The sequence below is a fragment of the Klebsiella sp. OBRC7 genome, from assembly GCF_000293135.1.
Lineage (GTDB): Bacteria > Pseudomonadota > Gammaproteobacteria > Enterobacterales > Enterobacteriaceae > Klebsiella > Klebsiella michiganensis.
The window spans coordinates 1-230,686 of the sequence record NZ_ALNJ01000140.1 but is presented as its reverse complement, the minus strand read 5'-3'; the positions used below and the strand labels follow the sequence as shown (position 1 = coordinate 230,686).

Genomic DNA, 230,686 nt, shown 5'->3' with positions numbered 1-230,686 from the left:
AACTGGGTAACCGGATGCTGGCCCGCTTCATCGCAGTACAGCGGGGCAAAATCGGTTATTTTGGTGGGCGCAATCACCACCCCGCCCGCATGTTTACCGGCGTTACGGGTGACCCCTTCGAGCTTACGCGCCATGTCGATCAGCGCTTTAACCTCTTCGTCCGCCTCGTAAATCTCCGGCAGCTGCGGCTCGGCTTCAAACGCTTTCGCCAGCGTCATACCCGGATCGGGCGGTACCAGCTTGGAAATGCGGTCCACAAAGCCGTACGGGTGGCCCAGCACGCGGCCAACATCGCGGATAACCGCTTTCGCCGCCATGGTGCCGAAGGTGATAATCTGCGAGACCGCATCGCGACCGTACATGTCCGCGACGTGTTCAATCACCTGGTCGCGCTTCTCCATACAGAAGTCAACGTCGAAGTCGGGCATGGAGACACGTTCCGGGTTAAGGAAGCGTTCGAACAGCAGGTCGAACTCCAGCGGATCGAGGTCAGTAATTTTCAGCGCATAGGCCACCAGCGATCCGGCGCCGGAACCACGTCCCGGCCCTACCGGCACGCCGTTATCCTTCGACCACTGAATAAACTCCATAACGATCAGGAAGTAGCCCGGGAACCCCATCTGGTTAATCACCTGCAGCTCAATATCCAGGCGTTCATCATATTCAGGACGGCGTTTAGCCCGCTCATCCGGATCGGGGAACAGGAATTCCAGACGCTCTTCCAGCCCCTCTTTGGATTTCTTAACCAGATAATCTTCGGTGGTCATATCCCCCGTCGGAAACTGCGGCAGGAAGTACTCGCCAAGGCGCACGGTCACGTTACAGCGTTTGGCGATCTCCACGGTGTTTTGCAGCGCTTCGGGAATATCGGAAAAGAGCTCGCACATCTCCTCTTCGCTGCGCATATACTGCTGCGGCGAGTAGTTGCGCGGACGCTTGGGATCGTCGAGAGTAAAGCCGTCGTGGATAGCCACGCGGATTTCATGGGCGTCGAAGTCGCCCGGCTCAAGGAAGCGAACATCATTGGTCGCCACCACCGGTAGGCCGCGGGTTTCCGCCAGTTCTACCGCTGCATGCAGGTAGGGCTCTTCATCCTGACGGCCTGTGCGAATGAGCTCAAGGAAGTAGCAATCAGGGAAATGTTGTTCATAAAAATCAACGCACTGATCCACCAGCGCCATGTTTCCGCGCAGCAGGCTACGACCCACGTCGCCCATACGCCCGCCGGAGAGCAAAATCAGCCCTTCTTTTAATTCGATCAGCCAGTCGCGATCGATAATCGGGCCTGCCGCGCCGTAGCCGCGCTGATAGGCTCTGGAGATCAGCAGCGTCAGGTTTTGATAGCCGGTATTATTCGCAGCCAGTACCGTCAGCTGGCTCAGTTCATCGCCAAGCAGATCGCTCTGGACGTGGAAATCGGCCCCGACGATGGGTTTAATTCCGGCACCGTGCCCTGCTCCGTAGAACTTCACCAGCCCGCAGAGGTTGGTAAAATCAGTGATCGCCAGCGCAGGCATGCCGAGCGCGGCCGCCTTTTTTACCAACGGTCCGGTTTTCGCCAGACCATCGATCATGGAATAGTCGCTGTGCACCCGCAGGTGTACGAAACGTGGTTCAGCCATCTTCAGATTCCGCGTTACTTAATTGCTTGCGTGTCAGTTCAGGACGCCAGGCCCAGCGCGCGTTTCACCGGGCCAAAGCTGCGCCGGTATTGCTCGATTACGCCATGTTCCAGCAGCTTTTGCAGATGAAAAGCGGTGGGATAACCTTTATGTTGCGCAAAGCCGTACTGCGGGAACTCCCGGTCCAGTACGGCCATTTCAGCATCGCGCGTCACTTTAGCCAGAATAGACGCGGCGCTGATTTCCGCCACTCGGCTGTCGCCTTTGACGACCGCCAGTGACGGCACCGGCAGCGGCGGACAGCGGTTACCATCAATAAGAACAAACTCAGGGGAAACGCGCAAACCGGCAACGGCGCGCTGCATGGCCAGCATGGTCGCGTGCAAAATATTCAGCTCATCGATTTCATGCGGCTCAGCGCGACCGAGGCTCCAGCACAGCGCTTTTTCTTTGATCTCGTCAAATAGCGCAAGGCGGCGTTTTTCGCTTAGCTTTTTTGAGTCGTTAAGACCGACGATCGGCTTTGCCGGATCGAGAATAACCGCGGCGGTCACCACCGCGCCAACCAGCGGGCCGCGTCCGACTTCATCGACTCCCGCAACCAGATGGGTATGCGGATATACGAATTCCATCATTTTGCTAACTCCAGTACGGCATCCGCCGCCTGCTCATCAGCGTTGCAGCGGATCTGCTGATGCAGCGCGCGGAAGGTTTCATGCATATCGTGGCTGGTTTTTCCATCGGCCAGCAGCGGCTTCAGCGCCTCGGCCAGCGCCTGCGGCCGGCATTCATCCTGCAGCAGTTCTTTAACCAGTTCGCGCCCGGCCAGTAAATTCGGCAACGACACATAGTCGGTCTTCACCAGCCGTTTCGCCAGCCAGAAGGTAAACGGCTTCATCCGATAGCCGACAACCATCGGACACTTAGCCAGCATACACTCCAGCGCAGCCGTGCCGGAGGCCAGCAGCGCGGCATCGCTGGCGATCATCGCATCGCGCGCCCGGCCGTCGAGCAGGTGTACGGCAAGATCCGGCGCCGTTTCCGCTTTGATGCGCTCGAACTGTTCCCGCCGCTTTGCGTTGACCAGCGGGACAACCACTTCCAGGTCGGGATAATGGTCTCGCAGGAGCTGCGCCGTTTTCAGAAAATCAGCGCTGAGCATCTCAACTTCCGCTCCGCGGCTTCCCGGCAGCAGCGCCAGGCAATGCACGTTACGATCGATCCCCAGACGGTCGCGCGCCGCGCCTTTGTCCGGGTCCAGCGGCATCGCATCCGCCATCGTGTGGCCGATAAACCGGCAGGGAACGTTGAATTTGTCATAAAACGCTTTTTCGAAAGGCAGAAATGCCAGTACCAGATCGGTGGATCTGCCAATTTTGAAAACGCGTTTTTGCCGCCATGCCCACACCGAGGGGCTGACGTAATGGATGGTTTTGATACCCTGCTTCTTCAGATTACCTTCGAGGGTGATATTGAAGTCAGGCGCATCAATGCCGACGAATACGTCTGGCTTGAGCTCGGTCAATCGACGGGTGAGATCGGCGCGAATATGCAGCAGACGGCGCAGGCGACCCAGCACTTCCACAATGCCCATCACCGCCAGCTCTTCCATCTCATACCAGGCTTCGCAGCCTTCCGCCTGCATCAACGGCCCGGCAACGCCGACAAAGCGGGCATCAGGTATGCGGGCTTTGAGCGCGCGGATAAGACCGGCACCAAGAATATCGCCGGAGGTTTCTCCGGCGACCAGGGCAATCGTCAGGGGACGCAATTCAGCCATTAACGAATCAGGCCGCGCGTGGAGCGGGCAAAAAAGTCGGTAAAGGTCTGCACTTCGGGATACTGCGCCGCCAGCTCGGCAATTTCAGCTTTCGCTTCGTCCAGCGTTTTACCGCTGCGGTACAGCAGCTTATACGCGTTACGAATCGCAGTGATCGCCTCACGGCTGAAGCCGCGGCGTTTCAGCCCTTCGATGTTGACGCCAAACGGCGTCGCGTGGTTGCCCTGCGCAATCACGAACGGCGGAACGTCCTGCGCTACGCCGGAGCAGCCGCCCACCATCACGTGTGCGCCAATAATGCAGAACTGATGCACGGCGGTCATGCCGCCGATGATAACAAAATCATCCAGCGAAACGTGGCCTGCAAGGGTCGCGTTATTGGCCAGAATACAGCGGTCGCCCAGCGTACAATCGTGCGCCACGTGGGCGTTGATCATCAGCAGGTTATCGCTGCCCACCTTCGTTAATCCACCGCCCTGTACTGTGCCACGATGAATGGTGACGCTTTCGCGGATGCGGTTGCGATCGCCAATTTCCACGCGGGTCGGTTCACCAGCATATTTCAGATCCTGGTTAACTTCGCCGATGGAAGCGAACTGATAGATCTCGTTATCGCGGCCAATTTTGGTATGGCCGTTGATGACAACGTGAGATTTCAGTACGGTACCTTCGCCAATTTCGACGTTAGCACCAACAATACAAAACGGGCCAACGTGGACGTTAGCGCCAATAACGGCGCCTTCTTCTACAATGGCGGAAGGATGAATAAAGGCGGTTTTATCAATCACGTATCAGGCCTCCCGGCTACGGGCACACATCATCGTTGCTTCGCAAACCACTTTTCCGTCAACGGTTGCAACGCCTTTAAAGCGAGTCAGACCGCGGCGGGTTTTTTCAAAAGTGACTTCCATAATCATCTGATCGCCAGGCACGACCGGACGTTTGAAACGCGCTTCGTCGATGCCGGCAAAATAATACAGCTCGCCCGGTTCCAGTTTTCCAACGCTTTTGAATGCCAGAATGCCGGTGGCCTGAGCCATAGCTTCGAGAATCAATACGCCCGGTAAAATCGGCTTACCAGGGAAATGCCCCTGGAAAAATGGCTCATTTACAGAAACATTTTTAACTGCGCGTAGAAAACGACCTTCTTCAAAATCCAGCACGCGATCGACCAGCAGGAACGGGTATCGGTGAGGCAGAAGTTCCAGAATCTCTTCAATGTGCAGAGTATGAGTGTCAGTAGTCAAAATACTCTTCCTGTCTAAATATCCTAAAAGGCAATAATAACACGGCCTGCGGCAATCTCATGAATGCAACAGGCCGAAAATTCAATGTGGCTGGATGCAGCACTAATCTTGTTGATTAACCTTGCGCTCAATGGCTTTGAGGCGCTTGCTCATATCATCAATATTCAGTACCAGCGCAGCAGTCTTACGCCAGACCTTATTCGGCTGCAGCGGGATACCTGAAGAGTAAACCCCTGGCTCGGTGATAGGACGCATAACCATTCCCATCCCCGTGACGGTGACTTTATCGCAGATTTCCATATGACCGTTGATCACGCTGGCTCCGCCAATCATGCAGTAGCGGCCGATCTTCAGGCTACCCGCCATGATGACGCCGCCAGCAACCGCGGTGTTGTCGCCAATCACCACGTTGTGCGCAATTTGACACTGGTTATCAATAATCACGCCGTTACCGATGACGGTGTCGTCCAGCGCACCACGGTCGATGGTCGTACAGGCGCCAATCTCCACGCGATCGCCAATAATCACGCGACCCAGCTGTGGGATCTTAACCCAGTTGCCGCGATCGTTCGCGTAGCCGAAGCCATCAGCGCCAATCACCGTGCTGGACTGGATCAGGCAATTCTCGCCGATCTCAATGTCGTGGTAAACGGTGACGTTGGCCCATAAACGCGAGCCGGCACCTATTTTCGTATTTTTCCCAACGAAGCAGCCCGCGCCGATAACCACGTTATCACCGAGGATGACGCCCGATTCAATCACGGCGTTTGGGCCAATCGCCACGTGGGTACCCAGCTTCGCCGTCGCATCGATGACCGCGCTGGGCGCGATATCCTGCGCCGGCTGCGGCGTGGTATCAAGAATTTGAGCCATGCGTGCGTAGGTCAGGTAGGGATTACGCACTACCAGCGCGGCGCGATGAGCAAAAGGTAAATCATCCTGCGTCATCACGACGGCAGATGCCTGGCAAGCGGCCAGGTGTTCACGGTACTTAGGATTTACCATGAAAGTAATATCGCCCGCTTGTGCGGACTGCATGGACGCAACGCCGGTGATGACGATATCGCCATCACCGTGTAATTCTGCATCCAACTGCTGGGCTAAATCAGCCAGTCGAATTGAAGGCATTACTTATTTAACCTGTTTCAGCACATCAGCAGTGATGTCTTTTACATCGCTGCTGTTGTATGCAACGGCATTAGAGTCAACAACCAGATCGATGCTCTGATCTTTAGCCACGCTCTGTACAGCGCTCTGAATACGAGTCACCAGCTTGCCGCGCTCTTCGTTAGAACGACGTGCACGATCCTGTTCGAAGGACTGCGCTTTCTGGGAGAAAGTCTGGCGCTGAGCCATCACGTCTTTTTCCAGTTTGGTACGGTCAGAGCCCGCTTTCATGGACTGCAGACGCTGCATTTTAGACTGCAGGTCGCCTTCCATACGCTGCAGCTCGCTCGCGCGGCCTTTAAACTCGTTTTCCAGCGTGTTAGAAACGCCTGTTTTCTGGGCAACCTGTTGGAAGAGGCTGTTCATGTTAACCATTGCAATTTTATCTGCCGCCTGAGCGGAAGTTACCATTGCTAAACCCAGACCTGCAGCTAATAACCACTTTTTCACAATTAACTCCTTACCATCCCATGAGTACCCAGGGGTACCGTTATTTGCGTGGCCAGGCGATAATCTCAGTTATCGCCAATAGTCAGCGCTATACTGCAACTGCACTTACATTCCATTGTAGCCAATACCATTACCAGGTTTTACCGATGTTAAACTGGAACTGTTCGGCTTTGTCTCCATCGTACTTTTTAAACGGCTGAGCGTAGGAGAATACCAACGGCCCTAACGGCGACATCCACTGTACTGCGATACCCGCAGACATACGGATATTGCTTGGATCGCTGTAGTCCGGGTAACCACCATATGCGGCTGAATCCCAGTGAGTATCCCACACGGTACCCATATCCCAGAAGACGGAAGTACGTACCGAGTTCGCATATTTATCGCTAATAAACGGCGTCGGGGTGATCAGCTCAAGGCTGGCAACCGCCATGGCGTTACCGCCCACCGCATCATTGGATTTACACGGTGCGGACTCGCTGCTCTTACATTCGTTATCGTAGCTGCTGTCGTCGTCATGACGGCTGCTGGCCGGGAAATAAACCGCTTTCGGACCGATAGTATTGGACTGGAAGCCACGCACGGTGCTTGAACCACCGGCATAGAAGTTCTCATAGAACGGCATCTCTTTACCGCCCAGACCATCGCCATAACCAAAGCGGGTACGACCCAACATCACCCATTTATGATCGTCATCGATCGGTACATAGGTCGCGGTATCGAGCGTCGCTTTGTAGTATTCGTTATCCGATCCCGGAATCGTCACTTTACCGTTCAGGTTGACGCGTGAGCCTTCGGTCGGGAAGAAGCCACGGTCGAGCTTGTTATACGTCCAGCCGTAGTTGAAGGTGAAGTCGTCAGCGCTGAACGAGTTTCTGTCGTTGGTGTTGTCCGGATACTGCCCCATCGAATTCAGATAACGCCACATGGATACCTGAGGCTGCATGTTGGACAGCTTGTTATGCACATAGCCCAGGCCCGCGCGCAGCGTATTGTATTCGTTAACCGGGAAGCCCAGCGTGATGTCTGTACCATAGCTTTTATTGGTATAGTCAGACAGGTCCGCATCGTTAGCGTCGAAGTCGTTATAGAAAACACGACCGCCGAGGCTGACGCCATCCACGGTAAAGTACGGGTTCGTTACCGACAGTTCAGTATAGGTCTGATAGTCGTTTTTGGTGCCGTTAATCCCAACGGAATAGCCGGTACCGAGCCAGTTATCCTGCTGAACGCCGGCCTGGAAGCTGACGCCGCTTTCCGTACCGTAACCAACGCCGAAGTTAAAGCTACCGGTGTTACGCTCTTTAACCTTATAGACCACGTCAACCTGATCCGGGCTACCCGGAACGCGCTGCGTATCGGTATCAACCGTTTCAAAGTAGCCTAAACGGTTCAGACGATCTTTACCCTGATCGACCAGGTCGCTGCCCAGCCAGGCGCCTTCCATCTGACGCATTTCGCGACGCAGAACGGCATCTTTCGAGGTATCGTTGCCTTCGAAGCGAATTTTACGCACGTAGTAGCGATTACCCGCATCGACGTTCACGTGCAGCTTCACGGTCTTATCGCTATCGTTGATTTCCGGCTGGGACTGAACGCGCGGATAGGCATAGCCGTAGCGACCGAGGAGTTTCTTAATGTCATTCTCCATTTTGGTCACTTTGGTGCCGTTATACAGCTCGCCCGGCTCCACTTTGGTCAGCGCTTCGATTTCAGCCGAATGCCCCGCCAGATCACCCGTCACCTGGACACCGGAAAGCTTGTACTGATCGCCTTCGGTAATGTTGATGGTGATGTAGATACCTTTTTTATCCGGCGTCAGGCTAACCTGCGTGGAGTCAATGTTGAAACGAGCATAGCCGCGATCCAGATAGTAGCTGCGCAGCGTTTCAAGATCTCCCGCCAGCTTCTGTTTCTGATATTTACGATCGCCCACCACGTTCCACCACGGCACTTCATCGCGCAGCTGGAAGGTAGAAATGAGTTCATCGGTGCTGAATGCGTGGTTGCCGACGATATTAATCTGCTGGATTTTCGCCGAGACGCCTTCCTGGAATACCAGCTTCAGGTCGACACGGTTACGCGGCAGCGGCGTCACGACAGCTTTAACGCTGGCGCTGTACTTACCGACGCTGTAGTAGAAATCCTCCAGCCCCTTTTCGATATCAGCCAGCGTGGTGCGATCGAGGGATTCCCCTACGCGTACGCCGGATGCCTCAAGGTTTTGCTTGAGCATGTCATCTTTCACCGACTTGTTACCGGAGAAAGTGATGCTGGCAATCGTTGGACGCTCTTTCACCTGCACCAGCAGGGTATCACCATCGCGCAGTACGCGGACGTCCTCAAAGTTGCCGGTGGCAAACAGAACACGGATGGTGTTACTGATATCATCATCGGTTACGGTATCGCCAGGACGCACTGGCATACTGAGGAGGGCCGCACCAACAGCGACTCGCTGAAGGCCTTCGAAATGAATGTCCTTCACCACGAACCCGTCAGCACCGTATACGGTTGCGCTGCTAAACAGCAGCGACGCTATGAGCAACTTTTTCATCGCCATCGTTATTATGCGTTCTTCCTAACAAACTCTCTTACAACCGAGAGAAATCATTGAAAAGTGCAAGCCCCATTAACAGCACCAGCAATATTGAGCCAATGCGATAACTAAAGTCTTGAACTCGCTCGGATACCGGCCCGCCTTTCAGCTTTTCAATCGCCAAAAACAGCAGATGTCCCCCGTCGAGAACGGGAAGCGGGAACAGGTTGATTATGCCGAGGTTCACGCTGATCAGCGCAAGGAACATCAGATAGTAAATCAACCCAAATTCCGCTGACATCCCAGCCCCCTGGGCGATAGAAATCGGCCCGCTGAGGTTGTTCAGTTTGACATCACCGGTTATCAATTTGCCCAGCATTCGGACCGTTAACGACATCAGCTGCCAGGTTTTATCCGTGGCTTCAGCGATGGCGGCAAACGGCCCGTACTGACGCACTGTCTTATATTCATCAGGCAGCGGGATGACCTTAGGTACGACCCCTGCAAACCCCTCTGCTTTGCCTTTGGTAGACTTCGTATCCGGCGTCAAGGTCACCGACAGGGGGCTACCCTGCCGCTCGATGTCCAGAACTAATGCCCTACCCGGATTATCACGCACCAGATTAACAAACGTCATCCACTGCGCTAACGGTTGACCATCGACTTTAACGATCCTGTCGCCCGCTTGCAAACCCGCCTTCTGCGCCGCCGAGTCAGATTGTACTTCAGCCAGGACGGTATCAATCTGCGCGCTGCGAGGCTGAATGCCCAACGAGGCAACCGGATCTTGTTTATCCGGCTCAAACGCCCAGTGCTGCAGATCGAGGATTTTATCCTGACGTTGATTGGTCCCGAAAGGGGCGACCGTAACTATTGTTTGCCGATCGCCTATCTTCGCCACCAGCGCCATACGTACTGCATCCCAATCAGGCGTTTCGATGCCATCTATCGCTTTAAGTTCCGTTCCTTTTGCAATTTGTGCTTGCGCGGCGATGGAGTTGGGCGTTATGTCGCCAACGACCGGACGCACGCCTGGCACGCCGATAATAAACACCAGCCAGTAGGCAAAAATGGCAAAAAGGAAGTTCGCGATTGGCCCCGCGGCAATAACGGCGGCGCGCTGCCCGACGGTTTTGTTGTTAAACGCGGAGTGACGCATCTCTGGCGCCACGGGCTCAACGCGTTCGTCAAGCATTTTGACATAACCGCCCAGCGGAATAAGGGCGATAATAAATTCCGTTCCTTGCTTGTCAAAACGGCGCCACAGCGCTTTGCCAAAGCCGATTGAGAAACGCTCAACGCGGATACCGCAGCGGCGAGCAACCCAGAAATGGCCAAACTCATGGACGGTGATCAACACGCCCAGCGCAATAATAAAAGCAGCCAAATTCCAGAGAACGCTCAGCATAAAACCTTCCGTCAAATCGTCCTGAAAACCAACAAGAGTAGGCAAGCAAACACGGGCACCGCGGCCGTCAGGCTATCGATACGATCGAGGATACCGCCGTGACCGGGAATCAGATTTCCGCTATCTTTAATGCCAGCTTCGCGTTTAAACATGCTTTCGGTCAGGTCGCCCAGTACCGAAGCCAGGGCCGCGACAATAGAACACACCAGCAGCACCATCGGCGTGACATTCAGATGGGCCCACCAGCCGTAAGCCCAGGAGATAACCGCTGCCGTTAATAGACCACCGAAAAAACCCTGCCAGGTTTTACCCGGAGAAACCTTCGGCGCCAGCTTATGCTTACCGAACATTTTTCCGAACATGTAAGCGCCGGAATCCGCGCCCCAGACCAGAATCATCACGTACAGCAACCACAGCGCACCGCTATAATGGTCATCGGTGTAATGCCAGGCCCGAATCGCCAGCATGCCCCAAAAAAACGGCACGATGGTCAGGACGCCAAAAATCAGACGGAGCGTTTTTGAATTGCGCCAGAAAGCCGCTGAAGCGGGGTAAGTCAGCACTAAAAGCAGCGCGACGACCCACCAGCCTAATGACGCCCATAGCGCGCCCTCAACCAGCGGTTGATGAACGTCATAATGGTATTCCGGCATCAGGAATAGCATCAGCGCCAGCAGCAGACCGCAAAGCACTGACAGCCAGACTCGCTGGGTAGTTGAAGTGAAACCGCTAAATTGCCCCCACTCCCACGCGGCGAGCATACAGACGACTAGCGTAACGATGGCAAAACCCGCGGGCGGCAGTAAAAAAAGCGCCGCAATAACAACGGGTATTAAGACGAAAGCAGAAATCAGGCGATACTTCAGCAAAAGTGACCCCCATCAGGCATTGTTGCCGCCCGGCTCAGTGCCGCCGAAGCGACGCTCTCGATTAACAAAGGCATGGAGTGCACCTTCAAAGTCCTGTTCAGCGAAATCGGGCCAAAGAACATCCGTAAAGTAAAGTTCGGCATAGGCAATTTGCCAAATCAAAAAATTACTAATGCGATGCTCTCCCCCGGTCCTAATAACTAAATCTACGGGAGCCAGTTCATGCATGCAGACCTGCTGGCTCAGCATCTCTTCTGTGATTTGCTCGGGCTGAAGCACCCCGTCTTGCACCTGTTTGGCCAGATGACGAACGCCCTGGACAATATCCCAGCGGCCGCCGTAGTTCGCCGCAATATTCAGGGTCAAACCGGTGTTGTTCTCAGTCAGCGCCTCCGCTTTGCGAATACGCTCCTGGAGACGCGCATTGAAGCGCGTGGTCTCGCCGATAATACGCAGGCGCACATTATGTCGGTGCAGACTTTTCACTTCGCTATCCAGCGCCCAGACAAACAGCTCCATCAGCGCGCTGACTTCCTGCGCCGGGCGATTCCAGTTTTCACTGCTGAACGCGTATAACGTCAACGCTTCAATACCATTATTCGCCGCGAAAGAGACGGCGCGGCGAACAGATTTAGCGCCGGCTTTATGGCCAAAGGCGCGGATCTTTCCTTGCCGTTTTGCCCAACGCCCGTTGCCATCCATAATTATGGCCACATGACGGCAGCCATGCGCAGGCAACATTTCGCTGACAGTTTGATTAGCAGACAACATAACGCGTTTTAAGTCCATAATAAGGATTAGCTAAGCTACTAAACACGGGCCACCGGTCAGCGCTGGATACGCATTTTTATCCGGTGCCGGAGCTACGGCCAATCGCAGAGAACAACCAAAAGCTTTACGCAAAAAAGCCGTGTCTTGCCACGGCCACCGTAATCTTTCACACCAAAATGCAACGATCGGATGGCGCAGACTATATCACTGAAGCACAGCGCCCACAAATATCACAACGCGTATCAGAATTTGCGCCACGCCGTCAGGAGCTGACCTGCGCTTACCCGGGCCATCGCATCAATAGCCAGCACTTCATCAATACTTTGCGGCTCATTTAACGCCTGTTGATCCAGCACCGCCTGATTTATCGCCGCAATATCGGTAAAGCGAATATCCCCGTTCAGAAACGCCGCGACCGAAACTTCATTCGCCGCATTCAGCGCCGTGGTCGCCGCCTGACCGACATCAAAAGCCTCCATGGCCAGCTTCAGACAGGGGTAACGGCCGTAATCCGGTGCCGAGAAGCTCAGAGTGCTCAACTGACAGAAATCCAGCGGTTTCACCCCAGAATTAAGGCGTTTTGGCCAGCCCATCGTGTGGGCAATCGGCGTACGCATATCCGGCTCGCCGAGCTGCGCCAGGACGCTGCCATCCTGATATCGTACCATCGAGTGAATCACCGATTGTGGATGAATCAGGACTTCCATCTGCTGCGCCGAGGCGTTGAACAGCCAGCGGGCTTCGATATACTCCAGCCCTTTGTTCATCATGGTGGCCGAATCGACAGATATTTTGCGCCCCATCGACCAGTTTGGATGCTTGCATGCCCGATCGGGAGTCATTGCCGCCAGTTCAGAAATCGCCGTTTCCCGGAAGGGACCGCCGGAGCCGGTGAGCAGAATCGACGCCACGCCGTTCTGGGTTAAATCAGCGTATCCCAGATTATGTTGAATTGTTTCCGGCATACTCTGAAAAATCGCATTATGCTCACTATCAACCGGTAACAATCGTGCGCCGTACTGCTGCACGGCCTCCATAAACAGACGGCCACAGGTCACCAGCGACTCTTTGTTCGCCAGCAGCACCGTTTTACCCGCACGAATGGCTGAGAGCGTCGGCACCAGGCCTGCTGCGCCGACTATCGCCGCCATCACCTGCTCAACCTCGTCCAGCGCCGCCACTTCTGCCGCCGCCTGCTGGCCGCTCATGACTTCCGTTCGGCAGCCCTGCTCGCGCAGTTGCGCACGCAGCAGCTCCGCGCTGTGCGCATCGTCCATTACCGCGTAACGAGGGGAGAATTCCAGACATTGTTCAACCATACGGTCGACATTTTTCCCGGCGACCAGCGCGGTGATAGAAAAGCTATCAGGATTATGGCGCACCACATCCAGCGTGCTGCAGCCGATAGAACCGGTCGAACCAAGAATGGTTAATTGCTTCATGAGGCGTCCAGAATAATGAAGACAGGATAAAAAGCAAAACGCCGCCAGCAAACCCTTATGCATCAATTATCGGTTGACAGAGCGGAGGCGCAAGGCCTTTGACATGGCGCCAAAGGCTACAAGGCCAGCCGTCTAAACGCAATCCCGAAAATTGAGCGTACGGTCTCCTGTACGGCGTTTCAGATTTTACGCAGGCCGATCGTCAGACCTGCGTGTCGGCAGAGAATCAGAACTGCATCAGTTCCGCTTCTTTATCCGCCAGCGCCGCATCAACTTTCTTGATAGCAGCATCAGTCATTTTCTGCACATCTTCCTGAGAGCGGCGATCGTCATCTTCGCTGATCTCTTTCTCTTTCAGCAGCGCTTTGACTTTGTCGTTGGCATCGCGACGAACGTTACGTACGGCAACGCGCGCCTGTTCAGCTTCGCCACGCACGATTTTGGTCAGATCTTTACGACGCTCTTCGGTCAGCGGCGGCAGCGGAACGCGGATATCGCTGCCCGCAGAGCTTGGGTTCAGACCGAGGTCGGAAGCCATAATCGCTTTTTCAACGGCCGGGCTCATGGAGCGATCGAAGACGTTGATCTTCAGCGTGCGGGAGTCTTCTACCGTTACGCTAGCCAGCTGACGCAGCGGAGTCGGCGTGCCGTAGTATTCCACGATAATGCCATCCAGCAGGCTGGGAGAAGCACGACCCGTGCGTATTTTGCTGATTTGGGTTTTGAACGCTTCAACGCATTTGTCCATGCGTACTTCAGCATCTTTTCTGATATCGCTAATCACGTTACGAATCCTTGAAAACTTGTCTCAGACAGACCAGACGGTCGCCCACTGCAAAAGTGAGCTAAGTATAGTCATGTTTATGCTCAGCGTCTTTCAGGCTGCGGGTCAGCCGCAGCATTCCATCCACAGAGCATGTTGAAAACCATCGGGTCAAAAAACCCGAAAAAGTAAGGCCGAATATTACCCGCATTTGACGCTAACGGGAATTACTCAGTAATTAATGTGCCTTCTTTTTCACCCATCACCACTCGGCGCAGCGCGCCAGGCTTATTCATATTGAATACGCGAATCGGCAGTTTGTGGTCACGCGCCAGGGTAAAGGCCGCAAGATCCATCACTTTCAGCTCTTTATCCAGTACTTCGCTGTAGGTCAGCTGATCGTACATCGTTGCGGAAGGATCTTTGGCCGGGTCGGCGGTAAATACACCGTCGACTTTGGTGGCTTTCAGTACCACATCGGCTTCAATTTCAATGCCGCGCAGGCAGGCAGCGGAATCGGTGGTAAAGAATGGGTTGCCGGTACCCGCGGAAAGAATCACCACGCGGTTGTTACGCAGCAGGCTGATAGCTTCCGCCCAGCTGTAGTTATCACACACGCCATTCAGCGGAATCGCTGACATCAGGCGGGCGTTCACATAGGCGCGATGAAGTGCATCACGCATTGCAAGGCCATTCATGACCGTTGCCAGCATGCCCATGTGGTCGCCCACAACGCGGTTCATGCCCGCTTTCGCCAGACCAGCACCACGGAAAAGGTTACCGCCACCAATCACTACGCCAACCTGAATACCCAGCTCAACCAGTTCTTTGATTTCCTGAGCCATGCGGTCAAGTATGCTCGCATCAATACCGAAGCCTTCTGAACCTTGCAGAGCTTCGCCACTTAACTTAAGCAGAATACGTTTGTAGACGGGTTTTGCATTGGTAGCCATGTTTCTTTCCTGAGACTGTCAACGAATGAGATGAGTTAATTCTGGCGACATTGTACGTCGCTTTTCAGCGTACCCACTATAGCGGTTGGCTGAATTTACACATTAGGCGCAAAAAGAAGCCGCCCTCAGGCGGCTCCTTTTGAAAATTAAGACTGCTTGGACATCGCAGCAACTTCTGCTGCAAAGTCAGTCTCAACTTTCTCAATGCCTTCGCCCACTTCAAAGCGGATGAAGCCAGTCACGTCAGCGTTGTGCTCTTTCAGCAGCTGAGCAACAGATTTGCTCGGGTCCATAACGAACGGCTGGCCGGTCAGAGAAACTTCGCCGGTGAATTTCTTCATGCGGCCTTCAACCATTTTTTCTGCGATTTCTTTCGGCTTGCCAGACTGCATGGCGATGTCCAGCTGAACCTGGTACTCTTTTTCGACCACTTCAGCGGAAACGTCTTCCGGCTTAACGAATTCAGGCTTGCTTGCAGCGATGTGCATAGCCAGCTGTTTAACCAGCTCTTCGCTCGCGCCTTTAGCGGCAACCAGAACACCGATACGCGCGCCGTGCTGGTAAGAGCCCAGAACTTCGCCTTCCAGGGAAGAAACGCGACGGATGTTGATGTTCTCACCGATTTTAGCAACCAGCGCAACGCGTTCTTCTTCGAACTGTGCTTTCAGAACTTCAACGTCGGTGATTTTGCCTGCAACAGCTGCATCCAGAACTTTGTTTGCAAATGCCTGGAAGCCACCATCTTTAGCCACGAAGTCAGTCTGGCAGTTAACTTCCAGAATGATGCCGTAGGTGCCATCGATTTTAGTGATGATCACGCCGTCAGCGGCAACGTTGCCCGCTTTTTTCGCTGCTTTAATAGCACCGGATTTACGCATGTTTTCGATTGCCAGCTCGATGTCGCCGTTCGCTTCAGTCAGCGCTTTTTTGCAATCCATCATGCCTGCGCCAGTACGCTCGCGCAGCTCTTTTACCAGGGATGCGGTAATTTCAGCCATTCTTTATTCCTCGGGAGATATGATCGGCCCGGTTCCAGGAACCAGACAGATTTGAAAGTGAAAAAGGGGCCGCTAAGAGGCCCCTATTTATACACGGTACTAAATAAGGGTATGCCTTATTATTCAGCTTCTACGAAGCTTTCTTCCGCCTGAGAAGCCAGATCCTGAGAACGGCCTTCACGAACGGTAGCAGCAACAGCGCTCAGGTACAGGCTAACTGCACGGATTGCGTCGTCGTTACCCGGGATAACGAAGTCAACGCCGTCCGGATCGGAGTTAGTATCAACGATAGCAAATACCGGAATACCCAGGTTGTTTGCTTCTTTGATTGCGATGTGCTCGTGGTCAGCGTCGATAACGAACAGCGCGTCCGGCAGGCCGCCCATGTCTTTGATACCGCCCAGGCTGTTTTCCAGCTTGTCCAGCTCACGAGTGCGCATCAGCGCTTCTTTCTTGGTCAGCTTGTCGAAAGTACCGTCCTGGGACTGAGTTTCCAGGTCTTTCAGACGTTTGATAGACTGACGAACGGTTTTCCAGTTAGTCAGCATACCGCCCAGCCAGCGATGGTTCACGAAGAACTGGTCGCAGCTGTTAGCAGCGTCTTTTACCGCTTCGCTTGCAGCGCGCTTAGTACCAACGAAAAGGATTTTGCCTTTGCGAGAAGAGATCTTGTTCAGTTCAGCCAGAGCTTCGTTGAACATCGGTACAGTTTTCTCAAGGTTGATGATGTGAACTTTGTTACGCGCGCCGAAGATGAAAGGCTTCATTTTCGGGTTCCAGTAACGGGTCTGGTGACCAAAGTGAACACCAGCCTTGAGCATGTCGCGCATGGAAACAGTTGCCATGTTTAAAACCTCTATAGATAAAAGTTGGGGTTATGCCTCCACGTATCCCATATTACCGACCCCAAAGGGCACCCCGGAATATGTGCCGATACGTGTGTGTTGTTACACAAAGTGAGATTTGTCGCTTCAGTCCATCTTGTGTATCTGAGAATGGAACAGAAGTCCGGCGCGCTTTATACCACAAAACAGGACCAGACACCAACTGTTGTTGACGTCGCGTGCTGCTAATGATTCTCAATTTGGCAGCAGGACGCCCGGACTGTTAACATTGTTCAGACATAATCTATTATTGTCGAAAAAATCGACACTGCTGGACACAATCCATGGCTATTTCTATCAAGACATCTGAAGACATCGAAAAAATGCGCGTTGCCGGCCGCCTGGCCGCTGAAGTGCTGGAAATGATCGAACCCTACGTAAAACCGGGCGTCAGCACCGGCGAACTGGATCGCATCTGCAACGATTATATCGTTAACGAACAAAAAGCCGTATCCGCCTGCCTGGGCTACCACGGCTTCCCGAAATCCGTCTGCATCTCTATTAATGAAGTGGTGTGCCACGGGATCCCGGACGATGGCAAGCTGCTGAAAGATGGCGATATCGTCAACATTGACGTCACCGTCATTAAAGATGATTTCCACGGTGATACCTCGAAGATGTTTATCGTCGGTAAACCGACCATTCTGGGCGAGCGCCTGTGCCGCATTACCCAGGAAAGCCTCTATCTGGCCCTGAAAATGGTCAAACCGGGCGTTAATCTGCGCGCTATCGGCGCGGCTATCCAGAAATACGTTGAAGCCGAAGGTTTCTCCGTCGTGCGCGAGTACTGCGGCCACGGTATCGGCCGCGGTTTCCATGAAGAACCGCAGGTGCTGCATTACGACTCCCCGGAAACCAACGTGGTGCTCAAACCCGGCATGACCTTTACCATTGAACCGATGGTCAACGCGGGTAAAAAAGAGATCCGCAGTATGAAAGACGGCTGGACGGTAAAAACCAAAGACCGGAGCTTGTCTGCGCAGTATGAGCATACTATTGTGGTGACAGACAGCGGCTGCGAAATACTGACGTTACGCAAGGATGACACCATCCCGGCGATAATCTCGCACAACGAATGATGAAAAGCCGGCGCCAGCCGGCTTTTTTATGACGAGCACCCTGTGGGCCGCCGCAAGCGACGTTAAAAATCGCTCCCGGCGATTTTTTATGGGTGATAGTTTTTTATTATGGTGGCGCGATGAGCAACTCTTTATCTGATACTGTCTCCCCTGCCCTGGCCGACCAGCCGGCGAATCCGGGCCGCTGGCCGCAGAGCGACTTCAACTGCGCGGCTATCAAGGCGCACATCGACGCTTTTCAGCGCTGGCTGGGCGAAGCATTTGACCACGGCATCGCCGCAGAGAGATTGATTGAGGCGCGCACCGAATTTATCGATCAGCTGCTTCAGCGGTTATGGGTCGAGTACGGGTTCGGGTCGATGAACGACATCGCGCTGGTCGCCGTCGGCGGTTACGGCCGCGGCGAACTGCACCCGCTTTCCGATATCGACCTGCTTATCCTGAGCCGTAAAAAGCTGCCCGATGAGCAGGCGCAGAAGGTCGGCGAGCTGCTGACGCTGCTGTGGGATATCAAGCTGGAAGTCGGCCACAGCGTGCGCACCCTCGAAGAGTGCCTGCTGGAGGGGCTGTCGGACCTCAGCGTCGCCACTAACCTGATTGAATCGCGTCTGCTTATTGGCGACGTTGCGCTGTTCCTTGAACTGCAAAAACACATATTCAGCGACGGCTTCTGGCCATCGGAAAAGTTCTTTGCGGCAAAAGTCGAAGAGCAGAATGTACGCCATCAGCGCTATCACGGGACCAGCTATAACCTCGAGCCGGACGTGAAAAGCAGCCCCGGCGGCTTGCGCGATATTCACACCCTGCAGTGGATCGCGCGCCGCCATTTCGGCGCCACCTCGCTTGATGAAATGGTCGGCTTCGGTTTCCTGACCGAAGCCGAGCGCAACGAGCTTAACGAATGCCTGCATCAGCTGTGGCGCATTCGCTTTGCGCTGCATCTGGAGCTCAACCGCTACGATAATCGCCTGCTGTTCGACAGGCAGTTCAGCGTCGCCCGTCGCCTGCGTTACGAAGGCGAAAGCAACCAGCCGATTGAGCATATGATGAAGGATTTCTTTCGCGTCACCCGCCGGGTGAGCGAGCTGAACCAAATGCTGATCCAGCTGTTCGAAGAGGCGATTCTGGCGCTCACCGAGGATGAGAAGCCGCGGCCGATTGATGATGATTTTCAGCTGCGCGGCACGCTAATCGATCTGCGCGATGACACGCTGTTCATCCGCGAACCGCAGGCGATTCTGCGCATGTTCTTTATGATGGTGCGTAACAGCAGCATTACCGGCATCTACTCCACCACGCTTCGCCACCTGCGCCACGCCCGTCGTCATCTGACGCAGCCGCTTTGCTATATTCCGGAAGCGCGGACCCTGTTCCTCAGCATGCTGCGCCATCAGGGCGCGGTCAGCCGGGGGCTGCTGCCGATGCACCGCCATAGCGTGCTATGGGCCTATATGCCGCAATGGTCGCATATTGTCGGTCAGATGCAGTTTGACCTGTTTCACGCCTATACCGTTGATGAACACACGATCCGCGTGCTGCTTAAGCTTGAGAGCTTCGCCAAAGAAGAGACCCGCAGCCGCCATCCGCTGTGCGTTGAACTTTGGCCGCGCCTGACGCATCCGGAGCTGATCCTTATCGCCGCCCTCTTCCACGATATCGCGAAAGGACGCGGCGGCGACCATTCTATTCTCGGCGCGCAGGACGTGCTGAAATTCGCCGAGCTTCACGGTCTTAACTCGCGCGAAACCCAGCTGGTGGCGTGGCTAGTGCGTCATCATCTGCTGATGTCGGTCACCGCCCAGCGTCGCGATATTCAGGATCCGGAAGTGATCAAGCAGTTTGCCGAAGAGGTGCAAACGGAGAACCGTCTGCACTACCTGGTCTGCCTGACCGTCGCCGATATCTGCGCCACCAACGAAAACCTGTGGAACAGTTGGAAGCAGAGCCTGCTGCGCGAACTCTATTTCGCCACCGAAAAACAGCTGCGCCGGGGGATGCAAAACACGCCGGATATGCGCGAGCGGGTGCGTCACCACCAGCTACAGGCGCTGGCGCTGCTGCGGATGGAAAATATTAATGAACAGGCGCTGCACCAAATCTGGAACCGCTGCCGCGCCAACTACTTTGTGCGCCATACGCCAAACCAGCTCGCCTGGCATGCGCGCAATCTGCTGCGGCACGATCTCAGCAAGCCGATGATCCTGCTCAGTTCCCACGCCTCGCGCGGGGGCACCGAGATCTTCATCTGGAGTCCGGATCGTCCTTACCTCTTCGCCGCCGTTTGCGGCGAGCTGGATCGACGTAATCTTAGCGTTCACGATGCGCAGATCTTCACCACTCGCGACGGCATGGCGATGGATACCTTTATTGTCCTTGAGCCGGACGGCAGCCCGCTTTCCGCCGACAGGCACGAAATGATCCGCTTGGGCCTGGAACAGACCATCAGCCAGCGCAGCTGGCAGCCGCCGGCGCCCCGTCGTCAGGCGGCGAAGCTGAGGCATTTTTCCGTGCCGACGGAGGTGAATTTCCTGCCGACGCATACCGACCGGAAATCCTTTCTTGAGCTGATTGCTCTCGACCAGCCGGGTCTGTTAGCGCGCGTCGGCCAGGTGTTTGCCGACCTCGGAATTTCGCTCCACGGCGCGCGAATTACGACAATTGGTGAGCGAGTAGAAGATTTATTTATAATCGCCACCGCAGACCGGCGCGCCCTTAATAATGAGCTACAGCAAGAAGTGCAACAACGGTTGACAGAGGCCCTCAATCCAAACGATAAAGGGTAACGTATTTTTTTAAGTAAATGGAAAGAGTAAACAATGCAGCAATTACAGAACGTTATTGAGTCCGCTTTTGAGCGTCGCGCCGACATCACGCCGGCAAACGTGGATACCGTAACCCGCGAAGCGGTTAACCAGGTGATTTCTCTGCTTGATTCCGGCGCGCTGCGTGTCGCTGAAAAAGTTGACGGCCAGTGGATCACCCATCAGTGGCTGAAGAAAGCGGTTCTGCTCTCTTTCCGTATTAACGATAACCAGGTTATCGATGGTGCGGAAAGCCGCTACTTCGATAAAGTCCCTATGAAGTTCGCGGATTATGATGAAGCGCGTTTCCAGAAAGAAGGTTTCCGCGTCGTTCCACCGGCGGCCGTTCGTCAGGGGGCGTATATCGCTCGCAACACGGTTCTGATGCCGTCCTATGTGAACATCGGCGCCTACGTTGACGAAGGCTCGATGGTTGATACCTGGGCGACCGTGGGTTCCTGCGCGCAGATCGGCAAAAACGTCCACCTGTCCGGCGGCGTCGGCATCGGTGGCGTACTGGAGCCGCTGCAGGCTAACCCGACCATTATCGAAGATAACTGCTTTATCGGCGCGCGTTCCGAAGTCGTTGAGGGCGTCATCGTCGAAGAGGGTTCCGTTATCTCTATGGGCGTATACCTCGGCCAGAGCACCAAAATCTACGACCGCGAAACCGGTGAAGTGTTCTACGGCCGCGTTCCGGCAGGCTCCGTCGTCGTTTCCGGCAATCTGCCGTCAAAAGATGGCAAGTACAGCCTCTACTGTGCGGTTATCGTCAAAAAAGTCGATGCCAAAACCCGCGGCAAGGTTGGAATCAACGAACTTCTGCGTACCATCGACTAAGCAGTATGAAAAGCGGGAGGCATCCCGCTTTTTTTATATATTAAGCTGGCGAAGATAGATTTTTTCGTTAATTATTCAAAGATTACGATGATATCAAAGGTACCGTTATGTACGATAATCTGAAAAGTCTTGGTATTACCAATCCTGATGAAATCGATCGCTATAGCCTGCGGCAGGAAGCCAACAACGACATTCTGAAAATCTACTTTCAGAAGGATAAAGGCGAATTCTTCGCCAAGAGCGTCAAGTTCAAATATCCGCGTCAGCGCAAAACCGTTGTCGCCGACGGCGTGGGCCAGGGATATAAAGAAGTCCAGGAGATTAGCCCGAATCTACGCTATATCATCGACGAGCTGGATCAAATTTGTCAGCGCGATCGCACCGAAATCGATCTGAAACGTAAGATCCTCGACGATCTGCGTCACCTCGAAAGCGTGGTGACCAATAAGATCAGCGAAATCGAATCCGATCTGGAAAAACTGACGCGCAATAAATAAGTTGAGCCCTGTTCCCGGCGTTAATCCTCCCGGCCGGGAACGGTATTCTATCTCTGCTCATCGAGCTGCAACGCAATATACAGCAGCAGACGATCGTCAAAATTGCCTAAATCCAGCCCCGTCAGCTCAGAAATGCGGTTCAAACGGTATTCCAGCGTATTACGGTGAATAAAAAGCGCCTTTGAGGTTGCCAGCGGCTGCACATTGTGACGAAACCATGCCTGTAAGGTGCGGCGCAGCAGACCGTTGTTATCCATCGCCTTCAGGCGAACCAGCGGGCGCGCCAGCTCATTAGCCTGCCAGCCGCCGCGCAGGCTATCCAGCAGTACCGGCAGCATCAAATCCTGGTAAAAATAGCTACGGCTCTCCGGCATCCGCTGCTTGCCGACCATCATCGTGGTTCTGGCTGTGCGGTATGAACGGGCGATACTGCCCGGCCCGGTAAAAAAGTTCCCCAACGCCACGCGGAAACGCAGCTGACCGTTCTCTTTCATCCTGCTAATGAGCTGCTCGACCCGTTTGCAGTGATCTTCCGCATCCCAGCGGCCAAAGGCGTTCAGCGCGGGCTTCAGTACCACCATTTCCGTCAGCGAGACAATGGCCACCAGATTATTACGGTCCGGCGTGGTCAACGCGGTCTGGAGCTGCTGCAGCTCCGCCATCGCACTGTCTACGCCCAGCTGGCCGCTATCCACTTCGATCATCGCCACCACGCGCGGTTGGTTGAGATCGATCCCCAGACGCTGGGCCCACTCGGTCAGCGCCGGGGTGTTCTCTTCCGCCTGAATCAGGTTCATAACCAGCTCTTCGCGCAGACGGCTATCCTGAGCCAGGAGATGCATCAGCCGCGATTGTTCCAGCATCATCTCGGCGGTCATACATACCAGTTCACCGTATTTACGCAGCGACTCCGGTTCGCCGGTCAGGCCGATGACGCCGACGATCTCCCCTTCCAGACGCAGCGGCAGGTTGATCCCCTGGCGTACGCCGTGCAGATGTCGGGCAACAGCATCATCAATATCGACAACGCGGCCCTGGGAAAGCACTAATAGCGCGCCTTCGTGCAATTCACCAATTCGCTCGCGGTCTCCGCTACCGATAATGCGCCCGCGGGCATCCATTACGTTAATATTGGTATCAATGATGCGCATCGTACGCACCACGATATCCTGCGCCATTTTGGTATCAAGATGCCAGCCAGCCATGTAACCCTCCCGTGAGCAGGCGACCAGCATAAAAGAGTTGGCAACACGCCGCATTGTGCATTTGCACAAAGCCGGGCTAAGAAATATGGAGTTGTGGAAGATATCACAGAATGAAAAATGGAAGGGTCGGCAGAAATAAAAAAGCCCCTTTCCTCCGCAAGGAGAAAAGGGGCTTTGCGAACCGTCAGGGATTACTGCATCAGCAGATAAATCGACGTATCGCCGCGCTGGATATTCAGCGCCAGAACCGACGGTTTGGCATCAAAAATTTTGCGCAGGTCGGCAATATTTTTCACCGGCTGCTGGTTCGCGCCAACGATAATATCGCCTTTCTTCAGGCCAATCTGCGCCGCCGGCGTTCCCGCTTTCACGTTACTCACCACGACGCCTTTATCCTGGCCTTTGTTGCTCATTTCCGCCCCTTCAATACCGTTGAAGATGGTGCTTGAGTCAACCTGGTTCTGATTGCTCTGCTGCAGCTCAACGGTCACCGTCACCGGCTTACCGTCACGCAGCAGGCCAAGCTCGACTTTGCTGCCGATCGGCATGGTACCCACCTGGGCGCGCAGCGCGGCAAAGCTGCTGATCGATTTACCGTTCAGCGTGGTAATCACGTCGCCGGCTTTAATCCCCGCTTTCGCGGCCGCAGAGTTCGGCATCACCTGGCTGACGAAGGCGCCGCGCTGAGCGTCAACTTTCATCGCTTTCGCCAGTTCGGAATTCAGCTCGGTCCCCATGATGCCCAGCTCACCGCGCTTAACCTGGCCAAATTTGACCATCTGATCGGTCAGGTTTTTCACCATGTTGCTCGGAATAGCGAAGCCGATACCAATGTTGCCGCCGTCCGGCGCCAGAATCGCGGTGTTGATACCGATCAGCTCGCCGTTCAGGTTAACCAGCGCGCCGCCGGAGTTACCGCGGTTGATCGCCGCATCGGTCTGGATAAAGTTTTCATAGTTTTCAACGTTCAGACCGCTACGGCCAAGGGCGGAAACGATCCCCGAGGTCACGGTTTCGCCCAGGCCAAACGGGTTACCGATCGCCACGGTGTAATCGCCGACGCGCAGGGCGTCAGAGTCCGCCAGCTTAATCGCGCTCAGGTTTTTCGGATCCTGGATTTGAATCAGCGCAATATCAGAACGCGGGTCTTTGCCGACCACTTTCGCGTCGAACTTGCGGCCATCGCTGAGCTGAACTTTGATAGTAGTCGCATTATCCACTACGTGGTTGTTGGTCACGACATAGCCTTTAGCTGCATCGATGATCACCCCGGAACCGAGGGCCATAAATTTCTGCTGCTGGCCGCCATCGCTACCCGGCGCGCCGCCCTGCCCGCCGCCCTGACAGAACGGAGAGCTTTGGAACGGAGAACCATCCTGACAGAACGGCGAATTATCGCCAAAGAACTGCTGGAAGTTACGCGGCATCCGCGGCGTATTAACGGTGGTGCTCCCCTCAACGTTAATGCTCACGACCGACGGCATCACTTTTTCCAGCATCGGCGCCAGGCTTGGCATCTGCTGCGCATTAGTCGCCGAAGAAGCTGTTTCCGCCGCGCTCGCAGAGAGAGGGGACAACGCCAGACCTAAACTCAGAGCCAGGGCACTCATTGCTAACGTGGTTTTTTTCATAGGTTTCAATCTCGATTTCAGATAACGAATAGTTGCTGTGTTGGTGACTATCAGAGTCATTTTATAGCGCGAAGTTCCGGAATGAAGTTTGGGTAAAAGTAAAAATTTATTGTCCGTCTTTACAAAACTCACCCTTATTCTACGGCCATCAATCGTCGATATTCATCCCATGCATACAAGTCGGTCATTCCGCTGATATAGTCCTGAATGAGACGACAGCGATAATAATATTCCATCACTGGAAACTCCGGATTATTGCGCGAAATCTTATTTACGGCTTCTATATAAGCCAATCGATGACGAGTCGAAAGCTTCTGGAACAGACGTGATGCAATCGGTAAACTTCGCACCCGCTCTTTTTCCACCAGCAGACTAAACTCATCCAGCGATAATTTTAGCAACGGCTGATAAATATCGAGTAAACCGCTAATAACGCGATAGCCCTGAAGTTCCAGCTGTTCGACATCAGGATGGCTAAACACATGTTTTACAGCAACATTTTTATAAAGCTCAAGCAGTTGACTGCAATCGCTGTCGTCCTCCAGCAGCGCATGATTAAAATCGCCGCTAAAAATATTTGGCAGATTATCAATAAACCGACGCGCCGCGTAGGGTACCAGCCTATTGAGCGTATTAACCCGTAAATACATAAAAAACTGATCTTCGGTACTCCGGCTCAGAGAATTCGCACGCGATTTCTCCCAGGCGTTTTCGACAACCTGATTAAACAAGGAGCCTTTTTCGTGAACACCCCAGGCTTCATAGAGATGCTGATAAAGCTGCTCTACGCTGAAGATGCGTTTTTCTACCGCATCTTCAAGGTCGGCGACGCAATATGAGATGTCATCCGCAGCTTCCATAATCCACGTTAATGGGAAGCGATTGTAAGGGGCCAGATCAAGTTCTTTACGCAACCTCGCAACATAGCCCTCTTCGGCTAAATAATAACCAGGTTTTTTCATTAAATAATTGTGGCTGGTCGGCGGTTCCCCGCGCCACCATGCCGGACGCGTATATTTTAGAATGCAGCCCACCTGCGCCCAGGTGAGATTCATGCGCATCAGCGTATGCACTAAGCGTATACCCTGCGCATTGCCTTCAAACCAGCATAAGTCCTGGCGAACCTTACGCCGCAGCTCATTCAGCTGGCTATCGCCTTCCTGCAGGCGCAGCGCCGCGACCACGCAGCGATCGTCGGTTAACGGCTGGCTGGCCGCATCGCCGGGGAAAAGCCGCTGGCTGAACCAATCATTAATTGCCGCCTCGCCAAAATGGCCAAATGGCGGATTGCCGATATCGTGCATCAGGCAGGCCATTTCAACAATGCTCTCGAACGGCCCGGTAAGCTCATCCAGCCCGTAGCTTTCCAGCAGCTTCTGCTCTTTCAGACGACTCAGCACCTCTTTGGCGATATAGCGGCCCACCTGCTGAACTTCCAGAGAGTGGGTCAGCCGCGTCCGCACCGCGGCATTGCGCTCCAGCGGGAAAACCTGGGTTTTTTGCTGCAGCCGGCGGATCGCCGGCGAGTTGATGATGCGTCCGCGATCGCTTTCGAAAATTCGCAGGATTTCACGCTCCGTCTCAACGCCCTGCGGTGAACGGTAGCGGCGACGCCAGTTAATCTTGTTGCGAAAATCGATCTTAGCCATGATCTCCCCCGAGCGAGCAATAACGTTTCCTTCTAAGCGCATGATAGACTATGCCGCTAAAACCCACACATCGCGAGTAAATCTATGAAAATCGGTATTATTGGCGCAATGGAAGAAGAAGTTACCCTTCTGCGCGACAAAATCGACAACCGCCAGACCATCACTATCGGCGGCAGCGAAATCTACACAGGCCAGCTGCAGGGCGTTGATGTCGCTTTGTTGAAATCGGGCATTGGCAAAGTCGCCGCCGCCATGGGCGCCACCCTTCTGATGGAGCACTGCAAGCCGGATGTGATTATTAACACCGGTTCTGCGGGCGGCCTCGCGTCGACCCTGAAGGTTGGCGATATCGTCGTCTCCGACGAAACGCGCTATCACGACGCGGACGTCACCGCGTTTGGCTATGAGTATGGCCAGCTGCCGGGCTGCCCTGCCGGTTTCAAAGCCGATGATAAGCTGATTGCCGCCACAGAGACCTGCATCAGCGCGCTGAATCTTAATGCGGTTCGCGGACTCATTGTCAGCGGCGACGCATTCATCAACGGTTCCATTGGTCTCGCCAAAATCCGCCACAACTTCCCGCAGGCCGTCGCGGTAGAAATGGAAGCCACCGCCATCGCGCACGTCTGCCACAACTATGGCGTACCGTTTGTTGTCGTTCGCGCGATCTCCGATGTTGCCGATCAGCAGTCGCATCTGAGCTTCGACGAGTTTCTCGCCGTTGCCGCGAAGCAATCCACCCTGATGGTGGAAAACCTGGTGCAGCACCTGGCTCGTGGCTAAGTCGCTCAACGCGGCGCTTGCCGTCCTGATGCTGCTTGCCCCGGCGTGGCTTTTCGCCGCGCCGCGGGTGATTACGCTCTCTCCCGCCAATACTGAACTGGCGTTTGCCGCCGGTATTACGCCGGTTGGCGTCAGCAGCTATTCCGATTACCCCCCGGAAGCCGCAAAGATAGAGCAGGTCTCCAGCTGGCAGGGGATGAATCTGGAACGCATCGTCGCCCTTAAGCCCGACCTGGTGCTGGCGTGGCGCGGCGGTAACGCTGAACGCCAGGTGAATCAGCTAAGCTCGCTCGGGATAAAAGTCCTCTGGGTCGAAACATCGACCATCGAAGAGATTATCGCAACGCTTCGCCAGCTGGCGCAGTGGAGCCCGCAGCCGGAAAAGGCGCGGCAAGCGGCGCAGAAAATGCAGGACGCGTACCAGGCCTTAAAAACCCGCTACGCGAGCGAGCCGAAAAAACGCGTTTTTTTACAGTTCGGCGCTAACCCTCTCTTTACCACCAGCAAAGGCTCGATTCAGGATCAGGTTCTGACGCTGTGCGGGGGAGAAAACATTTTTGCCGCCAGCCGGGTTCCCTGGCCGCAGGTGAGCCGTGAACAGGTACTGGCAAGGCAGCCGCAGGCCATTGTCATCGCCGGCGACGCCAGTCAACTTCCCGCCGTTGAGCGCTATTGGCAGAATCAGCTAAAAATTTCTTTTATTGCGCTACATGGCGACTGGTTTGAACGCGCGAGCCCACGTATTATTCTCGCCGCAAAACAACTCTGTACTGCGCTCGAGCAGATAAAATAATCACCTGCTAACCCAGGTGCTAAAAGGCTATCCCACCAGGCGCAATTGTTGCAGCCAGTTTGAACACGGGCAGCGCGGAACACCCGGAGCGTACATGTGGTACGTGAGGGCTGTGAGCACTGCCGGGGCCAAACTGGCAAATAAAATAACCTAATGGGATAGACTCTAAGTGGGAACTGACGATGCTTGTCTATTGGCTGGATATCATTGGCACCGCCGTGTTTGCCATCTCCGGAGTTCTGCTGGCTGGAAAGCTGCGCATGGACCCTTTCGGCGTGCTGGTATTAGGCGTGGTGACCGCGGTGGGCGGCGGCACCATTCGCGATATGGCCCTTGCTAACGGCCCGGTATTTTGGGTTAAAGACCCTACCGATCTGGTGGTGGCGATGGTCACCAGCATGTTCACTATCCTGCTGGTACGCCAGCCGCGCCGGTTACCCAAATGGGTGCTGCCGGTGCTGGACGCCGTCGGTCTGGCGGTATTTGTCGGTATTGGCGTCAACAAAGCCTTTCTTGCCCATAGCGGACCGCTGGTGGCCGTCTGCATGGGCGTCGTCACCGGCGTAGGCGGGGGGATCATCCGCGACGTGCTGGCGCGTGAAATCCCGATGATACTGCGTACGGAAATCTACGCGACAGCCTGCATCGTTGGCGGCATCGTGCATGCGACGGCGTACTACACCTTTCAGGTTCCGTTAGAAAACGCGGCGATGATAGGTATGGTGGTCACGCTGGTCATCAGGCTGGCGGCCATCCGCTGGCACCTGAAGCTGCCAACGTTCGCGCTTGATGAGAATGGACGGTAATAAAAGCAAAACGGTAACCTTAAGGTTACCGTTTTTAGCGTTTGCGCCCTCTCGCTGTATGAGAGGGCTGGGGAGAAGAGGCTCCCGGGCGCACTATCTTTAGACGCTGAACGAGGAGCCGCAGCCGCAGGTGCTTTTCGCATTCGGGTTGGTCACGATAAAACGCGAGCCTTCCAGACCTTCGGTATAATCGACGGCGCCGCCGACCAGATACTGCAGGCTCATTGGGTCAACCACCAGGCCGACGCCCTGCTTCTCGATAGTCATATCGCCTTCGTTAACCTGATCGTCGAAGGTAAAGCCGTACTGGAAACCGCTGCAGCCACCACCGGTGATGTACACGCGCAGTTTCAGGTTCGGATTGTCTTCATCCGCAATCAGGTCTTTTACTTTAATCGCCGCGGCTTCGGTAAACTCCAGCGGCAACGCTACGTCATCACTCATTTTATGCTCCCATTGATACTTCTGACCGGTTAAAGAATAACCCGACCTTTTGAGCCATTATCCAATACCCGAGTAAATCGTTCAAGTATTCTCCCCGCCGACCGGCTGCGCCTTTGCTTCCTGTTCCGCCTTTTGTTTTGCCAGGGTGCGCTGCAGAATAGTCGAGTATAAAGGCTTACCGCCGAGGAATTGTGCCAATAGTGTTGCGCCGAGACAGGTAATAATCATTGGCAAAATGAGCTGATAGTTATCGGTCATCTCCAGCACCAGCACGATGCCGGTCAACGGCGCGCGAACCGAGGCAGCGAGCAGCGCCCCCATCCCGGCGATGGCAAAGGTGCCGGCATCCAGATGATAGGCCGGAAACAGCGGCGTCGCCGCCATGCCAAACGCCGTGCCCAGCAGCGTCCCCAGCGCCAGCATCGGCGCAAAGATACCGCCGGGCGCGCCGGAAGAGAAGCAAAGCAGCGTGGTAATCACCCGCGCGATAAAAATAAACAGCAGCAGGCCGACGGAAAAATTGCCCGCCGCGGCGATGGGAATCAGGTTAAACCCGCCGCCGGACGCCGCTGGCTGAATCAGCCCCAGCACGCCGCAGCTTCCGCCGATCAGGCCGCCAATCAGCACCCATTTTTTAATGTTGCCGCCGTGGATCCGCTGGAACATATCCTGGGTGCGCAGCACCAGCGTATTAAACAGCGGGCCAATACAGCCAAAAATCATTCCGAGGATCAAATACAGCCACAGGGTGTTGACCGGCGCATTGCTGAGCTTACCGACCTCGATAACCGCTTTATCGCCGTTGAAGATACGGAAAACGATGGTGGCCATAATGACGCCGGTAAACACGGCTTTAATGGAGATCAGGTTGTAGCGAAACTGCGGGCGCATCTCTTCAATAATAAACAGAATCCCGGCCAGCGGCGCGTTAAAGGCGGCGGAGAGGCCCGCCGCGGCGCCGGTCGCCAGCAGCGTATGGCGAGCTTCCGGACTGCGCATGCGAAAAACGTCCACCACCATGCGCCCAAGATTCCCCCCAAGCTGCACCATCGGCCCTTCGCGCCCCAGCACCATGCCCGCGCCCAGCGTCCCCATGCCGCCGATAAACTTCACCGGCAATACGCGCCACCAGCGAACGGGACGCAGCTCCTCCAGCGCGCCTTCAATTTCCGGGATCCCGGAGCCGCCCGCTTCCGGCGCAAAACGACGGACGAGAAAATAGCCCACCATCGCCAGCAAAGCGGAGAGGATAAAGGCCAGCGGCCAGACCAGAAACCAGTGGTCTGCCACCTCTACCAGCGCGCCTATGCGCAGGTTCTGCACCCAGTTGACGCTTTTTTCAAACGCGACGCCGATCAGCCCCGCCAGCGTGCCGACAACGGCCGCCATTAATAACACCGCCAGCGGCGTTTTATCACGTTGGATCAACCGACGCACGGCATCGCTGCGGCGAACGCGTACGAACTGATGTGCTGAAGAAGAGGGGTTTTCTGCTTTCATGCCATTATCAATAATAAGTAATACAAATAGAAAGAAGGTCATTCTAGCCAACCGGACTGGCTCCGTCGTCAAAAAAATGCGCCCTGACCCCATTGTTTCAATTGGGCAAAACTTTCATACCCTAAATAATTCGAGTTGCAGGAAGGCGGCAAAAGAGTGAATCCCGATGAGCTTACTCTGGTAAGTGATTCGGGTGAACGAGCGCAGCCAACACACCTGCAACTTGAAGTATGACGGGTATATAACCTTCCTGGAATAACTTAGAATAACCGACAAAACATTTTTCACGAACCAGGACCCTGGCAATGAGCAAATCTGAAAATCTGTATAACGCTGCGCGTGAACTTATTCCCGGCGGCGTGAACTCTCCGGTACGTGCGTTCACCGGCGTCGGCGGTACGCCGCTGTTTATCGAGCGCGCCGACGGCGCTTACCTTTACGACGTTGATGGTAAAGCGTATATCGATTATGTCGGCTCCTGGGGCCCAATGGTGCTGGGCCATAACCATCCGGCCATCCGCAACGCGGTCATTGAAGCCGCCGAACGCGGCCTGAGCTTTGGCGCGCCGACGGAGATGGAAGTTAAAATGGCGGCGCTGGTCACCGAGCTGGTCCCGACCATGGATATGGTCCGCATGGTGAACTCCGGTACCGAAGCCACCATGAGCGCCATTCGCCTGGCCCGCGGCTTCACCGGTCGCGACAAAATCATCAAGTTCGAAGGCTGCTACCACGGCCACGCCGACTGCCTGCTGGTAAAAGCCGGCTCAGGCGCGCTGACGCTCGGCCAGCCGAACTCGCCGGGCGTGCCAGCGGACTTCGCCAAACACACCCTGACCTGCACCTATAACGATCTGTCATCGGTTCGCGCCGCGTTCGAACAGTATCCGCAGGATATCGCCTGCATCATCGTTGAGCCGGTGGCCGGTAATATGAACTGCATCCCGCCGCTGCCAGAGTTTCTGCCGGGCCTGCGCGCGCTGTGCGACGAGTTCGGCGCGCTACTGATTATCGATGAAGTCATGACCGGCTTCCGCGTGGCGCTGGCCGGCGCGCAGGATTACTACGGCGTTGTGCCGGATCTGACCTGCCTTGGCAAAATCATCGGCGGCGGTATGCCGGTTGGCGCATTCGGCGGTCGTCGTGAGGTGATGGATGCCCTGGCGCCGACCGGCCCGGTTTATCAGGCAGGCACCCTCTCCGGCAACCCCATCGCGATGGCGGCAGGTTTCGCTTGCCTGACCGAAGTGGCGCAGCCCGGCGTGCACGAGACGCTAACCGAGCTCACCAACCAGCTGGCCCAGGGTCTGCTGGACGCCGCGCGCGATGCAGGGATTCCGCTGGTGGTGAATAACGTCGGCGGCATGTTCGGCATTTTCTTTACCGATGCGCCAACCGTGACCTGCTACCAGGACGTGGTGAAGTGCGATGTAGAGCGGTTTAAACGCTTCTTCCACCTGATGCTGCAAGAGGGCGTCTACCTGGCGCCGTCGGCGTTTGAAGCGGGCTTTATGTCCATCGCCCACAGCGAAGAAGATATCGATAATACCGTCGCCGCCGCGCGTAACGCTTTCGCGAAGCTGTAACTCTGATTGCCGGGGCTGCTCAGCCCCGGCAATGCCTCTCCGACGTGCTGTACTCTTTGAAAATCAATAAGCGGCTTATAACATCGCGACGCCCGCCGGGCATCGCGAGGGTGAAAAGCTACCGGCTCTGCTTTCTCAACAGATAGATAAAGTACGGCGCGCCGATAAACGTCGACAGCAATCCTGCCGGGATTTGGTACGGGAACATAAGCATCCGGCCGCACCAGTCGGCGAACACCAGCAGTACTCCGCCAATCAGGCCGGAGATCAACATATGCGGCATCGTACGCCGGAATCCCATCATACGCGCTATATGCGGCGCCATTAACCCCACGAAGCTGAGCGGGCCAATGGTTAGGGTTGCGGCCGCGGTCAGACATGCCGCCAGCAGCAGCAGCCCGATACGTGACGGCGTCAGCGCCATCCCGATCGCCCTCGCCGCCTCGCCGCCCAGCGACAGAATCGTCAACCAGCGGCGGCAAAGCGGCGTCAGCGCCAGCAGAATAAGCATCGCCGCGCCGCTGCGCATCACGAGTTCCGGCGTGGCGCTGTAGGTTGAGCCAGAAATCCACGTCAGGATCTGCGCCATTCGCGGATCGCCGCTGGCCTGCAGCATCATCAGCAGCATGGTAAACGCCGTGCTCAGCGCCATCCCCGCCAGCAGCATGCGATGCGGCGAGAACCCGCCGCGTCCGGCGGCAATCAGAATGACCAGCAGCGTCGCAGCCGCGCCGAGGCTACCGGCGGGCAGCAGCCAGCCAAAGGCATTTCCCGGCACGAAGAATAGCATCAGCACCACGCCGAACGCTGCGCCCGAGCTGATGCCGAGCACTTCCGGACTGGCCATCGGATTACCGGTTAAGCGTTGGATAATGCAGCCCGCCACCGCCAGCATCACGCCGGCGAACAGCGCTGCCAGAATGCGCGGCCAGCGCCAGGGCATCAGCTGATCCAGCAGCGTTCCGCTAGCCCAGTGCCAGCCCTGCGCGTCGCGGCCGAAAGCCAGCGACGCGACGATGGCCAGCAGCAGAATCGCCAGACCGCCCAGCGCGAACCACAGCACATGTTGCCGTTCAGCCAGCACTTTATCGCCACCGTTCATCACCGGCGCGCTAATGCTGCGCAGGCGCGGCAGCAGCCATAGCAGCAGCGGCGCGCCAATCAGCGCGGTCACCGAACCGGTGGAGACTTCCATCCACACCCGGGCCAGCCAGAGGATAACCTGATCGGAGAGCCACAGCAGCAGCGCGCCAATCAGGGCCGCCAGCAGCAGGCGCGATAGCAGGCGGCGAGCGCCCAGCATCTTCGCCAGCAGCGGCGCGAACAGGCCGATAAAACCAATAATCCCCACCGCATTCACCAACAGGGCGCTGATGATAATCGCCAGAGTCAACGCCCCCAGCCGTGCCAACGAGAGCGCCAGACCGAGGTTGCGCGCCACGCCGTCGTCCAGCCCCATCAGGGTCAGCGGTCGCAGCAGCAGGAGGGTTAGCATCGCTCCGCCCAGCAGCTGCGGCCACAGCCGCTGCACCACGCTCCAGTCGGTCTGCGTCAGGGTACCGGTGCTCCACAGGAACATACTTTGCAGCTGGTCATGATGGAAGATCGCCATCAGCTGATTAAGCGCGCCGCAGTAGAGGCTCACCACCAATCCTGCCAGAATCAACGTCACCGGCGAGAGGCGTTTGCCCCACGAAACGCCAAATACCAGCGCGCCGACAATGCATGCTCCGGCCAGCGCGGCAAACTGCGACGCCAGCACGCCAGGGATCGCCCACAGCGTGGTCACTGTCATGCCTAACTGCGCCCCGGTCGCCACGCCGAGCGTCGTCGGCTCCGCCAGCGGGTTACGCAACACCTGCTGGAACAGCACGCCCACCAGCCCCAGCCCGGCGCCGACCAGCAGCGATATCGCCAGCCGCGGCAGCAGGCTGTAGTGGAACAGCATCTGGGCGATATTATCGATATTCGGCTGCCATAGCGCCTGTCCCCACTCGCTTCGCGGCAGCGCCACGTTGAAGTTGAACAGCGTCAGCGCAGCAGCGACGAGAAGGAGCGTCAACAGCAGTGATGTCGCCAAAGGCGAAATTCGCGATCTCACGCCGGGCCTCCCTGAGCGTCGGCCAGCACGCGGGCAAAATGCATCGCCGATAGCGTCGCGCCATAGAACCACACCGCCGGGACGCGTTGAAAACGCCCTGCGCGAACAAACGGCATCGCTCGCCACAGCGGCGTCGCCATAAGCTGCGCCATCTCCCGCGCATTGCCGTGGTCGAAGCAAATAACGTCGGCGTCTCTGTAGGCCGCCAGCCGGTCAATGCCAACGGTGACGCTGCCCCAGAAGGTGGTTTCGCCCTGCCAGGCATTTTTGATGGCAAAGCGGTCGAGCACCTCCTGGAACAGGCAGTTTTGCGCAAAAACCAGCACGTGACGGCTATCAAGCAGAGTAATCATCAGCAGCGGACGATCGCCGCGGCGGGCAAAGCGCGGTCGCAGGCTCTCCATCAGCGCGTCAAATTCCGCCAGATGGCGCTTCGCTTCCTGCTGCCTGCCGATCAGCTCAGCCATTTCGCTAAGCGACTGCTGAGCCATCATCAGCGGACGCTTGCCGTCGCTGAAGGTGAATCCTCGTCCGGGCGCAATACGCGCCAGCTTTTCCGCCGACGGACCGTATCCCGCCGACCAGACCAGAAACGACGGCTTCATCTGCGTCAGCAGTTCAAGATTTGGCTCGGTACGCAGCCCGACGTCAATTACCGAATCAGGTAGCGCCGGTTCATTGACCCACAGCCGGTAGTTAGGGATATCAGCAACGCCGTAGGGCGTGACGCCCAGCGCCAGCATTAGCTCTACCGGCAGCCATTCGAGCGCGACAATACGCTGCGGATCCACTTCCGCCGCCCGCGCGCCGCGCATCTGCCACAGCAGCGGCGACAGCGCCATTGCGGTCAGCAGGCGCCGCCGCGTGATAAATGTGAGGTTTTCCATCAATAGACAAAACTTACCGGCGCTGCGCCAGCCGGATGCGGCAGGATCCCCATCGGGATGCCGTAAATTTGTTCCAGGGTTTCGCTGCGCATCAACTCCGCGGGCGTTCCCTGAGCGATCATCTCACCGCTGCGCAGCGCAACAAGATAATCGCAGTAGCGCGCCGCCATATTGATATCATGCAGTACGGCAATCACCGTCAGCCCGCGCTGCTGGCTCAGGCGATGAACCAGCGCCAGCACATCCACCTGGTGGGCGATATCCAGCGCCGAGGTGGGTTCATCGAGCAGCAGGCAGCGGCTATCCTGGGCCACCAGCATGGCAATCCACGCGCGCTGGCGTTCACCGCCGGAGAGGCTGTCCACCAGCCGATGGGCCAGCGGTTTTAGCCCGACCAGCGCAATCGCCTCTTCCACTTTCTCCCGATCCGCCGCGCCAAAACGCCCCAGCGCTCCGTGCCACGGATAGCGGCCGATCGCCACCAGCTCACGCACCGTCATGCCTTCCGCCGGCGGCAGCTGCTGCGGCAGATAAGCCACTTTGCGGGCAAAGGCTTTACTGCCCCAGCTGTCGAGCGGCTGACCGTCGAGCAAAACCTCCCCGTCCGAGGGCGCCTGATGGCGGCCAAGCATTTTCAGCAGCGTCGATTTGCCGGAGCCGTTATGGCCAATCAGGCCCGTGACTTTTCCCGCCGGGAAGGTTAATGACAGAGGATGCAGCAGCGTTCTGCCGGGCACGCGGAAGGTCACGCGGTCCAGTGAAAACGTCGTATCGGAGTGCGGAGTGATTTCCTGCATAACGGAACCTGGTCAGAGGCGCGGCGAACCGCGCCCGTTAAGTGGTTAGAAACGGAAAGTCGCGGTCGCCACAACCTGGCGCTCAGCGCCCCAGTAGCATGCGTACTCGCTATAGCAGCTGGAAACGTATTCACGATCGAACAGGTTGTTGACGTTGACCCCGATCGACGACCCCGGCAAACCAAAGCGCGCGAGATCGTATTTCACGGTGGCATCCATTAACGCGTAGCCAGCGACGTTGAAGGCATCATCTTTTTTCCCCGTCGAAGTATCGTTTTTGTAATAGCTTACCGTTGAACCGACATAGCGCGCCCCGGCACCCACCGTCAGGCCGCTCAGCGCGGTTTCGTGGAAGGTGTAGTCGGCCCACAGCGACGCCATGTTGCGCGGCACTTCCGCCGGACGCTTGCCGTTAAAGGTGGTGTCATGCTGGTATTGGGCGTCGGTATAGGTATAGGAAGCCGTCACGTTGACGTTGGCATTAACCGCCGCCTTCGCCTCCAGCTCAATCCCGCGAGAGCGGATTTCGCCCGTCTGGATGCTGAACGAGGCGTTGTTCGGATCCGCCGTCAGGTTTTTATCTTTGGTCAGCTGATATACCGCGGCGGTCAGCACGACCGGCATATCCTTCGGTACGTACTTCACCCCGGCTTCATACTGTTCGCCGTGGGAAGCATCGAAGGGTTTGCCATCCCGCGACGATCCGGAAACCGGCTCAAAAGACTGGCTGTAGCTGAAGTATGGCGAGATACCATTATCAAACAGATAGTTAATACCGCCGCGCCAGGTGAACTGCTGATCGTGATTTTTGGCGAGGGTATTCGCAGGGCGCGTCAGGGTTGAAGCCATCGCATAGTCGTAGCGCCCCCCCAGCGTCATCACCCACTTATCCCACGCCATCTGATCCTGGGCATAGAGACCGGTCTGCTCCATACGGTTCAGCACTGAATAGGGGAAGTTAACGCTCACGTTTGCATTGCCGTACTGCGGGTTCTGCATGTCAAGCGCGGAAGCCGTCCCGTAATCGGCGTTCACATCATTGCGCATGCGCGAATAATCCACGCCGGTTAACAGAGTGTGCCCTACCGCGCCGGTAGCGAAATCAGACTGCAGCTGAGTATCAACGGTAAACGTATTAAGGTTCTCATCAGAGCGAACATATGCACGGTTGATTTTGCCTGTCGGCGTATATCCGTTGCCGTAGACCGAACGGTAGAGGGTATGGACGTTGGCATAACGCAGGTTCTGACGCACGGTGAAAGTATCATCAAACTGATGCGAGAAGCTGTAGCCCACCATCTGCTGACGGCGGGACATCTTATTATCCGCTTCGCCTTCGTTAAAGTCCGTCGGCAGCTTATGCGCCTTACCGTTAGCGTCGTAATACGGCACCACCGTCCCTTCACGCGGCAGCCAGCCGTAATATCCGGCATACGGATCGCTCTGGAAATTACTCAGGAAAGTGAAGTCCGTTTTGTCATCCGGACGCCAGCTAAAGGAGGGGGCGACCGCGTAACGGGTAGACTTCGCCATTTGCTGCTGGGCGTCCTGGCTGCGGCCCAAACCGGTCAGACGATATGACCACACGCCGTCATCATCAATGGCGTCGCTGAAATCAAATCCCGTCTGCCACAGATTATCGGTGCCCATTTTAAACTGGATTTCTTTCAGCGGCTCAGTGGTCGGACGCTTGCTGACCATGCTGACGATACCGCCAGGGTTGCTGTTGCCGTACAGCACAGACGTTGGCCCGCGCATCACCTCAACACGTTCAAGGAAATAAGGGTCCATCGATACTTCGGAATAGTTATTACCCTGCAGCTTCATCCCATCCAGATACTGGTTGGTATTCACCGTTGTCGACGTGGTGAAACCACGAATCGTCACCACATCATAGGTGGTTGAGCTGCCGCGAGTCGAGAATACGCCCGGCGTATAGGCCAGCGCTTCTTTCACCGTCGTCGGCTGCTTCATCTCCATTTCCTGACGGGTCACCACGGAAATAGACTGCGGCGTTTTTTCGATGGGGGTATCGGTTTTTGTTGCGGTAGCCGAATGTTTCGCCGCGATGGTCGCTGCCGGTCCCCAGGCGCTCTCCTGCGGGGCCGAAGCGGCGGTAACGGTAATGGTTTCTTCTTTCGGTTCAACTGCCGCCTGTGCATAAACAGACATGCCGCTAACCGCCGTGGCTACTACAGCTGCGAGTTTACGCAGCGAGTGATTTGGCTGAGCAGTTTTAAGACGCGCCATGGGTATATCTCTAATAGAAGTGAATGATAACGTAAACGAGAATTATTATTATAACGGCTGACATAATAGGCGAAACGATCGCGGCAAGGCAAGAAATATGCCCCTGACGAAATATCAAAGGATGAATAAATAACCAGACGGTAAGTGTGGAGTTAAGCGGGTGTTAATTAATTTCTCGATATAAAAAGGCCCCCTAATACTGAGGTATTAGGGGGCCTCTATTTCAGCATCCATTTAAACGACGAAACGTCGGCTTAAAGGATGGAGCGGATCGTTAATTACTGCCGAACATATCCTTAATCCAGCCCGCGACGCCATCGCTCTTCTCCTGCTTCGGCGGTTGCTGCTGCTGGTTTTGCTGCGGCTGCTGCTGCCCGGACTGATTGAACGGGTTATTCGCCTGCTGCTGTTCAAGCTGCTGCTGTTGGATCTGTTCGCCCTGGCGGCACAGCGCGTCCGGCGTGGTCGTCCATACCGGCAGCGAACGCATGCCGCCGCTGCAGACAAAGTTACCGCTGCCATCGACACCCATATCCACCACATCTTCCGGCGGCGTTAGCACCAATGGGGTCGGGGTCTGGTTTGCCAGATAGCGTTGATAAATAGACATCGCGCCGCTGGCGCCGTACAGCTTGGTCGGCTGGTTATTATCACGACCTACCCAGGTAATGGTCACCTGACCGCCGTCAATACCGGCAAACCAGGTATCAACATTGTTGTTGGTGGTCCCTGTTTTACCCGCCAGATGCAGGCCCGGATACTTCGCGCCCAGCTGGCGACCGGTACCGCGCTGCACCACCTGCTGCATGGTCCATAGCGTCATATACGCCGCCTGCGCCGGCACCGCGCGCTCCGCCTGCGGATAGCTCTGATAGAGCACGGTACCATCTTCGGCGATAACGGACCGCAGCGCGGACAGCGGCGCGCGGTTACCCCCGCTGGCAATGGTCTGAAACGCCTGCGCCACTTCAATCGGCGTCAGGTTCAGCGCCCCCAGCAGCATCGACGGAACCGCGTTCAGCTGATTCTTCGGCGCGCCCAGCTTAGTCCAGGTATCGACCACCGCTGGCAGGCCCAGCGCCATCCCGAGGTTCACCGTCGGCACGTTCATTGAACGCGTCAGCGCGTCAACCAGCATCACTTTACCGCTATCGCTGTAGCGACGATCGTCGTTCTGCGGCGACCACGTCTGGCCATTAGACAGGCGAATCGAGATAGGCGCATCGGCAATCCAGGTATTGAGACGATACTGGTTCGGCTGGCTTAGCGCGGTCAGATAGGTCGCCGGTTTTGCCAGTGAACCAATTGAACGGCGCGCCTGCATCGCGCGGTTATAGCCGGCAAACTGCGGCTCCGCGCCGCCGACCATCGCCCGCACCTCGCCGGTGAAGCGGTCGACCACCACCATCGCGGTTTCCAGATCCGGCAGCTTACGCTGTTTCTTCAGCGCCGGAATACCTTCCGTCGCCGCCTTTTCCGCCGCATCCTGCGCGACTGAGTCGAAGGTGGTGAAGATCTTCACGCCGGAGAGATCTTTCACTTTGTCGCCCAGTTTCGCCTGCAGCTCCTGGCGCACCATCTGCATAAACGCCGGCTGCGGAGAGATAACCCCGCCGCGCGGCTGTACGCCCAGCGGACGCGCGCTCAGCATGTCATACAGCTCCTGATCGATAACCTGCTGCTGCTGCAGCAGACGCAGCACGAGGTTGCGTCGCTCCAGCGCCAGCTTCGGGTTACGCCACGGGTTGTAGACCGACGCGCCTTTTACCATCCCCACCAGCAGCGCCTGCTGATCGAGGCTCAGCTCTTCCACCGGACGACCAAAGTAATACAGGCTCGCCAGCGGGAAGCCGCGGATCTCGTTATCGCCGCTCTGACCGAGGTACACTTCGTTCATATACAGCTCAAGGATACGATCCTTGCTGTAGCGGGCATCAACGATCAGCGCCATATAGGCTTCGTTAGCCTTACGCCAGTAAGAACGTTCGCTGGAGAGGAACAGGTTCTTCACCAGCTGCTGGGTCAGCGTACTCGCCCCCTGCACCGTACGCCCGGCGGTCAGGTTCGCCAGTACCGCGCGGCCAATCGAGTAGAGGCTGATGCCGTCGTGTTCGTAGAAATGGCGGTCTTCCGTCGCCAGCAGGGTATCGACCAGCAGATCCGGGAAGCCGTTGCGCTTAACAAACAGACGCTGTTCGCCGTTGGCCGATTGCAGCATGGTGATCAGGCGCGGATCGAGACGGAAGAAACCGAACTGGCGGTTGTTATCCATATTCTCGATAGTGTCCAGACGATCGCCATTAAAGGTCAGACGCGCGCGCACCTGCCCTTCTTTACTGTCCGGGAAATCGAACGGACGGCGGATCATCTCGATACTGTTGGCCTGTACCGTGTATTCGCCCGGGCGCGTCATCGCGCTCACCTGACGATACTGCGTGGCGTTGAGCAGGCGCACCATTTCGTTTTTGCTGATCTGCATATCCGGCTCAAGGTTGACCATCCGGCCATAAACCGCCGCGGGCAGATCCCAGACTTTACCGTCGATGCGGCTGCGGATTTTCTGATCGAGGTAGACGCCATAGGCGGCAATCAGCACTGCGCAGACGACCCCAATCTTAATCAGCAGCCATAGCCAGGCGCGTTTACGACGAGGGGGTTTACCGCCTTTGCCTTTTCCTTTCCGCGGCATCGGTTTTTCATCCTCATAGTCATCATCATCGTAATCGTCGTCGTAGTCCTCTTCCCGGACCCGACGGCGAGTTACCTTTTGTTTTGCCGGGCGCGAGGGTCTCCCCTTACGTCCGATCGGCTCGCGGTCATCTCCCGCCATGCTTTTTCTCCGCAACTTACAGGCGTAAAGGCCTGATTCTCAATGTTTCCCCGAATGGGGGAAAGAAGAAATCTCTCAAATTGACGCCCGAATATTTTGGCCTTCAGGCGACCATTTATGTACTGCGCGACGCGTTATCATGTCGCTCGCATGATTTTCACTTTAAAAATTCACCATACAAATCATATTATTACACGCTTCACCATCAGAATGGTTCGGGACACGGAACGGATTGTCCAGGCGATACAGGATAGCACTAAACCGCGACATTCTTAACCAGCATTTTACATCCTCATCGAGTAACGAAAGGGAAATTATTATGTTTTTTAACAACATAAAAATGTGCGCCCGTATCGGCCCGCAGTCCTCACAAAGAAACCGGAACGGCGCCGGCGGGAAAGCGTATTTCCGCCGTAAAAGAAAAATCATGCAGGTGAAGAAAAAGAAATTTAAAAGACGAAAATGATAAAAAAGCGAGCCGCTTAACATTGATAATTTGGCAGATTTTCTGATGACTGCGGATAAATATTTGTTAAACTGTCAGCCAATTAATTTTTTCGATTAATATATTATGCGCAACTTTATTCTATTCCCGCTTATGGCGGTCGCCCTGCTCTCAGGCTGTCAGCAAAATCGTTCGACAACCCTCAGTCCTGCCGTGAGCGGTCAGGCCCAGCTTGAGCAGCTCGCCTCCGTCGCCGCCGGGGCGCGCTATCTGAAGAATAAATGCAACCGCAGCGATCTGCCCGCCGATGAAGCGATTAATCGTGCGGCAATAAACGTGGGTAAAAAACGCGGATGGGCGAATATTGACGATAATCTGCTAAGCCAGCGCAGCGCGCAGCTATATCAACAGCTCCAGCAGGACAGTACCCCGGAAGCGACAAAATGCAGCCAGTTTAATCGCCAGCTGGCGCCATTTATTGATAGCCTGCGCGGCAATCAATAGCGCTTATTTTTATTCCGCTCGCACTATTTTATTCAGCCTGCGGACTCTCCTCAATCGCCCCGCCCGGCCAGTCATCCAGCGCCGCGAGGGTAAACGTTTTACCGTTGAAGCTAAATACGGTGAGATCCTGCTGAATCTGCTCAATAACCAGGCTCGGCAGCGGCGAGTCGCCCTCCTTCCAGGACTGTCCGTTTAATACAATGCTGCGTTTCTCCGCCAGCGAGGCGTAGACGTGCGCGCTATAGCGCAGAGGCGGCAGCGTATCTTCATCGATCGCTATTTCTGGCTCAGCCTTCATTTCTGGCTCGGCTTTAACCGCCGTGACGACAGTTTTGACCGCCGGTTGATTCAGCGGCACTAACGCCGCATGCGCTACCGGCTGCCTCATCGGCTGCGGCTCGGGCTTATTCCGCCACTGCTCGCCGCCGAACCAGCCGAGCGCAATCAGCAGCGTGGCGTACAGCGGTACGGTCACATAGGGGATCTGCACCATTTTTCCAACTACCGCCGGGGGCGCAGACTGCGGGTACGGCTTTTGCTGACGAACAAGCACGGGCTTCTCCTTAATCAAGACACGCCATCCCGGCCCGTGGTTATGACGCCGCGGGCCGGGAGGTTCAGGTCTTACTTGCTGCTGACCGGCAGCCCGGCGCCCTGGGCATCGCCCTGCGGCATTTCCAGCACCGCCACCGACCATGCCGGCAGCGTGACCGTGCCGTCAGCGGCAATCTGCACGCCGTTTGCCAGCGAATTTTCGCCCGCCGCCTGCTGGATCGCGCTCAGCTGCAGCGTATCACCGGCAAACTCATTCAGCGTACGGCTTTCCGGCGCGGCGTTAATCACCACCACCAGGCCGTCAAGACGGCTATCCAGGCTGGCGCCCGCTTTCACTCCGTCATCCACGGTCATAACCAGCAGACCGGCCTGCTGGTCTGAACCGGTATTACGGAAATCAACGCGCTTCATCACCGCGCTGCCGTCGCCTAAGGTGAACAGCGGGGAGGATTTACGCAGCTCGGTCAGCTCCTGGTAAAACGCGGTCATCTGCTTCAGCTCCGCTTCGCCCGGCGTGGCAACCATCTCTTTGACGCGAGTAATCACGTCATAGTTGCTGCCGTCATCGCTGATGCGCGGCATCCCAACGTTGTAGTTGTTATCCTGCAGGGAATAATCCACGCGGTTGAACCAGTCGCCGGAGTCGTAGGAGTCGCGGGTAAAGGATTTCGAGCGCAGCAGTTCAGAACCCTGCTGGTCGAAAGCGATCCCCTGCCCGAGCATCACCGTCGCCAGCGAAACGGCCTGCATGCGAACCCGGGTTGCCAGGTCGGCTTCCTGGGACGCTTTATAGCTGATCATGTCCCACAGCGTCTGGTTGTCGTGCTTCGAAACATAGTTGACGACCTCCGTCGGGTCTGCGGCATAGCCGCCAGGCACGCCGTTATAGTCAATTTCGCTGCCTTTCTTCACCGCGCCGTCTTTGTCGATCATCACAAAGTCAGCGAGGTTACCGGCCATGCCCAGACGGGTCAGATCGGCCAGATGACGCACCTGGTCATCGCTCAGGCTGGCGAGTTCGTTTGGCAACACGCCCGCGCCGCTGCCGACGCCCTGGTTCTGACGCAGCGCATCGCCGGAATCGAACGGGCCGCCGCCGCGCACGGAGTCACGCAGGCGATCGGAGAACGTGCCGATGCCGGTACCTTTCAGGTTGATCTGCGAGGCGATTTCAAAACGGTCGCTCTGGTTAGAGTCCCAGCCTTCGCCGAAGAAGTAGATATCCGGGTTCAGGGCCTTAATGCGCTCCCACGCCGAGAGAATTTGCGCTTTCGGGTGATAGCCCATCAGATCGAAGCGGAAGCCATCGATTTTATAGTCCGTGGTCCACACCGCCAGCGAGTCGGCGATCAGCCTGGCGAACATCCGATGCTCCGGCGCAGAGTCGGAACAGCAGGTGGCGGATTCAACGCTGCCGGTAATTTCATTCAGACGCTGATAGTACCAGGGTACGATCTTATCCAGCACCGACGTGCGGTCGGTCGGGCCCGCGGCGTTGGTGTGGTTGTATACCACGTCCATAATGACGTTCATCCCCAGATCCTGCTTGATCGCCTGAATCATGGTGCGGAACTCTTTGATGCGCGTCGTGCCTTCCGGATCGGTCGCGTAGGAGCCTTCCGGAACCGTGTAGTGGAACGGATCGTAGCCCCAGTTGTAGGAGTCGGTCTGCGCCACCAGCGTATTCAGCGCCTGCACCTGCGGATTATCCTGGCTATCGCCCTGCTTAAGCTGATTCAGTACCTCTTCCACGGTGGAGCCGCTGTCGCAGTATCCGGCGAACTCGCTGCTTTTCACCGCGCTGTTCACTTCACACAGGCGGCTGAACGGCTGCTGAATATCGGCGACTTTGTCGCTGAACTCGTTCACCGTCGCCAGATCGAAGACCGGCAGCAGTTCAACGTGCGTGACGCCTGAAGCGGAGAGCTTCTTCAGATGCTGCACCATATTGCTGTCGCCGGCGGTCAGCGCAAGGTATTTACCGCGCAGTTCGGCCGGAACGGTCTGGTCCCAGGCGGAGAGATCGCGAATATGCGATTCATGAATCGTCATCTTCGCTAAATCCGCTTTTGTCTTCTGGGCATGCGGCATCGTCAGGCTATCCCAGCCGTCAGGCTTCAGGGCGCTGTCGTTGAGATCGACCACCTGGCTGTACTCCGAGTTGGTCGACAGGCTATGCGCATACGGATCGGTGACTTCGTACTGTTCAACCTTGCGCGACTGCGGGTGATAAACCGTCATCGCATAGCGGTAGAACGCGCCTTTCAGATCGCTACCGCCCTGCCACGACCACGAGCCGGAAGCGCTGTCGCGGGTCATCGGATGGCTGCCAATCACTTTTTTGTCCGCGCTGTAGACCACCACATCCACCTGCTGAGCGGTCGGCGCCCAGACGCGGAAGGTGACGCCGCCGTCGGCCAGCTGCGCGCCGTAGCTCAGGGCTTCCGCCGCTTCGGCATAGGTATCATCCAGCACGCCCGCCGTCTGTACCTGGGTGGCGGAAATCAGGATCCCGTCCTCTGCGGCGGCAATGGCGACCGTTTCGCCCTGCAGCAGCTCGTCAACGTTAGCGTTGTCCGGCAGCTTAAAGGCCGCATAGCTGGAAAGGTGCGGGAAGCGCATGCTGACCTGCTGGCTGACGGTAGTCGGCGTCAATTTCAGGTAGCGGTCGGTAAATTTGCCTTCGCCGTCGGCCGCCACTTTACTGCTGTGGCTGTAGTAGAGGCGCACGAGGGGCTTATCCTGCCCGCCCGGCCACAGCAGCGTATTTTTATCGACCCAGTGGGCTTCGGCCAGCGCGACGCCAAAAGCGGCGCGGAAGGCGTCGGCGCGGGAGTCATAGACCGCGCTGTTGCCGGCGATCACCGATACCGTACGATCGGTAAAGTCGCCAAACGACACCCGCAGGTCGCTATCGATCAGCTTATCGGTGCCGTCGCGAACGATAACGTTAATACAGCCGCTCTCTTTGTTGAGCGGGATCACCCAGTACGGGCCATATTTATCGCTGCCGCTCGGCGTGGTGCTGACGTCATTCCAGTCCGCTACCGGCGCGCTCAGCGCGTCGCAGGTTTCGTTATTCCATAAGTAGAGATTTTTACTGCTGTAGTCCACAGCGCTACTGCTGGTGATGCCGGCGATATCCACCAGGTGAATGACCGCCTGCTTTTCTGTCGCCGTGGCCGCTTCGCCGGGTACGGCAACGTCAGGTAAACGTACAATCACATCCTGATTACCAGGAGTGTCGGGATTTCCAGAGGAAGAAGAAGAGGATCCGTTATCGCAGCCGCTAAGTAAAACCAGCGATCCCAGAACCAGGGCATTACGGGTATATCTGAGCATTCGATAGTCCCTATACATGCTGATTAAATTATATGAAGTGTTATATACGCGAAACTATTCCTGGCGCACTTAAGCACCATAAAAAAATGACGAGCATATCTTTAAAGCGTCGATAATTAGATATTCTTGCTCTCTTAGGTTCAATCATCCATTCACTCATCCTCCGGGGGCGTAGGCGGCCGGAGGAGTAAAAATAAAAAGGGAATGACGACCGCAATAGCCAAACTCTTTATGATTCGCAGCGACCTACGCAGATTCCCGCAATAAGCACGCTCACAATAAAAAATGCCCCACCAATATCGGTAGGGCGGTACCTTTTGCTGAGGGAAATAGAATGAGCAAAGGAATAAAAATGCATAATTCCGTGATGAGATTAACAATATCAAATAAAAAAATAATTAATTACGCGCCTCATATTGTGACGTCCATCATATTATTTTTTATCTGCCAGCAGCTCGCCCAATTAACCTGGAAAATAATTCTCCCGGTAAACTTTACGGATAACGCATTGAGCCCTGCCGATATGACGGCGCCCGCCGCTCGTTCCCCGGAAACGGCGCTGCCGCGCTTTACGCTGTTTGGCCTTGCGGAGAAAACCTCCGCCTCCGCGCACGGCGGCAACCTCGACCAGGCGCCCGTTTCGGCGCTCAAACTGCGCGTCACCGGCCTGCTCGCCAGCACCGACCCCTCTCGCGCCATTGCCATCATGATGAAAGGGAATCAACAGGTTAGCCTCGGGATTGGTGATAATACGCCGGGCGGAGAGGCGAAAATCGTCGCCATTTTCCCCGACCGCCTGATTGTTAATTACCGCGGCAGAAATGAGTCTATCCCGCTGTTTAACGACCCGCCCGCCGCCGGCAAAAATAGCGCCGCGCCGCCAGCCCGCCAATTGGCGCAGGAGCTCCGCGCGCAGCCGCAAAATATTCTTCATTACCTCAATATTTCGCCGGTCATGGTTAACGACAAGCTCAGCGGATATCGTCTGAATCCAGGCAAAGACCCGGCGCTATTTCGCCAGGCGGGTCTCAAGGAAAACGATCTGGCGATAGCCCTGAACGGCCTGGATCTTCGCGATAAAGAACAGTCCCGCCAGGCATTAGCCCAGTTACCGGAATTAACTGAAATAACCCTTACCGTTGAACGCGACGGCCAGAAACAAGATATTTATCTAGCCCTGAGGGATGAATAATTGATCATCGCCAACGTCATTCGCCCATTTTCCCTGATGCTGCTGGTATTTGCCGCGCTGTTATTCAAACCGGCCGCGGCGGAAGAGTTTTCCGCCAGCTTTAAGGGCACCGATATTCAGGAATTTATCAATACGGTGAGTAAAAACCTGAATAAAACGGTCATTATCGATCCCAGCGTACGCGGCACCATTACCGTGCGCAGCTACGATATGCTCAACGAAGAGCAATATTATCAATTCTTCCTCAGCGTCCTCGATGTCTATGGCTTCGCGGTGATTAATATGAATAACGGCGTCCTGAAAGTCGTTCGTTCGAAGGATGCGAAAACCGCCGCGGTGCCGGTGGCGAGCGATGCCGCGCCGGGCATTGGCGATGAGGTCGTCACCCGCGTCGTGCCCCTGACCAACGTCGCGGCCCGCGATCTGGCGCCGCTGCTGCGCCAGCTTAACGATAACGCCGGCGCGGGCAGCGTGGTGCACTATGAACCCTCCAACGTCCTGCTGATGACCGGCCGCGCGGCGGTCATCAAGCGCCTGCTAACCATCGTCGAACGCGTCGATAACGCCGGAGACCGCAGCGTGGTGACGGTTCCCCTCGCCTGGGCCTCCGCCGCCGATGTGGTCAAGCTGGTGACCGAACTCAACAAAGACACCAGCAAATCGGCGCTGCCCGGCTCAATGGTCGCCAACGTGGTGGCCGATGAACGCACCAACGCGGTACTGGTCAGCGGCGAGCCGAACTCCCGCCAGCGGATCATCGCCATGATTAAGCAGCTCGACCGCCAGCAGGCGACCCAGGGCAATACCAAAGTGATCTACCTGAAATACGCCAAAGCCTCCGACCTGGTGGAAGTGCTGACCGGCATCAGCAGCACGATGCAGAGCGAAAAGCAGGCCGCGAAGCCGGTGGCGGCGCTGGATAAAAATATCATTATCAAAGCGCACGGTCAGACCAACGCCCTGATTGTCACCGCCGCCCCGGACGTAATGAACGATCTGGAGCGGGTGATCGCCCAGCTGGATATCCGCCGCCCGCAGGTGCTGGTCGAAGCGATTATCGCCGAAGTGCAGGACGCTGACGGTCTGAACCTCGGCATCCAGTGGGCCAATAAAAATGCCGGGATGACCCAGTTCACCAACAGCGGTCTGCCGATATCCACGGCCATCGCCGGGGCCAACCAGTACAACAAAGACAGCACCGTCAGCAGCTCGCTGGCGAGCGCCTTAAGCTCCTTCAACGGCATTGCCGCTGGCTTCTACCAGGGCAACTGGGCGATGCTGTTAACCGCCCTTTCCAGCAGCACCAAGAACGATATTCTCGCGACGCCGAGTATCGTCACCCTCGACAACATGGAAGCCACCTTTAACGTCGGCCAGGAGGTCCCGGTGCTGACCGGCTCGCAAACCACCTCCGGCGATAACATCTTCAATACCGTCGAGCGCAAAACCGTCGGCATCAAGCTAAAGGTGAAGCCACAAATCAACGAAGGCGATTCGGTTCTGCTGGAGATCGAACAGGAGGTCTCCAGCGTGGCGGACGCCGCCTCCAGCACCAGCTCGGATCTCGGCGCGACCTTCAATACCCGTACGGTCAATAACGCCGTACTGGTCGGCAGCGGCGAAACGGTGGTCGTCGGCGGACTGCTGGATAAAAGCGTCTCCGACACCGCCGACAAAGTCCCTCTGCTCGGCGATATCCCGGTGATTGGCGCGCTGTTCCGCTCCACCAGCAAAAAGGTCTCCAAGCGCAACCTGATGCTGTTTATCCGCCCGACGGTGATCCGCGACCGCGACGAGTACCGTCAGGCTTCATCCGGGCAGTACACCGCGTTTAACGACGCCCAGAGCAAACAGCGCGGCAAAGAGAACAACGACGCGATGCTGAGTAACGATCTGCTGGAGATCTACCCGCGCCAGGATACCGCCGCGTTCCGCCAGGTCAGCGCCGCCATCGACGCCTTCAATCTGGGAGGCAATCTATGACCCCCGCCGCTGAACGACGCCCGCTGCTCCCCTTCGGCTACGCCCGCGCGCACAACGTGATGCTCCTGGGCAACGGCGAAAGCTGCGAGGTTTTCTGCCTCGCCGCCACCGCGCCGCAGGCGCTGCTGGAAGCTCGCAGGGTGGCCGGGATGCCGTTCAGCCTCGAGCGACTGGAAGCGGAAGCGTTCGAAAAGCTGCTGGTGCTGAGCTATCAGCGCGACTCCGCCGAGGCCCGGCGCATGATGGCGGATATCGGCAACGAGCTGGATCTGTACACCCTTGCCGAAGAGCTACCGGACACCGACGACCTGCTGGATAGCGAAGACGACGCGCCGATTATCCGCTTGATTAACGCCATGCTCACCGAGGCTATCAAAGAGAAAGCATCGGATATTCATATCGAAACCTATGAACGCCACCTGCAAATTCGCTTTCGCGTCGACGGCGTACTGCGCGAAATCCTGCGCCCCCAGCGCCGCCTCGCCGCGCTGCTGATCTCGCGCATAAAGGTGATGGCGAGCCTTGATATCGCCGAAAAGCGCATTCCTCAGGACGGTCGCATGGCGCTGCGCATTGGCGGACGCGCCGTCGACGTGCGCGTCTCCACCCTGCCGTCGAGCTACGGCGAACGCGTGGTGCTGCGTCTGCTCGATAAAAACAGCGTCAATCTCGACCTGCTGACCCTCGGCATGTCGCCCGCGCTGCTTCAGCAGGTGGATGGACTGATCGCCCGCCCGCACGGCATTGTGCTGGTGACCGGGCCGACCGGTTCAGGAAAAAGCACCACCCTCTACGCCGCGCTGAGCCGCCTCGATGCCCGCGAGCGCAACATCATGACCATTGAAGATCCTATCGAATATGAGCTGGAGGGCATCGGTCAGACCCAGGTTAACGCGAAAGTCGATATGACCTTTGCCCGCGGGCTGCGCGCCATTTTGCGCCAGGACCCTGACGTGGTGCTGGTGGGCGAAATTCGCGACGGCGAAACGGCGCAGATCGCCGTTCAGGCTTCGCTAACTGGTCATCTGGTGCTCTCAACGCTGCACACCAACAGCGCGCTGGGCGCCATCTCGCGCCTGCAGGATATGGGCGTGGAGCCTTTTCTGCTCTCCACCTCGCTGCTGGCGGTGATGTCGCAGCGACTGGTGCGCCGGCTCTGCCCGCACTGTCGCCAGCAGGAACCGGCCAATGCCGACACCGCCCGCCAGATGGAGATCGCTCCCGGCACGGCGCTCTGGCAGCCCCGGGGCTGCGCCGAGTGCGGCTTTACCGGCTATCGCGGACGTACCGGCATTCACGAACTGCTGCTGGTGGACGATCGCGTGCGTATGGCAATCCACCGCGGTGAAAACGAGGTGACGCTGATCCAGCAGCTGGGGGCGGGCTATATCACCCTGCGCCACGCCGGACGGGACAAGGCGCTGGCGGGGATCACCAGCTGGCAAGAGGTGCTGCGGGTTAGCGAACAGCAGATCGCGGAGGCCTCCTGACATGGCGCTTTTTCGCTATCAGGCCGTTGATGAAAACGGTAAAACCCGGCGCGGCGTCCAGCAGGCGGACTCCGCCCGCCACGCTCGCCAGCTGCTGCGGGAAAAGGGCTGGCTGGCGCTGGACATCGCCCCGGCAGCCGGCAGCGGCGGGCAACCGCGCTTTATCCGCCGCACCAACGCCCGCGATCTCGCCCTCGTTACCCGCCAGCTGGCGACGCTGGTCGCCGCCGCCATCCCGCTGGAAAAAGCGCTCGACGCGGTCGCCCAGCAGTGTGAAAAAAGCCAGTTGAAAACCCTGATTGCCGGCGTGCGCGGCAAAGTGCTGGAAGGCCATTCGCTGGCGGAAGCGATGCGCGGCTACCCGGGCTGCTTCGACGCGCTCTACTGCGCGATGGTCGCCGCCGGAGAAGCCTCCGGCCACCTCGACGGCGTGCTGAACCGGCTGGCGGACTATACCGAACAGCGCCAGCAGCTGCGCGCCCGGCTGCTGTAGGCGATGATTTACCCCATCGTGCTGACCCTGGTGGCGGTCAGCGTGATTGTGATTCTGCTTTCAACGGTGGTGCCAAAGGTTGTCGATCAGTTTATCCACCTTAAGCAGGCGCTGCCGTTTTCCACCCGCCTGCTGATGGCGATGAGCGATGTGCTGCGCGCCACCGGTCCGTGGCTGCTGCTGGCCGCCATGCTCATCGCTCTGCTGCTGCGCTACCTGCTGCGGCAGCCGGCAAAGCGGCTGGCCTGGCACAGGCTGCTGCTGCGCCTGCCGCTGATTGGCCGGGTCGCGCGCAGCGTTAACAGCGCCCGCTACGCCCGCACCCTGAGCATTCTCAACGCCAGCGCCGTTCCGCTGCTGCTGGCGATGCGCATCAGCGCGGAAGTATTAAGCAACGCCTGGGCGAAGCGCCAGCTGGAAGCCGCCAGCGACGCGGTGCGCGAAGGCGTCAGCCTGCATCGCGCGCTCGAAATGACCCAGCTGTTCCCGCCGATGATGCGCTACATGGTCGCCAGCGGCGAACAGAGCGGCGAGCTCAACGGCATGCTGGAGCGCGCGGCGGATAACCAGGACCGGGATCTGAGCGCGCAAATTCAGCTGGCCCTTAGCCTGTTTGAACCTCTGCTGGTGGTGGCGATGGCCGGCATGGTGCTGTTTATCGTCCTCGCCATCCTGCAACCGATACTGCAGCTCAATACCCTGATGAGTATGTAATTGTTCTAATGGAGAAAAATATGCAACGACAGCGCGGATTCACCTTACTGGAAATCATGGTGGTGATTGTTATCCTCGGCGTGCTCGCCAGCCTCGTGGTGCCCAACCTGATGGGCAACAAGGAAAAGGCCGACCGGCAAAAAGTGGTCAGCGATCTTGTGGCGCTCGAGGGGGCGCTGGACATGTACAAACTGGATAACAGCCGCTATCCCACCACCGAACAGGGGCTGCAGGCGCTGGTCAGCGCGCCGTCGGCCGAGCCGCACGCGCGCAACTATCCTGAAGGGGGCTATATTCGCCGTCTGCCGCAGGATCCCTGGGGCAGCGATTACCAGCTGCTGAGCCCCGGCCAGCACGGACAGGTGGATATTTTCAGCCTCGGGCCGGACGGCGTACCGGAGAGCAATGACGATATCGGCAACTGGACAATCGGGAAGAAATAGTGCGACAGCGCGGCTTTACGTTGCTGGAGATGATGCTCATTTTGCTGCTGATCGGCGTCAGCGCGGGCATGGTGATGCTGGCCTTCCCCGCCTCGCGCGACGATAGCGCGGCGCAGGCGCTGGCGCGCTTTGAGGCGCAGCTGCGCTTTGTCCAGCACCGAGGGCTGCAAACCGGCCAGTTTTTTGGCGCCTCGGTGCATCCCGATCGTTGGCAGTTTCTGGTCTTACAGCCCCGCGAAAGCAACGACCCGCCCCCGGCCGGCGACGACTGGAACGGCTATCGCTGGATCCCCCTGCGCGCCGGACGCGTCGCCACCTCGGGCAGCGTCGCCGGGAACACGCTGCATCTCACTTTTCCGCAGGGCGAGGCCTGGACGCCGGGCGGCAATCCCGATGTGCTGATCTTTCCCGGCGGTGAGATGACACCGTTCCGGCTGACCGTCGGCGAGGGACCGGGTATTGCGTTTAATGCGCGCGGCGAAAGCCTGCCCGAACCGCAGGAGACGCCATGAAAAAGCAGGCCGGTATGACGCTGATTGAAGTGATGGTCGCCCTGGCGGTCTTCGCCCTCGCCGGGCTGGCGGTGATGCAGGCCACGCTCCAGCAAACCCGCCAGCTGGGTCGTATGGAGGAGAAAACCCTGGCCGGCTGGCTGGCGGATAATCAGCTGGTGCAGCTCCGGCTGGAAAATCGCTGGCCCGCGCTGAGCTGGTCGGAAACCACGGTGCAGGCGGCGGGCGTCAGCTGGCACATTCGCTGGCAGGGGGTGGAGACCGACCTGCCGCAGCTGCGGGCGCTGGACGTTGAAGTCCGCCGCGCCAAAAGCGATAAAATGCCCGTCTCTTCGCTGCGCACCTACGTGACGCCGCCATGATCCAGCGCGCTCGCGGATTTACCCTCGTCGAAATGCTGCTGGCGCTGGCTATCCTCGCCGCGCTCAGCGTCGCTGCGGTCACGGTGCTGCAAAACGTGATGCGCGCCGATACGCTCACCCGCGATAAGGGCGGGCGCATGCAGGCGTTACAGCTAACGTTCAGCCAGATGGCGGCGGACTTTAGCCAAATCATTCCCCGCCGCAGCCGCGACAGCGCGAGCCTGTTTTTTGCCGGACGTTTTCAGCTCGGCAGCGACGACTGGGCGATCGCCTTTAGCCGTAACGGCTGGCCCAATCCTTTGGGGATCCTGCCGCGTTCGGAAATTCAGAACGTCAGCTACCGCCTGCGCGGGGATCGGCTGGAGCGTCTGAGCTACGACCAGCAGGACCCGCTGCCCGGTAATCTGCCCACGGTGACCGTTATGCAGCGCAACGTGCAGGCGTTTCGCCTGCGCTTTTACGCCAGCGGCCGCTGGCAGGATGAATGGCAGCAGACCCAGACGCTGCCGCAGGGGCTGGAAGTCACCCTGACGCTGGAGCAGTCCGGCGAGATCCGCCGGCTGTTTCTGCTTACGCCGGGAGGCAGCCAATGAATACCCGCCAGCGCGGCGTCGCCCTGCTTATGGTGCTGCTGATCCTCGCTCTGATGATGGTGCTGGCGAGCGCCATGACCGAACGCAGCGCGCGGATGTATCAGCAAACCGCCACTACCCTCGATAACCTGCAGGCTAAATGGTACGCGCTGGGGGCGGAAACCCTGGCGGCGGCGCTGCTGCAACGCGACGCGCTCGACTCGCCGAACCAGACCCATCTGGCGCAGAACTGGGCCCAGCAGGGGCGCCGCTTTTCGGTCAATGATGGCGAGATCTACGCCACGATTACCGACGCTCAGGCCTGCTTCAACCTCAACGCCATTAACCAGCTCAGCGGCGACGAAAGCGTTGAAATCCCTTATCCCGCGCAGGTTTTTACCCGACTGCTGGAGAACCTCGGCAGCGAGCCGCTGCGAGCCTTACAGCTGACCGCCGCCCTGCGCGACTGGGTGGACAGCGATCGCCAGGCGCTGCTGAACGGCGCGGAAGACGAAGTCTATATGGCGCAATCCCCCGGCTATCTGACCGGCAATCAGCCGCTGCAGGACGTCAGCGAGCTGCGTCTGCTGGCCGGGATGGACGCCGCGCTCTATCAGCGTCTGCTGCCCTACGTCTGCGCCCTGGCGGACGAGACGCTGCAGGTGAACATCAATACCCTGCAGCCCGCTCAGGCCGCGCTGCTGGCGTCGCTCTTCCCCGCTGAACTCACCCTCGCCGAAGCCCGACAGTTGCTGCAGGCCCGCGCGGCCACCGGCTGGAGCAGCGTCGCCGCCTTCCTGTCGCAGCCACTATTACAAAAAACCGATACCGCCGCCGCGCGTCCGTGGCTGGCGGTGCACAGCGAGCGCTTTATCGCCACCTTCAGCGTGGTGATGGGCAGCGCCCGCTATCAGCAACGCAGTCTCCTGCAAAAGCAGGGGCGAACCTTCAGCGTCGTCCAGCGGCGCTACGGAATCTATTGGGTAGCCGATGAATAACCACCATACTTTTTCCGCCGCCGTGCTGATTATTCGCCTCAATCCCGATGCCGCGACGGCGATATGGCGGCTGGCTGCGCCGGGCGACGCGGCGCAGACTGGCGAGTGGCATCCTGACGCTGGCGACCCGACGCTCAGCCTGCTGGCGCAGCGTCATCCGGCCTGGGTGCTGGTGCCCGCCAGCGACTGCGCGTTTCATCGCGTTACCCTGCCCGCCGGCGCGCGTCGAAATGCGCAGCAGGCGCTGGCGTTTTTACTCGAAGAACAGCTGGCAACGGAGATCGAAGAGAGCCATTTTGCCCTGATCCACCGGGATAAAAGCGACTGTGCCGTGGCGGTGGTCGGGCGGGAGAAGATGCGCGCATGGCAGGCCTGGTGCGAGGGGCTCGGACTGAACGTGCTGGCCCTGACGCCGGATGCCCTTGCCCTGCCGCACAACCCGACCGGCTGGAGCGCCGTACGCTGCGGCGAACAGTGGCTGTTTCGCTGCGAGACGTGCAGCGGTATGGCGGTGGAAACCCCATGGCTCGGCGAACTGCTGGTTCACTGGCCTGACCTCGCGCCCATCGCCTGCTACTCGCCGCCGCCGGATATCGCCGCGCCGTGGCAGCCTCGCCCGGTGCAGGATTTGCTGGCGCTGGCGGCGAGCAACCCGCAGGCGCGCAAAATCTGCTTACGCCAGGGCAATTTTGCCGCGAAACGCCGGCCGCCGACGCCCCGACGCTGGCGGACGGCGATTGTCGCAACCCTGGCGCTACTGCTGCTGTGGAGCGGAAATCGCCTCCACGACCATCTCGCCCTGGCGCGTCAGGCCGACGCCGCCGTGCAGGCCAGCCGTGATTTTTACCGCCAGTGGTTCAAAGCGGAAAAAAATCTCGTCAATCCACGCCTGCAAATGCAGCAGCATCTGCGCCGTCTGGAAAGCGTGAGCGCCCGGCCGGCGCTCATCTCACGGCTCGGCGCCCTGCAGCAAATCATCGCTGAAACGCCGGGCATTCGTCTGCGCGCCCTGAGCTTTGACGCCGCGCGCAACGCGCTGCAGCTGGAGATATCCGCCGTTTCATCGCAGGCCCTGGCGCAGTTCAGCCAGCGGGCGCGGGCGGGGTTTCGCGTGCAGACCGGTGAGATGAAGCCGCGCGCCGACGGTATTGAAGGGCGTCTGACGCTGGAGGGTAACGATGGATAACCTGCTCGCCTTATGGCAACAGCGTACGCGCCGCGAACGGCATCTGCTGCTGGGGATGGGCGTCATGCTGCTTATTGGCCTGATTTATTACGCCCTCTGGCAGCCCTGGCAAAATCGCGAGGCGCAGTGGCGGCAAACGCTGGCCAGGGAGCAGTCCAGCCTGCGATGGATGCGCCAGCAGACCCCGCTTCTCCAGCAGCTTAACCAGCGGAAACCTTCTGCCGCGCCGGAAGAACCCTCAACGTTGATTATGCGCGAAGCCGGCCGCCACGGTATCGCTATCGTTCGCCTGCAGCCGCAGGGCTCCCGCCTGAGCCTTACCGTGCAGCCCGCCGATTTCCAGGCGCTGATGGCATGGCTGGACGCGCTGGGGCAGGCGGGGATGACTACCGCCACCCTGGCGGTGACCGCCGTGGCGCAGCAGCCCGGTTGGGTGACGATTAATACGCTGATGCTGGAGCGCAGCGATGAAAAATAAACTTACTATCGCCGTGCTGCTGGCGGCGGTCTATCTCTTCTGGCTGCTGTTTAGCGCGCCGGCGCGGCTGCTCACTCTGGCGCTACCGGACGGCGCGCGGCTCGGCGAAACCACGGGCACCCTGTGGCAAGGAGAAGCCCGTCAGGCCAGCTGGCGCGGTTTTGACATCGCCCATTTACGCTGGGAGTTTGGCTTTTCGTCGTGGCTTCCCGGCTGGCATATCGCGTTTAACGACCCCTCCGGGCTGCGCGGCCAGGCCTGGCTGCACGGTCTGAACGACGTTGTGGTGCGCGAGGGACGACTCGCGGCGCCGGCCCGGACGATCGGCCAGCGGTTAGCATCCGGCATACCGCTGGAGGCCCGCGGTCAGGTTGTGCTGACGCTGCCCGAGGCCCGCTTTAACGCTGGCGGTTGCCGACAGATGACCGCCAGCACCGTGCAGTGGCGGGACGCGGCGCTCAGCTCCCCCGCCGGGTCGCTCGAACTGGCCCAGGTCAACGGCAAACTAAGCTGTACCCCGGCGGGCGCGCTGGCTGTCGCCCTGACCCAGGACTCCCGTCAGCTTAGCCTCGCAGGACAGGGCGTTCTGACGCCCAACGGGCGCTATACGTTTAACGGTACGCTGCAGACCCGCCAGACGGCTCCGGCGCTGCTGACGCTGCTGCTCGCGCAAAACGGCCGCAAAGATGAGCAGGGGCGCACGCCGTGGCAGTGGCAGGGGCAGTGGCGCTCCGGGGAGAAAAAATAGAGATGGAAACTATCGCGCTGTTACCCGAGTTCGCCGCGCAATACCCGTCAATCTGGGGCGGCTTTTTATTCCTGTCCGGACTGGCGTTCGGCAGCTTTTTTAACGTCGTTATCCATCGTTTACCGTTGATGATGGAACGCGCAGAGGGGGTGGATCTCTGCCTCCCCGCGTCGTTCTGCCCGCAGTGCCGTCAGCCTATCGCCTGGCGGGACAATATCCCGCTGCTGAGCTTTTTATGGCTCAGGGGGCGTGCGCGCTGCTGCGGGCAGCCGATCTCGCCTCGTTATCCTCTGATGGAGCTGGCGACCGGCGCGCTGTTTATGCTGGTCGGATATCTGATACCTCCGGGCATATCGCTGCTGGGCGGGCTAATTTTCGTATCCGTACTGCTGATCCTCGCCGCCATCGACGCGCAAACGCAGCTGCTGCCTGACAGGCTGACGCTGCCGCTGCTGTGGGCCGGGCTGCTGTTCAATCTTTCCGATACCTTCGCGCCGCTGGCGGAGGCGGTCATTGGCGCGATGGTCGGGTATTTGTCGCTGTGGTCGGTGTACTGGGTGTTCCGTCTGCTGACCGGTAAAGAGGCGCTGGGCTACGGCGATTTCAAGCTGCTGGCTGCGCTCGGCGCGTGGCTCGGCTGGCAGCCGCTGCCGCAGACGCTGCTGCTGGCTTCCGCCAGCGGTCTGGTCTGGACGCTGCTGCAGCGCCTGGTAACCCGTCGTTCGCTCGAACAACCTCTGGCCTTCGGCCCCTGGCTGGCGCTGGCGGGCGGCGGCATCTTTTTGTGGAGCCAGGTATAAAACACCCTCTGCTCGCGCTGCGCTTAGCAGGGCTACGAGTGGTACTGGTCCGGTAGCCCGGGTAAGGCGTTTACGCCGCAACCCGGGAACTCTCCGGCTACGAATACTTTTTGGTGCGCCGGGTCGGGGCGGTATTGGCCGGATCGTCGGGCCAGACGTGCTTGGGATAGCGCCCTTTCATCTCTTTTTGCACCTCGCGGTAGCTCCCCTGCCAGAAGGCGCCTAAATCGCGGGTGATCTGCAGCGGGCGCTGCGCCGGCGAAAGCAGCTCCAGCACCAGCGGCACGCGCCCCTGGGCGATGGTCGGAGTAGTCGCTTCGCCAAACATCTCCTGCATCCGCACCGCCAGCGCCGGCGGGTTATCATCGTGATAACGAATCGCGATGCGGCTACCGGTCGGCACCGTATAGTGCGTGGGCAGTTCGCTGTCCAGCTTCTGGCGCAGCGGCCACGGCAGCCAGTTTTGCAGCGCCTGACGCACGTCCAGCGCCTTCAGCGCGCGCAGCGAATGGACGCCCGCCATCTGCGGAAGCAGCCACCGTTCAAGCGATGCCAGCAGCGAAGCCTCATCAACGGCCGGCCATGCCTCCTCCGGCAGCCACCGCGCCGCGCAGTGTAGCCGCAAACGCAGCTGCTCCGCTTCCGGCGTCCAGCTAAGCACGCTCAGCCCCTTCTCGCGGATCCCGTTGAGCATCGCCTGGTGCAGCTCCTCTTCCGACGGCTTCGCCAACGGCTGGGTCTTAATCACCAGGCGTCCGATACAGGTGCGCCGCCAGGCCTTCAGCGTGCCTAACGCCTCATCCCACTCGACGATATCGGAACGCCGGGCCAGGGCCGGACACTGCTCAATCAACGCGTGAATATCGACCGGCAGCGCCAGCAGGATCCGCGCGTCCGGCGATGCGCTTCCCTGCAGCAGCAGCGGCGCAATCAACCATTCGTGGCGGCCCAGCGCATCGTCGGCGTCGAGCATCGCCCCCATCCCGTTAGCCAGCTGGTAGCGCCCCTCCTGGCCGCGACGATGGGCGATACGGTCGGCAAAAGCGGAAGCCAGCAGCGCCGCGATGCTGTCGGCGTCGGGCTGACCGCCGCGAAACGCCAGCCTTTTCATCAGCTGCTGCGCCCGCTGCTGCCAGTTGCCCTGCTGACGGGCAAACGCCGCGCTAAGATCGCTATTGCCGCCGCGCGGCGGCTCTTCAAGGATCGCCGCCAGTTTAGCCGCCGTGGCGGCGCTATCGGCATCCTCCGCCGCGGTCAGCATCGCCGCCAGGCGCGGATCGTTGCCCAACACCGCCATTTTGCGCCCGTGCGCCGACAGCCGCTCGCCTTCCAGCGCAGAAAGGTCGGTGAGCAGACGCCGGGCCGCCGCCAGGTTGGTCGCAGGCGGCAGATCCAGCCAGCTGAGCTGGGCCGGGTCCTGGCATCCCCACTGCAGCAGCTCCAGCAGCAGCGACGACAGATCGCTTTGCAGAATTTCCGGGTCGCCCTGCGCCGCCGCGCGCTCGGCCTGCTCTTTAGCCAGCAGATGCAGGCAGATCCCCGGTTCCAGGCGCCCGGCGCGTCCGGCGCGCTGGGTCATTGAGGCCTGGCTGATGCGCTGCGTCACCAGGCGAGTGAGCCCGGTGCGGGCGTCAAAGCGGGCGACGCGCTCCTGGGCGCTATCCACCACCAGCCGAATCCCCTCGATGGTCAGACTGGTCTCGGCGATATTGGTCGCCAGCACCACTTTGCGCATCCCGGCGGGCGCGGGCAGTATCGCCTTACGCTGCTCGCTCAGCGGCAGCGCGCCGTACAGGGGGCAAAGGATCACATCGCTCGCTACCCGCTCCGCCAACCGCTCCTGAACGCGCTGAATCTCTCCCACTCCGGGCAGAAACAGCAGCATTGAGCCATTTTCGCTGCGCAGCAGCTCCGCGGCGGCCACCGCCACCGCCTCGTCAAAGCGCTGATGGGCCGGCAGCGGCAGAAAACGCCGCTCAACCGGAAACGCGCGCCCTTCGGAAACGATAACCGGCGCCTCCGGCAGCAGCCGCTGCAGGCGCTCATTGTCCAGCGTCGCCGACATAATCAACAGTTTAAGATCGTCGCGCAGCCCCTGCTGAACGTCGAGCAGCAGCGCCAGCGCCAGATCGGCCTGCAGGCTACGTTCGTGGAATTCATCGAGTATCGCCAGCCCCACGCCGCTCAGCTCCGGATCGCGCTGGATCATCCGCGTTAAAATGCCCTCCGTCACCACTTCGAGACGCGTGTTCGGCCCGACGCAGGTCTCCGCGCGCATGCGATAGCCCACGGTCTCGCCGGGCTTCTCTCCCAACAGTTCCGCCAGCCGCTGCGCCACGTTACGCGCGGCCAGCCGCCGCGGCTCCAGCAGGATTATGCGTCCGTTGATGTTACCTTCGGCGAGGATTTGCAGCGGCAGCCAGGTAGATTTCCCGGCGCCGGTTGGCGCATTAAGCAGAACCTGCGGCGCATGCCGCAGGGCAGAAAGAAGTTCAGGGAGGACGGCGGCAACCGGCAATGAGGACACGAAACGCTCCGGAGGTTAACATTTGCGGGCAAGCATTGTAGCATCCCGGTAATTCATTACCGAGTCTCTATCATGTCCGAGCCGAAAAGGCTGTTTTTCGCCATTGAACTTCCCGCGGACGTTCAGCAGCAGATCGTGCACTGGCGCGCCGCCAGCTTTCCCGGCGATGCGGGTCGACCGGTGGCGGCGGCTAACCTCCATCTGACGCTGGCGTTTCTTGGCGAGGTGAGCGCGGACAAGCAGCGGGCGCTGTCAGCGATGGCCGGACGCATCCGCCAGCCGGGCTTTACCCTGACCCTTGACGATGCCGGGCAGTGGCTGCGTTCGCGGGTGGTGTGGCTGGGCACCCGTCAGCCGCCGCGCGGGGTGCTGCAATTAGCGAATATGCTGCGCGCCCAGGCCGCCCGCAGCGGCTGCTATCAGAGCCCGCAGCCGTTTCATCCACATATCACCCTGCTGCGCGACGCGCGCCACGCGGTGCCGATTCCGCCGCCCGGATTTAGCTGGGCGTTTGCGGTCAACGAATTTGTGCTCTACGAATCCAGCTTTAGCCGCGGGCGCACTCGCTATCAGGCGCTGGAACGTTATCCCTTCGACAAGGAAAGCTGATGCTGTTCACTCCTCCCCTGCAGTCCGCCACCCTGGTTAAACGTTACAAACGGTTTCTCGCCGACGTGGTCACCCCCGACGGCCGCGAGCTGACCCTGCACTGCCCCAACACCGGCGCCATGACCGGCTGCGCCGCGCCGGGGGATACCGTCTGGTATTCCACCTCAGATAATCCCAAGCGCAAATATGCCCACACGTGGGAATTAACTGAAACCGTAGAGGGCGCGACAATTTGTGTTAATACTCTACGTGCTAACACGTTGGCAAAAGAGGCGATTCTGGCAGGAAATATTCCCGAGCTTTTGGGCTACAACACGCTGAAAAGCGAAGTGAAGTATGGTGATGAAAGCAGCCGCATTGATATTCTGTTACAAGCAGATGACCAACAAAACTGCTATATTGAAGTGAAATCGGTTACGTTGGCGGAAAAAGAATACGGTTACTTCCCCGATGCGGTTACCGCACGCGGTCAGAAGCACCTGCGGGAGCTGATGAGCGTGGCGGCAGCGGGCGATCGGGCGGTGATTTTGTTCGCCGTGCTGCACTCGGCGATAGACCGTTTCTCACCCGCGCATCATATTGATGCCAGATACGCACAGCTATTGATTGAGGCGCAAAACAAGGGGGTGGAAATTCTCGCCTACAAGGCGGAACTTTCTACCGAGATGATGACTCTGAATAAGCCGATTACCGTGGTGTTAACCCCCGGTAAATAAACGGCTAAATAGTATTCGGGTCGCGAGCGCAAATACGCTTTTCCTCACAGGGTTGTCAAGTGTAACGTTTAGATAATTGCTATCCGGAAAAGCATCTGCTATTTATAGCGGCCTGATTTTTCCCCCAACACGGGGATCGATAGTGCGTGTTAAGGAGAAGCAACATGCAAGAAGGGCAAAACCGTAAAACATCGTCCCTGAGTATTCTCTCCATCGCTGGGGTGGAGCCGTACCAAGTGAAGCCGGGCGAAGAGTATATGAACGAAGCCCAGCTGGCGCACTTCAAGCGCATTCTTGAAGCGTGGCGTAATCAACTTAGGGATGAAGTGGATCGCACCGTAACGCATATGCAGGATGAAGCTGCTAACTTCCCGGACCCGGTAGACCGTGCCGCTCAGGAAGAAGAGTTCAGCCTGGAGCTGCGTAACCGCGACCGCGAACGTAAACTGATCAAAAAGATTGAGAAAACGCTGAAAAAAGTCGAAGACGAAGATTTCGGCTTCTGTGAATCCTGTGGCGTTGAGATTGGTATCCGTCGTCTGGAAGCGCGTCCGACCGCCGACCTGTGCATTGATTGCAAAACGCTGGCGGAAATTCGCGAAAAACAGATGGCAGGCTAATCACTTCGCTGATGCATCTCTGGCGGGAGCTTTCTCCCGCCCTGATGCTTTAGTCATACGATGACAGATTCCCGCTACATCGGGCGCTTTGCCCCCTCACCTTCCGGCGAACTCCACTTCGGCTCATTGATTGCCGCGCTTGGCAGCTATCTGCAGGCTCGGGCGCAGAACGGTATCTGGCGCGTGCGCATTGAAGATATCGATCCGCCGCGGGAAGTCCCCGGCGCCGCCGAGACTATTCTTCGTCAGTTAGAGCACTTCGGCCTGCACTGGGACGGAGAGGTACTCTGGCAGTCAAAACGCCACGAAGCCTATCGTGAGCGCCTGGCCTGGCTACGCGAGCAGGGCCTCTGCTACTACTGCACCTGCACCCGCGCGCGTATCCACGCTATCGGCGGCCTTTACGACGGCCACTGCCGGGATTTACGCCTCGGCGCGGAAAACGCCGCTCTGCGCCTGCGGCAAACGCGTCCGGTCCTCAAATTTTATGACCAGCTACGCGGTACGATCGTCGCCGACGAGCCTCTGGCGCGTGAAGATTTTATTATTCACCGTCGCGATGGGCTGTTCGCCTATAATCTGGCGGTGGTGGTGGACGATCATTTTCAGGGCGTCAGCGAAATCGTCCGCGGCGCCGATCTTATCGAGCCGACGGTGCGGCAAATTTCGCTCTATCAGCATTTTGGCTGGCAGGCGCCGGACTATATCCATTTGCCGCTGGCCCTCAACGCGCAGGGCAATAAACTGTCGAAGCAAAACCACGCTCCGGCGTTATCTACAGGCGATCCGCGCCCGGAAATTGTGCGGGCGCTAACGTTTCTTAATCAGGATGTCATTCAGGAATGGCAGACGCTGAGCATTGAGGATTTACTCAAGTACGCGGTAGCGAACTGGCGGCCGGAGCAAATCCAGCATTCTCAAATGCGTTCTGCTGAGCTATGATTAGCCGCTATTTTTACTCGTCGCCTTTCAAGTTGCTCCTGCGTTGGCTGCACTTGTTCCCCCCGGTCACAGAGCTATCTATGCTCCCGGGACTCGCAAGTTTGCCGCCTTGCTGCAACCCGAAATGCTTAGAGTCATATTTTGATCTGAAGTCCGTCTGACACTACGAGGTGTACCATTTTTACCCGAGTCGCTAATTTTTGCCGTAAGGTGCTAAGCCGTGAAGAGCGCGAGGCAGAAGCCGCCGTCGAACAACTACATATGACGGTTATCCCGCGCGAGCAGCATGCAATTTCCCGCAAAGATATCAGTGAAAATGCCCTCAAGGTCATGTACAGACTCAATAAGGCGGGCTACGAATCGTGGCTGGTCGGCGGTGGCGTACGCGATCTGCTGCTGGGCAAAAAACCCAAAGATTTTGACGTCACCACCAACGCCACGCCGGAGCAGGTGCGTAAGCTGTTCCGCAACTGCCGCCTGGTAGGTCGTCGCTTCCGCCTGGCGCACGTGATGTTCGGGCCGGAAATTATCGAAGTCGCGACCTTCCGCGGCCACCATGAAGGCCACACCACCGATCGCGTCACCTCCCAGCGCGGCCAGAACGGCATGCTGCTGCGCGACAACATCTTCGGTTCGATTGAAGAAGACGCCCAGCGTCGCGACTTTACCATCAACAGCCTCTATTACAGCGTGGCGGATTTCACCGTCCGCGACTACGTCGGCGGCATGAAAGATCTGCAGGATGGCGTCATCCGCCTGATCGGCGATCCGGAAACCCGCTATCGCGAAGATCCGGTGCGCATGCTGCGCGCGGTGCGTTTTGCGGCGAAGCTCAGTATGAGCATCAGCGAAGAGACCGCCGAGCCGATCCCGCGCCTGGCGACGCTGCTGCACGATGTGCCGCCGGCGCGCCTGTTTGAAGAAGTGTTAAAGCTGCTGCAGGCCGGCGACGGCTATCAAACCTATCTCCTGCTGCGCGAATATAATCTGTTCCAGCCGCTGTTCCCGACCATTACCCGCTACTTCACCGAGCGCGGCGATAGTCCTATGGAGCGCATCATCAGCCAGGTGCTGAAGAATACCGATAACCGCATTCGCAACGATATGCGCGTTAACCCGGCGTTCCTGTTCGCGGTAATGTTCTGGTATCCGCTGCTGGAAACGGCGCAGAAAATCGCCCAGGAGAGCGGGCTGGCCTACTACGACGCCTTCGCGCTGGCGATGAACGACGTGCTGGACGAAGCCTGCCGTACGCTGGCGATCCCGAAACGCATCACCACCCTGGTGCGCGACATCTGGCAGCTTCAGCTGCGGATGTCCCGCCGTCAGGGCAAACGCGCGTGGAAGCTGATGGAGCATCCCAAATTCCGCGCCGCCTACGATCTGCTGGAGCTGCGCGCCGGCGCCGAAAACAGCAGCGAACTGCAGCGCCTGACCAAATGGTGGGGGGAGTTCCAGGTCGCCGCGCCGCCGGATCAGAAAGATATGCTGGATGATTTAGGCGACGATCCGGCTCCGCGCCGCCGCCACCGTCGTCCGCGTAAACGCGCGCCGCGCCGCGAAGGCAGCGCATGACGCTCGCTTATATCGCTATCGGCAGTAATCTGGCCTCGCCTCTGGAGCAGGTCAACGCTGCCGTTAACGCGCTGGCGGAGATACCGGACAGCCGGATAATAAGCGTTTCCTCTTTCTACCGTACGCCGCCGCTGGGGCCACAGGATCAGCCTGACTATCTCAACGCCGCCGCGGCGCTGGAAACGACCCTGGACGCAGACGCGCTGCTCAATCACACCCAGCGCATCGAACTGCAGCAGGGCCGCACGCGTAAAGCTGAACGCTGGGGACCGCGCACGCTGGACCTCGACATCATGCTGTTTGGCAATGAGGTGATTAACACCCCGCGCCTGACCGTACCGCACTACGATATGCAAAACCGCGGTTTTATGCTGTGGCCGCTGTTTGAAATCGCCCCAGGGCTGCGTTTCCCCGACGGCCCGGCGCTGCGCGACGTGCTGGCCAATCTTGGCGCGGAAAAACCCGCTGCCTGGTAATACCCCTTCATTTTTTAGCAATTACGGCGATCGTGGTAATCGGTTGCCTAAAACCATTGCCCCCCTGAATGCGGCTGCTAGAATGCCGGTTAAAATGACTTTCATCATCAGGAAACGTTATGAAACCGACCACTATCGCCCTGCTGCAGAAATGCAAACAGGAGAAGAAACGCTTCGCCACTATCACCGCCTACGACTACAGCTTCGCAAAGCTGTTTGCCGATGAGGGTATCAACGTGATGCTGGTCGGCGATTCGCTGGGCATGACGGTGCAGGGCCACGACTCCACCCTGCCGGTGACCGTAGAAGACATTGCCTATCACACGCGCGCGGTGCGTCGGGGCGCGCCGAACTGCCTGCTGCTCGCCGATCTGCCGTTTATGGCTTACGCCACGCCGGAACAGACCTTCGAGAACGCCGCCATCGTGATGCGCGCGGGAGCCAATATGGTCAAAATCGAGGGCGGCGCATGGCTGGCGGACACCGTGAAAATGCTTGCCGAGCGCGCGGTGCCGGTGTGCGGGCACCTCGGTCTGACGCCCCAGTCGGTGAACGTCTTCGGCGGTTATAAAATTCAGGGCCGCGGCGGTGCCGGGCAAGTTCTGCTGGATGACGCGCTGGCGCTGGAAGCGGCGGGCGCGCAGCTGCTGGTGCTGGAGTGCGTACCGGTTGAGCTGGCGAAACGCGTCACCGAGGCGTTAACCATCCCGGTGATCGGCATCGGCGCGGGCAACGTCACCGACGGGCAAATCCTCGTCATGCATGACGCATTCGGCATTACCGGCGGCCATATTCCCAAATTTGCCAAAAATTTCCTGAGCACAGCGGGCGACATGCGCGCCGCGGTACGGCAATATGTTGCCGAAGTGGAGTCCGGCGTCTATCCGGGCGAAGAACACAGTTTCCATTAAGGAGTGTTGTTGTGCTGATTATTGAAACCCTGCCGCTGCTGCGCCAGCATATCCGTCGTTTACGCCAGGAAGGCAAGCGCATTGCGCTGGTTCCCACCATGGGCAACCTGCACGATGGTCATATGAAGCTGGTTGATACCGCCAAAGCCAGCGCGGATGTGGTAGTAGCCAGTATCTTCGTCAACCCCATGCAGTTCGACCGCGCCGAGGATCTGGCGCGCTATCCGCGTACCCTGCAGGACGATTGCGAAAAGCTGAACAAGCGTAAGGTCGATTTTGTCTTTGCCCCCGCCGCGGCGGAAATCTATCCGCACGGCATCGAAAATCAGACTTACGTCGATGTTCCAGGGCTGTCGACGATGCTCGAGGGCGCCAGTCGTCCAGGCCACTTCCGCGGCGTTTCCACTATCGTCAGCAAGCTGTTCAACCTGATCCAGCCGGACGTCGCCTGCTTCGGCGAAAAAGACTTCCAGCAGCTGGCGCTCATCCGCAAGATGGTAGCCGATATGGGCTACGACATCGAGATTATCGGCGTGCCGATTATGCGCGCGAAAGATGGGCTGGCGCTCAGTTCGCGCAACGGCTATCTCAGCGCAGACCAGCGCAAAGTTGCGCCGGGGCTGTATAAGGTGATGAATGGCGCGGCGGAGAAGCTGGCGGCCGGCGAGCGCAATCTTGACGAGATTATCGCGATTGCCGCGCAGGAGCTGAACGAAAAAGGCTTCCGCGCCGATGATATCCAGATCCGCGATGCCGATACGCTGCTCGACCTGACGGAAACCAGTAAGCGAGCGGTGATCCTGATGGCGGCCTGGCTCGGCGAAGCGCGTTTGATCGACAATCAGATCGTCGCACTCGCTGGCTAGACACGGGTTAAAAATCGGGCAATACTGCCTGGAATTTCCTCAAAGCGGACGTCACGTCCGCTTTGTTATCGTTAAGCTTTAAAGGTAGACGTTATGATTCGTAATATGCTGCAGGGCAAACTCCACCGCGTAAAAGTCACGCAGGCCGACCTGCACTATGAAGGCTCCTGCGCTATTGATCAGGATTTCCTGGATGCGTCCGGCATCCTTGAAAACGAGGCTATTCATATCTGGAATGTGACCAACGGTAATCGTTTCTCCACCTACGCCATCGCCGCGGAGCGCGGTTCGCGAATTATCTCCGTGAACGGCGCGGCGGCACACTGTGCGAGCGTCGGCGATATTCTGATTATCGCCAGCTTCGTCACCATGCCTGACGAAGAAGCCCGCACCTGGCAGCCGAAAGTGGCCTATTTCGAAGGCGAAAACGAAATGAAGCGCCAGGCCAAAGCTATTCCGGTGCAGGTTGCCTGATCTATCCTTGCGGCTGGTTGCTTATCAGCCGCGACATCGTCTCCAGCGAATCCGTTCTTAATATATACAGCCTTTTCAACAAGAACGGATTATCGCCCGGCTTTACCTTCCCCCTCACCGTAGTCACCGCCAGGTGAAAACCGGCGTCGTTGGCGGCCTGGACCGCCTTAGCGTTATAGCCGCCAAACGGATAAGAGAGATACAGTACGTGGGGGTTAAACTGCGCCAGCGCCCGCCGCGAATGCGCAAAATCAAACAGAATATTGTGATAGCTGCGGCTGAGAAGGATCGGATGACGTTCAGCATCAACACGATGCAGGAAGTGGGTATGCGACTGCACGTCAAAGACGTCCTGGATCTGTTTTAGCTCGGAAATACTCATAAACTGCAGCGATTTCGGCGCCCATTTCTGCGGATGGCGCTTGATGCGCGACGAGATAATAAACGCCGTGGCGTGAAAGCCATACTGTTTGAGGATCGGGTAGGCATAGCGGTTGACCGACTTCAGCCCATCGTCAAAGGTGATCGCCACCGCACGCGCCGGAAGATTCACTTTATTACGCAGATAGCCTTCCAGTTGATACATACTCAGCGTGGTATAGCCCTGGTCGCGTAGCCAGGTCATCTGATTGCTGAAGGCGCGCACGGAAGTCGTCGTTGAGGTATGGCGAAAGCGGGTATTTTCTTCATCACGCAGGATATGGTGATAAGTCAGTACAGGGATGCCGTTATCTTCCTGGGCATCCAGGCTGCTCACCCACGCCAGCCGGTTGCCAATGCGAATCTGAAACCAGGTTTGATTCAGCCGATCTTTGAGCTTGCTGATAATCGGGTAACGCAAATTACTCGCCAGGTTGCCAAATGGCGCGCTGCCAACGGCGGGGGCATCATAGATTGGCGTATCTTTCCAGGTAATGAGATTTTGGTTACTCAGAGGCTTATGCAGATCGCCAAGGCTATCCTCCACCCGCTGCTTCCCCTGTACCGGCCCCAGATGGCCTTTATCGATAAAGCCAGTCGCAAAGCCAAAATTAAACTCATAGTAATCCGCCGCCGTCGGTACTACCGCCAGAATTTGCCCTGCCCGCACGTTGCCGACGCTCACCACCTGATTGCCAACCTGCGCCCAGATATCCGCATCTTCGGTCGTTTGCATATAACGTGCCGGCAAACCCTGCTGGCTTAACAGGCTGGCGGAGGCGCTTAGCGCCGTGAACAGGAGGAGTAAAGCAAGAATTCGGGCAAACATGCGCATCGAGCCGGTAGACAAGAACTGCCGTCATTGTAACAAAAGCCTCATCAATACCAACGCTTAATTCCCGTACGGCTCATGCAGTAGTCGAAAAGGCGGATTTTTTTGCTGCTGATGCCAGAGGCTGCTCACCGCCGGGCCTCCGGCGCTGACAATGGCGTGCCGGAAGGCTTCGCTGCTCAGGTTCTGGCGCAGCAAATACATACCTTCCAGTAATGAATAGTCGATTCCGGAAATCACTTCACAGTGGGTGTGCTTATGGCTCAGCAGCGCCGCCACGCGATAAGGCGCCGCGCCGGTTTTATCGGTCAGAAAAATGACCCCGTCTCCGCCATCCGTCTCGTGCAGCGCATCGCACATCATGCGGCTCAGCATATTGCTGCTGAGATTACGCCAGTAGTTAACCGCCCGACACTGCGTCAGCGGCCCAAACTTTTTCTCCAGACGATCCAGCATCTCCTGCGCCAGTTCGTCATGACAGGTAATCACCCAACCTAACATCGCCCACCTCCTTAGCAGGCAAACAATGTAGCAAGGGAAGAGATGAATATCGGTGATGACAATCAAAATTGTTTGCCGGCGCTTCGCTGAACGGGGCAGCGAAGCGCCGTGGTTGGCTAAATTAGCTGCGAAGCCCGCGTCCGCGCTGGATCAGATACCAGCACAAAAGATAAAACGCGACGATAAACACCACCAGCACGCCGAAGGTGGTGGCGAGCGGAACATCGTTAATGCCGAGGAAACCGTAGCGGAAACCGCTGATCATGTAGACGATCGGGTTCAGATGCGACAGCCCTTGCCAGAACGGCGGCAGCAGGGTCAGCGAATAAAAAACCCCGCCGAGATAGGTCAGCGGCGTCAGCACAAAGGTCGGAATAAGGCTGATATCGTCAAAGGTTTTGGCAAACACCGCATTCAGCAGACCGGCCAGCGAAAATAGCACGGCGGTCAGCACCAGGGTCAGGGCGACGAATATCCATGAGTGAACCTGGAACGGCACGAAAAACAGCGAAATCGCCGTCACCAGAATCCCGACGCACAGACCGCGGGCAACGCCGCCGCCCACATAGCCGGCGATAACCACGTGGGTGGGAACCGGCGCGACCAGTAGTTCTTCAATATTGCGCTGAAATTTCGCGCTGAAGAACGAGGACGCCACGTTGGCGTAGGCGTTGGTGATCACCGCCATCATAATCAGGCCCGGCACGATAAACTGCATATAGGTGAAACCGTGCATTTCACCGATGCGCGAGCCGATCAGATTGCCGAAAATAACAAAGTAGAGGGTCATGGTTATGACCGGCGGCACCAGCGTCTGTATCCAGATACGCATAAAGCGGTGGATCTCTTTGGTCCAGATGCTTTTCAGCGCGACCCAATAAAGCTGCATCATGCTGATTCTCCTTTCCGGTCATGGACCAGCGTGACAAACAGCTCTTCCAGACGGTTAGCTTTGTTACGCATACTTAATACCTGTACGCCCTGCGCGCTCAATTGCGTAAATACGCTGTTAATCCCCTGCTCGCGAAGCACCTCAACCTCCAGCGTCGACGTATCAACCAGACGATACTGATAGCCTTCCAGTACCGGTAATGGACTCTTAGGTGCCAGATCGAGAATAAAGGTTTCTGATTTCAGTTTGGAAAGCAGCGACTTCATCGAGGTGTTTTCCACCAGCTCACCGTTCTGAATAATGCCAATATTGCGACACAGCATCTCGGCCTCTTCCAGATAGTGGGTAGTGAGGATGATCGTCGTGCCTTTATCATTCAGATCTTTCAGGAAGCCCCACATCGAACGACGCAGCTCGATATCCACTCCCGCCGTGGGTTCATCAAGAATCAGCAGCTTCGGCTCGTGCATCAACGCGCGGGCAATCATCAGGCGGCGCTTCATGCCGCCGGAGAGCATCCGCGCGCGTTCGTTGCGTTTTTCCCACAGATCGAGCTGTTTAAGGTACTTTTCGCTACGGGCGATCGCTTCTTTGCGCTCGACGCCGTAGTAGCCCGCCTGGTGAATCACAATCTGCTGCACGGTTTCGAACGGGTTAAAGTTGAACTCCTGCGGCACCAGGCCAAGCTGGCGCTTGGCGTTCACCACATCCTTTTGCAGGTCATAGCCAAACACATTGACCTCGCCGGAGGTTTTATTCACCAGCGAACTGATAATGCCGATAGTGGTGGATTTTCCCGCGCCGTTTGGCCCCAGGAGCGCGTAAAAATCGCCCGCCTCAACCTGCAGATCGATTCCGCGCAGCGCCTGAACCCCGCCGGGGTAGGTTTTTTTGAGCTGTTTTAGTTCCAGAGCAATGGTCATTAAATGTCTCTTCTCGTGTCGTGACACGCGATGGGTTGTTTTAAAAAATGTGAGGTTAACCTATATTAGCGCAACGCACTTACTTGGTTACAGGCCCGTAAACATCCATGAACGATATAGATACACTCATCAGCAACAATGCACTATGGTCAAAAATGCTGGTGGAGGAAGACCCCGGTTTCTTTGAGAAACTGGCACAGGCGCAGAAACCGCGCTTTCTGTGGATTGGATGTTCCGATAGCCGCGTCCCCGCTGAACGTTTGACCGGCCTGGAACCTGGCGAGCTGTTTGTACACCGTAACGTCGCCAACCTGGTGATTCATACCGATCTGAACTGTCTTTCCGTCGTGCAGTACGCGGTCGACGTACTGGAGGTTGAACACATCATCATCTGCGGCCACTACGGCTGCGGCGGCGTGCAGGCGGCGATTGAAAATACCGAGCTTGGCCTTATCGACAACTGGCTGCTGCATATTCGCGATATCTGGTTTAAGCACAGCTCGCTGCTGGGGGAAATGCCCGAAGAGCGCCGCCTTGATACGCTGTGTGAATTGAATGTGATGGAGCAGGTTTACAACCTTGGCCATTCAACGATTATGCAGTCGGCGTGGAAGCGTGGACAGAAGGTGACGATTCACGGCTGGGCCTACGGCATTCACGATGGCATGTTACGCGATCTTGACGTGACCGCCGTCAGCCGCGAAACGCTGGAGCAGCGCTATCGCCAGGGCATTTCCAACCTTAAAAGCAAGCACGTCAATCACAGGTAATTCACGCGCCCTTCTTAACTATCCCGGATAAGCCGGGATAGACATTCCGCGTTACTCGTCCAGCAGCGTCACTTTGCCGATATATGGCAGGTGGCGATAGCGCTGAGCATAGTCGATACCGTACCCCACAACGAACTCGTCCGGGATCGCAAAACCGACAAACTCAACCGGCACCTTCACTTCGCGGCGACTTGGCTTATCGAGCAGCGTACAAATCGCCAGCGATTTTGGTTCACGCAGGCTGAGGATTTCACGCACTTTTGACAGCGTATTGCCAGAGTCGATGATGTCTTCCACGATCAGCACATCTTTACCGCGGATATCTTCATCCAGGTCTTTGAGGATTTTGACGTCACGGGTGGTGGACATGCCGCTGCCGTAGCTCGAGGCGGTCATGAAATCCACTTCATGGGGTACCTGAACCTCACGGCACAGGTCGGCCATAAACATAAATGAACCGCGTAATAGCCCCACCAGCACCATTTCGCTGCCGCTATCTTTGTAATGTTCATTAATTTGACGACCGAGCTCAGCGATACGGGCTTTGATCTCAGTTTCCGGGATCATCACTTCTACAGTATGTTTCATAAAACTAACCATTTGATTCTTAATGTAAATCATCAAAGCCGCTGCGATTGCACCGACGTTGACCGGCAAGCCACGCAGTATACCAGTAAAAAGAAATATGCGATGCAGTGATTAATAAAGCCCATTTTGTGATTCCGATCACACTTGTTAAATCCTATAATTAATTGCAGTTAAAAAATTAACAAACAAACGAGTGTCCTTCTATGGCAGAAACAAAATCTCAACAATCACGGCTACTCGTGACGCTGACGGCTCTTTTTGCAGCGTTCTGTGGCCTGTATCTTTTAGCGGGCGGGGCCTGGCTGGTCGCTCTTGGCGGCTCATGGTACTACCCTGTCGCAGGCCTGGTCATGCTGGGCGTCACCGTCATGCTGTTCCGCGGCAAGCGTTCTGCGCTTTGGCTGTACGCCGCGCTGCTGCTTGCCACTATGATCTGGGGAGTATGGGAAGTTGGTTTCGACTTCTGGGCGCTGACCCCGCGTAGCGATATTCTGGTCTTCTTCGGCATCTGGCTTATCTTGCCGTTTGTCTGGCGCCGCCTGCCGATTCCCTCCTCTGGCGCCGTTGCCGGGCTGGTTGTCGCCCTGCTGATTAGCGGCGGTATCCTGACCTGGGCCGGCTTCAACGACCCGCAGGAAGTCAACGGTACGCTGAGTGCTGATGCAACGCCAGCGGCCCCCATTTCCGACGTAGCCGATGGCGACTGGTCGGCGTATGGACGCAATCAGGAAGGCCAGCGCTACTCGCCGCTGAAGCAGATCAACGCCGATAACGTGAAGAACCTGAAAGAAGCCTGGGTCTTCCGTACGGGCGATCTCAAGCAGCCTAACGATCCGGGTGAAATCACCAATGAAGTCACGCCGATTAAAGTGGGTGACACGCTTTATCTGTGTACCGCTCACCAGCGCCTGTTCGCGCTTGACGCGGCTACCGGTAAAGAAAAGTGGCATTTCGATCCGCAGCTCAACGCTGACCCCTCTTTCCAGCACGTGACCTGTCGCGGCGTTTCATATCATGAAGCCAAAGCGGATAACGCGCCGGCGGATGTGGTTGCCGACTGCCCGCGTCGTATCATTCTTCCGGTCAACGATGGTCGCCTGTTCGCCATCAATGCCGAAACCGGTAAGCTGTGTGAGTCCTTTGCTAATAAAGGCATTCTCAATCTGCAAACCAACATGCCTGTCACTACGCCGGGTATGTATGAACCAACATCACCGCCGATTATTACCGACAAAACTATTGTCATTGCCGGCGCCGTGACCGATAACTTCTCGACCCGCGAGCCGTCGGGCGTTATCCGCGGCTTTGATGTGAATACCGGTAAACTGCTGTGGGCCTTTGATCCGGGCGCGAAAGATCCCAACGCGATTCCTGATGATGAACATCATTTCACCCTGAATTCACCAAACTCCTGGGCGCCAGCGGCCTATGACGCGAAGCTGGATCTGGTCTACCTGCCTATGGGCGTAACCACCCCGGATATCTGGGGCGGCAACCGTACGCCTGAACAAGAGCGCTATGCCAGCTCCATCGTGGCGCTGAACGCCACGACCGGTAAACTGGCGTGGAGCTACCAGACCGTTCACCACGATCTGTGGGATATGGATATGCCGTCGCAGCCGACGCTGGCGGATATCGACGTCAACGGTAAAACCGTGCCGGTGATTTACGCTCCGGCAAAAACCGGTAATATTTTTGTCCTCGATCGCCGCAACGGTGAACTGGTTGTCCCGGCGCCGGAAAAACCGGTTCCGCAAGGGGCGGCGAAAGGTGACTACGTCGCGAAAACTCAGCCGTTCTCCGACCTGAGCTTCCGTCCGAAGAAAGACCTGACCGGCGCGGACATGTGGGGCGCCACCATGTTCGACCAGCTGGTGTGCCGCGTTATCTTCCATCAGCTGCGCTACGAAGGGATTTTCACCCCGCCGTCAGAACAAGGCACGCTGGTCTTCCCGGGTAACCTGGGGATGTTCGAATGGGGCGGCATCTCCGTCGATCCGAACCGCCAGGTGGCGATTGCTAACCCAATGGCGCTGCCGTTTGTCTCAAAACTGATCCCTCGCGGACCCGGTAATCCGATGGAGCAGCCAAAAGACGCCAAAGGTTCCGGTACCGAAGCCGGTATTCAGCCGCAGTACGGCGTCCCTTACGGCGTCACTCTCAACCCGTTCCTGTCACCGTTTGGTCTGCCCTGCAAACAGCCAGCATGGGGCTATATCTCCGCGCTGGATCTGAAAACCAACGAAGTGGTGTGGAAAAAACGTATCGGTACGCCGCAGGATAGCCTGCCGTTCCCGATGCCGGTTAAGCTCCCGTTCACCATGGGTATGCCGATGCTGGGCGGCCCAATTTCGACGGCTGGCAATGTGCTGTTTATCGGCGCGACCGCGGATAACTACCTGCGCGCGTACAATATGAGCAACGGTGAAAAATTATGGCAGGCACGTCTACCGGCGGGCGGCCAGGCGACGCCGATGACCTATGAAGTGAATGGCAAGCAGTACGTTGTCATCTCTGCGGGCGGTCACGGTTCGTTTGGCACGAAGATGGGCGACTATATCGTCGCTTATGCTTTACCGGACGACGCGAAGTAAAAAACAGAAGGCCCGGTTTCCGGGCCTTCTCTCTATGGTACGTCTCTCTCTTTTCTATCGAAGCAAGCCACACGCCTCGCCCTTAGACGGGAAGCAAATTCTACACCGTAAATCCCAGCATCATCCCCGTATCTTCATGCTCCAGCAGATGGCAGTGCGCCATATAGGCATGTTCTTTCGGCGCATCATGATCAAATTTCACCAGTACTTCACTGACATCGCCTTCAACCCTGACGGTATCTTTCCAGCCGCTCCTGTGGGGTGCCGGCGCTTTGCCGTTTTCGGACAAAATACGGAACTGAGTGCCGTGAATATGGAACGGATGCAGCATCATGTCGCCTTTGCCAGAAATCACCCACCGCTCATACTGCCCTTTCGCCGCCGCAAACAGGGGAACATTCATATCAAAGGCTTTACCGTTGATCCGATTCGCATTATGGAAATCAAACTCCTTATTACCGTGCTTCATCTGCGCCGTGCCGCCATGATTCATGTTTCCCATGTCACCGTGGTTCATATTGTTCATATTCCCCATCTCTCCGTGATTCATCATCATGCCATGGTCCATGCCCGACATGGCCTGGTCGCCATATTTTTGCATCAGCGCCTGCATGCCCATCATATCGAGCATCGGATCCATCGAGAGCTGCAAAGTACGCTGAGTCAGGCCCTGAAGCGAGGGCAGCGCTGGCATAGCGGCCAGCACATCCGGCAGCTTACCGGAAGCCTGGATAGTCAGTGGCTGCACGCGTAACACTGGCTGCGGCCGATCAAACGGAGCGATCGCCATCCCCATCTGGTTGACCGGGAGCGTAATTAAATCGAAGGGCTTCCCATCAGTGGTATCCACCAGCACCTCGAAACGCTCGCCCATCAGCACCGACAGCGTGTTAACTTTCACCGGCTCAGCCAGAAGACCACCATCGCTTGCCACGACGTACATGGGCCGCTTATCGCTGGTGGCGAAATTCAAAGAACGCGCATTACAGCCATTCAGCAGACGTAAACGTAGCCAGCCGCGAGGCGCAGCGTGCTCCGGGTACAGCGCGCCGTTAGTGAGCAGCGTATCGCCAAACCAGCCCACGGCTGCGCTCATAATATCGAGCTGATAATCAATCTCTCCCGCTGAGGTGAATTTTTTATCCTGCACAATCACCGGGACATCATCAATTCCCCACTGCTTTGGCAGGAGCAGCTTTTCGCTTTCTGCATCAGAAATCAGCACCAGCCCTGCCAGCCCCATCGCGACCTGTCTGCCGGTTTTGCCATGTTGATGGGGATGGAACCAGCAGGTCGCCGCCCGCTGCGTTGGGGTAAAGGTCACCGTGCGGGAGCCTCCGGCGGCAATCACGCCCTGGGGACCGCCGTCCACGGCGCCGGGAACCTCCAGACCGTGCCAGTGCACGGTGGTCTCTTCCGCCAGACGGTTATGAATATCGATGGTCGCCTCCTCACCCTGCTTAAGCTGTAGGGCCGGGCCCAGCAGATTGCCGTTATAGCCCCAGGTGGTCGCCAGATGAGGGCCGAACTGCGTTTTTCCAGCCTGAATGATTAACGAGATGCGATTACGCGCGTCGGCGGTAAGCAGTTCGGGTACAGGCAAAGATGGGCGGCTGGCGGCAAAAACCGAGCGGCTCCATAGCGGCAATGCGCTGGCCACGCTGACCGCAGCGGTTAGTTTAAGAAACTCACGACGTTGCATTTTCACATCCTTTTTATTCTGCTGGTGAATAATTGAGCTTAAACCCTCCCCCAACAGGAAGGTCAAGCAGAAGAGTAAGAATAAAGCTCAGCGCACTGTAACGAAGTGTGCTAACTTTGTTTGTCCGTGATTCAATGGTAGAAAAAATGAAGACGCTTTTCAGAACAATAGTGCTTGGCAGCCTGCTGACTCTCTCCGCCAATAGCTATGCATTAAGCGAGTCCGAAGCGGAAGATATGGCTGATTTAACGGCAGTATTCGTCTTTCTGAAGAACGACTGCGGTTATCAAAATCTGCCTAACACGCAGATTCGCCGTGCCCTGGTCTTTTTTGCTCAGCAGAATCAATGGGATTTAAGCAATTACGACAGCTTCAATATGAAAGCGCTCGGCGAAGATAGCTACCGGGACCTTAGCGGAATCCAGATACCCACGACTAAAAAATGCAAAGCGCTGGCCCGCGATTCGCTTAGCCTGCTCGCTTACGTGAAATAACCCCCTTCATTTCAGAAAACGGTAGCCGTACGAATACGGCTATGACGCCGCGTAATAATAGCAATTCAATTAACAACAGCACTTAATTTATATCTCAATTCATAGAATTCAATGATAATTCATTAAGCATTCAACATATTAATATATACCCTAAATAATGAGAGTTACTTGTAGGCGGCAAGGGGTAAGCGAGCGTAGCCAACACATCAGCAGCTTGAAATATGGCGGGTATAACTAGTATTAAAAGTACGCCATCAAAAATCATAAACTCTATTATTGCATTCTTCTTTTTCGCACACTATTATCGCCCGATAACACCTCTTTTTATCAATGGAATGAAACCTTGAACAGATCCTTATTTACAAGCATAGCCCCTCTGGCCCTCATTTTATTAGCGGGTTGTAATTCAATACAACCCAGGCAATCCGCCGGATCAGTGAAACCCTTATCTGAGTCGACATTAAGCCAACAGCAAACCGAACAACAGAGAATCGCCGATGAGCAAGCGCGTTTAGACACTTGCCGTAAAGCGCTGGAGTCGCTGAAAGAAGTGAACCCCAAACAGGCGGACAAACTCGGCAATGAGTTCACTGCCCTGCTTAGCGCGGCATCACAATATAATTCCGTGCGCAGTAAAGTAGCAGAACCGACAAAACAGGGGATCGATTCGATGTACCAGTTCAAATCAATCAAGCTGTGCGCTGATATTGAAAAGGAGCTGATCGATAGCCTTGTTAAACGTGGTGAAAATGTTCAGCCATGAACGGGAAAATAGCCAAAAACTTCAATCCGGTATCGCTGGCAGCAGTTTTTGTGCTGGCGCTATCGCCGGATGCCTATGCGGAAAAAGATGCCCTTATCAGCGTCACGGCGAGCTCAAATAGCGATGCTTCAGGCCCGGCATTTTTAAATTATGCTAAAGAGCATCAGGCGCAAAAAATCAGCGAGCCGGTAAAGCCCGTTGAGGAGAAAAGCAATAATACAAAAACAACGAATAAAAAAACCGTCCTGAATACCCATGAAGTTTCCCGTCAGGCTGCAATCATTGCTCAAAAAGATAAACTCATCCGCCAACTTCAGCAGCAGCTTGATGCGAAGCCGGCCACGATGAACGCCGAAGCAGGCAACCAAAAAGAGCTGAAGAATAAAATTCAGCTGCTTGAGAAAAAGTTAGCGACTGCCGTAGCCGAAAAACAACAATTAATAGATAACGCGCTATCCGCCGCGGCTGAAATAAAACAGATCGAGGGCCAGCGTAATGCCACAGAAAATAAAACGCTGCAGCAGGAAAAAAGAGTGGCATTACTAGAATCCGCGAAACAAAAAGTTGAGCGTCAGCTGGCTGAGGCAACCGCGGAAAAGCAATCCCTGCAGCAGAAGCTCGCGGCGCTGGAAACAGAAAAGCAGGATAAGCTGGCGGCGGCCGCAGCGGAGAAACTCGCGCTCACCGGTAAGTTCACGACAGAGGCGAAAGAGAGGCAAGCCCTCGCAACCAGGCTCGCTGCTGCGGAGGCAGCTCAGCAGGAAATGCTAACAAAACTCACCGCGGCTGACGCCGCACAGCGGGCGCTGCAAACGAAACTAGATGCGTCTCAAACCGAGCAGAAAGCAACGATAGCGAAGCTCGCCGCCAGTGAAGCGGAAAAAACAGATTTAACGACAAAGCTGGCGGCCGCGGGAGTAGAAAAACAGGCGCTCACGGCTAAACTGGACGCCGTTATCATCAGTACGCCGCAGCCGTCCCTTCAGGCGGATGCAGGCCGTCAGCAGGCCGGTCAGGACAACGCCCTACAGCAGGCCAGCACCGATGAAATTACCCGGCTAAAGTCCAGGCTTGCTGACGCCGAGGCGAGAAAGCCGCTGGCTATCGACTTTGCAAAAGAGCCTCTGCGGCAGGCTTACGCTATCGGTGTATCGATGGGCGAGGAAGTGCTACAGCTCTTATCTACCCGGGCATCTCAGGGCGTAAAAACCAGTAAAGATACCGTATTACAGGGGATTATGGATTCTTTTTCAGGGGATATCGCCCTTGATGAGAAAGCGCGCAATAAAGCCTTATTCGATGTGTCTAAAAAAGTCTTTCAGAACCTAAAGAAGCTCGAACAGCAAACCCTTAGCGAAGGAAAGAAATATCAACAAAACTTCGCGAAGCAAAAAGGGGTGGTATTGAAAGACGGCATTTACAGTCGCATAGATTATGCCGGCAAGGGCAAGATTCTCGACAGCGATATCGTTACCGTCACTATCAAGGAAACGCTTACCGACGGAACCGTCATTAACGATATGGAAGCGGAGGGGAAAGTCTGGTCCCAGCCTCTGAAATCTTATCCTCCCCTCTTCCTTGGGCCACTCAAGCGGCTGGGAAACCACGGAGCGATAACGGTCGTGATCCCTCCCAATCTCGCCTACGGCAGCGAAGGCAAACCGCCTAAAATTCCGCCGGGAGCGACCATGGTATATACCGTCAGAATCGTTGACGCCACTGCGGCAGAACCACAGGCTAAAAAACCCTGATCCTGGCGCCTCCCATCGGGGAGGCGCTTTCCCCTCTTTTTGAACGGGTAATGCTCCACGCTTCATTTGCTGAAATATCCACCGTGCATCATCTTCTATAGTTGGCTATGATGTTGCGCTCATTTTTGATGGGTGTAACAGGTGTTAACAAAGGAGGATCTGCCCGTGGCCGATAGCAATCTGTGGCATGAAACGCTGCACGACCATTTTGGTCAGTATTTCAGCGTTGATAACGTTCTGTATCATGAGAAAACCGATCATCAGGATTTAATCATTTTCGAAAACGCAGCCTTTGGCCGCGTGATGGCGCTGGACGGCGTGGTACAAACCACCGAACGTGATGAGTTTATCTACCATGAAATGATGACCCATGTTCCTCTGATGGCCCACGGCCAGGCGAAACATGTGTTAATTATCGGCGGCGGCGATGGCGCCATGCTGCGCGAAGTCTCCCGTCACCGCAGCGTCGAAACCATCACCATGGTAGAAATTGACGCTGGCGTGGTTTCATTCTGTCGCCAGTACCTCCCCAACCATAATGCGGGTGCGTACGACGACCCGCGCTTTACCCTGGTGATTGACGATGGCGTCAATTTTGTTAACCAGACGGCGCAAACGTTTGACGTCATTATCTCCGACTGCACCGATCCTATCGGTCCCGGCGAGAGCCTGTTTACTTCCGCCTTCTATGAAGGCAGCAAGCGCTGCCTCAACCCAGGCGGGATCTTCGTCGCTCAGAACGGCGTCAGCTTCCTGCAACAGGATGAGGCCGTCGATAGCCATCGCAAGCTCAGCCATTACTTTAGCGACGTAAGCTTCTATCAGGCGGCGATTCCCACCTACTACGGCGGCATTATGACCTTCGCATGGGCCACGGACAACGAAGCGCTGCGCCATCTTTCCAGTGAAATCATCCAGGCCCGTTTTCACAAGTCGAACCTGAAGTGCCGTTATTACAATCCGGCCATTCACGCGGCGGCATTTGCTTTACCGCAGTATTTACTGGATGCGCTATCCACCGTTAAGTAAGGAGGTGATCTAAATTGAAAAAATTGAAGCTGCACGGCTTTAACAATCTGACCAAAAGCCTGAGTTTTTGCATTTACGATATCTGCTACGCAAAAACGGCAGAGGAGCGCGATGGCTACATCGCCTATATTGACGAACTCTACAACGCCAACCGCCTGACGGAAATTTTGTCAGAGACCTGTTCGATTATCGGCGCCAATATTCTTAACATTGCCCGCCAGGATTATGAACCGCAGGGCGCCAGCGTGACGATCCTGGTCAGCGAAGAGCCTGTCGATCCGCAGCTTATCGATCAGACAGAACACCCGGGTCCGCTACCGGAGACCGTGGTGGCACATCTCGATAAAAGCCATATCTGCGTTCACACCTATCCGGAAAGCCATCCTGAGGGCGGACTGTGCACCTTCCGCGCCGATATTGAAGTCTCAACCTGCGGGGTCATTTCACCGCTGAAGGCCCTGAACTATCTGATTCACCAGCTAGAATCCGATATCGTCACGATTGATTATCGCGTTCGCGGTTTTACCCGCGATGTGAACGGCATGAAGCACTTCATCGATCATGAAATTAACTCCATTCAGAACTTCATGTCCGAAGATATTAAGTCTTTGTATGACATGGTGGACGTGAACGTTTATCAGGAAAATATTTTCCATACCAAGATGTTGCTTAAGGAGTTCGACCTTAAGCACTATATGTTCCACACGAAGCCGGAAGATTTGAGCGAAGAGGAGCGTAAGGTGATTACCGACCTGCTCTGGAAAGAGATGCGCGAAATCTACTACGGACGTAATATCCCGAGCGTGTAACACCGTATCGGCTAGCGGTATCCTTAACGTTCAGGCTGTACCAGCGTAAGGGCAACGGACTGCGCTTTCAGCTCAGCCTGAACGGGAAGAGGCAAACTCACATCGGTAATAATGTCAGTGAAGCGGCTCAGCGGAGCGACGTTGAACAACGAGTGGGCGCCATATTTGCTGCTGTCGGCCAGTAAGATCTTACGCTGGGCGTTGGCAATGATCTCCTGCTTCAGCCCCGCCTTTTCTTCCGTCGGCGTCGTCACGCCCTTTTCCACGCTCCAGCTGTTACAGCTCATAAAAGCGATATCGGGATAGACGCTACGTAACATCTTACGACCAAACTCGCCGATACAGGACTGACTGCTGTCATCAATGCGGCCACCGACGATGGTCACTTCTATCTGGCGGAATTCGGATAAAAACAGAGCGATATGCAGATCGACTGTGATTACCCTGAGCGGAAGATGGGTCAGGCATTTTGCCAGCTCCAGCATGGTGGTGCCGGCGTCCAGTACCACCGCGTCGCCCGCCTGCACCATCGAGGCGGCAAAACGCGCAATCGCCTGCTTTTCCGCAGGCGATCGTAGCTGCTTTTCATTGGTGGTAGGCTGAGAAGGCTCAAAGCGCCGCAGAGCAACACCGCCGTGGCTGCGGCTGATCACGCCCTGCTCATCCAGTTTGATCAGATCGCGTCGTATCGTTGCAGGCGATGCTTCTACCGCATCCACCAGCTGTTCCACGGTCACCAGCGTATGATTTTTCAAATACGCCACAATCTTATCCAGACGGTGTTGTCCTTTCATAACAGGAAATTACGCCAGTTGCATTGCCAGTTTAATCGATACGGCCATGCTCTCAGATTTTGCTTTTCCCGTCCAGGCTATATCAAACGCGGTGCCGTGATCGGCTGAGGTACGGATGAACGGCAGACCCGCGGTGATATTCACCCCATCGTAGAAGCCAAGCAGTTTGAGCGGAATATGTCCCTGATCGTGGTACATCGCCACCACCATGTCATATTGCCCCTCGTACGCCTGTAGAAACACGGTGTCCGGCGGGCAGGGCCCGTAAACATCGATACCCTTCGCTTTCATGTTTTCAATGGCCGGCGACACAATGCGTATTTCTTCATCGCCAAACAGACCGTTTTCGCCCGCATGGGGATTGACCCCGGCAACGGCAATACGCGGCTGGGTGAAGCCGACGCGTTTCAGGAAGCGATCCGCGATGCCGATGACCGTCTCCACGCGATGGCCATTAAGCGTATCGAGGAACTTACGCAACGCAATGTGGGTCGAGACATGAATGACCTTCAGCTTGTCGGTGTAGAGCACCATGGCGTAATCGCGGCTTTCAGTCAGCGTCGCCAGCAGCTCGGTATGACCAGGATAATTGTGCCCGGCCAGATGAAGCGCTTCTTTATTCAGCGGTGCGGTCGCGATGGCGTGTACGTCGCCTTTCATCGCCAGCGCCGTCGCCCGCTTCACGCAGCGGTAGGCCAGATCGCCCGCCTGGGCCTGTACTTTACCCGGCTCCAGCGCGTCCGGCTGGGCCAGCGGCTCGTCGATGACATGAATCACGCCAGGAACAAATCGCGCCTCCGCGACCTCGGCGATCGCGCGAAAGGTGACACCTTCCGCCAGCCCTTTGTCCTGCAGACGTTTCAGGGTTTTCAGACACCCGACCACCACCAGCGGCGCGCCGTTGAGCTCGTCTTCACAAAGCGCTTTGACAATAATTTCCGGACCGATGCCCGCCGGGTCGCCCATCGTAATCGCAATTGTTTTAGTTACCACTGTACATCTCCTCAATAAAATAAAGCGCATCACAAAGGGTGCTGTCTGAACCAAATCCCCCGGCTTTAGTGATAACCGGCAGATCGTCGATTTCACTGTTAACGAACGTCCCGCAGGGAATACAGGGCGCCACCTCACTCTGAATGCGATAGCCTTCCGCCCCGAGCGCGGCGGCAACCGCGGTGGCGATATCTCCTCCGGTCAGGAACAGCCCGCCAATACGTGCCTGTTCGATAATGCGCAACGTAATCATCCCGAGGCGTTCGCTAAGCATCTCACCGAGCTGCTGGCGGCTTACGCCAGCCTGAGCGCACAGGCCGTCGATCATCTGCCGATCGTCCGCACTCCGGCTGGTACGTAAAATGGTGTGCTGCTGGCGACTGAGCAGCGCACAGGCCTGTTCAACCGCCGCGGCCATTTCCTGCTCGTACTGCGCCGATGCCAGCCGCGAGGCGTCAATATCCACGACGCTGGCGCGCGCCTGGCAGAGCGCTTTTTCAACCTGTCGCCGCGTGGCCTCGCTCATCGATCCGGCCACCACCAGTACCGGTAGCTCCTGCTTTTCCTGCATGAAGGTGCTGACCGGTAGCGCGTTCGCCAGCCCGGCAGCGCCCACCAACAGCGGCATCTCTGTTTGTTCACAAATAGCCTGGGCAATCAGCAACAGATCGCGATCTTCCACGGCATCCACCACCACCATGCACTCACCCTCGTCTGAAAAAGCCGTCAACAGGGCGCTCAATTGCCCCCGACGAACGTCTTCGAGCGACACTTCATGAACCGGGATATCGCTTTGCAGGGCGATCAACGTCGCAATTCGCGAGGAGATAATGGGCGTTTTCGGATCGCTGGCGAATTCGGTTTCCAGCAGTGGCGTACCGTTGACCAGGCATAATCCGTCGCGGGTGGTGCGCCCGGCTGCGGGAATAGCCGCCGCAATCGCGGCCAGCTTCCGGTTTGCAGCACGCATTGCCGCCGTCACTTCAGCCCCCACGTTGCCGCGGAAAGTGGAGTCGATTTTCTTGTAAACCAGCGGACGCGCATCACCATCGCACCACGGCGCTAACGCCTGCGCTACCGCTTTCCCGGCCTCAGTTGCAGGCATCGCGCGGCTTTCGGTGTTGATCACCAGCACATCAGCGCGACGCGAAGGTTTTTGATCCGGCGTTAGCATCACTTCCGTGCGCGCCCCCTTCTTTGCCAGCTGCACGCCGGTATCGTTAGAACCCGTAAAGTCGTCGGCGATAACGATCATTTTCATGCTTTTTTCTCCTCAGCAACCTGACGCGCTTGCTTCTTAGCCACCCATGAGGTGAGGACCGGCGTCAGAATCGCGGTGGTGATCACCGATGCGGCAATCAGCGGCGCGGCCGCGGCGGCAACCTCTGCCAGAGAGGGATCGGCCTGGGCAATCGCCATCGGCGTCGCCACGGCGTTTCCGGCGGTGCTGGACGCCGCCGCGCCGGCAATCCCGGTTCCGCCTACCAGACGGTCGGCACGAATGTTAAAGAAACCGCCGATGAAGGTCGTCAGCACGCCGAGCAGAATGCCCGCCAGACCGCCCTGTAGCAGCATTTCAAGGTTGATCCCTGCGCCCAGCGCAAAAGCGAAGAATGGGATCAACAGCGGGCCGCCTTTGGTCAGGAAGTCGCGCATGTTGGGATCGAGGTTACCCAGGATCATTCCCACCACCAGCGGCACCAGCACGGCGACCAGCGCCATGATGGGAATGTTGGCCATCCCCGCCGCGCCCAGCGCGATCATCGTAAAGAATGGCCCGTCATTCAGTGACAGGATGGAGATCGCTCCCACATCACGCTCGTTACCAAACTCGCCAACCAGCGCGGCGTAAAGCCCGCCATTCGAGTTACTCATCGCAGCGATGATCGCCACGCCGCTTAAGCCGAAGATCCCTTCAGCACCAAAGAGCTGTTCCACGCCGAGGCCAATCGCAATGGCGATCAGGAGTTTGGTCAGCGTAATGGTACCGCCCTGCAACAGCGCCTGTGGCGCTGCCTTGACGCTAATTCCCGCCCCCATGCAGAGCAGGAAGGCGCCAATCAGCGGTGCTGCGCCGTTTTTAAACAGCGCGGTGGTGAACCCGCCGATCTCAAGCGCTTGCGGGGCAAAGGTATTGATAATGGCGCCGATCACCAGTGGCACAACCATCATGCCGCCAGGTACACGTTCTATAGCCTTTTTGATGTTCATGGTCTTCCCGCCTGTTGTTATGCTGTGATTAAATAAAATCATAAAGATTATATTCAATCAAATAAACTTCACAAACGCGCCAGATCACAGTTTTAAAATGATTAATAAAAATCAAGCCAGGCCGTTAAGGCTAAAAAAAAGCCGGACATAGCTGTCCGGCCGTGGAAATGATTAACGTTGCTCAGGATTGACCTACAAATTTTCGATAGGCGTTGACGACCTGAAGAAAGTCTTCCACACCGCATAGCGAGAGGCTTTCTTCGTCATAGTAGCTCATCCCCTCTTCTATCTCATCGCCGGAAAAATCCAGTTGGTTAGCGCGGATCATCACTTCTTCGCCGTCCAGCCATAGCGTGTATTCATGGCCGACACGTTGCCAGGAACGTTCACTGCCTTTAACGGTGCGCGCGGCCTGCTCGACTTCGTCCAGCAGGGCAAGGTTATCTTTAACCTCTTCGTTGAACCAGTGGCCGATCGCCTCATGATCCATCGACATTCGCACCTTTACCACTCCGGTAATATCGCGCAGAAATTCGTAATCCATAGTCTTTTCCTCTGCAAGGGCAGTGCGTCACCGCTGCACTGTACCCATACAGTTATTATCGCAGCAGTGGGAGAGAAAAAAAGCGTGGTGGGCGGAGGGACGGGAAATAAAAATGCCCGGTGACGCAAAGTTCACCGGGCATTGGCGGGATTATGTACAGCGCTAAGTTATCGCATTACACCGCGGTCTGGAAAATAACTCCGTCGGCCTTCTCGGTGTACTGACCCAGCTGGTCGAAGTTCAGATAACGATAGGTATCCGCTGCGGTTTTATCCACCTGAGCAACATAGGTCTGATACTCTTCCGGCGTCGGCAGTTTACCGATAAGCGCGGCCACGGCCGCCAGCTCCGCAGAGGCCAGGAAGACGTTAGCACCGGTACCTAAACGGTTCGGGAAGTTACGGGTTGAGGTAGAGACCACCGTCGCACCGTCGGCAACGCGCGCCTGGTTACCCATGCACAGGGAACAGCCAGGGATTTCAATACGCGCACCGCTCTTACCAAACACGCTGTAGTAGCCCTCTTCAGTCAGCTGCGCGGCGTCCATACGGGTTGGCGGCGCCACCCACAGACGAGTCGGCAGCTGGCCTTTGTGGTTGTCCAGCAGCTTACCGGCCGCGCGGAAGTGGCCGATGTTGGTCATGCAGGAACCGATAAACACTTCATCGATCTTCTCGCCCTGCACGTCGGACAGCAGACGCGCATCGTCCGGATCGTTCGGCGCGCAGAGGATGGGCTCTTTGATATCGGCCAGATCGATATCGATCACCGCCGCATATTCCGCATCCGCGTCGCCTTCCAGCAGCTGCGGATCCGCCAGCCATTTTTCCATGCCCTGAACGCGACGCTCCAGCGTACGGCGATCGCCGTAACCTTCGGCGATCATCCACTTCAGCAGGACGATGTTGGAGGTCAGATACTCAACGATCGGCTCTTTGTTCAGCTTAATGGTACAGCCCGCCGCGGAACGCTCGGCGGAGGCATCGGTCAGCTCAAACGCCTGCTCAACTTTCAGATCCGGCAGACCTTCAATTTCCAGAATGCGGCCGGAGAAGATGTTTTTCTTACCTTTCTTCTCCACGGTCAGCAGACCCTGTTTGATCGCATACAGCGGGATGGCGTGTACCAGATCGCGCAGGGTGATGCCCGGCTGCATTTTGCCTTTAAAACGTACCAGAACCGATTCCGGCATATCCAGCGGCATGACGCCAGTTGCGGCGGCAAACGCCACCAGGCCTGAGCCTGCCGGGAAGGAGATACCGATCGGGAAACGGGTATGCGAATCACCGCCGGTACCCACGGTATCAGGCAGCAGCATACGGTTTAGCCAGGAGTGGATAACGCCATCGCCCGGACGCAGCGATACGCCGCCGCGGTTCATGATGAAGTCCGGCAGCGTGTGGTGCGTGGTGACGTCCACCGGCTTCGGATAGGCGGCGGTATGGCAGAAGGACTGCATCACGAGGTCGGAAGAAAAGCCCAGGCACGCCAGGTCTTTCAGCTCATCACGGGTCATCGGGCCGGTGGTGTCCTGAGAGCCTACGGAGGTCATCTTCGGTTCGCAGTAAGCGCCCGGACGAACCCCGGCCACGCCGCAGGCGCGACCCACCATTTTCTGCGCCAGAGAGTATCCGCGGCTGCTTTCCGCCACGTCTTTCGCCTGACGGAACACATCGCTGTGCGGCAGGCCCAGCGCTTCACGCGCTTTGGTGGTCAGGCCACGACCGATGATTAGCGGGATACGGCCGCCGGCGCGCACTTCGTCGATCAGCACGTCGGTTTTCAGCTCGAAGGTCGCCAGCAGTTCGCCGGTTTCGTGGTTACGGACTTCACCTTTGAACGGATAAACGTCGATCACGTCGCCCATGTTCAGGTTGTTTACGTCCACTTCAATCGGCAGCGCGCCGGCATCTTCCATGGTATTAAAGAAGATAGGCGCAATTTTGCCGCCGAGAACCAGACCGCCGCCGCGCTTGTTCGGCACGTGCGGAATATCGTCGCCCATAAACCACAGCACCGAGTTGGTGGCGGATTTACGCGATGAGCCGGTACCCACGACATCGCCGACGTACGCCAGCGGGAAACCTTTTTGCTGCAGTGCTTCAATTTGTTTAATCGGGCCAACGGCGCCGGGCTGATCCGGGTCAATGCCTTCGCGGGCGTTTTTCAGCATTGCCAGCGCGTGCAGCGGAATATCCGGGCGGGACCAGGCGTCAGGGGCCGGAGACAGGTCATCGGTATTGGTTTCGCCGGTGACTTTAAAAACGGTCACGGTGATTTTATCAGCCAGCTGAGGACTGCTCAGGAACCACTCAGCGTCAGCCCAGGATTGCATAACCTGTTTGGCGTAGGCATTGCCTGCCTTGGCTTTCTCTTCTACATCGTAGAAATTGTCAAACATCAGCAGGGTGTGGGACAGCGCTTTCGCGGCGATCGGCGCCAGTTTTGCGTCGTCCAGCGCGTCAATCAGGGGATGAATGTTGTAACCGCCCTGCATGGTGCCCAGCAGTTCGACAGCTTTTTCACGGGTAACCAGTGGAGAAGTTGCTTCGCCTTTGGCGATCGCGGCAAGGAATCCGGCTTTAACATAGGCGGCTTCGTCGACGCCCGGCGGTACGCGGTTAATTAACAGGTCTAACAAGAATTCTTCTTCACCCGCTGGCGGGTTTTTCAGCAGTTCTACCAGCGCGGCCATTTGGGTTGCATCTAAGGGTTTCGGTACAATCCCCTCGGCGGCACGCTCAGCTACGTGCTTACGGTATTCTTCTAGCACGACGGTTCTCCTCGCTCTCATTGTAAAATGCGGTAGGCGATTCTCTTCACGCTCCTGTGAGACAGCAGTTTGTAGGGTAAATGCCCGATACCGCGTCGGCAGCATAGCAGGATTTTGGCGGGGTGTTAATCTGTTTACAAAAAAGCAACATTAAAAATTAGCTGAATCGTTAAGGGCAGAATAATGCAGGTTTTCTGTCAATTTAGCGGTATATAAAATTAATTCTGTTACACATAATTGAGCGAAATCCCAACTAAAATCAAAAACGCAAATACGCGCTCTCTATACTCAGGCAATCCCCCGCTTTTCGACAATACTCTGTCAAAACGGGCCAATTATTGTGCCGGGAGTTCTCATGACACTGCCTTTCAAACCCCATCTGCTCGCGCTACTCTGTAGCGCCGGGCTATTAGCCGCCGCGGGTACGCTCTACGTTAAAAGTCGAGAGCCGCAAACGGTTCCCGAGCCCCCCGCCGTTGCGCAGACGGCGCAGGCAACCGCCGCCGCCCAGCCGGTGGCCACGACCTATACATCTGCGCAGATAGACCAGTGGGTCGCGCCAATCGCGCTCTATCCGGACAATCTGCTGTCGCAGGTGCTGATGGCTTCGACCTACCCGAGTAACGTTGTCCAGGCGGTAGAGTGGTCGCAGGATAACCCCACAATGAAGGGCGATGCGGCGGTGCAAGCGGTGGCAAATCAGCCCTGGGACCCCAGCGTAAAATCGCTGGTCGCCTTCCCTTCCCTGCTCGCGTTAATGGGAGAAAATGCGCCGTGGGTGGAAAACCTGGGGAACGCATTTCTCGCCCAGCCGCAGGCCGTCATGGATTCGGTGCAGCGCTTACGCGCCATCGCCCAGCAGACCGGAACGTTAAAATCCACGCCGCAGCAGAAAGTCATCACCGCCACCCGCTCCGCGGCTCCAGCTCCGGCAACGTCGACGGCCACCGCTTCCCGCAGCAGCAGCGTCGTGACATCCTCCGCCCCGGCGCAGGTGATTAAAATCGAATCCACCAATCCAAATGTGGTGTACGTGCCGGCCTATAACCCTTCAGTTGTTTATGGCGCCTGGCCTGACACCGCCTATCCGCCGGTCTACCTGCCGCCGCCTCCGGGGGAGCAGTTTACCGACAGCTTCGTCAAGGGGTTTGGCTATAGCCTCGGCGTCGCCACAACCTACGCTCTGTTCAGCAGCATCGACTGGGATGATGACGATCATCACCACCATGACGATGACGATCACCATCACGATGATGATCATCACGGTGGCTACACGCACAACGGCGATAACATCAACATCAACGTCAATAATTTCAACCATATTACCGGGCAGAACCTGCCGGGAAACCGCGCCAGCTGGCAGCATAATCCGGCCTACCGCGGCAATATACCCTATCCGAACAACACGATTGCGCAGCATTACCATCAGACCAATGTTCCCGGCGGGCTTAGCGCGACCCAACATCAGCCCGCCGATCGCAACGCGCAGCGTCAGGCGGCCATGACGCAGCTACAGCAGCGTACCGGGCCTGCGGACAACGCGCTTAATCACGCGCCTTCCCGCGATGCCCAGCGCCAGGTCGCGTCGCAGCAGCTCCATCAGGTGACCCAGCGCAATAACTATCGCGGCTATGACGCCACGCCGGCGGTAAAAAATAGCGCCGTACAACAGCAGCATCGGGAAGCGGCCAAAACGATTCAGCATCCGACGACGCAGCAGCAACAGCGCCGTGAACAGTTCCGGGCCGCAACGCCCGAACAACGTCAGCAGAAGCTGAATAACCTGCACGCCAATGCCCTGAGCGGTAACGATATCCGCTCTCCCTCCTGGCAGTCTCAGCAGGAGCGCGGCCTGCAGAGCCGTCATATCTCGGGTTTAAGCAGCGAGCAGCGCAGCGCGGCCAGTGAACATCTTTCCGAACACCGTGAACTGCGCCGCCGCTGAGGATAATCAGATGAAAAAATTATTAAAAATGACGCTGCTGGCGCTGGCCCTGACGCCCGCCATGGCGCTGGCTCAGCAGCAGTTTTCCTCTCCGGAACAGGCCGCAAGCGCGCTGGCTGAGGCGATCGGCAGGCATGATGAATCTGCCCTCAACGGGCTGCTCGGCGATAGCTGGCAGCAATTTTTACCGCCGGAGGGCATCGACCCTGATGCCGTCGCTCGCTTTCAGCGCGACTGGAAAGTCAGCCATCGTATCGTTCAGCAACAGAATAGCGCCTGGCTGGAGGTGGGACAGGAAGCATGGCGGCTACCGATCCCCATCATTAAGGATCAGAGCGGCTGGCGTTTTGATATGGCCGCTGCTGAAGATGAGATCCTGACTCGCGCGATTGGCCGCAATGAGCTGTCAGCCATTCAGGCGATGCACGCTTACGTTGATGCCCAGCAGGATTTTTATCGGCTAAACCACACCTGGGCGCAGAGGATTATCAGCAGCGATGGTAAGAAAGACGGCCTCTACTGGCCTGCCGCTCCCGGCGAAGCGCCCAGCCCGCTAGGGCCCGCGTTTAGCCCCGCCGAACCCGGCGAAGGCTATCACGGCTACCGTTTTCGCATCATTCAAGATGGCGAGGGTCAGGGCTTCGCCCTGCTGGCATGGCCTGTGGAATGGGGAAAAACCGGCATCATGAGCTTTATGGTCAACCAAAATGATGAGGTTTATCAGGCTAATTTAGGGGATGAGACGCAGAGCAAGGCGCGCGCCATTTCGCAGTTTTCGCCGGATTCAGACTGGCAGGCCATCAATCAACAGAAAAAGCCCGGCGTGCGATAACGCCGCCGGGCCACACCTGTGTGCTGATTTAGCCCTGATGGGGCATCAGAGACGGGTCACCCGCAAAAGCCGGTTTAGTGCTGGTCAGTGCCGCTTCATCAGAGCTGATGCTTCCGGAATTCGCCGCCCATACCCCTTCGCTGGTCTTTGTTATCTGCTGATGCTGCCTGTTCAAATCCTGGCCCATCGCCGCAATATGGGTGCTTTCGGTCCCGCCGCTGTTATCAGCCCAGGGAATAGCGGCATCGGCCGCGCAGGCCATACCCGAGACCAGCGTTGCTGCCAGCAGCGTCGTCGTTAAAACTTTTTTCATCGCACACCTCACGCATAGTTAACCATCTATAAGTTTACCTGGTAACTATTTTCAAAGTATTAATAAGATACGCAACTTTATTAACGGCGACACAGTTCTAAACATCACCTATAAAAAAAGCGGCTCACTGAGCCGCTTTTTGGATTTTGCCTGAAAGAAAAACTTACTTTTTCTTCGCTTTCGCGTTCGGCAGGTCGGTGATGCTGCCTTCAAAGACTTCTGCTGCCAGGCCAACGGACTCGTGCAGAGTCGGGTGAGCGTGGATGGTCAGCGCGATGTCTTCAGCGTCACAGCCCATTTCGATCGCCAGACCGATTTCACCCAGCAGCTCGCCGCCGTTAGTGCCGACAATCGCCCCGCCGATAACGCGGTGAGATTCTTTGTCGAAAATCAGTTTGGTCATACCGTCAGCGCAGTCGGAAGCGATAGCACGGCCAGAAGCAGCCCACGGGAAGGTGGCGGTTTCGTAGCTGATGCCTTTCTCTTTCGCTTCTTTCTCAGTCAGACCAACCCACGCAACTTCCGGCTCGGTATAGGCGATGGACGGGATAACTTTCGGGTCGAAGTAGTGCTTCATGCCGGCGATAACTTCGGCAGCAACGTGGCCTTCGTGAACGCCTTTGTGCGCCAGCATCGGCTGACCGACGATATCGCCGATAGCGAAGATGTGCGGCACGTTGGTACGCAGCTGTTTATCAACGCGGATAAAGCCACGCTCGTCAACTTCAACGCCTGCTTTACCGGCATCGAGGTTTTTACCGTTCGGCACGCGGCCGATAGCCACCAGCACGGCGTCGTAGCGCTGAGCTTCAGCCGGGGCTTTTTTGCCTTCCATGGAAACGTAGATACCGTCTTCTTTCGCTTCAACGGCGGTCACTTTGGTTTCCAGCATCAGGTTGAATTTCTTACTGATGCGCTTGGTGAAGACTTTCACCACGTCTTTATCGGCAGCCGGGATAACCTGGTCGAACATTTCAACCACGTCAATTTCTGAACCCAGCGCATGGTATACGGTACCCATTTCCAGACCGATGATACCGCCGCCCATAACCAGCAGGCGTTTTGGTACGGTTTTCAGCTCCAGCGCATCGGTGGAGTCCCATACGCGCGGATCTTCATGCGGAATGAACGGCAGTTCGATCGGACGGGAGCCCGCCGCGATGATAGCGTTGTCGAAGTTGATGACGGTTTTACCGTTTTCGCCTTCCACTTCCAGGGTGTTAGCGCCGGTAAATTTACCCAGACCGTTAACCACCTTCACTTTACGCCCTTTGGCCATGCCAGCCAGACCGCCGGTCAGCTGAGTGATGACTTTTTCTTTCCAGGTGCGAATCTTGTCAATGTCAGTTTTCGGTTCACCGAAAACGATGCCGTGTTCGGCCAGCGCTTTCGCTTCTTCGATAACTTTAGCAACGTGCAGCAGTGCTTTAGAAGGGATACAGCCGACGTTCAGGCAAACACCGCCGAGGGTGCTGTAACGTTCTACGATGACGGTTTCCAGACCTAAATCAGCGCAACGGAAGGCAGCAGAATAACCTGCGGGGCCTGCCCCAAGTACCACGACCTGAGTTTTGATTTCAGTACTCATCATGACCTCTGTTATTTGTATCCGGCGGGTCTGACGCTATTGTTTTTACGCCCATGTCCACCGGGACGTTCTATCCGCAAGCATTTTACAAAATTGTTAACAATTTTGAAACAACAAACGGCAAACGATTTTGTCCTTTATTGCTGGTAACTTCAAAACGCAGAAGAGATTACCAGAAAAAAGCCGGCCGTCAGGCCGGCTTTTTGCTTACATCACCAGGCGGCGAATGTCGCTCAGCATATTGTTGATGATGGTGATAAAGCGCGCACCATCAGCACCGTCGATCACGCGGTGGTCGAAGGACAGAGAGATCGGCATCATCAGACGCGGCACGAACTCTTTGCCATTCCATACCGGCTCCATCGCGGACTTGGAGACGCCGAGGATAGCCACTTCCGGCGCGTTCACAATCGGTGCGAAGTGGGTGGTACCCAGGCCGCCGATGCTGGAGATAGTGAAGCAACCACCCTGCATTTCGCCAGCGGTCAGCTTACCATCACGCGCTTTCTTGGAAATCACGGTCAGTTCACGAGACAGCTCGGTAATGCTCTTCTTGTTCACGTCTTTGAAGACCGGAACAACCAGACCATTCGGGGTATCAACCGCCACACCGATATTGATGTATTTCTTCAGCGTCAGACGCTGCGCATCTTCAGACAGGGAGCTGTTGAAGCGCGGCATCTGCTCAAGCGCCGCGGCAACGGCTTTCATGATGAAGACAACCGGAGTGAATTTCACGTCCAGCTTACGCTTCTCAGCTTCGGCGTTCTGCTGTTTACGGAACGCTTCCAGATCGGTGATATCGGTTTTGTCGAAGTGCGTAACGTGCGGGATCATCACCCAGTTACGGCTCAGGTTAGCGCCAGAGATCTTCTGGATGCGGCCCAGTTCAACTTCTTCCACTTCACCAAACTTGCTGAAGTCCACTTTCGGCCACGGCAGCATGCCCGGGATACCGCCACCGGTAGCAGCAGGCGCGGCTTCGGCGCGTTTAACCGCTTCTTTCACGTAGGCCTGAACGTCTTCGCGCAGGATACGGCCTTTACGACCAGTTCCTTTCACTTTCGCCAGGTTTACACCGAACTCGCGCGCCAGGCGACGAATCAGCGGGGTGGCGTGAACGTAAGCGTCGTTTTCAGCGAACTCAGATTTGCCTTCTGCTTTTGCAGCAGGTGCTGCGGCAGGTTTAGCCGCCTGAGCCGGTGCTGCAGCAGGAGCCGGAGCGGCGGCGGCCGGAGCCGCGGCAGGCGCAGCGCCTTCCACTTCGAAGACCATAATCAGGGAGCCAGTGGAGACTTTGTCGCCGGTGCTGATTTTGATCTCTTTCACGGTACCCGCGAATGGCGCAGGCACTTCCATGGAAGCTTTGTCGCCTTCAACGGTGATCAGTGACTGTTCAGCGGCAATTTTATCGCCCACTTTCACCATCACTTCAGTCACTTCAACTTCATCGCCGCCGATATCCGGCACGTGAACTTCTTTAGAACCTGAAGCTGCCGGTGCAGCAGCAGCCGGAGCGGCTTCCGCTTTCGCCGGCGCCGCGGCAGGCGCTGCGCCCGCCACTTCGAAGATCATGATCAGGGAACCCGTGGACACTTTGTCGCCGGTGTTAATCTTGATCTCTTTCACGGTACCGGCGAACGGCGCCGGCACTTCCATAGAGGCTTTATCGCCTTCTACGGTGATCAGGGATTGTTCAGCGGCGATGGTGTCGCCCACTTTCACCATGATTTCCGTGACTTCAACTTCATCACCGCCGATATCCGGTACATGAACTTCTTTCGCGCTGGCGGCTGCCGGTGCTGCGGCGGCCGGAGCGGCTTCTTTCTTCTCTTCCTGCGCAGGTGCAGCGGCTGCTGCACCATCGGCGGAATCGAAAATCATGATCAGTTTACCGGTCTCGGTTTTGTCGCCGACAGAGACTTTGATCTCTTTAACGACGCCAGCCTGCGGAGACGGGACTTCCATAGAGGCTTTGTCGCCTTCTACGGTGATCAGCGACTGTTCAGCTTCAACTTTGTCGCCCACTTTGACCAGAATCTCGGTGATTTCAACTTCATCAGCCCCGATGTCCGGTACTTTGATTTCGATAGCCATTATTCTTTTACCTCTTACGCCAGACGCGGGTTAACTTTATCTGCATCGATGTTGAATTTAGTGATGGCTTCCGCAACCACTTTCTTATCGATTTCGCCACGTTTAGCCAGTTCGCCCAGCGCTGCTACCACCACGTAGGAAGCGTCAACTTCGAAGTGGTGACGCAGGTTTTCACGGCTGTCAGAGCGACCGAAGCCGTCGGTACCCAGTACGCGGTAATCATCGGCCGGTACGTAAGTACGAACCTGCTCAGCGAACAGTTTCATATAGTCAGTAGATGCCACCGCTGGTGCATCATTCATCACCTGAGCGATGTACGGAACGCGCGGCGTTTCCAGCGGATGCAGCATGTTCCAGCGTTCACAGTCCTGGCCATCGCGCGCCAGTTCGGTGAAGGAGGTGACGCTATAAACGTCAGAGCCTACGCCGTAGTCTTTGGCCAGGATCTGCGCTGCTTCACGGACGTGACGCAGGATAGAACCGGAGCCCAGCAGCTGAACTTTACCTTTGCTACCTTCAACGGTTTCGAGTTTGTAGATACCTTTACGGATACCTTCCTCGGCGCCTGCTGGCATTGCCGGCATGTGGTAGTTTTCGTTCAGCGTGGTGATGTAGTAGTAAACGTTCTCTTGTTTCTCACCGTACATACGCTCCAGACCATCGTGCATGATGACCGCAACTTCGTACGCGTAAGACGGATCGTAAGAGATACAGTTCGGGATGGTCAGAGACTGAATGTGGCTGTGGCCATCTTCGTGCTGCAGACCTTCGCCGTTCAGCGTGGTACGACCGGAAGTCCCGCCGATCAGGAAGCCGCGAGCCTGCTGGTCGCCGGCCTGCCAGCACAGGTCACCGATACGCTGGAACCCGAACATGGAGTAGTAGATGTAGAACGGGATCATCGGCAGGTTGTTGGTGCTGTAGGAGGTCGCAGCAGCCAGCCAGGATGCACCGGCACCCAGTTCGTTGATACCTTCCTGCAGAATCTGGCCTTTCTCGTCTTCTTTGTAGTAAGCAACCTGCTCACGGTCCTGCGGAGTGTACTGCTGACCGTTCGGGCTGTAGATACCAATCTGACGGAACAGGCCTTCCATACCAAAGGTACGCGCTTCATCGGCGATGATCGGCACGAGGCGGTCTTTGATGGATTTGTTCTTCAGCATCACGTTCAGGGCACGAACGAACGCGATAGTGGTAGAGATCTCTTTATTCTGCTCTTCCAGCAGCGGACCGAAATCTTCCAGGGTCGGCAGCTCCAGCTTCTCATCGAAGTTTGGCTGACGGCTCGGCAGATAGCCGTGCAGCTTCTGACGCTGGGCGTGCAGATAGGTGTGCTCTTCAGAACCTTCCGGGAAGGTCACGTACGGCAGTTTTTCGATGTCAGCATCGGCAACCGGCACGTTGAAACGATCGCGGACGTAGCGAACGCCGTCCATGTTCATTTTCTTAACCTGGTGAGCGATGTTTTTACCTTCAGCGGTGTCACCCATGCCGTAACCTTTAATGGTATGGGCGAGGATTACGGTGGCTTTGCCTTTGGTTTCCTGTGCTTTTTTCAGCGCAGCGTAGACTTTCTTCGGATCGTGGCCGCCGCGGTTCAGGGCCCAGATCTGCTCGTCAGTCCAGTCGGCAACCAGCGCTGCGGTTTCCGGATATTTACCGAAGAAGTGCTCACGCACGTAAGCGCCGTCTTTGGATTTGAAGGTCTGGTAGTCACCGTCAACGGTCTCTTCCATCAGCTGGATCAGTTTACCGCTGGTATCTTTACGCAGCAGCTCATCCCAGCGTCCGCCCCAGATAACCTTGATAACGTTCCAGCCAGCACCGCCAAAGATGCCTTCCAGTTCGTTAATGATCTTGCCATTACCGGTAACCGGGCCGTCAAGGCGCTGCAGGTTACAGTTGATAACGAAGACCAGGTTGTCCAGCTTCTCACGGGTCGCGATGGTGATCGCGCCTTTGGATTCCGGCTCGTCCATCTCACCGTCGCCGAGGAAAGCGTAAACGGTTTGTTTGGAGGTATCTTTCAGACCACGGTGTTCCAGATATTTCAGGAACTTAGCCTGATAAATCGCACCGATTGGGCCCAGACCCATAGAGACGGTCGGGAACTGCCAGAATTCCGGCATCAGTTTCGGGTGCGGATAAGAGGACAGGCCTTTACCGTGAACTTCCTGACGGAAGTTGTTCATCTGCTCTTCAGTCAGACGACCTTCCAGGAAAGCACGCGCGTAGACGCCCGGAGAGATGTGGCCCTGGAAGTAAACCAGGTCGCCGCCGTCTTGCTCGTTGCGTGCGCGGAAGAAGTGGTTAAAGCACACTTCATAGAAGGTTGCGGAAGACTGGAAGGAAGCCATGTGGCCGCCCAGTTCGAGATCTTTTTTCGATGCGCGCAGAACGGTCATAATCGCGTTCCAGCGGATCGCAGAACGGATACGACGTTCCAGATCCAGATTACCCGGGTATTCCGGCTCATCTTCAACGGCAATAGTGTTTACGTAACCGCCGGTCGATGCGCCAGCAGCCACTTTCACCCCGCCTTTGCGGGCTTCAGAAAGGAGTTGGTCAATAAGATACTGAGCGCGCTCAACACCTTCTTCACGGATGACCGATTCGATCGCCTGTAGCCAGTCGCGAGTTTCGATCGGATCCACGTCATTTGGTAAACGTTCTGACATGGGGGGTATTCCTTATCTATCTAATCGTTGATTAATCTGGAACCTGTCCCATTGAATTCTCGTCAGAGAATGCAATAAGACAGGTTCTGCGTTTAGTTGCCGCGCTCTAAAAATGGCGCTTAAGAACCGGAGTTCTCATCTTTTCGTTGCTGTAAACGACGCAGTGAGCGTTCACGACGGCTCTGCTCACGGCTACGATCCAGCAAAATTTCCTCAATGAACGCCAGGTGACGATGCGACGCTTCACGCGCCTGCTCCGGTTCCCCGGCGATTATCGCCTCAAAAATGCGAGTACGATGATTGCTGACCTGCGGGAGCATCTCCCGACGGGCGTACAACAATTCAAAATTCTGGCGAACGTTCTGGGCCAGCATCGGCTCCATACAGCGTAGTAGATGGAGCAGCACCACATTGTGCGCCGCTTCGGTGACGGCGATTTGATACTGGACGACGGCATCGGATTCGGCGTCGAGATCGCCGGACTGCTGAGCCCGCTCAATGGCCTGATGCAGCTCGCGAATGCGTTCGCGGTCTTCATCATTGCTGCGCAGCGCCGCGTAATAAGCCGCGATGCCTTCAAGCGCGTGACGGGTTTCCAGCAGATCAAATTGGGATTCAGGGTGGTCGGACAGTAGCTCTACCAGCGGGTCGCTGAAGCTCTGCCACAGGCGGCTTTGTACAAACGTTCCGCCCCCCTGGCGACGAAGCAACAAGCCCTTAGCTTCGAGGCGTTGAATAGCCTCACGGAGCGAGGGACGGGAAACGTCGAACTGTTTTGCCAGTTCACGTTCTGGCGGGAGTTTTTCACCGGGGCGCAACGTCCCCTCAAGGATTAAAAACTCCAGCTGCTGCTCTATCACATCGGATAGTTTTGGTTGGCGGATCTTGCTGTAGGCCATATTCCCTGTCTCTGCCATTAGCCCGGAGTCAATTGGTCTTACCAATTCATAGTTCGTATCGCTAAAGTAACAAAGTATTCACCTTCTGTCCATACAGGTTTTGATTGAAATCATTAAACCCGGCACGTTTTAACAACCTTACAGAAATAACATTTCAAAAATGTAACCTTGCACAAATGTTGTGTTTACTCACAAAGAGGTAGCGTTAACGTAATAGAAACGAAAAATTACGCTATCTGAACCGATTCAACGCCTCATTAAGTGAATATAAATTCAATAAATTTGCATGGATGACAAATAGTGGGTAGGCACTGGCGCATGGGGTGGGATTTACAAATGGCGTCTTTTTGCTCGCTTCGTCATCATCCCTTCATAAAGCAGGTGCATTCAGCGGCGCTTATCACTATTCTCCATGATACGAAAGGCCTTTTCATGAATTCCCTCTCCGCCTTGCGTAAAGAAATAAGTACATCAACGGAATTTGATAATTACACAACCACAACAATATGTGCGCTACATCACTCGGGGCAAAACGGGCCGTAGGCTCAGTGAAATTTCGCTGACTATGCTATCAGGCAGGGATGGACAGCGAAGAAGTCACCTGATGGATGACGCGGACAAACATAATAACCATAACCACACACGAGGTTTCATGATGGAAGGTCAACAGCATGGCGATCGGCTAAAGCGCGGCCTTAAAAACCGCCATATTCAGCTTATTGCGCTGGGAGGCGCTATCGGTACCGGTTTGTTTCTGGGTAGCGCATCCGTCATCCAAAACGCGGGTCCCGGTATTATTCTGGGCTACGCAATTGCCGGTTTTATTGCTTTCCTGATTATGCGTCAGCTGGGCGAGATGGTCGTCGAAGAGCCGGTAGCCGGTTCATTTAGTCATTTTGCCTACAAATACTGGGGCGGCTTTGCAGGCTTCGCTTCCGGCTGGAACTACTGGGTGCTTTACGTGCTGGTCGCGATGGCCGAGTTAACCGCGGTCGGGAAATATGTCCAGTTCTGGTGGCCGGAAATTCCTACCTGGGTTTCTGCGGCCATTTTCTTTATCGCTATCAACGCCATCAACCTGACGAACGTCAAGGTGTTTGGCGAGATGGAGTTCTGGTTCGCGATCATTAAAGTCGTCGCCGTCGTGGCGATGATCCTGTTCGGCGGCTGGCTGCTGTTCAGCGGCAACGGCGGACCGCAGGCCACCGTACGCAACCTGTGGGAGCAAGGCGGATTCCTGCCGCACGGCTTCACCGGGCTGGTAATGATGATGGCGATTATTATGTTCTCTTTCGGCGGGCTGGAGCTGGTCGGTATCACCGCAGCCGAAGCGGATAACCCGGAGCAGAGCATTCCGAAGGCCACTAACCAGGTCATCTACCGCATCCTGATTTTCTATGTGGGCTCGCTGGCCGTTCTGCTTTCGCTGCTGCCGTGGAGCCGCGTAACCGCCGATACCAGCCCGTTCGTCCTGATTTTCCACGAACTGGGCGATACCTTCGTCGCGAATGCGCTGAATATTGTGGTATTAACCGCGGCGCTCTCCGTTTACAACAGCTGCGTATACTGCAACAGCCGGATGCTGTTCGGTCTGGCCCAGCAGGGTAACGCGCCAAAAGCGCTGATGAGCGTCGATAAACGCGGCGTGCCGGTCAACACCATCCTCGTCTCCGCGGTGGTCACCGCGCTGTGCGTACTGATTAACTACTTCGCGCCGGAATCCGCGTTTGGTCTGCTGATGGCGCTGGTGGTTTCAGCCCTGGTGATCAACTGGGCGATGATTAGCCTGGCGCACATGAAATTCCGTCGCGCTAAGCAGCAGCAGGGCGTGGTTACCCGCTTCCCGGCGCTGCTTTATCCGCTGGGCAACTGGATCTGCCTGCTCTTTATGGCGGGAGTGCTGGTGATCATGCTGATGACCCCTGGCATGGCGATTTCCGTCTACCTTATCCCTGTATGGATTGCCGTTCTTGGCGTCGGCTATCTGTTTAAACAGAAAACCGCCAGCGCCATTAAAGCATAATCCTGCATCCCCACAATCTGTGTCCGCCCGCCGCTGGCGGACACAGCGCATTGTTACCTGCTTCACACTTTACCCCTGATAACCGATTTATCCATATCGTTAACCCTATCCTGCAACGCATTAGTCCATTACCCGGCTAATAATTCTCTCCATACCGCCACAGGGAGATCGCTGCGATGAATGGCAATAAGCTTTCAGTTAAAGAAAAAATAGGCTACGGGATGGGTGACGCCGGATGCAATATTATATTTGGCGCCATCATGTTGTTTGTTAACTATTTTTATACGGATATTTTTGGTCTCGCGCCGGCGCTGGTGGGCGTATTGCTGCTTTCCGTACGCGTTATTGATGCCGTCACCGATCCGATTATGGGGGCAATGGCCGACCGTACCCGCAGTAAATACGGTCGTTTTCGCCCATGGCTGCTGTGGATTGCCTTCCCGTACGCGCTGTTCAGCGTGCTGATGTTTACCACCCCGGAGTGGTCGTACAATAGCAAGGTTATCTATGCTTTCGTCACCTACTTCCTGCTCTCGCTGACCTACACCGCGATCAACATCCCCTACTGCTCCTTGGGTAGCGTGATTACGAATGACCCGAAGGAACGCGTGGCCTGCCAGTCCTATCGCTTCGTGATGGTCGGTATCGCCACGCTCCTGCTCTCCCTGACGCTGCTGCCGATGGCGGACTGGTTCGGTGGTGAGGATAAAGCCAAAGGCTATCAGATGGCGATGACCGTGCTGGCGATTATAGGTATGTGCATGTTCCTGTTCTGCTTTGCCACCGTTCGTGAGCGCGTAAAACCCGCCGTCCAGACCAACGACGAACTGAAAAAAGATCTGAAAGACGTCTGGAAAAACGACCAGTGGGTTCGCATCCTGCTGCTAACGCTGTGCAACGTTTGTCCGGGCTTTATTCGCATGGCCGCCACCATGTACTACGTCACCTGGGTGATGCAGCAAAGCACCCACTTCGCCACGCTGTTTATCAGCCTCGGGGTAGTCGGCATGATGATCGGCAGTATGCTGGCTAAAGTCCTGACCGACCGCTGGTGCAAACTGCAGGTGTTTTTCTGGACCAACATCGTGCTGGCGATTTTCTCCTGCGCCTTCTACTTCTTCGACCCGCACGCCACCATGATGATTATGGTGCTCTATTTCCTGCTGAACATTCTGCATCAGATCCCCTCGCCGCTGCACTGGTCGCTGATGGCCGACGTGGATGACTACGGCGAATGGAAGACTGGCAAACGCATCACCGGCATCAGCTTCTCCGGCAACCTGTTCTTCCTGAAGGTCGGTCTGGCCATCGCCGGCGCGATGGTTGGCTTCCTGCTCTCCTGGTACGGTTACGATGCCGGTGCGAAGCAGCAAAGCGCCTCCGCGATTAACGGTATCGTATTGTTATTCAGCGTTATCCCCGGCATCGGCTATCTGATTACCGCCGGGGTGGTGCGTATGCTGAAGGTAAACCGCGAATTTATGAGGCTAATTCAGTCCGACCTCGAGAAACGCCGGGTCAACTACAGCGAACTCAACGACTATCAGGAACTGAAAACCGGCGAACATGTAAGGAAAGCGTAATGAAAACCTGGCCGAATCCATTTATTGAACAACGCGCGGACCCGTATATTCTGCGCCATCAGGATAGCTACTACTTTATTGCCTCGGTGCCGGAGTATGACCGTCTGGAAATCCGCCGCTCACCAACCCTTGAAGGTTTACGCGACGCGCAGCCGGTGGTCGTCTGGCGTAAACCGGACAGCGGCCCGATGAGCCAGCTCATATGGGCCCCGGAGCTGCATGAGATTGACGGCAAATGGTATATCTACTTTGCCGCCAGCCACACCCACGATCTGGATGCGCTGGGCATGTTCCAGCACCGCATGTTCGCGCTCGAGTGCGCGGACAGCGACCCGTTAACCGGTAAATGGCAGGAAAAAGGCCAGATTAAAACGCCGCTTGATACCTTTGCGCTGGATGCCACCACCTTCCGCCATCAGGGTAAACGGTGGTACCTGTGGGCGCAAAAAGATCCGGAAATTAAGGGCAATACCAACCTCTATCTGGCTGAACTGGCAAATCCGTGGACGCTAAAAGGTCAGCCGCTCAGGCTGAGTCAACCCGAGTTTGACTGGGAGTGCCGGGGTTTTCTGGTGAATGAAGGTCCGGCGGTACTGTTCCACGGCGACAAGCTGTTCGTCAGCTACTCCGCCAGCGCCACCGACGAAAACTACTGCATGGGCTTATTGTGGATAGACGTTAACGCCGACCCGCTGCGGCCGGAAAACTGGCATAAAGCGCCGCAGCCGGTGTTTCGTACCAGCTATGAGAATCGTCAGTATGGGCCCGGACACAATAGCTTTACGCAAACGCCGGAGGGAGAAGATGTGCTGGTGTACCACGCGCGCAACTACACCAAAATCGAAGGCGACCCGCTGTACGATCCGAATCGCCATACCCGCCTGAAGCGGATTCGCTGGCAGGAAAACGGGATGCCTGATTTTGGCATCCCGGCAGCAGATACGGATTAAAAGCGGAACCTGCCCGCCAGCGGGCAGGTGCTTAAATCAGCGTACCGTAAATCGTCAGCAGCGCCATAATCACCACCACCACCAGCGATGTTTTTTTCGCCATGGAGACCGCCGCCTTCGGCGTCGCCACTTTATCCACGTGCGGCTCGCGCGCCAGCGAATACTGCGCCAGGCGCGTCAGCACCTGATACTGCGAAGAGTGGCGGTCGCCCAGCGAGGCAAACCACGCAGGCAGAGCCTTTTCCCCGTGCCCAACCAGCGCGTACACCACGCCGACCAGACGTACAGGAACCCAGTCGACCACGTGCAGAATGCCGTCAATACCCGACTGTAAGCGATGACGCGGCGTCTGATAACGCGCCAGCCAGGTCTGCCAGGCCCGCAGCGTACAGTAGGCAATCAGGGTTAACGGTCCCCACGGCCCGCCGACAACGAACCAGAACAGCGGAGCGAGATAGTAGCGGTAGTTAATCCACAGCAGCGCGTTTTGCAGCTCGCTCAGATATTCACGCTGGTCGCAGCCGGGCGGCACGCCGTGGATCAGGGTGAGCTCGCTGGCCATGGCGTCGCAGGCGCGGCTATCATCGCGCGCCGCCGCCTTCAGGTAGGCGTGATAGTGCAGACGGACTTTGCCCGCGCCGATGCACAGCAGGCCCAGCAGGATCCAGAACACCAGCAGAGGAATGTTAAACAGCTGCCCCTGCAGCAGGCGCTGAATAATAAACACGACCGCCGCCGCCGCGACCGTCATCAGTAGGGTAGTGAGCAGGGAATAATGCTTTACCCGGCGAAACAGCACTTCCAGCCGGTGATCGAGCTGCCAGTGCTCGCCCAGCTTAAACAAACGCTCGGCAATGAGGACTAACAGCGTAGTGAACAACGTCATGGCATCTCCTTATTCTGACGACGGGGTTAACAGACCGCGAAATTTTACCCAGTCAAAAGCCGGGCCGGGATCCGTTTTACGCACTGGCGCAATATCGCTATGGCCGGTGATATTGTCAGCTATCGCCGGATAGCGCGAGATAAGCTGACGGGTAACGGCAACCAGCTGCTGATACTGCGCGTCGGTATAAGCCAGCTCGTCGGTCCCTTCCAGCTCAATGCCTATCGAAAAATCATTACAGCGCTCGCGCCCGTGATAGCTGGAAACCCCCGCGTGCCAGGCGCGCTGGTCGAAAGGCACATACTGCACGATTTCACCATCGCGGCGAATCAGACAGTGTGCCGAAACGCGAAGATGCGCGATTTCAGCAAAGAAAGGATGGGCATGGGGATCGAGCGTACCGCTGAACAGGGCATCAATCCATGGCCCGCCAAATTCGCCGGGCGGCAGGCTTATATTATGCACCACCAGCAAAGAGGGGGTTTCATTATCCGGGCGGCTATCGTGGTGCGGCGAAGGAACCCGACGCGCCTCTTCCAGCCATCCCCCGTTCAACTGCATGTTGAGTCTCCTTTTACTAGCTTATGCATTCGCGGCACCGTAACCAAACAATCCCCGGCATCATACCCACGCTCGCTCGGCTGGCTAACGCCAAAACTTCACGCTGGCGCCGCCGGCGAAAGGACGCAGATGTGGTACAGAAACGTCGTTCAGGTTAGCATGTTTCCCACTTCTGAATCTTATCTATCTGGAGCTTTATCATGACGCCTCGTCGCTACAATCCCGACCGCCGCCGTGACGCGCTGCTGGAGCGTATTAATCTTGATATCACCGATGCCGTCGCTCAATCCCTGCGGGAAGATTTAGGCGGTGAAGTGGATGCGAACAACGATATTAGCGCGCAATTATTGCCGCAGGATGCGCGCTCGCATGCCGTCGTCATCACCCGTGAAGACGGCGTGTTTTGCGGTAAACGTTGGGTAGAAGAAGTCTTTATTCAGCTTGCGGGCGACGACGTTAACTTCACCTGGCACGTTGCCGATGGCGACGCGGTAAAAGCCAATCAGCCTCTATTCGAGCTGGAAGGCCCTTCGCGGATCCTGCTGACCGGCGAACGTACCGCACTCAATTTCGTGCAGACGCTCTCCGGGGTGGCCAGCGAAGTCCGCCGCTATGTCGACCTGCTGGCAGGCACCAAAACTCAGCTGCTCGATACGCGCAAAACGCTGCCGGGCCTGCGCACGGCGCTGAAATATGCGGTCCTGTGCGGCGGCGGGGCCAATCATCGCCTGGGCCTCTCCGATGCCTTTCTGATTAAAGAGAACCATATTATCGCTTCCGGCTCGGTACGGCAGGCGGTTGAAAAAGCGTTCTGGCTGCACCCGGATGTGCCGGTTGAGGTGGAAGTCGAAACCCTTCAAGAGCTGGATGAAGCGCTGAAAGCCGGCGCTGACATCATTATGCTCGACAACTTCACTACCGACCTGATGCGCGAAGCGGTCAAGCACACCAACGGCCAGGCGGCGCTGGAAGTCTCCGGCAACGTCACGTTCGAGACTATTCGTGAATTTGCTGAAACCGGCGTCGATTACATCTCCGTTGGCGCGTTGACCAAGCACGTTCGCGCTCTCGATCTCTCTATGCGCTTCCGCTAATCCCCCTGCCCCGGTTCGTCGTTGATGCCGGGGCGCACTTTTGCGAGCCGGCTCGCACGCCAATAATCCCTCAATGCAACCCGCAAAAAAAGCCTGGAAGCGTGCTTCTCCAGGCGCGATCTGCCGCTCGTATCGCTAAACAAACCCCGGCAAAGTGCTCCCGAAGATAACAAGGAGCAACTTATGAACAAACAACGCGGCTTTACCCTCATCGAACTTATGGTGGTCATTGGGATCATCGCCATTCTCAGCGCAATCGGCATTCCGGCTTACCAGAACTATCTGCGAAAAGCGGCGCTTACCGATATGCTGCAAACCTTCGTCCCGTTCCGCACCGCCATTGAGCTGTGCGCGCTGGAGCACGGCGGATTAACCACCTGCGACGGCGGCAGCAACGGTATCCCCTCACCCGCCACAACCCGCTACGTCTCGGCTATGACCGTCGCCACAGGCGTTGTCACGCTCACCGGGCAGGAAAGCCTTAATGGCTTAAGCGTCACGCTGACGCCGACCTGGGATAACGCTAACGGCATCACCGGCTGGCAGCGAGTGTGCAACATTACTGGCGATAGCGCACTCAAGCAGGCCTGTGAAGACGTGTTCCGTTTTAACTGAGGGCGCGGCAATGAAAACTGAACAATTGGTACCTCTTTGCCAGCGCTATCAGGCCTTGCTGCTCGATAGCAATGAACACACCATCGCTATCGCCGTGGTTGACGCCCCCGCCCCGGAGCTGCTGGAAGCGTTACGTTTCGCGACGCAGAAAAGGATTGATATCGAGTGCTGGAACCAGGACCAGATGGACAAGCGGCTGCAGACGCCGGGAATATCAACCCTCACCCCGCCTGTTGAAGCCTCGGCCAGCATCGTTGAACAGGTAAATAGCCTTCTGGAACAGGCCCTGCGCCAGCGCGCATCGGATATTCATATTGAACCCGGTGACGATCGCCTGAGAATTCGCCTGCGGGTAGATGGCGTACTCCATTCTCTTGCGCCGCTTGCGCCGGAACTCGCCGCCCCCATCACCGCCCGACTTAAAGTGCTCAGCAATCTGGATATCGCTGAACACCGGGTACCGCAGGACGGTCAGTTTACCCTCACGCTCGCAGACCGCCCAATCTCGTTTCGGATCGCCACGCTTCCCTGCCGCGGCGGGGAAAAAATCGTCCTTCGCTTATTACACCAGGTCGAACAAGCGCTGGACCTCGAAGCGCTGGGATTATCGTCTCAGCAGCTTGCCGCCTTTCGCTCGGCGCTTAACCAACCTCAGGGGCTGATGCTGGTCACCGGCCCGACGGGAAGTGGGAAAACCGTCACGTTGTATAGTGCGCTGCAGGCGCGGAATCGCGACGAGGTCAATATATGCAGCGTTGAAGATCCGCTGGAGATCCCCATCGTGGGGATGAATCAGACGCAGATTAATCCGCGGGCGGGCTTAACCTTTCACAGCGTACTGCGCGCCCTGCTACGCCAGGATCCCGATATCGTGATGGTCGGAGAGATACGCGATGCAGAAACCGCTGAAATTGCGATAAAAGCAGCGCAAACCGGGCACCTGGTCCTCTCAACGCTGCACACCAATTCAACCAGTGAAACGCTGGTTCGCCTGCAGCAGATGGGCGTTGCGCGCTGGATGATCTCATCCGCACTTTCTCTGGTGGTTGCTCAACGCCTGGTACGCAAACTGTGCCCGCACTGCCGCCGGGAAACCGGCAGTTCGGCCGATGTTCCACACAGCCTGTGGCCGCGGGCGCTTCCTCGCTGGCAGGCTCCGGGCTGTCAGCACTGCTATCACGGCTACTACGGTCGCCTGGCGCTATTTGAGCTGCTCCCCGTCACCACCGCGTTACGGCAGGCGATTACTCAAGGTCTTAGCGCCGGAGAGATCGAGTCCCTGGCGCGCGAATCCGGCATGATGACGCTGTTTGAGAGCGGCTGTCTGGCCGTCGAACGTGGGATGACAAGTCTGGAAGAGGTCGTTCGCGTGCTGGGGATACCGCATGGCGACTAAACGACTGTGGCGCTGGCGCGGTCTCTCTCTCCAGGGCATTCCCTGCCAGGGAACGCTCTGGCAGGATAATCGCCCTGAGGCATTGCAGGCTCTGCAGCGGCAGCGAATTATCCCGCTGGCGCTGCGCCGCTGTAGCGTGCAAAGCGCCCTCTGGCATCCGCGCTACAGTGGCGAAATCATCCGCCAGTTGGCCGCGCTTCTTCAGGCCGGTCTCCCCCTGGCCGAGGGGCTGGAACTGCTGGCGCAGCAGCAGCCCAATGCGCAATGGCAGGCGTTGCTGCAAACCCTGGCGGAGGATCTGGCGCAGGGTATTTCGCTTTCAGGCTCCCTGGAAAAATGGCCTGAGGCCTTCCCTCCGCTCTATCTGGCCATGATTCGCACCGGTGAACTTACCGGTAAACTGGAGCTTTGCTGCGCTCAGTTGGCCAGGCAGCAGCGAGAACAGCTGCTCCTCACCGAAAAAGTGAAAAAAGCGCTGCGCTACCCGTTGATTATCTTATCCCTGGCGCTGCTGGTGGTTATGGGAATGCTGTGCTTTGTCTTACCGGAGTTCGCCGCTATATATCAAACCTTCAACACCCCGCTGCCGTGGCTGACCCGCGCGGTAATAAGCATTGGCGAAGGGTTAACTCGCTGTTGGCCACTGCTCGCTGCTCTGGGTATTTTACCTGCAATACTCAACCGGCTGATTTGCCAGCGGCCAGGCTGGCTGCTGTACCGTCAGAAGCTGCTCCATACGCTGCCGGTGTTTGGCAAACTGCTATGCGGCCAGCGGCTTAGCCAGATTTTTACCGTACTCGCATTGACGCAAAGCGCCGGAATCAGCTTTCTGCAAGGCCTGCAAAGCGTGGAGGAAACCCTGAGCTGCCCGCTATGGCGGCAGAGGCTCCAGCAGGTTTGCCGGCAAATTACCCACGGCGATCCCATCTGGCAGGCGCTCGCCAACGGCGGAGGCTTTACGCCGCTTTGCCTACAACTGATCCGTACCGGTGAAGCCTCGGGTTCGCTGGATACCATGCTGGAAAATCTGGCTCGTCACCATAGTGAGCAGACGCATCAGCAGGCAGATAATCTGGCGACCTTGCTGGAACCGATGATGTTGGTAGTGACCGGAACGATTGTCGGCGTGCTGGTGGTGGCGATGTATTTACCCATTTTTCATCTGGGCGACGCCATTAGCGGGATGGGGGGATAACGCTGGCGCAAACGCGCCAGCGAACGGCATTACAGGCTGTTGAACACGCGGTTCTCTTGTTCCTGTACGCGAATAAAAGTCGTGCGTTTAGTCAGTTCTTTCAGCCGTGAAGCACCTACGTAGGTGCATGCGGAACGCAGGCCGCCAAGAATATCGCGCGCGGTGTTTTCAACCGGGCCGCGCAGAGGCAGCTTAACGGTTTTGCCTTCAGCCGCACGGTACTGGGCTACGCCGCCAACGTGACGGGTCATCGCCGACTCCGAGCTCATGCCGTAGAACAGCATGAATTTTTCGCCGTTTTCTTCAACCACGGTACCGCCGCTCTCTTCGTGACCGGCCAGCATACCGCCAAGCATCACGAAATCAGCGCCGCCGCCGAAGGCTTTAGCCACATCGCCCGGCATAGTACATCCGCCGTCGCTGATAATCTGCCCGCCCAGGCCGTGCGCCGCATCGGCACACTCAATCACTGCGGAAAGCTGCGGATAGCCGACGCCGGTTTTCACGCGGGTTGTACATACGGAGCCCGGACCGATACCCACCTTAACAATATCAGCCCCCGAAAGAATCAGCTCTTCGCACATTTCGCCGGTCACAACGTTGCCCGCAATAATGGTTTTCTGCGGCCAGGCTTCGCGGGCTTTCGCGACAAACTGCACGAAGTGCTCTGAATAGCCATTCGCCACGTCAATGCACACAAAGCTAAGCTGCGGATTTTGGATCAGAATCTGTTTTGTTTTTTCAAAATCCGCATCGGAGGTTCCGGTAGAGACCATGACGTGCTGCACGACATCTGCCGATACGCTCTGAACAAACGCCTGCCACTGTTCAACGCTGTAATGCTTATGTACGGCGGTCAAAACGCCAAATGAAGCCAGGGCTTTAGCCATGGCAAACGTGCCAACGGTGTCCATGTTAGCAGCAATGATCGGCACACCAGACCAGGTCTGGCCAGAATGTTTGAAAGTGAATTCACGTTCCAGCTGTACGTCAGAACGGCTTTTGAGGGTAGAACGTTTCGGGCGGATAAGAACGTCTTTAAAACCAAGCTTCAAATCTTCTTCAATACGCATGTGCGAATTCCTGGGGTTAATTGCATTATTGTGAGAGCACAACTCCAGTGACGTTATCATACGCACGAATCATGACCGCGCAAGACTGCGATTTTCACTTTTTTTACGCTACAATCGTATAAATTTACCTGGTGAACAGCCAAAAGCGAATTTGCGATATCCCATCGCAGGCGTATCATTTTTAACCATTTGATTTACATGCGCAAAAAGAACCAGGGTACGTGGTGACAGCCATTTATTGGTTGATATCACGTCGATAAAACCACTGTCGCAGTGGCGTCGTCGCGTCGTAAATCACGGCTCTGTTATTGAAAAATATGCATGTAGTCAGTTTCAGGATTGAGGTGTATGACATACACGGTAGCGTTAACAGGCGGCATTGGTAGCGGTAAAAGTACCGTAGCCGACGCATTCTCACACCTCGGGGTTAACGTTATTGATGCTGACATTATCGCGCGCCAGGTGGTCGAGCCTGGTACTCCGGGGCTAAACGCGATTGCTCAACGCTTCGGTCCGCAGATCCTGAATAAAGATGGCACCCTTAACCGTCGCGCTCTGCGTGAGCATATTTTCGCTCACGCAGAGGATAAGAACTGGCTAAACGCGCTGCTGCACCCGCAAATTCAGCAGGAAACGCGTCGCCAGATGCAGCTTGCCACCTCGTCTTATATTCTCTGGGTTGTACCTTTACTGGTCGAAAACCGTTTGTCCGCCAAAGCCGATCGGGTTCTTGTTGTCGATGTGCCGAAAGAGACGCAGATAGCGCGCACGATGCTTCGCGATCGGGTCAGTCGGCAACATGCGGAACATATTATTGCCGCTCAGGCAACGCGCGAGCAGCGCCTTGCCGTTGCGGATGATGTTATTGAAAATATGGGTTCACCTGATGCCATCGCATCAGCTGTCGCCCGCCTGCATGCAAAGTATCAACAGCTGGCAGCGCAGGCCGCCTCACAGGAAAAACCGTAATGTCTACCCCTGTTCTATTTGAACATCCGCTTAATGAAAAAATGCGCACCTGGCTGCGTATTGAGTTTTTGCTCCAGCAACTGACCGTACATCCCGCCATTACCAGCCATGCGGATGCGCTGCATTTTTTCCGCAATATCGGCGACCTTTTAGATGTTTTTGAACGCGGTGAAGTACGTACCGATCTGATGAAAGAGCTGGATCGCCAGCAGAGGAAGCTGCAATCCTGGGCGGAAGTCCCTGGGGTTGATCAGGATCGTATCAACGAACTGCGTCAGCAGCTGAAGCAATCAGGCAGTACGTTAATGTCGGCGCCGCGTATCGGCCAGTACCTGCGAGAGGATCGCCTGATCGCCCTGGTACGCCAACGCCTGAGTATCCCGGGCGGCTGCTGTAGCTTCGATCTTCCGACGCTGCACATCTGGCTGCATATGCCGCAGGCATACCGCGATGAGCAGGTCGGTAAGTGGCTGGCCAGCCTGGAACCGTTGACGCAATCGCTGATGCTCATTCTCGATCTCATCCGTAACTCGGCCCCCTTCCGTAAGCAGACCAGCCTGAACGGTTTTTATCAGGACAACGGCGAAGATGCCGATCTGCTGCGTCTGCGTTTGGATCTTGCCAGCCAGCTCTACCCCCAAATATCAGGCCACAAGAGCCGCTTTGCCATCCGCTTTATGCCGCTGGACAGCGAGCACGGCATCGTGCCGGAGCGTTTTGATTTTGAACTGGCCTGCTGTTAAGGAGTCGATATGTCAGAAGAGATAACCGTCAACTGCCCAACCTGCGGCAAAATTGTGGTCTGGAATGAGCAGAGCCCGCATCGCCCATTCTGCTCCAAACGCTGTCAGCTTATCGATTTAGGCGAATGGGCAGCGGAAGAGAAACGTATCCCGAGCAGCAGCGATCTGTCAGATAGCGACGGCTGGAGCGAAGAAAAAGAGTAACGGATTTCGGGCGGGCATGTACAGGCCCGCCCTGATTTGCCGGATGCAGGCGCACCCTACCCGATCTGAGAACCTTGAATTAACTTCGTAATGACGGGTTCGTTTGCCGGCGGAAAATCCTCAGCAACGAGCGCGCTCTGCGCAATCCAGCGGCCCGGCTGCCCTTCTTTCCCCCACGGCTCGCCTTCCCAGCTGTTCACCAGCCAGAACCACAGCGTAATATGGCGATCGGGAAACTGGTACTCCAGCTTATCAAACAGGCTGTAAGCTTTGGCTGTAATGCCGACCTCTTCCTGCAGCTCGCGCACTAAGGCCTGTTCGGACGACTCGCCCTCTTCAATTTTACCGCCCGGGAATTCAAGCTTGTTCGCCATATGCGCATCGGCGGCCCGCTGAGTGATAAAAATCTCCCCTTGCGAATTACGGATAATACCCACTGAAATTTGCAGCGTTTTCATTGTCTTCATTCCATAAAAAAGGCGCAGATATCTGCGCCCTGGTATTCAATATTGTAAAAGCTTAGCTCAGGCGACCGTGGCACTGCTTGTATTTTTTGCCAGAACCGCACGGGCAAGGATCGTTACGACCCACTTTACGCTCGCCGGTTTGTTCAGCCAGCGCGGCCGCGGCTGCGCTATCATCGTCCTGATGGCTCAGCTGCTGCATCTGCGCCAGACGCTCAGCTTCTTCACGACGCTGCTGCTCCATCGCTTCAACCTCTTCCGGCATCCGCACCTGAACTTTGCTCAGGGTACTGATCACTTCATATTTCAGGGATTCCAGCATTGAAGCGAACATGGAGAAAGATTCACGCTTATATTCCTGCTTCGGGTCCTTCTGCGCATAGCCGCGCAGGTGGATCCCCTGACGCAGGTAGTCCATCGCCGCCAGGTGCTCTTTCCACAGGGAGTCCAGCGTTTGCAGCATGACGCCTTTTTCAAAGTGACGCATCATCTCAGCGCCAACCACTTCTTCCTTACGCTGATAGGTTTCAATGGCGCTCTGCAGAATGCGCTCACGCAGCGTTTCTTCATGAAGCTCCGGCTCTTTATCCAGCCACTCTTTGAGCGGCAGCTCGAGGTCGAAGTCATTTTTCAGACGCTCCTGCAGGCCTTCAATATCCCACATCTCTTCCAGCGACTGCGGAGGAATATGGGCATCGATGGTCGCTTTAAATACGTCTTCACGAATGCTGTTAATCGTCTCGCTCACGTCGGTCACATCAAGCAGCTCATTACGCTGGGTGTAAATAGCGCGACGCTGATCGTTAGCCACATCGTCATATTCCAGCAGCTGCTTACGAATATCGAAGTTGCGGCTCTCGACTTTACGCTGCGCGTTGGCAATCGCTTTCGTCACCCACGGATGCTCGATAGCCTCACCCGGCTTCATACCCAGTTTACGCATCATGCCGGACACGCGGTCAGACGCGAAGATACGCATCAGGGCATCTTCCATCGACAGATAAAAACGGGAAGAACCGGCGTCCCCCTGACGGCCTGAACGACCGCGGAGCTGGTTATCAATACGGCGGGATTCATGGCGTTCGGTGCCGATGATATGCAAACCGCCCGCAGCCAGTACCGCATCGTGACGAACCTGCCAGTCGGCTTTGATCTGCGCAATCTGTTCCGGAGTCGGGTCTTCCAGCTGGGCGACCTCGGCCTGCCAGCTACCGCCAAGCATAATGTCGGTACCACGGCCGGCCATGTTGGTTGCAATGGTTACCGCAGACGGATAGCCCGCCTGCGCAACGATATCCGCTTCGCTGGCGTGGAATTTCGCGTTCAGCACGTTGTGCTTGATGCCCGCCTTCGTTAATTCATTAGAGACCACTTCTGATTTTTCGATAGAAATGGTACCCACCAGCACCGGCTGACCCGCGGCAGTACGCTGCTTAATATCTTCGATAATGGCCTGAATTTTTTCCGCTTCGGTCATATAGACCAGGTCCGCCATGTCTTTACGAATCATCGGACGGTTGGTCGGAACCACAACGGTATCCAGCTTATAGATTGAGCTAAATTCAAACGCTTCGGTATCGGCGGTACCGGTCATCCCAGCCAGCTTCTCGTACAGGCGGAAATAGTTCTGGAAGGTAATTGAAGCCAGCGTCTGGTTCTCGTTCTGAATATCAACGCCTTCTTTAGCTTCAACGGCCTGGTGCAAGCCATCGGACCAGCGGCGCCCCTGCATCGTACGGCCGGTGTGTTCGTCGACGATGATCACTTCGCCATCTTTCACGATGTAATCAACATCGCGGGTGAACAGCACATGCGCGCGCAGCGCGGCGGTCACGTGGTGCATCAGCATGATATTAGTCGGTGAGTACAGCGACTCGCCCTCTTCCATAATACCTTCATTTACCAGCAGCTCTTCAATCAACACCAGGCCGCGTTCGGTCAGGTTTACCTGACGCGCTTTCTCATCGACGGAGAAGTGCCCTTCGCCGGTAAAGGTTTCGGAGTCTTCTTTATCCTGACGCACCAGGTGCGGAATGATCTTGTTCACCTTCTTATACATTTCCGAGCTGTCTTCAGCCGGGCCGGAAATAATAAGCGGGGTACGCGCTTCATCGATCAGAATGGAGTCGACTTCATCCACCAGCGCATAGTGCAGTTTGCGCTGTACGCGCTCTTCAGGACTGAAGGCCATATTGTCGCGCAGATAGTCAAAACCGTATTCGTTGTTGGTACCGTAAGTAATATCGGCTGCGTAGGCTTCACGCTTGGCCGGCGCAGGAAGGCCAGACATGTTAATGCCAACGGTCATCCCCAGGAATTCAAACAGCGGGCGGTTGTTTTCGGCATCACGCTGCGCCAGATAGTCGTTGACGGTCACCACGTGAACGCCTTTACCAGTCAGCGCATTCAGATAGGCAGGCAGAGTTGCGGTCAGCGTTTTACCTTCACCGGTACGCATTTCTGCAATACAGCGGTCGTTGAGAACCATACCGCCCAGCAGCTGAACGTCAAAGTGACGCATGCCGAAGACGCGTTTACTGGCTTCACGCACGACGGCAAAGGCTTCCGGGATCAGGCTCTCCAGGGCTTCACCTTTTTCCAGGCGAGCGCGGAACTCAGCGGTTTTCCCTTTCAGTTCGTCGTCGGACAGTTTTTCCATGGACGGTTCCATGGCGTTGATCACGTTGACGGCTTTGCGCATACGACGCAGCGTACGGTCGTTACGGCTACCGAATACTTTAGTTAATAATTTGATTAGCATAATAAAATCTCAAACGCCCCGCGGTGCGGAGTCACAAAAAAATAGAATGGTCCGTTTTTGGTTTAGCTGAGACGTTGAGGCCCTGCGCGTATGCCGGCCACCTGGCTAATCCAGGTACAGACGCGAAACGCGCAGTGGGAAATAGAGGGGTTATATGCCACCAGATGAACAATGGCCGGAGGTTTACTCTCCTGCGTCAACAGCGCGCTAAGCGTGTCGAGAAGGGCCAAATGCTGCGCCTGAAGCGGTGAAGACTCTTCCGCTACCGGCAGCGCCTGCGGGGCCATCGCAAAAGAGAGGTGGCGAATGACCGTACGAATGGCGTGCTGATGCCAGTAATCAACCGTGAAATTGGGCCGACGACTGGAAGATTCCAGCAGCGCTAGCTGAGAAAAATTAACTTTAGCAGGATTATGGTTGCTGGACGTCGTTTTTGCGGGCGACGCGGTCTCATGCTCATGACCATTGCTAAGCGCAGGCAGGCCGAGGCTAGCCGCGACCATCCCCAACAGGAGATGCGGCCAGAAATATCGTCTGCCAAACTGTCGCCAGCGCGTCAGCAATCCACTCACTTACGTTACCTTTTGTTGGTAGCAACCCTAAGAAATATTTTGCGTCCAAATACTAACATTAATACGTCGTCACGGCAGCAGGAATGAGGTCTCAGGCGGGGGAAAAACGTTTAAAAAAGGAACGAACGCGCAAAAAATGCAGTTAAAAATCAAAGCAGGACGCAGCGGGAATATAAAAAAGAAAACGACTGGCTCCCTGGCCGGAGAGAGTACCAGGTTACCAGTCGAATTTACTGCCGGGACTGACTTATGCCAGAACCAGCGTCGGGGCGCGGAACGCCAACGGCATTTCTGCGTCGTCCTCGAAGGTCACATACTCCCAGGCTTCCTGTTTTGCCAGAACAGCCTGCAGCAGTTTGTTATTCAACGCGTGACCGGATTTGTACGCCGTAAATGCACCGATAATATTGTGACCACACATAAACAGGTCGCCAATGGCATCCAGCATTTTGTGACGGACAAACTCATCTTCAAAGCGCAAACCGTCTTCGTTCAGTACGCGATAATCGTCAACAACGATGGCACAATCGAAGCTGCCGCCCAGGCACAGGCCGCGGGACTGCAGATATTCGATATCACGCATAAAACCGAAGGTACGCGCGCGGCTAATCTGGCGCATAAACGCATCAGCCGAGAAGTTCATTGCGTAGCGCTGGCTGCTGGAGTCAATCGCCGGATGGTTAAAATCAATGGTGAAGTCCAGTGAAAAACCATTATACGGTTTGAATTCGGCCCATTTATCGCCATCTTCAACGCGAACTGTCTCTTTGATACGCACAAATTTCTTAGCGCAGTTCAGTTCATCGATGCCGGCATCCAGCAACAGATAAACGAACGGAGCCGCACTACCGTCCATAATTGGGACTTCCGGCGCATCGACTTCAATAATAATGTTGTCGATACCCAAGCCAGCCAGCGCGGCATTGAGGTGCTCAACCGTCGATATCCGCACGTCATGCTCATTGACCAGGCAAGTACAGAGCATGGTATCACGCACAGATTTGGCATCAGCCGGAAAATCAACCGGTGGATTCAAGTCGGTGCGACGATAGATGACCCCGGTATTTGCCGGCGCAGGGCGTAACGTCAGGGTGACTTTCTTGCCGGTATGCAAACCGACGCCAGTCGCCTGAACGATACGTTTAAGAGTCCTTTGTTTGATCATCGTATAATCTCGCCAAGTTACCTATCCAACCGAAGTGTACTATACATTCGGCAGGCCAGTTTAGCACAAAGAGCGCAGATGCCCAACTTCCAGCCAATTCTTAATCGGCTTGCTTACGCAGGAAGGCTGGAATATCCAGATAATCTGGCTCTTTCGCGGCCTGCGGCGTATTGTCGTTGACCACTTTTGCGGCCGGTTTCTGCTCTTGCGTCAGTGGAGACATACCGTGCTGCTGGTAACGATCCATCACCGGCTGCTGCACCTGTTTGTTAGTGACCAGGGTGATTTCCGGACGTTTGTCCATACCGATACCGGTAGCAACAACGGTTACGCGCAGCTCGTCGTTCATATCCGGGTCCAGAGAGGTACCGATAACCACGGTGGCGTTATCCGAAGCAAATGCGCGGATAGTGTTACCTACGGTCTCGAACTCATCCAGACGCAGGTCGAAGCCCGCAGTGATGTTGACCAGAACGCCACGCGCGCCGGACAGATCGATATCTTCCAGCAGCGGAGAAGAGATCGCCATTTCAGCCGCTTCTTCCGCACGGTCTTCACCGCTTGCCACGCCGGAGCCCATCATTGCGTAGCCCATTTCAGACATCACGGTACGCACGTCCGCAAAGTCGACGTTCATCAGGCCTGGGCGGGTGATCAGCTCAGCGATACCCTGCACCGCGCCTTTCAGCACGTCGTTGGCCGCACCGAAAGCGTCGAGCAAAGAAATACCGCGGCCGAGAACCTTCAGCAGCTTGTCGTTCGGGATGGTGATCAGAGAATCCACATGCTTGGACAGCTCGGTGATGCCCTGCTCAGCAAACGCCATGCGCTTCTTGCCTTCAAAATTGAACGGCTTAGTCACCACGGCAACGGTCAGGATACCTAAATCTTTTGCGACTTCAGCCACCACTGGCGCAGCACCGGTTCCGGTACCGCCGCCCATGCCGGCTGCGATAAACACCATGTCCGCGCCGTCAAGGGCGGCACGCAGCGCTTCACGGTCTTCATCCGCCGCGTTACGGCCGACCTCCGGGTTTGCGCCTGCGCCCAGACCTTTGGTAATACCGCTACCGATCTGGATAGTCTGGCCAACAGCCGTTTTGCGCAGAGCCTGCGCGTCGGTGTTCACCGCGAAAAATTCAACACCCTCAATGCGCTCGCGCACCATGTGCTCAACGGCGTTACCGCCGCCGCCGCCGACGCCGATGACTTTAATCACCGCGTCGTTGGTCAGTTCCATAGGTTCAAACATAATTTCTCTCTCCGTTGTGCCTGTCGCCTGAGATCGCTAATTTTCTGCGTTCTCTTAAAAAATTAAAACTCTTTTCGCAACCAACTGTTGAGTCGTTTGATCCACGACCCGACCGTTACGCGTTTTTCCACCTCTGCTTCACCACTGAGATGAGATTCCTTCCCGTAGTGCAGCAGCCCAACCGCCGTCGAGTAATACGGCTCTTGGGCATAATCCGTTAATCCGGTAATGTTCAGCGGCGCGCCAATCCTCACCTGCGTATGGAATACGCGCTGCGCGCAGGCGGCAAGTCCTTCAATTTGCGCCGCGCCGCCGGTTAATACAATGCCTGCCGCCAGGTGGTGCTTCACACCTTGCTGACGCAGCTGTTCCTGCAGTTGCAGAATCTCTTCATTAACCAGGTTGAGCAATTCGGTATAACGTGGCTCAATCACCTCTGCCAGCGTCTGACGCTGCAGGCTGCGAGGTGGACGCCCGCCCACGCTGGGTACTTCTACGTTTTCGTCTTTACCAACGATGGAGCCCAGCGCACAGCCGTGACGCACTTTAATGGCTTCCGCGTCGCTCGGCGGCGTACCGAAAGCGTAGGCAATATCGCTGGTCACCACGTTGCCCGCGTACGGGATCACTTTGGTATGACGCAGCGCGCCGCCGGTATATACCGCTATATCCATTGTACCACCGCCGATGTCCACCACGCAGACACCCAGTTCACGTTCGTCTTCCGTTAATACGGAATAGCTGGCGGCTAAACCGGCGAAAATGAGCTGGTCAACTTTCAGACCGCAACGTTCCACCGCTTTGACAATATTTTTCGCCATATCGTTATGGCAGGTAATCAAATGCACTTTCGCCTGCATACGTACGCCAGACAATCCGACGGGGTTTTTGATCCCCTCCTGGTAATCGATAGCGTACTCCTGCGGGATAACGTGCAGAACGCGATGTTCGTCGCGCACGCGAACCGATTTCGCGGTATGTACCACGTTTTCAACGTCGTCCTGCGTCACTTCTTCTTCTGAAATCGGCACCATGCCAATTTCATTTTGACAGCTGATATGTTTGCCTGAAAGCGCCAGATAAACTGACGAGATCTGGCAATCCGCCATCAGTTCGGCCTGGTCAATGGCGCGCTGTACGCATTTCACCACGGATTCCAGGTCGTTCACTCCGCCTTTATCCATACCACGCGATGGGCAACTGCCCACGCCAATGATATTAATCATACCGTCGGGCAGAACTTCCCCTACTAAAGCGGCAACCTTAGCGGTGCCAATCTCCAGTCCAACTACCAGTTTTCTGTCCGTCGCCTTGATCATTGTTGTTCTGCCTGTGCCTGATTCTGTTGTTGTTGAGCTTCCTCTACGGGAGCCGGTACCCAACCGACTGCCGCTCCCGAGTCATAACGCAAATCAACGTAGCTTATCCGTTTGCCGTCGGTCTGCGCCTGTTGCTGAAGAACCGGGTAGAGTTCCATAAAGCGCTGAAGCCGTTTCATGGTGTCACCCCGGCCAAGGTTGAGCTTAATATCGTTATTCAGCGTCAACTGCCAGGAGCGACGCGCGGTCATTGCCGCCACTTTCAACGTGAACTTATCCTTTGCCAGCACCTGCCCCATGTCGCGGTATCCCTGGAGGACTTCGTTCTCACTGCCTTCCGGGCCGTACAACATCGGTAAATTCTGTTTACTGGTGCGATCTGACGGCACGCTGAAAGAATTTCCGTCCACGTCAACCATATGCTGATCATTCCAGCGCGCTATCGGCACATATTCAACCAGATGAATCTTCAATTCGTCCGGCCACTGCTTTCTGACGCTCGCCTGCTTAATCCACGGCAGACGTTCAATCTGGCTTTGAATAATGTTGACGTCCTGCGTCATAAAGGTGCCCGGCGACCCTAATGCCAGAATCGCCTGACGGATATCATCGTTGCGCGTGTAGTGACGCTCACCGGTGACCACCATCTTTGACAGCGGTAATCGCTGTGCATCTTCCATCCAGCCCAGAACCATCCATCCGCTGACCAGCACGGTACAGAGCACCGCCAGCAGGAAGAAGATTCCCGCCAGACGAGAGCCATTACTTCGACGCGAAGAGGTTTCGTCTTCCTCTTCGTGGTTCCGCGTATTCAGCGCAGCCTGCGACATATCACCCCGCCAGGTCCAGAATTCGTACAACAAGCTGCGAGAAGCTCATCCCTGCCTGACGCGCCGCCATGGGCACCAGGCTATGGCTGGTCATGCCAGGAGAGGTGTTTGCTTCCAGCAGATAAAACTGGCCATCGCTGTCCAGCATCACATCAATTCGCCCCCAGCCGTAACAGCCAAGACTATCCCAGGCTTTTTGCACCAGAGCCTGGATTTCTGCCTCGCGCGTGGAATCTTCCAGGCCAGGGCAGAAATATTGCGTTTCATCAGAGAGATACTTTGCTTCATAATCATAGAAGGTTCCAGCCGCCTGGATACGTATTGACGGTAAAATTTCTTCTCCGACGATAGCGACGGTAAATTCCGGCCCACTGAGCCATTTTTCAATCAGAACTTCGTCATCATGCTGAAAAGCCAGCGCCAATGCATTTTGTAATGCACAACTTTTGCTGACTTTGGACATACCGACGCTGGAGCCTTCGCGGCTGGGTTTAACAATCAACGGCAGTCCGAGGGCGGAAATCTGCTGTTCTACCTTAGCGGAAAGCCCCACGGTGAACTGTTTACGCGTTAGCGCAACCCACGGCGCAACCGGCAGCCCGGCGCCCTGCCACAGCAGTTTGCTGCGCAGCTTATCCATTGAGATAGCGGAAGCCATCACGCCGCTGCCGGTATAGGGGAGTTGAATCAGCTCCAGCAGCCCCTGCAACGTACCATCTTCACCGCCGCGACCATGCAGGGCAATAAACGCTTTCTGAAACCCCATATTTTTCAATTGGGTAATATCCACGTCGCGCGGGTCTACCGGGTGTGCATCGACCCCGGCTTCACGCAGGCCAGCGAGCACCGCCGAACCTGAATTGAGAGAGACTTCACGTTCAGCGGAGGTTCCGCCAAAGAGGACCGCGATTTTATCAGCCATGGCGCTCCTCCTGCGATTTTTGCGGCTGCAATTTGATTTCTGCCAGGTGACGGGCGATTTTACCGATATTTCCCGCCCCCTGAACCAGCACCAGATCGTTGCCGGTCAGCACTGAAGCCAGCATCTCTGCCGCCTGCGCCGGGTCGGAAACCAGAATCGGGTCAACTTTACCGCGACCGCGAATCGTACGGCACAGCGAGCGGCTGTCGGCGCCAGGAATAGCGGCTTCGCCCGCGGAATAAACGTCCAGCATCAGCAGCGCGTCAACCTGGGTCAGTACGTTGGCGAAATCATCGTACAGATCGCGCGTACGGGTAAAACGGTGTGGCTGAAACAGCATCACCAGGTTTTTATCCGGCCAGCCCGCCCGCGCTGCTTTAATGGTGGCATCCACTTCCGTAGGATGATGACCATAATCATCGATCAGCATCGCGGTGCCGCTTTTACCGTTAACCTCAGCTAACGGGTATTCGCCAAGGAAATCAAAGCGACGGCCGGTGCCCTGGAAGCTTTCCAGTGCGCGCAGGATTGCACCATCATCAATGCCCTCTTCCGTCGCAACGGCCACCGCCGCCGCCGCGTTCAGCGCATTGTGGCGACCCGGAGCGTTCAGTGTCACCTGAATGACTTCTTTATCCTGGCGAACCAGACGGAAATGGCCCTGAGCGCCGAGCTGGCGATAATCTTCAACGCGAACATCGGCATCATCGCTAAATCCGTAGGTGGTGAGCTGGCGGCCAACGCGCGGCAGCAGTTCACGAATCACCGGATCGTCCACGCACATCACCGCGCGTCCGTAGAACGGCAGATTGTGCAGGAAGTTAATAAACGTCTGCTTCAGGTTTTCGAAGTCGCCGTGGTACGTATCCATATGATCGGCTTCGATATTGGTCACGATAGCGACCATCGGCTGTAAATGCAGGAAAGAGGCGTCGCTCTCGTCCGCTTCGGCAATCAGGTAACGACTATGGCCAAGGCGCGCGTGCACGCCAGCGGCTTTGACCAGACCACCGTTCACGAAAGTAGGATCCAGCCCGGCTTCAGCGTAAATGCTCGAGACCATCGCCGTGGTTGTGGTCTTTCCGTGCGTGCCGGCAATGGCAATGCCGTGGCGAAAACGCATCAGTTCCGCCAGCATCTCGGCGCGGCGAATAACCGGAATACGCGCTTCGTGGGCGGCGACGATTTCCGGGTTATCCGCAGAAATCGCGCTGGAAACCACGACAACGCTCGCATCGCGCACGTTTTCAGGGCGATGGTTGAAATAAATAGTGGCGCCAAGCTGAGTCAACTGCTGGGTCACCGGATTCGGCGCCAGGTCGGAGCCGCTAATCTGATAACCTTCGTTGGCCAGAACTTCGGCAATACCGCCCATGCCGGCACCGCCAATGCCAACAAAGTGAATGTGCCGGACGCGACGCATCTCGGGCACGATAGAACGCAGTTTTGCCAGATCTTGTGTATTCATTCTTTACGCCATCAACTTCTTTATTCGGACGGTGATCATCACCGCGATTAACGCGCCAGTGCTGCGGCGCTCACTTCTTCTGCTACCCGTTCGGTCGCGTCCGGAATCGAGGCTCTGCGCGCTCGCTCCGCCATATCCAGCAGCGTCTCGCGATCCCAGCCCGCCAGGGTTTGCGCGACGGCCTCCACGGTAAACTGCGGCTGCTCAAGGATCTTCGCTGCCCCTGCCTTCTCTAACGGCAGCGCATTCCAGTACTGCTGACGATCTTTGTGCTGAAAAGGCACAAACAGCGCCGGTAAACCCGCGGCGGCAATTTCGCTCACCGTCAGCGCCCCGGAACGACATACGACAACATCGGCCCAGGCATAAGCCGCCGCCATGTCGTCAATAAATTCGGTGACTTTGTGCTGCGGCTGGCCGGCGTCGGAATAGGCCTGCTGTACGCTCTCCTGGCCCCCTTTACCGCTCTGGTGCCAGATGGTGACAGCAGAACCCAGCTTCGCCGCCACCTGCGGCATCGTCTGATTGAGCACGCGCGCGCCCTGAGAGCCGCCGACGACCAATACGCGAATCGGCCCCTGACGCCCGGCTAACCGCTGTTCCGGCAGCGGCAGCGCCAGCACATCGGTGCGAACCGGGTTGCCAACAACGTCGGCATGCGGGAAAGCGCCGGGAAATGCCTGCATGACCTTTTTGGCAATTTTCGCCAGCCATTTATTCGTCAGGCCGGCAATTCCGTTCTGTTCATGCAGGACAACCGGGATCCCCAGCGACCATGCCGCCAGACCGCCGGGTCCGGAAACATAGCCGCCCATACCCAGCACCACGTCCGGCTGAAAACGCTGCATAATCGCTCGCGCCTGACGCCAGGCGTTGAAAATACGCACCGGTGCCAGCATCTGCGCCTTCAGGCCCTTGCCGCGCAGGCCGGATATCTGAATGAAATCAATTTCAATGCCGTGCTTCGGCACTAAATCCGCTTCCATACGATCCGCGGTACCCAGCCAGCGGACCTGCCAGCCCTGGTCCATTAAATGGTGCGCAACCGCCAGTCCCGGGAACACGTGTCCGCCGGTACCGCCTGCCATCACCATTAAGCGCTTTTCCTGACCGCTCATCGAACACCCCGTGTAAACGCCTGGGCTTTTTCCAGACGCGTTTCATAATCAATTCGTAACAGCAACATGATCGCCGTCGACATAATCAGCAGGCTCGAACCGCCGTAACTGATCAGCGGCAGCGTCAGGCCTTTGGTGGGCAGCATCCCCGCCGCCGCGCCGACGTTAACCAGCGCCTGAAAGCTAAACCAGATCCCAATGGCGCAGGCCAGAAATCCGGAGAAACGGTGGTCAATCTCCAGCGCTTTGCGGCCAATGGACATGGCGCGAAAAGCGACGAAGAATACCATTAAAAGTGCGAGTACCACACCGATATAACCGAGCTCTTCACCGATAATGGCGAAGATGAAATCGGTGTGCGCCTCGGGCAAATACTCCAGCTTCTGGACCGAATTGCCCAGGCCCTGCCCCCACATTTCGCCGCGACCAAAGGCCATCAGCGACTGGGTTAGCTGGTAGCCGCTGCCGAACGGATCTTCCCACGGGTTCCAGAAAGAGGTCACGCGGCGGATACGGTACGGTTCAGCCAGAATCAGCAGTACGACCGCCGAAAGCCCCATCCCGATAATGGCGATAAACTGCCACAGCTTGGCTCCCGCCAGGAACAGCATGGCCAGGGTGGTCACAAACAGCACGACGACGGTACCGAGGTCAGGCTGCGCCAGCAGTAAAATCGCCAGTACGAAAATCACGCCCATCGGCTTTAAGAAGCCGCGCAGGTTGTTACGCACTTCGTCGCCTTTACGCACGAGGTAGTTGGCGATGTAGCAGAACAGCGACAGCTTGGTAAACTCCGCAGGCTGGATACGCAGCGGCCCCAGCGCAATCCAGCGCGACGCCCCGTTAACCGAGCTGCCGACCACCAGAACAATCAGCAGCATGACGATAGAGGCGATCAGCATCGCGGTACTGTGGCGCTGCCAGAACTCCATCGGCAGGCGCAGCGTCACCATCGCCAGCCCTAGCGCCAGCAGAATGTATAAGCCATCGCGCTTGGCAAACAGAAACGGATCGTTCGCCAGACGCTGGCCTACCGGCATCGACGCCGAGGTCACCATAATGAAGCCGATTGCGGCCAGGCCAAAGGTCAGCCACAGCAGCATCCGGTCATACATCACCAGGCTATCGGTATCTTTTTGCCGCGAGCCCATCACCCAGCCTTTCAGCGCGGCGAACAGCCATGCGAAAATAAACATTCCCGGCAGACGCGGCAGTCTCAGCCGTGGCATTTTCAGGCGCGGGAGTGATAAACGCATCAACCTAACTCCTTCGCCAGGCGAGTAAAGATGTCGCCGCGTTGTTCAAAGTTTTTAAACTGATCGAGACTGGCGCACGCGGGAGACAGCAGCACCATATCGCCCGTGACAACCTGCGGCGCAATCTGGCGCATCGCCTGCTCCATGGTTTCCGTTTGCACGGCGACGTCCGGGCGAAGGGCCGCCAGCTGCGCGCCGTCGCGGCCGAAGCAGTACAGGCGAACGTTGTCGCCGGTCAGGTAACGGCTTAACGGCGTGAAATCAGCAGATTTCCCATCGCCGCCCAGCAGCAGATAGAGCGTTCCATCAAGATGCAGTCCATTGAGCGCCGCTTCGGTACTGCCGACGTTGGTGGCTTTAGAATCGTTGATCCAGCGCACGCCGTTGTGCTCCAGCACCAGCTGGAAACGATGCGCCAGCCCGGTGAATGTGGTCAGCGCTTTCAGGCTGCTGGCACGCGGCAGACCCGCAGCGTCCGCCAGAGCCAGGGCCGCAAGCGCGTTACTGTAGTTATGCTGGCCGCTTATCTTCATCTCTTTGACGTTGAGCACCTTCTCGCCTTTGACGCGCAGCCAGGTTTCTCCCTGCTGGCGGTTCAGGTGATAGTCGCCAACGTCAACGCCGAAGCTGATGCAGCGATCGTCAGCGCCGCGTACCGGCATGGTTAACGCATCGTCGGCATTGACGATACAGGCCCGGGCGTTCTCATAAACGCGCAGTTTGGCGGCGCGATACTGCTGAAGCCCCAGCGGATAGCGGTCCATATGATCTTCGGTGACGTTAAGGATCGTCGCCGCGGCCGCCCGCAGGCTGGAGGTGGTTTCCAGCTGGAAGCTGGAAAGTTCCAGGACATAGAGTTCGCGCTCAGGATCCAGCAGCATCAGCGCCGGCAGGCCAATATTGCCCCCAACGCCAACGTTCAACCCCGCCGCTTTCGCCATTTCTCCCACAAGGGAAGTCACGGTGCTTTTACCGTTGGAACCGGTGATCGCAATAATCGGCGCCTGCGCCTCGCGGCAGAACAGTTCGATATCGCCGACAATTTCTACCCCCGCATCCGCCGCGGCGCTCAGGGAAGGATGCGCCAGCGCGATGCCAGGGCTGGCGACAATCAGGTCCGCCGTCAACAGCCAATCTTCGTTCAGACCGCCGACATAGCGATCAACGGCTTCCGGCAGCTTGTCCAGCCCCGCCGGCGCAACGCGGGTATCCATCACCCGCGGCGTCACGCCGCGAGCCATGAAAAAGTCCACGCATGACAGGCCGGTCATACCCAGCCCAATAATGACGACTTTTTTACCCTGATAATCTGCCATGATTAACGTACCTTCAGCGTCGCCAGGCCAATCAGCACCAGCATCAGCGAAATAATCCAGAAACGCACGATAACGCGCGGTTCCGGCCAGCCTTTCAGTTCATAGTGATGGTGAATCGGCGCCATGCGGAAGATGCGCTGCCCGCGCAGCTTGAAGGAGCCGACCTGCAGAATCACCGAGAGCGTTTCCACCACAAATACGCCGCCCATAATCACCAGCAGGAATTCCTGGCGCAGCAGCACGGCGATAATCCCCAGCGCGCCGCCGAGTGCCAGTGAACCCACATCGCCCATAAAGACCTGTGCCGGATAGGTGTTAAACCACAGGAAGCCCAGGCCCGCGCCGACAATCGCCGTACAGACGATCACCAGTTCACCGGCGTGACGCAAATAAGGGATATGCAGGTAGTTGGCGAAATTCATGTTACCGGTCGCCCAGGCAACCAGCGCGAAGCCGGCGGCAACGAATACGGTGGGCATAATCGCCAGCCCATCAAGGCCGTCGGTCAGGTTGACCGCATTACCGGTCCCGACGATAACAAAATAGGCCAGCAGGACGTAGAACAGGCCCAGCTGCGGCATCACATCTTTAAAGAACGGCACTACCAGCTGAGTCGCCGGCGTATCTTTACCCGCCATATACAGCGCAAAGGCGACGCCCAGGGCAATCACCGACATCCAGAAATATTTCCAGCGGGCAATCAGGCCCTTGGTATCTTTGCGGACCACCTTACGGTAGTCATCAACGAAGCCGATGATGCCGTAGCCCACCAGTACCGTCAGCACGCACCAGACGTAGGGGTTAGATGGATAGGCCCACAGCAGAACGGAGACAACAATGGCGGTCAGGATCATGATCCCGCCCATGGTCGGCGTACCGCGCTTACTAAAGTGAGATTCCGGGCCATCGTTACGTACAACCTGGCCAAAGGAGAGTTTTTGCAGACGGGCGATCATGCGCGGGCCCATCCACAGAGAGATGAACAGCGCGGTCAGCAGGCTGACAATGGCGCGAAACGTCAGGTAGGAAAAGACGTTAAAGCCTGAATAATATTTGACCAAATGTTCGGCCAGCCATACTAACATGTTCCGTTCTCCTGTAATGCGCGTACTACCACTTCCATGGCGGCACTACGTGAACCCTTCACTAAAATGGTCATAATTTTATGTTCTGCGGTGAGCTCGCGCAGGCGGGTCACCAGCGCGGCCTTCTCGCTAAAATGTTCGCCAACGCCGCTGGCACCGCTGATCTCTGCGCTCAACGTACCGACGCTCAGTACGCGATCGAGCCCGGCCGCTTTTGCCGCTTCGCCCACCTGACGATGGCATGCCTGGCTTTCCGCGCCGAGTTCGGCCATATCGCCGACGACCAGTACCCGGTAGCCCGGCATCTCAGACAGCACCTGTACCGCGGCTGTCAGCGAGCCGACGTTGGCGTTATAGGAATCATCCAGCAGCAGCTGGCTGTCGGTCAGTTGAATCGGGAATAACCGCCCCGGTACCGCTTTCAGATCTTTCAGACCCGCTTTGATCGCCTCATGCGTCGCCCCCACCGCCATTGACAGCGCCGCGGCAGCCAGCGCGTTGGCGATGTTATGGCGCCCCGGCAGCGGCAGCAGTACATCAACGCTGCCCGTTGGGGTCTGCAGAGTAAATTCAGTCCCGTGCGACGTCACATGAACGTTGGTTGCCGTGAAATCGCTGTGGGCGGCGTTCGGCGAAAAACGCCAGGTTTTACGCTCGCCAATCACGCTTTGCCAGTTCAGCCAGTCATTGTTGTCGGCGTTCATAATCGCGATGCCGTTGAGCGGCAGACCGGTGTAAATTTCGCCCTTGGCTTTCGCCACGCCTTCCAGAGAGCCAAAGCCTTCCAGATGCGCGGCGGCCAGGTTATTCACTAACGCGGCTTCGGGACGGGTCAGGCTAACGGTCCAGGCAATTTCCCCCTGGTGATTAGCGCCTAACTCGATGACCGCGTAGTCATATTCTTTGGTAAGACGCAGCAGCGTCATCGGCACGCCGATATCGTTGTTCAGGTTACCTGCGGTATACAGCGTATTGCCGCACTGGCTCAGAATCGCCGCGGTCATCTCTTTAACCGAGGTTTTTCCGGAAGATCCGGTCAGCGCGACCACGCGCGCCGGCACCTGCTGACGCACCCACGCGGCCAGTTCGCCAAACGCCAGACGCGTATCCTTCACCACCACCTGCGGTAGATCGCAGGCCAGCTGACGGCTGACCAACAGCGCCCCCGCGCCGGCAGCTTTCGCCTGTTCGGCAAAGTCATGCGCATCAAAGCGCTCGCCTTTTAGCGCCACGAACAGGCAGCCCGCCGTGATTTTACGGGTATCGGAGGTGACTTCATCAATCGCCACATCGCGGCCGTGCAGCTCGCCATGCGTGATGCCGGCGAGCTGGCTGAGAGTCAAGCGAATCATGCTACCGCCCCCAGCAGACGCGCCACGGTGACGCGGTCAGAGTAATCGAGTCGGCGATTGCCGACGATTTGATAGTCCTCGTGGCCTTTGCCCGCCACCAGAACGACGTCGTTTTCTTTCGCCTGCATCACCGCATTAGTGACCGCTTCCGCACGACCTTCCACCGCCCTGGCATGGCCCGCGTCCAGCATTCCGGCCAGAATGTCGTTGATAATCGCCCGCGGCTCTTCGGTGCGCGGGTTGTCGTCGGTGACAACCACGATATCGGCAAACTCTTCGGCGATAGCGCCCATCAGCGGACGCTTGCCTTTGTCGCGATCCCCGCCGCAGCCAAATACGCACCACAGTTTACCGCGACAGTGCAGACGCGCCGCCTGCAGCGCTTTTTCCAGCGCATCAGGCGTGTGGGCGTAATCAACGACCACGGTCGGTTTACCCGGCGCGGCGAACACTTCCATACGCCCGCATACCGGCTGCAGGCGCGCGGCGGTTTTCAGCAGATCGGCAAGCGGATAGCCCAGCGCCAGCAGGGTGGCTAAGGCCAGCAGCAGATTGCTGACGTTAAAGGCGCCCATCAGGCGGCTTTCGATCTCGCCGTTCCCCCAGCTGGAGGCAAACTGAATGGTGGCGCCGCTATCGTGATAGCTCACGGCGGTCGCTTTAAGCCAGCGGCCCCGGCAGTTCGGGTTAATGTGATCTTCCATCGATACGGCAACCGCATCCGGCAGCTTCGCCAGCCAGCGGCGACCGACTTCATCGTCCGCATTAACAATCGCCTGGCCGCAATGGTGGGTTGAGTAGAGCAGCCATTTCGCCGCTTCGTAATGTTCCATATCACCGTGGTAATCGAGGTGATCGCGGCTCAGGTTGGTGAAGACCGAGGCGGCAAACTGCAGCGCGGATACGCGATGCTGCACCAGCCCGTGGGAAGAGACTTCCATCGCGGCGAACGTCGCCCCCTGCCCTGCCAGGCCAGAAAGTACGTGTTGAACATCAACGGCCGAACCGGTGGTGTTTTCCGTTGGGATAACTTTCTCCAGAAGGCCATTGCCTACGGTTCCCATTACCGCGCTGGTTTCCCCCAGCAGCTGCGCCCACTGCGCCAGCAGTTGTGTCGTGGTGGTCTTGCCGTTAGTCCCGGTGACGCCCACCAGGCACAGTTGTTCCGAAGGCTGATGGTAAAAACGCCCGGCCAGCGCGGATAAGCGCTCGTTGAGTTGGCTCAGATAGATAACCGGCACACCGTGCATTTCACGGATTTCGCCGTCATGGGCCTCATCTTTGGCCTCAGCAATAATGGCAGCAACACCTTGCGCTATCGCCTGCGGGATATAACGACGCCCGTCCGCCTGATGACCTAAAACCGCGATAAAAAGATCGCCAGAAGCAGCCACCCGGCTGTCCAGCGTCATTTCTCGCAGAATTCGCTCCGGCGCATTTGGCACCCACGGAGCGAGAAGGTCGCGCAAATTACGATCTGCCACCTGTTCCCTCGCCTTGATTAATCACTAATTCACTTTTTTCAGCCGTTGCCAGCGCATCCGGTTCAATGTTCATGGTGCGCAGTACGCCGCCCATGATGGCACCGAAGACCGGCGCGGAAACGGCGCCGCCGTAGTATTTACCCGCCTGCGGATCGTTGATCACCACCACCAGCGCAAAGCGCGGATGGCTGGCGGGCGCAACGCCTGCGGTGTAAGCAATGTATTTGTTGATGTAGCGGCCGTCGGGCCCTACTTTTTTCGCCGTACCGGTTTTAATGGCGATGCGATAGCCTTTGATCGCCGCCTTCACGCCGCCGCCGCCGGGCAGCGCCACGCTTTCCATCATATGAACAACGGTACGAACGAGTGATTCCGGGAAGACGCGCTCGCCCGGAACCGGTGGATCAACTTTGGTAATCGACAGCGGGCGATATATGCCGTAGCTGCCGATCGTTGCGTAGACTCGCGCTAACTGTAACGGGGTTACCATTAGCCCATAGCCGAAAGAAAAGGTGGCCCTCTCTATGTCAGACCACCGTTGTTTTTGAGGGTATAAGCCACTGCGTTCTCCGACCAACCCCAAATTGGTCGCTTTTCCGAGTCCAAAACGTGAGTAAGTATCTACTAACGCTGAGGACGGCATCGCTAACGCCAGCTTAGAAACACCGACGTTACTCGACTTCTGTAGTACCCCGGTCAGGGTCAATTCGCTGTAGCGCGCCACGTCTTTGATTTCGTGGCCGTTAATTCGATAGGGAATGGTGTTCAGTACGGTATTTTCGTTAACAATGCCGCGCTGAAGCGCCGTCATCACCACCATCGGCTTCACCGTTGAACCCGGCTCAAACACGTCGGTAATGGCGCGGTTACGCATCGTATCTTTAGAGGTGCCCGCGAAATTATTCGGGTTGTACGACGGGCTGTTGGCCATCGCCAGCACTTCGCCGGTGTTAACGTCGACCAGAACCGCGGTACCTGACTCCGCTTTGTTGAACGCCACCGCATTATTCAGCTCGCGATACACCAGCGCCTGCAGGCGTTCGTCAATGCTCAGCGCCAGGTTATGCGCGGCCTGGCTATCGGTGGACGAAATATCTTCGATTACCCGACCATAGCGGTCTTTACGCACGATACGCTCGCCAGGCTGGCCGGTAAGCCACTTATCAAAGCTCTTCTCTACGCCCTCAATCCCCTGGCTATCGACGTTAGTGAAGCCAATGAGGTGAGCGGTTACTTCGCCTGACGGATAGTAGCGGCGGGACTCTTCCCGCAGATGAATCCCCGGTAGCTTCAATTTACGGATGTAGTCGGCCATATCAGGGTTCACCTGACGCGCCAGATAGATGAAACGCATCCGTGGATTGGTATTGATGCGCGATGCCAGCTGATCCAGCGGCATATTCAGCGCATCGGCCAGCGCCTTCCAGCGGTTGTCCAGGGTCACGCCCCCGGCTTCATGCAGCTCTTTCGGGTCAGCCCAGATAGCTTTTACCGGCACGCTCACCGCCAGCGGCCGTCCGGAACGATCGGTTATCATTCCGCGCGCGGTAGAGACTTCCTGCACGCGCAGAGAACGCATATCGCCCTGGCGTACCAGCATGTCCGGGCTAATTACCTGTAGCCAGGCCACGCGGCCCAGCAGGAAGCCCAGCGCCAGCAGAATACAGCCGCACAGCAACGCAAAACGCCAACTGATAAAGTTGGCCTGTTCTTCCTGACGTTTTGCTTTTGGCGTTTTCGGCGCTGCTTTCATGCGTCGCAATAATCCTTATTTCTGTACAACGATATTTTCTTGTGATGGATCGACGTGCTGCATCTGCAGCTTCTCGGTCGCGATCCGCTCAACCCGACTATGATCGCCGAGAGCATTTTCTTCGAGGATCAGGTTGCGCCATTCAATATCCAGCGCGTCGCGTTCCAGCACCAGCTGTTCGCGCTGTGCGGTTAAGAGACGAGTATGGTGCGCCGTTGTCACCACCGTAATCGCCGTAATAATGATGCAAATGAACAGGCAGAGTGGCAGCTTCCCAAACCGCAGAAGGTCGTCTCCGATCACGCCAGGCAAAGCATGGCGCTCGTTGCTTCCTATCGACCCTTTCACCTTGCTTAGGGCTTCTGTCACTCTGCCGATCATGCGTTCGTCCTCTCTGCAATACGCAGAACTGAACTACGGGCACGAGGATTTTCAGCTACCTCTTTTTCGCCCGGCATCAACTTGCCTAATGCTCTTAGCTCACGGCCGCCCAGTTTTTTAAGCTGCTCTTCGGTCATCGGTAACCCTGCCGGAACCTGCGGACCGCGGCTTTGCTCGCGCATAAAGCGTTTCACAATACGGTCTTCCAGCGAGTGGAAACTGATGATTGAGAGCCGCCCGCCCGGGGCCAGCACGCTGAGCGAGCTTTTTAGCGCCTGCTCTATCTCCTCCAGTTCACTGTTCACCCAAATGCGCACCGCCTGGAAGGTACGGGTCGCGGGATGTTTGAATTTATCTTTCACCGGCGTCGCCGCCGCAACGACCTCCGCCAGCTCTTTGGTACGCGTCATCGGTTCGACGCGGTTGCGTTCAACGATGGCGCGGGCAATGCGTTTACCAAAGCGCTCTTCGCCGAAGGTTTTGATGACCCAGGCGATATCGGCTTCGTCGGCGGTTTGTAGCCATTCAGCGGCTGACTGGCCGCGCGTCGGATCCATGCGCATATCCAGCGGACCATCGCGCATGAATGAGAAGCCACGTTCAGCGTCATCCAGCTGCGGTGAAGAGACGCCAAGATCGAGCAGAATACCGTCGATCTTGCCGGTTAGATTGCGCTCGCCAACATAGTCTGCCAGCTGAGAAAAAGGACCATGAACGATGGAAAAGCGGGGATCATCGATAGTTTTCGCGACGGCGATAGCCTGCGGGTCGCGATCGATCGCCAGCAGGCGTCCCTCCGCTCCCAGCTGGGAGAGAATCAGGCGCGAGTGACCGCCGCGGCCAAAGGTACCATCAATGTAGATACCGTCAGGACGAATATTCAGGCCGTTAACGGCTTCATCCAGAAGTACCGTAGTGTGTTTATAATTTTCCATCATTTTACAAAGACAAATCCTGCAGGCGCTCCGACAGTTCCCCGGAAGCGGACTGCTCAGCGTCGATATCTTCCTTGACCCGTTGATACCAGGTCGTTTCGTCCCACAGCTCAAACTTATTGAACTGCCCGACCAGCATCACTTCTTTTGTCAGCCCGGCGTGTTGCCGCAGCACCGGGGCGATTAATAGCCTCCCGGCGCTATCCATCTGACATTCGCTGGCATGTCCCAGAAGCAAACGCTGTACGCGCCGCTCGGTGGGGTTCATGCTCGATAAACGCGATAATTTTTGCTCGATGATTTCCCATTCAGGCAAAGGGTAAAGCAGCAGGCACGGGTGATGGATGTCAATGGTGCATACCAATTGACCGGAAGCGTTCTCGATCAGCCCGTCGCGGTAGCGCGTCGGTACGGCCAGACGGCCTTTGCTGTCGAGATTGACTAACGTTGCCCCACGGAACATGCCAGCCTCACCCCTTTTCGCCACTTTACCCCACAAATTCCCACAAGAAGGAGTTTACGGAGCGGAGGAAAAGCTTGTCAAGCCAGCACGAATGCCAACAGAGCTCAAAAACCCATTATTTACAGCCGATATTCGCCCTGAGGAAAAATCAACCAACAAACGAGGCAAATTAACGTTATGAATATCGGTAAGAAAACAACCAACAAACTTGTAACAGTTAAAGCAGCAAAATATCTTCTAAGGGAAAATATAAAGTGTCAGTTTGCGACGCGAGCGGCATTTTAGGCCATTCTGATGACCGTTAACAGCACCAGTTTTCACAGGAGAGGCACACTAACTGCGGGGTATAGCGCTTATCGCTACCATAATAGGGAGGAAATGAGTGTTAATTCAGCAACTCACCTGCTGAATGTAACAAAATAATACAAATAAATACGCTAATCCTTTTATGGGCTAATTAAACCGCGAAATAAATGGCGCGAAGAATAAAATTAAAAGAGATGTCAGGAAGCTTAAGGATTTGTCTGAAAGATCCTTAACCCTGCAATTTTTACGTCATCTCAGCGGATTATCGCCAGACGCGTCTCCGTCTGGCGAATGCTCTACGAATAATCCTGGTCACGCGCTTAGCGGCGATTCAGACTGCCGCGACGATAAAGATTGCGCCGGATACGGCTTAACCCAGGTTTCGGCTTACGCGGTTCATCAAGGCTGGCGAGCACGATCTCCAGCACGCGCTCCGCCACGTCGCGGTGGCGCTGGGCTACGGCTAAAACGGGACACTGGAGGAAATCCAGCAGCTCATTATCGCCAAAAGTGGCAATAGCCAGCTCAGAAGGCAGCTTCCCTTCCCGGCGCAGCGTGACGTCCATCACGCCCTGCAGCAGCGGAAACGAAGTCGTAAAAAGCGCCTGAGGCATTGGATGCGTTTCCAGCCACTTTTCAAAGAGCTGCGCCGCGGCTTCGCGCTCGTAGCTGTTTGCATAGAGGAAATGCACCTCTCGCGGATCGTCCTTCCACGCCGTACGGAATCCCTGCTCACGCAGGAAGCTCACCGAAAGTTCCGGCAGGGCGCCAAGGTAAAGCACCGTTTCAGCGGGGAATTTACGTAACTCCGCGCCGAGCATTTCAGCATCGTCCTGATCGGCGCCGACGACGCTGGTGAAGTGTTCACGATCGAGCGCGCGGTCAAGGGCAACAATCGGGAACGGATCGTTAGCCCAGCGCTGATAGAACGGATGCTCAGGAGGTAATGAGGTGGAAACGATAATCGCATCGACCTGACGCTGCAGCAGATGCTCAATGCAGCGCATTTCGTTATCCGGTTGATCTTCGGAACAGGCGATCAGCAGTTGGTAGCCGCGCTGGCGCGCCTGACGCTCCAGGTAATTAGCGATGCGCGTATAGCTGGTGTTTTCCAGGTCCGGGATAACCAGACCAATGGACCGCGTACGTCCTGCACGCAAGCCTGCAGCAACCGCATTCGGGTGATAGTTGTGCTCACGAACCACCGCCATCACCTTTTCAACAGTTTTATCGCTGACGCGATACTGCTTCGCTTTCCCATTAATCACATAGCTAGCGGTCGTTCGCGAGACACCGGCCAGCCGGGCGATTTCATCCAGTTTCACAATTGCCCCTTGGGTAATAAGTACAGAACATAACCATTCTTCAGGTATGGATTCGTTTTTATAACATCTAAGCGCAGAAAAGTAAGCGCAGCAACCGCTTTAGTCCACAGTTCCCACCGATTTCGCAAAAAAATAGCCCGACAAGGGGTGTCGGGCTATTTTTACGTCAGTTTGCGCTGCTCAGCGCATGATTTTGTCGCCACGCGACAATCCGACAACACCCGAGCGGGCAACCTCAACAATACGGGCCACATCGCGCAGCGACGCTAAAAACGCATCCAGCTTATCGCTGGTTCCCGCCAGCTGAACGGTATAGATAGACGGCGTGACGTCGATAATTTGCCCACGGAAAATTTCCGTATTGCGCTTGACCTCATCGCGTCCATAGCCGCTGGCCTGGACCTTCACCAGCATAATTTCACGCTCAACGTGCGCGCCTTGTCCGAGCTCGTTAACGCGCAGCACGTCTACCAGCTTGTGCAGCTGCTTTTCTATCTGCTCAATCGCTTTCTCATCGCCAACGGTTTGAATCGTCATTCTGGATAACGTCGGATCGTCCGTCGGCGCTACCGTCAGGCTTTCAATATTATAACCGCGCTGTGAAAAGAGGCCGATCACGCGGGATAGCGCGCCCGATTCGTTCTCCAGTAATACTGATAATATCCGGCGCATAATCAGGTCCTCTCCGTTTTGCTCAGCCACATCTCGTCCATACCGCCGCCGCGAATCTGCATGGGGTATACATGCTCACTGCCGTCAACCGTTACATCGACGAAAACCAGTCGATTATTACGCACCTGCTCCAGCGCCTCAGCGAGCTTCGCTTCCAGCTCCTGCGGGTCGCTGATACGAATCCCCACGTGGCCGTAGGCTTCCGCGACGCGAGCAAAATCAGGCAATGACTCCATATAGGATTGTGAATGACGGCCAGAGTAAAGCATATCCTGCCACTGCTTCACCATCCCGAGGTAGCGGTTATTGAGGTTCAGCACCAGCACCGGCAGCTCGTACTGCAGCGCGGTGGAGAGCTCCTGAATATTCATCTGGATGCTGCCATCGCCGGTCACGCAAATCACCGTTTCTTCCGGCAGCGCCATCTTCACGCCCAGCGCGGCGGGAAGGCCAAATCCCATCGTTCCCAGACCACCTGAGTTGATCCAACGCCGTGGTTTGTCGAAAGGATAATAAAGCGCCGCGAACATCTGATGCTGACCCACATCGGACGTCACGTATGCATCGCCGTGCGTCAGCCGCCAGATGGTCTCAATTACCGCCTGTGGTTTAATCTTGCCGCTTTGCGTGTCGTACTGCAGGCAATGACGCGCGCGCCACTGCTCTATCTGCTGCCACCAGTCGCGGATTTCATCCAGCGGTTGCTGCGTCTCTTCATGTTCGAGCAGTTCAAGCATCTGTTCCAGCACCAGGCGGGCGTCGCCAACGATAGGCACGTCGGCAGGAACGGTCTTGGATATCGAAGTGGGATCGATATCAATATGCAGCACCGTCGCGTTCGGACAGTACCTGGCCAGATTATTCGTTGTACGATCGTCGAAGCGCACGCCAACGGCGAAAATCACGTCGGAATTGTGCATGGTCATATTAGCTTCATAGGTCCCATGCATGCCCAGCATCCCTAACGCCTGCGGGTGCGAGGCGGGGAAGGCGCCCAGCCCCATCAGCGAAGACGCTACCGGCAGCTTCAGTTTCTCAACCAGCGCGAACAGCTGCGGTTCACATTGCGCATTAATCGCCCCGCCACCGACATAAACCACCGGTTTTTTGGCAGCCACCAGCGTCTGCAGCGCACGTTTAATTTGCCCTTTATGACCCGACGTCGTCGGATTATAAGAGCGCATGCTGACCGTATCTGGCCAGGCGTACGGCAGTTTTTTCGCTGGATTGAGAATATCTTTCGGTAGATCCACGACGACCGGGCCGGGACGCCCGCTGGCCGCCAGCCAGAACGCTTTTTTCAGCACGCCGGGAATATCTTCGGTTTGCTTAACCAGAAAGCTGTGTTTTACCACCGGTCGGGAGATCCCCACCATGTCGCACTCCTGGAAAGCATCGTAGCCAATTAAGGACGTCGCGACCTGGCCGGAAAGAATCACCAGCGGAATGGAATCCATATAAGCCGTCGCAATGCCGGTAATCGCGTTAGTCGCCCCCGGACCCGAGGTCACCAGGACTACCCCGACCTCGCCCGTTGCGCGCGCAAGACCATCCGCCATATGCACGGCAGCTTGCTCATGGCGGACCAGTACGTGATCGATTCCGCCAAGGGTATGTAACGCATCATAGATATCGAGGACCGCGCCCCCGGGATAACCGAATACCTGCTTGACGCCCTGATCGACCAGCGACTGGACGACCATTTCGGCTCCTGACAACATCTCCATGGTTTGCCTCCCGGCTTATAGTTTTTAACGACAGCGGAATCCGATTTCCGCGCGCTCGCACAGGACGAAGCGCAAAAGCTTCGTCCTGAGGTGAATAGACTGCATGCCGTTACCATAACTGCTCGCTAACGGGCAGGCAATTGGCGACCGTCGGCACCTAAGAGGCATTAAAAGGATAAAAGAAAGGTTCACAGGTAAAACTCGGTGAAAAACTTCGGAGATAAGAAAATATGATAGTCAATGCTCGGGGAAAATAACCAACTACAGCAAATCATCCATTTTTTAACGGGCAGCGTCGGAGGCGGACAATCGCAAACAGAATAAAATTCTACGTTTAGTGACTTTTGTCACACAAAGCAGGAGCCGAAGCCCCCGTTTGTATCGCGACCGTTTAGCGCTGGCAGATATTGACCAGCAATTCTTCCATCCACTGATGCCCTTTATCACGGCCCGCCGCTTCATGCCAGGAAAGATAGCAGGTACGGCTATTCACTTTCAGCGGCAACGGTAATATTTGCAAATTCAGCTTATCGGCAAACTCGCTGGCTAACCAGCGCGGTGCGATAGCAACCATGTTGGTCTGGGAAACCACATTTAATACGCTGACCATCGCGTTTCCTTGATAAGCAATACGCGATTGTTTATCCGCAGTGTCATACCATGGCTGGCTAAATGAAGCGTATCGATCGAGAGCGACAACCGCGTGCTCCTCCTGATAAATATCATTTTCCATCATGGGGCCAGAAATACGCGGATGTTTCCGGCTGGCCACCAGCACCATTTCATCTTTGAATAAAGGTACGCAGGCAAACTCAGGGCGACGAAACTCTTCATAACCAATAACGAATTCAATTTCCTGATAACGTAATTGATGTTCCGTGTTTTGATTCAATGCCGATTTAAAGACCAAATGAATGTTGGGCGCAATCTCGCCAACTTTATTGAAAATAACCGAAGTCAATGCGTTATCCAGCGGGCTGCAAACGCATAAATTAAAGACCCGCTCGCTGCTGAGCGGCTCGAAGCCGGAGCCCGGTAACTCGTTCTGCACTAATTGTAATGCCTGTCGTACAGAACCAAATAGCTGATAAGCACGCGCCGTTGGCTGGATGCCGCGTCCATAACGAACAAACAGCTCATCATTAAACATCACTTTCAGTCTTGAGACGGCATTGCTGACCGCCGGCTGCGACATTCCCAGCGAATGTGCCGCACGGGTGATATTTTGTTCCTGCATTACCGCATCAAATACGGTTAACAGATTGAGGTCAACCATTCTCAGCTGAGGTTTTGTGGTTTCAACCTCTGAGTCCGGCTTATATTCAGTATTTTCTTTTAACATATTTAACTCCACTGTCACGCTAAATTCCCTTTGCCAAAGTGCAGTAATTAATTCTGAAAATATCATTTACCATGCATATGACATTTACAAAAGGGCAAAGATGAATTTTAGGAATATATCAAGGTTATGAGTGGCGACCAAAATTCTGCAGTTGAACGTACCCGCAATCCCCTAACCATATTGTTTACTTGATAAAACCAAGTGTACCCATAAATATCAAAAATAAACAATAACAGCAGCGGTTAACTATAATTTAAGCACTATTACAATATCAGTTTAAGCCCCCCTTAAAATTCACATTTTATTATCATTGATAATTTACCCTTACAAATATGAATGCATTCACCAACCGAATAAATCTAAATATTTCATTAAGATATGATTATGGCCGAGTGGGCTATGCTTGAAGCACTCATCGAAACTCAAAATTATCAAATAGTGAAAATATCTCAACGTGCAGTGATGTCCTAAAAAGGATCATCGGCAAAAAAGCGCGATCGTCAGCACAATTAGCTAATTCATACCTCTGGTAAAAAGACCTTTTGTTCACCCAAGGGTTGACATCAAACCCCATATCCAGTAACTCTAAATGCATAACGATTTCATCTGGAGCATGACGCAATGATTCGCAGCATTCGCTTTCTCAGCCTACTACTACTAAACGCATCCATTTTGCGCGGTAGGCTGTTGGGCGACGTTCATCGTTAAGTCATCTTCCAGCAAGACTATAAAACCCGCGCCAATGCGCGGGTTTTTTTATGCTCGTAAGCAAGGCGCCAGGACACAGACCAAGGATCTAAACCATGAGCCAGCAAGTCATTATTTTCGATACGACCTTACGCGACGGTGAACAAGCGTTACAAGCCAGCCTGAGTGTGAAAGAGAAACTGCAGATTGCTATGGCCCTGGAGCGGATGGGCGTTGACGTCATGGAAGTGGGCTTCCCAGTCTCGTCTCCAGGCGACTTTGAATCCGTGCAAACCATCGCACGCACGATCAAAAACAGCCGCGTTTGCGCCCTGGCCCGCTGCGTAGAAAAAGATATCGATGTTGCAGCAGAATCATTAAAAGTGGCGGAAGCGTTCCGTATTCACACTTTTATCGCCACCTCTCCGATGCATATCGCCACCAAGCTGCGCAGTAACCTGGATGAGGTTATCGAACGTGCCATCTATATGGTAAAGCGCGCCCGCAACTACACTGACGATGTCGAGTTTTCCTGTGAAGACGCTGGCCGTACGCCGATTGCCGATCTGGCTCGCGTCGTTGAAGCCGCGATTAATGCAGGCGCAACAACCATCAATATTCCGGATACCGTCGGCTACACCATGCCGTTCGAATTCGCCAACATCATCACCGGTTTGTACGAATGCGTGCCTAACATCGACAAGGCTATTATCTCCGTCCATACCCATGACGACTTAGGCATCGCGGTCGGTAACGCCCTCGCAGCGGTCCACGCCGGCGCTCGCCAGGTTGAAGGCGCGATGAACGGTATCGGCGAACGCGCCGGCAACTGCTCGCTGGAAGAAGTGATCATGGCGATTAAAGTGCGCAAAGACATTATGAATGTGCACACCCGCATTAATCACCAGGAAATCTGGCGTACCAGCCAGACCGTCAGCCAGATTTGTAATATGCCGATCCCTGCCAACAAAGCTATCGTCGGAACCGGCGCCTTTGCCCACTCTTCCGGCATTCACCAGGACGGCGTGCTGAAGAATCGCGAAAACTACGAAATCATGACGCCGGAATCTATCGGCCTGAACCAGGTGCAGCTGAACCTGACCTCACGCTCCGGCCGCGCGGCGGTGAAACACCGTATGGAAGAGATGGGCTATAAAGACACCGACTACAACATGGACCATCTGTATGACGCGTTCCTCAAGCTGGCGGATAAAAAGGGCCAGGTATTTGACTATGACCTGGAAGCGTTAGCCTTCATTAATAAACAGCAGGAAGAACCGGAGCATTTCCGCCTGGATTACTTCAGCGTGCAGTCCGGCTCCAGCGATATCGCAACCGCCTCTGTTAAGCTGGCCTGCGGTGATGAAACAAAAGCTGAGGCCGCCAACGGTAACGGCCCGGTGGACGCCATTTATCAGGCCATTAACCGCATCACCGGCTATGAGATTGAGCTGGTCAAATATGACCTCAACGCCAAGGGTCAGGGTAAGGATGCGCTGGGCCAGGTTGACATCGTGGCGAACTACAACGGCCGCCGCTTCCACGGGGTGGGCCTGGCGACGGATATCGTGGAATCTTCCGCGAAGGCCATGGTTCACGTCCTGAACAATATCTGGCGCGCCGCTGAAGTCGAAAAAGAATTGCAACGCAAAGCTCAGAATAAAGAGAACAATAAGGAAACCGTGTAATGTCGAAGAATTACCATATTGCTGTTTTACCAGGTGATGGTATTGGCCCGGAAGTCATGAACCAGGCGATGAAAGTACTGGAAGCCGTTCGCCACCGTTTTGATATGCGCATTACCACCAGCCAGCACGACGTCGGCGGTGTCGCCATCGATCGTCAGGGCACTCCCCTGCCGCAGACTACCGTCGAAGGCTGCGAACAGGCCGACGCGATCCTGTTTGGCTCGGTTGGCGGACCGAAATGGGAGCATCTGCCGCCCGCGGAGCAGCCGGAGCGCGGCGCGCTGCTGCCCCTGCGTAAGCATTTCAAATTATTCAGCAACCTGCGCCCGGCTAAGCTGTACCAGGGCCTGGAAGAGTTTTGCCCGCTGCGCGCCGATATCGCCGCTAACGGCTTCGACATTTTATGCGTCCGCGAACTGACCGGCGGCATTTACTTCGGCCAGCCGAAAGGCCGTGAAGGCAGCGGCCAGCATGAGAAAGCGTTCGATACCGAGGTGTATCATCGCTTTGAGATTGAGCGTATCGCCCATATTGCGTTCGAGTCCGCCCGCAAGCGTCGCCACAAAGTGACCTCTATTGATAAAGCGAACGTGCTGCAGTCTTCTATTTTGTGGCGCGAAATTGTTAGTGAAGTCAGTAAGCAGTATCCTGACGTTGAGCTGTCGCATATGTATATCGACAACGCCACCATGCAGCTGATCAAAGATCCGTCCCAGTTTGACGTCCTGCTGTGCTCCAACCTTTTCGGCGACATCCTGTCTGACGAATGCGCCATGATTACCGGTTCAATGGGCATGCTGCCGTCCGCCAGCCTCAACGAGCAAGGCTTTGGTTTATATGAACCCGCAGGCGGCTCCGCGCCGGATATCGCCGGTAAAAACATCGCTAACCCCATCGCGCAGATCCTCTCCCTGGCGCTGCTGCTGCGCTATAGCCTGGATGCCGATAACGCGGCAACCGCGATTGAAAATGCGATCAACCGCGCATTAGAAGAAGGCGTACGTACCGGCGATTTAGCGCGCGGCGCGGCGGCGGTCAGTACCGATGAAATGGGCGATATCATTGCCCGCTATGTCGCTGAAGGGGTGTAATCATGGCGAAGACGTTATACGAAAAGTTGTTCGATGCTCACGTGGTTTATGAAGCGCAAAACGAAACCCCGCTGCTGTATATTGACCGCCATCTGGTTCACGAAGTGACCTCGCCGCAGGCGTTTGACGGTCTGCGCGCCCACAAACGCCCGGTACGTCAGCCGGGCAAAACCTTCGCCACGATGGATCACAACGTTTCGACGCAGACGAAAGACATTAACGCGTCCGGCGAAATGGCGCGTATCCAGATGCAGGAGTTAATTAAAAACTGCAAAGAGTTCGGCGTGGAACTGTACGATCTGAACCACCCTTTCCAGGGCATCGTCCACGTGATGGGGCCGGAACAGGGCGTCACCCTGCCGGGTATGACCATCGTCTGCGGCGACTCACACACGGCAACCCATGGCGCATTCGGCGCGCTGGCCTTCGGTATCGGCACCTCTGAAGTCGAACACGTCCTGGCTACGCAGACGCTGAAGCAGGGTCGCGCTAAAACCATGAAGATCGAAGTCAAAGGTAAAGCGGCTCCGGGCATCACCGCCAAAGACATCGTTCTGGCGATCATCGGTAAAACCGGCAGCGCCGGCGGTACCGGGCACGTTGTTGAATTTTGCGGCGAAGCCATTCGCGATTTAAGCATGGAAGGCCGCATGACCCTGTGCAATATGGCTATCGAAATGGGCGCAAAAGCAGGCCTGGTCGCACCTGACCAGACCACATTTGATTACGTGAAAGGCCGCCTGCACGCGCCGAAAGGCAAGGATTTTGACGAAGCCGTCGCCTGGTGGAAAACCCTGACCACCGATGATGGCGCGACGTTTGACAGCATTGTCACCCTGCAGGCGGAAGAGATTGCCCCGCAGGTCACCTGGGGCACCAACCCAGGCCAGGTCATCTCCGTCACCGATATCATCCCGGACCCGGCATCATTCACCGACCCGGTAGAGCGCGCGAGCGCTGAGAAAGCGCTGGCCTATATGGGCCTGAAATCTGGCGTACCGTTAACCGACGTGGCGATTGATAAAGTCTTTATCGGCTCCTGCACCAACTCGCGCATTGAAGACTTACGCGCGGCGGCCGAGATCGCGAAAGGCCGTAAAGTGGCGCCGGGCGTTCAGGCGCTGGTCGTGCCAGGCTCTGGTCCGGTAAAAGCGCAGGCCGAAGCCGAAGGCCTGGATAAAATCTTTATTGAAGCCGGCTTTGAGTGGCGTTTACCCGGCTGCTCCATGTGCCTGGCGATGAACAACGACCGCCTGAACCCGGGCGAGCGCTGCGCCTCCACCAGCAACCGTAACTTTGAAGGCCGTCAGGGCCGCGGCGGGCGCACTCACCTGGTCAGCCCGGCCATGGCAGCTGCGGCGGCCGTTACCGGTCATTTCGCCGATATCCGTAGCTTGAAATAAGGAAACCATCATGGCAGAGAAATTTACCCAACATACCGGCCTGGTGGTTCCGCTGGACGCCGCGAACGTCGATACCGATGCAATCATTCCAAAGCAGTTCCTGCAGAAAGTCACGCGTACCGGTTTTGGCGCCCATCTGTTTAACGACTGGCGCTTCCTGGACGACAAAGGCGAACAGCCTAACCCGGAATTCGTGCTGAACTTCCCGGAATATAAAGGTGCCTCTATCCTGCTGGCGCGGGAAAACTTCGGCTGCGGCTCTTCGCGCGAGCACGCGCCGTGGGCGCTGACCGATTACGGTTTTAAAGTCGTTATCGCGCCGAGCTTCGCCGATATCTTCTACGGCAACAGCTTTAACAATCAGCTGCTGCCGGTCACCCTGAATGAAGCGCAGGTCGATGAGCTGTTCAAGCTGGTCCACTCTCAGCCGGGCATTAAGTTTGAAGTCGATCTGGAAGCCGAAGTGGTTAAAGCAGGCGATAAATCTTACAGCTTTAAAATTGATGCTTTTCGCCGCCACTGCATGCTGAACGGTCTGGACAGCATCGGCCTGACTTTGCAGCATGAAGAGGCGATCTCAGCCTATGAGAAAAAACAGCCGGCCTTTATGAATTAAGGCAGCCGCCATTTATATCTCAGCCCGGACCGCGATCCGGGCTTTTTTTCGCCGGTAAAAATGAGATCTGGCGCACATATATCAATATTCGTCGCTATAACGGGGCGACATTTTCGCCGCGATAAAAATAAATCATTATCAATTGGGCATCTATTCAATCATTCCCCTACTCTTTTTGTGTCATTCCACAAGTACAAGTAAAAAATCGATTGAAATATTTAAGGTAAAAACACTAATGTGTAAAGAAATTGTTAATCCCATAGAATCACGCTATAGCTCCGCGCAAAAAAAAGCATTATTTTTCTATTAAACGCCTCGTTATCTTTCCCCACAGAGAAATATTAACTTTGGACAGGCCACAATCGCCGTAAAAGGCCATCAGGCATCCAGTGGAGAGAGCATATGAGCCACTATCCCCATCTTTTTTCCCCGTTGACCATTAACGGAATGACAATAAAAAACCGCATCATCATGCCGCCAATGGGCACTAACCTGGCGAGCCTGAACGGGGAAGTCACGCAGGAGCAGATTGACTACTATGAGCTACGCGCGCGGGGCGGCACAGGACTCATCACTATCGAGAATATTTGCATCGATTTTCCTTTCGCCTCTAACGGCACTACGCAGCTGCGTATCGATAACGATCAATATATTCCGCGCCTGTTCAAATTAACCGAAACCTTACATAAACACGGCGCCTGCGTCAGTATTCAATTAAACCACGCCGGCGCGTCGGCCTATGCGTATCGCCTGAACGGCGAAATGCCGCTGTCTTCTTCCAGCACGCCGTCCAAAAAGAACGGGAATATTCCCCGCCCGATGACGCACGATGAGATATATCATGCCGTCGATAAATTTGGTGACGCGGCGGAGCGCGTTCGCCGCGCTGGATTCGACTGCGTGGAAATTCACGCCGGCCACTCTTATTTAATTAGCCAGTTTTTATCACCGCTGTTTAATAAGCGCACCGATGAATTTGGCGGCAGCGTAGAGAATCGCGCCAGAATATTAACCTTAATCGTCGATAAGGTACGGGCCTGCGTAGGCCCGCGTTTTCCGGTCAGCCTGCGTATTAGCGCCGATGACTTTCTGAAAGGTGGAAATACGCTCGAAGACTCCTTGCGGATCCTCGAACTGTGCCAGGAAAAAGTGGATATTATCAACGTCTCCGCCGCGCAAAACGACAACCTCAATTTCCAGATTGACCAGATGTCTCTGGAAGATGGCTGGAAGCGCTACCTCTCCCGCGCGGTACGCGACAAATTCCACAAGCCCACGGTGATTGCCGGTAACATCCGTACCCCGAAAGTCGCCGAAGATATTATCGCCAGCGGCGATGCCGACCTGATTGCCATTGGCCGCGGCCTGATCGCCGAGCCGGAGTGGGTGCAAAAAGTTCAAAGCGGCAACGAACGTTTGATGCGGAAATGCATCTCCTGCAACATTGGCTGCGCGGATCACCGCATCGCCCGCTCCCGCCCTCTTCGCTGCTCGATCAACCCGGATATCATCCACGGCGACGCGTATAAGCAGCAGCGCGTGATCCGCGATACCAACGTCGTGGTCATCGGCGCGGGTACGGCGGGAATGGAAGCGGCCTGCACCGCGGCTGAAGTCGGCTGCCATACCTGGCTGCTGGAAGAGAAGCACAGCATCGGCGGACTGGCCAGCGAGATCTCCCTGCTGCCGGAGAAAAAGCGTATCGCTGATTTTCCGCAGTTTATGAAAAACCGTATCGCCTCGCTCGATAACCTGATGCTGCAGGTCGGCAGACGCGCCACCGTGGCGTCCGTTTCCGCTCTTCGCCCGGATTTAATCGTCAACGCAACCGGTTCAGTTCCTCTACTACCGCCAATTGAAGGACTGCGCGAGAACATCGATGTCGAAGGCGGAAACGTCTTCTCCATCACCAACATGATTCATCATCTGGACCAGTTTGCCGATGCTACAGGTAAACGCATCGCCGTCGTCGGCGCAGGCGCCGTGGGTCTGGACGTTATCGAGTACTTCTCCGCGCGCGGTGCCAGCGCCGTGCTTATCGAGATGCAGGACGCGCCGGGTCGCGATCTGGACATCATTACCAAAAACGCCATGTTGACCATGCTCGATGAACATCACGTGGAACAGCACATGCGCACGCAGCTGGTTGCCGTCACCCCGACGCATTTCACCGTTAAAAACGCGGATGGCACCTTCGACATTCCTTTCGATTACGGCTTCGTCTGCCTGGGAATGCGCGCCAACACCGCCGGTCTCAATGAGATTGAACAATGGGCCAGAGCCAATAACGTAAAAATAATGAACATCGGCGACAGCCTGATGGCCCGGCGAATCATTGATGGCGTGCGCGAAGGGCGCAACGTGCTGGACACCCTCGAAGATATGGGCGCTCTCGGCAACCGCGAATCGACAAAAATTCCATTTCTAACATATTGAGGACTTTATCATGGCAGAACGTATTACTGGACACACCGAGCTGATTGGCCTGATTGCGACTCCGATTCGCCACAGCATGTCGCCAACCATGCATAACGAAGCTTTTGCTCATCTGGGGCTGGACTATGTTTACCTGGCCTTCGAAGTGGGTAACGAAGAGCTGAAAGACGTGGTACAGGGCTTTCGCGCGTTAAAACTGCGCGGCTGTAACGTCTCCATGCCGAACAAAACGGAGATTTGCCAGTATCTTGACAAGCTCTCGCCGGCGGCAGAACTGGTTGGCGCGGTGAATACCGTGGTGAACGACAATGGCGTCCTGACCGGCCACATTACCGATGGCACCGGATATATGCGCGCGCTCAAAGAAGAAGGCATTGATATCATCGGCAAAAAGATGACCGTTCTGGGCGCTGGCGGTGCGGCAACCGCGCTCTGCGTTCAGGCCGCGCTTGATGGCGTCAAAGCGATCTCCATCTTCAACCGCAAAGATAAATTCTTCGCCAATGCAGAACAGACCGTTGCCAAAATCCGTAATAACACCAACTGCGAGATCCACCTGTTCGATCTGGACGATCATGACAAACTGCGCGCGGAAATCGACAGCAGCGTCATTCTGACTAACGCCACCGGCGTGGGGATGAAACCATTTGAAGGCCAGATGCTGCTGCCTGACGACAGCTTCCTGCGCCCGGATCTGATCGTTTCTGACGTGGTCTATAACCCGCGCAAAACTTATCTGCTGGAAGTGGCTGAGAAAAAAGGCTGCCGCACCATCAACGGTCTGGGGATGATGCTCTGGCAAGGTGCGCGCGCTTTTGAAATCTGGACAGGCAAAGAAATGCCGGTTGAACACGTCAAAAATATCCTGTTCTAAGGATGGGCGCGATGAAAAATCAATATGTCCCAACGGCAGCTGGGCTCTATCTCAACTATCTGATCCACGGCATGGGGGTTTTGTTAATTACCCTCAATATGGCGAATCTGCAGGAACAGTGGGGAACCGACGCTGCCGGCGTCTCCATCGTCATTTCGTCGCTCGGGATCGGTAAGCTCGCCACGATCGTCACAGGATTCCTGTCCGACCGTTTTGGCCGTAAACCTTTTATCTATCTCGGCATCGCCAGCTATGTGGTGTTTTTCCTCGGTATTCTACTGACGAAAAACATTTATATGGCCTACTTCTTCGGCATTATGGCGGGCCTGGCGAACAGCTTCCTCGACTCCGGGACCTACCCGGCGCTGATGGAAGCTTTCCCTAACTCCGCCAGCCGGGCAAATGTGCTGATCAAAGCCTTTGTCTCTGCCGGGCAGTTCCTGCTGCCGTTCATTATCGGTGCGCTGATTTGGGCGAATATGTGGTACGGATGGTCGTTTATCATCGCCGCTGTATTGATGATTATTAGCGCTATCTACCTGATAAAAATGCCTTTCCCGGATCATCGGGCGAAAAAGGAAAGCGCAGAGAAATCAGTGACTGCCGCCGCCGCTCCGCAGGCGGACTCCGGCAAACTGGATATGGTCATCTTTACCCTGTACGGCTATATCGGTATGGCGACTTTTTATCTGGTCAGCCAGTGGTTAGCTCAGTACGGCGAGTTCGTTGCCGGCATCCCGCACGAGTCGGCCATTAAACTCCTGAGCGTCTATACTGCCGGTTCCCTGACCTGCGTGTTCGTCACCGCGGCCTTTGTCAAAGAGGTATTTAGCTCGGCCGTCGCCATGATCGTTTACACTTTCCTGTCGATGATGTCACTGCTGATCGTTTGCCTGTTCCCTACGCCAATGATAGTGACCGGCTTCGCCTTTATCATCGGCTTTGCCGCCGCCGGCGGCGTGCTGCAGATAGGCGCGACCATTATGGCCATGAGCTTCCCGAACGGAAAAGGCAAAGCCACCGGGATCTTTTATACCGCAGGAAGTCTGGCCAGCTTTACGATCCCGCTGATCACGGCAAAACTGTCGAAGATAGGTATTGCCAGCATTATGTGGTTCGATCTTCTGATCGCGATCGTCGGCTTTGTGATCGCCCTGTACATCGGTTATCGTCAGCTTCAGGTTCGCGCCGCTGCAAAAACATCCCGGGTTGCAGCAACCGCCTGATGGTCAATGACAAAAAGAATAATGGATACCAACATGACTCAAGCAGTAACAGTAAAAAACATCACCTTCCAGGAAGGGGAAACCTTAATCTGCGTACCGCTGATCGGCAAAACGCTCGCCGAGCTGCAGAATAACGCGCGCGCGCTGGCTACCGCCGGAGCCGATATTATCGAGTGGCGCGTCGATCACTTCACCCAGGTCAGAGAAACGGAGCAGGTACTGCTGGCGCTCGGTGAGATTCGCCAGCTGCTGAAAGAGATCCCGCTGCTGTTCACCTTCCGCAGTAAAAAAGAGGGTGGCGAAACGGAAATCAGTGACGAAGCCTATTTTGAGCTGAATCGCCAGGCGGCCGTTAGCGGTCTGACCGACGTGATTGATATCGAGTTATTCAACGACGAAGCGCAAATTCGCTCGCTGGTGAACGATGCCCACGCTGCGGGCGTCAAAGTTATCATGAGCAATCATGATTTCCATAAAACGCCGGCTCAGGAAGATATCATCTACCGCCTGCGCCGCATGCAGGATCTTGGCGCCGATCTGCCGAAGATCGCGGTCATGCCTCAGTCGCCGCAGGATGTCCTGACCCTGCTCTCGGCAACCCTGACGATGAAAGAGAAGTACGCGACTCGGCCATTAATCACGATGTCGATGGGTAAATCCGGCGGCGTGAGCCGGGTAACCGGCCGTTTGTTTGGTTCAGCAATGACCTTCGGTACCGTCGGTCAGGCTTCTGCGCCTGGACAAATCGCCATCACCCAGCTGCGTGAACTGATGGATATTCTTTCCTGATAAAACATCGCCCGGGGGTCACCCTCCGGGCGATGCTGCTAGCGGATTTTTTGGCTGTCATTAATAATGACATCTTTAAATGACTGAATTGCCGGAGAAAGTACCCGCTCTTTCATCGTTGCCAGATAGATATAACGCGGAGGAATCGCATTTTTAATCGTCAGGATATGCACGTTGTAATACGAGAGCGCGGAAATTCGCGGCATAATCGCAATACCGTAATCAATACTGACCAGCCCCGCCATCGCCGTATCCTCATCAACGTAGCAGGCAATATCCGGCACCAGCTTTTGCTGCATAAACACGTTATCAATAAAGGGGCGTAACCCGCTATTTTCCGAAAAATAGATATAGGGATAGTGGATAGTCTCCACCAGGTCGACCTCATTTTCATACAGCCTGGCCAGAGGGTGATCTTTTGCCGTCACCACGACCAGCTCCTGCTGAATAATAGGAATAAAGTCGATATCAGGTTCATCCGCAATATAGGAACAAATCGCCAGGTCGCTTTTCCCGGCCTTCAGTTCCTGCAGAAGCGTTAACGACGTTCCCTGAGTAAAAGAAAATGTCACATTGTGACGAGATGGTGAAAGGGAATATTTATTAATTAACTGCGGAACAACATGTTCGCCCATGGTATAAATAAACGCAATGCGAATATTTTCCTTGTTCTCGTCGCTATTTTTTTGCAACGTCATGCGGCCATTCTCTAATGAGGCCAGGGCATCTTCGACGTAGGGCAGAAAGCGCTTACCATTCTGCGTAATTTTGACATTGCGCCCTTTTCTGGCAAATAGCGCCACGCCAAGCTCTTTCTCCAGCTCAGATATGGCGTGGCTTAGCGAGGGTTGGGTGATAAAAAGACTGGAGGCAGCTTCAGTGTAGTGCTCGGTTTCTGCCAGCCGCTTAAAATAATAAAGTTGCTTTAGGTTCATTATTTTTGCTCGTATAATATAAGAATAAAACTCATGCCCCTAATATACCATACAGGCTATCGATGATGAGCCAAAAAGGAGAAATATCGGGGTCATATCAAATATTGTTCTGCCATGTCACAGAAGCCGTAACAAAGCGTGACTTATCATCGATAGCGTCAACGTCAAATAAAATATTTTTGCCTGCATAACTTCATGCAAAAATATTTTAAACTTTAAAGGAAATCACTATGAGGACGATCGATGCTCAGGAACGGCCGATTTTTCCGTCGGCCACGCAAAAGCGAACTAAAACGCGAATTGTAATTTTAATGTTACTATCGATAGGGACGATGATAAATTATCTCGATCGGACTATTTTAGGTGTTGTTGCGCCCAAGTTAACGAGTGAAATAGATATTGACCCGGCCATGATGGGGATCGTTTTTTCCGCTTTCGCCTGGACCTACGCGCTGGCGCAAATCCCCGGCGGGATGTTTCTCGATCGCTTCGGCAATAAGCTGACCTACGCGCTTTCTATTTTTTTCTGGTCAACCTTTACCTTACTGCAAAGCTTTTCTGTCGGTCTAAAATCGCTGCTGCTGCTGCGTTTAGGCTTAGGTATCAGCGAAGCCCCCTGTTTCCCGGTTAATAGCCGTGTCGTCAGTAAATGGTTTCCGCAGCATGAACGCGCCCGGGCAACGGCGACTTACACCGTCGGTGAATATATTGGCCTGGCCGCATTCTCTCCGCTCCTTTTTTTAATTCTGGAGCATCATGGCTGGAGAACGCTATTTTTCCTGACCGGTGGGTTGGGTATTGCGTTTACTTTTGTATGGTGGAAGTTTTATCACGAGCCGCATGAATCAAAAACAGCAAATAAAGAAGAGCTGGAGTATATCGGCGTAGAAAATACGGTATCCGTCAATGAAAATATCCCTTTCAACTGGCATGATGCGAAACGTCTGCTGTGCTGCCGGCAAATCATCGGCGCCAGCCTTGGTCAATTTGCCGGTAACACCACGCTGGTTTTCTTCCTGACATGGTTCCCGACTTATCTGGCTAACGAACGCCACCTCCCCTGGCTTCACGTGGGTTTCTTCGCCTCCTGGCCGTTCCTGGCCGCGGCTATCGGTATCTTTTTCGGCGGTTGGGTATCCGATAAAATAATAAAGAAAACCAACTCAGTAAATATTAGCAGAAAGCTGCCAATTATTTCCGGACTGCTACTGTCGAGCTGCATCATCATTGCTAACTGGGTCGATAGCAACACCGCAGTTATTATTATTATGTCGATTGCATTTTTTGGCCAGGGTATGGTTGGCCTCGGCTGGACGCTTATTTCTGACATTGCCCCTAAGAATATGGGCGGATTGACCGGCGGCATCTTCAACTTCTGTGCTAATATGGCATCAATTATAACCCCATTAATTATTGGGGTTATTATATCCATGACCGGTAATTTTTTCTATGCGCTGATTTATATCGGTTTAACCGCGCTGGTTGGCGTTATCGCGTATATTTTTATTATCGGCGATATTAAAAGGATCGTGTTGAAATAACCTGTCCAGCCCCAGTCCCGGCATCCTGCCGGGACTGGGGTGGCGATTCAGATATCTTTCACCCTGCTGGTCATAAACAGCGTCACCAGTGAAATTGCGGCAATCGTCCAGTAGACGCTGGCGTGACCATAGCTTTGCGACAGCGCGCCCTGAATCACCCCCGCCAGAATCACCCCGGTGGAAATACTGTTGGTAAACAGCGTCGTCGCGGCGCCCGCCCGTCCGGGCATCAGATCCTGAAACCACAGCATGCCAATCCCGGCAACAATCCCGATAAATACGGCATTAAACAGCTGTAGCACCAGCAGCGCCACGCGGTCGTGGAACAGAATCAGACCGATATAAAACAGCACGCCCGCCGCAACCGCTGTCACCATCATCTTGCGTTTGCCCCAGCGCTTAACGTAGTAGCCCGCCAGTATCATCGCCGGGATCTCCAGCCCGGCAGCGGTGCCCATCAGAATCCCGGCGAGGCTATCGGGAAGGCCAAGATCGCTGCTGATCCACAGAGGCATATCAATGATATACATGGTATTGCAGGTCCACATCAGCGTGGAGGCGATAAACAGCATGCGCACGTTTTTATCGTGCCATCCTCCGGCCTGCACCAGCACGTCAGCGCCTTCAGAAGGTTGCTCAACGCGGGCGACCGAGGGCAGTTTGACGGCGATCAGCGCCAGACTTATAACAAAGATCCCGGCGGCAATCGAAAACATGGTGGTGAAGCCATAATTCAGCGCCAGCATAAATGCCAGCGGTGGACCAATGACCCACGCCAGCGAAAGCTGCGCACGCATTATCGAACTGAACATCACCACTTCGCGCGCCGAGCTATCGGCATATTCCCGCGCCAGGGCAAAAAGCTGCGGCATCGCGGCATTCGCCACCGAGGCCAGCATAACCCCGCAGGTAATCAGCGTCAGATAGTGGCGATTAAAAGCGAACAGCAGCGCGTTTCCCACCGCCATCAGGCAGCAAAACATAATCAGCCGCCGGCGATCGCCCCGGCTGTCGGAGCGCTTAGCCAACGCCAGGCTGACCAGTATGCCGGCAATGGCGTTAACCGTATAGAACAGTCCTACCCAGAACGGCTGCGCGCCCACTTCGCGGCTGAGGAATAAACTGAGCGTCGGCGCCTGCAGCGCGCCGGCGATCCCCATCATGAAAGCGACAAGCATAAAAGCGGCGTAAACGCCGTTTAGACGACGCCCCATCGTCATTAACCACAGCATGAAATATCCTTAAGCACGCGAAGAAAACGAAAAAAGCCAGCAGAAGTATTCTGCTGGCGGGTGATTCTATACTCTATGGATTTCGAGTTGCGGGCAGGCGGCCAGAACGTAAGTGCCTGGAAACATAGATAACTATGTGGCCTGGGCGAGCGGGCGCAGCCAACGCACCTGCAGCTTGAAAGACGACGAGTATAACACCAATACTCAGTCACACATGATGTCTGCAAGTCAATGATCCGAGGTCTGCGACGTAACTCCCCACTGCATCAGTTCGCCGAGCATTTTCTGCTGTCTTCCTGCCATCAGGCGGGCCAGCCAGGACGCATCCTGCGTCGCAGAAAAGTAGCGTTGGTAGAACTGTTTCATGGTTGACCCCATCATATTCACCTCCTCGCTTCATCGACGTTGATTATTGACTTAATATAGGAAGTAATAAATTGCTGAGTTTTTATCAGGAGTTCCCCTTTTATGTCTTCCGGTCGTTTACAACAGCAGTTCATCCGCCTGTGGCAGTGCTGCGATGGCAAGTCGCAGGAGACCACGCTGAATGCGCTGGCAGAGATGCTAAGCTGCTCGCGCCGCCATATGCGTACCCTGCTCAACATGATGGAAGCGCGCGGCTGGCTGACCTGGGAAGCGGAGGCCGGGCGCGGCAAGCGCTCCCGCCTCTCTTTTCTCTATACCGGTCTCGCCCTGCAGCAGCAGAGGGCGGAAGATCTGCTGGATCAGGACAGAATCGATCAGCTGGTGCAGCTGGTTGGCGATAAAGCCGCCGTCCGGCAAATGCTGGTTTCCCATTTAGGCCGCAGCTTTCGTCAGGGCCGGCATATCCTGCGCGTGCTCTACTACCGGCCGATGAAAAATCTGCTGCCCGGCAGCGCGCTGCGCCGCTCGGAAACCCATATTGCCCGGCAGATTTTTAGCGCCCTGACGCGAGTAAATGAGGAAAATGGGGAACTGGAAGCCGATATTGCTCACCATTGGCAGCAGATCGCGCCGACCCACTGGCGTTTTTTTCTGCGTCCAGGCATTCATTTTCACCATGGGCGTGAGCTGGAGATGGAGGATGTCATCACCTCCCTGCAGCGCAGTAACGCGCTGCCGCTCTTCTCTCACATCGAGCGTATCGACTCCCCCACCGCCTGGACTCTCGACATTCATCTCAGCCAACCCGACCGCTGGCTACCGTGGTTGTTAAGCCAGGTCCCGGCCATGATACTCCCGCATGAGTGGCGAACGATGGAGAATTTCTCTAGCATCCCCGTGGGGACAGGGCCCTACTCGGTTGTGCGTAATAACCAGAATCAGCTCAAAATTCACGCCTTCGATGACTATTTCGGCTACCGGGCGCTGATCGATGAAGTGAACGTCTGGGTTCTGCCGGAAATCAGCGAAGAGCCCAACGGTGGGTTAACGTTACAGGGCACCACGCAAAGCGAAAAAGCGGTGGAAAGCCGCCTGGAAGAGGGGTGTTATTACCTGCTGTTCGACGCCCGCAGCCCGCTGGGCGGTAACAGCGCGGTACGCCAGTGGCTAAGCTATGTGTTCCAGCCCGCTAACCTGCTCTATCACGCGGGCGAGCACTATCAGGGCAACTGGTTCCCGGCGTATGGCCTGCTGCCCCGCTGGCATCATGCGCGAAGCCACGCCTGTGAAAAACCGCCCGGTCTTGAAACGGTCAGGCTGACCTACTACCAGGACCACGTCGAGCATCGCGTGATGGGCGGGATCATGGCAACGCTGCTGGCCGAGCATCAGGTTAAGCTGGAGATCCAGGAGCTGGAGTATCAGGAATGGCACCGCGGAGAGGTGGTCAGCGACGTTTGGCTCAACAGCGCCAACTTTACGCTGCCGATCGATTTCTCCCTGTTTGCCTGGCTGTATGAAGTTCCGCTGATTCGCAACTGTATCCCCATCGACTGGGAACAGGACGCCGCTCGCTGGCGCGCGGGCGAGCTGAACCCGGCCACCTGGAGCCAGCAGCTGTTGGCCAATCAAACCGTGGTGCCGCTGATCCACCACTGGCTGATGATCCAGGGGCAGCGCAGCATGCGCGGCGTACGCATGAACACGCTCGGCTGGTTTGACTTTAAGTCCGCATGGTTCGCACCGCCGGAGCCGTAATGCTTTCCGTTGGCAAACAAAATCATTACACTAACTGCCGTTCTCAACGGGGTGCTAATAAACATACGCAATCTCATTCAAGTTGCCTCAACGCGCGGTTAGCGCAGAAGCAACCCGAAGATAAAGCGTATGGGCTGAGAAAATACCCGTCGAACCTGATCCGGATAACGCCGGCGAAGGGATTTGAGGCCCACTCAAAATCCTTTGCCACCCCTTTTTCTGAGGTGCAAAGTGTTGAAAAAATTACTCCCCCTGCTGGCGCTGGTCGCCGCGCCCGTTTTTGCCAAACCGCTGCTCACCGTTTATACCTACGACTCATTCTCCGCCGACTGGGGCCCGGGCCCGGCGGTTAAAAAAGCCTTTGAAGCCGACTGCGGCTGCGAGCTGAAGTTCGTGGCGCTGGAAGATGGCGTCTCGCTGCTCAACCGCCTGCGAATGGAAGGCAAAAACAGCAAAGCCGACGTGGTGCTGGGGCTGGATAACAACCTGCTGGAAGCCGCTTCGCAAAGCAAGCTGTTCGCCAAAAGCGGCGTCCCGGCCAGCGCGGTCAGCGTGCCCGGCGGCTGGGACAACGACACCTTCGTGCCGTTCGATTACGGCTACTTCGCCTTTGTTTACGATAAAAACAAGCTGAAAAATCCGCCGAAAAGCCTGAAAGAGCTGGTTGAGGGCGAGCAAAAATGGCGGGTGATTTATGAAGATCCGCGCACCAGTACGCCGGGCCTGGGCCTGCTGCTGTGGATGCAAAAAGTCTACGGCGATAAAGCGCCGGAAGCCTGGCAGAAGCTGGCGGCGAAAACCGTTACCGTTACCAAGGGCTGGAGCGAAGCCTACGGCCTGTTCCTGAAAGGCGAAAGCGATCTGGTGCTGAGCTACACCACCTCCCCGGCTTACCACATTATCGAAGAGAAAAAAGATAACTACGCCGCGGCAAACTTCGCTGAAGGCCACTACCTGCAGGTTGAGGTAGCCGCCCGCACCGCGGCCAGCAAACAGCCGGAGCTGGCGGAAAAGTTCCTTAAATTTATGGTATCGCCGGGCTTCCAGAACGCGATCCCCACCGGCAACTGGATGTATCCGGTGACGACGGTTGCGCTTCCGGCAGGCTTTGACGCGCTGATGAAACCGCAAACGACCCTCGAATTCACACCGCAACAGGTGGCCGCCGAACGTCAGAACTGGATTAGCGCATGGCAACGCGCCGTCAGCCGCTAGCTTTCGGCTGGCTCCTGCCGGGACTCACGGCGGCCATCGTTCTGGTCGTCGTGGCGCTGGCCGCCTTTCTGGCGCTATGGTTTAGCGCCCCGGAGACCTCCTGGAACGCGCTTATCCGCGACAGCTATCTCTGGCACGTGGTGCGTTTCTCCTTCTGGCAGGCTTTCCTTTCCGCGCTTTTTTCGGTGCTACCGGCGATATTCCTCGCCCGTGCCCTGTACCGGCGGCGCTTCCCCGGGCGCACGCTGCTGCTGCGCCTTTGCGCGATGACCTTAATTCTGCCGGTACTGGTGGCGGTCTTCGGCATTCTTAGCGTCTACGGTCGTCAGGGCTGGCTGGCCCAGCTATGCCACGTTTTAGGCTGGCAGTGGGAATTCTCGCCCTACGGGCTACAGGGGATCCTGCTGGCGCACGTATTCTTTAATATGCCGATGGCCACGCGCCTGCTGCTGCAGACGCTGGAAAATATCCCCGGCGAACAGCGGCAAATCGCCGCCCAGCTCGGCATGCGCGGCTACGTCTTCTTCCGGCTGGTCGAGTGGCCGTGGCTGCGTCGGCAAATTCCACCGGTCGCGGCGCTGATCTTTATGCTCTGTTTCGCCAGCTTTGCGACCGTGCTGTCGCTGGGCGGCGGCCCGCGGGCGACCACCATCGAACTGGCGATTTACCAGGCCCTTAATTTCGACTACGACCCGGCGCGCGCGGCGATGCTGGCGCTTATCCAGATGGTCTGCTGCCTCGGGCTGGTGCTGCTTAGCCAGCGCCTGAGTAAAGCCCTCGCCATCGGGGCCAGCCATATTCGCGGCTGGCGCGATCCCGACGACCGGCTGTACAGCCGGCTGTGCGACGCGGCGCTGATTGGCGCGGCGCTTTTACTGCTGCTGCCGCCGCTGCTGGCGGTGATAGGCGACGGGCTGAACAGCAATCTGCTGAGCGTGCTGCATCAGCCGGCGCTGTGGCAGGCGCTGTGGACGTCGCTGCGTATCGCGCTTGCCGCCGGGTTCTTAAGCGTCATCCTGACCATGATGCTGCTCTGGAGCAGCCGCGAGCTTCGCGCCCGCCGTCACCCTCTGACCGGTCAGGCACTTGAGCTGAGCGGGATGCTGATCCTCGCCATGCCGGGCATCGTGCTGGCCACCGGTTTCTTCCTGTTGCTCAATAATAGCGTGGGCCTGCCCGAGTCCGCCGACGGTATCGTGATTTTCACCAATGCGCTGATGGCAATCCCCTATGCGCTCAAGGTACTGGAAAATCCGATGCGCGATATCGCCGCCCGCTACGGCACCCTCTGCCAGTCGCTGGGGATGCACGGCTTCACCCGCCTTCGGGTGGTCGAGCTTCGCGCTTTAAAGCGGCCGCTGGCCCAGGCGCTGGCCTTCGCCTGCGTGCTGTCAATTGGCGATTTCGGCGTCGTGGCGCTGTTCGGCAACGAAGATTTCCGTACGCTGCCGTTTTATCTGTATCAGCAAATTGGTTCTTACCGCAGCCAGGACGGCGCCGTGACCGCCCTTCTGCTTCTGCTGCTGTGCTTTTTACTCTTTAGCGTGATTGAAAAACTTCCGGGACGCGATGCTAAAACTGAATGATGTGACCTGGCTTTACCAGCATCTGCCGATGCGTTTTACACTTTCCGTCGAACGCGGTGAGCGCATCGCGGTTCTTGGCCCGAGCGGGGCCGGAAAAAGCACGCTGCTGAACCTGATTGCCGGTTTTTTAACGCCCGCCAGCGGCAGTATCGCGCTCGGCGGCCAGCTCCATACCCACACGCCGCCCGCGCGTCGTCCGGTATCAATGCTGTTTCAGGAAAATAATCTGTTCACCCATCTCACCATCCGCCAGAACATTGCGCTGGGAATGCACCCGGGCCTCAAGCTGAACGCGGATCAATCCGCCCATCTGCAGGCGATTGCCGGGCAGATGGGGATTGACGCGATGTTAGAGCGGCTGCCGGGCGAGCTTTCCGGCGGCCAGCGCCAGCGTGCGGCGCTGGCGCGCTGTCTGGTGCGCCAGCAGCCGGTACTGCTGCTGGATGAGCCCTTCTCGGCGCTCGATCCCGCGCTGAGGCTGGAGATGCTGACGCTGGTTGCCGACGTCTGCCAGCAGCGGCAGCTGACGCTGCTGATGGTCTCGCACAGCGTGGAAGATGCGGCGCGCATCGCGCCGCGGTCGGTGGTCGTGGCTGAGGGACGCATTGCCTGGGATGGCGCGACCGCCGCGCTGCTCAGCGGCAACAGCAGCGCCTCGGCGCTGCTGGGAATTAGCGCAAAATAACCTTCTGCAGGATGTCGAGATAGACCGGCATCAGCGGATGACGGAAGGCAAACACCAGCGCCGCGCCGGCGGCGCACACCGTGAGCGGAGCGAGCCACAGCAGGCGCGAGCGCGGCAGAAAACGGGTGAGACGATCGCCAGCGCTTTTGGCGCTGCGCCACAGCCGCCAGCATAGCCACGCCGCCAGCCACGCCAGCAGCGCCGCCCCCAGCAGCAGCCACTTAAAGCTGGCGCTATTCTCATCGGCCGGGATATCAATGGCCGCCCCGGCAAGGATTCCCGGTAAGAAGTAGAGCGGCGGCCACAGCAGGCAGCCGATGATATTCGGCGGGATGAACTTCGCGACCGGCAGATCGAGCATCCCGGCGACCATCGGCACCAGCGGGCGCGTCGGCCCGACGAAGCGGCCAATCAGAATCGTAAACATGCTGTGCTGATGCAGCGCATGTTCGGTTTTATCCAGCAGCGCTTTGTTTTTCTTTAAAAAAGACCAGCGATGCAGCGGCTTTTTAAACCGCCAGCCAAGCCAGAATGATATCCAGTCGCCGAGCAAACAGCCGATAATCCCCGCCAGCCACGCCTGCCAGAAGTTAACCTCGCCGCTGCCGATCAGCGCCCCCAATCCGGCCATCATCACCGTTCCCGGTAAGATAAGCCCCACCAGCGCCAGCGACTCGAGGAAGGCGACCAGCAGAACGGCTATCAGAGAATAGACCGTGGATTGAGTAATAAAGTGTTCCAGCAATGCTTGCATAATGTACCCGGTTTAAAAACGAAGCACGGATTCTCCGGAGCCGTTCATACTTCGTCAAGCCATCATTTGTTTGTATAGTTTACTGGCTGTGTTAAAAATCCGGGCCATCATTTCACTTTCTTTACTTTTTATTCACACCCTGCGCGAAACTCGCTCGGGCTGGCGCCGGTGCATTTCTTAAACACGCGCGAAAAGTAGAGCTGATCCTCAAAACCGACGTTACGGCCAACGGTCGCGATCGGCATCCGCGTCGTGCTCAGCAGCAGCTTGGCCTGGCTAATGCGCTGATCCTCCCGCCACCCCAGTACGCTGATCCCCAGCTGCTGGCGGAACAGATGCGACAGGCGCGACGGCGACAGGCACACGTGCTGGGCGACGCTGGCAATATCGAAATGGCTGTCCGCCAGATGATCGCTGATGTACTGGCAGGCATCGCGCACCCGGTTATCCAGCGGCGGATGCAGCGATTCGTTGATAGCTTCCATGCGCCTGAGCAGCAGCTGCTCCATAAGATTGATCGCCAGCAGCTCGGAGTAACGCCCGGCGCCCTGCCCGGCCTCCACAATCTGCCCGAACAGCTCGCCAAAGCGCGCCTGCCACTGCTCATCAGGGCGGAAAAAGCCGGTCTGGGCAAAAATCGTTGGCCAGTTAAGCCATTCATGCCAGTAGGCGCGCGGCCGGAAATAGACCCACTGGTGATACCACTCGCGGGCATCGGGATGGCGGCCATAATGGTGAATCTCTCCCGGCGGGAACAGCAGCATATCGCCAGGCCGGCAGATAAACTGCTCCCCGTGGTTATTGATCACCCCTTCGCCGCGAATCGTCAGATTGAGGATATAGCCCTTCATGCCCAGCGGACGGTCAATAAAAAAATCAAGATAGCCATCGGCTTCAATTGGCGTCAGGCCCGTCACCAGATGGGCGTTAAAAGAGTAACCCGGCAACAAAGGATCGTTTTGCGTTTCGGCCATAAACTCTGCTCTCCAGGAGACATTAAGGACACCAATTGTCCATACCTTGTATTTTATCCTCTGGCTGGTCGCTCGTGCTGCGACGCGGGTTAGAAATTGAATTAAAACCCGCCTCTTCTCGATAAAAACTGAGCACGGCGCACAGTTCAGGCGCTTTCAGCGCATAACTGAAGTGTCTATAAAGACGGCAGGAAAGTCCACATTGAATATTTGCACGGCGTCACACTTTGCGACGTCACAGCAATATAGTCCATAAGATTAGCGAATACGGCCTGACGGTTTTCAGCCCAGATATCTACTGTTTCACCATGAATGATTTTTAGCATGGAGTAACAGTATGGCAATTGCGATTGGCCTCGATTTTGGCAGTGATTCAGTACGCGCCCTGGCGGTAGAGTGCGCGACCGGCGAAGAGCTCGCCGCAAGCGTCGAGTGGTATCCGCGCTGGCAGGAGGGGCTATTTTGCGATGGTTCGAACAACCAGTTCCGCCATCATCCACGCGACTATATCGAATCAATGGAAGCCGCGCTGAAAAGCGTCCTCGCCGCGCTTAGCGCCGAACAGCGCGCTGCCGTGGTGGGTATCGGCGTTGACAGCACCGGCTCCACCCCCGCGCCCATCGACGCAGACGGCAACGTGCTGGCGCTGCGCGACGAATTCGCCAGCAACCCCAACGCCATGTTCGTGCTGTGGAAGGACCATACCGCGGTGGAGGAGGCGGAGGAGATTACCCGTCTGTGCCACCAGCCGGGCAAAGAGGATTACTCCCGCTATATCGGCGGCATCTACTCCAGCGAATGGTTCTGGGCCAAGATCCTTCACGTGACCCGCCAGGACAGCGCCGTTGCCGAGGCCGCCGCGTCGTGGATTGAGCTGTGCGACTGGGTGCCGGCCCTGCTTTCCGGGACCACCCGCCCGCAGGATATTCGTCGCGGCCGCTGCAGCGCCGGGCACAAATCCCTGTGGCATGAAGGCTGGGGCGGACTGCCGCCTGCCGGTTTCTTCGATGAACTCGACCCGATAATCAACCAGAGCCTGGCCTACCCGATGTTCAGCGATACCTGGACTGCGGATATCCCGGTCGGCACGCTCACCGCCGAATGGGCCGCGCGCCTGGGCCTGCCGCAAACCGTCGCCATCTCCGGCGGCGCATTCGACTGCCATATGGGCGCCGTCGGCGCCGGTGCGCAGCCAAATGCGCTGGTCAAAGTTATCGGCACCTCCACCTGCGACATTCTGATCGCCGATAAACAGAGCGTTGGCGAGCGCACGGTGAAAGGGATTTGCGGCCAGGTCGACGGCAGCGTCGTACCTGACTTTATCGGTATGGAAGCGGGGCAATCCGCTTTTGGCGACATCTACGCCTGGTTTGGCCGCATTCTCGGCTGGCCGCTGGAGCAGCTGGCGCAGGCCCACCCGGAACTCAAAGAGCAGATCAAAGCCAGCCAGAAACAGCTGCTGCCCGCGCTGACCGACGCATGGGCAAAAAATCCGTCTCTTGACCACCTGCCGGTGGTGCTGGACTGGTTTAACGGCCGCCGTACGCCGAATGCCAACCAGCGTCTGAAAGGGGTCATTACCGATCTGAACCTTGCCACCGACGCCCCGGCGCTGTTCGGCGGACTGATTGCCGCCACCGCTTTTGGCGCCCGCGCCATTATGGAGTGCTTCACCGAACAGGGGATCCCGGTCAATAACGTGATGGCGCTCGGCGGCATCGCGCGCAAAAACCCGGTGATCATGCAGGCCTGCTGCGATGTGCTGAATCGCCCGCTGCAAATCGTCGCGTCCGATCAGTGCTGCGCCCTGGGCGCGGCTATCTTCGCCGCCGTTGCCGCCGGCGTATACCGCGATATCCCTGCCGCGCAGGAAAACATGGCCAGCCAGGTGGAAAGTACCCTGCAGCCTCGTCCGGCGCAGGCGCAACGCTTCGAACAACTCTATCAGCGCTACCAGCAGTGGTCGCTCAGCGCGGAACAACGTTATCTCCCTTCGACTGCAAAAGCGGAATCCGCGCCGCAATCTCAGGCAGCCCTCACCCATTAAGGACATAAAAATGACGATTTTTAATAACTATGAAGTGTGGTTCGTTATCGGTAGCCAGCATCTGTACGGCCCTGAAGCGCTACGTCAGGTGACAAAGCACGCAGAACATGTGGTGAACAGCCTGAATGCGGAAGCCAAACTGCCGTGCAAACTGGTGCTTAAGCCGTTGGGTACCACGCCGGATGAGATCACCCATATCTGCCGCGACGCAAACTACGATGATAAGTGCGCCGGGATGGTGGTGTGGCTGCATACCTTCTCGCCGGCGAAAATGTGGATCAATGGCCTCACGATCCTGAATAAACCGCTGATGCAGTTCCATACCCAGTTCAACGCGGCCCTGCCGTGGGACAGCATCGATATGGACTTTATGAACCTGAACCAGACCGCCCACGGCGGCCGCGAATTTGGCTTCATCGGTGCCCGCATGCGTCAGCAGCACAGCGTGGTGACCGGCCACTGGCAGGATAAAGAAGCCCATCAGCGCATCGGCGCGTGGATGCGCCAGGCGGTCTCTAAACAGGATACCCGCCACCTGAAAGTGTGCCGTTTCGGCGATAACATGCGCGAAGTGGCGGTCACCGACGGGGATAAAGTCGCCGCGCAGATTAAGTTTGGCTTCTCGGTTAACACCTGGGCGGTGGGCGATCTGGTGCAGGTCGTCAATGCGGTCACCGACGGTGAAATCAGCGCCCTGGTGGATGAGTACGAAAGCAGCTATCGCCTGACCCCCGCGGTGCAAATCCACGGCGATAAGCGGCAGAACCTTCTCGATGCCGCGCGCATTGAGCTGGGGATGAAGCGCTTCCTGGAACAGGGCGGCTTCCACGCGTTCACCACCACCTTTGAAGATTTACACGGCCTGAAACAGCTTCCGGGTCTCGCCGTGCAGCGTCTGATGCAGCAGGGCTACGGCTTTGCGGGCGAGGGCGACTGGAAAACCGCCGCTCTGCTTCGCATCATGAAGGTGATGGCAACCGGTCTGCAGGGCGGCACCTCCTTTATGGAGGATTACACCTACCACTTCGAGAAAGGCAACGATCTGGCGCTGGGCTCGCATATGCTGGAAGTCTGCCCGACCATCGCCACCCCTGAAAAACCGATTCTCGACGTGCAGCCGCTGGGCATCGGCGGGAAAGCCGATCCGGCGCGCATCATCTTTAACACCCAGACCGGCCCGGCGATCGTCGCCAGCCTGATCGATCTCGGCGATCGCTATCGTCTGCTGGTGAACACCATTGAAACGGTGAAAACGCCGCACGAACTGCCGAAGCTGCCGGTGGCCAACGCCTTGTGGAAAGCGCATCCGGATCTGCGCACCGCGTCCGAAGCCTGGATCATCGCTGGCGGCGCGCACCACACCGTCTTCAGCCATGCGCTCACCCTCGACGATATGCGCCAGTTTGCTGAGCTGCAGGATATCGAGCTGACCGTGATTGATAACGAAACCCGTCTGCCCTCCTTCAAGGACGCGCTGCGCTGGAACGAAGTGTATTACGGTTCAAAACGCTAAGGGGCCGTCCCCTCACCCTCTCCCTGAGGGTGCGGGTGAGGGGAACTGACTCGCCAGCAATTCGGAGCACAGTATGTTAGAAGATCTCAAACGCCAGGTTCTCGAAGCCAACCTGGCCCTGCCAAAGCACAATCTGGTTACCCTCACCTGGGGTAACGTCAGCGCCGTCGACCGGGAACGGGGCGTACTGGTGATTAAACCCTCCGGCGTCGACTACAGCGTCATGACCGCCGAGGATATGGTGGTGGTCAGCCTGGAGACCGGCGAAGTGGTGGAAGGCAAGAAAAAGCCTTCGTCGGATACGCCAACCCACCGTCTGCTGTATCAGGCATTCCCGACGCTGGGCGGCATTGTTCATACCCATTCGCGTCACGCCACCATCTGGGCGCAGGCCGGACAGTCGATTCCCGCTACCGGCACCACCCACGCCGACTATTTCTACGGCGCGGTCCCCTGTACCCGTTTGATGACCGACGATGAGATCAACGGCGAGTACGAATGGCAAACCGGCGAAGTGATCGTTGAAACCTTCCGTGAGAAAGGCATCGATCCGGCGCAAATGCCCGGCGTGCTGGTGCACTCGCACGGCCCGTTTGCCTGGGGGAAAAACGCCGAAGACGCGGTGCATAACGCTATTGTGCTGGAAGAGATCGCCTATATGGGCATCTTCTGCCGCCAGCTGGCGCCGCAGCTGCCGGAGATGCAGCAAACGCTGCTGGATAAACACTATCTGCGCAAGCACGGCGCGAAAGCCTATTACGGGCAGTAACGCCGCAGCATTCCCGGCTCGCGCTGCGCTTAGCCGGGATACAGGCTGATAGTCCGGCTAAGCGTTAACGCCGCAATCCGGGAGATAGCGCGCACCACACCTGTATAAAACCCCAGCATCATTCGGTGAACCAGGCTATAATCAGGCCTGGTTTTTACTGATGAGAGCACGGCGTGACGCAGCCACGAGCAGGTTTTTTACTCACCCGTCACTGGCGGGATACCCCGCAGGGCACCGAACTGACGTTCTGGCTGGCGACCGATGACGGCCCGCTTGAGGTCACCCTGCCGCCGCAGGAATCCGTCGCGTTCATTCCCGAATCGCAGCGCCCGCAGGCTGAACGCCTGCTGCAGGGCGAAAACGGCCATCGCCTTGCTGCGCTCACTCTGCAAGATTTTCATCGCCAGCGGGTCTTTGGCCTCTACTGCCGCGCTCACCGCCAGCTGATGCGGCTGGAAAAAAAGCTGCGCGAAAACGGCGTCAAGGTATATGAAGGCGACGTTCGCCCCCCGGAGCGCTATCTGATGGAGCGCTTTATCACCGCCCCGGTGTGGGTTGAAGGCGAGGCGCGCGGCCAGCGGCTGGTCAACGCGCGGATGAAGCCCAATCCCCACTACCGGCCGCCCCTGAAGTGGGTGTCGCTGGACATCGAAACCAGCCGCCACGGCGAGCTCTACTGTATCGGCCTTGAAGGCTGCGGCCAGCGGGTCGTCTATATGTTAGGGCCGGAACCGGCCACCCCGCCTGCCGTCGATTTCGAACTGGTGTACGTCGCCAGCCGCCCGCTGCTGCTGGAAAAGCTTAACGCCTGGTTTGCCGCCCACGACCCGGACGTGCTGATCGGCTGGAACGTGGTGCAGTTTGATTTACGCGTCCTGCAAAAGCACGCCGAGCGCTATCGCATCCCACTGCTGCTCGGCCGCGGCAACAGCGAACTGGAGTGGCGCGAACACGGTTTTAAGAATGGCGTCTTCTTTGCTCAGGCCAACGGCCGCCTGATTATCGATGGCATTGAGGCGCTGAAATCCGCGTTCTGGAACTTCTCCTCTTTTGCGCTGGAGTCGGTCGCCCGCGAGCTGCTCGGCGAGGGCAAAGCCATTGATAATCCCTGGGATCGGATGGATGAAATCGATCGCCGCTTTCACCAGGATAAACCGGCGCTGGCCACCTATAACCTGCAGGACTGCGAGCTGGTCACGCGCATCTTCCACAAAACCGAGATCATGCCGTTTTTGGTGGAGCGCGCGACGGTCAACGGCCTGCCTGCGGATCGCCACGGCGGTTCGGTCGCCGCCTTCAGCCATCTCTATTTCCCGCGCATGCACCGGCTCGGCTACGTCGCGCCGAACCTCGGTGAAGTGCCGCCGCAGGCCAGCCCCGGCGGCTACGTGATGGACTCCCGCCCCGGTCTCTACGACTCGGTGCTGGTGCTGGACTACAAAAGCCTTTACCCATCGATTATCCGCACCTTTCTGATCGACCCGGTGGGGCTGGTGGAAGGTCTGGCGCAGCCCGATGACGCCCACAGCACCGAAGGCTTTCTCGGCGCGCGCTTCTCGCGAGAAAAACACTGCCTGCCGGGGATCGTCGGGCAAATCTGGCACGGGCGCGACGAGGCCAAACAGCATAAAAACAAACCGCTGTCGCAGGCGCTGAAGATCATTATGAACGCCTTCTACGGCGTGCTCGGTACCAGCGCCTGCCGCTTTTTCGATCCGCGTCTGGCCTCATCCATTACCATGCGCGGCCACGCGATTATGCGCCAGACCAAAGCGCTGATTGAATCCCAGGGCTATGACGTCATCTACGGCGATACCGACTCCACCTTCGTGTGGCTCAAACGGTCCCACAGCGAAGAGGAAGCCAGCAGCATTGGCCGCTCGCTGGTGGCCTTCGTCAACGAATGGTGGGCGGCGGAGCTAAGCAAAGAGGGGCTTGTCAGTACCCTCGAGCTGGAGTTTGAAACCCACTTCTGCCGCTTTCTCATGCCTACCATTCGCGGCGCGGATACCGGCAGTAAAAAGCGCTACGCCGGGATGATTCAGGAAGGCAGCGAGCAGCGCATGGTGTTTAAAGGGCTGGAGACGGTACGCACCGACTGGACGCCGCTGGCCCAGCAGTTTCAGCAGGAGCTTTATCTGCGCATTTTCCGCCATCAGCCCTATCGCGATTACGTGCGCGAAACCATTGATAAGCTGATGAACGGCGAGCTTGACGATCGGCTGGTCTACCGCAAGCGCCTGCGCCGTCCGCTGGCGGAGTATCAGCGCAACGTGCCGCCGCACGTGCGCGCGGCCAGGCTCGCTGATGAGCAAAACGTCAGGCTGGGCAGGCCGCAGCAGTATCAGCAGCGCGGCAGCATTAAATACGTCTGGACCACCGGCGGGCCGGAGCCGGTGGATTATCAGCAATCACCGCTGGATTATGAACACTATCTTTCTAAGCAATTAGAGCCTGTCGCCGAAGGAATACTTCCCTTTGTCGACGACGATTTTGCTACAATAGTGACGGGGCAGCTGGGGCTATTTTGATTTTTTCTCACTTATTCCGCTGGCGCAAAAGCCGCAAAATGAAGGGTGAGGAGGACGTGACGAACGTTCCGCCATCCAGTAATATAGCGCCCTTTCCATTCCTGGACCCAATTTTGACGTATCTCCGATTCTCCATGGAGATGCTCAACTATTGCCTGCAATCAAAGAACTAAAGAGCCGAACATATATGCCTTTTACACTTGGTCAACGCTGGATTAGCGACACAGAAAGCGAACTGGGATTAGGGACGGTCGTTGCGCTGGACGCGCGCATGGTGACCCTGCTTTTCCCCGCCATCGGCGAAAACCGTCTGTACGCACGCAACGACTCCCCAATCACCCGCGTGATGTTTAACCCGGGCGATACCATCACCAGCCATGAAGGCTGGCAGCTCCAGGTTGACGAAGTTAATGAAGAGAACGGTCTGCTGGCCTACACCGGTACCCGCCTCGATACCCAGGAAGCCAACGTTACCCTGCGTGAAGTGCTCCTCGACAGCAAGCTGGTCTTCAGCAAACCGCAGGACCGTCTGTTCGCCGGACAGATCGACCGCATGGATCGTTTCGCCCTGCGCTATCGCGCGCGTAAATTCCAGAGCGAGCAGTACCGCATGCCGTGGAGCGGCCTGCGCGGCCAGCGCACCAGCCTGATCCCGCATCAGCTGAATATCGCCCACGACGTTGGCCGCCGCCACGCGCCGCGCGTCCTGCTGGCGGACGAAGTAGGTTTAGGTAAAACCATTGAAGCCGGGATGATCCTGCATCAGCAGCTGCTCTCCGGCGCCGCCGAACGCGTTCTGATCGTCGTCCCGGAAACCCTGCAGCACCAGTGGCTGGTGGAAATGCTGCGCCGCTTTAACCTGCGCTTCTCGCTGTTTGACGATGAGCGCTACGCCGAAGCGCAGCACGACGCAATTAACCCGTTCGAAACCGAACAGCTGGTGATCTGTTCGCTGGATTTCGTGCGCCGCAGCAAGCAGCGCCTGGAACACCTGTGCGAAGCCGAATGGGATCTGATGGTCGTTGATGAAGCGCACCACCTGGTCTGGAGCGAAGACGCCCCGAGCCGGGAATATCAGGCTATAGAACAGCTGGCCGAATGCGTGCCGGGCATTCTGCTACTCACCGCGACACCGGAGCAGCTGGGAATGGAGAGCCACTTCGCCCGCCTGCGCCTGCTCGACCCCAACCGTTTCCACGACTTCGCCCAGTTTGTTGAAGAGCAGCAGAACTACCGTCCGGTTGCCGACGCGGTCGCCCTGCTGCTGGCCGGGAATAAACTGAACGACGCCGAGCTGAACGCGCTGAGCGATCTGATCGGCGAACAGGATATTGAACCATTATTGCAGGCCGCCAACAGCGATCGCGATGATGCCCAGGCCGCTCGTCAGGAGCTGGTGTCGATGCTGATGGACCGCCACGGTACCAGCCGCGTGCTGTTCCGCAACACCCGTAACGGCGTCAAAGGTTTCCCGAAACGCGAGCTGCATACAATTCGTCTGCCGCTGCCGACCCAGTACCAGACGGCCATTAAGGTTTCCGGCATTATGGGCGCCCGTAAAACCGCCGAAGAGCGCGCCCGCGATATGCTCTATCCGGAGCAGATTTATCAAGAGTTTGAAGGCGATACCGGCACCTGGTGGAACTTCGACCCGCGCGTTGAGTGGCTGATGGGCCATCTCACCAGCCACCGCTCGCAGAAAGTGCTGGTCATCTGCGCCAAAGCGGCCACCGCGCTGCAGCTGGAGCAGGTCCTGCGCGAGCGCGAAGGCATTCGCGCCGCGGTGTTCCACGAAGGGATGTCGATTATCGAACGCGACCGCGCTGCCGCCTGGTTCGCCGAGGAAGATACCGGCGCTCAGGTGCTGCTGTGTTCTGAGATCGGCTCCGAAGGCCGCAACTTCCAGTTCGCCAGCAATCTGGTGATGTTCGACCTGCCGTTCAACCCGGATCTGCTGGAGCAGCGTATCGGCCGTCTTGACCGTATCGGCCAGGCTCACGATATTCAGATCCACGTTCCCTATCTGGAAAGAACCGCCCAGTCGGTGCTGGTGCGCTGGTATCACGAAGGTCTGGACGCGTTCGAGCACACCTGCCCGACCGGCCGTACCGTCTACGACAGCGTGCATAACGAACTGATCAACTATCTTGCCACGCCGGAAAATACCGACGGCTTCGACGACTTGATCAAAGCCTGCCGCCAGCAGCATGAAGCGCTGAAAGCGCAGCTGGAACAGGGCCGCGACCGTCTGCTGGAGATCCACTCCAACGGCGGAGAAAAAGCCCAGCAGCTTGCGGAAAGCATTGAAGAACAGGATGACGACACCAGCCTGATCGCCTTCTCCATGAACCTGTTTGATATCGTCGGCATCAACCAGGACGATCGCGGTGAGAATCTGATTGTCCTGACCCCCTCCGACCATATGCTGGTCCCGGATTTCCCGGGCCTGCCGGAAGATGGCTGCACCATTACCTTTGAGCGTGACGTCGCCCTGTCCCGCGAAGACGCGCAGTTCATCACCTGGGAGCATCCGCTGATTATCAACGGTCTGGATCTGATCCTCTCCGGTGATACCGGCAGCAGCACCATTTCGCTGCTGAAGAATAAAGCGCTGCCGGTCGGTACTCTGCTGCTGGAGCTGATTTACGTCGTTGAAGCGCAGGCGCCGAAGCATCTGCAGCTCAACCGCTTCCTGCCGCCGACGCCGGTGCGCATGCTGCTCGACAAAAACGGCAACAACCTCGCCGGTCAGGTAGAGTTCGAAAGCTTCAATCGCCAGCTGAGCGCGGTTAACCGCCACACCGGCAGCAAGCTGGTCAACGCCGTCCAGCAGGACGTCCACGCGATTTTACAGCAGGGCGAAGGCCAGGTAGCCAAAGTGGCCCAGGCGCTGATCGACGCCGCGCGTAAAGAAGCCGACGATAAGCTGACGGCCGAGCTGTCGCGCCTTGAAGCGCTACGCGCCGTGAACCCGAACATCCGCGATGATGAACTGGCGGCTATCGAGAGCAATCGTCAGCAGGTGATGGACGCGCTGGCTCAAGCAGGCTGGCGTCTTGATGCGCTGCGCTTAATCGTCGTCACCCACCAGTAACGGAACGCGAATATGGCGATGGAAAACTACAATCCGCCGCAGGATCCCTGGCTGGTTATTCTTTACCAGGATGAGCACATTATGGTGGTCAACAAGCCAAGCGGCCTGTTGTCCGTGCCGGGCCGGCTTGCCGAGCACAAAGACAGCGTGATGGCGCGCGTTCAGCGCGACTTCCCGCAGGCCGAGTCGGTGCACCGGCTGGATATGGCGACCAGCGGCGTGATTGTGGTGGCCCTGACCAAAGCGGCGGAGCGCGAGCTGAAGCGGCAGTTCCGCGAACGGGAGCCGAAAAAGCAGTACGTCGCCCGCGTCTGGGGGCATCCGGAGAAAACCGAGGGTCTGGTGGATTTACCGCTGATTTGCGACTGGCCGAACCGGCCAAAGCAGAAGGTGTGTTACGAAACCGGCAAAGCGGCGCAAACCGAGTATGAAGTGCTGGAGTTGGCGGCGGACAACACCGCCCGCGTGCGCCTGAAGCCGATTACCGGGCGTTCGCATCAGCTGCGCGTGCATATGCTGGCGCTGGGCCATCCGATTCTTGGCGACCGCTTTTATGCGTCGCCGGAAGCGCTGGCCATGGCGCCGCGTCTGCTGCTGCACGCCGAAACGCTGACCATCACCCACCCCGCTTTCGGTAATACGATGACGTTTCGCGCGCCGATCGACTTCTGACCGTACCTCTCTGTCCCGGGTCGTGCCGCCAGCGGCTCACCCGGGCTACTCCTCGCTCATCAATGTCGCGGAAAACGGGCGTCAGTCGCGGGCAAACCACGCATCAATCATCTGCTCAACGCGGGCCACCACCTGCCCGGTGTCATGACGGCGGCTGCGCGCGCAGGCGTGCGCGGGCTCGTCGCACAGCAGGCAGCGGCGCTGGTTCTCCCCCATTGACTGACGGCCTACCAGGCCATTTTTCGGGCAAATGACGTCAATATCCCACAGGCGGCCCAGCGGATGAGTATGCTCGAGATCGGTACAGAAGGCTTTGATTTCACTGGCGGCGTGATCGACGCACCACAGCGCTTCCGGCCCGGTCGGCAGCCACAGCACCTGGCGATCCAGCGTCTGCCAGCGGTGTTTCCACAGCATCTGATCGCAGGCCTGCAGCGCCACCCCCATCATATTACGGTAGCGAATGCTGTCTTTCACCGCGCCCGGCGTCACCAGGGTCAGCGAAATCACCGGCCGCTGATAATGGGCTAACCAGTCGGCCTGGCGCGCGGCGCGCTGCTCTTTCGCCGCCAGCAGCGCTTCCATGCTTACGCCCTCACGGGCGAGAGTATCCACTGACATTTGTTCTCTCCTCACTTAATAAAAGGCAGCGGACAGGCTGCCGTCGCAGTCGCGAATAACGGCGCTGATTGTATCGCTAAACGATCCCTGTTTTGGAGACGGGGCGCAGATATTTTCTGCGCCATTTAGCACGAAAAAGCAGACTTAGCGGTTATAAAAAAGTTAAATCAGGCCAGAAAGTGACTGAGGAACAGCAGACCCAGCGAAACATTAATCGCGCCGCCGATCCGGGTTGCAATCTGCGCGAACGGCATCAGGTTCATGCGGTTGCCGGAGGTCAGAATCGCCACGTCGCCGGTACCGCCCTGACCGCTCTGGCAGCAGGAGACAATCGCCACGTCAATCGGGTACATACCAATCTTTTTGCCGACCAGGAAACCGGTCGCCACCAGCGCCGTTACGGTGCTGATAATCACCAGCAAGTTGGTCACGGTAAAGGCGTTGACCAGCTCCTGCCAGGGGGTGATCGCCACGCCGACGGCAAACAGAATCGGATAGGTGACCGCCGTGCGGAAGAACTTATACACCATCTGCGAGCCCTCCTGCAGGCGCGGAGAGACGCCGTTCACCAGCTTCAGCAGCACCGCGAGGAACAGCATGCCCACCGGCGCGGGCAGGCCGATGGTCTTCTGCCCCAGCATACCCAGCATATAGAGCAGCACCGCCAGCAGCGCGCCGGAGGCCAGCGTCGTCACGTCCATTTTGCCCTCGGCGGGCGTTTCGCGATGCGTCTCGTTGCGGCGGTTCGGCATCAGCTGCCCCTCCCCGGTCAAATGCGGGAAACGCTTGCCCAGTTGGTTCAAACAGCCGGAGATCACAATCGCCGTCAGGCTGCCCAGCATCACCATCGGCAGCACGCGCCCAAGCGCCACGCCCTGATCCATATGCATCAGCGCGGCGTAGCCAATCGACAGTGGGATAGCCCCCTCGCCGACGCCACCGGCCATGATCGGCAGGACGATAAAGAAGAACACCTGAAACGGCTCCAGTCCCAGCGCGGTACCGACGCCCACGCCGACCACCATGCCGACGATTTCGCCGCACAGCATCGGGAAGAAAATCCGCAGAAAGCCCTGAATCAGGGTGGTTCGGTTCATGCTCATAATGCTGCCGACGATTATGCAGCAGATATAAAGATAAAGAATGTTGGTCGACTTGTAGAATTTGGTGGTCGACTCCACCACCACCTCCGGCAGCAGGCCGTAATGCACCAGCGCAGAAGGGATAAAGGTCGCGCAGATGGCCGCCGCACCGAGCTTGCCCAGAACCGGCAGCCGTTTACCGAATTCGCCGCAGGCAAAGCCGAAAAAGGCCAGCGTCGCTACCATCACGACGATATCGCTCGGCAGCTTGCCGCCCAGGCAGTCCAGCGCGATCAGGCCGCCGGCCAGCAAAAAGAGCGGCAGCGGGATAATACCGACTTTCCAGTTATCGAGGATATGCCACCAGCGCTGCTTAAGCGCGGGTTTCGGCGTATTAATAGGGTCGATGGTTGCAGAGAATGCATTGTCTGTGGTGCTCATAATTAAGCCCTCTGGTTATTATTACTTTTCAGGTTAGAGGGCCACGCGCGGAGTTAATGTGAGATTCACCAGATTAAAAACGAAGTTTTAATGGTCACTATGGTTTTTATGGTTTCTATTATTTATGTGATATTTATCTGATTTATTGCCGTGGTTTTTAAGGTTTTTAAATCCAGCGCCTGATTAACCTTGATAAATTCCCCGCCAGCGGATAATTCTGGTTCCCGGACGCTCTTGTGACGTTCACCGGTTTTCCTCAGCCACGATGCCGGCGGCGAAAAAATGATACGCTGCCGTATCCCTGATACTGTGCATTATACTTATGAAGGTTTCATTTCAGTTTAAGCTGTTCATTTCGCTGGTCGCTTTTTTCTCAGTGCTGTTTGCGCTGCTGGGCGTGTATTACTATTTCGACGCCAGCCATCAGCTTTATCAGGAAATGAGCGCCCGCGCGAAAATACAGGCAGAAGAAATCGCGCTGATGCCGGATTTACGTCAGCAGGTGGCCCGTGAAGACGCGCTGGCGATAAAGCCTTTTATGCAAAATATCGCCGCCCACAGCGACGCCAGTTTTATCGTCATTGGCGATAAGCGGGGCGTGCATCTGTTTCACTCTGTCCATCCGGAGTGGGTCGGCACGCGGCTGGTTGGCGGCGATAACCAGCCGGTACTTGAGGGGAAAAGCACGACCACCATCCGTAAAGGGGGACTCGGTATTTCCCTGCGCAGCAAAGCGCCCATTTTCGATAACGCGGGTCGGGTCGTTGGCATTGTCTCCGTCGGCTACCTCACCAGCTATCTCGACAGCATCACGCTGGCAAAAGTCATCAATATCTTCATCGCCGCGGTGCTGCTGCTTATCGCGCTGTTTATCTTCTCCTGGTACTTCACCCGCAGCATTAAGAAACAAATTTTCTCGCTGGAGCCGCGCGAAATCGGCCTGCTGGTGCGTCAGCAAAAAGCGATGATGGAATCGATATACGAAGGGGTGATCGTGATTGACCATCACCGGCGTATTGAAGTGATAAACCACGCCGCCCGCAGCCTGCTCGGACTGAGCCAGCCCGCGCACCAGCTCCGCGGTAAGTCTATCGATAGCGTCATTACGCCGCAGCCGTTTTTCGCCGGCGGAGAGATGTTCGAAAGCGATACCCACGACGAGCTGTGCCGTTTTAATCAGCTGACGGTACTCGCCAGCCGGGTGCGAATCATGCTGGAGAATTCGCTACAGGGCTGGGTGATCACCTTCCGCGACCGCGATGAAATCAACTCCCTGAGCGCCCAGCTCAGCCAGGTAAAACGCTACGTTGATAATCTGCGCATCATGCGCCATGAACAGCTCAACCGGATGACGACCCTCTCCGGCCTGCTGCATATGGGCCACTATGATGAGGCGATTCGCTATATTCAGGCGCAGTCGGAGCATGCCCAGGAGCTGCTGGACTTTATTTCATCGCACTTTAATTCGCCGACGCTGTGCGGCCTGCTGTTGGGTAAAGCCGCCCGCGCGCGGGAAAAAGGGGTTGAGCTAAGCTTTGACCCGGCCTGCCGCATCGACCGCCCGCTGCCGTCGTTGATGGAGTCCGAGCTTATCTCTATCATCGGTAATCTGCTGGATAACGCCATTGAAGCCACCCAGCGCGCTGAACTGCCGCACGAACCGGTCGAGATCCTGATTCAGCTCAACGCCCGGGAATTAATGATTGAAGTCGCCGATCGCGGCGTCGGTATTCGCCCGGAGATCCGCGAGCATATATTTGAGCGCGGCGTCACCACCAAAACCCGCGGCGATCACGGTATTGGACTGTATCTTATTGAGCGCTATGTCACCCAGGCTGGCGGCACGATTGAAGTGGCCGACAACGCGCCGCGCGGGGCGATTTTTACGCTGTTTATTCCCGCCAGCGGGCCAGCCCATCCGCAAGAAGAGACACACTATGCATCATGACCTGGTCGATGTCCTGATCGTTGAAGATGAAAGCGAACTGGCGCGGCTGCACGCCGAGCTTATCCAGAAACACCCGCGCATGCGGCTGACCGGCACGGCGGCCTCTCTCGCCCAGGCGCGGCAGATACTCAACGCCAGACCGCCGCAGCTGGTGCTGCTGGATAACTACCTGCCGGACGGCAAAGGGGTCACCCTGATGAACGACCCTCTTATGGCCCATGCTAACTGCTCGGTGATCTTTATCACCGCCGCCAGCGATATGGAAACCTGTAGCCAGGCAATCCGCAACGGCGCCTTAGACTACATTCTTAAGCCGGTATCATGGAAGCGCCTGAGCCAGTCCCTTGAACGGTTCGTGCAGTTCTACGATCAGCAGCGCGAATGGAAGATCGTCGACCAGCAGAACGTGGATTCTCTGTATCAGCTACAGGCTAAAAACTACCGAGCCGATAGCGGCAGTAAAGGCATTGAAGAAAAAACGCTGGCGCTGGTGCAGAACCTGTTTACCGACGAAGAAGAGCGCTGCTTTTCGGTTGATGACGTGGTGAGCGAGGCTGGCTTGAGCAAAACCACGGCCCGTCGCTATCTGGAGCACTGCGTGGAAATCGGCTTTCTGCAGGTGGAAATGCTGTACGGCAAGATTGGCCATCCGCGGCGTATGTACCGCCGCGCCGCCGGCGCATCGTGACGCCTCTCCCGCCCGGGAGAGGCCGGTCGTTTAGAAGCCGCGCTGCTCTTTAATCAGCTCCCAGGCTTTCTGGATCTCCTGCGCTTTCTGCTTAGCCATCTCCATCATTTCCGGCGGTAGCCCTTTCGCTACCAGCTTATCCGGATGGTGCTCGCTCATCAGCTTACGATAGGCGCGCTTGACGGTGGCGGCATCATCGGTCGGTTTGACGCCCAGCACATTGCAGGCATCTTCAAGGGTTGGCCCACGCTGCGCCTGCTGCCAGCCGGCGCTGCCGCCGCGCTGGCCGTAAGATTGCTGCTGCGAACCGCCGCCAAACTGCGCCCCACCCTGCATCATGCGCAGGAACTGTTCGAACTGAGCGCGGGAGATGCCCAGCTCGTCGGCAATCACAAACAGCACGTCACGTTCGTTGGGATGCAGTTCGCCGTCGGCGAAAGCCGCCTGCAGCTGAATTTCCAGAAACATCCGAATTAAATCAAAACGCCCGAAGCAAACGCTGCGCAGCTGACGCATTTTCTCCCGCAGCGGGTAATCATCTGATTTCCCTACGCGAAACGCGTGCTGGGCCGCGGTACGCGCTTCGCCGTGCAGGTTCATGCGATCCATCAGCAAATTGGCGACCTGAATATCGGCTTCGGTGACGCGCCCTTTCGATTTGGTCAGATGCCCCATCACTTCAAACGTCGTCGAGAAGAACAGCGACTGGCGCTCCTGCTGATTGGCAAAGACGTTCAGCCGGCGGCTGCGCGCGCGGTCAAACATATGCCCGATTAAGAAGCCCAGCACCACGCCCCAAAAGCCGCCGCCCATCATCAACGCAACCGCAACGCCAATTATTTTACCCAAATACTGCATAGACTCCCCAATCTCTCTGCCGCCAGTTAAGCTATATCTGACCGCACGTTACAAAGCGTTTACGCCTCGGTCAATTGTGGGACATAGCCTATAATTTGCTTTATCATACTCGTCATTCTACACGGTGCCTAACGCTCGGGCTCGAAACGGGCAGGATTAACACTAGCGCGATTTAGACGAGTACGTTAGGCTCTGACCGTTTGCAAGCCGCTGCCACACGATGACGGAACAACAAATACAACGTATGAAAAAACGTATTCCCAGCCTCCTGGCCACCATGATTGCCAGCGCCTTGTATAGCCAACAGGGCCTCGCTGCCGATCTCGCCACGCAGTGTATGCTTGGCGTACCAAGCTACAATCGTCCTTTGGTTGAAGGGAAACCCAACGACCTGCCGGTGACGATCGATGCCGATCATGCGAAAGGCAACTATCCTGATAACGCCGTATTTACCGGCAACGTTGATATCAATCAGGGGAACAGCCGACTGCAGGCCGATGAAGTTCAGCTTCACCAGCAGCAGGCCGCGGGCCAGCCGCAGCCGGTGCGCACGGTCGATGCCCTCGGCAACGTTCACTATGATGACAATCAGGTAATCCTCAAAGGGCCGAAAGCCTGGTCGAATCTGAACACCAAAGATACCAACGTCTGGCAGGGCGATTACCAAATGGTTGGCCGTCAGGGGCGCGGTACCGCTGACCTGATGAAACAGCGCGGTGAAAACCGCTATACCATCTTAGAAAACGGCAGCTTCACCTCCTGTTTGCCGGGCTCTGACACCTGGAGCGTGGTCGGCAGTGAAGTCATCCACGACCGAGAAGAACAGGTCGCTGAGATCTGGAACGCCCGCTTCAAGCTCGGTTCCGTACCGATTTTTTATAGTCCCTACCTGCAGCTGCCGGTGGGCGACAAGCGTCGTTCGGGCTTCCTGATCCCCAACGCCAAATACAGCACCAAAAACGGCGTCGAGTTCTATCTTCCTTACTACTGGAACATCGCCCCGAACTTCGACGCCACGCTGACGCCGCACTATATGAGCAAGCGCGGCGGCGTCATGTGGGAGAACGAATTCCGCTATCTGACCAAAGCAGGAACCGGCTTAATCGAGTTCGACTACCTGCCTTCGGATAAAATTTACCAGGACGATCACTCCGGCGACAGCAATAGCCGCCGCTGGCTGTTCTACTGGAACCATTCTGGCGTCGTAGACCAGGTGTGGCGCTTCAACGCCGACTACACCAAAGTCAGCGACCCGGACTACTTTAACGACTTCAGCTCTAAATACGGTTCCAGTACCGATGGCTACGCGACGCAGAAGCTCAGCGCCGGCTACGCGAATCAGAACTTTGACGCCACCGTATCGACTAAGCAGTTCCAGGTCTTTAACCGCGACTCAAGCAACGCCTATTCCGCCGAGCCGCAGCTGGACGTGAACTACTACCAGAACGATGTCGGCCCGTTTGATACCCATCTTTATGGCCAGGCGGTGCATTTTGTTAACTCGAACAGCAGAATGCCGGAAGCAACGCGCGTTCACTTCGAGCCAACCATCAATCTGCCGCTGTCTAACGGCTGGGGAAGCATCAATACTGAGGCAAAACTGCTGGCAACCCATTACCAGCAAAGCAACCTTGATGACTACAACGCGGCCAACGGTACCGATTACAAAGACTCCGTTAACCGCGTCATGCCGCAGTTTAAAGTCGATGGCAAAATGGTTTTCGAGCGCGATATGCAGGAGAACTATACCCAGACGCTTGAACCGCGGATGCAGTATCTGTATATCCCCTATCGTGACCAGAGCAAGATCGGCAGCTACGACTCAACCCTGCTGCAGTCGGACTACAGCGGCCTGTTCCGCGACCGTACCTATAGCGGCCTCGACCGTATCGCTTCCGCCAACCAGGTCTCCACCGGCGTCACATCTCGCGTTTATGATGCCGCCGCCGTTGAACGTTTTAATATTTCCGTTGGTCAAATCTACTATTTCACCGAGGCACGTACCGGTGACGACAACATCAACTGGGAGAACAACGACACGCGAGGTTCACTGGTATGGGCTGGCGATACCTACTGGCGCATCGCCGATGACTGGGGTTTACGCGGGGGAATTCAGTACGATACGCGTCTGGATAACGTCGCAACCGGCAGCGGAACCGTGGAATACCGTCGCGACGAAAACCGTTTAGTACAACTTAACTATCGTTATGCGAGCCCGGAATACATTCAGGCGACCCTGCCGTCTTATTCCACCGCTAAGCAGTACAAAGATGGTATCTCGCAGGTGGGGATGACCGCCAGCTGGCCAATCGTCGATCGTTGGGCAGTCGTCGGCGCGTATTACTACGACACGAATACCAGAAAGTCAGCGAACCAGATGTTAGGGGTGCAGTATAGCTCCTGCTGCTACGCTATCCGCGTCGGCTATGAACGTAAGATCAACGGCTGGGATAACAGCAGCAGCGAAAGCAAATACGACAACACCTTCGGCTTTAACATTGAGCTGCGCGGCCTGAGCTCCAACTACGGTCTCGGCACCCAGCAGATGCTGCGTTCGAACATTTTACCGTACCAGAGCTCCCTGTGATGTGGCTGGTTTACACGTAATCCGCAATTGCGGTTAATTGAAATGGAAAAAGTATGAAGAACTGGAAAACGCTGCTTCTCGGTATCGCCATGATCGCGAATACCAGTTTCGCTGCCCCACAGGTTGTCGATAAAGTAGCGGCTGTCGTCAATAATGGCGTTGTTCTTGAAAGCGACGTCGATGGCTTGATGCAATCGGTAAAACTGAACGCCGGCCAGGCCGGGCAGCAGCTGCCGGATGACGCCACCCTGCGTCATCAGATCCTTGAGCGTCTGATCATGGACCAGATTGTCCTGCAGATGGGCCAGAAAATGGGCGTGAAGATCTCTGACGATCAGCTCGACCAGGCCATCGCCAACATCGCCAAACAAAACAACATGACCATGGATCAGATGCGCAGCCGTCTGGCCTATGACGGTATCAACTACAGCACCTACCGTAATCAGATTCGTAAAGAGATGCTGATTTCGGAAGTACGTAACAACGAAGTCCGTCGTCGCATCACCGTTCTGCCGCAGGAAGTTGAAACCCTGGCCAAACAGATCGGCGATCAGAACGACGCCAGCACCGAGCTGAATCTCAGCCACATTCTGATCCCGCTGCCGGAAAACCCAACGTCCGAGCAGGTGGCAGAGGCTCAGGATCAGGCGAATTCAGTGGTTCAGCAGGCGCGCAGCGGCGCGGACTTTGGCAAACTGGCTATCACCTACTCTGCGGACCAGCAGGCGCTGAAAGGCGGCCAGATGGGCTGGGGCCGGATTCAGGAACTGCCGGGCATCTTCGCCCAGGCGCTGAGCACCGCGAAAAAAGGCGATATCGTCGGCCCGATACGTTCCGGCGTGGGCTTCCATATCCTGAAAATTAACGATATGCGCGGCGGCAGCCAGAACATCTCCGTGACCGAAGTTCACGCTCGCCATATCCTGCTGAAACCGTCGCCGATCATGAACGACGATCAGGCTCGCGCGAAGCTGGAGCAGATCGCGGCTGATATTAAGAGTGGAAAAACCACCTTTGCCAAAGCGGCAAAAGAGTTCTCTGAAGATCCGGGCTCTGCCAACCAGGGCGGTGATTTAGGCTGGGCGACGCCGGATATCTTCGATCCGGCCTTCCGCGACGCCATTCTGCGCCTCAATAAAGGCCAGACCAGCGCTCCGGTTCACTCCTCCTTCGGCTGGCACCTGATTGAGCTGCTGGATACCCGCAACGTCGACAGAACCGACGCCGCGCAGAAAGATCGCGCTTACCGCATGCTGATGAACCGTAAGTTCTCTGAGGAAGCGGCGACCTGGATGCAGGAACAGCGCGCCAGCGCCTACGTGAAGGTTCTGAGCAACTAATTGCATTAGCCTCATACACAACATCGCTCAGGGTGTATCGAGGCGGCTGAGCAAATCGCCCCGGTCTCTGACGGGGGCGACGAAGCGCAGCCAGTAAGAGACCGCCTGAAGGATGACGTGTATGAATCGAGTTGTTATCACTCCCGGTGAACCCGCCGGGATTGGCCCCGACCTCGTTGTGCAGCTTGCGCAGCGCGACTGGCCGGTAGAGCTGGTGATCTGCGCCGATGGCGCTCTGCTGTCTGACCGGGCGAACCTGCTCGGTCTTCCTTTATCGCTTCTGCCTTACCACCCCACCGCTCCCGCTACGCCGCAGCGTGCAGGCACCCTGACCCTTCTCCCCGTCGCGCTCAACGCGCCGGTTGAACCGGGCGTGCTCAACGTCAGCAACGGTAGCTACGTGGTGGAAACGCTGGCCCGCGCCTGCGATGGCTGCCTGAACGGCGAATTCGCCGCGCTGATTACCGGGCCGGTGCACAAGGGCATTATTAACGATGCGGGGATCGCCTTTACCGGTCATACCGAGTTCTTTGAAGAGCGCTCGCAGGCCAGTAAAGTGGTGATGATGCTGGCGACCGAAGCGCTGCGCGTGGCGCTGGTGACCACTCACCTGCCGCTAAAAGCGATAAGCGATGCGATTACCCCTGAGCTACTGCGGGAAATCATCACTATCCTGGATCACGATCTGCGCACCAAATTTGGTATCAGCAACCCGCACGTGCTGGTTTGCGGCCTGAACCCGCACGCGGGTGAAGACGGCCATATGGGGACGGAAGAGATCGATACCATCATTCCGGTGCTCGAAGAGATGCGCGCGAAGGGCATGAATCTCAGCGGCCCGCTGCCGGCGGATACCCTGTTTCAGCCGAAATATCTCGACCATGCCGATGCGGTACTTGCGATGTATCACGATCAGGGCCTGCCCGTGCTAAAATACCAGGGCTTTGGCCGCGGCGTGAACATTACGCTCGGTTTACCATTTATTCGCACTTCCGTTGACCACGGCACCGCCCTTGAACTTGCGGGCCAGGGGAAAGCGGAAGTCGGCAGTTTTATCACGGCGCTTAATCTCGCCATTAAAATGATTGTTAATACTCAATGAATAATCGAGTCCATCAGGGCCACTTAGCCCGTAAACGCTTCGGGCAAAACTTTCTCAACGATCAGTTTGTGATCGACAGCATTGTCTCGGCCATCAATCCACAAAAAGGCCAGGCGATTGTTGAAATCGGCCCCGGCCTCGCCGCGCTGACCGAACCGGTCGGTGAACGCCTCGACCAGCTCACCGTTATCGAGCTGGACCGCGACCTGGCCGCTCGTCTGCAGACGCATCCGTTCCTCGGACCTAAGCTGACGATTTATCAGCAGGACGCGATGACCATGAACTTCGGCGAGCTGTCGCAGAGCATGGGCCAGCCGCTGCGCGTATTCGGCAACCTGCCGTACAACATCTCGACCCCGCTGATGTTCCATCTGTTCAGCTATACTGATGCCATTGCCGATATGCACTTTATGCTGCAAAAAGAGGTCGTCAATCGCCTGGTTGCCGGGCCGAACAGTAAGGCGTATGGTCGGTTAAGCGTAATGGCGCAGTACTACTGCCAGATCATTCCGGTGCTTGAAGTTCCGCCGAGCGCCTTTACGCCGCCGCCTAAAGTCGATTCCGCCGTGGTGCGTCTGGTGCCTTACCGCACGCTGCCGCATCCGGTGAAAGAAGTGCGCGTACTGAGCCGTATCACGACGGAAGCCTTTAACCAGCGTCGGAAAACGATCCGCAACAGTCTCGGCAACCTGTTCAGCGTTGAGGTTCTGACCGAACTGGGCATCGATCCGGCGAAGCGCGCAGAGAATATTTCCGTAGCGCAGTACTGTCAGCTAGCTAACTGGTTATCTGAGAACGCGCCCACCAAGGAGAGCTAACCATGATTAATTCGCCCCGAGTTTGTGTACAGGTGCAAAGCGTCTACATCGAATCGCAATCTTCCCCGCAAGAAGAGCGCTACGTCTTCGCTTATACCGTGACCATTCGCAATCTGGGGCGGACGCAGGTTCAGCTTCTTGGCCGCTACTGGCTTATCACCAACGGCCACGGTCGTGAGACCGAAGTCCAGGGTGAAGGCGTGGTCGGCGAGCAGCCGCATATTCCGGCCGGCGGCGAATATCAATATACCAGCGGCGCGGTCATTGAAACGCCGCTGGGCACCATGCAGGGACATTATGCGATGATCGATGTGAACGGCGCGCCGTTCACCATCGAAATCCCTGTTTTCCGTCTCGCAGTACCCACTCTCATCCATTAAAACATGTCTACATACCTTATTGGCGACGTTCACGGTTGCTACGATGAACTGATCGCATTATTAGAGCAGGTGGAGTTTAACCCTGGGACTGATACGCTGTGGCTCACGGGCGACCTGGTCGCGCGCGGTCCCGGTTCGCTCGAAGTACTGCGTTTCGTGAAACAGCTTGGCGATAGCGTACGCCTCGTTCTGGGCAATCATGACCTGCACCTGCTGGCGGTCTTTGCGGGCATTAGCCGCAATAAACCCAAAGATCGGCTGAAATCGCTGCTCGAAGCGCCGGACGCCGACGATCTGCTCAACTGGCTGCGTCGTCAGCCGATGATGCAAATCGATGAAGAGAAAAAGCTGGTCATGGCCCATGCCGGGATCACCCCGCAGTGGGATCTGGAAACCGCCAAACAGTGCGCCCGCGATGTGGAAGCCGTGCTCGCCAGCGACTCGTATCCGTTCTTCCTCGATGCGATGTACGGCGATATGCCGAACAACTGGAGCAACGAACTCAGCGGCCTGGCACGGCTGCGCTTTATCTCCAACGCCTTTACCCGCATGCGCTATTGCTTCCCGAACGGGCAGCTGGATATGTACGCCAAGGAGGCGCCGGAAAACGCGCCCGCACCGCTCAAGCCGTGGTTTGCTATTCCCGGGCCGGTGGCCAGCGAGTACAGCATTGCCTTCGGTCATTGGGCTTCGCTGGAAGGGAAAGGCACGCCGGAAGGGATTTACGCGCTGGATACCGGCTGCTGCTGGGGCGGCGATCTGACCTGCCTGCGCTGGGAAGATAAAACATACTTCACGCAGCGATCGAACCGGCAGACCAATCTTGATGAAGGCGAGGCGATCGCCTCCTGAAGAGAGTCACCCCGGTGAGCGAACGTCACCGGGGAAAACCTTAGCGGCGCTCCAGAATCTCGAAGCAGTAGCTATGGGAATTCTGCGCATCCGCATCGTGGAACTCGCTGAATACCGACTCCCACTCATCCGGATCGTAATCCGGGAAGTGGGTATCCCCTTCCACTTCCGCATCAATATGGGTCAGATAGAGCTTGTGCGCTTTCGGCAGGAACTGCTCGTACACGCGTCCGCCGCCGATCACCATCATCTCTTCCACGTCGCCGCAGGCGGCAATGGCTTCATCGACCGATTTGACCCACTGCACGCGATCGTCGGTGCCGGGCTGGCTGCTAATCACGATATTTTTACGCCCCGGTAACGGACGACCGATGGATTCCCAGGTAAGACGTCCCATCACTACCGGTTTGTTTAAGGTATTGCGCTTAAACCAGGCGAGATCGGCAGGCAGATTCCATGGCATGGCGTTTTCCATACCAATGACGCGATCTACCGCTAACGCCGCAATCAGACTGATCATTGAATAATTCCCGAATGCAAAAAATTGTCGCCACTATACGGAAAGCGTAATACTTCGTCGACTGGGCGAAGAGTAAAGAATCAGAAAATTTTAAGATTTGCTGGCGAGCCCACGTAAGCCCCGTGAGCCGCCAGGCAGGATTTAAATCGAAAACAAAATGTTACTTGTAAAGCTAACGTAACACCCTAAATTATCCCTTATGCCGAGGGCTTATTTTGCGGCTCATCGGCGATGTCACCGGTATGCCGTCCCTCTTCCGTTCCTTGCCAGCCGTGACGCTGAACCAGAGATAAATGATTGCGGTCTTCGTTGATAATGCCGGTCAGCATATCGCTGGTGCGCTTGAATACCGCCACCCGGGAAGCCGCGTCATTTTCCGCCATCGCCACCATCTCTTCCACCATTTGCAGATTGAAACGGCGGAACAGATCGGCCCGTTCGCGGGCCTCGTAGGCGCCGAGGCCCAGCGCCTCCAGCGTCATGCGTCCGGACTTCAGCGCCGCTTCGAAGGTTTCACGCTCCGGCGCTTCGACCCCGGCCTGGCGCAGCTTGATGTAATGATCGACATCGCGGGCGCGGGAGATGATCTGCAGATGCGGGAAATGCTCTTTTGCCAGCTCCGCCAGCTGCAGGTTCGTCTGCGGATCGTCGATGGCGTTAATCAGCACTTCCGCCTTTTCCGCCCCCGCCGACTCCAGCAGGTCCACCCGCGTCGCATCGCCGTAGAACACCTTCATATCAAATTTACGCAGGGTGTCGACGTGGTCAGGATCGTGATCGAGAATCACCATCTTCACCCCACTGGAGAGCAGTACGCGGCCGGCGATCTGCCCGTAACGACCAAAGCCGGCGATAATCACCCGCGGCTGCTCTTCGTCAATTTCATCGGCTTCGCGCTCCTGGCCGCTGGCGGATTTCTCCATGCGGGTCAGCAGCACCAGCAGGATTGGCGTGGCCGCCATTGATAGCGCCACCGCGAGGGTCAGCGCCTTCGCCCATTCGCCGTCCAGGACATCGGCCATCTGCGCCGCGCCGAAGACCACAAAGGCGAATTCGCTCCCCTGCCCCAGCAGCACCGCAAACCAGCGGCGCTGAGCGCGCGGAACGCCTAACGGCCGGGCGATCAGCCACAGCATCAGGGATTTGATCACCAGGAATCCCACCAGCAGAATCAGGATCCGCAGCGGATGAGTCACCAGGGTACCGAAGTCGATAGACATCCCGACGCCGATAAAAAACAGCCCCAGCAGCAGGCCCTTAAACGGTTCAATATCGCTCTCCAGGGCGTGGCGGTACTCCGAGCTCGCCAGCAGCACGCCGGCGAGGAAGGCCCCCATCGCCATCGACAGCCCGACCTCTTCCAGCAGCAGCCCGAAGCCAAATACCAGGAACAGCGCCACGGCGCTGAAGACTTCACGCAGGCCGGAGCGCGCGACAAAACGCAGCATCGGCCGGGTCAAATAGCGTCCGAGCGCCACCACCAGTGCCAGCGCGCCCGCCACTTTCAGGGCCGAGAGCGCAAACGCGCCCAGCGTCGTCGAGCCGCCGCTCGCCGCCAGCAGCGGGATCATCGCCACCAGAGGAATGGCCGCGATATCCTGGAACAGCAGCACCGCAAAGGCGCTGCGGCCCAGCTGGGTAACCGTCAGGTTACGTTCGTTCATCGCCTGCATAGCGATCGCCGTTGAGGAGAGCGCCAGGGTCATGCCAATCAGCTCGGCAACCTGCCAGCGCAGACCCAGCGACATGCAGAACAGGCCAATCAGCACGCCGCAGACGACCATCTGCAGCGCCCCTCCGCCGAACACCGAGGCGCGCAGTTTCCACAGCCGCTGTGGATCCAGCTCAAGACCGATAACGAAAAGCATCAGCACCACGCCGATTTCCGCAAAGTGCAAAATCGACTCGGCGTCGGTGACCAGCCGCAGCCCCCACGGGCCAATAATACAGCCGGCAATTAAGTAGCCGAGCACCGACCCCAGCCCAAGGCGTACGGCAATCGGCACGATCAGCGCGGCGGATCCTAAATAGATGAGCGCCTGTATCAGCGTATGGCTATCCATTATTGTGCGCCTCCTGCCATTCGATTAAACGTTGACGGTAGTGGCGCGCCTGCGCCTGAAGGGTTTCGTCATCGCAGATAAAAGTGCAATGCATCGCGAACGGCGGCAGCCATTTCATGCCGCAATACAGCGCGGTCGCCTGCAGCGGCTGCGCCAGGACGTCGAAACCGGGGAAGGAACCAATATCAAAGTGGCTTTCGCCGCCGCCGGTGGTCACCGCCCACATCAGCGATTTACCGCGCAGCGCGATACCGTTGTGCCCGTATGCCCAACCGTGCGCCAGCACTTTGTCCATCCACAGCTTGAGCAGCGGCGGCACGCTGTACCACTGCATAGGATGCTGCCAGATGACGAGATCGGCACGGGCCAGCGCCGCCTGCTCGGCAGCGATATCGATATTGAAATCGGGGTAAAGTTGATAGAGAGAGCGTATCTCGACGCCGTCAAGCGTCCCTGCCTGCTCAAGCATCCGCTTATTCGCATGCGAGTGCTGCGGATAAGGGTGCGCATAAATTATGAGGATCATTGATTAGCCTGCGTTAGCTCTTGTTGTAATCAGCAAGAGTGTAGACAGTTAATCGAACCGCTTACAGTGATAAGTGTGATTTAAATCTCATTCAGGATGAGGGGCTGCCAGATGTGCGCAAAGGTAAGGCCAGATATGACCCCGCCGCACGGGGCCGTGGAGAACGCTTAGTTATCCAGTTCATCCATCGATTTAACCTGATCGCGATTGATCTGCTCGGTGCGGCCAGTCTCGGCATTTTTGTAGGACACAAGCCCGGTATCATCGTCCACCTGCGGCTTGCCATCGGTCACAATGGTTTTGCCGTCGGTCGTTTTTAGCGACTGATTGGATGAGCAGCCAGCAACGGTAAAAAGCGCGGCAGCGGCGAAAACAGCAGCAGTGAGGGGTTTATATTGCATCGTGTTTCTCTCCCATTATTCAGTCAAATTAATTATCACCCTAACCACTTTAGGCTAGCTGACTGTCCGGAGAGAGAAAACCAGAACTCTCCGAAGTGACCTGTTAACGCCGATCCCCTGTTTTTGTTCGACGTTCAGCGCCGCGGGAAGCGTCACTTTATTCCGCCCAGGCTTATCGTCACGCAAAAAAAAGCGCCTCCGGCGTTGGCCACCGGAGGCGCTTTTACTGGCAGATAATATTACTTTTTAATCTGCGCGTGCATTTCCTGCACCGAGGTCACTTTTTCCATCGCGTTGGCATTCAGCGCCATTGCGGTCGCGAAACCGCCGTTCAGCGTGGTGTCGTAGTGCACTTTGTACTGCAGGGCGCTGCGGCGAATCAGCTTGGAGTCTTCAATCGCCTGGCGGCCCGCGGTGGTGTTGATGATGTAGGTGTATTCACCATTCTTGATGCGGTCCTGAATGTGCGGACGGCCTTCATGCACCTTGTTCACCAGACGCGGGTTGATGCCGGCTTCGCCCAGCACAATCGCGGTACCGTGGGTCGCATCCAGCTCGAAACCAAACTTCAGCAGTTTTGCCGCCAGATCCACCACGCGCTCTTTGTCGCCTTCGCGAACGGAGAGCAGCGCGCGTCCCTGTTTCTTCATCGTCGAGTTGCTGCCCAGCTGCGCCTTGGCGAACGCTTCCGCGAAGGTGCGGCCTACGCCCATGACTTCACCGGTAGAGCGCATTTCTGGCCCTAACAGCGGGTCGACGCCCGGGAATTTGTTAAACGGCAGCACCACCTCTTTCACCGAATAGTACGGTGGGATGATCTCTTTCGTGACGCCCTGCTGAGCCAGCGTTTTGCCCGCCATCACGCGCGCCGCGACTTTTGCCAGCGGTACGCCGGTGGCTTTCGAGACGAACGGCACGGTACGCGCCGCGCGCGGGTTGACTTCAATCAGGTAGACTTCGTTGTTTTTGACCGCAAACTGCACGTTCATCAGGCCGCGCACCTGCAGCTCAAAGGCCAGCTTCTGCACCTGCTCGCGCATCACGTCCTGAATTTCCTGGCTCAGGGTGTAGGCCGGCAGCGAACACGCGGAGTCGCCGGAGTGCACGCCCGCCTGCTCGATATGCTCCATGATGCCGCCAATCAGCACCATTTCGCCGTCGCAGATCGCATCGACGTCGACTTCAACCGCATCGTCAAGGAAGCGGTCCAGCAGCACCGGCGCATCGTTAGAGACGCTGACGGCGGTCTGGAAGTAGCGACGCAGGTCGATTTCGTCGTAGACGATTTCCATCGCGCGGCCGCCGAGAACGTAGGACGGACGCACCACCAGCGGGTAGCCAATCTCTTTCGCCTTTTCGACCGCCATTTCGATCGCGGTCACGGTGGCGTTCGCCGGCTGCTTCAGCTTCAGGCGGTCAACCGCGTGCTGGAAGCGCTCGCGGTCTTCCGCACGGTCGATAGCATCCGGACTGGTGCCGATAACCGGCACGCCAGCCGCTTCCAGCGCGCGCGCCAGCTTCAGCGGCGTCTGGCCGCCGTACTGCACGATAACGCCTTTAGGCTTCTCGATACGCACGATTTCCAGCACGTCTTCCAGCGTCACCGGTTCGAAGTAGAGACGGTCGGAGGTGTCGTAGTCGGTGGAGACGGTTTCCGGGTTACAGTTGACCATAATGGTCTCGTAGCCGTCTTCGCGCAGCGCCAGGGAGGCGTGTACGCAGCAGTAGTCAAACTCGATACCCTGACCAATACGGTTCGGGCCGCCGCCGAGCACCATAATTTTATCGCGGTCAACGGACGGGTTGGCTTCGCACTCGTCTTCATAAGTGGAGTACATGTAGGCGGTGTCGGTAGCGAATTCCGCCGCGCAGGTATCCACGCGCTTGTAGACCGGGTGCAGGTCATACTGGTCGCGCAGCTTGCGGATTTCCGCTTCGCGCACGCCAGCCAGCTTCGCCAGACGCGCATCGGCAAAGCCTTTGCGCTTAAGCTGACGCAGGAAGTCGGCGTCGAGGCCGGTAATACCGACTTCAGCCACTTTCTCTTCCAGACGCACCAGCTCTTCAATCTGCACCAGGAACCAGCGGTCGATATTGGTCAGGTTGAAAACGCCGTCGACGGAGAGGCCCGCGCGGAAGGCATCGGCGATGTACCAGATACGCTCAGCGCCAGCATCTTTCAGCTCGAGGCGAATTTTGGTTAGCGCTTCCGGGTCATCGAGGCTCACTTTTGGGTCGAAACCGGTCGCGCCCACTTCCAGGCCGCGCAGCGCTTTTTGCAGGGATTCCTGCTGCGTGCGGCCAATCGCCATCACTTCACCGACAGATTTCATCTGGGTGGTCAGGCGGTCGTTGGCGCCGACGAATTTTTCGAAGTTGAAGCGCGGGATTTTAGTCACGACGTAGTCGATGGACGGCTCAAACGACGCCGGGGTGCGGCCGCCGGTGATATCGTTCATCAGCTCATCAAGGGTGTAACCAACCGCCAGCTTCGCCGCCACTTTAGCGATCGGGAAGCCGGTGGCTTTCGAGGCCAGCGCCGAGGAGCGGGAGACGCGCGGGTTCATTTCGATAACGATCAGGCGACCATCTTTCGGGTTCACCGAGAACTGAACGTTGGAGCCGCCGGTTTCTACGCCGATTTCACGCAGTACCGCCATCGAGGCGTTACGCATGATTTGGTATTCTTTATCGGTCAGGGTCTGCGCCGGCGCAACGGTGATGGAGTCACCGGTATGGATGCCCATGGCGTCAAAGTTTTCGATAGAGCAGACGATGATACAGTTGTCGTTTTTATCACGCACCACTTCCATCTCGTACTCTTTCCAGCCAATCAGCGATTCATCAATCAGCAGTTCATTGGTTGGGGAGAGATCCAGCCCGCGCTCGCAAATCTCTTCGAACTCTTCGCGGTTATAGGCGATACCGCCGCCGGTGCCGCCCATGGTAAAGGAGGGACGGATGATGCATGGGAAGCCAACGTCAGCGGCAACCGCCAGCGCTTCTTCCATAGTATGCGCGATACCGGAACGCGCGGTGTCGAGGCCGATTTTCTTCATCGCCACGTCGAAACGGCGGCGGTCTTCGGCTTTATCAATCGCATCGGCGGTCGCGCCAATCATGGTCACGCCGAATTCTTCAAGCACGCCCTGACGCTCCAGCTCCAGCGCGCAGTTCAGCGCCGTCTGGCCGCCCATGGTCGGCAGAACCGCATCCGGACGCTCTTTCTCAATAATCTTGCGCACCACTTCCCAGTGAATCGGCTCGATGTAGGTGGCATCGGCCATTTCCGGGTCGGTCATGATGGTAGCCGGGTTAGAGTTCACCAGGATGACGCGGTAACCCTCTTCGCGCAGCGCTTTACACGCCTGGGCGCCGGAGTAGTCAAACTCACACGCCTGACCGATAACAATCGGGCCCGCGCCCAGAATCAGGATGCTTTTTATATCTGTACGTTTTGGCATGGCTCTCTTAACTCCTGATTATTTCGCGGACTGACGGTACTGCTCAATTAATTCGATAAAATGGTCGAACAGCGGTGCGGCATCGTGCGGGCCAGGGCTCGCTTCCGGATGCCCCTGGAAGCTGAACGCCGGTTTGTCGGTACGGTGAATGCCCTGCAGGGTGCCGTCGAACAGCGACTTGTGGGTCACGCGCAGGTTAGCGGGCATAGACGCTTCATCCACCGCAAAACCGTGGTTCTGCGCGGTGATCATCACCACGTTGTTATCCATATCTTTTACCGGATGGTTGCCGCCGTGGTGGCCGAACTTCATCTTCACGGTCTTCGCGCCGCTCGCCAGCGCCAGCAGTTGATGGCCGAGGCAGATGCCGAATACCGGAATATCGGTCTCCAGGAACTTCTCAATCGCGTCGATAGCGTAATCACAAGGCGCCGGGTCGCCAGGGCCGTTGGACAGGAAAATACCGTCCGGATTCATCTTCAGCACCTCTTCGGCGGAGGTCTTTGCCGGAACCACCGTCAGGCGGCAGCCGCGATCGACCAGCATGCGCAGGATATTGCGCTTGGCGCCGAAATCGTAGGCCACCACGTGGAACGGCAGCTCGCTTTCCGCTTTGGCTTCCGGCAGGTCGCCCGCCAGCGTCCAGCTCCCCTGCGTCCAGCTGTAGGTTTCTGCGGTGGTTACTTCCTTCGCCAGATCCATACCGTTGAGGCCCGGGAACGCTTTCGCTTTTTCCAGCGCCAGCTGTGCATCCGGGCTATCGCCGGCGATGATGCAGCCGTTCTGCGCGCCTTTTTCGCGCAGCAGGCGGGTCAGCTTACGGGTATCGATATCGGCAATCGCCACGATATTGTGGCGCTTCAGATAAGAAGAGAGGTCTTCGGTATTGCGGAAGTTGCTGGCAATCAGCGGCAGATCGCGAATGACCAGACCCTGCGCATGTACCTGAGAAGACTCTTCATCGGCGGCATTGATGCCGACGTTGCCGATATGGGGATAGGTTAGAGTGACGATTTGGCGGGAATAGGAAGGATCAGTGAGGATTTCTTGATAACCGGTCATTGAAGTATTGAAAACGACTTCCCCAACCGCCGTGCCGGTAGCCCCAATGGCCCGACCGTGAAACTGGGTTCCGTCTTCCAGAACCAATAGCGCTGACTTAATCAAAACACCCTCCAGAGAATATCCACTCACTTTATTTGCATATTAATTCATAATGTAGATCTGAATCAATGCAAATCTGTTGCCCGCAGAATTTTGGCAAACGGCGGCATTCTGGAGAGATGGCGGGTAAAAGTCAACTTAAAGCGGATATTTTTAATCTTGTTTCAGGCCACTATTCAGTAATACCTGCCTTAACGGGCAAAAAGATCACCTAACTCACCCGGGAAAACGCTTGCGGAGGAGGATGTTTGTAAAATCACCGGACAGGGATTGAAAAAGTAGACCAGATGGTCAAAATTTACAATAAAACAACAAAAATAAGGCGGATAAGATAGTGTTTTTCAGGCTTGGCGATAAAAAATAGGTTAAACAGCAAAAATAAAAAAGGGCAATAAAATATTGCCCCTTGCAATCAATTACTTATTGAAAGCAATAACCACATCACGATGGGTAATAATCGTTATAAAGAATTCAATTCAAGCACATCATGCATATCAAAAAGACCGTTTTTCTTGCCTTTTAGCCATAATGCAGAACGAACGGCACCATTTGCAAAAGTCATCCGGCTGGAAGCCTTATGGCTGATTTCAATACGTTCGCCGATATCCGCAAACATCGCCGTATGTTCGCCGACGATATCCCCGGCGCGCACGGTCGCAAAGCCGATGGTGCCGGAAACGCGTTCGCCGGTATAGCCTTCGCGACTGTAGACCGCACACGCTTTCAGATCTTTATCCAGGGCTCCGGCAATCGCCTCGCCCATCGCCAGCGCCGTACCCGATGGCGCATCCACTTTGTGACGATGATGCGCTTCAATAATCTCAATATCGGTATAGTCGCCCATCACCTTCGCCGCTTTTTCCAGCAGCTTAAGCATCACGTTGACGCCGACGCTGAAGTTGGCGGCAAACACGATGGCGATCTCCTGCGAAGCGTCGCGAATCGCCTGCTTCCCGGCGTCGTCAAACCCGGTGGTGCCGATAACCATGCCTTTGCCGTGTTGACGACAAAACGCAAGATGGGCAAGCGTGCCTTCCGGGCGGGTAAAATCGATGAAAACGTCAAAATCGTCTTTTACCGCCTCAAGGCTGCTTTGCACCACCACCCCTGACCTGCCCGCGCCCGCCAGTTCGCCCGCATCGCTGCCGAGCAGCGAGGAACCTTCGCGCTCCAGCGCCGCGCCAAGCGCCGCGCCGTCCATCTGCTGTACCGCCTGAATTAACTGGCGTCCCATCCGGCCGCCCGCGCCCGCGATGGCCACGCGGATTTGTGCATCATGCATAGCTATTCTCTTTTGTTAACACTACGTAAATTGTTTTCAGAGTAACCAGCTCATCGATGGGCCGCTACTCAAAAACACCGATAATTAGAAATTTATGACAAACTGCCGCCGATATCAGTAAAAACTATAAGATTGTGCCGGGAATTTGCCGTGGAGTAGTGAGAAGCGAGGAGCGCGCGCAGTCCGCAACCCCGGCCTGGCCCTGTATGGCCAATCCGGGGAATACGGCGACAGAAAAGCAGCGATTAGTGGAGGAATAGCTCGCCGGCAGGGAAACCGGACAGGAACCAGGTGACCGCCAGCAGGTCGGCGCTACCGCCCGGGCTAAGGTGGCGAATAATCAGCTCATCATCCAGCCGGCGCAGCGCGTCCAGCCCGCCGTCGGTCAGCACCCCGCCTTCCCACAGCAGCTTTTGCGCCTGCTGCTGAACAAAATTGAGCCCTTCCAGCCCGCCGCGCGACACCAGATTGGTATCGTCATTCCAGGCCATCAGGTGCAGCAGAGTCTGCAGTAACGCCAGATTGGTATCGCCGGTGTCCGCCATAACGCGATTGAAGACCGGCATCGCCTGGGTGCGCACGGTGCGAAAGCCGCTTTCCGCTTCGCCTCTGGCGCCGGAGAGCCCGTAGCGCAGGAAATGCCCTTCGCCTTTACTGACCTTCATTCCTTCAGGAGAGGAGAGCTCGCGCCCGACCAGGCCGCGGCAGAAGCGGGCCACCTGATCGCAAACCCGGTGCTGTTCAACCGGCTCCCCTCTGGCCACCAGCCTTCCCGCCGCCGCGCTGAGCAGGCCAAAAGCGAAGATCGCGCCGCGATGGGTATTCACCCCGCCGGTAGCCTCCAGCATATCCGTCTCGCACGCCATGCCCACCGGACGCAGCATCGTCAATACCTGTTCCGGCGTGATATTGGCCGTGTCGTGGCCCATAATGAAAAACTTCTCCATCCATGGCGCGACAGCTGCCGTGCTGGCCTCAAAGGAGGCCAGATCCATATCCCGATGCGCGCCGGCGTTACGAATATCCACCAGGCCCGGTTTCGGCGTCAGGCGGACTTCGGTCAACAGCGCCCGTTCCACGCGAGAAACCATCTCCTCCGCCGTCACCACGTGACGGCTCAACGGGCGACGCTGGCTTATCATCACTTCGCTCATGCCTTTCTCCTCAGCGCGTTTAACCGGCGCTTTTAACCTGATGAATGACATCAATCACTGAACCGTCGCGATAGCGCACCACGGCCACCACCCGATCGGTGAAGGCGATCGGGTCAGGCTTGCCGGTCAACAGTTCGGCGCGCTGCTGCAGTTCTTCAATGGTCAGCAGCGGGATACCCGCGTTACGCAGGTTATCAATCAGGTCCTGACGCGCCGGGTTGACGGCGATACCGTGATCGGTGACCAGCACATCCACGCTGGCACCCGGCGTCACGCGAGTCAGCACCTTCTCCACCACGCACGGGATGCGCCCACGCACCAGCGGCGCGGTGATAATGGTTAAATCCGCGCCCGCCGCCGTATCGCTGTGGCCGCCGGACGCGCCGCGCAGCACGCCGTTGGAGCCGGTCATCACGTTAACATTGAATCCAGTATCGATCTCCAGCGCGCTCAGCATCACCACGTTCAGGCGTTCGCAGGAGACGCCTTTCGAGCCGGGATTGGCGTACTGATTAGCGGAAATTTCAATATGGTTAGGGTTATTGGCCAGCGAACGCGCGGCATCGCCGTCAAAAGACTGGGTATCCAGCAGCGCTTTGATCAGCCCCTTTTCGTGCAGATCGACCATCGTGCCGGTGATCCCGCCCAGACCAAAGCTGGCGGTAATGTTGTTACGACGCATCTTATCTTCGAGGAAACGGGTCACCGCCAGCGATGCGCCGCCGGTCCCCGTCTGCAAAGAGAAACCGTCTTTGAAATAGCCAGAATGTTCGATCACCTTCGCCGCCTGGCGGGCGATCAGCAGCTCGCGCGGGTTGCTGGTCAAACGGATCGCCCCGGCGGTGATTTTCGCCGGATCGCCGACCTCGTCGACCCGCACGATCAGATCCACCCGATCCTGGGCGATACTGGCCGGATAGTTTGGATAATCCACCCACTCTTCGGTGAGCAGCACCACGCATCCGGCGGCCTCGGCATCCACTCTGGCGTAGCCCAGCGATCCGCAGCGGGATTTACCGCTAAAGCCGTTGGCGTTGCCATACTCATCGCAGCACGGCACGCCGAGGAACGCCACATCAATGCGTAGCTCACCGGTTTGCACTAAATGCGCCCGGCCGCCGTGAGAGTGGATTTGTACCGGGTTTTCCATCAGGCCAGCGGAGATCGCTTCGCCCAGCTTACCGCGCAGACCTGAGGTATAAATCTGCCGGATCACGCCATTCTTAATATGCTCAATCAGCGGCCAGTGGGCATCGATAAGCGAGCTTGAAGCCAGCGTCAGATCGCGAAACCCCATTTCAGCCAGCTTCGCCACCACCATATTGACCACCTTGTCGCCGCCGCGGAAGGCGTGGTGAAAAGAGATGGTCATGCCGTTTTGCAGCCCGGAACGGCGAATCGCCTCCTCCAGCGAGACGCAGATTTTACGCTGCCGCTTTTCGCTTTCGCTGGCCAGCCACGGGCTCTGCGCCGTCACGCCCGCATAGGGCGCTAATCCTTCCGGCATCACGTACTGCTGATTAAGCATTGCTACGGTCTCTTTCATTATTTACTCCTTAATCACGAATGCCGGAAGCCGACAGCGCCACGACTTTGCGCGCATGATCGATAATCGGTCCATCTATCATCTTGCCGTTCAGCGATACCACGCCCAGACCGCGCGCTTCCGCCTCTTCCGCCGCCGCGATCACCTCCCGCGCATGTTCAACTTCTTTCAGCGTGGGGGCATAAACCTGGTGCAGCAGCTCAATCTGGCGCGGGTTGACCAGCGATTTACCGTTAAAGCCAAGATTCTTCGCCAGATTCGCTTCCGCGAGGAAACCCTCTTCATTGTTAATATCCGACCACACCACGTCGTACGCCGCGATCCCGGCGACGCGCGCCGCGTGCAGCACCGCGCAGCGGGCGTAAAACAGTTCGGTGCCGTCGCCGCGGCTGGTGCCCATATCCATAACGTAATCGAAGGCCGCCAGCGCGATGGCCGACAGGCGCGGGCTGGCGCGAGCAATCTCAACCGCGTTCACTACGCCCAGCGCCGACTCTATCGCCGCCATTAATTTCGTGCTGCCCACTTCCCGGCCGCATTCGCGCTCAATCCGCTCGACCTGCGCTTCCAGCTCATGGATATCTTCTTTGCTATCGGTTTTCGGCAGGCGCACCATATCGACGCCCGCGCGCACCACCGCCTCAAGGTCGGCGAGACCAAACGGCGTGCTGAGCGGGTTAATGCGCACCACGGTTTCCACATCCCGGTAGAGCGGATGCTGTAGCGCATGATGCACCAGCAGGCGGGCGGTATCTTTTTCACGGAGCGAGACGGCATCTTCGAGATCGAACATCACCGCGTCAGCGCCGTAAACAAATGAGGTGCTTAACATCGCGGCGTTGGCGCCGGGGATAAACAGCATACTGCGACGAGGTTTCATAGCTGACTCCAGTGCGGTTGAGATTGTTGCGCCGCGCGCAGCGCCGCGGCCTGAACCCGAGCCTTCAGTACGCATTCGAGCGCGCCTTTATCATCGACGACGACGTTCGCCCGGCTCACCCCAAGCTGCGTCAGCGTCTCTCTGACCACCCGCTCAATCGCCGCGCCAAACTGCTGCTTCACAATGCTGTCGATTTCAAGCTGAATACCTGGCTCATTCGCAGGCCCGATCCTGACCATCACATCGCTGGATTCCAGCGTGCCGGCCAGGGCGTCAATCATCATTTCCATAGAGGCTGATCCTTAGTTATGGAGGTAAATCAGGCGGTTTGGTGTTCGCTTTCCGCCAGATGCATCAGAAAAGAGAGGGTTCCCGGCGGCACCAGCGGCGCAATCGACGACCACTGGCGCTGCTGATACAGCCTGCGCACCCGGGAAGCGGAAATGGGCGCGCCCTCTTTATCAACCCGCGCCAGCTCAACCACCTGAATCGCCGGCGCGTCGCCCGGCGCTTCCAGCAGCTGGCGCATACGCTGGTTGTAGCGACGGGTTAATTCACACAGCGGTTCGCTGCCGACAAAGCGGTGGGTCACGCCCAGCGCCGGGGCTAAACGTTCGCGGAAAAGCTGCAGATCGATCTGGCTGTGGCAATCGTCAACCACGCCTTTGTCTTTAAGGAAGTAGCCGGGAAAAGTGGCGCGCGAGATAAGATAGGCCGACCCCGGATGCAGGGTCACGTTGGCGATCCCGGCGATCCCCTGTTCAATCAGCGCCACGCGATCGCGGTAGCGGAAAAACGAAGCATCTTCCTTCACCACGAACAGATGCAGCCAGTCGCAGCGTTGAGCCGCCTGTTCCACCAGCCAACGATGCCCCAGGGTAAAGGGATTGGCGTTCATCACGATGGCGCCGATTTTTTCGCCGGGCTGACGATACATCGTAAGCTGGCGGCAATAGCGGGCCAGACGTTCGCGGCTATTTTCCATTAACACGGCCTGATCCCCCGCGCGGGCGATAGGCCAGAACCCGGCGCAGGAGAAGAGCGCCGCGTTATAGGGTTTAGTGAACAGAAATAGTTCGCTGCGGCCCAGCTCATACGCCAGGGTCATCAGTTCAGTCAGCAGCTTCAGGCTGAGCCCTTCCCCCTGCAGCGACGGGTCGACGGCAATACACTTCAGAACGCATCCGGCAATGGCGCCGCAGCCGACAATGCGCCGCTGGTACTCGACGATAATCGCCCATTCGCAGTCCGCCTCCAGCGAGAGCTGGTGCTGATGAAGAAAGAGGTCAACGGCCTCTCGCCGCCGGGGGTCGAGCTGTACCGCGACGCGTTTTACTATCAGATTCATTTTTTTCGCGCTTCATTGACCAAAACGAGCTGTATTTCGCCATCGTTCCCGCAGCGGTTCTTTTATTTCAATCACATTTTTCCGCGTACCTTAATTGGCTTTATGGTTTTTATGTTGTTAATTAATTCAGAAGAATAAAAACAATTAAATTAATTAAAAACACGACTAATCAGTGAAGATAATCACATATCGCCGGGGAACATATTTATTATTATGCCGCCGTCCTATTATTGTTTTTTCTAACAGCATTAATACACAAAATCATTCAAGTTGCATCGAGGCGGTAACTGAATGAATCCCCAGGAGCTTACGCATAGTAAGTGACTGGGGTGAGTGAAGGCTGCCAACAAAGAGGCAGCTTGAAGGATGATGTGTATATTCCTTTTTTTTAACAGGGTGACGTCATATGACTAATATGAGCCAGGCTCCATCTGCGGAGAAAAAAGGGGTTAGCGATATTCTGGGGTTTAAAATCTTCGGCATGCCGCTACCGCTTTACGCCTTTGCGTTAATCACTTTACTACTTTCACACTTTTATAATGCCCTGCCGACCGACATTGTTGGTGGCTTCGCGATCATGTTTATTATTGGCGCCATTTTTGGCGAAATTGGCAAACGCCTGCCAATCTTCAATAAATATATTGGCGGCGCGCCGGTGATGATCTTCCTCGTGGCCGCCTATTTCGTTTACGCCGGCATTTTCACCCAGAAAGAAATTGATGCAATCACTAATGTGATGGATAAAAGTAACTTCCTGAACTTATTCATCGCAGTATTGATTACCGGCGCAATCCTCTCGGTTAACCGTAAGCTGCTGCTGAAATCTCTGCTGGGTTATATTCCGACCATTTTAATGGGGATCCTCGGCGCATCCATCTTCGGGATTATCATTGGCCTGTGCTTCGGTATCTCCATCGACCGCATCATGATGCTGTACGTCCTGCCGATTATGGGCGGCGGCAACGGCGCGGGCGCGGTGCCGCTGTCTGAAATTTATCACTCCGTCACCGGCCGTTCGCGTGAAGAGTACTACTCCACCGCGATTGCTATCCTGACCATCGCCAACATCTTTGCCATCGTCTTTGCCGCGCTGCTCGATATTATCGGTAAAAAGCACACCTGGCTGAGCGGCGAAGGCGAGCTGGTGCGCAAGGCCTCCTTCAAAGTAGAAGATGATGAAAAAGCGGGCCAGATTACCCATCGCGAAACCGCCGTCGGCCTGGTGCTCGCCACCACCTGTTTCCTGCTGGCCTACGTTATTGCCAAGAAAATTCTGCCAAGCATTGGCGGCGTCTCTATCCACTATTTCGCCTGGATGGTGCTGATCGTCGCGGCGCTGAACGCTTCCGGCCTCTGCTCGCCGGAGATCAAAGCCGGGGCCAAACGCCTGTCTGACTTCTTCTCTAAGCAGCTGCTGTGGGTACTGATGGTCGGCGTCGGCGTGTGCTACACCGACCTGCAGGAAATTATCGACGCGATTACCTTCGCGAACGTCATCATCGCGGCGGTGATCGTGGTGGGTGCGGTCGTCGGCGCGGCCGTCGGCGGCTGGATGATTGGCTTCTTCCCGATTGAGTCCGCGATCACCGCCGGTCTGTGCATGGCCAACCGCGGCGGCTCGGGCGACCTGGAAGTGCTCTCGGCCTGTAACCGTATGAATCTTATCTCTTATGCGCAAATCTCCTCCCGTCTGGGCGGCGGTATTGTGCTGGTCATCGCCAGCATTGTGTTCGGCATGATGATGTAACCAACACGCACGATGGCGATGTTTGAGCGTCAACCACAGCGGTGCTCTTTAGGGTCCAGAGCCGGGGGCGGCTTCGGGAAATCCACCCTACTCCTTAGCCGGAAGTATCGTTTGGTTAGCCTTCAAACACGCCGTCGTGCCCTTACTTTAGGGTCTTTCAATGACTGAAGCTGTACTGCTGGGTGAAGGCTTCACCCTGATGTTCCTCGGCATGGGGTTCGTGCTGGCGTTTCTGTTTCTGCTGATTTTCGCCATCCGCGGCATGTCCGCCGCCGTCAACCGCTTCTTCCCGGAACCGGCTCCCGCGCTGAAGGCCACACCTGCCGCCGCGCCCGCTGACGACTTCGCCCGCTTAAAGCCGGTAATTGTCGCCGCTATTCACCACCATCGCCGCCTTAACCCTTAATTCACGGAGGAATCCATGACCGTTGCCATTACCGATGTCGTCCTGCGCGACGCCCACCAGTCCCTTTTTGCCACCCGCCTGCGCCTCGACGATATGCTCCCCGTCGCCGCGCGGCTCGACGACGTGGGCTACGGCTCCCTCGAATGCTGGGGCGGCGCCACCTTCGACGCCTGCATCCGCTTTCTCGGCGAAGACCCCTGGGTCCGCCTGCGCGAACTGAAAAAGGCCATGCCGAAGACCCCGCTGCAGATGCTGCTCCGCGGCCAGAATCTGCTCGGCTACCGCCACTACGCCGATGACGTGGTGCAGCGCTTCGTCGAGCGCGCCGTCAAAAACGGCATGGACGTGTTCCGCGTCTTCGACGCCATGAACGACCCGCGCAATATGCAGGCCGCCCTGCACGCGGTGCGCAGCCACGGTGCGCACGCCCAGGGCACGCTCTCCTACACCACCAGTCCGGCCCACACCCTGCAGACCTGGCTCGACCTGACCGAACAGCTGCTGGAGACCGGCGTCGATTCCATCGCGATTAAGGACATGTCCGGCATTCTCACCCCGATGGCGGCCTTTGAGCTGGTGAGCGAAATCAAGAAGCGCTACGACGTCAGGCTGCACCTGCATGCTCATGCCACCACCGGGATGGCGGAGATGGCCCTGCTGAAGGCCATCGAGGCCGGCGTCGACGGCGTCGATACCGCCATCTCGTCCATGAGCGCCACCTACGGCCACCCGGCCACCGAGGCGCTGGTGGCAACGCTGGCCGGAACGGAACATGACACCGGGCTGGATATCCTCAGGCTTGAGAGCATCGCGGCGTACTTCCGCGAGGTGCGCAGAAAATACCACGCCTTCGAAGGCCAGCTGAAGGGCACCGACAGCCGTATCCTTGTGGCCCAGGTGCCGGGCGGCATGCTCACCAACCTCGAAGGCCAGCTGAAGCAGCAGAACGCCGCCCACCGTCTGGATGAGGTGCTGGCGGAAATCCCCCGCGTGCGCGAAGATCTCGGCTTTATCCCGCTGGTCACCCCCACCTCGCAGATTGTCGGCACCCAGGCGGTGCTTAACGTCCTCACCGGGGAGCGCTACAAAACCATTGCGAAGGAGACCGCCGGCATTCTGAAGGGCGAGTACGGCCACACCCCGGTGCCGGTCAATGTGGCATTACAGGCCCGCGTGCTGGACGGCGCCGAAGCCATCACCTGCCGCCCGGCGGACCTGCTGAAGCCGGAGCTGGCGGAGCTGGAAGCCGACGTGAAGCGCCAGGCGCAGGAGAAGGGCATCACGCTTGCGGAGAACGCCATCGACGACGTGCTCACCGTGGCGCTATTCCCGCAGGTCGGCCTGAAGTTCCTTGAGAACCGCCATAACCCGGCGGCCTTTGAGCCAGTACCGAAGGTGGAAACCGCGCAGCCGGTGGCAAAAGCGGAGAAACCGGCCGCCTCCGGCGTCTACACCGTGGAAGTGGAAGGGAAAGCCTTTGTGGTGAAGGTCAGCGACGGCGGCGATATCAGCCCGCTGACGGCGGCCGCTCCGGCGGCGCCTTCCGCCCCGGCTCAGGTTGCCGCCCCGGCAGGCACCGGTACGCCGGTAACCGCGCCACTGGCGGGCACCATCTGGAAAGTCATCGCCGGCGAGGGCCAGGCGGTGGCCGAGGGCGACGTACTGCTGATTCTGGAGGCCATGAAGATGGAAACCGAAATCCGCGCCGCGCAGGCCGGGACCGTGCGCGGTATCGCGGTGAAATCCGGGGACGCGGTGGCGGTGGGCGACACCCTGCTGGCCCTGGCGTAAGGAAGAGGAACGGAAATGGAAAGTCTGAACGCCCTGATTCAGGGCATGGGGCTGATGCACCTCGGCGCCGGCCAGGCCGTCATGCTGCTGGTGAGCCTGCTGCTGCTGTGGCTGGCCATCGCGAAGAAGTTCGAGCCGCTGCTGCTGCTGCCGATTGGCTTCGGCGGGCTGCTGTCGAATATTCCCGAGGCCGGGCTGGCGCTGACCGCCCTGGAGAGCCTGCTGGCCCATCACGACGCCGGGCAGCTGGCGGTGATTGCCGCGAAGCTTAACTGTACGCCGGACGTTCATGCCATCAAAGAGGCACTGGCCCTGGCGCTGCCGTCGGTGCAGGGACAGATGGAGGACCTCGCCGTGGATATGGGCTACTCCGCCGGGGTACTGGCCATCTTCTATAAGGTCGCCATCGGCTCGGGCATCGCCCCGCTGGTGATATTTATGGGCGTCGGGGCGATGACCGACTTTGGCCCGCTGCTGGCCAACCCGCGCACCCTGCTGCTGGGGGCGGCGGCGCAGTTCGGCATCTTCGCCACGGTGCTCGGGGCGCTGACGCTGAACTACTTCGGGATTATCAGCTTCACCCTGCCGCAGGCGGCGGCCATCGGCATCATCGGCGGCGCGGACGGCCCGACGGCGATTTACCTCTCCGGGAAACTGGCGCCGGAATTACTCGGCGCCATCGCGGTGGCGGCGTACTCGTATATGGCGCTGGTGCCGTTAATCCAGCCGCCAATTATGAAGGCGCTGACCAGCGAGAAGGAGCGGAAAATCCGCATGGTGCAGCTGCGCACGGTGAGTAAGCGGGAGAAGATTCTGTTCCCGGCGGTACTGCTGCTGCTGGTGGCGCTGCTGCTGCCGGACGCGGCGCCGCTGCTGGGGATGTTCTGCTTCGGCAACCTGATGCGCGAGAGCGGGGTGGTGGAGCGCCTGAGCGACACGGTGCAGAACGGGCTGATAAATATCGTGACCATTTTCCTCGGGCTGTCGGTGGGGGCCAAGCTGGTTGCGGACAAGTTCCTGCAGCCGCAGACGCTGGGGATACTGGTGCTGGGGGTGATTGCGTTCTGCGTGGGGACGGCGGCGGGGGTGCTGATGGCGAAGCTGCTGAACCTGTGCAGCCGGAACAAAATCAACCCGCTGATTGGCTCGGCCGGGGTATCGGCGGTGCCGATGGCGGCCAGGGTGTCGAACAAAGTGGGTCTGGAGTCGGATGCGCAGAACTTCCTGCTGATGCACGCGATGGGCCCGAACGTGGCGGGGGTGATTGGCTCGGCGATTGCCGCCGGGGTGATGCTCAAGTACGTGCTGGCGATGTAAAAACGCGTTGTTCCCGGCTCGCGCTGCGCTTAGCCGGGCTACCCGCCCGGACGGGCGTCGCGCGCCGCCTCCGGGAAATACTCCTGGCTACGGCGCAAAAGCCCGATCGGGTGGTACGTAAAACGTCGTATTCCTACTGGATGAGTTCTGAAATCAGTAAATCTGTGGGCCGATTCAGCGCCGTCGGCCCCTAAAAAAGAGAAAATGACCTTTTGATGTCAATTCGCCCAATGTTTGCCCGAAAAATCACGCACTGGTTTGCCCGACGTTCGTTTCAGAACCGCATCTTCCTGTTGATCCTGTTTACCTCGACAATCGTGATGCTGGCCATGTCGTGGTATCTCACCAGCATTACGGAGGAACGCCTGCATTACCAGGTGGGACAGCGCGCGCTGATTCAGGCCATGCAGATCTCCGCCATGCCCGAACTGGTTGACGCGGTAGAAAAGCACGATTTACCGCGCATTAAAGAACTTATCGACCCGATGCGATCGTTTTCCGACGCCACCTATATCACCGTCGGTGACGCGAAAGGCCGGCGCCTGTATCACGTGAATCCAGAGGAAATCGGTAAATCGATGGAAGGCGGAGACAGCGACGAGGCGCTGTATAACGCCAAAAGCTACGTGTCGGTGCGTAAAGGATCGCTCGGTTCGTCATTACGCGGCAAGTCGCCGATCCAGGACAGCACCGGGAAGGTAATCGGAATTGTATCGGTGGGCTACACCATCGAACAGTTAGAAAACTGGCTGAGTCTGCAAATCGGATCGCTGATGATCCCGATGGCGATCATGCTGCTTCTGCTGCTCTACTGCGCCCGGCGCTTCTCGCTGCATATCAAAAAACAGATGCTGAATATGGAACCACAGCAGCTCTCACAGCTGCTTATCCAGCAGAGCGTCCTGTTTGAATCGGTCTTTGAGGGGCTGATAGCCATTGACTCCCACTACCGAATTACCGCCATCAATCAAACCGCAAGGAGGCTATTAAACCTGAGCCAGCCGGAAACTATCCTGATTGGCAAAAGCATCAGCAGCGTGATCTCTCAGGAAGCATTCTTCTATGACGCGCCGCAGACAAACAAAAAAGACGAGATCGTTACTTTTAATCAGATTAAAGTGATCGCCAGCCGTATGGCCGTCACGCTTAATAACGAGCCCCAGGGCTGGGTCATTAGCTTTCGCAGTAAAGACGATATCAACACTCTGAGCCTGCAGCTCAGCCAGGTCCAGCAGTACGCGGATAACCTGCGCGCCGTACAGCACGAGCATCGCAATCTGATCTCCACCATTGCCGGGCTGCTGTTTTTAAAACGCTACGATAACGCGCTGGATCTTATTCAGCAGCAGTCTGAGAGCCACCAGAAAGTGCTCGATTTTATTGCCCGCAATTTTAAAGTGAACCACCTTGCCGGGCTGCTGATCGGCAAATATTACCGCGCCAAAGAGCTCGGATTAGAGCTGATCTTCGATCCCGCCTGTCACGTTGAAACTCTCCCCTCTTCGCTGTCGCATAACGAATGGATCTCGATCGTCGGCAATTTGCTGGATAACGCCTACAACGCCGCCCTACGTCAGCCGGCAGGTTCAAAGCAGATTGAATGCCTGATCAACAGCGAGGGCGGCGAAGCGATCGTCGAGATCGCCGACCAGGGCTGCGGGATTGAGGAATCGCTGCGCGATCGTATTTTTGAGCGCGGCGTGACCAGCAGCGGCAGCGGCGATCACGGCATCGGACTCTGGCTGGTTCGCAGCTACGTTGAGCAGGCGGGCGGCAATATCGTCGTCGATGACAACATCCCTTTTGGCACTATTTTTACCCTTTATATCCCCCTGACCCGAGATGAACACCATGGATAGCATCACCACTCTCATCGTTGAAGACGAACCTATGCTGGCGGAAATTCTGGTGGATACCATCAAGCAATTTCCCCAGTTCGAAGTCATTGGCATTGCGGATAAACTGGAAAGCGCAAAAAAGATGCTTCGCCTCTATCAGCCCCAGCTCACCCTGCTGGATAACTTCTTACCCGATGGCAAAGGACTCGATTTGATCCGCCACGCCGTCAATACTCATTATAAAGGGCGCATCATTTTCATCACCGCCGACAACCATATGGATACCATCAGCGAAGCCCTGCGGATGGGCGTTTTTGATTACCTGATTAAACCCGTTCACTATCAGCGCCTTCAGCATACGCTTGAGCGTTTTGCCCGCTATCGCAGCTCTCTTCGCTCAAGCGAGCAGGCAAGCCAGACCCATGTTGACGCCCTGTTCAATATCCAGGCAAAAGAGCACGCGGAAGCCGCAGGCTCTCCGCTGCGGGGTATTGATGAGAGCACTTTTAATCGGGTATTACAGCTCTTTGCCGACCCGGAAACGGTCCATACCGCAGACACCCTGGCCCGTATTCTCGGCAGTAGTAAAACCACCGCCCGCCGCTACCTTGAGCAGGGCGTTAAAAACGATTTCCTTGAGGCTGAAATCAGCTATGGCAAAGTCGGCAGACCCGAGCGGATTTATCACGGTAAACATCCTGCGCATATTTAAGCACCAGGAGATGCCCTGTTGAGTGTGCATCTCCTTTCACTCGCTTATTCCACCGCGTAGCTGACAATAATTTGCCCTTTTTTCATCTTCACCTGGGAAATGACGACTTTACCCAGTTCGGACAGGCTGGCCACGTGCGTCCCGCCGCAGGGATAGCTCTGCATATCGCCAAACCCGACCTTGCGCAGGCCATCGGCAAAAGTAAGCTGACGCGGTAAATTGTCTGCCTGCCAGGCCTCAACTTTTTCCAGCAGCGCGCTGGCCTCGGGCAGCCCACCATGCGCGCCTGGGGCAAAAATAATACGGCTTTCTCCCGGCCAGTGATGTCCTTTTATCGGCTGCCACCCCGACAGCTCCCCGGCCTGGGCAAGCACGTGCCCGGCGGAGTGCAGGCGCGCGTGCAGCCGCCGGCTCTCTGGATCGATGCGAATCGTGACCTCGCCGGCCGGCAGCGGCTGTGAAACGATATGCGCCACGCTATCGCCGCGGCTAACCACGCCCTCGACGGCGAGGCCGGCAATCCAGCCGCGATCCGCCGGCTGCCCGCCGCCCTGCGGGTGAAACAGCGTGCGATCCAGCTCAATGGCACAGCGGCCATCGGCTTCTCTCAGGCAGTTGACGACTTGCGCAAGGCATTCAGCGGCATCGCTGGTGTAATAAAGGCGTTCAGTCATGGCTGTCCTCCTCTTTGTCAGGACAGTATATTGATATTGCTGGTGGCGATAATCCCGCCTGACATCAACGCAATTTTGCTCCGGAAGCACAAATGAATCTGAGCCTACTGCCCGACCTCGCCCTGTTCGTACAGATTGTGGAACAGGGCAGCTTCTCCGCCGTCGCACGCCAGGCCGGCGCAACGCCTTCGGCGATCAGCCGCAGCGTCTCGCGCCTGGAGCAGGAGATGGGCTGCAAGCTGCTGCACCGCACCACGCGCAAGCTGCGCCTCAGCGATGCCGGGAAAATGGTGTATGAACATGCGCTGGAGATGCTGGAGTCGGCGCGTCTGGCCATGGACTCCGCCAGCAGTACCCAGGCGGTGGCGCAGGGCAAGCTCACGCTCAGCGTGCCGAAAGCCGTGGGACGGTTTGCCATTCACCCGTTGATGCTGGAATTTTTTAACCACTACCCGAAGATCGACGTCTGCCTGCGGCTTGAGGATCGGGTTCTCGATTTTATTGATGACGGCATCGATCTGGCGCTGCGTATCACCCACACCCCTTCCCCGGGGCTACACGGTAAACCGTTAATGACCATCAGCCACGTCATCTGCGCGACGCCCGGCTATCTGGAGCACTATGGAACGCCGCAAACGCCGCAGGATCTGCGCGAACATAGCTGTATCAGCCTTGGCGAGACGCCCGCCGATTCGCGCTGGAAGTTCCGCCGCGGGGGGAAAACGGAAACGATCCAGACCCACGGCCGCTACGCCGCCAACCATACCGCCGTGCGCCTCGATGCCGTGAAGCAGAATCTGGGCATCGGCAGCCTGCCGCTGTTTACCGCCCGTGAGGCGCTGGCGCGCGGCGAGATTGTGCAGATTTTACCGGAGTGGGAGTTTATCAGCCGCTATTCCGGCCAGCTCTGGCTATTGTGGTCGGGCAATAAGCATATGCCCGCCAGAATGCGGGCGATGATTGATTATCTTAGCGAGAAGATGAAGCCGGCTTCAGGCAGCCCAGCTTTAGCGCAGCGATCGAAAACCACGGAATAAGCGGCTATGAATAAAAACGGGGATGCGATATCACCCCCGTTGATTCAACTTGATGACCAGTATCGTTTACTGATGGTGGGTTGTTAAGCGTAATTTATTATAATTAATCAGGCTTCCCGCCTTAATTATCTCCCGCTCTGCTGAGGTGAGCCCCTCCATGTAAAGAGAGATCTCTTTAATGGGGCGATCGTGGCCGATCACGAACGCGGTAATCTGACGCAGATCGGTTTCCAGGGCTGACCTGATCCCCGGGATATAGATGAAGTCGCCGACCTCAAACTCCGGCAGCGCCTTCATCTGCAATGGCAACATCCCCCAGTTAATCACGTTCGTACGATAGCGCTTCGTGGCATACTGCTGGGCAATATTTGCCAGGCCACCAAGGACTCTCTGGCAGCTGGCGGCTTGCTCTCGTGCAGAACCATCGCCGGGTTTGACCGCATAAACCATGCTGCCAATCTCCGTCTGCTCAAGCGTGACATTTTCCTGCCCCGGCAGTTGGCGGATCCGGGAAAAAACCTCCTCTAGCTGCGGATCCATGCGACAAGGATCGTCCCCCTCGATCCGTAATTTTTCCAGCGCCGCAATCTTCTTACTACGGCCGACATAGCCCGGATCGCGTCGCGAAAGGGTAAACTCAGCCAGCCCTAACGGATTGGAGCGAAATGATGAGGTTTCGCCTGATGGAATCAGTTCATCGGTGGTGGTCACCGGATCCATGATTTTTGAGGTCACGTTTAGCAAAATATTGTCCGTTAGCTCACTCATCTCCGGCCAGTCTTTAATATTCGGACCATAAATCAGCGACTGTTGCGTCGCCCCCTTAATAAAGCCTTGATAAACACGATTTTTATAAGGCGAAACATCAAATTCATACTGCGGAATATTTTCCCAGCAATCGAGTTCGCAAGCCGATGTCAGCACGCCCCCATTGGCAGCCGTCGCCGCTATGGAGCGGGCATCCATCAGCGCAACGGCCGACATTTGCCCATTCCCGGGTTTTGATCCTTCTCGGTTTGGAAAATTACGCGTCGTGTGGCGAATACTTAACCCGTTGTGCATGGGCGTATCGCCTGCGCCGAAGCAGGGGCCGCAAAATGCGGTGCGCATAATCGCGCCGGCGCTCAACAGCGCGCTGGTCATGCCTTTTTTAGTCAGGTCCATCAATACCGGTTGGGAGGAGGGATATATCGACAGAGAGAAAGCGTTGTCACCACAGGAGTGGTTTTTTAAGGCATGTGCCGCTTCGACCACGTTAACATAATTTCCACCAGCGCAGCCGGCGATGATCCCCTGCTGAATCCGCAGCTTTCCATGTTCGACTTTATCCAGCAGGGAGAGCCTGGCGCGTCCCTGGGAAATGTTATCCGCCGCAATCTCAACTTCGTGCAAAATATCCTGCAAATTCTCATTAAGCGTATCAATTTCATATACGTTGGCAGGGTGAAAAGGCAAGGCGATCATCGGCTTGATGGTGCTTAAATTCACTTCTATGCAGCCATCATAGTAGGCCATCTCTTTTGCTGAGAGCGGACGATAGTCTTGTTCCCTGCCGTGAATACGCAGGTAGTTTTTTGTCTCTTCATCCGTTTGCCAGATGGACGATAAACAGGTGGTCTCCGTGGTCATCACATCTACGCTATTCCTGAAGTCGGTAGACATTGTCGCCACCCCAGGCCCCACAAACTCCATAACTTTATTTTTCACATAACCGCGCTCGAACACCGCGCCAATTATCGCCAGGGCAATATCCTGAGGACCAACGCCGGGCGAGGGTTTCCCTGTCAAATACACGGCGACAATCTCAGGATAATCAATATCCCAGGTCTCTCCGAGCAGTTGCTTAACCAACTCGCCGCCCCCCTCGCCAACCGCCATGGTCCCTAAAGCGCCATAGCGCGTATGGCTGTCTGAGCCCAGGATCATTTTCCCACCGCCGGCCATCATCTCGCGCATATATTGATGAATAACTGAGATATGGGGCGGGACATAAATGCCGCCATATTTTTGCGCTGATGACAAGCCAAATATGTGATCGTCGCTGTTGATAGTGCCGCCGACAGCGCAAAGCGAATTATGGCAATTTGTCAGAACATAGGGTAATGGAAAACGTTCCATTCCCGAGGCCTTAGCAGTCTGGATGATGCCCACAAAAGTAATATCGTGGGAGGCCATTGAATCAAATTTAATTTTTAACTTATGATCATCCCCAGATGTATTATGGGCGGAGAGAATCGACCATGAGATCGTTCTCTTGCGCGCCTCCTTCTTCTCCTCTACCGCGGTTGAACGATTATCAGCACAAATAATACCGTGCTGATGCGAGATATAGACTCCATGGTCATATAACTTAATCATGACATATATCCTTAGATGTAGAAAAAATCACGCCTGCGCGATTAGCCCTTCGTTTTAAAAGATCGCTGGCCGCGATTAATAAAATGGAAAGAAAATGGGTAACAAGATAAAGCTAACAATTACCGATATCAAAATAAGCGGCAAACCAACTTTTACATAATCGACAAACTTATATCCACCGGCGGAAAAAATCATCATATTGGCAGGAGTTCCCACTGGCGTTGCATAAGCGCATGAACAGCCGATAACAATCGCCATTAATACCGCCCGGGGATCGGCGCCCATCGAATTGGCAATAGACAGGCCAATCGGCATTAATAAAGCCGCCGTTGCCGTATTCGACATAAAATTGGTTAAAATACAGGAGATGATTAATACGGCGCTTAAAAGTAAGAAAGGCGAGGCCTGGTGCCCGAGCAAATCTATTATTGAGCGCGCCATGATCGCGCCAGCGCCGGTGGTTTCCAGCGCCTTGGCTAATGCCAGAGTGCCGCCGAACAGGAAAATCGTCTGCGAGTCGATGGCCTGGTAGGCCTGTTTTTCCGTAATAACTCGGGTCACAATCAACGACAATGCGCCAATTGAACCAACGATCGCAATCGGCAAACCCAGCTGTTTTTCAAAAATCATGCCCAGTACGGTCAGGATTAATACCGATAGCGCAATCACCTGCTTATATTTCGGGCACGCTGGCGCTTTAATATTATTAACACTTTGAGGCTGTGCCACATTCGTTTTTGGCAATATGCGATAGCCGATCGTCACAAAATAGAGTATGCCGCAGGCCAGCATCGGAATGCCTAACTTAGCATATTCAAAAAAACCAAAACGTTGACCAACCTGCTCCAGCGCCGACTGCGCAATCAGATTCCCGGGTGAGCCGATCAGCGATAAATTTCCCCCCAGCGCCGAGGCAAAAGCCAGCGGCATAAGCAAGCGCGACCGGGCATATCCTGATTTCATCGCTGCGCCAATCACCACAGGAATGAGGACCGCCGCCGTGCCGGTATTGGATAGCAGACCGGAAAGCGTTCCGCAGACCAGCATAATGACGACTATCAGCTGCTTTTCTGTCCTGGCGTAGCGCGTAACCAGACTACCAATTTTATCCGTCACCCCGGTTTCGAATAAGGCGCCGCCAACCACAAACATAGCCACAAACAAAATCACATTTTGATTAATAAAACCGGCAAAAGCCGTTTTGACATCAAAGACCCCGGTTACCACCAGAGTAATACAAACAATCATAGCCGTTACCGCTAAGGGTATTTTTTCCCAAACAAACATGACAATAGAAAAAACCAAAAGCGACAACGTAATCGTAACTGGAGACATAAATATATCGCACCTCACCTTGCTAAAAGGCTATGTTTTCTTAATAAGAGGACTTACCCCCGGGCATCAGAGAATGCCCGGGCAAACCTTCATTCCTTAAAGGTTATTTAAATTACCCCCCAGGCGATTAACATCTCCCACCACCATACCCCGAGTGTGATTTGCAGAATAAAAGTCAGCAATGCTAATATCCCACCAATAATCCACCATGATTTGATATCATTATAACCAACGCCAAAAATAACTGGCCCTGCCGCACCGCCGTAGTGGGTTACCATGCCCCCATAAGAGTTGCTGAATAATAGCGCGAGCGCGGTGAGCATTATCGGTGCGCCAGAAACATTCGCCAGCATGGCAAAGACCGGTACCATGGCGACAATATAAGCACTCCCTGACGCGAAGAAATAACGAACCAATATGCTCAGTGCGACAATCACAATAAAAGCGACATTGCCGTGACCATCAAAGGAAATATTATTTTTAAGCGCCTCTGCTAGCCATACGAAAAATCCAACCTTCGACAGCAATGAGCTTAAACCAATAATTCCACCGTACCAGATGAGCGTATTCCATCCTCCTTTATTCTTAATCACGTCATCCCAGGTCACGATTTTCAATACCAGCATCAGCGCCATTACGCAGATCGCAACGGTAGACTCATTGACCCCCAGGGCGCTGCTGAATACCCAACCGCCGAGCGCAAGAACAAAAAGGCAAGACAGCATCTTCTCCCGCACCGTCATGGGCCCCAAAGCGTCTATGCCTGTCTGAGCGATCTTTTTATTATCAACCCGCTTTAATTCTGGCGGATACAGCTTGTAGGTAATCAGCGGCGTCAGCAGCAACATAATGATGCCGGGTAGTCCTGCGGCCAGCGCCCATCCTCCCCAGCTCAATTTTATGTGGCAAATATCTTCGATCATTTTCAGCGCAAGGATATTCCCGGCCATGGCGGTGAAGAACATGTAGCTGGTCGTTTTAGTGACCATATAGATGTTCAGCATGAGGTAATGACCCACGCGCTTCGCGCTCCGCTCCGGCTCTGACCCTAAGGCGACGGCGACGCTATTGATTATGGGTAAGACGATGCCGCCGGCGCGGGCCGTATTCGACGGCGTGGCGGGCGCCAGAATCAGGTCAAGAAAAGCGGTAACATAGCCAAGTCCCAACGTCGTGCTGCCAATCTTGCCGATAAGAATATAAGCAATTCTTTTACCCAATCCGGTAATCACAAATGCCGCGCTCAGGGTAAATGCAGAAAAAACTAACCAGGTGGTACCTGATGAATATCCGCTTAATACGCTGGCGGCTTTTATCGAACCGTCACCCAAATTTCCCACAATCACCATTGATGCCGCAACGGCGATCAGCAATACCACGGGTTCAGAAAACGGTTTAATCACTAAACCTACAATCGCTGCCAGATAGATACCGGATAATACCCAGGCAAGTGTTGATAATCCTTCTGGCGCCGGGCATAAACTGATGAGCAACGGTATTGCTATAATAACAAGCAGCTTCCATAATTTATTATTTTGCATTTCCATTCCTTACCTGCACTCAATATTTGAGGATGCTTGTTGAACGTATTCACATGCCTCCCCTCTCCTCTTCTACGGTGGATTGATAGATAATCGGAGGGTGGGTATTTATTCGGGGATGTAAACCGTTCCTGAAAGGATTTTCCGCGCGGTGCGTATAACCGATGCCCGAATATCTTCCGGGCGCTCAGCAGTATGACTTAAATCGACGTCGATCCCCCCGCTGGGGTGTTCGACTGTAATAACGCCATCGCCCGATAGCTTCGTCAGTTCATTCGCAATGGTGCCTGGAATAACGCATGCGCTTGCCAGACCGATAGCGCCGGTAATCGCCAGCGATTTATGACAGTTATGCGGCATAAAATAACGTACATTTATCGTTCCGCCGCTTAGCGCCGGTGAAATCAGAACCGGTTTAGGGATAACCATAGTGCTCACATCCCCAAACCCCATCGCCTTCCCGGCCTGACGGCGAATAGATTCCAGCGATTTGAGTAAGGCTGTATCCCGATCTAATTCGCTGGCAGATTCATATCCTGTTTTTCCGAGACTCTGGGCCGGGATCACCACCATAGGCATCGCCATATCAATACAGGTCACTCGCACATTATCAAAGACCTCCATACGATTGCCCGTTGGGAAAAGCTGGCCGGATTTTGCGCCCGCGGCATTCAAAAAAGTCAGCGCAACCGGCGCGGCATGGCCTGGAACGCCATCGATTTGCGTATCGCCTTCATAAATAACCTTTCCATCTGGTGTTTGAACGTCAGCGTCAACAAAGGTATTGGTGTTCACATTTCTTATACGCACTCGCGTAACCGGCGACACCGCCTTAACCAACCCATGTTCAATGGCAAAGCCGCCAACCGCGCACAGCATATTGCCGCAGTTTGGCGTCGTATCCACCCGCCGTTCATTGACGATGACCTGAACAAACAGATAATCGATATCCGCTTTGTCGCTAAGGGATTGACTAATAATGGCCACTTTACTGGTTTGTGGGCTCCCTCCGCCAATACCGTCAATCTCCAGCTCGTGACCGGATCCCATTATGGTTAACAAGAACTCATCACGTTTCTGAATATCCTTAGGCAAATCATCTGCTAATAGAAAGGCACCTTTTGATGTCCCTCCACGCATTAATACACAGGGAATGCTCTTCATAGCATGTTCCTTATCCGCCAGAAATAAATAGAAGAATTGAATAAAACGCCGCGTGAATTTAATTGGTTTTATGTTCTTTAAGGTTTTTATTTACTTAATTAACGGCCAGATAAATCACGTCAGGTATTTTACCAATGCATTCTACTTGCAAGAATTTCGCTGGTTGATAAAATTTTGCCATAAGAGTTATTCCTGCTAAGTATTAATAAAAAAGCATGCCTGCTTAATAATGACTTGTCGTCTACTTAGAACAACGCTTATTAAACCCTACGGAGCAATAATGAAAAATGAACTATCCGGTATGAAAGCCTTTGTCACGGTGGCAGAGCTTGGCTCATTTAGCAAAGCCGCCGAGCAGCTCAGCCTCTCGCAGCCGGCTCTCACCAAAAAGATAAAAAAAATAGAGAGTCATCTGAATATTGCGCTGTTCGAACGAACCACGCGAAAACTTGCGCTTACCCAGGCCGGAAAAATACTGCTCCCCAAGGCCAAAGCGTTGATTTCCAGTCTTGATGCGGCAATATTTAACCTCAACGATTCAACTTCTCAATTACATGATACCGTTACGCTATCTTGCATTCCGACTGCCGTATTTTACTTTTTACCGCGCGCTATCGTGCAATTTAATAAAAACTACCCCAACATCAAAGTACGAATTTATGAACAAGGTATAGAAACGTGCATGAACTCGGTACGAAAAGGCGAAGTTGATTTTGGAATAAACATGAACTTCATCACATATCCAGACATCGATTTTATCCCCCTGGTGAATGAACCTTTTGTTCTGGCCTGTCGGCAAGACCATCCTCTGGCGTGTCGAAAATTAGTCGAATGGCGGGAACTGGTGAGCCAGACCTTAATCGGCGTCAGGAAATCAAGCGGCAACCGACAGTTAATAGAGAAATGCCTGGCGGATAAGCCCTGGCGACTGGATTGGTTTTATGAAGTCAGGCATTTGTCGACCTCGCTCGGCCTTGTCGAAGCCGGATTGGGCGTCTCGGCGCTTCCCTGTCTGGCAATGCCCCATAGCGGCAATAGCACCGTCGTGAGCGTTCCGCTCGTGGAGCCGGTTATCCGGCGGACGCTTGGTATGATCCGCGTAAAGAACAGACCTCTCTCCGCGGCGGCAGAACGATTAGCTTCGCTCTTACTGCTTATGTGGACGGATGAAGCGGGCGCGCTATGGCGCAACGTCGTTGATTCCACTCACAATACCTGAGCGCCACGCCGGCCGCTTCATCCCCCGGTTAAGGCGCCAGGGCAATCACCTCGGCCGCCCAGCGCTGAAATCCTTCGACATCCAGCCCCAGCGCCACCTGCGCATTTGCCGGTTGGCCAAGTTTACCTTCGATATCCACCACCGTGGTGCCTGAAGTCCATGTACCCTGGGTTTCTACCGCCACGAAGCACGGTGCAAGGGTAAAAAGCTGCGGGCGGACCAGCCAGGCAATCGCGCACAGGTCGTGCATACGCAGACCGCTGCTCATGCTGCCGCTACGGTAGTGGCTAAACAGCGCGTGCAGCATTTTCCCGGTCTGATTCAACGTCGGCAGAGTGGCGAGATAATCCGGCGCCAGCATCGCCTGATTAGTGACGTCCAGCCCGCACATGACGATATCCAGCCCGCTGTTGAACACTTTAGCCGCCGCTTCCGGGTCGATGGCGATGTTAAATTCCGCGTTCGGCGTAAAATTGCCGCGCCCGGCGGAGCCGCCCATGATCACCAGGCGACGGATATTAAAGCGACATTCCGGGTACTGGGTCAGCAGTAGCGCAATATTGGTTAGCGGGCCGATCGCCACCAGGGTCATCGGCTCCGGGGCGTGCATCAGCGCGTCGCGGATCGCCTGAAACGCCGGTTTCGCCAGCGGCTGGCGATGATGTTCAACGAAATCGTAGCCTTCCATCCCGGACTCGCCGTGCACCGAGGCGGCGTCGCGCAGAGGGCGAACCAGCGGCATCGACGCGCCCTGGGCCAGGGGAACATCGGCGTTCCAGAAATGCAGAAGCTGAAGGGCGTTGCGGGTCGTTTTCTCCACCGACACGTTGCCCGCCACCGTGGTCATCAGCTGCAGATCAAGCTCGGGGGCGAATAGCGCGGCGGCAATCGCCGCGGCATCATCAATGCCGGGATCGGTATCCAGAATGATAGGTAAGCGCATCGTTTCTCCATAAAAAATGCCAGACGTTAAGTCTGGCATCTTCTCATACTGCGGCGGAAAAGAACTTACTCTACTTCACGGACATCTACGCGCAGCTCTTTCGGCACTTCGAAAACGATGTTCTCTTCGCGGCCTTCCAGCGGCACCGCTTCGCCGCCGCCCAGCTCCTGCAAACGCGAAATCACGTTCTGTACCAGAATATCCGGCGCCGATGCGCCCGCGGTCACGCCGACGCAACCCACTTCTTTCACCCAGGCTTCCTGGATATCGGTCGCGTCGTCGATCAGATAGGCCGCTTTTCCCATCCGCTGGGCCAGCTCGGCCAGGCGGTTAGAGTTCGAAGAGTTCTTCGACCCCACCACCAGCACCACATCGGCCTGCCCGGCCAGCGCGCGGACGGCTTCCTGACGGTTAGTCGTGGCGTAGCAGATATCATCTTTACGCGGCCCGACGATTTTTGGGAAACGCTCGCGCAGAGCGTCAATCACGTCGGAGGTATCGTCGACGGAAAGCGTCGTCTGGGTCATAAACGACAGCTTAGCGTCGTTTTTCACATCCAGCGTCCAGACATCGTCCGGCGATTCCACCAGGTACATCCCCCCCTGCGGGTTGCTGTACTGCCCCATGGTGCCTTCGACTTCCGGGTGACCGGCGTGGCCAATCAAAATGGATTCTTCGCCGCGGCGGCTGGCGCGGGCGACTTCCATATGCACTTTGGTGACCAGCGGACAGGTGGCGTCAAACACCGTCAGATCGCGGCTTTTCGCCTCGTTGCGAACGGCCTGAGAGACGCCGTGGGCGGAGAAAATCAGGATGGCGCCGTCCGGCACTTCGCTAATCTGCTCGATAAAAATCGCGCCGCGTTGACGCAGGCTGTCGACAACATAGCGGTTGTGCACGACTTCATGACGCACGTAGATCGGCGCGCCGTATAGCGTCAGCGCGTTTTCAACAATGCTGATAGCGCGGTCAACGCCTGCGCAGAAGCCGCGCGGGTTAGCCAACAGAATCTGCATCTTACCCCTCCAGCGCCGGATCGATCTCCAGCACTTCAACATCAAAATGAACGGTACGCCCGGCCAGCGGATGATTGAAATCAACGGTGATCGAATCGCCGTTCACTTCGCGGATCACGCCGGGCATTTCGCTGCCATCCATTGCGGTAAAGAGCATAATCGCGCCGACTTCCGGCTCGCCCGCGTCGATAAATTCCCGGCGCGAGAAGTATTGGATCAGGTCCGGGCTCGGTACGCCAAACGCGGCGTCAGGCTCCAGCGAAAAGGTGGTTTTATCGCCTTCTTTCAGCCCCAGCAGATGCTGTTCAAGACCTTCAGAAAGCGAGGTATCGCCCAGGCGAAAGAGCGCGGGTTTACCGTTATTGCGGGTTGACTCTGCGGTGGAGCCATCGTCGAGCTTTAAGGTGAAGTGCACCAGCACCGCACTATTGCTCTGTACTGATTTAGACATGCAGGTTGCTCACTTGTTTTGCCCGGCGGCAGCGCCGCCGGGCGAGTTTTGTTACGCCTGTTTCTTCGCAGCCGCGTTCGGTAAGAAGCCTTCCAGCACAATCAGCGCCGCGCCGATACAGATAGCGGTATCGGCGAGGTTGAAGGTGGCGAAGTGCCAGTTCCCGACGTAGAAATCGATCATATCGACGACAAAACCATGCCACAGCCTGTCGAATAAATTCCCCAGCGCGCCGCCAATAATCAGGGCGTAGGCAATATTATTCAGCTTTTGTGTCGCCTTAGAACGATACATCAGCACCGCAAGGATCACGCAGATACCGATAGCGATACCAGCGAAGAACCAGCGCTGCCAGCCGCCGCTGTCGGCGAGGAAGCTAAAAGCCGCGCCATAGTTGCGCGCATAGTGCAGATTAAGCGATGGGAACAGCGATACCGTATCCCCCAGAGCGAAGTTCTGGAGGATCAGGAATTTACTGCCTAAATCGATAATCAGCACGGCTACGACGACCCACAGCCAGCGTAGCCCCGTTGAACAAATCGGTTTACTCATCAGGCAAACTTACGTTTTTCGCCGTCACCGGCGATGTTGCTGACACAGCGTCCGCAGATATCCGCGTGTTCCGCCACCTTGCCGATATCCGTGGTGTAATGCCAGCAGCGCGGGCACTTGTCACCTTCGGCTTTGCTCAGCACGACTTTCAGACCTTTGAGCAGTTCACTCTGCCAGGCGTCGGCCGGAGCCTGCGCATAATCGGCAACGTTCGCCCCTGAGGTCAACAGGACAAATCGCAATTCATCGCCCAGCGCGTTCAGCTTCGCCGCGAGATCGGCATCGGCGTACAGCGTTACTGCCGCTTCCAGAGAGCCGCCCACCTGCTTGTCCGTACGAGCCTGTTCGATAACCTTGTTGACTTCGCCACGCACCTTCAGCAGCGCGTCCCAGAAGCCGTCGTTCATCGCTTCGTCAGCGTCCAGGCCAAACAGGCCGGTATACCATTCGCCGGTAAAGACGTATTTCTCGCGGTCGCCCGGCAGGTAACCCCAGATTTCGTCAGCGGTGAAGGACATGATCGGCGCCATCCAGCGCACCAGCGCCTCGGCAATGTGGTACAGCGCGGTCTGGCAGCTACGACGCGCGATGCTGTCAGCCTTGGTGGTGTACTGGCGATCTTTAATGATATCGAGCCAGAACGAGCCCATTTCGATAGAGCAGAAGCGCATCAGGCGCTGCACCACTTCGTGGAAGTCATAGGATTCGTAGGCTTTGACGATATCGTCCTGCGCCGCTTGCGCGCAGCCTACTGCCCAGCGGTCCAGCACGACCATCTCTTCCGGTTTCACCATATCTTTTGCCGGATCGAAACCGTTGAGGTTCGCCAGCAGGAAGCGCGCGGTGTTACGGATACGACGATAGCTGTCAGCGGCGCGTTTGAGGATCTCGTCAGAGACCGCCATTTCGCCGGTGTAGTCGGTGGAAGCCACCCACAGGCGCAGAATATCCGCGCCCAGCTTGTTCATCACGTCCTGCGGAGAAACGGTGTTGCCGATAGACTTGGACATCTTGCGGCCCTGGCCATCAACGGTAAAGCCGTGGGTCAGTACCTGGCGGTAAGGCGCTTTGCCCTTCATCGCGGTAGAGATCATCAGGGATGACATAAACCAGCCGCGGTGCTGGTCGGAGCCTTCCAGATACATATCGGCGGCGTGACCGGCGAACTCCGGACGCACGTCAACGACGGAAGAGTGGGTCGAGCCGGAGTCAAACCAGACGTCCAGCGTATCCGGCACCTTCTCGTAGCTATCCGCGTCGGCGCCGAGGATGTCGCGGGAATCGAGATCCCACCACGCCTGGATGCCGTCGACTTCTACGCGTTTCGCCACTTCTTCCATCAGTTCCAGCGTGCGCGGATGCAGCTCTTGCGTCTCTTTATGCACGAACAGCGACATCGGTACGCCCCAGGTGCGCTGACGGGAGATACACCAGTCAGGACGGTTGGCGACCATCGATTCGATACGCGCCTGGCCCCAGTCCGGGATCCACTGCACGCCTTTGATTTCGGAAAGCGACTGTTTGCGCAGACCTTTTTGATCCATGCTCACGAACCACTGCGGCGTGGCGCGGAAGATGATCGGCGTTTTGTGACGCCAGCAGCACGGGTAGCTGTGCTGCATTTTTTCAACGTGCAGCAGCGCGTCTTTTTCTGACAGCAGCGCAACGACAACATCGTTGGCTTTAAAGACGTTTACGCCGTCCAGCGTTGGATAGGTTCCCGGCAGATAGGCGCCGTCCGGGCCAACCGGGTTCGCCACTTCCAGGCCATATTTTTGACCGATGACATAGTCATCCGGACCGTGGCCTGGCGCGGTATGCACCGCACCGGTACCCGCGTCCAGCGTGACGTGATCGCCCAGGATCGCCGGGACGTCAAAATCGAGGAACGGATGCTTAAAGCGCATCAGCTCCAGCTCGGCGCCCTTCACCACCGCAAGGATGGTGTAATCAGCAATGCCGGCGCGCTTCATCACGCTGTCGACCAGGTCTTTTGCCAGGATCAGCGCCTGACCGTCAACCTGCACCAGCGCATAGTCAAACTCCGGGGACAGCGAGATGGCGCGGTTCGCCGGCAGGGTCCACGGGGTGGTGGTCCAGATAACCAGAGAAACCGGGCCGTTCACGTCGGCCACGCCAAATTTCGCCAGCACCGCCGCTTTATCGGCCGCGTGGAACGCCACGTCGATGGACGGAGAGGTTTTGTCGTAATACTCGACTTCCGCTTCCGCCAGCGCGGAGCGGCAGTCTACGCACCAGTGCACCGGCTTAGCGCCTTTGTGCAGATGGCCGTTGCCGATGATTTTACCCAGCGCGCGGATGATGTTGGCTTCGGTTTTGAAGTCCATGGTCAGGTACGGGTGCGACCAGTCGCCCAGCACGCCCAGACGGATAAAGTCTTTACGCTGTCCGTCAACCTGGGTGGCGGCGTATTCGCGGCACTTAGCGCGGAACTCGGCGGCGGTGAATTTCTCACCCGGCTTGCCGTACTCCTGCTCCACTTTCAGCTCGATCGGCAGACCGTGACAGTCCCAGCCCGGTACGTACGGAGAGTCATAGCCCGCCAGCCCTTTGGACTTAACGATAATGTCTTTCAGAATCTTGTTAACTGAGTGACCAATATGAATGCTGCCATTCGCATAAGGAGGGCCATCATGCAGAATGAAGGTTTTTTTGCCTTTTTTGGCTGCACGAATGACGCCGTACAGGTCATCATCGGTCCAACGCGCCAGCATTCCCGGTTCACGCTTGGCGAGGTCGCCGCGCATCGGGAACCCTGTTTCCGGCAAATTCAGGGTCGATTTATAGTCACTCATCAGATTCTCGGTTCCGTATTTCGGTTTGATAAACACCGTCAGGGTTATGCCTGGCCGGTTAGCCCAAAGAAGTCGCGGGCCGTTAACTCATCACGTGCGATTTGCGTTTTCAGCTCATCAAGCGACGCAAATCGCTGCTCGTTACGTATTTTTTTACGCAGTATTACATCTATATGGCGACCGTAGAGGTCCATTACAACATCCAGGAGATGAACTTCCAGCTGCTGACGCACGCCGGAGACCGTTGGACGAGTACCAATGTTGGCGACGCCCATAAAAGGTTTGTCGCCAAGCCCTGTCACTTCTACCGCATAGACCCCTTTTACCGGGGAAACCTGACGGCGCAGCGGTAAATTCGCCGTCGGGAAGCCTATTGTGCGCCCGAGCTCATCGCCGTGCACGACGCGACCGGAGATGGTAAACGGATGCCCCAGCAGCGTCTCCGCGAGGGGCAGATCGTCGTCCGCCAGCGCCTGACGTACCGCCGTGCTGCTGATGCGCACGCCGCCTTCACAGAAGGTTTGGGTGCTGGTGACGTCAAAGCCGAACTCCACGCCGGCTTTTTGCAGTAACAAGAAATCCCCCTGGCGACCGGCGCCAAAGCGGAAATCATCGCCAACGGCGAGGAACTGGACGCCCAGCTGGCGCACCAGCAGTTCGCTGATAAAGTCCTGGGCGGTCAATGCCGCAAAGCGCCGATCGAAGCGCACGCACAGTACGTAATCGACGCCGCTTTCGGCCAGATAATTCAGCTTCTCACGCAGGCGCGTTAAACGCGCTGGCGCTTTATCGGCGGCAAAAAGCTCAAGCGGCTGTGGTTCAAAAATCATCACCACCACCGGTAAGCCACGCTGGCGACCTTCTGCGCGCAAACGCTGCAATAATGCCTGGTGCCCGCGATGCACGCCGTCAAAATTTCCAATGGTCAGCACGCACCCGTGCGGGGCCTGACTGAGATTATGTATGCCGCGTATCAGCTTCATGTCTGGCTCAAAACAGTGAAAATCGTCCGAGTATACCTTGTACAACTGGCGACGTTAACCAGCGATTGCACCTCTTCACCGAAAGATCCCGGGAATTCATTCACTCAGCGCGAGATTGCGGGAAAATCTCTCCGGGGTCGTCGATTTTTATGGTCGAAAGGCTGTATTCGCCTGCAACAAGCTGGTAGAATCTTGCGCCATCACTACGTAATAAAGCGTTGTTGGTTTAAACGACGCTTATTTGCACAAATCCATTGACAAAAGAAGGCTAAACGGGCATTCTCCTCGGCCTTTGAATTGTCCATATAGAACACATTTGGGAGTTGGACCTTGGCTAATATCAAATCAGCTAAGAAGCGCGCCGTTCAGTCTGAAAAGGCCCGCAAGCACAACGCTAGCCGTCGCTCTATGATGCGTACTTTCATCAAGAAAGTATACGCAGCTATTGAAGCTGGCGACAAAGCTACTGCACTGAAAGCATTTAACGAAATGCAACCAATCGTGGACCGTCAGGCTGCTAAAGGTCTGATCCACAAAAACAAAGCTGCGCGTCATAAAGCAAACCTGACCGCTCAGATCAACAAACTGGCTTAATCGCCTGCTTGTTGTCGCTTTGTAAAAAAACCCGCGAAAGCGGGTTTTTTTATGCCTGTCGTTTATCACGTAAAGCGCCACGACTCGCGTTCTGGTTATCGCAGCCAGCTCATGCTTCCGCATGAACTGGTGCGGCCTTTTCCCGCGCGGCAAGAAAGCGTTCTGGCCTATGCCTGAGGTGGCGTAAAGAGCGCCGAATAGTCGCGATGACAAATACGCTGCACCGCCGGATGCTGGATCATTCGTTCGGCAAAGATGGCGTGATACTCCTCCATGACGTTGTCCATGCGTCCGATCTCGACTATCGACTTATCGCTATAGAAATCATGCGCATAGAGCGTCGGTGCGACAAAAATCGCATTGTGCGCCGCGCCAAAGGCCTTCATCAACGCCGCATCATCAAACTCGCCCAGAATTTCCACCTGCAAACCCTGCGAGTTAAACCAGTTCAGCAGCTTGCGCCCTAGCATAGAACGACGGCCGGGGATCAGCAGCCGGCGTTCTTCCAGGCAGCCCGGGAATGGTTTTTCCGGCGGCGGATTCATGCACCAGAAGCTCACGCTGCACTCGCCGATTTTTACCGAAAATAGCCCTTCCTGCTGGGTGGAATCGATGGGACAGTCGGAGATGATCATATCGAGCTTATGCTGGCTTAGCTGCTCAAGCAGCATTTCATGGGTCGACTCGAAACAGCGTAAATGGATCTGTTCGTTATCGACGACGGCGGCATCCAGTACGCCGCTAACCAACCGTTTCGACAGCGCGTCCGCGACGCCAACATCAAACAGCAGATTCGACTCTTTACGATAGTTAACGATATCGAGCATTTCCTGGCTTAGCGTAAACATGCGATCCGCATAGCGGAATACCAGTTCACCTAATTCGCTAGGCTCCAGCCCTCTTCCTTTGCGCTTGAACAATTTCCCCTGGAGGCGTTCTTCCAGGGCCTTAATTTGCCCGGTAATGGTCTGCGGCGTCAGGAACAGCGCTTCTGCGGCACCGACAACGGAGCCTTCTTTGTAGACGTGCCAGAAGTAGTACAGGTGATTGTAGTTGATGTGCGACATGCTTCTCTCCCTGATAATGTCAGGAGAGCCGTAGCCGGCTCCCCGTGAGATGTTAAGCCGCGTAGCCCGAATCCGTTACGCGCTTACGCAATATGATGTATCCCGTGACGGCCGATAATATCGATCCAATCAGGATGCCAAGCTTGGCCCAGTTGATCAATCCGGGGTCGACGCTGCCGAAGGCCAGGGTGGCAATAAAGATCGACATTGTGAAGCCAATCCCACACAGGATGCCCACCGCCATAATTTGCCTACAGGTGGTCCCTTCGGGTAGCGAAGCCCATTTCAGCTTCAGCGCCAGCCAGCAGAAGACGCTAATACCCAACGGCTTGCCGATAAACAGCCCGGCAATAATACCCAACGGCAGCAGTGAGGTCAGCCCTTCTAACGTGACGCCTTGCAAAGAAACGCCCGCGTTAGCGAAGGCGAATAGCGGCAGGATCAGGAATGCCACCCACGGATGCAGCACGTGCTCAAGCTGCTTCGCCGGCGATTTGCCGTTCTGCTCTTTTAGCGGGATCATAAAACCGACAATGACCCCGGCAAGCGTTGCGTGAACCCCCGACTTAAGAACCGCGGTCCAGAGTATGGCGCCCACCAGAATATAGATCCCGGTACGCCGTACGCCGCACAGATTTAACCCCGCCAGCACAACAATGGCTCCGGCAGCGACAACCAGTGATATGACGGAAAGATCGTGAGTATAGAACAGCGCAATAATAATAATGGCGCCCAGATCGTCGATAATGGCCAGCGCCATCAGGAAAATCTTCAGCGCAGCGGGCACCCGATTTCCCAGCAGAGCCAGTACGCCCAGCGCGAAGGCAATATCGGTGGCGGCCGGAATTGCCCACCCTTCTCTGGCAATCGAATCCTGGCCGTTAAACGCCAGGTAGACCAGCGCCGGAACCACCATTCCGCCCAACGCCGCGACCACCGGAAACACCGCCTGGCGACGGCTGGCCAATGCCCCCTGATTCATTTCGCGCTTTACTTCCAGACCGATAAGCAGGAAAAATACCGCCATCAGCGCGTCGTTAATCCACAACAGCATGTTCTTGTTGATCTCAAGCGCGCCGACCTTCAGCTGAACCGGCGTCTCAAGAAAAGCGTGATACCAACCGCTGGTCAGGCCGACGTTAGCCATCAGCATAGCCAGCGCCGCGGCGATGATAAGAATGATGCCCCCGGAGGCATCACTAGTAAAAAAACGATGCAGATGTTTCACTTTTTATAATCTCTTTCTGGGGAATACTTCGTAATTACTATCCTACTCCGCCAAATTCATCGTTAAAATTAGATTATACATGATAAATAGATCGGTTTTTGCGAAACAAAAAGCCTAAAACATATCTGGCTTACCTTCTGTCATCGCGTCCTGGAAGGACTTAATTATGGGTAGAGTTCCATTTTGTACACCCGAAAACTGGTGATGTCATAGCGATAGCCTTCGCCATTATTTATCTCATTTTTGTAATAACCGGAGCTCATCGTCACTTCAAAAAGCACGGTCTTCGTTTTAGGTTCAATCTCCTGCAAGAGCAGGTTTCCCATAGCCTCAAGGCCCTCTTGCGGATCGACAAGGTCACTCCCCCGGCTGACAGGCGATCGCACGTCTATTTTTATCGAAGGCACAATCACCGAGGTGTACGACGATATTACCGTTTTGTTGAATCTCTTTTGCACTGACGCAGCTGCTGTAGCCACGGGCGCCCAGCTCCTTACCGTATTCGAAGAGGTGCATAACGGTCATCGTATTGATGATTAACGATAAATATGTTGACCTGCTAATCGTTCAGACAGCTGAACTTAAACGCGTTTATAGAAAAATAAGCGCAGGCTATGGGGACTGGAATAAATGAAGACCCCGGAAAATCCGGGGTCTGCTGATATTAACGTTAAAGAGATGAGTATGCGCCGAGGTCGGTCCAGGTCTTACCCGCGCCGCAGTTCAGATCCGGCTGATTGCCCTGAGACCACCAGTTCACCTGGTAGTTGTGGCCTTTCCAGCTCACGATCTCGAAAGTGCCCCAGTTTGCGCCATAGACGGTATTCGCATCCCACAGCGGGTACGGCGTCGTGGAGTCATCAGGTTCCGGGGTTGGCTCAGGAGTCGGTTCCGGGGTCGGCTCAGGAGTCGGTTCCGGATCAACGCTGCTTGCCGCAGGTACGACCGTCAGTACAAAGCGCTGCTGAGTGGACGGCTCATTGTGAACGTCACGGACAAACAGGGTGAACTGGAAGTCGGTGGCTACTGTCACTACAGGCGTTACAAACTCAATCACTTGTGCCGTTTTATCAGCGACGTCAATCGCTGCCGGTACGCCCCAGCTGAAGCTCAGTGCATCATGGTCTTCATCCGTGGAGCCTGAGCCTGACAGCTGCACGCGGGAGCCGCCAACAACGAGCAGTTCAATCGCCGCTTTTGGCGCATGGTTGACCTTATCGCTATCGTCATCATTATCAGCCGGATCGACGTTGATACCTTCAAAGTAGAACGGCTCCATATTGATGACTTCTTTACTCATCTGGTAACCCAGACCTTCACGCGCCGCATTTATCAGCACGCCGTTATCCTGGTCGATGGTCCAGGTAAACAGGCCGCCCAGCCCCCGTTTCGCTGCATATTCCCCTTTAGCTTTCACGGTACGCGGCGTATCCAGCGACATGAACAGTTTTGACTGCGGGTTATAGAGATAATCAGCATTAGCGACTTTATCGGTATAGACGTTGAAGCCGTTGCGTCCTTTCTGATTTTCCAGATCCAGATAGTTATAAATGGTGTCGTACCATTCGGTGCAACCGGATTCAAACGAGCCGGTAGTGGTACCTTCACCTGGGTTGTAGGTGCCTTTCAGCGGAGAGAAGCTCTCAATCTCGACGTTACGGCCGTTGCGGGTATAGCCAGCGTAGCCTACGTTGATGCGGTCAGCCGGGAAGCCTTCGCCGATCAGATAATCAACAACCGTTTCAATGCTCCACCCACCTGCGGTCAGCGGAGAGAGGTTGGTGTGATGAGTCAGCGTCTCCGCCCATGGGGTGCCGAAGAAGTCATAGGTCATCACATTGATGCCATATAGACCGGCCTCCAGCAGCGCTTTGACGTTGGAATAACCCAGCGTCTGAACGACGGCGGAGCTGGCGATAGAAATTTTAACGTCGCTGCGGCCCGCTGCATCCAGCTGTTTTTTTAGCTCTTTGATAAGCAGCGCATAGTTATCGCCATCTTCCGGACCGAACGGGTTGTTATTGCCCGCATTGTTCGGGTATTCCCAGTCAATATCCACTTCGCTGAACATCGGAAACTGTTTGAACAGTTTTACCACCCCAGCAGCAAACGTTTTACGCGCCGCATCGGTTTTCGCCATTTCATGGAAGGCGTTACTCATGGACCAGCCGCCAATGCTCATAGACAGCGCCAGCGTATGCCCCAGTTGTTTTGCTTTCGCCTGCAGATCGCGCAGACCGCCTAAAATACCGTGAGTAGTTTGTTCGGTGACGGTCATTGGGTCGACATCCCAGCCGCTGGTCGACTGGTTGCAGTTCACATAAGACTGGAAATCGCCCCATGGATCGAGGAAAGTCGGCTCATGAGTGGTTTTACCGGTCTGCGCCGCCGCGGTTTCGATGGTGTATTGCTTCTCACCTTTATCACCAACAATACCAATAAAGCCAAAAATAATTTTGTCGTAAGCCAGCGGATCAACGCTAGCGAGGTCGTAACCCCGACCGCGGTTATTTGGGGTGTCCTGTCCCTGGAGGCGACCGTCATATTGTGACCAGTCTGTATAGTAACCAAACACTTTCGGTTTAGCGGCTTCGGCTTTATAGACGTTATATACCGGTTGCGCCACGCGGGCAGACGTATAGCTATACTTACTGTCTTCAGTAGCAGGATAAAAACCATCTGCTGCATTACTGGTTTCAGTCAGAGTATCACCCTTAATTAATTTGCTGGTAGCCATGATATATTCCTTTTCAATATAAATAAATTAGCAGTTTGTTCTGCGAAAGAGATAATCCTTTTTTATCGACGGCATAGCTAATCACTAAACCTCACATGAGAAATTGATCTTTAAATTATGTCCATCTGGTAACAATCACTCACATCAAAATAAACATATAGCGCATTAAGTTAAAAAAACATGAATATCTTAAACATACTACCCTGGCTTAAAGAATATTAAAAAATCAGTTAAACAGGATTTAAAAATGCTTAGAAGCTGTGATGCAACCAATAAACTTGCAAGGAAAAAGATGAATATTAAAAATGAAATATGGAATAAGAAAAAACTGATTACTAATATTCGAGACGCTATCTCACACACGGATAAAAGGACATGATTGTGAAAACATACATCATCAATGACGATTGCATTTTCAATGAGCGGAAATATGAATTAAGAAATGTCTCTAACTCATTAGTCATCCGAATGACCGCAATGCGTGCCAGATGTTTAAGCTTCATTATTGAACATGCGCAGGAAGAGGTAATTGGCAGGCAGGAACTGACTACAGCGCTGTGGGGAAGCCGGGGAAATTATGTTAATGATGCCAACCTGACGCAGCTCCTCTATCTCATTCGCAAAGATCTCAAAACTTTCGGTATCAATGATCTGTTGATTACTATTCCCCGCAAGGGCATCCAGGTTAACGATCAAATCTCCATTGCAGCGGCAGATTCAGAGACCAGCACAAAACCAGAGTTGTCTATCATGCTCTTTTGCAAAAAAATCCAGGCCCTCTTCTTCTCTCGTGGATAAAAATGCCTCTTTTTCTGAATTATTAAGGAGATACAGATGAACCCAATTCTTGACGGCATCCTCACCCTTGAAGGTGACTACGTTAATCATCCGAAAGACCTAGGCGGGGAAACCCACTGGGGAATCACTGAAGCGGCCGCCCGCGCAAACGATTACGTAGGCGATATGAAAGAACTAACGCGCGCTGAGGCGTATACCATTCTTGAAAAGATGTACTGGATTAAGCCCGGGTTTGAGAAAATTTCCCGAATCTCATGGGCCGTGTCGTTTGAATTATGCGATGCCGCAGTTAATATCGGCCCGCATTATCCCTGCACCTGGTTACAGCGCTGGGGAAGGTGCGAACAAGTTCCTGATATGAGATCATCATATTCATCCGGAGCGCATCCCAGAGGGACATCATGAGCCATCAACTCACCTTCGCCGATAGTGAATTCAGCACTAAGCGCCGTCAGACCCGAAAAGAGATTTTCCTCTCCCGCATGGAGCAGATTCTGCCATGGCAGAATATGACCGCTGTCATCGAGCCGTTTTATCCCAAGGCGGGCAATGGCCGACGGCCCTATCCGCTGGAGACCATGCTGCGTATTCACTGCATGCAGCATTGGTACAACCTGA

The 230,686-nt window shown here is 56.4% G+C and carries 195 protein-coding genes, 3 pseudogenes and 1 riboswitch (1 of these 199 cut by a window edge); of the genes and pseudogenes, 91 read left to right on the top strand and 107 right to left on the bottom strand.

Annotated features, from left to right (window positions below):
* From dnaE to rpsB, 16 genes are all read right to left on the bottom strand, one after another.
* Positions 1 to 1,622: the beginning of a DNA polymerase III subunit alpha gene (gene dnaE, locus HMPREF1144_RS27115; protein WP_009654544.1), read on the bottom strand. 1,861 nt of this gene lie to the left of the window's left edge; the window shows 1,622 of its 3,483 coding nt (coding positions 1–1,622); it begins with the start codon at positions 1,620 to 1,622; its stop codon lies off the left edge, out of view.
* Between the two features lie 38 nt (positions 1,623 to 1,660).
* Positions 1,661 to 2,257, bottom strand: coding sequence for a ribonuclease HII (gene rnhB, locus HMPREF1144_RS27110; RefSeq protein WP_009654596.1), 597 nt, complete (start codon positions 2,255 to 2,257; stop codon positions 1,661 to 1,663).
* Positions 2,254 to 3,402, bottom strand: a complete 1,149-nt coding sequence (lpxB, locus tag HMPREF1144_RS27105; RefSeq protein ID WP_004098764.1) for a lipid-A-disaccharide synthase — start codon at positions 3,400 to 3,402, stop codon at positions 2,254 to 2,256. The genes rnhB and lpxB overlap by 4 nt, the downstream gene beginning before the upstream one ends.
* Positions 3,402 to 4,190: an acyl-ACP--UDP-N-acetylglucosamine O-acyltransferase gene (gene lpxA / locus HMPREF1144_RS27100; protein WP_004098763.1), complete on the bottom strand. Its 789-nt coding sequence runs from the start codon at positions 4,188 to 4,190 to the stop codon at positions 3,402 to 3,404. The genes lpxB and lpxA overlap by 1 nt, the downstream gene beginning before the upstream one ends.
* 3 nt (positions 4,191 to 4,193) lie before the next feature.
* The gene (fabZ, locus tag HMPREF1144_RS27095) at positions 4,194 to 4,649 is read right to left on the bottom strand and encodes a 3-hydroxyacyl-ACP dehydratase FabZ (RefSeq protein WP_004098761.1); all 456 of its coding nucleotides are present in this window, start codon (positions 4,647 to 4,649) and stop codon (positions 4,194 to 4,196) included.
* Positions 4,650 to 4,751: 102 nt separating this feature from the next.
* Entirely contained in the window at positions 4,752 to 5,777 is a 1,026-nt protein-coding gene (gene lpxD, locus HMPREF1144_RS27090) for a UDP-3-O-(3-hydroxymyristoyl)glucosamine N-acyltransferase (protein WP_004098759.1), read from the bottom strand.
* A gap of 3 nt (positions 5,778 to 5,780) precedes the next feature.
* A complete protein-coding gene (skp, locus tag HMPREF1144_RS27085) occupies positions 5,781 to 6,266 on the bottom strand; it encodes a molecular chaperone Skp (RefSeq protein ID WP_004098757.1) in 486 nt (161 codons plus the stop codon).
* A gap of 130 nt (positions 6,267 to 6,396) precedes the next feature.
* Complete coding sequence (gene bamA / locus HMPREF1144_RS27080; protein WP_042928600.1) at positions 6,397 to 8,826, bottom strand: outer membrane protein assembly factor BamA; 2,430 nt, start codon at positions 8,824 to 8,826, stop codon at positions 6,397 to 6,399.
* A gap of 31 nt (positions 8,827 to 8,857) precedes the next feature.
* Positions 8,858 to 10,210, bottom strand: coding sequence for a sigma E protease regulator RseP (rseP, locus tag HMPREF1144_RS27075; protein WP_004098753.1), 1,353 nt, complete (start codon positions 10,208 to 10,210; stop codon positions 8,858 to 8,860).
* A gap of 11 nt (positions 10,211 to 10,221) precedes the next feature.
* Complete coding sequence (gene cdsA, locus HMPREF1144_RS27070) at positions 10,222 to 11,079, bottom strand: phosphatidate cytidylyltransferase (protein WP_009654636.1); 858 nt, start codon at positions 11,077 to 11,079, stop codon at positions 10,222 to 10,224.
* 12 nt (positions 11,080 to 11,091) lie between these two features.
* Entirely contained in the window at positions 11,092 to 11,850 is a 759-nt protein-coding gene (gene ispU / locus HMPREF1144_RS27065) for a (2E,6E)-farnesyl-diphosphate-specific ditrans,polycis-undecaprenyl-diphosphate synthase (RefSeq protein ID WP_004098751.1), read from the bottom strand.
* A 242-nt stretch (positions 11,851 to 12,092) separates the two neighbouring features.
* On the bottom strand, positions 12,093 to 13,292 hold the full coding sequence (gene ispC, locus HMPREF1144_RS27060; protein ID WP_004098749.1) for a 1-deoxy-D-xylulose-5-phosphate reductoisomerase: 1,200 nt from the start codon (positions 13,290 to 13,292) through the stop codon (positions 12,093 to 12,095).
* Between the two features lie 226 nt (positions 13,293 to 13,518).
* Positions 13,519 to 14,076 (bottom strand): ribosome recycling factor, encoded by a 558-nt coding sequence (frr, locus tag HMPREF1144_RS27055; protein ID WP_004098748.1) that lies wholly within the window; start codon positions 14,074 to 14,076, stop codon positions 13,519 to 13,521.
* A 206-nt stretch (positions 14,077 to 14,282) separates the two neighbouring features.
* Positions 14,283 to 15,008 carry a UMP kinase gene (pyrH, locus tag HMPREF1144_RS27050; RefSeq protein WP_004098747.1) on the bottom strand — a complete coding sequence of 242 codons (726 nt, stop codon included), beginning with the start codon at positions 15,006 to 15,008 and terminating at the stop codon, positions 14,283 to 14,285.
* A gap of 146 nt (positions 15,009 to 15,154) precedes the next feature.
* Entirely contained in the window at positions 15,155 to 16,006 is an 852-nt protein-coding gene (tsf, locus tag HMPREF1144_RS27045; protein ID WP_004098746.1) for a translation elongation factor Ts, read from the bottom strand.
* A 119-nt stretch (positions 16,007 to 16,125) separates the two neighbouring features.
* Entirely contained in the window at positions 16,126 to 16,851 is a 726-nt protein-coding gene (gene rpsB, locus HMPREF1144_RS27040) for a 30S ribosomal protein S2 (RefSeq protein ID WP_003856207.1), read from the bottom strand.
* A gap of 323 nt (positions 16,852 to 17,174) precedes the next feature.
* On the opposite strand from rpsB, the gene map reads away from it, so the two are divergent.
* The 4 genes from map (at position 17,175) to HMPREF1144_RS27020 (ending at position 22,107) form a co-directional block, all read left to right on the top strand.
* Positions 17,175 to 17,969 (top strand): type I methionyl aminopeptidase, encoded by a 795-nt coding sequence (map, locus tag HMPREF1144_RS27035; RefSeq protein ID WP_004098745.1) that lies wholly within the window; start codon positions 17,175 to 17,177, stop codon positions 17,967 to 17,969.
* Between the two features lie 119 nt (positions 17,970 to 18,088).
* The gene (gene glnD, locus HMPREF1144_RS27030) at positions 18,089 to 20,752 is read left to right on the top strand and encodes a bifunctional uridylyltransferase/uridylyl-removing protein GlnD (RefSeq protein WP_004098744.1); all 2,664 of its coding nucleotides are present in this window, start codon (positions 18,089 to 18,091) and stop codon (positions 20,750 to 20,752) included.
* A gap of 33 nt (positions 20,753 to 20,785) precedes the next feature.
* Positions 20,786 to 21,610, top strand: a complete 825-nt coding sequence (gene dapD / locus HMPREF1144_RS27025; RefSeq protein ID WP_009654545.1) for a 2,3,4,5-tetrahydropyridine-2,6-dicarboxylate N-succinyltransferase — start codon at positions 20,786 to 20,788, stop codon at positions 21,608 to 21,610.
* A gap of 107 nt (positions 21,611 to 21,717) precedes the next feature.
* Positions 21,718 to 22,107, top strand: coding sequence for a DUF3461 family protein (locus tag HMPREF1144_RS27020; protein WP_004098742.1), 390 nt, complete (start codon positions 21,718 to 21,720; stop codon positions 22,105 to 22,107).
* A gap of 47 nt (positions 22,108 to 22,154) precedes the next feature.
* Here the strand turns inward: HMPREF1144_RS27020 and cdaR are convergent, their stop codons facing one another.
* The 3 genes from cdaR to dgt all read right to left on the bottom strand — a co-directional run bounded on the left by cdaR (position 22,155) and on the right by dgt (position 26,592).
* Entirely contained in the window at positions 22,155 to 23,312 is a 1,158-nt protein-coding gene (gene cdaR, locus HMPREF1144_RS27015) for a DNA-binding transcriptional regulator CdaR (protein ID WP_009654589.1), read from the bottom strand.
* 191 nt (positions 23,313 to 23,503) lie between these two features.
* On the bottom strand, positions 23,504 to 24,943 hold the full coding sequence (degP, locus tag HMPREF1144_RS27010; RefSeq protein ID WP_004098740.1) for a serine endoprotease DegP: 1,440 nt from the start codon (positions 24,941 to 24,943) through the stop codon (positions 23,504 to 23,506).
* 134 nt (positions 24,944 to 25,077) lie between these two features.
* Positions 25,078 to 26,592, bottom strand: a complete 1,515-nt coding sequence (gene dgt / locus HMPREF1144_RS27005) for a dGTPase (protein ID WP_009654576.1) — start codon at positions 26,590 to 26,592, stop codon at positions 25,078 to 25,080.
* 84 nt (positions 26,593 to 26,676) lie between these two features.
* On the opposite strand from dgt, the gene mtnN reads away from it, so the two are divergent.
* The 3 genes from mtnN (at position 26,677) to HMPREF1144_RS26990 (ending at position 28,974) form a co-directional block, all read left to right on the top strand.
* On the top strand, positions 26,677 to 27,375 hold the full coding sequence (gene mtnN, locus HMPREF1144_RS27000) for a 5'-methylthioadenosine/S-adenosylhomocysteine nucleosidase (protein WP_009654558.1): 699 nt from the start codon (positions 26,677 to 26,679) through the stop codon (positions 27,373 to 27,375).
* Positions 27,368 to 28,168 carry a vitamin B12 ABC transporter substrate-binding protein BtuF gene (gene btuF, locus HMPREF1144_RS26995; RefSeq protein ID WP_004098736.1) on the top strand — a complete coding sequence of 267 codons (801 nt, stop codon included), beginning with the start codon at positions 27,368 to 27,370 and terminating at the stop codon, positions 28,166 to 28,168. The genes mtnN and btuF overlap by 8 nt, the downstream gene beginning before the upstream one ends.
* A gap of 182 nt (positions 28,169 to 28,350) precedes the next feature.
* Positions 28,351 to 28,974: a TRIC cation channel family protein gene (locus tag HMPREF1144_RS26990; RefSeq protein WP_009654554.1), complete on the top strand. Its 624-nt coding sequence runs from the start codon at positions 28,351 to 28,353 to the stop codon at positions 28,972 to 28,974.
* A 99-nt stretch (positions 28,975 to 29,073) separates the two neighbouring features.
* Here the strand turns inward: HMPREF1144_RS26990 and erpA are convergent, their stop codons facing one another.
* Both erpA and clcA read right to left on the bottom strand, forming a co-directional pair.
* Positions 29,074 to 29,418: an iron-sulfur cluster insertion protein ErpA gene (erpA, locus tag HMPREF1144_RS26985; RefSeq protein WP_004098733.1), complete on the bottom strand. Its 345-nt coding sequence runs from the start codon at positions 29,416 to 29,418 to the stop codon at positions 29,074 to 29,076.
* Between the two features lie 81 nt (positions 29,419 to 29,499).
* Complete coding sequence (gene clcA / locus HMPREF1144_RS26980; protein ID WP_042928605.1) at positions 29,500 to 30,918, bottom strand: H(+)/Cl(-) exchange transporter ClcA; 1,419 nt, start codon at positions 30,916 to 30,918, stop codon at positions 29,500 to 29,502.
* 305 nt (positions 30,919 to 31,223) lie between these two features.
* Between clcA and hemL the strand changes: the two genes are divergently transcribed.
* Entirely contained in the window at positions 31,224 to 32,504 is a 1,281-nt protein-coding gene (gene hemL / locus HMPREF1144_RS26975) for a glutamate-1-semialdehyde 2,1-aminomutase (protein ID WP_004098731.1), read from the top strand.
* A gap of 118 nt (positions 32,505 to 32,622) precedes the next feature.
* On the opposite strand, the gene fhuB is transcribed toward hemL, so the two are convergent.
* The 5 genes from fhuB to mrcB all read right to left on the bottom strand — a co-directional run bounded on the left by fhuB (position 32,623) and on the right by mrcB (position 41,369).
* Entirely contained in the window at positions 32,623 to 34,605 is a 1,983-nt protein-coding gene (fhuB, locus tag HMPREF1144_RS26970) for a Fe(3+)-hydroxamate ABC transporter permease FhuB (protein ID WP_009654603.1), read from the bottom strand.
* Positions 34,602 to 35,492, bottom strand: coding sequence for a Fe(3+)-hydroxamate ABC transporter substrate-binding protein FhuD (fhuD, locus tag HMPREF1144_RS26965; RefSeq protein ID WP_004098729.1), 891 nt, complete (start codon positions 35,490 to 35,492; stop codon positions 34,602 to 34,604). Before fhuD ends, fhuB begins: the two co-directional genes overlap by 4 nt.
* Positions 35,492 to 36,289, bottom strand: coding sequence for a Fe3+-hydroxamate ABC transporter ATP-binding protein FhuC (fhuC, locus tag HMPREF1144_RS26960; RefSeq protein WP_009654624.1), 798 nt, complete (start codon positions 36,287 to 36,289; stop codon positions 35,492 to 35,494). Before fhuC ends, fhuD begins: the two co-directional genes overlap by 1 nt.
* Positions 36,290 to 36,334: 45 nt before the next feature.
* Positions 36,335 to 38,539, bottom strand: coding sequence for a ferrichrome porin FhuA (fhuA, locus tag HMPREF1144_RS26955; protein ID WP_009654600.1), 2,205 nt, complete (start codon positions 38,537 to 38,539; stop codon positions 36,335 to 36,337).
* Positions 38,540 to 38,813: 274 nt separating this feature from the next.
* The gene (mrcB, locus tag HMPREF1144_RS26950) at positions 38,814 to 41,369 is read right to left on the bottom strand and encodes a bifunctional glycosyl transferase/transpeptidase (protein ID WP_004098726.1); all 2,556 of its coding nucleotides are present in this window, start codon (positions 41,367 to 41,369) and stop codon (positions 38,814 to 38,816) included.
* A 319-nt stretch (positions 41,370 to 41,688) separates the two neighbouring features.
* Between mrcB and HMPREF1144_RS33410 the strand changes: the two genes are divergently transcribed.
* Both HMPREF1144_RS33410 and pulS read left to right on the top strand, forming a co-directional pair.
* Complete coding sequence (locus HMPREF1144_RS33410; RefSeq protein ID WP_004098725.1) at positions 41,689 to 41,835, top strand: hypothetical protein; 147 nt, start codon at positions 41,689 to 41,691, stop codon at positions 41,833 to 41,835.
* Between the two features lie 105 nt (positions 41,836 to 41,940).
* Positions 41,941 to 42,318: a GspS family T2SS pilot lipoprotein variant PulS gene (pulS, locus tag HMPREF1144_RS26945; protein ID WP_042928594.1), complete on the top strand. Its 378-nt coding sequence runs from the start codon at positions 41,941 to 41,943 to the stop codon at positions 42,316 to 42,318.
* A 28-nt stretch (positions 42,319 to 42,346) separates the two neighbouring features.
* Here pulS and gspB read toward each other — a convergent pair whose 3' ends face one another.
* The gene (gspB, locus tag HMPREF1144_RS26940) at positions 42,347 to 42,871 is read right to left on the bottom strand and encodes a type II secretion system assembly factor GspB (protein ID WP_009654540.1); all 525 of its coding nucleotides are present in this window, start codon (positions 42,869 to 42,871) and stop codon (positions 42,347 to 42,349) included.
* A gap of 71 nt (positions 42,872 to 42,942) precedes the next feature.
* Positions 42,943 to 46,215 carry a pullulanase-type alpha-1,6-glucosidase gene (gene pulA, locus HMPREF1144_RS26935; RefSeq protein ID WP_009654629.1) on the bottom strand — a complete coding sequence of 1,091 codons (3,273 nt, stop codon included), beginning with the start codon at positions 46,213 to 46,215 and terminating at the stop codon, positions 42,943 to 42,945.
* 352 nt (positions 46,216 to 46,567) lie between these two features.
* On the opposite strand from pulA, the gene gspC reads away from it, so the two are divergent.
* From gspC to HMPREF1144_RS26870, 13 genes and pseudogenes are all read left to right on the top strand, one after another.
* The gene (gene gspC, locus HMPREF1144_RS26930) at positions 46,568 to 47,407 is read left to right on the top strand and encodes a type II secretion system protein GspC (protein ID WP_042928592.1); all 840 of its coding nucleotides are present in this window, start codon (positions 46,568 to 46,570) and stop codon (positions 47,405 to 47,407) included.
* A 36-nt stretch (positions 47,408 to 47,443) separates the two neighbouring features.
* The gene (gene pulD, locus HMPREF1144_RS26925; RefSeq protein ID WP_052544873.1) at positions 47,444 to 49,390 is read left to right on the top strand and encodes a GspD family T2SS secretin variant PulD; all 1,947 of its coding nucleotides are present in this window, start codon (positions 47,444 to 47,446) and stop codon (positions 49,388 to 49,390) included.
* Positions 49,387 to 50,880 carry a type II secretion system ATPase GspE gene (gene gspE / locus HMPREF1144_RS26920; RefSeq protein WP_009654607.1) on the top strand — a complete coding sequence of 498 codons (1,494 nt, stop codon included), beginning with the start codon at positions 49,387 to 49,389 and terminating at the stop codon, positions 50,878 to 50,880. The genes pulD and gspE (HMPREF1144_RS26920) overlap by 4 nt, the downstream gene beginning before the upstream one ends.
* Before the next feature lies 1 nt (position 50,881).
* A pseudogene (gene gspF, locus HMPREF1144_RS26915) lies at positions 50,882 to 52,087 on the top strand (type II secretion system inner membrane protein GspF).
* A 20-nt stretch (positions 52,088 to 52,107) separates the two neighbouring features.
* The gene (gene gspG / locus HMPREF1144_RS26910; protein WP_004098709.1) at positions 52,108 to 52,530 is read left to right on the top strand and encodes a type II secretion system major pseudopilin GspG; all 423 of its coding nucleotides are present in this window, start codon (positions 52,108 to 52,110) and stop codon (positions 52,528 to 52,530) included.
* Positions 52,530 to 53,042, top strand: a complete 513-nt coding sequence (gene gspH / locus HMPREF1144_RS26905; protein WP_009654561.1) for a type II secretion system minor pseudopilin GspH — start codon at positions 52,530 to 52,532, stop codon at positions 53,040 to 53,042. Before gspG ends, gspH begins: the two co-directional genes overlap by 1 nt.
* The gene (gspI, locus tag HMPREF1144_RS26900) at positions 53,039 to 53,404 is read left to right on the top strand and encodes a type II secretion system minor pseudopilin GspI (RefSeq protein ID WP_009654631.1); all 366 of its coding nucleotides are present in this window, start codon (positions 53,039 to 53,041) and stop codon (positions 53,402 to 53,404) included. The genes gspH and gspI overlap by 4 nt, the downstream gene beginning before the upstream one ends.
* A complete protein-coding gene (gspJ, locus tag HMPREF1144_RS26895; protein WP_009654574.1) occupies positions 53,401 to 53,997 on the top strand; it encodes a type II secretion system minor pseudopilin GspJ in 597 nt (198 codons plus the stop codon). The genes gspI and gspJ overlap by 4 nt, the downstream gene beginning before the upstream one ends.
* Positions 53,994 to 54,974 carry a type II secretion system minor pseudopilin GspK gene (gene gspK, locus HMPREF1144_RS26890; RefSeq protein ID WP_009654641.1) on the top strand — a complete coding sequence of 327 codons (981 nt, stop codon included), beginning with the start codon at positions 53,994 to 53,996 and terminating at the stop codon, positions 54,972 to 54,974. The genes gspJ and gspK overlap by 4 nt, the downstream gene beginning before the upstream one ends.
* Complete coding sequence (gspL, locus tag HMPREF1144_RS26885; RefSeq protein ID WP_009654536.1) at positions 54,967 to 56,160, top strand: type II secretion system protein GspL; 1,194 nt, start codon at positions 54,967 to 54,969, stop codon at positions 56,158 to 56,160. Before gspK ends, gspL begins: the two co-directional genes overlap by 8 nt.
* On the top strand, positions 56,153 to 56,638 hold the full coding sequence (gspM, locus tag HMPREF1144_RS26880) for a type II secretion system protein GspM (protein WP_009654623.1): 486 nt from the start codon (positions 56,153 to 56,155) through the stop codon (positions 56,636 to 56,638). The genes gspL and gspM overlap by 8 nt, the downstream gene beginning before the upstream one ends.
* A complete protein-coding gene (locus HMPREF1144_RS26875; protein ID WP_004098694.1) occupies positions 56,628 to 57,386 on the top strand; it encodes a type II secretion system protein N in 759 nt (252 codons plus the stop codon). Before gspM ends, HMPREF1144_RS26875 begins: the two co-directional genes overlap by 11 nt.
* Positions 57,387 to 57,388: 2 nt before the next feature.
* Positions 57,389 to 58,186 carry a prepilin peptidase gene (locus HMPREF1144_RS26870; protein WP_009654597.1) on the top strand — a complete coding sequence of 266 codons (798 nt, stop codon included), beginning with the start codon at positions 57,389 to 57,391 and terminating at the stop codon, positions 58,184 to 58,186.
* A gap of 97 nt (positions 58,187 to 58,283) precedes the next feature.
* Here HMPREF1144_RS26870 and hrpB read toward each other — a convergent pair whose 3' ends face one another.
* A complete protein-coding gene (gene hrpB / locus HMPREF1144_RS26865) occupies positions 58,284 to 60,713 on the bottom strand; it encodes an ATP-dependent helicase HrpB (protein WP_009654571.1) in 2,430 nt (809 codons plus the stop codon).
* 72 nt (positions 60,714 to 60,785) lie between these two features.
* On the opposite strand from hrpB, the gene thpR reads away from it, so the two are divergent.
* The 9 genes from thpR (at position 60,786) to panD (ending at position 67,902) form a co-directional block, all read left to right on the top strand.
* Positions 60,786 to 61,322, top strand: coding sequence for an RNA 2',3'-cyclic phosphodiesterase (gene thpR / locus HMPREF1144_RS26860; RefSeq protein WP_009654553.1), 537 nt, complete (start codon positions 60,786 to 60,788; stop codon positions 61,320 to 61,322).
* A complete protein-coding gene (gene sfsA / locus HMPREF1144_RS26855) occupies positions 61,322 to 62,038 on the top strand; it encodes a DNA/RNA nuclease SfsA (protein ID WP_004098690.1) in 717 nt (238 codons plus the stop codon). Before thpR ends, sfsA begins: the two co-directional genes overlap by 1 nt.
* A 164-nt stretch (positions 62,039 to 62,202) precedes the next feature.
* On the top strand, positions 62,203 to 62,658 hold the full coding sequence (dksA, locus tag HMPREF1144_RS26850) for an RNA polymerase-binding protein DksA (protein ID WP_004098689.1): 456 nt from the start codon (positions 62,203 to 62,205) through the stop codon (positions 62,656 to 62,658).
* Positions 62,659 to 62,718: 60 nt separating this feature from the next.
* Positions 62,719 to 63,600 carry a tRNA glutamyl-Q(34) synthetase GluQRS gene (gluQRS, locus tag HMPREF1144_RS26845; protein ID WP_009654611.1) on the top strand — a complete coding sequence of 294 codons (882 nt, stop codon included), beginning with the start codon at positions 62,719 to 62,721 and terminating at the stop codon, positions 63,598 to 63,600.
* A 177-nt stretch (positions 63,601 to 63,777) separates the two neighbouring features.
* Positions 63,778 to 65,175 (top strand): polynucleotide adenylyltransferase PcnB, encoded by a 1,398-nt coding sequence (gene pcnB / locus HMPREF1144_RS26840; protein WP_071532322.1) that lies wholly within the window; start codon positions 63,778 to 63,780, stop codon positions 65,173 to 65,175.
* Positions 65,172 to 65,651 carry a 2-amino-4-hydroxy-6-hydroxymethyldihydropteridine diphosphokinase gene (gene folK / locus HMPREF1144_RS26835; protein ID WP_004098683.1) on the top strand — a complete coding sequence of 160 codons (480 nt, stop codon included), beginning with the start codon at positions 65,172 to 65,174 and terminating at the stop codon, positions 65,649 to 65,651. Before pcnB ends, folK begins: the two co-directional genes overlap by 4 nt.
* A 119-nt stretch (positions 65,652 to 65,770) precedes the next feature.
* Positions 65,771 to 66,562, top strand: coding sequence for a 3-methyl-2-oxobutanoate hydroxymethyltransferase (gene panB, locus HMPREF1144_RS26830; RefSeq protein ID WP_009654639.1), 792 nt, complete (start codon positions 65,771 to 65,773; stop codon positions 66,560 to 66,562).
* A gap of 11 nt (positions 66,563 to 66,573) precedes the next feature.
* Positions 66,574 to 67,428, top strand: a complete 855-nt coding sequence (gene panC / locus HMPREF1144_RS26825; protein ID WP_004098677.1) for a pantoate--beta-alanine ligase — start codon at positions 66,574 to 66,576, stop codon at positions 67,426 to 67,428.
* Positions 67,429 to 67,521: 93 nt separating this feature from the next.
* A complete protein-coding gene (panD, locus tag HMPREF1144_RS26820; RefSeq protein ID WP_004098675.1) occupies positions 67,522 to 67,902 on the top strand; it encodes an aspartate 1-decarboxylase in 381 nt (126 codons plus the stop codon).
* Position 67,903: 1 nt separating this feature from the next.
* Here the strand turns inward: panD and HMPREF1144_RS26815 are convergent, their stop codons facing one another.
* From HMPREF1144_RS26815 to HMPREF1144_RS26800, 4 genes are all read right to left on the bottom strand, one after another.
* Entirely contained in the window at positions 67,904 to 69,157 is a 1,254-nt protein-coding gene (locus HMPREF1144_RS26815) for a polysaccharide deacetylase family protein (protein WP_042928588.1), read from the bottom strand.
* Positions 69,158 to 69,214: 57 nt separating this feature from the next.
* Positions 69,215 to 69,655: a PTS sugar transporter subunit IIA gene (locus tag HMPREF1144_RS26810; RefSeq protein WP_004098671.1), complete on the bottom strand. Its 441-nt coding sequence runs from the start codon at positions 69,653 to 69,655 to the stop codon at positions 69,215 to 69,217.
* Positions 69,656 to 69,776: 121 nt separating this feature from the next.
* Positions 69,777 to 70,547 (bottom strand): ABC transporter permease, encoded by a 771-nt coding sequence (locus HMPREF1144_RS26805; RefSeq protein ID WP_004098668.1) that lies wholly within the window; start codon positions 70,545 to 70,547, stop codon positions 69,777 to 69,779.
* Positions 70,544 to 71,470 carry an ABC transporter ATP-binding protein gene (locus tag HMPREF1144_RS26800; protein ID WP_004098667.1) on the bottom strand — a complete coding sequence of 309 codons (927 nt, stop codon included), beginning with the start codon at positions 71,468 to 71,470 and terminating at the stop codon, positions 70,544 to 70,546. Before HMPREF1144_RS26800 ends, HMPREF1144_RS26805 begins: the two co-directional genes overlap by 4 nt.
* A gap of 107 nt (positions 71,471 to 71,577) precedes the next feature.
* On the opposite strand from HMPREF1144_RS26800, the gene can reads away from it, so the two are divergent.
* The gene (can, locus tag HMPREF1144_RS26795; RefSeq protein ID WP_004098666.1) at positions 71,578 to 72,240 is read left to right on the top strand and encodes a carbonate dehydratase; all 663 of its coding nucleotides are present in this window, start codon (positions 71,578 to 71,580) and stop codon (positions 72,238 to 72,240) included.
* A gap of 51 nt (positions 72,241 to 72,291) precedes the next feature.
* On the opposite strand, the gene hpt is transcribed toward can, so the two are convergent.
* Entirely contained in the window at positions 72,292 to 72,828 is a 537-nt protein-coding gene (gene hpt, locus HMPREF1144_RS26790; protein ID WP_014227950.1) for a hypoxanthine phosphoribosyltransferase, read from the bottom strand.
* 203 nt (positions 72,829 to 73,031) lie between these two features.
* Here hpt and HMPREF1144_RS26785 point away from each other — a divergent pair, with 203 nt between their 5' ends.
* Positions 73,032 to 75,422: a glucose/quinate/shikimate family membrane-bound PQQ-dependent dehydrogenase gene (locus HMPREF1144_RS26785; protein WP_004098664.1), complete on the top strand. Its 2,391-nt coding sequence runs from the start codon at positions 73,032 to 73,034 to the stop codon at positions 75,420 to 75,422.
* A gap of 100 nt (positions 75,423 to 75,522) precedes the next feature.
* Here HMPREF1144_RS26785 and cueO read toward each other — a convergent pair whose 3' ends face one another.
* A complete protein-coding gene (gene cueO, locus HMPREF1144_RS26780) occupies positions 75,523 to 77,124 on the bottom strand; it encodes a multicopper oxidase CueO (RefSeq protein ID WP_009654615.1) in 1,602 nt (533 codons plus the stop codon).
* A gap of 146 nt (positions 77,125 to 77,270) precedes the next feature.
* On the opposite strand from cueO, the gene HMPREF1144_RS26775 reads away from it, so the two are divergent.
* The 5 genes from HMPREF1144_RS26775 to speD all read left to right on the top strand — a co-directional run bounded on the left by HMPREF1144_RS26775 (position 77,271) and on the right by speD (position 81,970).
* Positions 77,271 to 77,618, top strand: a complete 348-nt coding sequence (locus tag HMPREF1144_RS26775; protein WP_014227947.1) for a YacC family pilotin-like protein — start codon at positions 77,271 to 77,273, stop codon at positions 77,616 to 77,618.
* 343 nt (positions 77,619 to 77,961) lie between these two features.
* Complete coding sequence (locus HMPREF1144_RS26770; protein WP_042928585.1) at positions 77,962 to 78,381, top strand: permease; 420 nt, start codon at positions 77,962 to 77,964, stop codon at positions 78,379 to 78,381.
* Positions 78,378 to 80,132, top strand: a complete 1,755-nt coding sequence (locus HMPREF1144_RS26765) for an FKBP-type peptidyl-prolyl cis-trans isomerase N-terminal domain-containing protein (RefSeq protein ID WP_009654533.1) — start codon at positions 78,378 to 78,380, stop codon at positions 80,130 to 80,132. The genes HMPREF1144_RS26770 and HMPREF1144_RS26765 overlap by 4 nt, the downstream gene beginning before the upstream one ends.
* Positions 80,133 to 80,297: 165 nt before the next feature.
* Positions 80,298 to 81,161: a polyamine aminopropyltransferase gene (speE, locus tag HMPREF1144_RS26760; RefSeq protein ID WP_009654543.1), complete on the top strand. Its 864-nt coding sequence runs from the start codon at positions 80,298 to 80,300 to the stop codon at positions 81,159 to 81,161.
* Positions 81,162 to 81,175: 14 nt separating this feature from the next.
* Positions 81,176 to 81,970, top strand: coding sequence for an adenosylmethionine decarboxylase (gene speD, locus HMPREF1144_RS26755; protein WP_004098656.1), 795 nt, complete (start codon positions 81,176 to 81,178; stop codon positions 81,968 to 81,970).
* Positions 81,971 to 81,993: 23 nt separating this feature from the next.
* Here speD and HMPREF1144_RS26750 read toward each other — a convergent pair whose 3' ends face one another.
* From HMPREF1144_RS26750 to acnB, 6 genes are all read right to left on the bottom strand, one after another.
* The gene (locus HMPREF1144_RS26750; protein WP_004098653.1) at positions 81,994 to 82,764 is read right to left on the bottom strand and encodes a DeoR/GlpR family DNA-binding transcription regulator; all 771 of its coding nucleotides are present in this window, start codon (positions 82,762 to 82,764) and stop codon (positions 81,994 to 81,996) included.
* Between the two features lie 9 nt (positions 82,765 to 82,773).
* Positions 82,774 to 83,757 (bottom strand): D-threonate 4-phosphate dehydrogenase, encoded by a 984-nt coding sequence (locus HMPREF1144_RS26745; RefSeq protein WP_004098652.1) that lies wholly within the window; start codon positions 83,755 to 83,757, stop codon positions 82,774 to 82,776.
* A complete protein-coding gene (dtnK, locus tag HMPREF1144_RS26740; protein WP_009654534.1) occupies positions 83,747 to 85,018 on the bottom strand; it encodes a D-threonate kinase in 1,272 nt (423 codons plus the stop codon). Before dtnK ends, HMPREF1144_RS26745 begins: the two co-directional genes overlap by 11 nt.
* Complete coding sequence (locus HMPREF1144_RS26735; protein WP_009654621.1) at positions 85,015 to 85,968, bottom strand: 2-keto-3-deoxygluconate permease 1; 954 nt, start codon at positions 85,966 to 85,968, stop codon at positions 85,015 to 85,017. The genes dtnK and HMPREF1144_RS26735 overlap by 4 nt, the downstream gene beginning before the upstream one ends.
* A 181-nt stretch (positions 85,969 to 86,149) precedes the next feature.
* Positions 86,150 to 86,512: a protein YacL gene (gene yacL / locus HMPREF1144_RS26730; RefSeq protein WP_004098646.1), complete on the bottom strand. Its 363-nt coding sequence runs from the start codon at positions 86,510 to 86,512 to the stop codon at positions 86,150 to 86,152.
* Between the two features lie 175 nt (positions 86,513 to 86,687).
* Positions 86,688 to 89,285: a bifunctional aconitate hydratase 2/2-methylisocitrate dehydratase gene (gene acnB / locus HMPREF1144_RS26725; protein WP_085955021.1), complete on the bottom strand. Its 2,598-nt coding sequence runs from the start codon at positions 89,283 to 89,285 to the stop codon at positions 86,688 to 86,690.
* 355 nt (positions 89,286 to 89,640) lie between these two features.
* On the opposite strand from acnB, the gene HMPREF1144_RS26720 reads away from it, so the two are divergent.
* Positions 89,641 to 91,230, top strand: a complete 1,590-nt coding sequence (locus tag HMPREF1144_RS26720) for a DUF3300 domain-containing protein (RefSeq protein WP_009654560.1) — start codon at positions 89,641 to 89,643, stop codon at positions 91,228 to 91,230.
* Positions 91,231 to 91,240: 10 nt separating this feature from the next.
* A complete protein-coding gene (locus tag HMPREF1144_RS26715) occupies positions 91,241 to 92,062 on the top strand; it encodes a DUF2950 family protein (RefSeq protein ID WP_009654601.1) in 822 nt (273 codons plus the stop codon).
* A gap of 28 nt (positions 92,063 to 92,090) precedes the next feature.
* Here the strand turns inward: HMPREF1144_RS26715 and HMPREF1144_RS26710 are convergent, their stop codons facing one another.
* From HMPREF1144_RS26710 to pdhR, 5 genes are all read right to left on the bottom strand, one after another.
* Positions 92,091 to 92,375 (bottom strand): hypothetical protein, encoded by a 285-nt coding sequence (locus HMPREF1144_RS26710; RefSeq protein WP_004098638.1) that lies wholly within the window; start codon positions 92,373 to 92,375, stop codon positions 92,091 to 92,093.
* A 163-nt stretch (positions 92,376 to 92,538) separates the two neighbouring features.
* A complete protein-coding gene (lpdA, locus tag HMPREF1144_RS26705; protein ID WP_004098637.1) occupies positions 92,539 to 93,963 on the bottom strand; it encodes a dihydrolipoyl dehydrogenase in 1,425 nt (474 codons plus the stop codon).
* Positions 93,964 to 94,170: 207 nt separating this feature from the next.
* Positions 94,171 to 96,060 carry a pyruvate dehydrogenase complex dihydrolipoyllysine-residue acetyltransferase gene (gene aceF / locus HMPREF1144_RS26700; RefSeq protein WP_004098636.1) on the bottom strand — a complete coding sequence of 630 codons (1,890 nt, stop codon included), beginning with the start codon at positions 96,058 to 96,060 and terminating at the stop codon, positions 94,171 to 94,173.
* Between the two features lie 14 nt (positions 96,061 to 96,074).
* On the bottom strand, positions 96,075 to 98,738 hold the full coding sequence (aceE, locus tag HMPREF1144_RS26695) for a pyruvate dehydrogenase (acetyl-transferring), homodimeric type (RefSeq protein ID WP_004098634.1): 2,664 nt from the start codon (positions 98,736 to 98,738) through the stop codon (positions 96,075 to 96,077).
* Between the two features lie 119 nt (positions 98,739 to 98,857).
* Positions 98,858 to 99,637: a pyruvate dehydrogenase complex transcriptional repressor PdhR gene (gene pdhR, locus HMPREF1144_RS26690; RefSeq protein ID WP_004098632.1), complete on the bottom strand. Its 780-nt coding sequence runs from the start codon at positions 99,635 to 99,637 to the stop codon at positions 98,858 to 98,860.
* Between the two features lie 652 nt (positions 99,638 to 100,289).
* Between pdhR and aroP the strand changes: the two genes are divergently transcribed.
* The 3 genes from aroP to HMPREF1144_RS26675 all read left to right on the top strand — a co-directional run bounded on the left by aroP (position 100,290) and on the right by HMPREF1144_RS26675 (position 104,193).
* On the top strand, positions 100,290 to 101,660 hold the full coding sequence (gene aroP / locus HMPREF1144_RS26685) for an aromatic amino acid transporter AroP (protein WP_085955022.1): 1,371 nt from the start codon (positions 100,290 to 100,292) through the stop codon (positions 101,658 to 101,660).
* A 176-nt stretch (positions 101,661 to 101,836) separates the two neighbouring features.
* The gene (locus HMPREF1144_RS26680) at positions 101,837 to 103,243 is read left to right on the top strand and encodes a glycoside-pentoside-hexuronide (GPH):cation symporter (RefSeq protein WP_004098630.1); all 1,407 of its coding nucleotides are present in this window, start codon (positions 101,837 to 101,839) and stop codon (positions 103,241 to 103,243) included.
* Positions 103,243 to 104,193 (top strand): family 43 glycosylhydrolase, encoded by a 951-nt coding sequence (locus HMPREF1144_RS26675; RefSeq protein WP_009654588.1) that lies wholly within the window; start codon positions 103,243 to 103,245, stop codon positions 104,191 to 104,193. The genes HMPREF1144_RS26680 and HMPREF1144_RS26675 overlap by 1 nt, the downstream gene beginning before the upstream one ends.
* Before the next feature lie 31 nt (positions 104,194 to 104,224).
* On the opposite strand, the gene ampE is transcribed toward HMPREF1144_RS26675, so the two are convergent.
* Together ampE and ampD are read right to left on the bottom strand one after the other, a co-directional pair.
* A complete protein-coding gene (gene ampE / locus HMPREF1144_RS26670) occupies positions 104,225 to 105,079 on the bottom strand; it encodes a beta-lactamase regulator AmpE (RefSeq protein WP_004098628.1) in 855 nt (284 codons plus the stop codon).
* 9 nt (positions 105,080 to 105,088) lie between these two features.
* A complete protein-coding gene (ampD, locus tag HMPREF1144_RS26665; RefSeq protein ID WP_009654552.1) occupies positions 105,089 to 105,640 on the bottom strand; it encodes a 1,6-anhydro-N-acetylmuramyl-L-alanine amidase AmpD in 552 nt (183 codons plus the stop codon).
* A 200-nt stretch (positions 105,641 to 105,840) separates the two neighbouring features.
* On the opposite strand from ampD, the gene nadC reads away from it, so the two are divergent.
* From nadC to hofC, 4 genes are all read left to right on the top strand, one after another.
* A complete protein-coding gene (nadC, locus tag HMPREF1144_RS26660; protein ID WP_009654599.1) occupies positions 105,841 to 106,734 on the top strand; it encodes a carboxylating nicotinate-nucleotide diphosphorylase in 894 nt (297 codons plus the stop codon).
* A 183-nt stretch (positions 106,735 to 106,917) separates the two neighbouring features.
* Positions 106,918 to 107,349, top strand: coding sequence for a prepilin peptidase-dependent pilin (gene ppdD / locus HMPREF1144_RS26655; protein ID WP_004098621.1), 432 nt, complete (start codon positions 106,918 to 106,920; stop codon positions 107,347 to 107,349).
* Positions 107,350 to 107,359: 10 nt separating this feature from the next.
* Positions 107,360 to 108,745 carry a type II secretion system protein GspE gene (gene gspE, locus HMPREF1144_RS26650; RefSeq protein ID WP_009654635.1) on the top strand — a complete coding sequence of 462 codons (1,386 nt, stop codon included), beginning with the start codon at positions 107,360 to 107,362 and terminating at the stop codon, positions 108,743 to 108,745.
* Complete coding sequence (gene hofC, locus HMPREF1144_RS26645; RefSeq protein WP_004098617.1) at positions 108,735 to 109,940, top strand: protein transport protein HofC; 1,206 nt, start codon at positions 108,735 to 108,737, stop codon at positions 109,938 to 109,940. Before gspE (HMPREF1144_RS26650) ends, hofC begins: the two co-directional genes overlap by 11 nt.
* A gap of 29 nt (positions 109,941 to 109,969) precedes the next feature.
* On the opposite strand, the gene HMPREF1144_RS26640 is transcribed toward hofC, so the two are convergent.
* The gene (locus HMPREF1144_RS26640; RefSeq protein ID WP_009654638.1) at positions 109,970 to 111,013 is read right to left on the bottom strand and encodes a GMP reductase; all 1,044 of its coding nucleotides are present in this window, start codon (positions 111,011 to 111,013) and stop codon (positions 109,970 to 109,972) included.
* A 348-nt stretch (positions 111,014 to 111,361) separates the two neighbouring features.
* On the opposite strand from HMPREF1144_RS26640, the gene coaE reads away from it, so the two are divergent.
* From coaE to yacG, 3 genes are read left to right on the top strand one after another with little or no spacing between them, the layout of a single operon-like run.
* Positions 111,362 to 111,982 carry a dephospho-CoA kinase gene (gene coaE / locus HMPREF1144_RS26635; RefSeq protein WP_009654604.1) on the top strand — a complete coding sequence of 207 codons (621 nt, stop codon included), beginning with the start codon at positions 111,362 to 111,364 and terminating at the stop codon, positions 111,980 to 111,982.
* The gene (gene zapD / locus HMPREF1144_RS26630; protein WP_004098609.1) at positions 111,982 to 112,725 is read left to right on the top strand and encodes a cell division protein ZapD; all 744 of its coding nucleotides are present in this window, start codon (positions 111,982 to 111,984) and stop codon (positions 112,723 to 112,725) included. The genes coaE and zapD overlap by 1 nt, the downstream gene beginning before the upstream one ends.
* A gap of 9 nt (positions 112,726 to 112,734) precedes the next feature.
* Positions 112,735 to 112,929 (top strand): DNA gyrase inhibitor YacG, encoded by a 195-nt coding sequence (gene yacG, locus HMPREF1144_RS26625; protein ID WP_004098607.1) that lies wholly within the window; start codon positions 112,735 to 112,737, stop codon positions 112,927 to 112,929.
* Positions 112,930 to 112,985: 56 nt separating this feature from the next.
* Here yacG and mutT read toward each other — a convergent pair whose 3' ends face one another.
* From mutT to leuO, 23 genes are all read right to left on the bottom strand, one after another.
* Entirely contained in the window at positions 112,986 to 113,387 is a 402-nt protein-coding gene (gene mutT / locus HMPREF1144_RS26620; protein WP_004098605.1) for an 8-oxo-dGTP diphosphatase MutT, read from the bottom strand.
* Positions 113,388 to 113,448: 61 nt separating this feature from the next.
* A complete protein-coding gene (gene secA / locus HMPREF1144_RS26615; protein ID WP_004098603.1) occupies positions 113,449 to 116,154 on the bottom strand; it encodes a preprotein translocase subunit SecA in 2,706 nt (901 codons plus the stop codon).
* Positions 116,155 to 116,216: 62 nt separating this feature from the next.
* On the bottom strand, positions 116,217 to 116,726 hold the full coding sequence (secM, locus tag HMPREF1144_RS26610) for a secA translation cis-regulator SecM (RefSeq protein WP_004098601.1): 510 nt from the start codon (positions 116,724 to 116,726) through the stop codon (positions 116,217 to 116,219).
* A 247-nt stretch (positions 116,727 to 116,973) separates the two neighbouring features.
* A complete protein-coding gene (gene lpxC / locus HMPREF1144_RS26605) occupies positions 116,974 to 117,891 on the bottom strand; it encodes a UDP-3-O-acyl-N-acetylglucosamine deacetylase (RefSeq protein ID WP_004098599.1) in 918 nt (305 codons plus the stop codon).
* A gap of 100 nt (positions 117,892 to 117,991) precedes the next feature.
* Complete coding sequence (gene ftsZ, locus HMPREF1144_RS26600; protein ID WP_004098597.1) at positions 117,992 to 119,143, bottom strand: cell division protein FtsZ; 1,152 nt, start codon at positions 119,141 to 119,143, stop codon at positions 117,992 to 117,994.
* 62 nt (positions 119,144 to 119,205) lie between these two features.
* Complete coding sequence (ftsA, locus tag HMPREF1144_RS26595) at positions 119,206 to 120,462, bottom strand: cell division protein FtsA (protein WP_004098594.1); 1,257 nt, start codon at positions 120,460 to 120,462, stop codon at positions 119,206 to 119,208.
* Complete coding sequence (ftsQ, locus tag HMPREF1144_RS26590) at positions 120,459 to 121,292, bottom strand: cell division protein FtsQ (protein WP_004098592.1); 834 nt, start codon at positions 121,290 to 121,292, stop codon at positions 120,459 to 120,461. Before ftsQ ends, ftsA begins: the two co-directional genes overlap by 4 nt.
* Before the next feature lies 1 nt (position 121,293).
* Positions 121,294 to 122,214 (bottom strand): D-alanine--D-alanine ligase, encoded by a 921-nt coding sequence (locus HMPREF1144_RS26585; protein WP_009654566.1) that lies wholly within the window; start codon positions 122,212 to 122,214, stop codon positions 121,294 to 121,296.
* Positions 122,207 to 123,682, bottom strand: a complete 1,476-nt coding sequence (gene murC, locus HMPREF1144_RS26580; protein ID WP_004098590.1) for a UDP-N-acetylmuramate--L-alanine ligase — start codon at positions 123,680 to 123,682, stop codon at positions 122,207 to 122,209. The genes HMPREF1144_RS26585 and murC overlap by 8 nt, the downstream gene beginning before the upstream one ends.
* Before the next feature lie 47 nt (positions 123,683 to 123,729).
* Positions 123,730 to 124,800: an undecaprenyldiphospho-muramoylpentapeptide beta-N-acetylglucosaminyltransferase gene (gene murG / locus HMPREF1144_RS26575; protein WP_032722057.1), complete on the bottom strand. Its 1,071-nt coding sequence runs from the start codon at positions 124,798 to 124,800 to the stop codon at positions 123,730 to 123,732.
* A complete protein-coding gene (ftsW, locus tag HMPREF1144_RS26570; RefSeq protein WP_004098587.1) occupies positions 124,797 to 126,056 on the bottom strand; it encodes a cell division protein FtsW in 1,260 nt (419 codons plus the stop codon). The genes murG and ftsW overlap by 4 nt, the downstream gene beginning before the upstream one ends.
* Entirely contained in the window at positions 126,056 to 127,372 is a 1,317-nt protein-coding gene (murD, locus tag HMPREF1144_RS26565; protein WP_009654616.1) for a UDP-N-acetylmuramoyl-L-alanine--D-glutamate ligase, read from the bottom strand. The genes ftsW and murD overlap by 1 nt, the downstream gene beginning before the upstream one ends.
* 2 nt (positions 127,373 to 127,374) lie before the next feature.
* Complete coding sequence (mraY, locus tag HMPREF1144_RS26560) at positions 127,375 to 128,457, bottom strand: phospho-N-acetylmuramoyl-pentapeptide-transferase (protein ID WP_004098585.1); 1,083 nt, start codon at positions 128,455 to 128,457, stop codon at positions 127,375 to 127,377.
* Positions 128,451 to 129,809, bottom strand: a complete 1,359-nt coding sequence (gene murF / locus HMPREF1144_RS26555; RefSeq protein ID WP_009654634.1) for a UDP-N-acetylmuramoyl-tripeptide--D-alanyl-D-alanine ligase — start codon at positions 129,807 to 129,809, stop codon at positions 128,451 to 128,453. The genes mraY and murF overlap by 7 nt, the downstream gene beginning before the upstream one ends.
* Positions 129,806 to 131,293: a UDP-N-acetylmuramoyl-L-alanyl-D-glutamate--2,6-diaminopimelate ligase gene (gene murE, locus HMPREF1144_RS26550; RefSeq protein WP_009654587.1), complete on the bottom strand. Its 1,488-nt coding sequence runs from the start codon at positions 131,291 to 131,293 to the stop codon at positions 129,806 to 129,808. The genes murF and murE overlap by 4 nt, the downstream gene beginning before the upstream one ends.
* Positions 131,280 to 133,046, bottom strand: coding sequence for a peptidoglycan glycosyltransferase FtsI (locus HMPREF1144_RS26545; protein ID WP_004098582.1), 1,767 nt, complete (start codon positions 133,044 to 133,046; stop codon positions 131,280 to 131,282). Before HMPREF1144_RS26545 ends, murE begins: the two co-directional genes overlap by 14 nt.
* Positions 133,047 to 133,061: 15 nt before the next feature.
* Positions 133,062 to 133,427 carry a cell division protein FtsL gene (ftsL, locus tag HMPREF1144_RS26540; protein WP_002888550.1) on the bottom strand — a complete coding sequence of 122 codons (366 nt, stop codon included), beginning with the start codon at positions 133,425 to 133,427 and terminating at the stop codon, positions 133,062 to 133,064.
* Positions 133,424 to 134,365: a 16S rRNA (cytosine(1402)-N(4))-methyltransferase RsmH gene (rsmH, locus tag HMPREF1144_RS26535; protein ID WP_004098579.1), complete on the bottom strand. Its 942-nt coding sequence runs from the start codon at positions 134,363 to 134,365 to the stop codon at positions 133,424 to 133,426. Before rsmH ends, ftsL begins: the two co-directional genes overlap by 4 nt.
* A gap of 1 nt (position 134,366) precedes the next feature.
* Positions 134,367 to 134,825 (bottom strand): division/cell wall cluster transcriptional repressor MraZ, encoded by a 459-nt coding sequence (gene mraZ / locus HMPREF1144_RS26530; protein ID WP_009654608.1) that lies wholly within the window; start codon positions 134,823 to 134,825, stop codon positions 134,367 to 134,369.
* Between the two features lie 626 nt (positions 134,826 to 135,451).
* The gene (gene cra / locus HMPREF1144_RS26525; protein WP_004098577.1) at positions 135,452 to 136,456 is read right to left on the bottom strand and encodes a catabolite repressor/activator; all 1,005 of its coding nucleotides are present in this window, start codon (positions 136,454 to 136,456) and stop codon (positions 135,452 to 135,454) included.
* A 180-nt stretch (positions 136,457 to 136,636) separates the two neighbouring features.
* Positions 136,637 to 137,128, bottom strand: coding sequence for an acetolactate synthase small subunit (gene ilvN, locus HMPREF1144_RS26520; RefSeq protein WP_004098573.1), 492 nt, complete (start codon positions 137,126 to 137,128; stop codon positions 136,637 to 136,639).
* Between the two features lie 2 nt (positions 137,129 to 137,130).
* Positions 137,131 to 138,855 carry an acetolactate synthase 3 large subunit gene (ilvI, locus tag HMPREF1144_RS26515; protein ID WP_042928580.1) on the bottom strand — a complete coding sequence of 575 codons (1,725 nt, stop codon included), beginning with the start codon at positions 138,853 to 138,855 and terminating at the stop codon, positions 137,131 to 137,133.
* Positions 138,856 to 139,246: 391 nt separating this feature from the next.
* Positions 139,247 to 140,215 carry a transcriptional regulator LeuO gene (leuO, locus tag HMPREF1144_RS26510; RefSeq protein ID WP_085955019.1) on the bottom strand — a complete coding sequence of 323 codons (969 nt, stop codon included), beginning with the start codon at positions 140,213 to 140,215 and terminating at the stop codon, positions 139,247 to 139,249.
* A 603-nt stretch (positions 140,216 to 140,818) separates the two neighbouring features.
* On the opposite strand from leuO, the gene leuL reads away from it, so the two are divergent.
* The 9 genes from leuL to aroD all read left to right on the top strand — a co-directional run bounded on the left by leuL (position 140,819) and on the right by aroD (position 151,007).
* Complete coding sequence (leuL, locus tag HMPREF1144_RS34030) at positions 140,819 to 140,905, top strand: leu operon leader peptide (RefSeq protein WP_009654551.1); 87 nt, start codon at positions 140,819 to 140,821, stop codon at positions 140,903 to 140,905.
* 95 nt (positions 140,906 to 141,000) lie between these two features.
* Positions 141,001 to 142,572: a 2-isopropylmalate synthase gene (gene leuA, locus HMPREF1144_RS26500; protein WP_009654620.1), complete on the top strand. Its 1,572-nt coding sequence runs from the start codon at positions 141,001 to 141,003 to the stop codon at positions 142,570 to 142,572.
* Entirely contained in the window at positions 142,572 to 143,663 is a 1,092-nt protein-coding gene (leuB, locus tag HMPREF1144_RS26495; RefSeq protein WP_004098566.1) for a 3-isopropylmalate dehydrogenase, read from the top strand. Before leuA ends, leuB begins: the two co-directional genes overlap by 1 nt.
* A gap of 2 nt (positions 143,664 to 143,665) precedes the next feature.
* Positions 143,666 to 145,066, top strand: coding sequence for a 3-isopropylmalate dehydratase large subunit (leuC, locus tag HMPREF1144_RS26490; protein ID WP_009654591.1), 1,401 nt, complete (start codon positions 143,666 to 143,668; stop codon positions 145,064 to 145,066).
* A gap of 10 nt (positions 145,067 to 145,076) precedes the next feature.
* Positions 145,077 to 145,682 carry a 3-isopropylmalate dehydratase small subunit gene (leuD, locus tag HMPREF1144_RS26485; RefSeq protein WP_004098561.1) on the top strand — a complete coding sequence of 202 codons (606 nt, stop codon included), beginning with the start codon at positions 145,077 to 145,079 and terminating at the stop codon, positions 145,680 to 145,682.
* A 402-nt stretch (positions 145,683 to 146,084) separates the two neighbouring features.
* Positions 146,085 to 148,118, top strand: coding sequence for an FAD-dependent oxidoreductase (locus HMPREF1144_RS26480; RefSeq protein ID WP_004098560.1), 2,034 nt, complete (start codon positions 146,085 to 146,087; stop codon positions 148,116 to 148,118).
* 10 nt (positions 148,119 to 148,128) lie between these two features.
* Positions 148,129 to 148,992 carry a shikimate dehydrogenase gene (locus tag HMPREF1144_RS26475; RefSeq protein ID WP_004108154.1) on the top strand — a complete coding sequence of 288 codons (864 nt, stop codon included), beginning with the start codon at positions 148,129 to 148,131 and terminating at the stop codon, positions 148,990 to 148,992.
* An 11-nt stretch (positions 148,993 to 149,003) separates the two neighbouring features.
* Positions 149,004 to 150,218 carry an MFS transporter gene (locus tag HMPREF1144_RS26470; protein WP_004098558.1) on the top strand — a complete coding sequence of 405 codons (1,215 nt, stop codon included), beginning with the start codon at positions 149,004 to 149,006 and terminating at the stop codon, positions 150,216 to 150,218.
* Between the two features lie 33 nt (positions 150,219 to 150,251).
* Complete coding sequence (aroD, locus tag HMPREF1144_RS26465; protein WP_004098557.1) at positions 150,252 to 151,007, top strand: type I 3-dehydroquinate dehydratase; 756 nt, start codon at positions 150,252 to 150,254, stop codon at positions 151,005 to 151,007.
* A 38-nt stretch (positions 151,008 to 151,045) separates the two neighbouring features.
* Here aroD and HMPREF1144_RS26460 read toward each other — a convergent pair whose 3' ends face one another.
* Positions 151,046 to 151,942 carry a LysR family transcriptional regulator gene (locus HMPREF1144_RS26460; protein WP_004098556.1) on the bottom strand — a complete coding sequence of 299 codons (897 nt, stop codon included), beginning with the start codon at positions 151,940 to 151,942 and terminating at the stop codon, positions 151,046 to 151,048.
* Positions 151,943 to 152,172: 230 nt separating this feature from the next.
* On the opposite strand from HMPREF1144_RS26460, the gene HMPREF1144_RS26455 reads away from it, so the two are divergent.
* Entirely contained in the window at positions 152,173 to 153,483 is a 1,311-nt protein-coding gene (locus tag HMPREF1144_RS26455; protein ID WP_004098554.1) for an MFS transporter, read from the top strand.
* A 47-nt stretch (positions 153,484 to 153,530) separates the two neighbouring features.
* Here the strand turns inward: HMPREF1144_RS26455 and HMPREF1144_RS26450 are convergent, their stop codons facing one another.
* Positions 153,531 to 154,715, bottom strand: a complete 1,185-nt coding sequence (locus HMPREF1144_RS26450) for a sugar efflux transporter (RefSeq protein ID WP_009654594.1) — start codon at positions 154,713 to 154,715, stop codon at positions 153,531 to 153,533.
* Positions 154,716 to 154,943: 228 nt separating this feature from the next.
* Complete coding sequence (sgrT, locus tag HMPREF1144_RS32120) at positions 154,944 to 155,096, bottom strand: glucose uptake inhibitor SgrT (protein ID WP_004098552.1); 153 nt, start codon at positions 155,094 to 155,096, stop codon at positions 154,944 to 154,946.
* An 87-nt stretch (positions 155,097 to 155,183) separates the two neighbouring features.
* Here sgrT and sgrR point away from each other — a divergent pair, with 87 nt between their 5' ends.
* The 4 genes from sgrR (at position 155,184) to thiQ (ending at position 160,325) form a co-directional block, all read left to right on the top strand.
* Positions 155,184 to 156,839: an HTH-type transcriptional regulator SgrR gene (gene sgrR, locus HMPREF1144_RS26445; RefSeq protein WP_004098551.1), complete on the top strand. Its 1,656-nt coding sequence runs from the start codon at positions 155,184 to 155,186 to the stop codon at positions 156,837 to 156,839.
* Positions 156,840 to 156,876: 37 nt separating this feature from the next.
* A riboswitch (TPP riboswitch) is annotated at positions 156,877 to 157,039 on the top strand.
* 31 nt (positions 157,040 to 157,070) lie between these two features.
* Entirely contained in the window at positions 157,071 to 158,054 is a 984-nt protein-coding gene (gene thiB / locus HMPREF1144_RS26440; protein WP_009654640.1) for a thiamine ABC transporter substrate binding subunit, read from the top strand.
* Entirely contained in the window at positions 158,030 to 159,640 is a 1,611-nt protein-coding gene (gene thiP, locus HMPREF1144_RS26435; RefSeq protein WP_009654548.1) for a thiamine/thiamine pyrophosphate ABC transporter permease ThiP, read from the top strand. Before thiB ends, thiP begins: the two co-directional genes overlap by 25 nt.
* Entirely contained in the window at positions 159,624 to 160,325 is a 702-nt protein-coding gene (gene thiQ, locus HMPREF1144_RS26430) for a thiamine ABC transporter ATP-binding protein ThiQ (RefSeq protein WP_009654550.1), read from the top strand. The genes thiP and thiQ overlap by 17 nt, the downstream gene beginning before the upstream one ends.
* On the opposite strand, the gene HMPREF1144_RS26425 is transcribed toward thiQ, so the two are convergent.
* Together HMPREF1144_RS26425 and araC are read right to left on the bottom strand one after the other, a co-directional pair.
* Complete coding sequence (locus HMPREF1144_RS26425) at positions 160,312 to 161,079, bottom strand: DedA family protein (RefSeq protein ID WP_004098546.1); 768 nt, start codon at positions 161,077 to 161,079, stop codon at positions 160,312 to 160,314. The genes thiQ and HMPREF1144_RS26425 overlap by 14 nt on opposite strands.
* A 128-nt stretch (positions 161,080 to 161,207) precedes the next feature.
* Positions 161,208 to 162,053, bottom strand: a complete 846-nt coding sequence (gene araC, locus HMPREF1144_RS26420) for an arabinose operon transcriptional regulator AraC (protein ID WP_004098545.1) — start codon at positions 162,051 to 162,053, stop codon at positions 161,208 to 161,210.
* A 337-nt stretch (positions 162,054 to 162,390) separates the two neighbouring features.
* On the opposite strand from araC, the gene araB reads away from it, so the two are divergent.
* The 6 genes from araB (at position 162,391) to rluA (ending at position 172,679) form a co-directional block, all read left to right on the top strand.
* Positions 162,391 to 164,100, top strand: coding sequence for a ribulokinase (araB, locus tag HMPREF1144_RS26415; RefSeq protein WP_009654570.1), 1,710 nt, complete (start codon positions 162,391 to 162,393; stop codon positions 164,098 to 164,100).
* Between the two features lie 10 nt (positions 164,101 to 164,110).
* Positions 164,111 to 165,613: an L-arabinose isomerase gene (gene araA / locus HMPREF1144_RS26410; protein WP_004098541.1), complete on the top strand. Its 1,503-nt coding sequence runs from the start codon at positions 164,111 to 164,113 to the stop codon at positions 165,611 to 165,613.
* Between the two features lie 73 nt (positions 165,614 to 165,686).
* Complete coding sequence (araD, locus tag HMPREF1144_RS26405) at positions 165,687 to 166,382, top strand: L-ribulose-5-phosphate 4-epimerase (RefSeq protein WP_004098540.1); 696 nt, start codon at positions 165,687 to 165,689, stop codon at positions 166,380 to 166,382.
* A 173-nt stretch (positions 166,383 to 166,555) separates the two neighbouring features.
* Positions 166,556 to 168,913, top strand: coding sequence for a DNA polymerase II (polB, locus tag HMPREF1144_RS26400; RefSeq protein WP_009654592.1), 2,358 nt, complete (start codon positions 166,556 to 166,558; stop codon positions 168,911 to 168,913).
* Between the two features lie 187 nt (positions 168,914 to 169,100).
* A complete protein-coding gene (gene rapA / locus HMPREF1144_RS26395; protein ID WP_042928574.1) occupies positions 169,101 to 172,007 on the top strand; it encodes an RNA polymerase-associated protein RapA in 2,907 nt (968 codons plus the stop codon).
* 12 nt (positions 172,008 to 172,019) lie between these two features.
* Complete coding sequence (gene rluA, locus HMPREF1144_RS26390; protein WP_004098537.1) at positions 172,020 to 172,679, top strand: bifunctional tRNA pseudouridine(32) synthase/23S rRNA pseudouridine(746) synthase RluA; 660 nt, start codon at positions 172,020 to 172,022, stop codon at positions 172,677 to 172,679.
* An 81-nt stretch (positions 172,680 to 172,760) separates the two neighbouring features.
* Here rluA and citX read toward each other — a convergent pair whose 3' ends face one another.
* Together citX and HMPREF1144_RS26380 are read right to left on the bottom strand one after the other, a co-directional pair.
* Positions 172,761 to 173,300 (bottom strand): citrate lyase holo-[acyl-carrier protein] synthase, encoded by a 540-nt coding sequence (citX, locus tag HMPREF1144_RS26385; protein ID WP_004098536.1) that lies wholly within the window; start codon positions 173,298 to 173,300, stop codon positions 172,761 to 172,763.
* 167 nt (positions 173,301 to 173,467) lie between these two features.
* Positions 173,468 to 174,823, bottom strand: a complete 1,356-nt coding sequence (locus HMPREF1144_RS26380; protein WP_004098535.1) for a 2-hydroxycarboxylate transporter family protein — start codon at positions 174,821 to 174,823, stop codon at positions 173,468 to 173,470.
* A 322-nt stretch (positions 174,824 to 175,145) separates the two neighbouring features.
* Between HMPREF1144_RS26380 and HMPREF1144_RS26375 the strand changes: the two genes are divergently transcribed.
* Both HMPREF1144_RS26375 and HMPREF1144_RS26370 read left to right on the top strand, forming a co-directional pair.
* The gene (locus tag HMPREF1144_RS26375) at positions 175,146 to 176,771 is read left to right on the top strand and encodes a sensor histidine kinase (protein WP_004098534.1); all 1,626 of its coding nucleotides are present in this window, start codon (positions 175,146 to 175,148) and stop codon (positions 176,769 to 176,771) included.
* On the top strand, positions 176,761 to 177,459 hold the full coding sequence (locus HMPREF1144_RS26370; protein ID WP_009654537.1) for a response regulator: 699 nt from the start codon (positions 176,761 to 176,763) through the stop codon (positions 177,457 to 177,459). Before HMPREF1144_RS26375 ends, HMPREF1144_RS26370 begins: the two co-directional genes overlap by 11 nt.
* Before the next feature lie 30 nt (positions 177,460 to 177,489).
* Here HMPREF1144_RS26370 and djlA read toward each other — a convergent pair whose 3' ends face one another.
* The gene (gene djlA / locus HMPREF1144_RS26365; protein WP_004098532.1) at positions 177,490 to 178,317 is read right to left on the bottom strand and encodes a co-chaperone DjlA; all 828 of its coding nucleotides are present in this window, start codon (positions 178,315 to 178,317) and stop codon (positions 177,490 to 177,492) included.
* Positions 178,318 to 178,561: 244 nt separating this feature from the next.
* On the opposite strand from djlA, the gene lptD reads away from it, so the two are divergent.
* The 6 genes from lptD to apaH all read left to right on the top strand — a co-directional run bounded on the left by lptD (position 178,562) and on the right by apaH (position 185,396).
* Positions 178,562 to 180,904 carry an LPS assembly protein LptD gene (gene lptD, locus HMPREF1144_RS26360; RefSeq protein ID WP_014227893.1) on the top strand — a complete coding sequence of 781 codons (2,343 nt, stop codon included), beginning with the start codon at positions 178,562 to 178,564 and terminating at the stop codon, positions 180,902 to 180,904.
* A 53-nt stretch (positions 180,905 to 180,957) separates the two neighbouring features.
* On the top strand, positions 180,958 to 182,244 hold the full coding sequence (gene surA, locus HMPREF1144_RS26355) for a peptidylprolyl isomerase SurA (protein ID WP_004098530.1): 1,287 nt from the start codon (positions 180,958 to 180,960) through the stop codon (positions 182,242 to 182,244).
* A gap of 121 nt (positions 182,245 to 182,365) precedes the next feature.
* Entirely contained in the window at positions 182,366 to 183,346 is a 981-nt protein-coding gene (gene pdxA / locus HMPREF1144_RS26350; RefSeq protein ID WP_009654633.1) for a 4-hydroxythreonine-4-phosphate dehydrogenase PdxA, read from the top strand.
* On the top strand, positions 183,343 to 184,164 hold the full coding sequence (gene rsmA / locus HMPREF1144_RS26345) for a 16S rRNA (adenine(1518)-N(6)/adenine(1519)-N(6))-dimethyltransferase RsmA (protein ID WP_004098527.1): 822 nt from the start codon (positions 183,343 to 183,345) through the stop codon (positions 184,162 to 184,164). Before pdxA ends, rsmA begins: the two co-directional genes overlap by 4 nt.
* 2 nt (positions 184,165 to 184,166) lie before the next feature.
* The gene (apaG, locus tag HMPREF1144_RS26340; protein WP_004098526.1) at positions 184,167 to 184,544 is read left to right on the top strand and encodes a Co2+/Mg2+ efflux protein ApaG; all 378 of its coding nucleotides are present in this window, start codon (positions 184,167 to 184,169) and stop codon (positions 184,542 to 184,544) included.
* A gap of 3 nt (positions 184,545 to 184,547) precedes the next feature.
* Positions 184,548 to 185,396 (top strand): bis(5'-nucleosyl)-tetraphosphatase (symmetrical) ApaH, encoded by an 849-nt coding sequence (apaH, locus tag HMPREF1144_RS26335; RefSeq protein WP_004098525.1) that lies wholly within the window; start codon positions 184,548 to 184,550, stop codon positions 185,394 to 185,396.
* Between the two features lie 40 nt (positions 185,397 to 185,436).
* Here the strand turns inward: apaH and folA are convergent, their stop codons facing one another.
* From folA to citC, 12 genes are all read right to left on the bottom strand, one after another.
* Positions 185,437 to 185,916, bottom strand: a complete 480-nt coding sequence (gene folA / locus HMPREF1144_RS26330) for a type 3 dihydrofolate reductase (RefSeq protein WP_004098524.1) — start codon at positions 185,914 to 185,916, stop codon at positions 185,437 to 185,439.
* Between the two features lie 197 nt (positions 185,917 to 186,113).
* On the bottom strand, positions 186,114 to 187,979 hold the full coding sequence (gene kefC, locus HMPREF1144_RS26325) for a glutathione-regulated potassium-efflux system protein KefC (RefSeq protein ID WP_009654567.1): 1,866 nt from the start codon (positions 187,977 to 187,979) through the stop codon (positions 186,114 to 186,116).
* A complete protein-coding gene (gene kefF / locus HMPREF1144_RS26320; RefSeq protein ID WP_004098522.1) occupies positions 187,972 to 188,505 on the bottom strand; it encodes a glutathione-regulated potassium-efflux system oxidoreductase KefF in 534 nt (177 codons plus the stop codon). Before kefF ends, kefC begins: the two co-directional genes overlap by 8 nt.
* 167 nt (positions 188,506 to 188,672) lie before the next feature.
* Complete coding sequence (locus tag HMPREF1144_RS26315) at positions 188,673 to 188,906, bottom strand: YgdI/YgdR family lipoprotein (RefSeq protein ID WP_004098521.1); 234 nt, start codon at positions 188,904 to 188,906, stop codon at positions 188,673 to 188,675.
* Positions 188,907 to 189,145: 239 nt separating this feature from the next.
* Positions 189,146 to 192,370, bottom strand: coding sequence for a carbamoyl-phosphate synthase large subunit (gene carB / locus HMPREF1144_RS26310; protein ID WP_009654549.1), 3,225 nt, complete (start codon positions 192,368 to 192,370; stop codon positions 189,146 to 189,148).
* Positions 192,371 to 192,388: 18 nt separating this feature from the next.
* A complete protein-coding gene (gene carA / locus HMPREF1144_RS26305) occupies positions 192,389 to 193,537 on the bottom strand; it encodes a glutamine-hydrolyzing carbamoyl-phosphate synthase small subunit (RefSeq protein WP_009654614.1) in 1,149 nt (382 codons plus the stop codon).
* Positions 193,538 to 193,994: 457 nt separating this feature from the next.
* Positions 193,995 to 194,816: a 4-hydroxy-tetrahydrodipicolinate reductase gene (gene dapB, locus HMPREF1144_RS26300; RefSeq protein ID WP_009654637.1), complete on the bottom strand. Its 822-nt coding sequence runs from the start codon at positions 194,814 to 194,816 to the stop codon at positions 193,995 to 193,997.
* A gap of 245 nt (positions 194,817 to 195,061) precedes the next feature.
* The gene (gene citG, locus HMPREF1144_RS26295; protein WP_370430604.1) at positions 195,062 to 195,907 is read right to left on the bottom strand and encodes a triphosphoribosyl-dephospho-CoA synthase CitG; all 846 of its coding nucleotides are present in this window, start codon (positions 195,905 to 195,907) and stop codon (positions 195,062 to 195,064) included.
* An 82-nt stretch (positions 195,908 to 195,989) separates the two neighbouring features.
* Positions 195,990 to 197,516, bottom strand: a complete 1,527-nt coding sequence (gene citF / locus HMPREF1144_RS26290; protein ID WP_009654627.1) for a citrate lyase subunit alpha — start codon at positions 197,514 to 197,516, stop codon at positions 195,990 to 195,992.
* Positions 197,517 to 197,526: 10 nt separating this feature from the next.
* Positions 197,527 to 198,396: a citrate (pro-3S)-lyase subunit beta gene (gene citE, locus HMPREF1144_RS26285; protein WP_009654556.1), complete on the bottom strand. Its 870-nt coding sequence runs from the start codon at positions 198,394 to 198,396 to the stop codon at positions 197,527 to 197,529.
* Complete coding sequence (gene citD, locus HMPREF1144_RS26280; protein ID WP_004098513.1) at positions 198,393 to 198,686, bottom strand: citrate lyase acyl carrier protein; 294 nt, start codon at positions 198,684 to 198,686, stop codon at positions 198,393 to 198,395. The genes citE and citD overlap by 4 nt, the downstream gene beginning before the upstream one ends.
* A 29-nt stretch (positions 198,687 to 198,715) precedes the next feature.
* On the bottom strand, positions 198,716 to 199,744 hold the full coding sequence (citC, locus tag HMPREF1144_RS26275; RefSeq protein ID WP_009654581.1) for a [citrate (pro-3S)-lyase] ligase: 1,029 nt from the start codon (positions 199,742 to 199,744) through the stop codon (positions 198,716 to 198,718).
* Between the two features lie 406 nt (positions 199,745 to 200,150).
* On the opposite strand from citC, the gene citS reads away from it, so the two are divergent.
* From citS to HMPREF1144_RS26245, 6 genes are all read left to right on the top strand, one after another.
* The gene (gene citS / locus HMPREF1144_RS26270) at positions 200,151 to 201,491 is read left to right on the top strand and encodes a citrate/sodium symporter CitS (protein WP_004098511.1); all 1,341 of its coding nucleotides are present in this window, start codon (positions 200,151 to 200,153) and stop codon (positions 201,489 to 201,491) included.
* A gap of 160 nt (positions 201,492 to 201,651) precedes the next feature.
* Positions 201,652 to 201,897 carry an oxaloacetate decarboxylase subunit gamma gene (locus tag HMPREF1144_RS26265; RefSeq protein ID WP_009654541.1) on the top strand — a complete coding sequence of 82 codons (246 nt, stop codon included), beginning with the start codon at positions 201,652 to 201,654 and terminating at the stop codon, positions 201,895 to 201,897.
* Between the two features lie 15 nt (positions 201,898 to 201,912).
* The gene (gene oadA / locus HMPREF1144_RS26260) at positions 201,913 to 203,688 is read left to right on the top strand and encodes a sodium-extruding oxaloacetate decarboxylase subunit alpha (protein ID WP_009654584.1); all 1,776 of its coding nucleotides are present in this window, start codon (positions 201,913 to 201,915) and stop codon (positions 203,686 to 203,688) included.
* 15 nt (positions 203,689 to 203,703) lie between these two features.
* A complete protein-coding gene (locus HMPREF1144_RS26255; RefSeq protein WP_004098502.1) occupies positions 203,704 to 205,005 on the top strand; it encodes an oxaloacetate decarboxylase subunit beta in 1,302 nt (433 codons plus the stop codon).
* 230 nt (positions 205,006 to 205,235) lie between these two features.
* A complete protein-coding gene (locus HMPREF1144_RS26250; RefSeq protein ID WP_042928570.1) occupies positions 205,236 to 206,864 on the top strand; it encodes a sensor histidine kinase in 1,629 nt (542 codons plus the stop codon).
* Complete coding sequence (locus HMPREF1144_RS26245) at positions 206,857 to 207,555, top strand: response regulator (RefSeq protein WP_004098499.1); 699 nt, start codon at positions 206,857 to 206,859, stop codon at positions 207,553 to 207,555. Before HMPREF1144_RS26250 ends, HMPREF1144_RS26245 begins: the two co-directional genes overlap by 8 nt.
* A 44-nt stretch (positions 207,556 to 207,599) precedes the next feature.
* Here HMPREF1144_RS26245 and HMPREF1144_RS26240 read toward each other — a convergent pair whose 3' ends face one another.
* Positions 207,600 to 208,229: a hypothetical protein gene (locus tag HMPREF1144_RS26240; RefSeq protein WP_009654573.1), complete on the bottom strand. Its 630-nt coding sequence runs from the start codon at positions 208,227 to 208,229 to the stop codon at positions 207,600 to 207,602.
* Positions 208,230 to 208,321: 92 nt separating this feature from the next.
* Between HMPREF1144_RS26240 and HMPREF1144_RS26235 the strand changes: the two genes are divergently transcribed.
* Positions 208,322 to 209,266: a LysR family transcriptional regulator gene (locus HMPREF1144_RS26235; protein ID WP_009654572.1), complete on the top strand. Its 945-nt coding sequence runs from the start codon at positions 208,322 to 208,324 to the stop codon at positions 209,264 to 209,266.
* 66 nt (positions 209,267 to 209,332) lie between these two features.
* On the opposite strand, the gene HMPREF1144_RS26230 is transcribed toward HMPREF1144_RS26235, so the two are convergent.
* The 4 genes from HMPREF1144_RS26230 to HMPREF1144_RS26215 all read right to left on the bottom strand — a co-directional run bounded on the left by HMPREF1144_RS26230 (position 209,333) and on the right by HMPREF1144_RS26215 (position 215,664).
* Complete coding sequence (locus HMPREF1144_RS26230) at positions 209,333 to 211,624, bottom strand: hydratase (RefSeq protein ID WP_009654612.1); 2,292 nt, start codon at positions 211,622 to 211,624, stop codon at positions 209,333 to 209,335.
* 75 nt (positions 211,625 to 211,699) lie between these two features.
* Positions 211,700 to 212,959, bottom strand: coding sequence for an SLC13 family permease (locus HMPREF1144_RS26225; RefSeq protein ID WP_042928566.1), 1,260 nt, complete (start codon positions 212,957 to 212,959; stop codon positions 211,700 to 211,702).
* A gap of 107 nt (positions 212,960 to 213,066) precedes the next feature.
* Positions 213,067 to 214,500: an anion permease gene (locus HMPREF1144_RS26220; RefSeq protein ID WP_004098491.1), complete on the bottom strand. Its 1,434-nt coding sequence runs from the start codon at positions 214,498 to 214,500 to the stop codon at positions 213,067 to 213,069.
* Between the two features lie 108 nt (positions 214,501 to 214,608).
* Positions 214,609 to 215,664, bottom strand: a complete 1,056-nt coding sequence (locus HMPREF1144_RS26215; protein WP_009654578.1) for a 4-oxalomesaconate tautomerase — start codon at positions 215,662 to 215,664, stop codon at positions 214,609 to 214,611.
* Positions 215,665 to 215,944: 280 nt separating this feature from the next.
* Between HMPREF1144_RS26215 and HMPREF1144_RS26210 the strand changes: the two genes are divergently transcribed.
* The gene (locus HMPREF1144_RS26210) at positions 215,945 to 216,883 is read left to right on the top strand and encodes a LysR family transcriptional regulator (protein WP_004098489.1); all 939 of its coding nucleotides are present in this window, start codon (positions 215,945 to 215,947) and stop codon (positions 216,881 to 216,883) included.
* A gap of 28 nt (positions 216,884 to 216,911) precedes the next feature.
* Here HMPREF1144_RS26210 and rihC read toward each other — a convergent pair whose 3' ends face one another.
* The 6 genes from rihC to ribF form a co-directional block, all read right to left on the bottom strand.
* A complete protein-coding gene (rihC, locus tag HMPREF1144_RS26205; protein ID WP_004098488.1) occupies positions 216,912 to 217,826 on the bottom strand; it encodes a ribonucleoside hydrolase RihC in 915 nt (304 codons plus the stop codon).
* Between the two features lie 65 nt (positions 217,827 to 217,891).
* Entirely contained in the window at positions 217,892 to 218,842 is a 951-nt protein-coding gene (gene ispH, locus HMPREF1144_RS26200) for a 4-hydroxy-3-methylbut-2-enyl diphosphate reductase (protein WP_004098487.1), read from the bottom strand.
* A gap of 1 nt (position 218,843) precedes the next feature.
* Positions 218,844 to 219,293: an FKBP-type peptidyl-prolyl cis-trans isomerase gene (gene fkpB, locus HMPREF1144_RS26195; RefSeq protein ID WP_004098486.1), complete on the bottom strand. Its 450-nt coding sequence runs from the start codon at positions 219,291 to 219,293 to the stop codon at positions 218,844 to 218,846.
* A gap of 51 nt (positions 219,294 to 219,344) precedes the next feature.
* Positions 219,345 to 219,845 (bottom strand): signal peptidase II, encoded by a 501-nt coding sequence (gene lspA / locus HMPREF1144_RS26190; protein WP_004098485.1) that lies wholly within the window; start codon positions 219,843 to 219,845, stop codon positions 219,345 to 219,347.
* Positions 219,845 to 222,661: an isoleucine--tRNA ligase gene (gene ileS / locus HMPREF1144_RS26185; RefSeq protein ID WP_004098484.1), complete on the bottom strand. Its 2,817-nt coding sequence runs from the start codon at positions 222,659 to 222,661 to the stop codon at positions 219,845 to 219,847. The genes lspA and ileS overlap by 1 nt, the downstream gene beginning before the upstream one ends.
* 44 nt (positions 222,662 to 222,705) lie before the next feature.
* Positions 222,706 to 223,644: a bifunctional riboflavin kinase/FAD synthetase gene (gene ribF, locus HMPREF1144_RS26180; protein WP_004098483.1), complete on the bottom strand. Its 939-nt coding sequence runs from the start codon at positions 223,642 to 223,644 to the stop codon at positions 222,706 to 222,708.
* A 330-nt stretch (positions 223,645 to 223,974) separates the two neighbouring features.
* Here ribF and rpsT point away from each other — a divergent pair, with 330 nt between their 5' ends.
* On the top strand, positions 223,975 to 224,238 hold the full coding sequence (gene rpsT, locus HMPREF1144_RS26175) for a 30S ribosomal protein S20 (protein WP_003018940.1): 264 nt from the start codon (positions 223,975 to 223,977) through the stop codon (positions 224,236 to 224,238).
* Between the two features lie 167 nt (positions 224,239 to 224,405).
* On the opposite strand, the gene nhaR is transcribed toward rpsT, so the two are convergent.
* The 4 genes and pseudogenes from nhaR to HMPREF1144_RS26155 form a co-directional block, all read right to left on the bottom strand.
* Entirely contained in the window at positions 224,406 to 225,305 is a 900-nt protein-coding gene (gene nhaR / locus HMPREF1144_RS26170; RefSeq protein WP_004098479.1) for a transcriptional activator NhaR, read from the bottom strand.
* Between the two features lie 52 nt (positions 225,306 to 225,357).
* A complete protein-coding gene (nhaA, locus tag HMPREF1144_RS26165) occupies positions 225,358 to 226,533 on the bottom strand; it encodes a Na+/H+ antiporter NhaA (RefSeq protein ID WP_009654547.1) in 1,176 nt (391 codons plus the stop codon).
* 164 nt (positions 226,534 to 226,697) lie between these two features.
* Positions 226,698 to 227,064 (bottom strand): annotated as a pseudogene (locus tag HMPREF1144_RS32780) (aryl-sulfate sulfotransferase); the annotation flags it as partial.
* 139 nt (positions 227,065 to 227,203) lie between these two features.
* Complete coding sequence (locus tag HMPREF1144_RS26155) at positions 227,204 to 229,270, bottom strand: glycosyl hydrolase family 18 protein (RefSeq protein ID WP_004098475.1); 2,067 nt, start codon at positions 229,268 to 229,270, stop codon at positions 227,204 to 227,206.
* A 381-nt stretch (positions 229,271 to 229,651) separates the two neighbouring features.
* On the opposite strand from HMPREF1144_RS26155, the gene HMPREF1144_RS26150 reads away from it, so the two are divergent.
* From HMPREF1144_RS26150 to HMPREF1144_RS26140, 3 genes and pseudogenes are all read left to right on the top strand, one after another.
* On the top strand, positions 229,652 to 230,068 hold the full coding sequence (locus HMPREF1144_RS26150; RefSeq protein ID WP_009654606.1) for a winged helix-turn-helix domain-containing protein: 417 nt from the start codon (positions 229,652 to 229,654) through the stop codon (positions 230,066 to 230,068).
* Positions 230,069 to 230,104: 36 nt separating this feature from the next.
* A pseudogene (locus HMPREF1144_RS26145) lies at positions 230,105 to 230,401 on the top strand (glycosyl hydrolase 108 family protein); the annotation flags it as partial.
* A gap of 68 nt (positions 230,402 to 230,469) precedes the next feature.
* The coding region (locus tag HMPREF1144_RS26140) for an IS5/IS1182 family transposase (protein WP_009654563.1) at positions 230,470 to 230,686 on the top strand (217 nt) is incomplete at its 3' end.

What these genes read in the sequence shown, in the direction of transcription:
- HMPREF1144_RS26775 (WP_014227947.1), top strand. Translation starts at nt 77,271, where the DNA reads ATGAAGACGCTTTTCAGAACAATAGTGCTTGGCAGCCTGCTGACTCTC.
- apaG (WP_004098526.1), top strand. Translation starts at nt 184,167, where the DNA reads ATGATTAATTCGCCCCGAGTTTGTGTACAGGTGCAAAGCGTCTACATC.
- ampE (WP_004098628.1), bottom strand. Translation starts at nt 105,079, where the DNA reads ATGACGTTGTTCACTACGCTGTTAGTCCTCATTGCCGAGCGTTTGTTT.
- gspJ (WP_009654574.1), top strand. Translation starts at nt 53,401, where the DNA reads ATGATCCAGCGCGCTCGCGGATTTACCCTCGTCGAAATGCTGCTGGCG.
- murD (WP_009654616.1), bottom strand. Translation starts at nt 127,372, where the DNA reads ATGGCAGATTATCAGGGTAAAAAAGTCGTCATTATTGGGCTGGGTATG.
- mtnN (WP_009654558.1), top strand. Translation starts at nt 26,677, where the DNA reads ATGAAAATCGGTATTATTGGCGCAATGGAAGAAGAAGTTACCCTTCTG.
- dtnK (WP_009654534.1), bottom strand. Translation starts at nt 85,018, where the DNA reads ATGAAAATGATCGTTATCGCCGACGACTTTACGGGTTCTAACGATACC.
- HMPREF1144_RS26870 (WP_009654597.1), top strand. Translation starts at nt 57,389, where the DNA reads ATGGAAACTATCGCGCTGTTACCCGAGTTCGCCGCGCAATACCCGTCA.
- surA (WP_004098530.1), top strand. Translation starts at nt 180,958, where the DNA reads ATGAAGAACTGGAAAACGCTGCTTCTCGGTATCGCCATGATCGCGAAT.
- gspK (WP_009654641.1), top strand. Translation starts at nt 53,994, where the DNA reads ATGAATACCCGCCAGCGCGGCGTCGCCCTGCTTATGGTGCTGCTGATC.
- ftsL (WP_002888550.1), bottom strand. Translation starts at nt 133,427, where the DNA reads ATGATCGGCAGAGTGACAGAAGCCCTAAGCAAGGTGAAAGGGTCGATA.
- rsmA (WP_004098527.1), top strand. Translation starts at nt 183,343, where the DNA reads ATGAATAATCGAGTCCATCAGGGCCACTTAGCCCGTAAACGCTTCGGG.
- HMPREF1144_RS26240 (WP_009654573.1), bottom strand. Translation starts at nt 208,229, where the DNA reads ATGACTGAACGCCTTTATTACACCAGCGATGCCGCTGAATGCCTTGCG.
- djlA (WP_004098532.1), bottom strand. Translation starts at nt 178,317, where the DNA reads ATGCAGTATTTGGGTAAAATAATTGGCGTTGCGGTTGCGTTGATGATG.
- rsmH (WP_004098579.1), bottom strand. Translation starts at nt 134,365, where the DNA reads ATGATGGAAAATTATAAACACACTACGGTACTTCTGGATGAAGCCGTT.
- pyrH (WP_004098747.1), bottom strand. Translation starts at nt 15,008, where the DNA reads ATGGCTACCAATGCAAAACCCGTCTACAAACGTATTCTGCTTAAGTTA.
- dgt (WP_009654576.1), bottom strand. Translation starts at nt 26,592, where the DNA reads ATGGCTAAGATCGATTTTCGCAACAAGATTAACTGGCGTCGCCGCTAC.
- ftsQ (WP_004098592.1), bottom strand. Translation starts at nt 121,292, where the DNA reads ATGTCGCAGGCTGCGCTGAATACGCGGAACCACGAAGAGGAAGACGAA.
- degP (WP_004098740.1), bottom strand. Translation starts at nt 24,943, where the DNA reads ATGAAAAAAACCACGTTAGCAATGAGTGCCCTGGCTCTGAGTTTAGGT.
- HMPREF1144_RS26815 (WP_042928588.1), bottom strand. Translation starts at nt 69,157, where the DNA reads ATGCGCATGTTTGCCCGAATTCTTGCTTTACTCCTCCTGTTCACGGCG.
- citF (WP_009654627.1), bottom strand. Translation starts at nt 197,516, where the DNA reads ATGAAAGAGACCGTAGCAATGCTTAATCAGCAGTACGTGATGCCGGAA.
- HMPREF1144_RS26675 (WP_009654588.1), top strand. Translation starts at nt 103,243, where the DNA reads ATGAAAACCTGGCCGAATCCATTTATTGAACAACGCGCGGACCCGTAT.
- ispU (WP_004098751.1), bottom strand. Translation starts at nt 11,850, where the DNA reads ATGTTGTCTGCTAATCAAACTGTCAGCGAAATGTTGCCTGCGCATGGC.
- citD (WP_004098513.1), bottom strand. Translation starts at nt 198,686, where the DNA reads ATGGAAATGATGATTGACGCCCTGGCCGGCACGCTGGAATCCAGCGAT.
- HMPREF1144_RS26455 (WP_004098554.1), top strand. Translation starts at nt 152,173, where the DNA reads ATGAGGACGATCGATGCTCAGGAACGGCCGATTTTTCCGTCGGCCACG.
- ispH (WP_004098487.1), bottom strand. Translation starts at nt 218,842, where the DNA reads ATGCAGATTCTGTTGGCTAACCCGCGCGGCTTCTGCGCAGGCGTTGAC.
- araD (WP_004098540.1), top strand. Translation starts at nt 165,687, where the DNA reads ATGTTAGAAGATCTCAAACGCCAGGTTCTCGAAGCCAACCTGGCCCTG.
- HMPREF1144_RS26810 (WP_004098671.1), bottom strand. Translation starts at nt 69,655, where the DNA reads ATGTTAGGTTGGGTGATTACCTGTCATGACGAACTGGCGCAGGAGATG.
- leuL (WP_009654551.1), top strand. Translation starts at nt 140,819, where the DNA reads ATGATTCGCAGCATTCGCTTTCTCAGCCTACTACTACTAAACGCATCC.
- thpR (WP_009654553.1), top strand. Translation starts at nt 60,786, where the DNA reads ATGTCCGAGCCGAAAAGGCTGTTTTTCGCCATTGAACTTCCCGCGGAC.
- nhaR (WP_004098479.1), bottom strand. Translation starts at nt 225,305, where the DNA reads ATGTCGCACATCAACTACAATCACCTGTACTACTTCTGGCACGTCTAC.
- HMPREF1144_RS26225 (WP_042928566.1), bottom strand. Translation starts at nt 212,959, where the DNA reads ATGTCTCCAGTTACGATTACGTTGTCGCTTTTGGTTTTTTCTATTGTC.
- HMPREF1144_RS26785 (WP_004098664.1), top strand. Translation starts at nt 73,032, where the DNA reads ATGGCAGAAACAAAATCTCAACAATCACGGCTACTCGTGACGCTGACG.
- HMPREF1144_RS26680 (WP_004098630.1), top strand. Translation starts at nt 101,837, where the DNA reads ATGAATGGCAATAAGCTTTCAGTTAAAGAAAAAATAGGCTACGGGATG.
- HMPREF1144_RS26585 (WP_009654566.1), bottom strand. Translation starts at nt 122,214, where the DNA reads ATGGCTGATAAAATCGCGGTCCTCTTTGGCGGAACCTCCGCTGAACGT.
- secA (WP_004098603.1), bottom strand. Translation starts at nt 116,154, where the DNA reads ATGCTAATCAAATTATTAACTAAAGTATTCGGTAGCCGTAACGACCGT.
- murG (WP_032722057.1), bottom strand. Translation starts at nt 124,800, where the DNA reads ATGAGCGGTCAGGAAAAGCGCTTAATGGTGATGGCAGGCGGTACCGGC.
- ppdD (WP_004098621.1), top strand. Translation starts at nt 106,918, where the DNA reads ATGAACAAACAACGCGGCTTTACCCTCATCGAACTTATGGTGGTCATT.
- ftsW (WP_004098587.1), bottom strand. Translation starts at nt 126,056, where the DNA reads ATGCGTTTATCACTCCCGCGCCTGAAAATGCCACGGCTGAGACTGCCG.
- ispC (WP_004098749.1), bottom strand. Translation starts at nt 13,292, where the DNA reads ATGAAGCAATTAACCATTCTTGGTTCGACCGGTTCTATCGGCTGCAGC.
- citX (WP_004098536.1), bottom strand. Translation starts at nt 173,300, where the DNA reads ATGTCAGTGGATACTCTCGCCCGTGAGGGCGTAAGCATGGAAGCGCTG.
- nadC (WP_009654599.1), top strand. Translation starts at nt 105,841, where the DNA reads ATGACGCCTCGTCGCTACAATCCCGACCGCCGCCGTGACGCGCTGCTG.
- HMPREF1144_RS26255 (WP_004098502.1), top strand. Translation starts at nt 203,704, where the DNA reads ATGGAAAGTCTGAACGCCCTGATTCAGGGCATGGGGCTGATGCACCTC.
- HMPREF1144_RS27020 (WP_004098742.1), top strand. Translation starts at nt 21,718, where the DNA reads ATGTACGATAATCTGAAAAGTCTTGGTATTACCAATCCTGATGAAATC.
- HMPREF1144_RS26315 (WP_004098521.1), bottom strand. Translation starts at nt 188,906, where the DNA reads ATGCAATATAAACCCCTCACTGCTGCTGTTTTCGCCGCTGCCGCGCTT.
- mutT (WP_004098605.1), bottom strand. Translation starts at nt 113,387, where the DNA reads ATGAAAACGCTGCAAATTTCAGTGGGTATTATCCGTAATTCGCAAGGG.
- glnD (WP_004098744.1), top strand. Translation starts at nt 18,089, where the DNA reads ATGAGCAACTCTTTATCTGATACTGTCTCCCCTGCCCTGGCCGACCAG.
- HMPREF1144_RS26750 (WP_004098653.1), bottom strand. Translation starts at nt 82,764, where the DNA reads ATGAAAGGACAACACCGTCTGGATAAGATTGTGGCGTATTTGAAAAAT.
- leuD (WP_004098561.1), top strand. Translation starts at nt 145,077, where the DNA reads ATGGCAGAGAAATTTACCCAACATACCGGCCTGGTGGTTCCGCTGGAC.
- rnhB (WP_009654596.1), bottom strand. Translation starts at nt 2,257, where the DNA reads ATGATGGAATTCGTATATCCGCATACCCATCTGGTTGCGGGAGTCGAT.
- leuB (WP_004098566.1), top strand. Translation starts at nt 142,572, where the DNA reads ATGTCGAAGAATTACCATATTGCTGTTTTACCAGGTGATGGTATTGGC.
- HMPREF1144_RS26990 (WP_009654554.1), top strand. Translation starts at nt 28,351, where the DNA reads ATGCTTGTCTATTGGCTGGATATCATTGGCACCGCCGTGTTTGCCATC.
- HMPREF1144_RS26220 (WP_004098491.1), bottom strand. Translation starts at nt 214,500, where the DNA reads ATGCAAAATAATAAATTATGGAAGCTGCTTGTTATTATAGCAATACCG.
- citS (WP_004098511.1), top strand. Translation starts at nt 200,151, where the DNA reads ATGACTAATATGAGCCAGGCTCCATCTGCGGAGAAAAAAGGGGTTAGC.
- ileS (WP_004098484.1), bottom strand. Translation starts at nt 222,661, where the DNA reads ATGAGTGACTATAAATCGACCCTGAATTTGCCGGAAACAGGGTTCCCG.
- HMPREF1144_RS26245 (WP_004098499.1), top strand. Translation starts at nt 206,857, where the DNA reads ATGGATAGCATCACCACTCTCATCGTTGAAGACGAACCTATGCTGGCG.
- dksA (WP_004098689.1), top strand. Translation starts at nt 62,203, where the DNA reads ATGCAAGAAGGGCAAAACCGTAAAACATCGTCCCTGAGTATTCTCTCC.
- murF (WP_009654634.1), bottom strand. Translation starts at nt 129,809, where the DNA reads ATGATTCGCTTGACTCTCAGCCAGCTCGCCGGCATCACGCATGGCGAG.
- hemL (WP_004098731.1), top strand. Translation starts at nt 31,224, where the DNA reads ATGAGCAAATCTGAAAATCTGTATAACGCTGCGCGTGAACTTATTCCC.
- araC (WP_004098545.1), bottom strand. Translation starts at nt 162,053, where the DNA reads ATGGCCGAAACGCAAAACGATCCTTTGTTGCCGGGTTACTCTTTTAAC.
- HMPREF1144_RS26800 (WP_004098667.1), bottom strand. Translation starts at nt 71,470, where the DNA reads ATGACCATTGCTCTGGAACTAAAACAGCTCAAAAAAACCTACCCCGGC.
- araA (WP_004098541.1), top strand. Translation starts at nt 164,111, where the DNA reads ATGACGATTTTTAATAACTATGAAGTGTGGTTCGTTATCGGTAGCCAG.
- HMPREF1144_RS26210 (WP_004098489.1), top strand. Translation starts at nt 215,945, where the DNA reads ATGAAAAATGAACTATCCGGTATGAAAGCCTTTGTCACGGTGGCAGAG.
- HMPREF1144_RS26715 (WP_009654601.1), top strand. Translation starts at nt 91,241, where the DNA reads ATGAAAAAATTATTAAAAATGACGCTGCTGGCGCTGGCCCTGACGCCC.
- lpxC (WP_004098599.1), bottom strand. Translation starts at nt 117,891, where the DNA reads ATGATCAAACAAAGGACTCTTAAACGTATCGTTCAGGCGACTGGCGTC.
- fhuD (WP_004098729.1), bottom strand. Translation starts at nt 35,492, where the DNA reads ATGGAAAACCTCACATTTATCACGCGGCGGCGCCTGCTGACCGCAATG.
- HMPREF1144_RS26475 (WP_004108154.1), top strand. Translation starts at nt 148,129, where the DNA reads ATGGCAGAACGTATTACTGGACACACCGAGCTGATTGGCCTGATTGCG.
- aceE (WP_004098634.1), bottom strand. Translation starts at nt 98,738, where the DNA reads ATGTCAGAACGTTTACCAAATGACGTGGATCCGATCGAAACTCGCGAC.
- rseP (WP_004098753.1), bottom strand. Translation starts at nt 10,210, where the DNA reads ATGCTGAGCGTTCTCTGGAATTTGGCTGCTTTTATTATTGCGCTGGGC.
- HMPREF1144_RS26765 (WP_009654533.1), top strand. Translation starts at nt 78,378, where the DNA reads ATGAACGGGAAAATAGCCAAAAACTTCAATCCGGTATCGCTGGCAGCA.
- lpxB (WP_004098764.1), bottom strand. Translation starts at nt 3,402, where the DNA reads ATGGCTGAATTGCGTCCCCTGACGATTGCCCTGGTCGCCGGAGAAACC.
- sfsA (WP_004098690.1), top strand. Translation starts at nt 61,322, where the DNA reads ATGCTGTTCACTCCTCCCCTGCAGTCCGCCACCCTGGTTAAACGTTAC.
- folK (WP_004098683.1), top strand. Translation starts at nt 65,172, where the DNA reads ATGACGCTCGCTTATATCGCTATCGGCAGTAATCTGGCCTCGCCTCTG.
- lspA (WP_004098485.1), bottom strand. Translation starts at nt 219,845, where the DNA reads ATGAGTAAACCGATTTGTTCAACGGGGCTACGCTGGCTGTGGGTCGTC.
- zapD (WP_004098609.1), top strand. Translation starts at nt 111,982, where the DNA reads ATGTCTACCCCTGTTCTATTTGAACATCCGCTTAATGAAAAAATGCGC.
- pdxA (WP_009654633.1), top strand. Translation starts at nt 182,366, where the DNA reads ATGAATCGAGTTGTTATCACTCCCGGTGAACCCGCCGGGATTGGCCCC.
- pulS (WP_042928594.1), top strand. Translation starts at nt 41,941, where the DNA reads ATGCGCAACTTTATTCTATTCCCGCTTATGGCGGTCGCCCTGCTCTCA.
- can (WP_004098666.1), top strand. Translation starts at nt 71,578, where the DNA reads ATGAACGATATAGATACACTCATCAGCAACAATGCACTATGGTCAAAA.
- ftsA (WP_004098594.1), bottom strand. Translation starts at nt 120,462, where the DNA reads ATGATCAAGGCGACGGACAGAAAACTGGTAGTTGGACTGGAGATTGGC.
- yacG (WP_004098607.1), top strand. Translation starts at nt 112,735, where the DNA reads ATGTCAGAAGAGATAACCGTCAACTGCCCAACCTGCGGCAAAATTGTG.
- lpxD (WP_004098759.1), bottom strand. Translation starts at nt 5,777, where the DNA reads ATGCCTTCAATTCGACTGGCTGATTTAGCCCAGCAGTTGGATGCAGAA.
- gluQRS (WP_009654611.1), top strand. Translation starts at nt 62,719, where the DNA reads ATGACAGATTCCCGCTACATCGGGCGCTTTGCCCCCTCACCTTCCGGC.
- gspE (WP_009654607.1), top strand. Translation starts at nt 49,387, where the DNA reads ATGACCCCCGCCGCTGAACGACGCCCGCTGCTCCCCTTCGGCTACGCC.
- bamA (WP_042928600.1), bottom strand. Translation starts at nt 8,826, where the DNA reads ATGGCGATGAAAAAGTTGCTCATAGCGTCGCTGCTGTTTAGCAGCGCA.
- lptD (WP_014227893.1), top strand. Translation starts at nt 178,562, where the DNA reads ATGAAAAAACGTATTCCCAGCCTCCTGGCCACCATGATTGCCAGCGCC.
- fkpB (WP_004098486.1), bottom strand. Translation starts at nt 219,293, where the DNA reads ATGTCTAAATCAGTACAGAGCAATAGTGCGGTGCTGGTGCACTTCACC.
- ribF (WP_004098483.1), bottom strand. Translation starts at nt 223,644, where the DNA reads ATGAAGCTGATACGCGGCATACATAATCTCAGTCAGGCCCCGCACGGG.
- rluA (WP_004098537.1), top strand. Translation starts at nt 172,020, where the DNA reads ATGGCGATGGAAAACTACAATCCGCCGCAGGATCCCTGGCTGGTTATT.
- aroD (WP_004098557.1), top strand. Translation starts at nt 150,252, where the DNA reads ATGACTCAAGCAGTAACAGTAAAAAACATCACCTTCCAGGAAGGGGAA.
- HMPREF1144_RS26470 (WP_004098558.1), top strand. Translation starts at nt 149,004, where the DNA reads ATGAAAAATCAATATGTCCCAACGGCAGCTGGGCTCTATCTCAACTAT.
- HMPREF1144_RS33410 (WP_004098725.1), top strand. Translation starts at nt 41,689, where the DNA reads ATGTTTTTTAACAACATAAAAATGTGCGCCCGTATCGGCCCGCAGTCC.
- sgrT (WP_004098552.1), bottom strand. Translation starts at nt 155,096, where the DNA reads ATGATGGGGTCAACCATGAAACAGTTCTACCAACGCTACTTTTCTGCG.
- kefC (WP_009654567.1), bottom strand. Translation starts at nt 187,979, where the DNA reads ATGGATAGCCATACGCTGATACAGGCGCTCATCTATTTAGGATCCGCC.
- HMPREF1144_RS26155 (WP_004098475.1), bottom strand. Translation starts at nt 229,270, where the DNA reads ATGGCTACCAGCAAATTAATTAAGGGTGATACTCTGACTGAAACCAGT.
- citG (WP_370430604.1), bottom strand. Translation starts at nt 195,907, where the DNA reads ATGGTTTCTCGCGTGGAACGGGCGCTGTTGACCGAAGTCCGCCTGACG.
- dapB (WP_009654637.1), bottom strand. Translation starts at nt 194,816, where the DNA reads ATGCATGATGCACAAATCCGCGTGGCCATCGCGGGCGCGGGCGGCCGG.
- kefF (WP_004098522.1), bottom strand. Translation starts at nt 188,505, where the DNA reads ATGATCCTCATAATTTATGCGCACCCTTATCCGCAGCACTCGCATGCG.
- clcA (WP_042928605.1), bottom strand. Translation starts at nt 30,918, where the DNA reads ATGAAAGCAGAAAACCCCTCTTCTTCAGCACATCAGTTCGTACGCGTT.
- pulA (WP_009654629.1), bottom strand. Translation starts at nt 46,215, where the DNA reads ATGCTCAGATATACCCGTAATGCCCTGGTTCTGGGATCGCTGGTTTTA.
- dapD (WP_009654545.1), top strand. Translation starts at nt 20,786, where the DNA reads ATGCAGCAATTACAGAACGTTATTGAGTCCGCTTTTGAGCGTCGCGCC.
- HMPREF1144_RS26875 (WP_004098694.1), top strand. Translation starts at nt 56,628, where the DNA reads ATGAAAAATAAACTTACTATCGCCGTGCTGCTGGCGGCGGTCTATCTC.
- araB (WP_009654570.1), top strand. Translation starts at nt 162,391, where the DNA reads ATGGCAATTGCGATTGGCCTCGATTTTGGCAGTGATTCAGTACGCGCC.
- rihC (WP_004098488.1), bottom strand. Translation starts at nt 217,826, where the DNA reads ATGCGCTTACCTATCATTCTGGATACCGATCCCGGCATTGATGATGCC.
- thiP (WP_009654548.1), top strand. Translation starts at nt 158,030, where the DNA reads ATGGCAACGCGCCGTCAGCCGCTAGCTTTCGGCTGGCTCCTGCCGGGA.
- gspM (WP_009654623.1), top strand. Translation starts at nt 56,153, where the DNA reads ATGGATAACCTGCTCGCCTTATGGCAACAGCGTACGCGCCGCGAACGG.
- gspL (WP_009654536.1), top strand. Translation starts at nt 54,967, where the DNA reads ATGAATAACCACCATACTTTTTCCGCCGCCGTGCTGATTATTCGCCTC.
- map (WP_004098745.1), top strand. Translation starts at nt 17,175, where the DNA reads ATGGCTATTTCTATCAAGACATCTGAAGACATCGAAAAAATGCGCGTT.
- aceF (WP_004098636.1), bottom strand. Translation starts at nt 96,060, where the DNA reads ATGGCTATCGAAATCAAAGTACCGGACATCGGGGCTGATGAAGTTGAA.
- rapA (WP_042928574.1), top strand. Translation starts at nt 169,101, where the DNA reads ATGCCTTTTACACTTGGTCAACGCTGGATTAGCGACACAGAAAGCGAA.
- oadA (WP_009654584.1), top strand. Translation starts at nt 201,913, where the DNA reads ATGACCGTTGCCATTACCGATGTCGTCCTGCGCGACGCCCACCAGTCC.
- mraZ (WP_009654608.1), bottom strand. Translation starts at nt 134,825, where the DNA reads ATGTTCCGTGGGGCAACGTTAGTCAATCTCGACAGCAAAGGCCGTCTG.
- cueO (WP_009654615.1), bottom strand. Translation starts at nt 77,124, where the DNA reads ATGCAACGTCGTGAGTTTCTTAAACTAACCGCTGCGGTCAGCGTGGCC.
- gspC (WP_042928592.1), top strand. Translation starts at nt 46,568, where the DNA reads ATGCATAATTCCGTGATGAGATTAACAATATCAAATAAAAAAATAATT.
- thiQ (WP_009654550.1), top strand. Translation starts at nt 159,624, where the DNA reads ATGCTAAAACTGAATGATGTGACCTGGCTTTACCAGCATCTGCCGATG.
- HMPREF1144_RS26710 (WP_004098638.1), bottom strand. Translation starts at nt 92,375, where the DNA reads ATGAAAAAAGTTTTAACGACGACGCTGCTGGCAGCAACGCTGGTCTCG.
- panB (WP_009654639.1), top strand. Translation starts at nt 65,771, where the DNA reads ATGAAACCGACCACTATCGCCCTGCTGCAGAAATGCAAACAGGAGAAG.
- gspG (WP_004098709.1), top strand. Translation starts at nt 52,108, where the DNA reads ATGCAACGACAGCGCGGATTCACCTTACTGGAAATCATGGTGGTGATT.
- ilvI (WP_042928580.1), bottom strand. Translation starts at nt 138,855, where the DNA reads ATGGAGATGTTGTCAGGAGCCGAAATGGTCGTCCAGTCGCTGGTCGAT.
- HMPREF1144_RS26545 (WP_004098582.1), bottom strand. Translation starts at nt 133,046, where the DNA reads ATGAAAGCAGCGCCGAAAACGCCAAAAGCAAAACGTCAGGAAGAACAG.
- HMPREF1144_RS26215 (WP_009654578.1), bottom strand. Translation starts at nt 215,664, where the DNA reads ATGAAGAGCATTCCCTGTGTATTAATGCGTGGAGGGACATCAAAAGGT.
- pdhR (WP_004098632.1), bottom strand. Translation starts at nt 99,637, where the DNA reads ATGGCCTACAGCAAGATCCGCCAACCAAAACTATCCGATGTGATAGAG.
- fhuA (WP_009654600.1), bottom strand. Translation starts at nt 38,539, where the DNA reads ATGGCGCGTCTTAAAACTGCTCAGCCAAATCACTCGCTGCGTAAACTC.
- erpA (WP_004098733.1), bottom strand. Translation starts at nt 29,418, where the DNA reads ATGAGTGATGACGTAGCGTTGCCGCTGGAGTTTACCGAAGCCGCGGCG.
- murC (WP_004098590.1), bottom strand. Translation starts at nt 123,682, where the DNA reads ATGAATACACAAGATCTGGCAAAACTGCGTTCTATCGTGCCCGAGATG.
- hpt (WP_014227950.1), bottom strand. Translation starts at nt 72,828, where the DNA reads ATGAAACATACTGTAGAAGTGATGATCCCGGAAACTGAGATCAAAGCC.
- HMPREF1144_RS26735 (WP_009654621.1), bottom strand. Translation starts at nt 85,968, where the DNA reads ATGAACATCAAAAAGGCTATAGAACGTGTACCTGGCGGCATGATGGTT.
- apaH (WP_004098525.1), top strand. Translation starts at nt 184,548, where the DNA reads ATGTCTACATACCTTATTGGCGACGTTCACGGTTGCTACGATGAACTG.
- HMPREF1144_RS26640 (WP_009654638.1), bottom strand. Translation starts at nt 111,013, where the DNA reads ATGCGTATTGAAGAAGATTTGAAGCTTGGTTTTAAAGACGTTCTTATC.
- aroP (WP_085955022.1), top strand. Translation starts at nt 100,290, where the DNA reads ATGATGGAAGGTCAACAGCATGGCGATCGGCTAAAGCGCGGCCTTAAA.
- carB (WP_009654549.1), bottom strand. Translation starts at nt 192,370, where the DNA reads ATGCCAAAACGTACAGATATAAAAAGCATCCTGATTCTGGGCGCGGGC.
- hofC (WP_004098617.1), top strand. Translation starts at nt 108,735, where the DNA reads ATGGCGACTAAACGACTGTGGCGCTGGCGCGGTCTCTCTCTCCAGGGC.
- coaE (WP_009654604.1), top strand. Translation starts at nt 111,362, where the DNA reads ATGACATACACGGTAGCGTTAACAGGCGGCATTGGTAGCGGTAAAAGT.
- ftsZ (WP_004098597.1), bottom strand. Translation starts at nt 119,143, where the DNA reads ATGTTTGAACCTATGGAACTGACCAACGACGCGGTGATTAAAGTCATC.
- HMPREF1144_RS26230 (WP_009654612.1), bottom strand. Translation starts at nt 211,624, where the DNA reads ATGATTAAGTTATATGACCATGGAGTCTATATCTCGCATCAGCACGGT.
- gspI (WP_009654631.1), top strand. Translation starts at nt 53,039, where the DNA reads ATGAAAAAGCAGGCCGGTATGACGCTGATTGAAGTGATGGTCGCCCTG.
- citC (WP_009654581.1), bottom strand. Translation starts at nt 199,744, where the DNA reads ATGAATCTGATAGTAAAACGCGTCGCGGTACAGCTCGACCCCCGGCGG.
- citE (WP_009654556.1), bottom strand. Translation starts at nt 198,396, where the DNA reads ATGAAACCTCGTCGCAGTATGCTGTTTATCCCCGGCGCCAACGCCGCG.
- HMPREF1144_RS26425 (WP_004098546.1), bottom strand. Translation starts at nt 161,079, where the DNA reads ATGCAAGCATTGCTGGAACACTTTATTACTCAATCCACGGTCTATTCT.
- folA (WP_004098524.1), bottom strand. Translation starts at nt 185,916, where the DNA reads ATGATCAGTCTGATTGCGGCGTTAGCGGTAGATCGCGTCATTGGTATG.
- HMPREF1144_RS26375 (WP_004098534.1), top strand. Translation starts at nt 175,146, where the DNA reads ATGAAGGTTTCATTTCAGTTTAAGCTGTTCATTTCGCTGGTCGCTTTT.
- cdaR (WP_009654589.1), bottom strand. Translation starts at nt 23,312, where the DNA reads ATGGCTGGCTGGCATCTTGATACCAAAATGGCGCAGGATATCGTGGTG.
- HMPREF1144_RS26235 (WP_009654572.1), top strand. Translation starts at nt 208,322, where the DNA reads ATGAATCTGAGCCTACTGCCCGACCTCGCCCTGTTCGTACAGATTGTG.
- HMPREF1144_RS26380 (WP_004098535.1), bottom strand. Translation starts at nt 174,823, where the DNA reads ATGAGCACCACAGACAATGCATTCTCTGCAACCATCGACCCTATTAAT.
- HMPREF1144_RS26370 (WP_009654537.1), top strand. Translation starts at nt 176,761, where the DNA reads ATGCATCATGACCTGGTCGATGTCCTGATCGTTGAAGATGAAAGCGAA.
- ilvN (WP_004098573.1), bottom strand. Translation starts at nt 137,128, where the DNA reads ATGCGCCGGATATTATCAGTATTACTGGAGAACGAATCGGGCGCGCTA.
- HMPREF1144_RS26450 (WP_009654594.1), bottom strand. Translation starts at nt 154,715, where the DNA reads ATGCTGTGGTTAATGACGATGGGGCGTCGTCTAAACGGCGTTTACGCC.
- pulD (WP_052544873.1), top strand. Translation starts at nt 47,444, where the DNA reads ATGCTGCTGGTATTTGCCGCGCTGTTATTCAAACCGGCCGCGGCGGAA.
- HMPREF1144_RS26250 (WP_042928570.1), top strand. Translation starts at nt 205,236, where the DNA reads ATGTTTGCCCGAAAAATCACGCACTGGTTTGCCCGACGTTCGTTTCAG.
- HMPREF1144_RS26265 (WP_009654541.1), top strand. Translation starts at nt 201,652, where the DNA reads ATGACTGAAGCTGTACTGCTGGGTGAAGGCTTCACCCTGATGTTCCTC.
- lpdA (WP_004098637.1), bottom strand. Translation starts at nt 93,963, where the DNA reads ATGAGTACTGAAATCAAAACTCAGGTCGTGGTACTTGGGGCAGGCCCC.
- rpsB (WP_003856207.1), bottom strand. Translation starts at nt 16,851, where the DNA reads ATGGCAACTGTTTCCATGCGCGACATGCTCAAGGCTGGTGTTCACTTT.
- HMPREF1144_RS26460 (WP_004098556.1), bottom strand. Translation starts at nt 151,942, where the DNA reads ATGAACCTAAAGCAACTTTATTATTTTAAGCGGCTGGCAGAAACCGAG.
- gspE (WP_009654635.1), top strand. Translation starts at nt 107,360, where the DNA reads ATGAAAACTGAACAATTGGTACCTCTTTGCCAGCGCTATCAGGCCTTG.
- HMPREF1144_RS26805 (WP_004098668.1), bottom strand. Translation starts at nt 70,547, where the DNA reads ATGATGCAGCTTTATTGGGTCGCGCTGAAAAGCATCTGGACCAAAGAG.
- leuA (WP_009654620.1), top strand. Translation starts at nt 141,001, where the DNA reads ATGAGCCAGCAAGTCATTATTTTCGATACGACCTTACGCGACGGTGAA.
- HMPREF1144_RS26720 (WP_009654560.1), top strand. Translation starts at nt 89,641, where the DNA reads ATGACACTGCCTTTCAAACCCCATCTGCTCGCGCTACTCTGTAGCGCC.
- ampD (WP_009654552.1), bottom strand. Translation starts at nt 105,640, where the DNA reads ATGCAGTTGAACGGGGGATGGCTGGAAGAGGCGCGTCGGGTTCCTTCG.
- panD (WP_004098675.1), top strand. Translation starts at nt 67,522, where the DNA reads ATGATTCGTAATATGCTGCAGGGCAAACTCCACCGCGTAAAAGTCACG.
- mraY (WP_004098585.1), bottom strand. Translation starts at nt 128,457, where the DNA reads ATGTTAGTATGGCTGGCCGAACATTTGGTCAAATATTATTCAGGCTTT.
- HMPREF1144_RS26480 (WP_004098560.1), top strand. Translation starts at nt 146,085, where the DNA reads ATGAGCCACTATCCCCATCTTTTTTCCCCGTTGACCATTAACGGAATG.
- fhuC (WP_009654624.1), bottom strand. Translation starts at nt 36,289, where the DNA reads ATGCAGGAAATCACTCCGCACTCCGATACGACGTTTTCACTGGACCGC.
- leuC (WP_009654591.1), top strand. Translation starts at nt 143,666, where the DNA reads ATGGCGAAGACGTTATACGAAAAGTTGTTCGATGCTCACGTGGTTTAT.
- sgrR (WP_004098551.1), top strand. Translation starts at nt 155,184, where the DNA reads ATGTCTTCCGGTCGTTTACAACAGCAGTTCATCCGCCTGTGGCAGTGC.
- mrcB (WP_004098726.1), bottom strand. Translation starts at nt 41,369, where the DNA reads ATGGCGGGAGATGACCGCGAGCCGATCGGACGTAAGGGGAGACCCTCG.
- tsf (WP_004098746.1), bottom strand. Translation starts at nt 16,006, where the DNA reads ATGGCTGAAATTACCGCATCCCTGGTAAAAGAGCTGCGCGAGCGTACT.
- yacL (WP_004098646.1), bottom strand. Translation starts at nt 86,512, where the DNA reads ATGGATTACGAATTTCTGCGCGATATTACCGGAGTGGTAAAGGTGCGA.